Origin of the sequence: Streptomyces sp. NPDC046931, from assembly GCF_040644655.1 — a bacterium.
Taxonomy (GTDB): Bacteria; Actinomycetota; Actinomycetes; order Streptomycetales; family Streptomycetaceae; genus Streptomyces.
In genome coordinates this window covers 442,874-673,559 of sequence record NZ_JBEYWX010000002.1, presented here as the reverse complement: position 1 = coordinate 673,559, position 230,686 = coordinate 442,874, and the positions used below count along the sequence as shown (strand labels likewise).

Annotated in this window: 198 protein-coding genes, 2 tRNA genes and 4 pseudogenes (2 of these 204 cut by a window edge); 89 read left to right on the top strand and 115 right to left on the bottom strand. The window is 70.9% G+C overall.

The window, feature by feature from the left end; all coding sequences use genetic code 11:
* On the bottom strand, positions 1-395 hold the 5' end (the start) of the coding sequence (locus tag ABZ876_RS07100; RefSeq protein WP_361775459.1) for a hypothetical protein. Its footprint begins 406 nt before the window's first position; 395 of the gene's 801 nt are visible here — the first part of the coding sequence; its start codon is at positions 393-395; its stop codon lies off the left edge, out of view.
* Positions 396-766: 371 nt separating this feature from the next.
* Between ABZ876_RS07100 and ABZ876_RS07095 the strand changes: the two genes are divergently transcribed.
* The 5 genes from ABZ876_RS07095 to cseC all read left to right on the top strand — a co-directional run bounded on the left by ABZ876_RS07095 (position 767) and on the right by cseC (position 5,382).
* Positions 767-1,723, top strand: a complete 957-nt coding sequence (locus tag ABZ876_RS07095; RefSeq protein WP_361775456.1) for an A/G-specific adenine glycosylase — start codon at positions 767-769, stop codon at positions 1,721-1,723.
* 410 nt (positions 1,724-2,133) lie between these two features.
* Positions 2,134-2,673 (top strand): SigE family RNA polymerase sigma factor, encoded by a 540-nt coding sequence (locus tag ABZ876_RS07090; RefSeq protein WP_361775453.1) that lies wholly within the window; start codon positions 2,134-2,136, stop codon positions 2,671-2,673.
* On the top strand, positions 2,661-3,317 hold the full coding sequence (locus ABZ876_RS07085; protein ID WP_361775450.1) for a hypothetical protein: 657 nt from the start codon (positions 2,661-2,663) through the stop codon (positions 3,315-3,317). Before ABZ876_RS07090 ends, ABZ876_RS07085 begins: the two co-directional genes overlap by 13 nt.
* An 8-nt stretch (positions 3,318-3,325) precedes the next feature.
* The gene (gene cseB / locus ABZ876_RS07080; protein WP_361775447.1) at positions 3,326-4,030 is read left to right on the top strand and encodes a two-component system response regulator CseB; all 705 of its coding nucleotides are present in this window, start codon (positions 3,326-3,328) and stop codon (positions 4,028-4,030) included.
* An 8-nt stretch (positions 4,031-4,038) separates the two neighbouring features.
* Positions 4,039-5,382, top strand: coding sequence for a two-component system sensor histidine kinase CseC (gene cseC, locus ABZ876_RS07075; protein ID WP_361775444.1), 1,344 nt, complete (start codon positions 4,039-4,041; stop codon positions 5,380-5,382).
* Between the two features lie 112 nt (positions 5,383-5,494).
* Here cseC and ABZ876_RS07070 read toward each other — a convergent pair whose 3' ends face one another.
* The 3 genes from ABZ876_RS07070 to ABZ876_RS07060 all read right to left on the bottom strand — a co-directional run bounded on the left by ABZ876_RS07070 (position 5,495) and on the right by ABZ876_RS07060 (position 8,117).
* Positions 5,495-5,941, bottom strand: a complete 447-nt coding sequence (locus tag ABZ876_RS07070) for a VOC family protein (protein ID WP_361775441.1) — start codon at positions 5,939-5,941, stop codon at positions 5,495-5,497.
* Between the two features lie 55 nt (positions 5,942-5,996).
* Positions 5,997-6,419: a helix-turn-helix transcriptional regulator gene (locus ABZ876_RS07065; RefSeq protein ID WP_361775617.1), complete on the bottom strand. Its 423-nt coding sequence runs from the start codon at positions 6,417-6,419 to the stop codon at positions 5,997-5,999.
* Positions 6,420-6,533: 114 nt separating this feature from the next.
* Positions 6,534-8,117 carry an MDR family MFS transporter gene (locus tag ABZ876_RS07060; RefSeq protein ID WP_361775438.1) on the bottom strand — a complete coding sequence of 528 codons (1,584 nt, stop codon included), beginning with the start codon at positions 8,115-8,117 and terminating at the stop codon, positions 6,534-6,536.
* Positions 8,118-8,282: 165 nt separating this feature from the next.
* Here ABZ876_RS07060 and ABZ876_RS07055 point away from each other — a divergent pair, with 165 nt between their 5' ends.
* The gene (locus tag ABZ876_RS07055) at positions 8,283-8,882 is read left to right on the top strand and encodes a TetR/AcrR family transcriptional regulator (protein ID WP_361775435.1); all 600 of its coding nucleotides are present in this window, start codon (positions 8,283-8,285) and stop codon (positions 8,880-8,882) included.
* A 23-nt stretch (positions 8,883-8,905) separates the two neighbouring features.
* Here the strand turns inward: ABZ876_RS07055 and ABZ876_RS07050 are convergent, their stop codons facing one another.
* Together ABZ876_RS07050 and ABZ876_RS07045 are read right to left on the bottom strand one after the other, a co-directional pair.
* Positions 8,906-9,463: a M23 family metallopeptidase gene (locus tag ABZ876_RS07050; protein ID WP_361775432.1), complete on the bottom strand. Its 558-nt coding sequence runs from the start codon at positions 9,461-9,463 to the stop codon at positions 8,906-8,908.
* 380 nt (positions 9,464-9,843) lie between these two features.
* On the bottom strand, positions 9,844-12,366 hold the full coding sequence (locus ABZ876_RS07045) for an ATP-dependent Clp protease ATP-binding subunit (RefSeq protein ID WP_361775429.1): 2,523 nt from the start codon (positions 12,364-12,366) through the stop codon (positions 9,844-9,846).
* A 430-nt stretch (positions 12,367-12,796) separates the two neighbouring features.
* Between ABZ876_RS07045 and ABZ876_RS07040 the strand changes: the two genes are divergently transcribed.
* Complete coding sequence (locus ABZ876_RS07040) at positions 12,797-13,369, top strand: SCO3374 family protein (RefSeq protein WP_361775426.1); 573 nt, start codon at positions 12,797-12,799, stop codon at positions 13,367-13,369.
* On the opposite strand, the gene ABZ876_RS07035 is transcribed toward ABZ876_RS07040, so the two are convergent.
* The 10 genes from ABZ876_RS07035 to ABZ876_RS06990 all read right to left on the bottom strand — a co-directional run bounded on the left by ABZ876_RS07035 (position 13,348) and on the right by ABZ876_RS06990 (position 21,840).
* Complete coding sequence (locus tag ABZ876_RS07035; RefSeq protein ID WP_361663288.1) at positions 13,348-13,686, bottom strand: Lsr2 family protein; 339 nt, start codon at positions 13,684-13,686, stop codon at positions 13,348-13,350. The genes ABZ876_RS07040 and ABZ876_RS07035 overlap by 22 nt on opposite strands.
* A gap of 252 nt (positions 13,687-13,938) precedes the next feature.
* Positions 13,939-14,466: an amino-acid N-acetyltransferase gene (locus ABZ876_RS07030; protein ID WP_361775423.1), complete on the bottom strand. Its 528-nt coding sequence runs from the start codon at positions 14,464-14,466 to the stop codon at positions 13,939-13,941.
* Between the two features lie 9 nt (positions 14,467-14,475).
* Positions 14,476-15,093, bottom strand: coding sequence for a BlaI/MecI/CopY family transcriptional regulator (locus tag ABZ876_RS07025; RefSeq protein WP_361775420.1), 618 nt, complete (start codon positions 15,091-15,093; stop codon positions 14,476-14,478).
* Between the two features lie 146 nt (positions 15,094-15,239).
* On the bottom strand, positions 15,240-15,419 hold the full coding sequence (locus ABZ876_RS07020) for a hypothetical protein (protein ID WP_361775417.1): 180 nt from the start codon (positions 15,417-15,419) through the stop codon (positions 15,240-15,242).
* A gap of 230 nt (positions 15,420-15,649) precedes the next feature.
* Positions 15,650-16,303 (bottom strand): hypothetical protein, encoded by a 654-nt coding sequence (locus ABZ876_RS07015; RefSeq protein ID WP_361775414.1) that lies wholly within the window; start codon positions 16,301-16,303, stop codon positions 15,650-15,652.
* 99 nt (positions 16,304-16,402) lie between these two features.
* Positions 16,403-17,200: a type III pantothenate kinase gene (locus ABZ876_RS07010; RefSeq protein ID WP_361775411.1), complete on the bottom strand. Its 798-nt coding sequence runs from the start codon at positions 17,198-17,200 to the stop codon at positions 16,403-16,405.
* An 8-nt stretch (positions 17,201-17,208) separates the two neighbouring features.
* Positions 17,209-18,186 (bottom strand): carboxylating nicotinate-nucleotide diphosphorylase, encoded by a 978-nt coding sequence (nadC, locus tag ABZ876_RS07005; protein ID WP_361775408.1) that lies wholly within the window; start codon positions 18,184-18,186, stop codon positions 17,209-17,211.
* A 5-nt stretch (positions 18,187-18,191) separates the two neighbouring features.
* Entirely contained in the window at positions 18,192-19,907 is a 1,716-nt protein-coding gene (locus tag ABZ876_RS07000) for an L-aspartate oxidase (RefSeq protein WP_361775405.1), read from the bottom strand.
* Entirely contained in the window at positions 19,904-20,923 is a 1,020-nt protein-coding gene (gene panC, locus ABZ876_RS06995) for a pantoate--beta-alanine ligase (RefSeq protein WP_361775402.1), read from the bottom strand. Before panC ends, ABZ876_RS07000 begins: the two co-directional genes overlap by 4 nt.
* A complete protein-coding gene (locus tag ABZ876_RS06990) occupies positions 20,923-21,840 on the bottom strand; it encodes a DUF2520 domain-containing protein (RefSeq protein WP_361775399.1) in 918 nt (305 codons plus the stop codon). Before ABZ876_RS06990 ends, panC begins: the two co-directional genes overlap by 1 nt.
* Positions 21,841-22,014: 174 nt before the next feature.
* Between ABZ876_RS06990 and ABZ876_RS06985 the strand changes: the two genes are divergently transcribed.
* Complete coding sequence (locus ABZ876_RS06985; RefSeq protein ID WP_361775396.1) at positions 22,015-23,253, top strand: beta-eliminating lyase-related protein; 1,239 nt, start codon at positions 22,015-22,017, stop codon at positions 23,251-23,253.
* A 29-nt stretch (positions 23,254-23,282) separates the two neighbouring features.
* Here the strand turns inward: ABZ876_RS06985 and ABZ876_RS06980 are convergent, their stop codons facing one another.
* On the bottom strand, positions 23,283-23,501 hold the full coding sequence (locus ABZ876_RS06980) for a hypothetical protein (protein WP_361775393.1): 219 nt from the start codon (positions 23,499-23,501) through the stop codon (positions 23,283-23,285).
* Positions 23,502-23,660: 159 nt separating this feature from the next.
* Here ABZ876_RS06980 and ABZ876_RS06975 point away from each other — a divergent pair, with 159 nt between their 5' ends.
* Positions 23,661-24,767 carry a DUF5937 family protein gene (locus ABZ876_RS06975; RefSeq protein WP_361775390.1) on the top strand — a complete coding sequence of 369 codons (1,107 nt, stop codon included), beginning with the start codon at positions 23,661-23,663 and terminating at the stop codon, positions 24,765-24,767.
* Between the two features lie 46 nt (positions 24,768-24,813).
* Here ABZ876_RS06975 and ABZ876_RS06970 read toward each other — a convergent pair whose 3' ends face one another.
* From ABZ876_RS06970 to ABZ876_RS06960, 3 genes are all read right to left on the bottom strand, one after another.
* The gene (locus ABZ876_RS06970) at positions 24,814-25,446 is read right to left on the bottom strand and encodes an AAA family ATPase (RefSeq protein WP_361775388.1); all 633 of its coding nucleotides are present in this window, start codon (positions 25,444-25,446) and stop codon (positions 24,814-24,816) included.
* A 44-nt stretch (positions 25,447-25,490) separates the two neighbouring features.
* A complete protein-coding gene (locus tag ABZ876_RS06965; RefSeq protein WP_361775385.1) occupies positions 25,491-26,162 on the bottom strand; it encodes a response regulator transcription factor in 672 nt (223 codons plus the stop codon).
* A 74-nt stretch (positions 26,163-26,236) separates the two neighbouring features.
* Positions 26,237-27,442: a sensor histidine kinase gene (locus ABZ876_RS06960; RefSeq protein WP_361775382.1), complete on the bottom strand. Its 1,206-nt coding sequence runs from the start codon at positions 27,440-27,442 to the stop codon at positions 26,237-26,239.
* Positions 27,443-27,655: 213 nt separating this feature from the next.
* Between ABZ876_RS06960 and ABZ876_RS06955 the strand changes: the two genes are divergently transcribed.
* On the top strand, positions 27,656-28,684 hold the full coding sequence (locus tag ABZ876_RS06955) for an SAM-dependent methyltransferase (RefSeq protein ID WP_361775379.1): 1,029 nt from the start codon (positions 27,656-27,658) through the stop codon (positions 28,682-28,684).
* On the opposite strand, the gene ABZ876_RS06950 is transcribed toward ABZ876_RS06955, so the two are convergent.
* Complete coding sequence (locus tag ABZ876_RS06950) at positions 28,649-29,800, bottom strand: NADH-quinone oxidoreductase subunit D (protein WP_361775376.1); 1,152 nt, start codon at positions 29,798-29,800, stop codon at positions 28,649-28,651. The genes ABZ876_RS06955 and ABZ876_RS06950 overlap by 36 nt on opposite strands.
* A gap of 31 nt (positions 29,801-29,831) precedes the next feature.
* On the opposite strand from ABZ876_RS06950, the gene ABZ876_RS06945 reads away from it, so the two are divergent.
* Entirely contained in the window at positions 29,832-30,323 is a 492-nt protein-coding gene (locus ABZ876_RS06945) for a PH domain-containing protein (RefSeq protein ID WP_361775374.1), read from the top strand.
* Positions 30,320-31,651 (top strand): PH domain-containing protein, encoded by a 1,332-nt coding sequence (locus tag ABZ876_RS06940; protein ID WP_361775371.1) that lies wholly within the window; start codon positions 30,320-30,322, stop codon positions 31,649-31,651. The genes ABZ876_RS06945 and ABZ876_RS06940 overlap by 4 nt, the downstream gene beginning before the upstream one ends.
* A gap of 69 nt (positions 31,652-31,720) precedes the next feature.
* Here the strand turns inward: ABZ876_RS06940 and ABZ876_RS06935 are convergent, their stop codons facing one another.
* Both ABZ876_RS06935 and ABZ876_RS06930 read right to left on the bottom strand, forming a co-directional pair.
* Positions 31,721-33,265 (bottom strand): hypothetical protein, encoded by a 1,545-nt coding sequence (locus ABZ876_RS06935; RefSeq protein WP_361775368.1) that lies wholly within the window; start codon positions 33,263-33,265, stop codon positions 31,721-31,723.
* Positions 33,266-33,631: 366 nt separating this feature from the next.
* Positions 33,632-34,759: an alpha/beta hydrolase-fold protein gene (locus ABZ876_RS06930; protein WP_361775365.1), complete on the bottom strand. Its 1,128-nt coding sequence runs from the start codon at positions 34,757-34,759 to the stop codon at positions 33,632-33,634.
* A 206-nt stretch (positions 34,760-34,965) separates the two neighbouring features.
* Between ABZ876_RS06930 and ABZ876_RS06925 the strand changes: the two genes are divergently transcribed.
* From ABZ876_RS06925 to ABZ876_RS06900, 6 genes are all read left to right on the top strand, one after another.
* Positions 34,966-36,795, top strand: a complete 1,830-nt coding sequence (locus ABZ876_RS06925; protein WP_361775362.1) for a phosphatidylglycerol lysyltransferase domain-containing protein — start codon at positions 34,966-34,968, stop codon at positions 36,793-36,795.
* Positions 36,796-37,009: 214 nt separating this feature from the next.
* Positions 37,010-37,942, top strand: a complete 933-nt coding sequence (gene folP, locus ABZ876_RS06920; protein WP_361775359.1) for a dihydropteroate synthase — start codon at positions 37,010-37,012, stop codon at positions 37,940-37,942.
* Positions 37,939-38,442, top strand: a complete 504-nt coding sequence (locus ABZ876_RS06915; protein ID WP_361775356.1) for a nuclear transport factor 2 family protein — start codon at positions 37,939-37,941, stop codon at positions 38,440-38,442. Before folP ends, ABZ876_RS06915 begins: the two co-directional genes overlap by 4 nt.
* A gap of 259 nt (positions 38,443-38,701) precedes the next feature.
* Complete coding sequence (gene folB, locus ABZ876_RS06910; protein WP_361775353.1) at positions 38,702-39,061, top strand: dihydroneopterin aldolase; 360 nt, start codon at positions 38,702-38,704, stop codon at positions 39,059-39,061.
* Entirely contained in the window at positions 39,058-39,669 is a 612-nt protein-coding gene (gene folK, locus ABZ876_RS06905; RefSeq protein WP_361775350.1) for a 2-amino-4-hydroxy-6-hydroxymethyldihydropteridine diphosphokinase, read from the top strand. The genes folB and folK overlap by 4 nt, the downstream gene beginning before the upstream one ends.
* 77 nt (positions 39,670-39,746) lie before the next feature.
* On the top strand, positions 39,747-40,232 hold the full coding sequence (locus tag ABZ876_RS06900) for a DUF3180 domain-containing protein (RefSeq protein WP_361775347.1): 486 nt from the start codon (positions 39,747-39,749) through the stop codon (positions 40,230-40,232).
* 57 nt (positions 40,233-40,289) lie between these two features.
* Here the strand turns inward: ABZ876_RS06900 and folE are convergent, their stop codons facing one another.
* The 6 genes from folE to dacB all read right to left on the bottom strand — a co-directional run bounded on the left by folE (position 40,290) and on the right by dacB (position 48,149).
* Complete coding sequence (folE, locus tag ABZ876_RS06895) at positions 40,290-40,895, bottom strand: GTP cyclohydrolase I FolE (RefSeq protein ID WP_361775344.1); 606 nt, start codon at positions 40,893-40,895, stop codon at positions 40,290-40,292.
* 142 nt (positions 40,896-41,037) lie between these two features.
* Positions 41,038-43,062, bottom strand: a complete 2,025-nt coding sequence (gene ftsH, locus ABZ876_RS06890; RefSeq protein ID WP_361775615.1) for an ATP-dependent zinc metalloprotease FtsH — start codon at positions 43,060-43,062, stop codon at positions 41,038-41,040.
* 221 nt (positions 43,063-43,283) lie between these two features.
* Positions 43,284-43,844, bottom strand: a complete 561-nt coding sequence (gene hpt, locus ABZ876_RS06885; protein WP_055523757.1) for a hypoxanthine phosphoribosyltransferase — start codon at positions 43,842-43,844, stop codon at positions 43,284-43,286.
* 226 nt (positions 43,845-44,070) lie between these two features.
* Positions 44,071-45,108, bottom strand: coding sequence for a tRNA lysidine(34) synthetase TilS (gene tilS / locus ABZ876_RS06880; RefSeq protein WP_361775341.1), 1,038 nt, complete (start codon positions 45,106-45,108; stop codon positions 44,071-44,073).
* Between the two features lie 193 nt (positions 45,109-45,301).
* Positions 45,302-46,435 (bottom strand): zinc-dependent metalloprotease, encoded by a 1,134-nt coding sequence (locus ABZ876_RS06875; protein ID WP_361775338.1) that lies wholly within the window; start codon positions 46,433-46,435, stop codon positions 45,302-45,304.
* 55 nt (positions 46,436-46,490) lie between these two features.
* Positions 46,491-48,149, bottom strand: coding sequence for a D-alanyl-D-alanine carboxypeptidase/D-alanyl-D-alanine-endopeptidase (gene dacB / locus ABZ876_RS06870; protein WP_361775335.1), 1,659 nt, complete (start codon positions 48,147-48,149; stop codon positions 46,491-46,493).
* A 79-nt stretch (positions 48,150-48,228) separates the two neighbouring features.
* Here dacB and ABZ876_RS06865 point away from each other — a divergent pair, with 79 nt between their 5' ends.
* Both ABZ876_RS06865 and ABZ876_RS06860 read left to right on the top strand, forming a co-directional pair.
* The gene (locus ABZ876_RS06865) at positions 48,229-48,720 is read left to right on the top strand and encodes an inorganic diphosphatase (protein ID WP_361775612.1); all 492 of its coding nucleotides are present in this window, start codon (positions 48,229-48,231) and stop codon (positions 48,718-48,720) included.
* 241 nt (positions 48,721-48,961) lie between these two features.
* The gene (locus tag ABZ876_RS06860) at positions 48,962-50,614 is read left to right on the top strand and encodes a threonine/serine exporter family protein (protein ID WP_361775609.1); all 1,653 of its coding nucleotides are present in this window, start codon (positions 48,962-48,964) and stop codon (positions 50,612-50,614) included.
* Positions 50,615-50,630: 16 nt separating this feature from the next.
* Here the strand turns inward: ABZ876_RS06860 and ABZ876_RS06855 are convergent, their stop codons facing one another.
* Together ABZ876_RS06855 and ABZ876_RS06850 are read right to left on the bottom strand one after the other, a co-directional pair.
* Positions 50,631-51,734: a VTT domain-containing protein gene (locus tag ABZ876_RS06855; protein WP_361775333.1), complete on the bottom strand. Its 1,104-nt coding sequence runs from the start codon at positions 51,732-51,734 to the stop codon at positions 50,631-50,633.
* A gap of 238 nt (positions 51,735-51,972) precedes the next feature.
* A complete protein-coding gene (locus ABZ876_RS06850) occupies positions 51,973-52,734 on the bottom strand; it encodes a MerR family transcriptional regulator (RefSeq protein WP_361775330.1) in 762 nt (253 codons plus the stop codon).
* A 458-nt stretch (positions 52,735-53,192) separates the two neighbouring features.
* Here ABZ876_RS06850 and ABZ876_RS06845 point away from each other — a divergent pair.
* Together ABZ876_RS06845 and ABZ876_RS06840 are read left to right on the top strand one after the other, a co-directional pair.
* A pseudogene (locus tag ABZ876_RS06845) lies at positions 53,193-53,348 on the top strand (ion channel protein); the annotation flags it as partial.
* Positions 53,349-53,595: 247 nt separating this feature from the next.
* Complete coding sequence (locus tag ABZ876_RS06840; RefSeq protein ID WP_361775327.1) at positions 53,596-55,008, top strand: glutamate decarboxylase; 1,413 nt, start codon at positions 53,596-53,598, stop codon at positions 55,006-55,008.
* A 30-nt stretch (positions 55,009-55,038) separates the two neighbouring features.
* Here the strand turns inward: ABZ876_RS06840 and ABZ876_RS06835 are convergent, their stop codons facing one another.
* From ABZ876_RS06835 to ABZ876_RS06825, 3 genes are all read right to left on the bottom strand, one after another.
* Positions 55,039-55,587, bottom strand: coding sequence for a DinB family protein (locus ABZ876_RS06835; RefSeq protein WP_361775324.1), 549 nt, complete (start codon positions 55,585-55,587; stop codon positions 55,039-55,041).
* Between the two features lie 116 nt (positions 55,588-55,703).
* Positions 55,704-57,164: an aldehyde dehydrogenase family protein gene (locus ABZ876_RS06830; protein WP_361775321.1), complete on the bottom strand. Its 1,461-nt coding sequence runs from the start codon at positions 57,162-57,164 to the stop codon at positions 55,704-55,706.
* 134 nt (positions 57,165-57,298) lie between these two features.
* Positions 57,299-58,135, bottom strand: coding sequence for a helix-turn-helix transcriptional regulator (locus ABZ876_RS06825; RefSeq protein ID WP_361775606.1), 837 nt, complete (start codon positions 58,133-58,135; stop codon positions 57,299-57,301).
* Between the two features lie 320 nt (positions 58,136-58,455).
* On the opposite strand from ABZ876_RS06825, the gene ABZ876_RS06820 reads away from it, so the two are divergent.
* Positions 58,456-58,965 carry an ATP-binding protein gene (locus tag ABZ876_RS06820; RefSeq protein ID WP_361775319.1) on the top strand — a complete coding sequence of 170 codons (510 nt, stop codon included), beginning with the start codon at positions 58,456-58,458 and terminating at the stop codon, positions 58,963-58,965.
* A gap of 185 nt (positions 58,966-59,150) precedes the next feature.
* Here the strand turns inward: ABZ876_RS06820 and ABZ876_RS06815 are convergent, their stop codons facing one another.
* From ABZ876_RS06815 to ABZ876_RS06800, 4 genes are all read right to left on the bottom strand, one after another.
* The gene (locus ABZ876_RS06815; RefSeq protein ID WP_361775316.1) at positions 59,151-59,408 is read right to left on the bottom strand and encodes a DUF397 domain-containing protein; all 258 of its coding nucleotides are present in this window, start codon (positions 59,406-59,408) and stop codon (positions 59,151-59,153) included.
* Positions 59,409-59,580: 172 nt separating this feature from the next.
* A complete protein-coding gene (locus ABZ876_RS06810; protein WP_361775313.1) occupies positions 59,581-60,045 on the bottom strand; it encodes an SRPBCC domain-containing protein in 465 nt (154 codons plus the stop codon).
* The gene (locus ABZ876_RS06805) at positions 60,042-60,416 is read right to left on the bottom strand and encodes a metalloregulator ArsR/SmtB family transcription factor (RefSeq protein ID WP_361775310.1); all 375 of its coding nucleotides are present in this window, start codon (positions 60,414-60,416) and stop codon (positions 60,042-60,044) included. The genes ABZ876_RS06810 and ABZ876_RS06805 overlap by 4 nt, the downstream gene beginning before the upstream one ends.
* Positions 60,417-60,423: 7 nt before the next feature.
* Positions 60,424-60,798: a VOC family protein gene (locus ABZ876_RS06800; RefSeq protein ID WP_361775307.1), complete on the bottom strand. Its 375-nt coding sequence runs from the start codon at positions 60,796-60,798 to the stop codon at positions 60,424-60,426.
* 111 nt (positions 60,799-60,909) lie between these two features.
* On the opposite strand from ABZ876_RS06800, the pseudogene ABZ876_RS06795 reads away from it, so the two are divergent.
* From ABZ876_RS06795 to ABZ876_RS06785, 3 genes and pseudogenes are all read left to right on the top strand, one after another.
* Positions 60,910-61,014 (top strand): annotated as a pseudogene (locus ABZ876_RS06795) (30S ribosomal protein S14); the annotation flags it as partial.
* Between the two features lie 49 nt (positions 61,015-61,063).
* A complete protein-coding gene (locus tag ABZ876_RS06790) occupies positions 61,064-61,579 on the top strand; it encodes a hypothetical protein (protein ID WP_361775304.1) in 516 nt (171 codons plus the stop codon).
* Between the two features lie 193 nt (positions 61,580-61,772).
* Complete coding sequence (locus tag ABZ876_RS06785) at positions 61,773-62,285, top strand: DUF4232 domain-containing protein (RefSeq protein ID WP_361775302.1); 513 nt, start codon at positions 61,773-61,775, stop codon at positions 62,283-62,285.
* A 154-nt stretch (positions 62,286-62,439) separates the two neighbouring features.
* Here ABZ876_RS06785 and ABZ876_RS06780 read toward each other — a convergent pair whose 3' ends face one another.
* Positions 62,440-63,576 carry a DUF2786 domain-containing protein gene (locus ABZ876_RS06780; RefSeq protein ID WP_361775299.1) on the bottom strand — a complete coding sequence of 379 codons (1,137 nt, stop codon included), beginning with the start codon at positions 63,574-63,576 and terminating at the stop codon, positions 62,440-62,442.
* A 104-nt stretch (positions 63,577-63,680) separates the two neighbouring features.
* Between ABZ876_RS06780 and ABZ876_RS06775 the strand changes: the two genes are divergently transcribed.
* Together ABZ876_RS06775 and ABZ876_RS06770 are read left to right on the top strand one after the other, a co-directional pair.
* A complete protein-coding gene (locus ABZ876_RS06775) occupies positions 63,681-64,424 on the top strand; it encodes a Clp protease N-terminal domain-containing protein (RefSeq protein WP_361775296.1) in 744 nt (247 codons plus the stop codon).
* A 66-nt stretch (positions 64,425-64,490) separates the two neighbouring features.
* A complete protein-coding gene (locus tag ABZ876_RS06770; RefSeq protein WP_361775293.1) occupies positions 64,491-66,188 on the top strand; it encodes a bifunctional 3'-5' exonuclease/DNA polymerase in 1,698 nt (565 codons plus the stop codon).
* Between the two features lie 33 nt (positions 66,189-66,221).
* On the opposite strand, the gene ABZ876_RS06765 is transcribed toward ABZ876_RS06770, so the two are convergent.
* Both ABZ876_RS06765 and ABZ876_RS06760 read right to left on the bottom strand, forming a co-directional pair.
* Positions 66,222-69,575 carry a BTAD domain-containing putative transcriptional regulator gene (locus tag ABZ876_RS06765; RefSeq protein ID WP_361775290.1) on the bottom strand — a complete coding sequence of 1,118 codons (3,354 nt, stop codon included), beginning with the start codon at positions 69,573-69,575 and terminating at the stop codon, positions 66,222-66,224.
* 467 nt (positions 69,576-70,042) lie between these two features.
* Positions 70,043-70,954, bottom strand: coding sequence for a glycosyltransferase (locus ABZ876_RS06760; RefSeq protein ID WP_361775287.1), 912 nt, complete (start codon positions 70,952-70,954; stop codon positions 70,043-70,045).
* A gap of 727 nt (positions 70,955-71,681) precedes the next feature.
* On the opposite strand from ABZ876_RS06760, the gene ABZ876_RS06755 reads away from it, so the two are divergent.
* The 6 genes from ABZ876_RS06755 (at position 71,682) to ABZ876_RS06730 (ending at position 80,315) form a co-directional block, all read left to right on the top strand.
* A complete protein-coding gene (locus tag ABZ876_RS06755; protein ID WP_361775284.1) occupies positions 71,682-72,407 on the top strand; it encodes an RNA methyltransferase in 726 nt (241 codons plus the stop codon).
* Between the two features lie 259 nt (positions 72,408-72,666).
* Positions 72,667-74,121, top strand: coding sequence for a glycosyltransferase family 39 protein (locus tag ABZ876_RS06750; protein WP_361775281.1), 1,455 nt, complete (start codon positions 72,667-72,669; stop codon positions 74,119-74,121).
* A 439-nt stretch (positions 74,122-74,560) separates the two neighbouring features.
* A complete protein-coding gene (locus tag ABZ876_RS06745) occupies positions 74,561-76,948 on the top strand; it encodes a peptidoglycan recognition protein (RefSeq protein ID WP_361775278.1) in 2,388 nt (795 codons plus the stop codon).
* 888 nt (positions 76,949-77,836) lie between these two features.
* Positions 77,837-78,703 carry a hypothetical protein gene (locus tag ABZ876_RS06740; RefSeq protein ID WP_361775276.1) on the top strand — a complete coding sequence of 289 codons (867 nt, stop codon included), beginning with the start codon at positions 77,837-77,839 and terminating at the stop codon, positions 78,701-78,703.
* Positions 78,700-79,833, top strand: a complete 1,134-nt coding sequence (locus tag ABZ876_RS06735; RefSeq protein ID WP_361775273.1) for a DNA cytosine methyltransferase — start codon at positions 78,700-78,702, stop codon at positions 79,831-79,833. Before ABZ876_RS06740 ends, ABZ876_RS06735 begins: the two co-directional genes overlap by 4 nt.
* A 23-nt stretch (positions 79,834-79,856) precedes the next feature.
* Positions 79,857-80,315, top strand: coding sequence for a very short patch repair endonuclease (locus ABZ876_RS06730; RefSeq protein WP_361775270.1), 459 nt, complete (start codon positions 79,857-79,859; stop codon positions 80,313-80,315).
* 14 nt (positions 80,316-80,329) lie between these two features.
* Here ABZ876_RS06730 and ABZ876_RS06725 read toward each other — a convergent pair whose 3' ends face one another.
* The gene (locus ABZ876_RS06725; RefSeq protein ID WP_361775267.1) at positions 80,330-81,577 is read right to left on the bottom strand and encodes an XRE family transcriptional regulator; all 1,248 of its coding nucleotides are present in this window, start codon (positions 81,575-81,577) and stop codon (positions 80,330-80,332) included.
* A gap of 158 nt (positions 81,578-81,735) precedes the next feature.
* Positions 81,736-82,071 (bottom strand): winged helix-turn-helix domain-containing protein, encoded by a 336-nt coding sequence (locus ABZ876_RS06720; protein ID WP_260845392.1) that lies wholly within the window; start codon positions 82,069-82,071, stop codon positions 81,736-81,738.
* Between the two features lie 515 nt (positions 82,072-82,586).
* Between ABZ876_RS06720 and ABZ876_RS06715 the strand changes: the two genes are divergently transcribed.
* From ABZ876_RS06715 to ABZ876_RS06645, 15 genes are all read left to right on the top strand, one after another.
* Positions 82,587-82,817: a hypothetical protein gene (locus tag ABZ876_RS06715; protein WP_361775264.1), complete on the top strand. Its 231-nt coding sequence runs from the start codon at positions 82,587-82,589 to the stop codon at positions 82,815-82,817.
* 5 nt (positions 82,818-82,822) lie between these two features.
* The gene (locus ABZ876_RS06710) at positions 82,823-83,272 is read left to right on the top strand and encodes a transcriptional regulator (RefSeq protein WP_361775603.1); all 450 of its coding nucleotides are present in this window, start codon (positions 82,823-82,825) and stop codon (positions 83,270-83,272) included.
* 157 nt (positions 83,273-83,429) lie between these two features.
* Entirely contained in the window at positions 83,430-83,717 is a 288-nt protein-coding gene (locus tag ABZ876_RS06705) for a hypothetical protein (RefSeq protein ID WP_361775262.1), read from the top strand.
* Complete coding sequence (locus ABZ876_RS06700; RefSeq protein ID WP_361775260.1) at positions 83,714-84,703, top strand: DUF2637 domain-containing protein; 990 nt, start codon at positions 83,714-83,716, stop codon at positions 84,701-84,703. Before ABZ876_RS06705 ends, ABZ876_RS06700 begins: the two co-directional genes overlap by 4 nt.
* Positions 84,703-85,074 (top strand): RRQRL motif-containing zinc-binding protein, encoded by a 372-nt coding sequence (locus ABZ876_RS06695; RefSeq protein ID WP_361775257.1) that lies wholly within the window; start codon positions 84,703-84,705, stop codon positions 85,072-85,074. The genes ABZ876_RS06700 and ABZ876_RS06695 overlap by 1 nt, the downstream gene beginning before the upstream one ends.
* A 92-nt stretch (positions 85,075-85,166) precedes the next feature.
* Positions 85,167-87,392 carry a cell division protein FtsK gene (locus ABZ876_RS06690; protein ID WP_361775254.1) on the top strand — a complete coding sequence of 742 codons (2,226 nt, stop codon included), beginning with the start codon at positions 85,167-85,169 and terminating at the stop codon, positions 87,390-87,392.
* A 141-nt stretch (positions 87,393-87,533) separates the two neighbouring features.
* A complete protein-coding gene (locus ABZ876_RS06685) occupies positions 87,534-87,785 on the top strand; it encodes a hypothetical protein (protein WP_361775251.1) in 252 nt (83 codons plus the stop codon).
* 157 nt (positions 87,786-87,942) lie between these two features.
* On the top strand, positions 87,943-88,134 hold the full coding sequence (locus ABZ876_RS06680) for a hypothetical protein (RefSeq protein WP_361775248.1): 192 nt from the start codon (positions 87,943-87,945) through the stop codon (positions 88,132-88,134).
* Positions 88,135-88,149: 15 nt separating this feature from the next.
* The gene (locus ABZ876_RS06675; protein ID WP_361775245.1) at positions 88,150-88,614 is read left to right on the top strand and encodes a hypothetical protein; all 465 of its coding nucleotides are present in this window, start codon (positions 88,150-88,152) and stop codon (positions 88,612-88,614) included.
* Positions 88,615-88,700: 86 nt separating this feature from the next.
* On the top strand, positions 88,701-89,459 hold the full coding sequence (locus ABZ876_RS06670; RefSeq protein WP_361775242.1) for a DNA methylase: 759 nt from the start codon (positions 88,701-88,703) through the stop codon (positions 89,457-89,459).
* A complete protein-coding gene (locus ABZ876_RS06665) occupies positions 89,456-90,346 on the top strand; it encodes a bifunctional DNA primase/polymerase (protein WP_361775239.1) in 891 nt (296 codons plus the stop codon). Before ABZ876_RS06670 ends, ABZ876_RS06665 begins: the two co-directional genes overlap by 4 nt.
* Positions 90,343-90,699: a hypothetical protein gene (locus ABZ876_RS06660; protein WP_361775237.1), complete on the top strand. Its 357-nt coding sequence runs from the start codon at positions 90,343-90,345 to the stop codon at positions 90,697-90,699. Before ABZ876_RS06665 ends, ABZ876_RS06660 begins: the two co-directional genes overlap by 4 nt.
* The gene (locus ABZ876_RS06655) at positions 90,696-91,871 is read left to right on the top strand and encodes a DUF3631 domain-containing protein (RefSeq protein WP_361775234.1); all 1,176 of its coding nucleotides are present in this window, start codon (positions 90,696-90,698) and stop codon (positions 91,869-91,871) included. Before ABZ876_RS06660 ends, ABZ876_RS06655 begins: the two co-directional genes overlap by 4 nt.
* A 217-nt stretch (positions 91,872-92,088) precedes the next feature.
* Positions 92,089-92,289 carry a helix-turn-helix domain-containing protein gene (locus ABZ876_RS06650; RefSeq protein ID WP_361775231.1) on the top strand — a complete coding sequence of 67 codons (201 nt, stop codon included), beginning with the start codon at positions 92,089-92,091 and terminating at the stop codon, positions 92,287-92,289.
* A gap of 63 nt (positions 92,290-92,352) precedes the next feature.
* Positions 92,353-93,744 (top strand): tyrosine-type recombinase/integrase, encoded by a 1,392-nt coding sequence (locus tag ABZ876_RS06645; protein WP_361775228.1) that lies wholly within the window; start codon positions 92,353-92,355, stop codon positions 93,742-93,744.
* Positions 93,745-93,788: 44 nt separating this feature from the next.
* On the opposite strand, the gene ABZ876_RS06640 is transcribed toward ABZ876_RS06645, so the two are convergent.
* From ABZ876_RS06640 to bldG, 11 genes are all read right to left on the bottom strand, one after another.
* Positions 93,789-93,865: transfer RNA gene (locus tag ABZ876_RS06640), tRNA-Thr, on the bottom strand.
* Between the two features lie 111 nt (positions 93,866-93,976).
* Positions 93,977-95,524 (bottom strand): alpha/beta hydrolase, encoded by a 1,548-nt coding sequence (locus ABZ876_RS06635; RefSeq protein ID WP_361775225.1) that lies wholly within the window; start codon positions 95,522-95,524, stop codon positions 93,977-93,979.
* A 213-nt stretch (positions 95,525-95,737) separates the two neighbouring features.
* Entirely contained in the window at positions 95,738-96,943 is a 1,206-nt protein-coding gene (locus ABZ876_RS06630; protein WP_361775222.1) for a DNA polymerase III subunit delta', read from the bottom strand.
* Positions 96,944-97,215: 272 nt separating this feature from the next.
* Complete coding sequence (gene tmk / locus ABZ876_RS06625; RefSeq protein WP_361775219.1) at positions 97,216-100,440, bottom strand: dTMP kinase; 3,225 nt, start codon at positions 100,438-100,440, stop codon at positions 97,216-97,218.
* Between the two features lie 143 nt (positions 100,441-100,583).
* Positions 100,584-103,397: a type I DNA topoisomerase gene (gene topA / locus ABZ876_RS06620; RefSeq protein WP_361775216.1), complete on the bottom strand. Its 2,814-nt coding sequence runs from the start codon at positions 103,395-103,397 to the stop codon at positions 100,584-100,586.
* 255 nt (positions 103,398-103,652) lie between these two features.
* Positions 103,653-103,850 carry a hypothetical protein gene (locus ABZ876_RS06615; protein WP_361775213.1) on the bottom strand — a complete coding sequence of 66 codons (198 nt, stop codon included), beginning with the start codon at positions 103,848-103,850 and terminating at the stop codon, positions 103,653-103,655.
* A 300-nt stretch (positions 103,851-104,150) separates the two neighbouring features.
* Entirely contained in the window at positions 104,151-105,680 is a 1,530-nt protein-coding gene (locus ABZ876_RS06610) for a class I SAM-dependent methyltransferase (RefSeq protein WP_361775211.1), read from the bottom strand.
* A 55-nt stretch (positions 105,681-105,735) separates the two neighbouring features.
* Positions 105,736-106,344 carry a small secreted protein gene (locus ABZ876_RS06605; RefSeq protein ID WP_361775208.1) on the bottom strand — a complete coding sequence of 203 codons (609 nt, stop codon included), beginning with the start codon at positions 106,342-106,344 and terminating at the stop codon, positions 105,736-105,738.
* Positions 106,345-106,566: 222 nt separating this feature from the next.
* The gene (locus ABZ876_RS06600; RefSeq protein ID WP_361775205.1) at positions 106,567-108,969 is read right to left on the bottom strand and encodes a sodium-translocating pyrophosphatase; all 2,403 of its coding nucleotides are present in this window, start codon (positions 108,967-108,969) and stop codon (positions 106,567-106,569) included.
* A 317-nt stretch (positions 108,970-109,286) separates the two neighbouring features.
* Entirely contained in the window at positions 109,287-109,721 is a 435-nt protein-coding gene (locus ABZ876_RS06595; protein WP_361775202.1) for an ATP-binding protein, read from the bottom strand.
* A gap of 103 nt (positions 109,722-109,824) precedes the next feature.
* A complete protein-coding gene (gene bldG, locus ABZ876_RS06590; RefSeq protein ID WP_010986038.1) occupies positions 109,825-110,166 on the bottom strand; it encodes an anti-sigma factor antagonist BldG in 342 nt (113 codons plus the stop codon).
* A 79-nt stretch (positions 110,167-110,245) separates the two neighbouring features.
* On the opposite strand from bldG, the gene ABZ876_RS06585 reads away from it, so the two are divergent.
* Positions 110,246-112,732, top strand: coding sequence for a DEAD/DEAH box helicase (locus ABZ876_RS06585; protein WP_361775199.1), 2,487 nt, complete (start codon positions 110,246-110,248; stop codon positions 112,730-112,732).
* Here ABZ876_RS06585 and ABZ876_RS06580 read toward each other — a convergent pair.
* From ABZ876_RS06580 to ssd, 7 genes are all read right to left on the bottom strand, one after another.
* Positions 112,665-113,066 (bottom strand): Rv3654c family TadE-like protein, encoded by a 402-nt coding sequence (locus ABZ876_RS06580; protein WP_361775600.1) that lies wholly within the window; start codon positions 113,064-113,066, stop codon positions 112,665-112,667. The genes ABZ876_RS06585 and ABZ876_RS06580 overlap by 68 nt on opposite strands.
* A gap of 407 nt (positions 113,067-113,473) precedes the next feature.
* The gene (locus ABZ876_RS06575) at positions 113,474-113,803 is read right to left on the bottom strand and encodes a TadE family type IV pilus minor pilin (RefSeq protein ID WP_361775196.1); all 330 of its coding nucleotides are present in this window, start codon (positions 113,801-113,803) and stop codon (positions 113,474-113,476) included.
* A gap of 49 nt (positions 113,804-113,852) precedes the next feature.
* Entirely contained in the window at positions 113,853-114,071 is a 219-nt protein-coding gene (locus ABZ876_RS06570; RefSeq protein WP_361775193.1) for a DUF4244 domain-containing protein, read from the bottom strand.
* Between the two features lie 84 nt (positions 114,072-114,155).
* The gene (locus ABZ876_RS06565) at positions 114,156-115,094 is read right to left on the bottom strand and encodes a type II secretion system F family protein (RefSeq protein ID WP_361775190.1); all 939 of its coding nucleotides are present in this window, start codon (positions 115,092-115,094) and stop codon (positions 114,156-114,158) included.
* Positions 115,091-115,957 carry a type II secretion system F family protein gene (locus ABZ876_RS06560; protein WP_361775187.1) on the bottom strand — a complete coding sequence of 289 codons (867 nt, stop codon included), beginning with the start codon at positions 115,955-115,957 and terminating at the stop codon, positions 115,091-115,093. Before ABZ876_RS06560 ends, ABZ876_RS06565 begins: the two co-directional genes overlap by 4 nt.
* A gap of 119 nt (positions 115,958-116,076) precedes the next feature.
* Entirely contained in the window at positions 116,077-117,261 is a 1,185-nt protein-coding gene (locus ABZ876_RS06555; RefSeq protein ID WP_361775597.1) for a TadA family conjugal transfer-associated ATPase, read from the bottom strand.
* Between the two features lie 110 nt (positions 117,262-117,371).
* Complete coding sequence (ssd, locus tag ABZ876_RS06550) at positions 117,372-118,463, bottom strand: septum site-determining protein Ssd (RefSeq protein ID WP_361775184.1); 1,092 nt, start codon at positions 118,461-118,463, stop codon at positions 117,372-117,374.
* Positions 118,464-119,044: 581 nt separating this feature from the next.
* Between ssd and ABZ876_RS06545 the strand changes: the two genes are divergently transcribed.
* Positions 119,045-119,869 (top strand): HAD-IB family hydrolase, encoded by an 825-nt coding sequence (locus ABZ876_RS06545; protein ID WP_361775181.1) that lies wholly within the window; start codon positions 119,045-119,047, stop codon positions 119,867-119,869.
* Between the two features lie 426 nt (positions 119,870-120,295).
* Here the strand turns inward: ABZ876_RS06545 and ABZ876_RS06540 are convergent, their stop codons facing one another.
* Positions 120,296-121,120 carry an oxidoreductase gene (locus ABZ876_RS06540; RefSeq protein WP_361775179.1) on the bottom strand — a complete coding sequence of 275 codons (825 nt, stop codon included), beginning with the start codon at positions 121,118-121,120 and terminating at the stop codon, positions 120,296-120,298.
* A gap of 100 nt (positions 121,121-121,220) precedes the next feature.
* Between ABZ876_RS06540 and ABZ876_RS06535 the strand changes: the two genes are divergently transcribed.
* Positions 121,221-122,201, top strand: coding sequence for an ATP-binding protein (locus tag ABZ876_RS06535; RefSeq protein ID WP_361775177.1), 981 nt, complete (start codon positions 121,221-121,223; stop codon positions 122,199-122,201).
* An 18-nt stretch (positions 122,202-122,219) separates the two neighbouring features.
* On the opposite strand, the gene ABZ876_RS06530 is transcribed toward ABZ876_RS06535, so the two are convergent.
* Entirely contained in the window at positions 122,220-123,482 is a 1,263-nt protein-coding gene (locus ABZ876_RS06530; RefSeq protein WP_361775175.1) for a hypothetical protein, read from the bottom strand.
* Between the two features lie 358 nt (positions 123,483-123,840).
* Between ABZ876_RS06530 and ABZ876_RS06525 the strand changes: the two genes are divergently transcribed.
* From ABZ876_RS06525 to ABZ876_RS06500, 6 genes and pseudogenes are all read left to right on the top strand, one after another.
* Complete coding sequence (locus ABZ876_RS06525; protein ID WP_361775173.1) at positions 123,841-126,219, top strand: bifunctional SulP family inorganic anion transporter/carbonic anhydrase; 2,379 nt, start codon at positions 123,841-123,843, stop codon at positions 126,217-126,219.
* Positions 126,220-126,733: 514 nt separating this feature from the next.
* Positions 126,734-128,689 carry an acetate--CoA ligase gene (gene acs / locus ABZ876_RS06520; protein WP_361775171.1) on the top strand — a complete coding sequence of 652 codons (1,956 nt, stop codon included), beginning with the start codon at positions 126,734-126,736 and terminating at the stop codon, positions 128,687-128,689.
* 202 nt (positions 128,690-128,891) lie between these two features.
* Positions 128,892-130,247: pseudogene (gene nhaA, locus ABZ876_RS06515) on the top strand (Na+/H+ antiporter NhaA); the annotation flags it as partial.
* Between the two features lie 283 nt (positions 130,248-130,530).
* Positions 130,531-131,010 carry a phage holin family protein gene (locus ABZ876_RS06510; protein ID WP_361775169.1) on the top strand — a complete coding sequence of 160 codons (480 nt, stop codon included), beginning with the start codon at positions 130,531-130,533 and terminating at the stop codon, positions 131,008-131,010.
* On the top strand, positions 131,007-131,957 hold the full coding sequence (locus ABZ876_RS06505; RefSeq protein WP_361775167.1) for an alpha/beta hydrolase: 951 nt from the start codon (positions 131,007-131,009) through the stop codon (positions 131,955-131,957). The genes ABZ876_RS06510 and ABZ876_RS06505 overlap by 4 nt, the downstream gene beginning before the upstream one ends.
* Before the next feature lie 177 nt (positions 131,958-132,134).
* The gene (locus ABZ876_RS06500; protein ID WP_361775164.1) at positions 132,135-132,314 is read left to right on the top strand and encodes a hypothetical protein; all 180 of its coding nucleotides are present in this window, start codon (positions 132,135-132,137) and stop codon (positions 132,312-132,314) included.
* A gap of 39 nt (positions 132,315-132,353) precedes the next feature.
* On the opposite strand, the gene ABZ876_RS06495 is transcribed toward ABZ876_RS06500, so the two are convergent.
* The 3 genes from ABZ876_RS06495 to nth all read right to left on the bottom strand — a co-directional run bounded on the left by ABZ876_RS06495 (position 132,354) and on the right by nth (position 135,794).
* The gene (locus ABZ876_RS06495) at positions 132,354-133,553 is read right to left on the bottom strand and encodes a MarP family serine protease (protein ID WP_361775161.1); all 1,200 of its coding nucleotides are present in this window, start codon (positions 133,551-133,553) and stop codon (positions 132,354-132,356) included.
* Positions 133,554-133,673: 120 nt separating this feature from the next.
* Positions 133,674-134,387, bottom strand: coding sequence for a CoA pyrophosphatase (locus tag ABZ876_RS06490; protein ID WP_361775158.1), 714 nt, complete (start codon positions 134,385-134,387; stop codon positions 133,674-133,676).
* A 183-nt stretch (positions 134,388-134,570) separates the two neighbouring features.
* Positions 134,571-135,794 carry an endonuclease III gene (nth, locus tag ABZ876_RS06485; protein WP_361775155.1) on the bottom strand — a complete coding sequence of 408 codons (1,224 nt, stop codon included), beginning with the start codon at positions 135,792-135,794 and terminating at the stop codon, positions 134,571-134,573.
* 275 nt (positions 135,795-136,069) lie between these two features.
* Here nth and ABZ876_RS06480 point away from each other — a divergent pair, with 275 nt between their 5' ends.
* Complete coding sequence (locus ABZ876_RS06480; protein WP_103837943.1) at positions 136,070-136,744, top strand: Crp/Fnr family transcriptional regulator; 675 nt, start codon at positions 136,070-136,072, stop codon at positions 136,742-136,744.
* A 197-nt stretch (positions 136,745-136,941) separates the two neighbouring features.
* Positions 136,942-137,514 (top strand): annotated as a pseudogene (locus ABZ876_RS06475) (nucleotidyltransferase); the annotation flags it as partial.
* Positions 137,515-137,541: 27 nt separating this feature from the next.
* Here ABZ876_RS06475 and ABZ876_RS06470 read toward each other — a convergent pair.
* From ABZ876_RS06470 to ABZ876_RS06455, 4 genes are all read right to left on the bottom strand, one after another.
* Positions 137,542-138,372 carry an MBL fold metallo-hydrolase gene (locus tag ABZ876_RS06470; protein ID WP_361775152.1) on the bottom strand — a complete coding sequence of 277 codons (831 nt, stop codon included), beginning with the start codon at positions 138,370-138,372 and terminating at the stop codon, positions 137,542-137,544.
* Between the two features lie 25 nt (positions 138,373-138,397).
* Positions 138,398-139,267 (bottom strand): NUDIX hydrolase, encoded by an 870-nt coding sequence (locus tag ABZ876_RS06465; protein WP_361775149.1) that lies wholly within the window; start codon positions 139,265-139,267, stop codon positions 138,398-138,400.
* A gap of 177 nt (positions 139,268-139,444) precedes the next feature.
* Positions 139,445-139,912, bottom strand: a complete 468-nt coding sequence (locus ABZ876_RS06460) for a RidA family protein (protein ID WP_361775146.1) — start codon at positions 139,910-139,912, stop codon at positions 139,445-139,447.
* Positions 139,909-140,070, bottom strand: coding sequence for a DUF4177 domain-containing protein (locus ABZ876_RS06455; RefSeq protein ID WP_003975360.1), 162 nt, complete (start codon positions 140,068-140,070; stop codon positions 139,909-139,911). The genes ABZ876_RS06460 and ABZ876_RS06455 overlap by 4 nt, the downstream gene beginning before the upstream one ends.
* A gap of 140 nt (positions 140,071-140,210) precedes the next feature.
* On the opposite strand from ABZ876_RS06455, the gene ABZ876_RS06450 reads away from it, so the two are divergent.
* Both ABZ876_RS06450 and ABZ876_RS06445 read left to right on the top strand, forming a co-directional pair.
* The gene (locus ABZ876_RS06450; protein WP_361775143.1) at positions 140,211-141,188 is read left to right on the top strand and encodes an ArsA-related P-loop ATPase; all 978 of its coding nucleotides are present in this window, start codon (positions 140,211-140,213) and stop codon (positions 141,186-141,188) included.
* Positions 141,185-142,561, top strand: coding sequence for an ArsA family ATPase (locus ABZ876_RS06445; protein WP_361775140.1), 1,377 nt, complete (start codon positions 141,185-141,187; stop codon positions 142,559-142,561). The genes ABZ876_RS06450 and ABZ876_RS06445 overlap by 4 nt, the downstream gene beginning before the upstream one ends.
* A 426-nt stretch (positions 142,562-142,987) precedes the next feature.
* On the opposite strand, the gene ABZ876_RS06440 is transcribed toward ABZ876_RS06445, so the two are convergent.
* Positions 142,988-143,326 (bottom strand): WhiB family transcriptional regulator, encoded by a 339-nt coding sequence (locus tag ABZ876_RS06440; RefSeq protein ID WP_234512202.1) that lies wholly within the window; start codon positions 143,324-143,326, stop codon positions 142,988-142,990.
* Positions 143,327-143,735: 409 nt separating this feature from the next.
* On the opposite strand from ABZ876_RS06440, the gene ABZ876_RS06435 reads away from it, so the two are divergent.
* The gene (locus ABZ876_RS06435; RefSeq protein WP_361775136.1) at positions 143,736-146,051 is read left to right on the top strand and encodes a transglycosylase domain-containing protein; all 2,316 of its coding nucleotides are present in this window, start codon (positions 143,736-143,738) and stop codon (positions 146,049-146,051) included.
* A 117-nt stretch (positions 146,052-146,168) separates the two neighbouring features.
* Here ABZ876_RS06435 and ABZ876_RS06430 read toward each other — a convergent pair whose 3' ends face one another.
* Positions 146,169-146,636 carry a GatB/YqeY domain-containing protein gene (locus ABZ876_RS06430; protein WP_361775133.1) on the bottom strand — a complete coding sequence of 156 codons (468 nt, stop codon included), beginning with the start codon at positions 146,634-146,636 and terminating at the stop codon, positions 146,169-146,171.
* Positions 146,637-146,789: 153 nt separating this feature from the next.
* Here ABZ876_RS06430 and ABZ876_RS06425 point away from each other — a divergent pair, with 153 nt between their 5' ends.
* The 5 genes from ABZ876_RS06425 (at position 146,790) to ABZ876_RS06405 (ending at position 149,499) form a co-directional block, all read left to right on the top strand.
* Entirely contained in the window at positions 146,790-147,716 is a 927-nt protein-coding gene (locus tag ABZ876_RS06425; RefSeq protein WP_361775130.1) for a metallophosphoesterase, read from the top strand.
* Between the two features lie 100 nt (positions 147,717-147,816).
* Positions 147,817-148,599, top strand: coding sequence for a Pr6Pr family membrane protein (locus ABZ876_RS06420; RefSeq protein ID WP_361775127.1), 783 nt, complete (start codon positions 147,817-147,819; stop codon positions 148,597-148,599).
* A 33-nt stretch (positions 148,600-148,632) separates the two neighbouring features.
* Positions 148,633-148,706 (top strand) — tRNA-Pro (locus tag ABZ876_RS06415).
* Between the two features lie 341 nt (positions 148,707-149,047).
* Positions 149,048-149,338, top strand: coding sequence for a helix-turn-helix transcriptional regulator (locus tag ABZ876_RS06410; RefSeq protein WP_361775124.1), 291 nt, complete (start codon positions 149,048-149,050; stop codon positions 149,336-149,338).
* Positions 149,335-149,499 carry a DUF488 family protein gene (locus ABZ876_RS06405; RefSeq protein ID WP_361775121.1) on the top strand — a complete coding sequence of 55 codons (165 nt, stop codon included), beginning with the start codon at positions 149,335-149,337 and terminating at the stop codon, positions 149,497-149,499. The genes ABZ876_RS06410 and ABZ876_RS06405 overlap by 4 nt, the downstream gene beginning before the upstream one ends.
* A 36-nt stretch (positions 149,500-149,535) precedes the next feature.
* On the opposite strand, the gene ABZ876_RS06400 is transcribed toward ABZ876_RS06405, so the two are convergent.
* Positions 149,536-150,030: a hypothetical protein gene (locus ABZ876_RS06400; RefSeq protein WP_361775119.1), complete on the bottom strand. Its 495-nt coding sequence runs from the start codon at positions 150,028-150,030 to the stop codon at positions 149,536-149,538.
* Between the two features lie 38 nt (positions 150,031-150,068).
* On the opposite strand from ABZ876_RS06400, the gene ABZ876_RS06395 reads away from it, so the two are divergent.
* On the top strand, positions 150,069-150,428 hold the full coding sequence (locus ABZ876_RS06395; RefSeq protein WP_361775116.1) for a GntR family transcriptional regulator: 360 nt from the start codon (positions 150,069-150,071) through the stop codon (positions 150,426-150,428).
* A gap of 1,427 nt (positions 150,429-151,855) precedes the next feature.
* On the opposite strand, the gene ABZ876_RS06390 is transcribed toward ABZ876_RS06395, so the two are convergent.
* On the bottom strand, positions 151,856-152,209 hold the full coding sequence (locus ABZ876_RS06390) for a hypothetical protein (protein ID WP_361775113.1): 354 nt from the start codon (positions 152,207-152,209) through the stop codon (positions 151,856-151,858).
* Between the two features lie 215 nt (positions 152,210-152,424).
* Positions 152,425-153,945, bottom strand: coding sequence for a helix-turn-helix transcriptional regulator (locus ABZ876_RS06385; protein ID WP_361775110.1), 1,521 nt, complete (start codon positions 153,943-153,945; stop codon positions 152,425-152,427).
* Positions 153,946-154,954: 1,009 nt separating this feature from the next.
* Here ABZ876_RS06385 and ABZ876_RS06380 point away from each other — a divergent pair.
* From ABZ876_RS06380 to ABZ876_RS06345, 8 genes are all read left to right on the top strand, one after another.
* The gene (locus ABZ876_RS06380) at positions 154,955-155,479 is read left to right on the top strand and encodes a hypothetical protein (RefSeq protein ID WP_361775107.1); all 525 of its coding nucleotides are present in this window, start codon (positions 154,955-154,957) and stop codon (positions 155,477-155,479) included.
* Between the two features lie 27 nt (positions 155,480-155,506).
* Positions 155,507-155,680, top strand: a complete 174-nt coding sequence (locus ABZ876_RS06375; protein WP_361775104.1) for a hypothetical protein — start codon at positions 155,507-155,509, stop codon at positions 155,678-155,680.
* Between the two features lie 395 nt (positions 155,681-156,075).
* Complete coding sequence (locus ABZ876_RS06370; RefSeq protein ID WP_361775101.1) at positions 156,076-157,917, top strand: trypsin-like serine protease; 1,842 nt, start codon at positions 156,076-156,078, stop codon at positions 157,915-157,917.
* Between the two features lie 792 nt (positions 157,918-158,709).
* On the top strand, positions 158,710-159,222 hold the full coding sequence (locus ABZ876_RS06365) for a hypothetical protein (RefSeq protein WP_361775098.1): 513 nt from the start codon (positions 158,710-158,712) through the stop codon (positions 159,220-159,222).
* 1,340 nt (positions 159,223-160,562) lie between these two features.
* Entirely contained in the window at positions 160,563-161,231 is a 669-nt protein-coding gene (locus ABZ876_RS06360; RefSeq protein ID WP_361775096.1) for a DedA family protein, read from the top strand.
* On the top strand, positions 161,228-161,869 hold the full coding sequence (locus ABZ876_RS06355) for a phosphatase PAP2 family protein (protein ID WP_361775093.1): 642 nt from the start codon (positions 161,228-161,230) through the stop codon (positions 161,867-161,869). Before ABZ876_RS06360 ends, ABZ876_RS06355 begins: the two co-directional genes overlap by 4 nt.
* Positions 161,870-161,890: 21 nt before the next feature.
* Positions 161,891-162,553 (top strand): response regulator transcription factor, encoded by a 663-nt coding sequence (locus ABZ876_RS06350; RefSeq protein ID WP_361775090.1) that lies wholly within the window; start codon positions 161,891-161,893, stop codon positions 162,551-162,553.
* The gene (locus ABZ876_RS06345) at positions 162,550-163,929 is read left to right on the top strand and encodes a HAMP domain-containing sensor histidine kinase (protein ID WP_361775087.1); all 1,380 of its coding nucleotides are present in this window, start codon (positions 162,550-162,552) and stop codon (positions 163,927-163,929) included. Before ABZ876_RS06350 ends, ABZ876_RS06345 begins: the two co-directional genes overlap by 4 nt.
* Before the next feature lie 134 nt (positions 163,930-164,063).
* Here the strand turns inward: ABZ876_RS06345 and ABZ876_RS06340 are convergent, their stop codons facing one another.
* Entirely contained in the window at positions 164,064-164,900 is an 837-nt protein-coding gene (locus tag ABZ876_RS06340; RefSeq protein WP_361775084.1) for a hypothetical protein, read from the bottom strand.
* Between the two features lie 291 nt (positions 164,901-165,191).
* Here ABZ876_RS06340 and ABZ876_RS06335 point away from each other — a divergent pair, with 291 nt between their 5' ends.
* On the top strand, positions 165,192-165,983 hold the full coding sequence (locus tag ABZ876_RS06335) for a hypothetical protein (RefSeq protein WP_361775081.1): 792 nt from the start codon (positions 165,192-165,194) through the stop codon (positions 165,981-165,983).
* An 877-nt stretch (positions 165,984-166,860) separates the two neighbouring features.
* Positions 166,861-167,259, top strand: a complete 399-nt coding sequence (locus tag ABZ876_RS06330) for a hypothetical protein (RefSeq protein ID WP_361775078.1) — start codon at positions 166,861-166,863, stop codon at positions 167,257-167,259.
* Positions 167,260-167,483: 224 nt separating this feature from the next.
* Here the strand turns inward: ABZ876_RS06330 and ABZ876_RS06325 are convergent, their stop codons facing one another.
* On the bottom strand, positions 167,484-167,945 hold the full coding sequence (locus tag ABZ876_RS06325; protein WP_361775075.1) for a hypothetical protein: 462 nt from the start codon (positions 167,943-167,945) through the stop codon (positions 167,484-167,486).
* 526 nt (positions 167,946-168,471) lie between these two features.
* On the opposite strand from ABZ876_RS06325, the gene ABZ876_RS06320 reads away from it, so the two are divergent.
* A complete protein-coding gene (locus ABZ876_RS06320) occupies positions 168,472-172,632 on the top strand; it encodes an AAA family ATPase (RefSeq protein ID WP_361775072.1) in 4,161 nt (1,386 codons plus the stop codon).
* A 327-nt stretch (positions 172,633-172,959) separates the two neighbouring features.
* On the opposite strand, the gene ABZ876_RS06315 is transcribed toward ABZ876_RS06320, so the two are convergent.
* A complete protein-coding gene (locus tag ABZ876_RS06315) occupies positions 172,960-174,171 on the bottom strand; it encodes an amidohydrolase family protein (RefSeq protein ID WP_361775069.1) in 1,212 nt (403 codons plus the stop codon).
* Positions 174,172-174,630: 459 nt separating this feature from the next.
* On the opposite strand from ABZ876_RS06315, the gene ABZ876_RS06310 reads away from it, so the two are divergent.
* Positions 174,631-176,772 carry a SpoIIE family protein phosphatase gene (locus ABZ876_RS06310; protein WP_361775066.1) on the top strand — a complete coding sequence of 714 codons (2,142 nt, stop codon included), beginning with the start codon at positions 174,631-174,633 and terminating at the stop codon, positions 176,770-176,772.
* Positions 176,773-176,823: 51 nt separating this feature from the next.
* On the opposite strand, the gene ABZ876_RS06305 is transcribed toward ABZ876_RS06310, so the two are convergent.
* Positions 176,824-177,771, bottom strand: coding sequence for an MIP/aquaporin family protein (locus ABZ876_RS06305; RefSeq protein ID WP_361775063.1), 948 nt, complete (start codon positions 177,769-177,771; stop codon positions 176,824-176,826).
* A gap of 551 nt (positions 177,772-178,322) precedes the next feature.
* On the opposite strand from ABZ876_RS06305, the gene ABZ876_RS06300 reads away from it, so the two are divergent.
* The gene (locus ABZ876_RS06300; protein WP_361775061.1) at positions 178,323-180,257 is read left to right on the top strand and encodes an NAD-binding protein; all 1,935 of its coding nucleotides are present in this window, start codon (positions 178,323-178,325) and stop codon (positions 180,255-180,257) included.
* Between the two features lie 122 nt (positions 180,258-180,379).
* On the top strand, positions 180,380-182,239 hold the full coding sequence (locus ABZ876_RS06295) for a prolyl oligopeptidase family serine peptidase (RefSeq protein ID WP_361775058.1): 1,860 nt from the start codon (positions 180,380-180,382) through the stop codon (positions 182,237-182,239).
* A gap of 236 nt (positions 182,240-182,475) precedes the next feature.
* On the opposite strand, the gene ABZ876_RS06290 is transcribed toward ABZ876_RS06295, so the two are convergent.
* From ABZ876_RS06290 to ABZ876_RS06255, 8 genes are all read right to left on the bottom strand, one after another.
* The gene (locus ABZ876_RS06290; RefSeq protein WP_361775055.1) at positions 182,476-183,303 is read right to left on the bottom strand and encodes an SURF1 family protein; all 828 of its coding nucleotides are present in this window, start codon (positions 183,301-183,303) and stop codon (positions 182,476-182,478) included.
* A gap of 89 nt (positions 183,304-183,392) precedes the next feature.
* On the bottom strand, positions 183,393-184,712 hold the full coding sequence (locus tag ABZ876_RS06285) for a hypothetical protein (RefSeq protein WP_361775052.1): 1,320 nt from the start codon (positions 184,710-184,712) through the stop codon (positions 183,393-183,395).
* Entirely contained in the window at positions 184,709-185,374 is a 666-nt protein-coding gene (locus ABZ876_RS06280; RefSeq protein ID WP_361775049.1) for a SigE family RNA polymerase sigma factor, read from the bottom strand. The genes ABZ876_RS06285 and ABZ876_RS06280 overlap by 4 nt, the downstream gene beginning before the upstream one ends.
* A 468-nt stretch (positions 185,375-185,842) precedes the next feature.
* Positions 185,843-186,910, bottom strand: coding sequence for an aspartate-semialdehyde dehydrogenase (locus tag ABZ876_RS06275; protein ID WP_361775046.1), 1,068 nt, complete (start codon positions 186,908-186,910; stop codon positions 185,843-185,845).
* Between the two features lie 109 nt (positions 186,911-187,019).
* Positions 187,020-188,297, bottom strand: coding sequence for an aspartate kinase (locus ABZ876_RS06270; RefSeq protein ID WP_361775043.1), 1,278 nt, complete (start codon positions 188,295-188,297; stop codon positions 187,020-187,022).
* 325 nt (positions 188,298-188,622) lie between these two features.
* Positions 188,623-189,282 (bottom strand): DUF5063 domain-containing protein, encoded by a 660-nt coding sequence (locus ABZ876_RS06265; protein ID WP_361775040.1) that lies wholly within the window; start codon positions 189,280-189,282, stop codon positions 188,623-188,625.
* On the bottom strand, positions 189,275-189,874 hold the full coding sequence (gene recR, locus ABZ876_RS06260) for a recombination mediator RecR (protein ID WP_103837909.1): 600 nt from the start codon (positions 189,872-189,874) through the stop codon (positions 189,275-189,277). Before recR ends, ABZ876_RS06265 begins: the two co-directional genes overlap by 8 nt.
* A gap of 108 nt (positions 189,875-189,982) precedes the next feature.
* Positions 189,983-190,321, bottom strand: coding sequence for a YbaB/EbfC family nucleoid-associated protein (locus ABZ876_RS06255; protein WP_361775037.1), 339 nt, complete (start codon positions 190,319-190,321; stop codon positions 189,983-189,985).
* 368 nt (positions 190,322-190,689) lie between these two features.
* Between ABZ876_RS06255 and ABZ876_RS06250 the strand changes: the two genes are divergently transcribed.
* Complete coding sequence (locus ABZ876_RS06250; protein ID WP_361775034.1) at positions 190,690-191,430, top strand: SLATT domain-containing protein; 741 nt, start codon at positions 190,690-190,692, stop codon at positions 191,428-191,430.
* A gap of 66 nt (positions 191,431-191,496) precedes the next feature.
* Here ABZ876_RS06250 and ABZ876_RS06245 read toward each other — a convergent pair whose 3' ends face one another.
* Positions 191,497-193,050: a substrate-binding domain-containing protein gene (locus ABZ876_RS06245; RefSeq protein ID WP_361775031.1), complete on the bottom strand. Its 1,554-nt coding sequence runs from the start codon at positions 193,048-193,050 to the stop codon at positions 191,497-191,499.
* A 124-nt stretch (positions 193,051-193,174) separates the two neighbouring features.
* A complete protein-coding gene (locus ABZ876_RS06240) occupies positions 193,175-195,430 on the bottom strand; it encodes a protein kinase (RefSeq protein ID WP_361775028.1) in 2,256 nt (751 codons plus the stop codon).
* A 162-nt stretch (positions 195,431-195,592) separates the two neighbouring features.
* Here ABZ876_RS06240 and ABZ876_RS06235 point away from each other — a divergent pair, with 162 nt between their 5' ends.
* The 4 genes from ABZ876_RS06235 (at position 195,593) to ABZ876_RS06220 (ending at position 200,917) form a co-directional block, all read left to right on the top strand.
* Positions 195,593-196,948 (top strand): aspartate aminotransferase family protein, encoded by a 1,356-nt coding sequence (locus tag ABZ876_RS06235; protein ID WP_361775025.1) that lies wholly within the window; start codon positions 195,593-195,595, stop codon positions 196,946-196,948.
* 106 nt (positions 196,949-197,054) lie between these two features.
* A complete protein-coding gene (locus ABZ876_RS06230) occupies positions 197,055-197,753 on the top strand; it encodes a GntR family transcriptional regulator (protein WP_361775022.1) in 699 nt (232 codons plus the stop codon).
* Positions 197,750-200,251: a dolichyl-phosphate beta-glucosyltransferase gene (locus ABZ876_RS06225; protein ID WP_361775019.1), complete on the top strand. Its 2,502-nt coding sequence runs from the start codon at positions 197,750-197,752 to the stop codon at positions 200,249-200,251. The genes ABZ876_RS06230 and ABZ876_RS06225 overlap by 4 nt, the downstream gene beginning before the upstream one ends.
* Before the next feature lie 15 nt (positions 200,252-200,266).
* A complete protein-coding gene (locus ABZ876_RS06220; protein WP_361775016.1) occupies positions 200,267-200,917 on the top strand; it encodes a hypothetical protein in 651 nt (216 codons plus the stop codon).
* A 103-nt stretch (positions 200,918-201,020) separates the two neighbouring features.
* Here ABZ876_RS06220 and ABZ876_RS06215 read toward each other — a convergent pair whose 3' ends face one another.
* From ABZ876_RS06215 to ABZ876_RS06205, 3 genes are all read right to left on the bottom strand, one after another.
* On the bottom strand, positions 201,021-202,394 hold the full coding sequence (locus tag ABZ876_RS06215) for a S53 family peptidase (protein WP_361775013.1): 1,374 nt from the start codon (positions 202,392-202,394) through the stop codon (positions 201,021-201,023).
* Positions 202,395-202,563: 169 nt separating this feature from the next.
* A complete protein-coding gene (locus ABZ876_RS06210; protein ID WP_361775011.1) occupies positions 202,564-204,381 on the bottom strand; it encodes a 5'-nucleotidase C-terminal domain-containing protein in 1,818 nt (605 codons plus the stop codon).
* 147 nt (positions 204,382-204,528) lie between these two features.
* The gene (locus ABZ876_RS06205; RefSeq protein ID WP_361775008.1) at positions 204,529-205,812 is read right to left on the bottom strand and encodes an adenylosuccinate synthase; all 1,284 of its coding nucleotides are present in this window, start codon (positions 205,810-205,812) and stop codon (positions 204,529-204,531) included.
* Positions 205,813-206,007: 195 nt separating this feature from the next.
* Here ABZ876_RS06205 and ABZ876_RS06200 point away from each other — a divergent pair, with 195 nt between their 5' ends.
* Positions 206,008-206,862 (top strand): diacylglycerol kinase family protein, encoded by an 855-nt coding sequence (locus ABZ876_RS06200; protein ID WP_361775005.1) that lies wholly within the window; start codon positions 206,008-206,010, stop codon positions 206,860-206,862.
* 175 nt (positions 206,863-207,037) lie between these two features.
* Here ABZ876_RS06200 and ABZ876_RS06195 read toward each other — a convergent pair whose 3' ends face one another.
* The 23 genes from ABZ876_RS06195 to ABZ876_RS06085 form a co-directional block, all read right to left on the bottom strand.
* The gene (locus ABZ876_RS06195) at positions 207,038-207,634 is read right to left on the bottom strand and encodes a Uma2 family endonuclease (protein WP_361775002.1); all 597 of its coding nucleotides are present in this window, start codon (positions 207,632-207,634) and stop codon (positions 207,038-207,040) included.
* A gap of 87 nt (positions 207,635-207,721) precedes the next feature.
* On the bottom strand, positions 207,722-208,942 hold the full coding sequence (locus ABZ876_RS06190; RefSeq protein WP_361774999.1) for a cytochrome P450: 1,221 nt from the start codon (positions 208,940-208,942) through the stop codon (positions 207,722-207,724).
* A 68-nt stretch (positions 208,943-209,010) separates the two neighbouring features.
* Entirely contained in the window at positions 209,011-209,685 is a 675-nt protein-coding gene (locus tag ABZ876_RS06185) for a response regulator transcription factor (protein ID WP_361774996.1), read from the bottom strand.
* Positions 209,682-211,028, bottom strand: a complete 1,347-nt coding sequence (locus tag ABZ876_RS06180; RefSeq protein ID WP_361774993.1) for a histidine kinase — start codon at positions 211,026-211,028, stop codon at positions 209,682-209,684. The genes ABZ876_RS06185 and ABZ876_RS06180 overlap by 4 nt, the downstream gene beginning before the upstream one ends.
* 123 nt (positions 211,029-211,151) lie before the next feature.
* Positions 211,152-211,826, bottom strand: a complete 675-nt coding sequence (locus ABZ876_RS06175; RefSeq protein WP_361774990.1) for a response regulator transcription factor — start codon at positions 211,824-211,826, stop codon at positions 211,152-211,154.
* Complete coding sequence (locus ABZ876_RS06170; RefSeq protein ID WP_361774987.1) at positions 211,823-213,157, bottom strand: sensor histidine kinase; 1,335 nt, start codon at positions 213,155-213,157, stop codon at positions 211,823-211,825. Before ABZ876_RS06170 ends, ABZ876_RS06175 begins: the two co-directional genes overlap by 4 nt.
* Positions 213,157-214,368 (bottom strand): acyltransferase, encoded by a 1,212-nt coding sequence (locus ABZ876_RS06165; protein WP_361774984.1) that lies wholly within the window; start codon positions 214,366-214,368, stop codon positions 213,157-213,159. Before ABZ876_RS06165 ends, ABZ876_RS06170 begins: the two co-directional genes overlap by 1 nt.
* Complete coding sequence (locus tag ABZ876_RS06160; protein WP_361774981.1) at positions 214,361-215,329, bottom strand: alpha/beta hydrolase; 969 nt, start codon at positions 215,327-215,329, stop codon at positions 214,361-214,363. The genes ABZ876_RS06165 and ABZ876_RS06160 overlap by 8 nt, the downstream gene beginning before the upstream one ends.
* Positions 215,330-215,477: 148 nt before the next feature.
* A complete protein-coding gene (locus tag ABZ876_RS06155) occupies positions 215,478-216,422 on the bottom strand; it encodes an alpha/beta hydrolase (RefSeq protein WP_361774978.1) in 945 nt (314 codons plus the stop codon).
* 189 nt (positions 216,423-216,611) lie between these two features.
* Positions 216,612-217,805, bottom strand: coding sequence for a kynureninase (gene kynU / locus ABZ876_RS06150; RefSeq protein ID WP_361774975.1), 1,194 nt, complete (start codon positions 217,803-217,805; stop codon positions 216,612-216,614).
* Entirely contained in the window at positions 217,798-218,646 is an 849-nt protein-coding gene (locus tag ABZ876_RS06145; protein WP_361774972.1) for a tryptophan 2,3-dioxygenase family protein, read from the bottom strand. Before ABZ876_RS06145 ends, kynU begins: the two co-directional genes overlap by 8 nt.
* A gap of 174 nt (positions 218,647-218,820) precedes the next feature.
* Positions 218,821-219,234, bottom strand: a complete 414-nt coding sequence (locus tag ABZ876_RS06140) for a DUF3151 domain-containing protein (RefSeq protein WP_361774969.1) — start codon at positions 219,232-219,234, stop codon at positions 218,821-218,823.
* A 55-nt stretch (positions 219,235-219,289) separates the two neighbouring features.
* Entirely contained in the window at positions 219,290-220,798 is a 1,509-nt protein-coding gene (locus tag ABZ876_RS06135) for an MFS transporter (protein WP_361774966.1), read from the bottom strand.
* 98 nt (positions 220,799-220,896) lie between these two features.
* Entirely contained in the window at positions 220,897-221,928 is a 1,032-nt protein-coding gene (gene fbaA, locus ABZ876_RS06130) for a class II fructose-bisphosphate aldolase (RefSeq protein ID WP_361774963.1), read from the bottom strand.
* Positions 221,929-222,068: 140 nt separating this feature from the next.
* Positions 222,069-222,617, bottom strand: a complete 549-nt coding sequence (gene pyrE, locus ABZ876_RS06125) for an orotate phosphoribosyltransferase (protein ID WP_361774960.1) — start codon at positions 222,615-222,617, stop codon at positions 222,069-222,071.
* 10 nt (positions 222,618-222,627) lie between these two features.
* Positions 222,628-223,416 carry an aldose 1-epimerase gene (locus ABZ876_RS06120; RefSeq protein ID WP_361774957.1) on the bottom strand — a complete coding sequence of 263 codons (789 nt, stop codon included), beginning with the start codon at positions 223,414-223,416 and terminating at the stop codon, positions 222,628-222,630.
* 60 nt (positions 223,417-223,476) lie between these two features.
* Positions 223,477-224,334 (bottom strand): SRPBCC family protein, encoded by an 858-nt coding sequence (locus tag ABZ876_RS06115; RefSeq protein WP_361774954.1) that lies wholly within the window; start codon positions 224,332-224,334, stop codon positions 223,477-223,479.
* Positions 224,335-224,411: 77 nt separating this feature from the next.
* A complete protein-coding gene (locus ABZ876_RS06110) occupies positions 224,412-226,073 on the bottom strand; it encodes a polyamine aminopropyltransferase (protein WP_361774951.1) in 1,662 nt (553 codons plus the stop codon).
* A gap of 64 nt (positions 226,074-226,137) precedes the next feature.
* The gene (locus ABZ876_RS06105; RefSeq protein WP_361774949.1) at positions 226,138-226,695 is read right to left on the bottom strand and encodes a DUF2617 family protein; all 558 of its coding nucleotides are present in this window, start codon (positions 226,693-226,695) and stop codon (positions 226,138-226,140) included.
* A 1,029-nt stretch (positions 226,696-227,724) separates the two neighbouring features.
* On the bottom strand, positions 227,725-228,987 hold the full coding sequence (locus ABZ876_RS06100; protein WP_361774946.1) for a site-specific integrase: 1,263 nt from the start codon (positions 228,985-228,987) through the stop codon (positions 227,725-227,727).
* Positions 228,987-229,184 (bottom strand): helix-turn-helix domain-containing protein, encoded by a 198-nt coding sequence (locus tag ABZ876_RS06095; RefSeq protein WP_361774943.1) that lies wholly within the window; start codon positions 229,182-229,184, stop codon positions 228,987-228,989. Before ABZ876_RS06095 ends, ABZ876_RS06100 begins: the two co-directional genes overlap by 1 nt.
* Positions 229,181-230,563: a replication initiator protein RepSA gene (repSA, locus tag ABZ876_RS06090; protein WP_361775594.1), complete on the bottom strand. Its 1,383-nt coding sequence runs from the start codon at positions 230,561-230,563 to the stop codon at positions 229,181-229,183. The genes ABZ876_RS06095 and repSA overlap by 4 nt, the downstream gene beginning before the upstream one ends.
* Before the next feature lie 11 nt (positions 230,564-230,574).
* Positions 230,575-230,686 carry the 3' portion of a hypothetical protein gene (locus ABZ876_RS06085; protein ID WP_361774940.1) on the bottom strand. 59 nt of this gene lie beyond the right edge of the window, so the window shows 112 of its 171 coding nt (coding positions 60-171); the start codon falls outside the window, past its right edge; its stop codon occupies positions 230,575-230,577.

Here is a 230,686-nt window from a genome sequence, read left to right as displayed (position 1 = left end):
GACGAACCGGAACCGGCTGGCAGCTGACCGCCCGCGGACCCGCTGCCACCGCTGCCGTCCGCACCACCGTCCGAGCCGCCGGTTCCCGTTCCGGATCCGTCGGACCCGTCGGACCCCGACGACCCCGCCGACCCGGAACCGTCTCCGCCGCCCGACTCGTCCCGCCCGCCCGGGTGTTGGCTGATCGCCGGCCCGGTTCCGGACGGGCCCGGAGTGATGGACGACGTGGGGTGCTTGCCGTTCGAGTCGTCCCCTTTGTTCTTTCCACCGCCGCCGGCCGTGACCACCCAGGCGATCAGCAGCGCCAACAGGGCTAGCACGGACAGCAGTACGGCCCTCCGTCGCCAGTAGATGGAGGAGGGAAGCGGCCCGACCGGATTGCGCAGAGATCCCACGGCGAAAACTGTACGAGAGATCGGAGCCGCGCCTTACGCCACCCGCCGCCCTGGCATCAACTTTTCCGGATCATCATCCCGCGCGGCCTCCCCGGCCGGGGCCGAAACACGCGCACGGCACCGGACGACCCGCTCCCCTGTCGCCCCCGGCCCTCCTCGCCCCCCTCGGCGCACCCGGCCCTCCTCGCCCCCCTCTCGGCACACCCGGCCCTCCTCGCCCACCCCCTCGGCGCACCCCACCGACCGCCGACCCCGTCCGGCAACCGGGGGGCCGGGAGCCTGCGGCCGAAGTCCGGGTGTACCGACACAACACCCCCACCCGAGCCGGTCCCCCACCCGACCGCCCCTCACGTGGGAGGATCGAAAGCGTCATGACTGCACCCACCACCCCCACCCCTGTTCCCGCCCCCACCCCCGAACCCGCCCAGACCGACGACCTCACGGGCGTGGCGCCCGGCAGGGCTCTGCACGCCCCGGTCATCGCCTGGTTCCACGAGCACGCCCGCGATCTCCCCTGGCGGCGCCCGGAGGCCGGGCCGTGGGGCGTGATGGTCAGTGAGTTCATGCTTCAGCAGACGCCGGTCAGCCGCGTCCTGCCCGTCTACGAGCAGTGGCTCGCCCGCTGGCCCCGCCCTGCCGACCTCGCCAAGGAACCCCCCGGCGAGGCCGTCCGCGCCTGGGGCCGCCTCGGCTACCCGCGCCGCGCACTGCGTCTGCACGGCGCCGCCATGGCGATAACGGAACGGCACGGCGGCGACGTACCCACCGAACACGCCCAGCTTCTCGCCCTGCCCGGCATCGGGGAGTACACGGCGGCGGCCGTGGCCTCCTTCGCCTACGGGCAGCGGCACCCGGTCCTCGACACCAATGTGCGGCGCGTCCTCGCGCGCGCGGTCACAGGGGTGCAGTACCCGCCCAACGCCACCACCGCCGCAGAGCGCAAGCTCGCCCGCGCGCTGCTGCCCGAGGACGAGCGAACGGCGTCCCGCTGGGCCGCCGCCTCCATGGAGCTGGGCGCGCTGATCTGCACGGCGAAGAACGAGACGTGCCACCGCTGCCCGATCGCCAGGCAGTGCGCCTGGCAGCTGGCCGGGAAGCCGGAGCACGACGGCCCGCCGCGCCGCGGCCAGACGTACGCGGGGACGGACCGCCAGGTGCGCGGGCGGCTGCTGGCCGTACTGCGTGAGGCGACGGGCCCGGTCCCCCAGTCGGTCCTCGACCGGGTGTGGGACGAGCCGGTGCAGCGCGCACGCGCCCTGGACGGACTGGTCTCCGACGGCCTGGTGGAGCCTCTCGCCGGCGGCCTCTACCGCCTTCCGCTCACCTGACCCCGCCTGCCCGGGCGCGCGCTTCCCACCCCCGCGCCCGGGCGGGTCCGTACCCGTCCCGCGCCGGCCGGCACACAGCTTTCGGACAGTCCACGGCTCGCCCCGTCACAGCGACTGCCTTGTCACATCACAGAGCACCCGCCTCGCCGGTGGAATAAATCACCCCGAACCACCCCCAACTTCCGCCCTCTTCTACCCAGTTCCGCCGTCTGTTACACAACCGACGGACAGCCGAGCGCTCTCCGCAGGCTGGCTCGGACAACGCCGTGACAACCCGTCGGTAACTTCATATGCGTGCCGCGGAAGACGCGACACGGGAGCTGATGGCAGCTCAGAGACTTTGCGGGACCGGCACCCGGCTGTGCGACACAGCCGCACGGGCCGGAACACGGGGAACGGAGGCGGTTGGAATGGCGCACGGCGAGGTGCTCGAGTTCGAAGAGTACGTACGCACCCGGCAGGAAGCGCTGCTGCGCAGCGCCCGTCGGCTGGTGCCCGACCCGACCGACGCCCAGGACCTGCTCCAGACCGCTCTGGTGCGCACGTACGGCCGCTGGGACGGCATCGCCGACAAGCGTCTGGCGGACGCCTACCTGCGTCGCGTGATGATCAACACGCGCACCGAGTGGTGGCGGGCCCGCAAGCTGGAGGAGGTCCCCACCGAGCAGCTTCCGGACGCCTGCGTGGAGGACTCCACCGAGCAGCACGCCGACCGGGCCCTGCTGATGGACATCCTGAAGGTGCTCGCTCCCAAGCAGCGGAGTGTCGTGGTGCTGCGACACTGGGAGCAGATGTCCACGGAGGAGACGGCCGCAGCCCTCGGTATGTCGGCCGGAACGGTCAAGAGCACGCTGCACCGGGCGCTCGCCCGGCTCCGGGAGGAGCTGGAGGCCCGCGACCTGGACGCACGCGCGCTGGAGCGTGAGGAGCGGGAGCGTTGCGCGGCCTAGGCACGGGGGCCATACGGCTCGACGGGTCCCTCAAGGCGGCGATGGCGGCGATGGCCGCGATCGCCGCCCTCGGGCTTTTCGTCTCCGCCTGCGCGACCGGCGGCACGGGCGCGCGGGACGAGGGTCCGGCGGGAAGCGACCCGGTGGTGGCGGGAACCTCCCCGCCCTCCGCCTCGCCGACCAAGAAGGAGCCCACACGGCTCGACGTGGTCAAGATGGTCAAGGACGATCCGATGGTCGCAAAGGCGGTCAAGGACGATCTGAAACCGTGTGTGGCCGATGAGTACCCGGTCGACGTCTCGTACGGCAATGTCACCCGCAGCACCGCGAACGACATCGTCGTGAACGTGATGACGTGCAGCGACGCAGTCGGCCTCGGCTCGTACGTGTACCGCATGGAGAACCACAAGTACGAGAATGTGTTCAAGGCCGAGGAGCCCCCGGTCTATGCGGAGATAGACCGAGGTGACCTTGTGGTGACCCAGCAGATGTACGAGAAGGGCGACCCGGTGTCGTATCCCTCCAGCGAGGACGTGATCACCTACCACTGGTCGGCGCGCCATTTCGCCGTCGTGTCCAGCACGCGCAACGTGTACAGCAACGCGGTGGGCGACAGCGGCACGCCCGCCCCGACGGGGAACTGAGAGAGCGGATGGCAGAGCAGACCCACGTGCTGTTCGTCGAGGACGACGATGTCATCCGGGAGGCCACCCAGCTCGCCCTGGAGCGGGTCGGCTTCGAGGTCACCGCCATGCCCGACGGCCTGTCGGGCCTGGAGGCTTTCCGCGCCCGTCGCCCCGACATCGCCCTGCTGGACGTGATGCTCCCCGGACTGGACGGCGTCAGTCTCTGCCGCCGTATCCGCGACGAGTCGACCGTCCCGGTGATCATGGTGTCGGCGCGTGCCGACTCGATCGACGTGGTGCTCGGCCTGGAGGCGGGCGCCGACGACTATGTGACCAAGCCGTTCGACGGCGCCGTGCTGGTCGCGCGCATCCGTGCGGTGCTGCGCCGCTTCGGGCACGCCAGCGGCGCCGACCGGGGGGCCGAGGAGTCGTCCTCCGTGGACGGCGGCGTGCTCACCTTCGGTGAACTCGAGGTCGACACGGAGGGCATGGAGGTACGGCGGTCGGGACAGCCGGTGGCGCTCACGCCGACCGAGATGCGGCTGCTGCTGGAGTTCTCCTCGGCGCCGGGCACGGTGCTGTCCCGCGACAAGCTGCTGGAGCGGGTCTGGGACTACGGCTGGGGTGGTGACACCCGGGTCGTCGACGTCCATGTGCAGCGGCTGCGGACGAAGATCGGCCAGGACCGGATCGAGACGGTCCGCGGCTTCGGCTACAAGTTGAAGGCCTGAACAGGGGTATGCGGGGGATTCTCGGACGCCTGATCCCACAAGACGCGGCCATACGGACGGGCCTCAGGTGGAAACTCAGCGCGGCGATCGCCCTGGTCGGCGCGCTGGTCGCGATCGCGCTGAGCCTGGTCGTGCACAACGCGGCGCGCGTGTCGATGCTCGACAACTCGCGCGACCTCGCCGTCGAGCGGATCCAGGTGGCCCAGCGGATGTACGAGTCCGGGCGCACCCAGACCTTCGGCGTCAAGGTCGACGACCCTGCCATCCCCCGGGATCTCCTCCAGAAGGTCGCGGAGGGCCGGCGGGCCACCTATGTCGCCGAAGGTGCGCACGGGGTGCCGGACATCTGGGCCGCCGTGCCCCTCAAGGACGGCCGGGTGCTGTCCCTGCACACCCGTTTCACGGACCGCAGCGCCAGCGTGATGCAGGACCTCGACCAGGCCCTGTTCATCGGTTCGATCGCGGTGGTCCTCGGCGGCTCGGCGCTCGGTGTGCTGATCGGCGGGCAGCTGTCGGGGCGTCTGCGCAAGGCTGCGGCCGCGGCGAACCGGGTCGCCAAGGGTGAGCCCGCCGTCCGTGTACGGGAGGCGATCGGCGGTGTGGTGCGGGACGAGACCGACGACCTGGCGCGCGCCGTGGACGCGATGGCGGATGCTCTCCAGCAGCGCCTGGAGGCGGAGCGCCGGGTGACCGCGGACATCGCCCACGAGCTGCGCACCCCGGTGACGGGCCTGCTGACGGCGGCGGAGCTGCTCCCGCCCGGGCGGCCCACGGAACTGGTCCTGGACCGCGCGAAGGCCATGCGCACGCTGGTGGAGGACGTGCTGGAGGTCGCCCGTCTGGACAGTGCCTCCGAGCGGGCGGAACTCCACGACATCACGCTCGGCGAGTTCGTCGCCCGGCGGGTGGCCGCCAAGGACGCCGATGTCGAGGTCCGGGTGATCCACGAGTCGGAGGTCACCACGGATCCGCGCCGGCTGGAGCGCGTGCTGTTCAACCTGCTGGCGAACGCGGCCCGGCACGGCAAGCCGCCGATCGAGGTCTCGGTCGAGGGCCGGGTGATCCGCGTACGGGACCACGGGCCCGGCTTCCCGGAGGAGCTGCTGGCCGACGGGCCGAGCCGCTTCCGTACCGGCAGCTCGGACCGCTCGGGGCACGGCCACGGCCTGGGCCTGACGATCGCGGCGGGCCAGGCGCGGGTGCTGGGCGCCCGCCTGACGTTCCGCAATGTGCGGCCGGCCGGGACGCCCGAGCATCTCCCGGCCGAGGGCGCGGTGGCGGTGCTGTGGCTGCCGGAGCACGCGCCGACGAACACGGGCAGCTTCCCGATGCTGCCCCTGTCCGGAGGCTGACCGCCGGGCCCCTGACCAGAGGCTGACCACCGCCTGACCCGCGGCCGACCGCCGGACTCGTCCGGCGGCCTGCCCACCCGGCCCGCTCCCCGGCAGCCACGGCCTGCGGTAGCTACTGGGCCCACTCCTGGTCGAGGTCCAGGTCGCCCTCACGCCGCTGAGTGAAGGAGAACCAGTTGCCGGAGTCGTCACGGAAGAGCGCCTCGGTGCCGTACGGACGTTCCTTCGGCTCCTGGAGGAACTCCACGCCGCGCTCCTTGAGCTTCTTGTAGTCCCCGTGGATGTCGTCGGTGACCAGCACTCCGGCGCCGAGGGCACCCTTGGTGACGAGCTTCTTCACCATCTCGGCGGACTCGGGGTCCATCGCGGGCGGGCCGGGCACCATGAGCGTCAGCTCCACGTCGGGCTGGTCCGGGGCGCCGACGGTCAGCCAGCGCATACCGCCGTCGCCCATGGTCATGTCCGTACGGACCTCGAGGCCGAGCTTGTGCGTGTAGAACTCCTTGGCCCGGTCCTGGTCGAGGACCCAGACGGTCGTGATGGCGAGCCCCTTGATCATGGCGTTCTCCTGGGTGCGAGGTGCTGTTGCCTTGCCACCGTAGGCAGCACGGCCGTCAGCCCGCTTCTTCGGAGTTGCGCTTCTGATCGTCCGCGCGCGGACGGAATCCGCCGGCCCAGAGCATCGCGTAGCACCCGGGTATGAGCGCGGCGCCGCGGCCCACGTGCTTGGTCCGGTACTCACTGGGGGTGAGGCCGGTCCAGATCTTGAACCGGGTGGAGAATGTGCCCACGCTGCTGAATCCCACCAAGTGGCAGATCTCGGTCACGCTCAGGTTGGCGGTGCGCAGCATCTCCTCGGCCCGCTCGATCCGCCGGTGCGTCAGGTACTGCCCGGGCGTCTCCCCGTAGGCCGCCTTGAAGGCCCGGATGAAGTGATACCGCGAGTACCCGGCATGCGCGGCCACGGCGTCGAGGTCGAGCCCTGGGTCGGCCCAGTCCCGGTCCATCGCGTCCTTGGCGAGCCTGAGCTGCCGCATCTTGTCCACGGTTCGATGCTGCCACGGGGCACTGACAGCGCACCGCGGCACGAATCGGCGAAGGCCCCCGGAGCGCGGGCGCTCCGGGGGCCTTCGGGGCCGGGGGCAGGTGCGTCAGACGGCCTCTGCCACCGTCGGCTGCACGTTAGCGGCGTCCCCAGCCGCGTCCCCGGCCTGCTTGTCCGGTCCGGCGCCGCGCAGCGGGACCTCCTTCACGAAGACGGCGGCCAGCAGCGCCACCACGCCGACCACCGCACCCAGGACGAAGGCCGAGTGCGTGCCCGCCGAAACCGCGTACTGGTACGCCTCCCTGGCCGCCACCGGCAGCTTGTGCAGGCTCTTCGCGTCCAGCTGGGCGGACTGCTCGGTGATCTTCGAGCCGAGGGTGCCCGCCCGCTGGGCCATCACGTCCTGCACCCGGTTGTTGAACAGCGCGCCCATGATCGCGACACCGAAGGAGGAGCCGAGCGTGCGGAAGAGGGTGGTGGACGAGGACGCGACACCCATGTCCCTCATCTCCACGCTGTTCTGCGCCACCAGCATGGTGATCTGCATCAGGCAGCCCATTCCGGCGCCCAGCACGGCCATGTAGACGCCCGAGGTGAACCGGGTCGTCCCGGTGTCCATCTGCGCGAGCAGGAACAGGCCGGCGATCATCAGCGCGCTGCCGACCAGCGGGAAGACCTTGTACCTGCCGCTCTTGGTGGTGACCCGGCCCGCGATCATCGACACGACGAGCATCGCCCCGAGCATCGGCAGGAGCAGCAGTCCGGAGTTGGTCGCGGAGGCGCCCTGCACCGCCTGCTGGTACAGCGGCAGGAACAGCGTCGCGCCGAACATCACGAACCCGGTGATGAACCCGATCACCGACATCAGGGAGAAGTTGCGGCTGCGGAAGATGTGCAGCGGCACGACCGGCTCGGCGGCCTTGGTCTGCCAGAACACGAACCCGACGAGCGCGGCGACGCCGATGCCGATCAGCTCCATGATGCGCGCCGAGGACCAGGCGTACTCGGTCCCGCCCCAAGTGGTGACCAGCACGATCGCGGTGATGCCGACGGTGAGCAGACCGGCCCCGAGGTAGTCGATACGGGCCTTGGCGCGCTTCCTGGGCAGGTGCAGCACCGCGCTGATGGCGAGCAGGGAGACCACGCCGAGCGGCAGGTTGATGTAGAAGGCCCAGCGCCATCCCCAGTGGTCGGTGATCGTGCCGCCGACCAGCGGGCCGCCGATCATCGCGAGCGCCATGACGCCGGCCATCATGCCCTGGTACTTGCCGCGCTCCCGCGGCGGTATCAGATCTCCGATGATGGCCATGACACCGACCATGAGGCCGCCGGCACCGAGGCCCTGCACGGCGCGGAAGCCGATGAGCTGGCCCATGTTCTGCGCCATGCCGCTGAGCGCCGAACCGATCAGGAAGATCACGATCGAGCTCATGAAGGCGCCCTTGCGCCCGTGCATATCGCCGAGCTTGCCCCACAGCGGCGTGGAGGCGGCAGTGGCGAGCGTGTACGCGGTCACCACCCAGGACAGGTGCTCGAGCCCGCCGAGATCGCCCACGATCGTCGGCATCGCGGTGCCCACGATCATGTTGTCCAGCATCGCGAGCATCATGGTGATCATCAGCGCGAGCAGGACGACCCGCACGCTCCGTGGCTGTTCCTCGGTCTCGGGCGGTGCCGTGTTGTCCGCCATGCTCCCCACTCCCCTGGATACTGCGGGCCGCCCGCTACTTACTTGCCGCCCGGCTAGTTGACTACACTGAGGGAAGGTAGCCCCGAAACTAGCCGGGCGTCAAGTAAGTTTGGTGGGCCTGCCGGTCGGGCGGTAAGCAGGTATCGGAAGTCCGAGGAGTACGAGATGGGCGGCACCACCATGGACGGCACCAAGCGGCAGCGGCGGGGGGACACCCGCCAGCGCATCCAGGACGTGGCGCTCGAACTCTTCGTCGAGCAGGGCTACGAGAAGACCTCACTGCGCGAGATCGCCGAGCGCCTGGACGTCACCAAGGCGGCCCTCTACTACCACTTCAAGACCAAGGAAGAAATCCTGGTCAGCATCTTCGAGGACCTCTCCCGCCCGATGGACGAGCTGATCGAGTGGGGCAAGGCCCAGCCCCACACCCTCGAGACCAAACGGGAGGTGCTGCGCCGCTACAGCGAGGCGCTGGCCGGCGCGGCCCCGCTGTTCCGCTTCATGCAGGAGAACCAGGCCACCGTCCGCGAGCTGAGCATCGGCAACGAGTTCAAGGACCGGATGCTCCAGATGCGTGACATCCTCCGGGACCCGGACGCCTCACTGACCGATCAGGTCCGCTGCACCAGCGCGCTGTTCACGATGCACGCGGGGATGTTCGTGCTCCAGGACGTCGACGGCGACCCGGAGGAGAAGCGCAGGGCGGTCCTGGAGGTCGCCATCGACCTGGTGACGCAGGCGCACGCGGAACCTCGGGGCTCGTAGGGCCGCAGGGGCTCCCATCCGTCTCAGACGGTCACGCCCCTGGCGCGCAGGAAGACGAGGGGGTTCGTCGCGGACCCGTAGTGCGGGGTGCCGCGGATCTCGAAGTGCAGGTGCGGCCCGTTGGAGTTGCCGGTGCTGCCGGAGAGCCCGATGCGCTGCCCGGTCGTCACGGCCTGACCGACCCGCACGTCGATCCGGGAGAGATGGGCGTACTGGGAGTAGGTGCCGCCAGGGTGCTTGATGACGACGGCATTGCCGTACGCGGACCCGTCGCCCGCGCCGTTGCCGCCGGCCTTGACGACGGTGCCGGCGTGCACGGCGGTGACCCGGGTGCCGCTCGGCACGGCGAAGTCCTGGCCGGTGTGACCGGCCCGCCACATCCCGCCGGCCTGACGGAAGCCCGCGGTGAGCCCGTACTGCTTGACCGGGCCGACCCAGGTGACGGCGTTCGCCGCGGCGCCGTCGGCCGCGGTCGCGACCCCGGCGCCCAGCACGGCCGGGATCCCCGCGCCGGCGGCCAGCACGGCGGCCCGGGCGCGGAGCCGAGACGTACGGGACGGGGAGGCGGCGCGCTGGGACATGGGGACCTCATGAAGTCGGGGGCTTGACCATCCCTTGGTACAAGCACGCCCCGTCATCCCCAAAACCCGCGCACTACGACGAGCACTCGTACATACCGGGTTGGAATTCCGTTCTCTTGACAGAAGGGGCATCCATTAGGAAGCCGGATAAAAGCGCCGTGGATGACGCCATTCGAGCGGGGAGCCCGGCCGGGGCGTAAACCCGAATGTCCCTTTTGTCGATAACGCTCTTCTGCTAGGGGGTTTAGTACCGTCCGCCTCGCCTGTGTGGCATGTCACCGCTCTTTCCGGTTCCGAATGGGCTGAGCCGTGCCGGAAAAAAAGGGGCTGCCCCGGGACCCTGGGTCCCGGGGCAGCCCCTGTGCGCGCCCGCTGAGGGGTTACGCGTCCTTGCTCAAGTTCGGACCGCCACCGGCCGCCTGCTCGATCGGCGGAACGTCCGGCAGTGCCGACTTCTCCTCACCGCGGAAGGTGAAGGTCTGGCTGTCGCCCTCGCCCTCCGTGTCGACGACCACGATGTGGCCCGGACGCAGCTCCCCGAAGAGGATCTTCTCGGACAGCGTGTCCTCGATCTCGCGCTGGATCGTGCGGCGCAGCGGCCGGGCGCCCAGCACGGGGTCGTAGCCCTTCTTGGCCAGCAGCTCCTTGGCGGACTGGGCCAGCTCGATGCCCATGTCCCGGTCCTTGAGCCGCTCGTCGACCTTGCTGATCATCAGGTCGACGATCGCCAGGATGTCGGCCTGGGTCAGCTGCGGGAAGACGACCACGTCGTCGACGCGGTTGAGGAACTCGGGGCGGAAGTGCTGCTTGAGCTCGTCCGACACCTTGTTCTTCATGCGCTCGTAGTTGGTCTTCGTGTCGCCCGCGGCGGCGAAGCCCAGGTTGAAGCCCTTGGAGATGTCCCGGGTGCCGAGGTTGGTCGTCATGATGATGACCGTGTTCTTGAAGTCCACGACCCGGCCCTGGGAGTCGGTCAGACGACCGTCCTCCAGGATCTGCAGCAGCGAGTTGAAGATGTCCGGGTGGGCCTTCTCGACCTCGTCGAAGAGGACGACCGAGAACGGCTTGCGGCGGACCTTCTCCGTCAGCTGGCCGCCCTCCTCGTAGCCCACGTATCCGGGGGGCGAACCGAAGAGACGCGACACCGTGTGCTTCTCGCTGAACTCCGACATGTCGAGGGAGATCAGCGCGTCCTCGTCGCCGAACAGGAACTCGGCGAGCGCCTTGGACAGCTCGGTCTTACCGACACCGGACGGGCCCGCGAAGATGAACGAACCACCCGGACGCTTCGGGTCCTTCAGGCCCGCACGCGTACGACGGATCGCCTTCGAGAGCGCCTTGACGGCGTCCACCTGGCCGATGACCCGCTTGTGGAGCTCGTCCTCCATGCGGAGCAGCCGGCTGGACTCCTCCTCGGTGAGCTTGAACACCGGGATGCCCGTGGCGGTGGCCAGGACCTCGGCGATCAGCTCGCCGTCGACCTCGGCGACGACGTCCATGTCGCCGGCCTTCCACTCCTTCTCCCGCTTGGCCTTCGCGGCGAGCAGCTGCTTCTCCTTGTCGCGGAGAGAAGCCGCCTTCTCGAAGTCCTGGGAGTCGATCGCGGACTCCTTGTCCCGGCGGACAGCCGCGATCTTCTCGTCGAACTCGCGCAGGTCCGGCGGCGCGGTCATCCGGCGGATGCGCATCCGGGAACCCGCCTCGTCGATCAGGTCGATCGCCTTGTCCGGCAGGAAGCGGTCCGAGATGTAGCGGTCGGCCAGGGTGGCGGCCTGGACCAGGGCCTCGTCCGTGATGGAGACGCGGTGGTGCGCCTCGTAACGGTCACGCAGACCCTTCAGGATCTCGATGGTGTGCGGCAGGGACGGCTCCGCGACCTGGATGGGCTGGAAGCGGCGCTCCAGGGCCGCGTCCTTCTCCAGGTGCTTGCGGTACTCGTCGAGCGTGGTCGCGCCGATGGTCTGCAGCTCACCGCGGGCCAGCATCGGCTTCAGGATGGAAGCCGCGTCGATGGCGCCCTCGGCGGCACCCGCACCGACCAGCGTGTGCAGCTCGTCGATGAACAGGATGATGTCGCCGCGGGTGCGGATCTCCTTGAGCACCTTCTTCAGGCGCTCCTCGAAGTCACCGCGGTAGCGGGAGCCGGCGACCAGCGCGCCCAGGTCGAGGGTGTAGAGGTGCTTGTCCTTGAGGGTCTCGGGCACCTCGCCCTTGACGATGGCCTGCGCCAGGCCCTCGACGACCGCCGTCTTGCCGACGCCGGGCTCGCCGATGAGGACCGGGTTGTTCTTGGTCCGGCGGGACAGCACCTGCATGACCCGCTCGATCTCCTTCTCGCGCCCGATGACCGGGTCGAGCTTGGACTCACGAGCGGCCTGGGTGAGGTTCCGGCCGAACTGGTCCAGGACGAGGGAGGTCGAGGGCGTGCCCTCGGCCGGGCCGCCCGCGGTGGCGGTCTCCTTGCCCTGGTAGCCCGACAGCAGCTGGATGACCTGCTGGCGGACGCGGTTGAGGTCTGCGCCCAGCTTGACCAGGACCTGGGCGGCGACGCCCTCGCCCTCACGGATCAGGCCGAGCAGGATGTGCTCCGTGCCGATGTAGTTGTGGCCCAGCTGAAGGGCCTCGCGGAGCGAGAGCTCCAGGACCTTCTTGGCACGGGGGGTGAAGGGGATGTGGCCCGAGGGCGCCTGCTGGCCCTGGCCGATGATCTCCTCCACCTGCTGGCGGACCGCCTCGAGCGAAATCCCGAGGCTCTCCAGGGCCTTAGCGGCGACACCCTCACCCTCGTGGATCAGGCCCAGGAGGATGTGCTCGGTGCCGATGTAGTTGTGGTTGAGCATCCGGGCTTCTTCCTGAGCCAGGACGACAACCCGCCGCGCGCGGTCGGTGAACCTCTCGAACATCGTTAATCGCTCCTCAGAGCGGTCAGGCAGTAAGGGGACGCTCCCCTCCCTGTCCTTCCGCAGCTTAGTCCCGCAAGCGGGGACCGCTCATTCCAACTGCCGACACCGTCCTTGGCCTCCTGACCCCGAACGCCGACATCTGCTCCAACCCGATGGTGCGAGACGATGTTCCCGCAGGCCAGGCAGTTACCCCACTCGCCAGTACGCCGATGGCGAACGTGAGACGGCCCGTCCTGCGTGTCGCCCCCTCCCACTAGGGATGTCTTACCCGTACGCACGGACACTCCATGCCGCGCGTACCGGTTCCCTCCGCTATGGGCGAACATCCTTGCGCCGCCGGACACCCCCGAACGCCCTCTGCTCCGACACGGTGCGCAGTCAGTTCACCACCCAGCGTAACTCCCGGCCTGCCCGGCCTGTTGCTCCGGGCATGGTCCCCACTGTGCCCCTGGTTTCCACGGTGCCCCTCCCCCGCCGACCGCGCGACCCGGACGACAGGGCGCGCCGCTGGTACGAGGACGAGCTGGGCTGGGCCACCGCCTTCGGGGAGCCGTTGCGGCTGGTCACGGGCCTGCGCTTCGACGTCCTGGAGGTTCCCGCGGAGGCCGGGTACGCGGCGCTGCGGCATCTGGGGCCGGCGTCCCCCGTCGCGGTGCACGGGGAAAGGATGCGGCTGCTGGTGGCCGCGGGCGGCGCGGACGAGTTGCCGGGGCTGCTCGACTGGCTGGAGTGGGGTGCCCTGCCCCTGGACCTCACGGCCGTCGGAGCGGGCGGGCACATCGAGGCGCCGCCGCCACCGGACCGGAACGGTTCACAGGGGGCCGCCGTCTGGCTGCGGCCCCCCGAGACGGGATGCGAGATCGAACTGCTGCTGCCGACGCTGTCGGCCGTGGGGGGCGTCGCAGGCACCCCCGATCTGGTGCGGCTGGTCGACACGATGGCAACGCAGTGCCACCGGGTCCGGCTGCGGCGCGCGTGCGCTCAGCCGTTGGCCTTCTCGTAGGCCTCGCGGATGGACGCCGGAACACGGCCACGGTCGTTGACCTCGTAACCGTTCTCCTTCGCCCAGGCGCGGATCTGCGCGGTGTCCTGGCTGCCGCCGGAAGCGGCCGCGCGGGTCTTGCCACGTCCGCCCGCGGCGCGGCCTCCGGTACGACGGCCACCCTTCACGTAGGGCTCGAGAAGGCCACGGAGCTTGTCCGCGTTGGTGGTCGTGAGATCGATCTCGTACGTCTTGCCGTCCAGTGCGAACGTGACGGTCTCGTCGGCCTCGCCACCGTCGAGGTCGTCGACAAGAAGGACCTGAACCTTCTGTGCCACCGCATTTCCTTTCATCGATAACTTCAGGGCCCGAGGGTTGCGGCCTGTGCCGCTTGTTTCGCGTCCCCTGTTATATGCAGTACTGCAGTACGTCGGAAAGCAAACCGCTTTTGCTGGAAAAACACAAACCCCCGGGAGAGGGCAACGTGCGGCGGGCGGACCGGAAACATGCGCGTTTCGGACATAGGGAACCTGGGCAACGCTGTCCGGCCGAAGCGCGGGGGCCGAATACTCCAGGCGATCCCTTGATGATCACAGATGCAGAAGCATCCGGCTGTTGCCCAAGGTGTTCGGTTTCACTCGTTCGAGACCGAGGAACTCCGCCACGCCCTCGTCATAGGAACGCAACAGCTCCGCGTAGACATCCGTGTCGACAGGCGTCTCCCCGATCTCGACGAAGCCGTGCTTCTCGAAGAAGTCCACTTCGAAGGTCAGGCAGAAAACGCGGCGAACGCCGAGCCAGCGGGCGGTCTGAAGCAACTTCCCCAGCAACCGGTGCCCGACGCCGAGGCCCTTGGCCCCGGGCTGCACCGCGAGAGTACGCACTTCCGCCAGGTCTTCCCACATGACGTGCAGGGCACCACAGCCGACGACCTCGCCGTTGTCATCGCGTTCCGCCACCCAGAACTCCTGGATGTCCTCGTAAAGCGTGACCGTCGCTTTGTCGAGCAGGATGCCGCGCCGGACGTAGGCGTCGAGGAGCCGGCGCACCGCCGGGACATCGGTCGTCCGGGCCCGCCGGACGGTGACGGCTTTTGCGGTGGGACTCTCTGCTGGCATGTGCGGACGCTATCGCCCGGTGGCGCCTCCGTCCGAGGCGGGGTTCTTCTCGTCCCGCATCCCCGCGGGGTTCTCCCCCGGGGTTCCGCCGGGCTTGTCGCCGGCGCTCCCGGCCGGGCGTTCGGAGGGCGGCAGGGATTCGGGGGATTCGGCTTCCGCGGTGGAGGCCGTTTCGTCACCTTCGGCTTCCGGGGGAGGCGTCGATTCGGCACCCCCGGCTTCCGCGCCGGACGCCGTTTCGGTCTCTCCGGGCTGCGGGGCACTGGCCGGTCCCTGCACGATGCGCATCGCGTCCTGGAGTGCCTGTCGCTGTTCATCGCTCATCATGCCGAAGAAGGCGACGAGTGCGGCGGCCGGGTTGTCGCTCTGCGACCAGGCATCGTTCATCAGTGCGGCCGCGTAGGCGGCGCGGGTGGAGACGGCCTCATATCGATAGGCCCGGCCTTCCGCCTCGCGGCGGACCCAGCCCTTCTGATGGAGATTGTCCAAAACGGTCATCACCGTGGTGTACGCGATGGACCGTTCCTGCTGAAGGTCTTCCAGGACTTCTCGAACGGTCACCGGGCGGTTCCACTTCCACACCCGCGTCATGACCGCGTCTTCGAGTTCTCCCAATGGCCGGGGCACGCTCAGCACAATAGTGGGAGATGCCACCCATGGCCTGTCGAACGTTCACATATCGGGCGAGAGGTGACAAAAAGGGCGTACGACTCGGTAATCAAACGAGTCGTACGCCGGGTGACGCGGGAGTCGCCCAGGGAAACCGGGGTCCGTCAGCCCTCGACGTCCCGGGGCGCCGGGCGGGCGCTCTCGGCGTGCGCGAGCGCCGCGTCGACGGCCGCGTCCTCCTTGGCCTTGTTGGCGCCGCCCTGGGTCTTCACGATCACCTTGATGAGCCCGATGAAGAAGACGGCCATCACGACCGGCGGCACGAGCGCGGAGACGTAGTCCATGCGTCCAGGGTAGCCAGGTCCCGTCCGGTGGATCCCGGACACCCCCGGCCCGTGCACGGCCCGCGGCCCTAGGGTCTTTCGTTTGGATCAGGCCGGATCAGGGAGCGGGGTCTGGTGCCGTGCATCGCAAGGCGGAGGAGGGCGTCATGGCGGAGCCATGGCAACCGACGACAACGCGGCGAGGCGCGGTGCCAGACCCCGCGAGCCCGGCGTGATCCAAACGAGAGGTCCTAGCCCACGGCGAGCCGCCGCTGCGCGTGCGGGGGCCCGGGCTTGCGCTTGGGCGGGAAGACCTCGCCGGGAGTCGGGATGGGGCGCTGCGGGCGCGGGGACTGCGGCTCGGGGCGCGGCCCCGGTTTCTCGGGCCGCTCGCCCGGCTTGTCCCCGGGTTTGCGGGCGGGCTTCTCCGCGGGCTCCTCCGCGCTGCCGCGACCGCCCGGGAGCGCCGTGAGCCGGGCCCGGGAGGCGGGCACGGTGACGGCCCGGGGGGTGAAGCGGGTGTGCGCGCCGCGTTCGGCGAGGGCACGGCAGCGGTCGAGGAGGGCGGCGGCAGCGGGGGTGCCGCACAGGGCACGCAGGGCGTCGAGGTCGTCCGGGACCGGACGGTAGCCGGCCCGCAGGGCGTCCTCCAGGAGGGCGAGGTAGCCGCATGCGGCGCCGGGGAGGGCGGCGCGATAGCGGGCGAGGTCGGCCAGCAGGAAGGCCCGCAGGCGGGCGCCCTCCCGCACCGCCTCCTCGACGGACTCGGCGAGGCGGAGGCAGTCCTTGACGTCCTCGGAAGAAGCGGTGCGGTGATGGAGGGCGAGGGCGAGGGCCCGGCGGAGCACGCGCAGCTCCTCCGCGCCGAAGGCCAGGCCGCCGCGGGATCCGTATGGCGTGGGCATGCGGTGACGCTAGCGCTAATCGGACAAAACGGGCCGCTCAGGGGATCGTGTCGCCTCCGGGTTCCCTCAGGTGGGGGCGGCCTGCGCGCCCCCCGGGCCTCACATGCGGGACACGTTCCGTTCGTACACCAGCCGCAGGCCGATCAGGGTGAGCCACGGCTCGTGCTCGTCGAGCACCGTGGACTCGCCGAGGACCATCGGGGCGAGGCCGCCCGTCGCGATCACCGTGACGTCGTCCGGGTCGGCCGCCAGCTCCCGGGCCATCCGGCTGACGACCCCGTCGACCTGGCCCGCGAAGCCGTAGACGATGCCTGCCTGCATCGCCTCGACCGTGTTCTTGCCGATCACGCTCCGCGGCCGCGCAACCTCGATCTTCCGCAGCTGCGCGCCCTTGACGCCCAGCGCCTCCACCGAGATCTCGATGCCCGGCGCGATGACACCGCCCACGTACTCCCCGCGGGCACTCACCGCGTCGAAGGTCGTCGCCGTGCCGAAGTCCACGACGATCGCCGGCCCGCCGTAGAGCTCGACCGCGGCGACCGCATTGACGATCCGGTCCGCGCCGACCTCCTTGGGGTTGTCGGTGAGGATCGGCACGCCCGTCTTCACCCCCGGCTCCACGAGCACCGCCGGCACGTCGCCGTAGTAGCGCCGCGTCACCTCGCGCAGCTCGTGCAGCACCGACGGCACGGTCGCGCAGATCGAGATGCCGTCGATGCCGTCGCCCAGCTCCTCGCCGAGGAGGGGGTGCATGCCCATCAGGCCCTGGAGCAGCACCGCCAGCTCGTCCGCCGTGCGGCGCGCGTCCGTGGAGATCCGCCAGTGCTCGACGATGTCCTCGCCGTCGAACAGGCCGAGGACGGTTTGGGTGTTGCCTACGTCGATGGTCAGCAGCATGGCCCTACCTACTCCGCCGCTCGCAGGTCCAGGCCGATGTCCAGGATCGGGGAGGAGTGCGTCAGCGCTCCGACCGCCAGGAAGTCGACGCCCGTCTCCGCGTATGCCTTCGCGTTCTCCAGCGTCAGCCGGCCCGACGCCTCCAGCAGGGCGCGGCCGCCGACGATCGCGACCGCCTCCTCGCACTCGCCCGGCGTGAAGTTGTCCAGGAGGATCAGGTCCGCGCCGGCGTCCACCACCTCACGCAGCTGGTGCAGGGTGTCGACCTCGACCTCGATCGGCACGTCCGGGAACATCTCGCGGACCGCCTCGAACGCCTGGGCGACACCGCCGGCCGCCACGACGTGGTTGTCCTTCACCAGCGCCGCGTCCGACAAGGACATCCGGTGGTTCACGCCGCCGCCGCAGCGGACCGCGAACTTCTCCAGCGCGCGCAGGCCCGGCGTCGTCTTGCGGGTGTCGCGCACGCGCGTCTGGGTGCCGTCCAGGGCATCCGCCCACGCGCGCGTGGCGGTCGCGACGCCCGACAGGCGGCACAGGATGTTCAGCGCGCTGCGCTCGGCGGTGAGCAGGTCACGGGTGCGGGTGGTGACGGTGAGCAGCTTCTGGCCGGCCTCCACCCGGTCGCCGTCGTCGACGTGGCGCTCGACCTCGAACTCGTCCGTGCAGACCACCGAGATGACCGCCTCGGCGACCCGGAGGCCCGCCACCACGCCGGCCTCGCGCGCGGTGAAGTCGCCGGTGGCGACCGCCTCCTCGGGGATCGTCGCGACCGTCGTCACATCCACGCCGTGGTCCAGGTCCTCCTGGATGGCGACATTGGCGATGTCCTCGACCTCCACCGGGTCGAGCCCGGCGTCGGCCAGGAGCTGGGCGAGGGCGGGGTCGAGCCCGCACTCCAGATATTCCTCGTCGGCGTCCGCGCCGCAGGCACAGCCGTCGCCGCAGCCACCGGTCGAGGCGAGGGGAAGGTCGGGGGTGCTCACTTCTGTCACTGCTCCTGGGGATGCGGGGCGGTCGGGGGGAAGTCTGCGGTGTCGGTGGTGCGTACGGCCAGCGTCCGGTCCGGATTCAGCCGTACGACGATGTGGCGGCGCCAGCCGGTGTCGTCGCGGCCGGCGTGGTCCTCGCGCCAGTGGCAGCCGCGGGTCTCCTCGCGCAGGAGGGCTGCGGCGACCAGGACCCGGGCGACGTACAGCAGGTTGGTGCTCTCCCAGGTGTCCACACCGGGCTCGGAGGTCTTGCCGTTCTCCGCGAGGGCGTCGCGCGCGTCGCTGTGCAGCCGCTGGAGCCGGTCCGCGGCCTCCTGGAGGGAGGAGGCGGACCTGAGCACTCCGGCGCCGTCCGTCATGATCCGCTGGATCGTGAACCGGTCCTCCGGGGCGAGCAGCGGATGCGCGGGCTTCTCGGGGTACGGGACGGGTTCGGGCACACGCGCGTGCAGTCCGTTCTCCGCGCGTCCCCGGGCGATGTCGACGGCGATGCGCTCGGCGTAGACCAGGCCCTCCAGGAGGGAGTTCGAGGCGAGCCGGTTGGCGCCGTGCACGCCCGTGCAGGCGACCTCCCCGCACGCGTACAGGCCCGGCACGGTCGTCCGGCCGTGGGAGTCGGTGCGCACACCGCCGGAGGCGTAGTGGGCCGCCGGGGCGACCGGGATGGGCTCGGTCACCGGGTCGATGCCGTTCGCGCGGCAGGCGGCCAGGATCGTCGGGAAGCGGTGCTCCCACATGTCCGCGCCGAAGTGCCGGGCGTCGAGGAACATGTGCTCGGCGTCCTGCTCCTGCATGCGGCGCGTGATGCCCTTGGCGACGATGTCCCGGGGCGCCAGTTCGGCCAGCTCGTGCTGACCGGCCATGAAACGCACCCCGTCCGCGTCCACCAGGTGGGCGCCCTCACCGCGCACCGCCTCGGAGACGAGCGGCTGCTGGCCCTCCGCGTCCGGGCCGAGGAACAGCACGGTCGGGTGGAACTGCACGAATTCCAGGTCGCTGACCTCGGCGCCGGCGCGCAGGGCGAGGGCCACTCCGTCGCCCGTGGACACCGAAGGGTTCGTGGTCGCGGAGAAGACCTGGCCCATGCCGCCGGTGGCGAGAACCACGGCGGGCGCGTGCACGGCGCCCACGCCGTCGTGCTGGCCCTCGCCCATGACGTGCAGGCTGACGCCCGCGGTACGGCCCTCGGCGTCCGTCAGCAGATCCAGGACCAGCGCGTTCTCGATCGTGCGCAGTCCACGAGCGCGTACGGCCTCGACGAGCGCCCGGGAGATCTCGGCGCCGGTCGCGTCGCCGCCGGCGTGCGCGATCCGGCGGCGGTGGTGGCCGCCCTCCCGGGTCAGCTCGATACCGCCCTCGTCGTCGGTGTCGAAGTGCGCTCCGGTGGAGATGAGCCGGCGCACCGCGTCGGGACCCTCGGTGACCAGGATGCGCACCGCCTCCTCGTCGCACAGGCCCGCCCCGGCCACGAGCGTGTCCTCAAGGTGCTGCGCCGGGGTGTCGCCCTCGCCGAGGGCCGCCGCGATGCCGCCCTGCGCCCACCGGGTGGAGCCGTCGTCGAGGCGCGCCTTGGTGACGACGACCGTCCGCAGCCCCGCGGCCTCGCAGCGCAGGGCCGCGGTGAGGCCGGCGACGCCGGAGCCGACGACGGCCACGTCCGCGGAGATGGACCAGCCCGGTGCGGGCGCGTGCAGTCGTATGCCTGTGCTGGTCACGAGGCGGCTCCGTGGGGGTCGACGGGCTCGGGGGCTCCGAAGGAGAGGGGGATGTTGTCGATCAGCCGGGTGGTCCCGGCCCGGGCGGCGACGACGAGGACCGCCTCGCCGGTGAAGTCGTCGGGGATCTCGGTGAAGTCCGACGGATCGACCAGGGCCAGATAGTCCAGTACCAGCGGCGGGTCCAGTTGGGCGGCTTCGTCCAGCACCAGACGGGCGGTGCCGCGGACGGCGGCGGGACCGCCCGGCGCGGCCTTCGCCACGGCGTGCGCGTCGGCGGCGGCGCGCGACTCGCCTATCGCGCTGAGGGCCTCCGCCCGGGCGTTCGTGGAGGGCACCTCACGGGCCCGCGCGCGCAGCGCCTCCTGGGCGGCGTGCCGGTCGCGTCCCGCGAACAGGGCCCGGGACAAGGCGAGCGCGGTGTGCCGCTCGGCGGGCGAGAGGTAGCGGTTGCGGCTGGAGAGGGCAAGCCCGTCGGACTCGCGCACGGTGGGCACGCCGACGATCTCCACGCCGAAGTTCAGGTCGCGCACCATCCGGCGGATCAGGGCGAGTTGCTGGGCGTCCTTCTGCCCGAACAGGGCCACGTCGGGGCGGGTGAGGTGCAGCAGTTTGGCGACGACCGTGAGCATGCCGTCGAAGTGGCCGGGGCGGAAGGCCCCTTCGAGGCGCTCGCCCATGGGGCCCGCGGACAGCCGCACCTGGGGCTCTCCGCCCGGGTAGACCTCGTCCACGGAAGGGGCGAACACGGCGTCCGCACCGGCCTGTTCCGCCACCTTGAGGTCCGTGTCCAGGGTGCGCGGATAGCGCTCGAGGTCCTCGCCCTCGCCGAACTGGAGCGGGTTGACGAAGACGGTGACGACGACCTCGCCGTCCGGTCCGGCGATCTGGCGGGCGGCGCGGATCAGGGCCGCATGGCCCTCGTGCAGGGCGCCCATGGTCATCACGACGGCTCGGCGGCCGGGCTTCACGCGCGCGTGCAGCTCGTCGGCGGTGCGCAGCAGGGCGGTGGTCATCAGGCGTCCCCTTCGATGCCGTTGCCGAGTACCCCGAGGAGGTCCTCGGCCAGCTCCGGCTTGAGCAGTCCATGGGCCAGGGCGCGGTCAGCGGTCGCGCGGGCCATCGCCAGATAGCCGGCGACGGTCTCCGGAGCGTGCTTGCGCAGCTCGGCGACGTGCGCGGCGACCGTGCCGGCGTCGCCGCGCGCGACGGGGCCGGTCAGGGCCGCGTCGCCGGAGCGCAGGGCGTTGTCCAGGGCGGCCCCGAGCAGCGGGCCGAGCATGCGGTCGGGGGCCTCGACGCCCGCCGCGCGCAGCAGCTCCATGGACTCGGCGACCAGAGTCACCAGGTGGTTCGCGCCGAGGGCGAGTGCCGCGTGATACAGCGGGCGCATCTCCTCGGCGATCCACTCGGGCTCGCCGCCCATCTCGATCACCAGCGCCTCGGCGGCCAGCCTCAGCTCCTCGGGCGCGGTGACCCCGAAGGAGCAGCCGGCCAGGCGCTGGACGTCCACCGGGGTGCCGGTGAAGGTCATCGCGGGGTGCAGGGCGAGCGGCAGCGCTCCCGCTCGCAGGGCGGGCTCGAGCACCCGTGCGCCGTACCGCCCGGAGGTGTGCACGAGCAGCTGTCCCGGCCGTACCGCGCCGGTCTCGGCGAGGCCCTCCACCAAGCCCGGCAGGGCGTCGTCGGGGACGGTCAGCAGGACCAGGTCGGCACGGTCCAGGACCTCGGCGGGCGGGACGACCGGCACGTCCGGAAGCATCAGCGCCGCCCGGCGCCGGGAGGCGTCGGACACCCCGGAGACCGCGACCGGGCGGTGCCCGGCGAGTTGCAGGGACGCGGCGAGCGCCGGCCCGACCCGGCCCGCTCCGACGACGCCCACGGTGAGCCGCGCGGGGCGGTCCTTGGGGTCTGGCTGCTGGAATGTACTCACTCGACGGAGGCCTTCCCGTTCCAGTCCGCTCTGGGTACCGGACGATTTCTCGTCATGTTAACGCGATTGGTTCGCCGGGCGGCCGGCCATCCACAGGCTGTGGGCTTCCGCACGCCGTGAAGGGCGGGCACATGCGGGTGCCGGGCGGCACGGACGCACGGCATCATCCAGGGCGTGAGCACGGCGGCGAATGCGGAGGGGAACATGGCGCGGACGACGGAAAGGGCCGACGCGTACGACGAAGGAGCCGAGGAGCGGCCGACGCCGTCATCCGGCGAGCTGCCGTTTCGGCGGGAGCGCCGGATCGCCGCGCTGCGGCGCGCGGAACGCGTCCTGGCCCGCCCGGGCTTCCTCGGCACGCTCCGGGAGCGGTTGGCGCTGCTGGACGGCGTGCAGGACCTGTACGACCTCGACGAGGCCGCGGACATGTACGGGACGGGCGTGGTCGAGGCGCTGGAGGAGAAGGTCGCCGCACTGCTCGGCACCGAGGACGCCGCCTTCTTCCCCACCGGCACGATGGCCCAGCAGGTGGCTCTGCGCTGCTGGGCGGGCCGCACCGGCAGCCCCACGGTCGCCCTGCATCCGCTCGCCCACCCCGAGGTCCACGAGCGGAAGGCGTTCAGCGAGGTCGGAGGGTTGCGCCCGGTGCACGTCACGACCGAGCCCCGGCAGCCGACCGCCGACGAGGTACGCGGCTTCGAGGAGCCCTTCGGGGCGCTGATGCTCGAACTGCCCCTCAGGGACGCGGGTTTCCTGCTGCCCTCCTTCGAGGAGCTGGCCGAGGTCGTTCAGGCCGCGCACGAACGCGACGCGGTGGTGCACTTCGACGGCGCGCGCCTGTGGGAGACCACGGTCCACTTCGGCCGCCCGCTGAAGGAGATCGCGGATCTCGCGGACAGCGTCTACGTGTCGTTCTACAAGTCGCTCGACGGGTACGGCGGCGCGGCGCTCGCCGGCCCCGCGACACTCGTCGAGGAGGCCAAGGCCTGGCGCCACCGCTACGGCGGCATGGTCTTCCAGCAGTTCCCGACGGCCCTCGCGGCCCTCGCCGGCCTGGAGCGGCACCTGCCCCGGCTGCCGGAATACGTGCACCACGCGCGCGTGGTCGCCGCCGCGCTGCGCGAGGGGTTCGCGGCGGCCGGAGTGCCGTGGGCCCGTGTGTACCCCGACCCGCCGCACACCTGTGACTTCCAGGTCTGGCTGCCGTTCGCCCCGGACGTCCTCGCGCAGGCCGCGGTCCGGCAGGGGGAGGAGTCCGGGACGCTGCTGTTCGCCAACGGCTGGCAGCGCTCGGGCCCGGGTCTTGCCTTCACCGAGGTCTACGTACGGGCCGCCGGACTGGACTGGACGGCCGACGACGTGCGCAGGGCCGCGATGGAGTTCGTGCGGCGGCTGCCGGACGCCGCGGGGTAGCGGGGCCCCGGGGCCGCGGTCCGGCGGAATCAGCAGCCGGGGCGCGGGCGGCGCGCGAAGAGGCGGCGGGACAGGGCGGTCCGCAGCCGTCCGCGTGCCGGGCGGCCCGCCAGGGCGGCACGGAACTCGCGGTGACCGCCCATCTCCCGCACGAGCTGCCAGTCGTGGGCACCGGGGGCGGGCGGGGCGGGCTCGCCCAGCCGGCGGGCGCGGTAGGTGTCGAGCAGGTACTGCTGGGTGATGCTCATGGGATGTCGCCTCTCGGGACGTGGAGACAGGGATCCGTAGGCTCCGCGGCTGCCCCGGCTCGTCCCAGGCTGCGCCCGGAATGCTCCCGCTGTCGCGTCGATTGACGACCGCCGTCAACCGACGGCCGCGTTGTCGGTGGAGCGGTGCACCATGAGGTCATGAGTGTGCGCATCGACATCAGCGGGCTGCGGCGGGAGAAGATCGTCGCCGTTGTCTCTCCCCTGGCCGAGCTGGGGATGGCTCTGCACGCGCTGTCCGAGCCCGGCCATCACCCCGGGCTCCAGGGCTGGGTGACCACCGTGACCTGCGGCCTGGACCCGCACCTCGCCGACCGGATGTGCGAGGCCGACTTCCTGTGGCGTACGACGTTCTCGGACCTCTTCCAGCCGTACGCGGGCCTGCCGGGAGGGAACACGCTCCCCGGCGCCACCCTGGCCGAGGAGCTGGCCCTGCTGGACAAGCTCAGCGACGAGCAGTTCGTCGACGCGGCGCTGGAGTTCACCTGCCCGGCGTCGTACGGCACACCGGGTCCCGTCGCGCTCACCGACCCGGAAGTCCGTCGCCGCGCCCTGGAGCTGGCCGCCGCGCGAGGTCCGCGGCAGCTGCGGTTCAGCGAGCGGCTGCTGGCCGACCCGCCGAGCACCCGGGCCTGGCTGCGGCAGTTCCTGGAGGACTGCGACGAGGCGTTCTTCGCGGACGCCTGGTCCCGGCTGCGCCACCAGCTCGCGGCGGACGCCCGCCACAAGACGGAGCTGCTGCGGCGCAAGGGCCTGGGCGAGGCGCTGGCGTCGGTGTCGCCCGCGGTGACGCTCGACGAGGCCGCGGCCCTGATCACCGTGGACAAGCTCGGCGCGGGCCGCACGGCCACGGTGGACGGCGGTCTGCTGCTCGTCCCGACCAGCCTGGGCCGGCCGCATCTGATGGTCCTGCACCAGTACGGCTGGCAGCCCGTGCTGCACTACCCCATCAGCTCCCCGGAGATGGCGGCGCCCCCGTCGCTGGAACAGCTGACCCTGCGGATGGCCGCCCTCTCCCATCCGGTGCGCATGCGCCTGTGCCGCAGTCTCGCCCGCAGCGCGTTCACCACGAGCGAGCTGGCCCGGACCCACGGGATGACGGCGCCCGAGATATCCAGGCACCTGAGCACCCTGAAGAAGGCGGGCCTGCTCACCACCCGCCGCCGCGGCCGGTACGTCCTGCACCAGCTGGAGGTGACCGCGGTGGCCCGGCTGGGCAGCGACTTCCTGGAAGGGATACTCCGGTAGCGGACGCCGTCCCGGAGGTACCCCTCGGTCGAACCGGAGCTGCCCGTCAGTCGAACCGGATGTGCTTCAGCCCGACCTTCGCCTGCCGCAGCCGGTTCCGCACCGCGCTCTCGTTGTTCGGCCTGAGCGTCAGTCCGGCGAGCACGGCGATCCGGTCGGCCGTCTTCCGCACCGTCGAGTGGTCCGTCCACAGGTGCTCGGCGAACTCCGGCTCGCGCAGCCGTTCCAGACAGTGGTCGAGCTGCTCGACGGCCCAGCTCTCCCTGCGCGGCGGAGCGTCCTTTCCGGCGACGTGCCGAAGGAGGTGTCCGAAGCCGCGCTCCCGCAGCCGCTCCAGAACGGTCTCGCGTGCGGCGAGGAGTGCGAAGTGCCGTACGTCATGGCCGCGTTCACGCAGACGGCCGACCGTCTCCGCGAAGTACCCGGAGTCGGTGACGGTCATCGGCGCGATCACCACCCCGTCGTGCTTGCTCAGCGCCAGGTCGAGGACCTCGACCACACCCTGCCGCCAGGACACCAGGTCCTGGAAGTCGCCGCGCAGCCCGGGAGGCAGCATGCGGCGCAGTCCGAAGCCGGCGTGTTCCGGATCGCAGATGACGCTGCCCGGCAGCCGCCGCTGGATCTCGTGCGCGGTCTGTGTCTTGCCGCCCCCGAAGGGGCCGTTGATCCACAGAAGCATGCACCGACCCTAGCGGGACCGGTCCCCCGGCGGCGGGGGTTGGCTCAGCCGTGGCCGCCCGCCCGTACAAGACCGGTCTCGTAGGCGAGGACGACCACCTGTACCCGGTCCCGCAGGCCCAGCTTGGTCAGGATGCGGCCTACGTGGGTCTTCACGGTCGCCTCGGACAGCACGAGCCGGGCCGCGATCTCTCCGTTGGACAGACCCTGTGCGACCAGCACCATCACCTCGCGCTCGCGGTCGGTGAGCCGCTCCAGCTCCTTGTGCCGGGGCTCGGCGGCGCCGCCCGGCAGCATCGGCGCGAACCGGTCGAGAAGGCGGCGGGTGGTGGAGGGCGCGACCACGGCGTCGCCGCTGTGCACGGAGCGGATGGCGGCGAGCAGCTCGCCGGGCGGCACGTCCTTCAGCATGAAGCCGGAGGCACCCGCCTTCAGCCCGGAGAACGCGTACTCGTCGAGGTCGAAGGTGGTCAGGATCAGCACCTTCGGGGCGCCCGGCTCCGAGCAGATGCGGCGGGTGGTCTCCACGCCGTCCAGCTTCGGCATGCGGACGTCCATGAGGACCACGTCGACCTCGGTGGAGCGCAGCACCTGGAGGGCCTCGACGCCGTCGCCCGCCTCCGCGACGACCTCCATGTCCGGCTGGGCGGCGAGCACCATCCGGAACCCGGTGCGCAGCAGCACCTGGTCGTCGACGAGCATCACGCGGATCGGCATGGCGGGGGTCCTCCGGTCGGCCTGGGGTCGGTGGGCTTGGGCGGTGTCGCGGGCGTGCGGTCGGGGCGCATGGGTCACTGGGAAGGTTTCAGCGGCAGCAGCGCACTGATGCGGAAGCCTCCTCCGGGGCGGGGGCCCGCGTCCAGGGTGCCGCCCACCATGCCGACGCGCTCGCGCATGCCGATCAGTCCGTGGCCCTGGCCGTCGAGCCCGCCCTCTTCGTACAGCTCGTGCGGAGCGCCCTTGCCGTCGTCCTCCACCAGCAGTCCGAGACCGTCGTCGAAGTACACCAGGCGCACGCTCGCGCCCGCGTTGGGGCCCCCGTGCTTTCGGGTGTTGGTGAGCGCCTCCTGGACGATGCGGTACGCGGTCAGCTCGACGCCGCTGGGCAGCGGGCGCGGAGTGCCCTCCACCCTGAAGTCGACGGGCAGGCCCGCGCTGCGGCAGTGCTCGACCAGCTCGTCGATCTGTTCGACGTCGGGCTGCGGCACGTACTCGCCGGCCTCCTTGTGCTCGCCGGTGCGCAGTACGCCGAGCAGACGGCGCATCTCGGCGAGGGCCTGGCGACCGGTTCCGGAGATCGTCTCCAGGGCCTTCTTGGCCTGGTCGGGCGCGGCGTCGAGCACATAGGCCGCCCCGTCGGCCTGCACGACCATCACCGAGACGTTGTGGGCCACCACGTCGTGCAGCTCACGGGCGATACGGGCGCGCTCGGCCGCGACCGCGACCTTCGCCTGCGCCTCGCGCTCCTTCTCCAGCCGGGCGGCGCGCTCCTCCAGCTGGGCGAGGTAGGCGCGGCGGGTGCGCAGGGAGTCCCCGAGAACCCAGGCGAGGGCGAAGGGGACCGTCTGGAAGACCGCGACCGCGACGTTCCCGAGCGGGCTGGCGTGGGGGTCCGGCCAGCGGATCAGGGCCAGGGGGCCCGCACACAGGCCGCCGATGAGGCCGGTCCGGGAGGCCCAGCGGGCGCCGTCCGCGGCGACCGTGTAGATGATCACCAGCATGGCGAAATCGGCGATCATCGACTGCTGGTCCAGGACCAGCTGCGCCAGCCCCATCACCAGGGCCAGCAGCAGCATCTTCTCGGGCATACGACGGCGCAGCGCGACGACCACGGACAGGACGGCGGAGATCGCGAGGCCCGCGGGGATCGTTCCGTGGTAGTTCCGCGCCCCGACGAGGTTGGTCACGCTCACGCAGGAGAGCCCGAACAGGACGACGGCCCAGAAGCTGTCGACCCCGGTGGGGTGCCTGCGGAGAAAGTCATAGAGGCGCTGCACGTAACCCAGCGTAGGGAAGTGCTGCGTGTGCGGGGGTCAACCGGAGGTTCGATCCGGAGCGGACACGTGTACTCCGCAAGGTGGATACTCCATGATCCCGTACGGCTAGGGCGGGCCGAGGCCCGGGACGCCGAAGCCCGCGGGACGCCGGAGACCGGCGGACTCCGCAGGCCGGGGGACGCCGTGGGGCCCGCCCCCGCCTAGCCTGGCCCCGTGGCACAGCAGACGGGCGACGAGTGGCGGGGATGGCGGGCGGCGGCCCAGGAGGCGCTGTACGGGGCGCGCGGGTTCTACCGGCGGCGCGAGGGACCCGCGGGACATTTCCGTACGTCCGTGCACGTCTCCCCGCTTTTCGCCCTCGCCGTGGCCCGGCTGCTGTGCGCCGTCGACGAGGCCCTGGGCAGCCCCGCCCAGCTGGCGTTCGTGGACATGGCGGCCGGCCGGGGCGAGCTGGCCGGCGGTGTCCTCGACGCGCTGCCCCCGGGCGTGGCCGCCCGTACGCGCGCGTACGCCGTGGAGATCGCCGGCCGTCCCGAGGGGCTCGATCCCCGGGTCGAGTGGCTCGGCGAGCCCCCGCAGGGCATCACCGGACTGCTGTTCGCGAACGAGTGGCTGGACAACGTGCCGGTCGAGGTCGCCGAGGCCGGCTCCGACGGCGTACCACGCCTGGTCCTCGTGCGCCCGGACGGCGGTGAGCGCCTCGGGGAGCCGGTCGCCGGCGCGGAGGCGGAGTGGCTGGAGCGCTGGTGGCCGCTGCCGGCCGAGGGCTGCCGCGCCGAGATCGGCCTGACCAGGGACAGCGCGTGGGCCGCGGCCGTCGCCACCGTGGACCGTGGACTCGCCGTCGCCGTCGACTACGCCCACCGCGCGGAGGCCCGGCCGCCCTTCGGGACGCTCACCGGGTTCCGTGCGGGCCGGGAGGTCGCCCCGGTACCGGACGGCACCTGCGACATCACCGCGCATGTGGCGCTGGACGCCTGTGCCCTGCCAGGGGCGCGCCTGCTTACCCAGCGCGCCGCCTTGCGCACGCTCGGGATCACCGGCGCACGCCCCCCGCTGGCGCTGGCGTCCACGGACCCCACGGCCTACGTACGCGCCCTCGCACAGGCCGGAGCCGCCGCCGAGCTGACCGCGCCCGGCGGTCTCGGCGACTTCGGCTGGCTGCTCCAGCCCGTGGGGATCGCCGGGGCCTCGCTCGGGGGGCTCCTACTTGTCGATGTCCCCGACCACGAAGAACAGTGACCCCAGGATCGCCACCATGTCCGCGACCAGCGTCCCCGGCAGCAGCTCGGTCAGCGCCTGGATGTTGTTGTACGAGGCCGAGCGCAGCTTGAGCCGGTACGGGGTCTTGTCGCCCTTGCTCACCAGGTAGTAGCCGTTGATGCCGAGCGGGTTCTCGGTCCAGGCGTACGTATGGCCCTCGGGCGCCTTGAGCACCTTCGGCAGGCGCTGGTTGACCGGCCCGGGCGGCAGCTCGGCCAGCCGGTCCAGGCAGGCGTCGGCCAGGTCGAGCGCGTTGTACGTCTGCTCCAGAAGGCACTCGAAGCGGGCGAGGCAGTCGCCCTCCTGCCGGGTGACCACCTTCAGGGTGTCCTGGAGTTCCCCGTAGCCCAGGTACGGCTCGTCGCGGCGCAGGTCGAAGTCGACACCGGAGGCACGCGCGATCGGGCCGCTCACGCCGTACGCGTGCACCGTCGCGGGTGCGAGGACGCCCACGCCCCGGGTCCGTCCCCGGAAGATCTCGTTGCCGAGCACCAGGTCGTCGAACCGGTCCATACGGGAGCGCACGTCCCGCACGGCGGTACGCGCGCGTGCCGTCCAGCCGGCCGGGAGGTCCTCCTTGAGTCCCCCGACCCGGTTGAACATGTAGTGCATGCGCCCGCCGGAGATCTCCTCCATGACGTTCTGGAGTTCCTCGCGCTCCTGGAAGGCGTAGAACACCGGCGTGATGCCGCCCAGCTCCAGAGGGTAGGAGCCGAGGAACATCAGATGGTTGAGGACCCGGTTCAGCTCCGCGAGAAGCGTGCGCATCCACACCGCGCGCTCGGGAACCTCCATGCCGAGCATCCGCTCCACGGCCAGGACGACGCCCAGCTCGTTCGAGAAGGCGGAGAGCCAGTCGTGGCGGTTGGCCAGCATGATGATCTGCCGGTAGTCGCGCGCCTCGAACAGCTTCTCCGCGCCGCGGTGCATATAGCCGATGACCGGCTCCGCGTGTGTGATCCGCTCGCCGTCCAGCACGAGCCTGAGCCGCAGCACACCGTGCGTGGACGGGTGTTGTGGTCCGATATTGAGCACCATGTCGGTGCTCTCCGCGGCACCGCCGATCCCGACCATGGTCTCCGTCGTAGGAGTCATGGACACAGTCTCTCGTACGTAGGCTTGCGGCATGGAAACGGGGATTGCGGGGAGGGGCGGCGAACCGGTCTGGAGAGGCCTGCCGCCGGGGCTGCTGCGTATGCGGCGATTGTTGCTTGTGGTGTGGCTGGGGCTGTCGGCCCTCGTCGGGGGGCTGCTCCTCGGTGTGCTCGCCGGGCCCGTGTGGGCTCTGTTCGCGTTGCTGCCGCTGGCCGCTCTGAGCTGGGGCTGGGTGCTGCTCGGCCGGAACTGGCGCTCCTGGAGGTACGCGGAGCGCGCCGACGATCTGCTGATCAGCCGGGGCGTGCTGTGGCGGGAGCAGACCGTGGTGCCATACGGGCGGATGCAGCTCGTCGAGGTCACCTCGGGGCCCGTGGCACGCCGCTTCGGGCTGGCGAGCGTCCAGCTGCACACCGCGGCCGCGGCGACGGACGCCACCATTCCGGGCGTGGACCCGGCCGAGGCCGAACGGCTGCGGGACCGGCTGACCGAGCTGGGCGAGGCCCGATCGGCGGGGCTGTGAGCGCCCCCGAAGCCCCGCCCGCCATACCGGAGGGACACCAGGCCGCCGAGCGGCGGCTGCACCCGGTCACGCCCCTGCGGCGGGCCTGGGCACCGTTCACCGTGATCGCCGGCTGGGCCGTGCACGACCCTGGCCAGGCCCAGCAGCAGCTGACCAGACTGACCCCGGCCACGCTCCTCGCCGTGCTCGGGGCCCTTGTCGCGGCCGCTTCCCTGTACGGCTTCCTCAGCTGGCGGTTCACCTCCTTCGCGGTGACCGAGACCGAACTGCGCATCCGCACGGGCCTGTTGTTCCGCCGCACCGCGCACATCCGTCTGGACCGCATCCAGGCCGTCGACATCACCCAGCCGCTGCCGGCCCGGATCGCGGGCGTCGCCAAGCTGAAACTCGACGCCATAGGTACCGACGAAAAGGACGAACTCGCCTATCTGGGCGAGAGCGAGGCCCGCGCCCTGCGCGCCGAGCTCCTGGCCCGCGCGGCCGGTCTCGCGCCCGAGACGGCACACGAGGTCGATGAGGCACCGATGCGGCGGCTGCTGCATGTGCCGCCGGGCATGCTCGCCGTCTCCCTCCTGCTGATCGGCACCACCTGGGTTTCGCTGCTCGGCGCCCTCGTCGTACCGACGCTGGTGTGGTTCGGCACGCACAGCGTCTGGTCGGTGCTCGTGGCCGGGGTGCCGCTGGTGGGCGGGGCGGCCACGAGGAGCGCGGGGCGGTTCGTCAGCGCGTACGACTGGACGGTCGGCGAGTCGCCGGACGGGCTCCGGATCGACCACGGGCTGCTCGACCGGGCGCACGAGACGGTGCCGCCGGGGCGGGTGCAGACCGTACGGATCGTGGAGCCGCTGCTGTGGCGGCGGCGCGGCTGGGTGCGGGTGGAGCTGGATGTGGCGGGCTCCTCCAACTCGGTGCTGGTTCCGGTCGCTCCCCGCGCGCTCGCCGAGTCCCTGATCGCACAGGTGCTGCCCGGGGTGACGGTCCCCACGGCCCTCTCGCGGCCGCCGCGCCGCGCGGGCTGGTGCCTGCCGCTGTGGTGGCGCGGCCACGGACTGGCCGTCACCGGCGCGGTCTTCGCCACCCGGCACGGCCTGCTGCGCCGGACCGTGTCCCTCGTCCCGCATGCGAAGGTGCAGAGCGTACGGCTGACGCAGGGGCCGTGGGAGCGGTTCAGGAGGGTCGCCGACGTCCTGGTGGACAACGGCGCCGGCACGACGGTGCGGGCCCGGCTGCGGGACGCCGAGGAGGCGGCGGCACTGCTGTACGCACAGGCGGACCGGTCGCGCACGGGGCGACGGGACGCCCGGCCGGATCGATGGATGGCCTCGTAGGGGGCGGGTGCGCAACGACGTGAGGGGCGGCGGCACCCGGTGTGCCGCCGCCCCTCACCCATGCCGTGCTCAGGATGCCGCGGTGCGCAGCCCCTGGACGTCGATCTGTTCCGTCTCGTCGTGGGCCGTCAGGTCGATGACCTGGCCGACGCCGCTCGCCTGCGGGTCCGCGGGCTTGAAGCCGGACTCGGCCTCCGCCTTGTGCATCGCGAGGGCCTCCTGGCCGACGACATCCGCGAGGTCCTCGTTCTGCACGGACGCGAGGGCCTCCCCCGACTTCTTGGTGCCGAAGAAGTCGAAACCACCCTCCGCGGCCGGGCGGCGCGGCGGGGCCGCCGGTACGACGGCCACGGCGGTCGGCACGGTGAAGTGCCCGGTGGCGTGGGCCGGCTTGGTGGCGGCCGACTGGGGCTGCTGAGCGGTCGGGGCGGCCGTGTGCTCCTGCCCGGCGACCGCCGCGGGCTTCCCCTCCGCCTCGTCCTCCTCGCCGGAGCCTCCGCGTCCGGCGCCGGCCTCCGCGGAACGCCCCTTCCTGCCACGACCCTTGCCGGGGCCGTCGCCCTCCGGGGGCGTGGGCTTCGGGGAGGTCTTCGCCTGGGTCGCGACAAGCTCGGAAAGCGCGGACGGCGCGGGAGTCACGGGCGGCGCGGAGGGCGCGGGCTGCTCGCCGGCGTCCGTGGCCCGGTCCGCGTCGACGGGCTCGTCGGTGCCGCGCTCCACGGCGGGGGCGATCGCCTCCGTCGACTCGGCGGCCGTCTCGCTGCCGTCCTCCGTGGCAGCCTGCGCCACATCGCCGCCCGGCACCACATCGCCATCCGGCGCCACATCGCCGCCCGGCACCACATCGCCATCCGGCGCCGATACGGCAGTCGCTTCCTCGGTGTCGCTCTTCGCTCCCGCGTCCTGCGATGCCGAGTCGGGTTCGTCCTTCACCAGTCGCGTCAGCGCCGAGCCGGCCTTCAGGAAGAGCGCGGACCCGGCCGGAGAGAACACACCGGGAGCCGTCGCCTCGGGCGTGGTGTCCGGCGTCCCACGGTCCTCCGTCCCCTGGTCCCCCGGCACCCCCTGGTCCTGGTGGTCCTGCGGCGTCTGCGGGCCGTCCGGCGTCCCCTGGTCGTCCGGCGCGCCCGGCCCCGCGGGCAGCGCCCGCGCCGGGACCGACGTCTCTATGGCGAGCAGACGGCGGCCCTCCAGGGCGGACGCGCGCTCCGTCTCCGCCGTGGCGTACCGCCGCAGCAGGGCCGCGTGCTCGTTGCGCAGCTTCGCCAGTTCCGTGCGCTTGGCGCGCAGTTTCTGTTCCAGCTTCGTGCGCAGCTCGCGCGACTCCTCCAGGTCGGTCTCCAGCTCGGCGACCCGCTCCTCGTGGCGCCATTCGTCGCTCGCCCGCGCGCGCGTGAGGTCCGCGACGTGTTTGCCCGCGGCCACGTCCCAGCGGCGCATGACCACCGCGCCCAGGATCGTCGTCGCCGCGGCACCCGCGGCCAGCCCACGGAGCACCAGCGGCTCCGTGAACAGCCAGGGCCCCACGGCGCAGACGACCGAGACGCCGGCGATCACCGAAGAGGGCAGCAGCCTGTGCAAGGGCGGAGAATGGCGGTGACGTCCACGTGGCATGGCCAGAAACTTACCGCGCGTAGGCGAATGATGGAGCCCCGCACGGTAAAAACCCGGCCACTCCGGCACCTTCACACGGCCCGGGGCACATCGGAAACGGAAGAGCCGCCTCCCAAAAAACCCGAGCATTCCCTTCCGTAGCGCTTACGGCACAGGAGCCCGAGGCCGACGGCACCCGTCCCGCCGGCCCCCGCCGCAGGCCGCACGGCGCCTGCGGCGGGGGCCGCCTCCCCTATTCAAGATCATTTCTCGGTGGGCGCGACCACGGACTCCCAGCCCGACTCCCCCGCCCGAAAGCACCATGAGGACATACGTCCCGGCGAATTCCGGACCGCTCGGCGACAACACCGGTACGCATTCCTCCGCTCAGCGGTCGGTGAGCCGCCCGCTCATCCACTGGAGCGCCGCCGGGATCTCCCGTCGCCATGTGTTGAAGTTGTGGCCCCCGCTGTCAAGGATGATCGACGAGATCCGGGTCGGCTTCCTGGCCTGCACCTGCTGTATGAACTTGAGCGTGGACCGGTAGTTGCCCTCGCCCTGCCTGCTGCTGCTGACCAGCAGTGAAGTGTCCGGCGCGGCGAGGTGCTTGAGGCACCACCACAGGTCGGCACGGTTGCGCAGGTTCTTGTTGCCGTGGAAGAGGTCGCCCGTGGTCGGGTCGGTCGGCGCCTTGTAGTACGGCGACAGGCCCGCCCCGGCGGCGTACACCTCCGGATGGTGCATCGCCAGCTTCAACGCGCAGTAGCCGCCCGTCGAATCCCCTATGACACCCCAGCTGCCGGGTCCCTTGCCCACCCGGTAGTGCGCCCCGACCGCGTCGGGAAGGTCCTTCGCGAAGAATGTCTCGGTCTGCGGGCCACCGGGGATGTCCACGCACTCCGTGTCCCGCGGCGGCGCCACGGTCGGCCGCATCATCACCAGGATCATCGGCTGCATCCTGCCGCTCCTGACCAGTCCGTGCGCCGTCTGCGGGTAGTGCAGCCCCTTGATGAGCGCCTCGGCGGTACCCGGGTATCCGGTGAGGACGACGGCCGCGGGGAACGTCCTTGTGCGGTACTGCGGCTGGAAGTACTCCGGCGGCAGATACACGTACGCGGGCGAGGTGACACGGGTGGTGGGCCCCGCGATGTCGACCTTCTGGATCTGACCCCCGATCTGGGGCTGCGCACCGTCCTGCACATTCACCTGGCGGGTGCCGACCACCTGGAGAGGGCCTCCGCTCGAACCCCCCATACCGTGGTTGACGACCACACCCTGCTTGCTCTCCTGGCCGAACAAGTCCGCCCAACTGGCATAGAACCCGAAGGCCTGGTTGGTGGCGAGCCCGATCGACGCGAAGACCGCGAGCTGGGTGGCGAACAACAGTCCGACCCGTCCGCCGACAGCCGGCCAGCTGCGCCGCGCCAGCCGTGGCCAGTGCCAGACCGTGCCGACGAACAGCAGCACGGCGAGCATGACCGCCAGCACCAGCACTTTGTTGCTCGTGAGACCCATGGGCTCTTTTCCTGCCTGCGCTTTCCGACCCACGGGGAGCCCCCGCGCTTTCGCGAGGGCTTGCCCCGGACTTTCCTTCGCCTTTGAACCGGCTTTGTGATGGGGAGTGAACCTCTCTCCCCTCGACACCGTCCTAGAGGGCGCAATGTCGCCGGATGCACCAATAGGCACCGGGCACAAGGTCTCTCGCAGAACTACGGGATGCGATGTCTGTCAGGATAGATGGGGAAAAGTCGGGCGAGGTTCCGGGGCAATCCCGCGGAGTTCGCCGCATACTGCGCGGCCCGCGCCCGCAGGCCGTTCCCGCGCTGGTGGCCGGCGCCTGCACGCTCGTGGGAGTCCTGGACATCGCCGCGGGAGTCTTCCCGCGCTTCCGGCACAGCCGGATGCACCGCATCGTCGAGGTCCTGCCCGGCGCGTTCGGCCCGTTCGCGGCCGCCCTGTCGCTGAGCGCCGGTGTCCTCCTGCTGCTCCTCGCGCACGGGCTGCGGCGGCGCAAGCGCAGGGCATGGCGAGCGGCCGTGATCCTCCTGCCGGCGGGCGCCGTTGCGCAGTTCGTCTACCGCCACTCCGTCATCGGCGTCCTTCTGTCGGCGGCGCTGCTGCTGCCGCTGCTGCGCCACCGCGACGAGTTCGCGGCCCTGCCCGACCCGCGCAGCCGCTGGCGGGCGCTCGCCAACTTCGTGCTCATGAGCGCCGGTTCACTGGGCCTCGGCCTGGTCATCGTCAGCGTTCACACGAACCGCATGGTCGGCGACCCGAGCGTGTCCGACCGCATCGAGCACGTCCTGTACGGCCTGTTCGGCTTCGAGGGCCCGGTCGACTACACCGGCGACACCTCCTGGACGGTGGGCTTCTCCCTCGGCGCGCTCGGCCTGCTGACCGCGGTCACCACGATCTACCTCGCCTTCCGGCCCGAACATCCCGCCGCCCGGCTCACCGAGGAGGACGAGGCCCGGCTGCGCGCCCTGCTGGAGAAGCACGGCACCCGCGACTCGCTCGGCCACTTCGCGCTCCGCCGCGACAAGGCGGTCGTCTTCTCGCCGAGCGGCAAGGCCGCGGTCACGTATCGCGTCGTCTCGGGCGTGATGCTGGCCAGCGGCGACCCGATCGGCGACGTGGAGGCATGGCCCGGCGCCATCGAGCGGTTCATGGACGAGGCCAAGGCCCACTCCTGGACCCCCGCGGTCATGGGCTGCTCGGAGACGGGCGGCGAGGTCTGGACCCGCGAAACCGGCCTGGACGCCCTCGAGTTGGGCGACGAGGCGGTGGTGGACGTCAAGGATTTCTCGCTCACCGGGCGTGCGATGCGCAACGTGCGCCAGATGGTGAAGCGCATCGAGCGGGCGGGCTACGAAACCCGGGTACGGCGCATCCGTGACCTGAGCGAGGGCGAGCTGGAGCGGATACGGCGCGCGGCCGAGGACTGGCGCGGCACGGACACCGAGCGCGGCTTCTCCATGGCGCTGGGCCGCATCGGCGACCCCTCCGACGCCGACTGCCTGATCGCCACGGCCCACAAGCCGGATGCCGCGCAGGGCCCGTACGGCGACCTGAAGGCGATCCTGCACTTCGTGCCGTGGGGCTCGGACGGCGCCTCGCTGGATCTGATGCGCCGCGACCGCTCGGCGGACCCGGGCATGAACGAGCTGCTGATCGTGGCCGCCCTCCAGGCCGCCCCGAAGCTCGGGATCGAGCGCGTCTCCCTGAACTTCGCGATGTTCCGCTCGGCGCTGGCCCGCGGCGAGAAGATCGGCGCGGGACCGGTGCTGCGGGCGTGGCGGGGACTGCTGGTCTTCCTCTCCCGCTGGTTCCAGATCGAGTCCCTGTACAAGTTCAACGCGAAGTTCCAGCCGCGCTGGGAGCCGCGTTTCGTGGTCTACGCGTCCTCCCGCGACCTGCCGCGCATCGGTCTGGCCGCGATGCAGGCGGAGGGCTTCGTGAATCTGGCGCTGCCCCGCCTGCTGCGCCGCTCGGCTCCGGTTCGGCGGCCGTGCGCCCACACGGTGCCGGAGCGCGGGGTCCGGGCCGCCTGACCCGGGCCCGAGCCCCTCGGACCGGGACCGGCCCGCCGACCCGGACGGCACATCCGAGCGAGGGTTCCCGGCCCGCCCAGCCCGGGAACCCTCGCTCAGACCACCCACCCCACCGGGCCGTCCCCCAGGTACCCCGCTTGCCTCACCGCACACATGCGGCCGTCGCGCCCCCCGCGGGCCGGAGGCGGAGCGGTGGGGGGCCTACGCTGAACGTATGAGCACGAAGACCGGGCGGGGCCACGTGGCAGGCCTTCCGACATGGGACCGCTGCGCGGTCATGGGCGTCGTCAACGTCACCCCCGACTCCTTCTCCGACGGCGGCCGCTGGTTCGACACCACCGTCGCCGTCAAGCACGGCCTCGGCCTGGTCGCGCAGGGCGCCGACCTCGTCGACGTCGGCGGCGAGTCCACCCGCCCCGGAGCCACCCGTGTCGACGAGACCGAGGAGCTGAGGCGGGTCATCCCCGTCGTGCGCGGGCTCGCCTCCGAGGGCGTCACGGTCTCCGTCGACACCATGCGCGCCTCGGTCGCCGAACAGGCCCTCGCCGCCGGCGCCGCCCTCGTGAACGATGTCAGCGGCGGCCTCGCCGATCCCGCGATGATCCCCGTCGTCGCGGCCTCCGGTGCCCCCTTCGTGGTCATGCACTGGCGCGGCTTCCTGGAAGGCGGAAACATCAGGGGCGTCTACGAGGACGTCGTCACCGAAGTCCTCGACGAGCTCCACGCGCGCGTTCAGGCCGTTCTGGAAGGCGGCGTCGCCCCCGACCGGATCGTCGTCGACCCCGGCCTCGGCTTCTCCAAGCAGGCCGAGCACGACCTGGCACTGCTCGCCCACCTGGACCGCCTGCACGCCCTGGGCCATCCCCTGCTGGTCGCCGCCTCCCGCAAACGGTTCCTGGGCCGTGTCCTGGCCGGGCCCGAGGGCGCGCCCCCGCCCGCCCGCGAGCGCGACGCCGCCACGGCGGCCGTCTCCGCACTGGCCGCCCAGGCCGGCGCCTGGGCGGTACGCGTGCACGAGGTCCACGCGACAGCGGACGCGGTACGCGTCGCACGCGCCGTCGAGGCGGCTCGCGCGGCCGGCCCCACGCCTGGCACTCCGACCCGCGGCGCGCGCCCCGGCCCCGGAACCGACGAAGGAGCCCGGTGAGCACCGCCCACACCGATGTCGAACAGGTCGAGCAGGCCAACGCCGCCTTCTACGAGGCGATGGAACGGGGTGACTTCGAGGAGCTGTCCTCGCTCTGGCTGACGCCCGCCGACCTGGGCATCGGCGAGGAGTACCACGACCCGGCGGACGCCGGCGTGATCTCCTGCGTCCACCCCGGGTGGCCCGTCCTGACCGGCCGCGGCGAGGTCCTGCGGTCGTACGCCCTGATCATGGCGAACACCGACTACATCCAGTTCTTCCTCACGGACGTCCACGTCTCGGTGACCGGCGACACCGCCCTGGTGTCCTGCACCGAGAACATCCTCAGCGGCGGACCGGCCCCGAAGGAGGGCGAGGAGCTGGGCCCGCTCGTCGGCCAGCTGGTGGTCGCCACGAACCTGTTCCGCCGCACCTCCGACGGCTGGAAGCTCTGGTCCCACCACGCCTCCCCCGTCCTGACCGAGTCCGCCGACGAAGAAGACGACGACTCACCGGCGTGAGGGGGTGGCAGACCCCGCAGGAATGGGTAGGCGGCCGTGAGTGGCGGGAATCACCTACCCTCGGGTAGGACGTGGCTACCGCCCCGTAAGCCACCTTGTTCCCCAGGGAAAACGCCCCACGCCGTCCCCGGCGACGGCTCGGGAGTGCGCTCTGGGGAGGAAACGCTGTCAGTGCCCGCAGGTAGATTCGTTCGCGGGGGGTGTACCGACCGCACTCGGTGCACACCCGTCGCCACCCACGATTGCAGGAGTGATTCGCGTGGATCGTGTCGCGCTGCGCGGCCTCAAGGCTCGCGGGCACCACGGCGTGTTCCCCAGGGAGCGCGAGGAGGGGCAGACCTTCGTCGTGGACCTCGTCCTGGGTCTGGACACCCGGCCGGCCGCGGCCGACGACGACCTGTCGAAGACCGTGCACTATGGCATCGTCGCCGAAGAGGTCGTGGCCCTGATCCAGGGAGAACCCGTCGACCTCATCGAGACGCTCGCCGAGCGCATCGCCTTCTGCTGCCTCAAGCACGCCCCGGTCCGCGAGGTCGAGGTCTGCGTGCACAAACCGGACGCGCCGATCACCGTCCCCTTCGACGACGTGACCGTCACCATCACCCGGAGCCGAGTATGAGCGCCTTCTTCGCCGGGGGTCAGAGCGACCCGACCGTACAGCCGGTGCCCGCCTCCGTGGTGGAGCGGGTGGACGCCGCCGACACGACCCTGCAGAACCCGAAACGGGCCGTGATCTCCCTCGGCTCCAACCTGGGCAACCGCCTGGAGACGCTCCAGGGCGCCATCGACGCCCTGGAGGACACCCCGGGCGTCCGCGTCAAGGGTGTCTCGCCGGTGTACGAGACGGAGCCGTGGGGCGTGACCCCGGGCAGTCAGCCGGCGTACTTCAACGCGGTGGTCGTGGTGAAGACCACGCTGCCTCCCTCCTCGCTCCTGGAGCGGGCCCACGCCGTTGAGGAGGCCTTCCACCGGGTGCGGGACGAGCGGTGGGGCGCGCGCACCCTGGACGTGGACATCATCACGTACGCGGAAGTCGTCTCCGACGACCCGGTGCTGACCCTCCCCCACCCGCGCGCCCATGAGCGGGCCTTCGTCCTCGCGCCCTGGTACGACCTGGACCCGGCTGCCCAGCTGCCCGCCCGCGGGCCGGTGGCGGATCTGCTCGCCGTCGTCACCCGCGAAGGCGTCACACCCCGCCCGGACCTGGAACTCCGGCTGCCTGAGTAGTCGTTAAGGTCTACCGGACCGGGACGCTCCCGGCTTACGACCGTGTACGGGCGACCGACGGCTGACAAAGGGGCATCGTGAGAGAGCTGCGCATCAGGACGCTGGCAGCGGTGTTCGTGGTGGCCGGAGTGCTGTCCTGGGCGGCCGCCCGCCTGTGGAACGCGGTGGGCACCCTCCCCCGGGTCCCCTTGGCCGCGCCCATCGTCCTCGCCCTGATCGCCGTGGTCCTGCTGGCCACGGCGCTCTCCCTCCGCGCCCGGCTCAAGGCCCAGCGGGAGCGCCGACCGGGCGCGAAGGGCGTCGACCCGCTGATGGCGGCCCGCGCGGTCGTCTTCGGCCAGGCGAGCGCCCTGGTCGCTGCCCTGGTCGCCGGCATGTACGGCGGCGCGGGCGTCTTCCTTCTGGAGTCCCTGGACATCCCCGCGATCCGCGACCAGGCCATCTACGCCGGCTTCTCGGTCCTCGCGGGCATCGCCGTCATAGCGTCCGCCTTCTTCCTGGAACGTGTCTGCCGCCTCCCGGAGGACGACGAACACGACGGCAACGCGACACCGGTGGCCTGACAACCGGTGTCCTCATGACGGCCGGTGTCGTAGAACCACTCCGGCGGACGTGCTGCCTCAGCGCGCCATGATGAGGCTCATGGCCTCGTTGCGCGTGGCCGCGTCCCGCAGCTGGCCGCGCACCGCCGAAGTGATCGTCTTCGCGCCGGGCTTGCGGATGCCGCGCATCGACATGCACATGTGCTCGCACTCGATCACGACGATCACCCCGCGCGGCTCCAGGATCTCCATCAGGGAGTCGGCGACCTGCGTCGTCAGCCGCTCCTGCACCTGCGGCCGGCGCGCGAAGACGTCCACGAGCCGGGCCAGCTTCGACAGGCCGGTGATCTTGCCGCTCGTCGACGGGATGTAGCCGACGTGCGCGACCCCCCGGAACGGCACGAGATGGTGCTCACAGGTCGAGAACACCTCGATGTCCTTCACCAGCACCATCTCGTCATGGCCCAGGTCGAAGGTCGTCGTCAGAACGTCCTCGGGCTTCTGCCACAGACCCCCGAATATCTCCCGGTACGCCCGGGCCACCCTCCCCGGAGTCTCGCGCAGGCCTTCCCGGTCCGGATCCTCTCCCACCGCGATGAGCAGCTCCCGTACGGCGTTCTCCGCGCGCTTCTCGTCGAACTCGCCGATCGTGCCCTCGCTGTCCAGCGTCACCGGGTCGGTCATCTGGTGCCTCGTTCCTGCGCCTGCGACGCGCACGGATCGCGCGTCTGCTGTGCGGCCTGAAAACGCCGCGCCCCCCAGGCTAAAACCCTGGGAGGCGCGGCAGAAATCCCGGGCCCTGCGGGGCCCTGGGGAGAGCGGTGACTCAGCTCTCCCGGCGGTCCTCCGGAGCCGTCTCGGCGGGGAGGGCCTCGGTCGCGTTCGCGATCGCCGGGGTCGCGCCGTTCGCACCGTTCGTCAGGGCCAGCTCCTTCGGGGAGAGCACCGGCGGACGGGTGGACGGCGTGCGGCGCGAGGAGCCGGTCCAGGCGGGCCGCGGCGGGCGCTTGACGATCGGGGCGAAGATCTCGGCGATCTCCTCCTTGCCCAGCGTCTCCTTCTCGAGCAGCGCAAGCACCAGGTTGTCCAGGACGTCCCGGTTCTCGACCAGGATCTCCCAGGCCTCGTTATGAGCGTTCTCGATGAGCTTCTTGACTTCCTCGTCCACCAGAGCGGCGACCTCTTCCGAGTAGTCGCGCTGGTGAGCCATCTCACGTCCGAGGAACGGCTCGGTGTTGTCGCCGCCGAACTTGATCGCGCCGAGGCGCTCGGTCATGCCGTACTGCGTGACCATCGCGCGAGCCGTGGCCGTGGCCTTCTCGATGTCGTTCGCGGCACCCGTGGTCGGGTCGTGGAAGACGAGCTCCTCGGCCGCACGGCCGCCCAGCATGTAGGCCAGCTGGTCCAGCATCTCGTTGCGGGTCGTGGAGTACTTGTCCTCGTCCGGGAGCACCATCGTGTAGCCGAGCGCGCGGCCGCGGGACAGAATCGTGATCTTGTGGACCGGGTCGGAATTCGGCGAGGCCGCCGCGACCAGGGCGTGGCCGCCCTCGTGGTACGCGGTGATCTTCTTCTCCTTGTCCGACATGATCCGGGTCCGCTTCTGCGGGCCCGCGACCACGCGGTCGATCGCCTCGTCCAGCATCTGGTTGTCGATCAGCTTGCGGTCGCTGCGGGCCGTGAGGAGGGCCGCCTCGTTCAGCACGTTCGACAGGTCGGCGCCGGTGAAGCCGGGGGTGCGGCGGGCGACGGCCGACAGGTCGACGTCCGGAGCGACCGGCTTGCCCTTCTGGTGGACCTTGAGGATCTCCAGACGGCCCTGCATGTCCGGGCGGTCGACGGCGATCTGGCGGTCGAAGCGGCCGGGACGCAGGAGGGCAGGGTCGAGGATGTCGGGGCGGTTCGTGGCGGCGATGAGGATCACGCCGCCCTTCACGTCGAAGCCGTCCATCTCGACGAGCAGCTGGTTCAGGGTCTGCTCGCGCTCGTCGTGACCGCCGCCGAGGCCGGCACCGCGGTGGCGGCCGACCGCGTCGATCTCGTCGACGAAGACGATCGCCGGGGCGTTCGCCTTGGCCTGCTCGAACAGGTCACGGACTCGGGAGGCACCGACACCGACGAACATCTCGACGAAGTCCGAACCCGAGATCGAGTAGAAGGGGACGCCCGCCTCGCCGGCGACGGCACGCGCCAGCAGCGTCTTGCCCGTACCGGGAGGCCCGTAGAGGAGCACGCCCTTGGGGATCTTGGCGCCCACGGCCTGGAACTTGGCCGGCTCCTGGAGGAACTCCTTGATCTCCTGGAGTTCCTCGACGGCCTCGTCCGCGCCCGCGACGTCCGAGAAGGTCGTCTTCGGGGTGTCCTTGGTGATGAGCTTCGCCTTGGACTTCCCGAAGTTCATGACCCGGGAGCCGCCGCCCTGCATCTGGTTCATCAGGAACAGGAAGACGACCACGATGAGGACGAAGGGCAGCAGCGAGAGCAGGATCCCGACGAACGGGTTCTGCTTGGACGGCGAGACCGTGTAGCCGTCCGGGATCTGCTTGGTCTGGAACTTGTCCTGCAGGATGTTGGCCAGGGACACGCCCTGGCTGCCGATGTAGCTCGCCTGGATCTTGGAGCTGCCCTCGACCTTGACGCCGTCCTTGAGCGAGACCTTGACGATCTGCTCGTCGCCGGTGGTCAGCTTGGCCTGCTGGACCTTGTTTTCATTGATCGCCGCAACGACCTGGCCGGTGTCCACCGTCTTGTAGCCGCCGGAAGAGCCGACGACCTGCATCAACACGACCACGGCAAGGACGGCCAGCACGATCCACATGACCGGCCCACGGAAGTATCGCTTCACGTCCATCCATACGGAGCGGTGCCGCCCCGTCCCTCCTGCCATAGTGAGTTTGATAAAGACAGTTCTTCTGACGGTACCCCAGGATTGTCACCCGCAGCCGCGGGGACCGCTGGCAATACCGTCCACGCCTGCTCCAACGGCGCGAGACCCGCTGGGGTTCCCGAACGTCCTGAAACTCCCCGGACCTCGGGTTCGGCCGCCGGCGCCGACGGCAGGACCGCTGAGGCTCAGCCGCCGTAGACGTGAGGGGCGAGCGTACCGACGAACGGAAGGTTGCGGTACTTCTCCGCGTAGTCGAGGCCGTAGCCCACGACGAACTCGTTCGGGATGTCGAAGCCGACCCACTCGACGTCGATCGCGACCTTGGCCGCCTCAGGCTTGCGCAGCAGCGTGCACACCTTCAGGGAGGCGGGCTCGCGGGAGCCGAGGTTGGAGATCAGCCAGGACAGCGTCAGGCCGGAGTCGATGATGTCCTCGACGATCAGGACGTGCTTGCCCTTGATGTCGGTGTCGAGGTCCTTGAGGATCCGCACGACGCCGGAGGACTGGGTGCCCGCGCCGTAGGAGGACACGGCCATCCAGTCCATGGTGACGGGGGTGGACAGCGCCCGGGCGAGGTCGGCCATGACCATCACCGCACCCTTGAGCACACCGACGATCAGCAGGTCCTTGCCCGCGTACTCCGCGTCGATCTTCGCGGCCAGCTCGGCCAGCTTCGCGTCGATCTCTTCTTTGGTGATGAGCACCTGCTTGAGGTCGGCACCCATGTCTTTCGCGTCCACCCGCATCACTTTCGGTCGTCCCGCCGCTCTGACTGCCGCTCGCCTTCGGGGCGTCTGTGCCGCTGTGGACGGTCATCCGTCCGCGGACACCCACGCGGGGTAGCCGTGACGACTACAGCCCTCGCGGCCGGTGCCCCTGTCTACATGACAGCGGCACGCCCTTCGGCTCGCTCGCGCAGCTGACCGGTCCCTCCCCGAAGGGGTGACCGGGCGCCCCCGCAGGGGACGTGTTTCAGCCTTGCCGAATCACCAGTCTGCCACCCTGACGCTGGGCGACGACTTTGCCCGGAAGATTGATGGCCCCCTGGCCGCGCCAGCCGGTGATCAGCCGGTCCACTTCCTCGATGTGGCGGGCGAAGAGAGAACCGGCCGGAGCGCCCGCCTCGATGGCGGCGCGCCGCAGGATCCTGCGGCGCACGGCGGGGGGCAGGGCGTAGAGCTTCGCGCACTCCAAAAGGCCGCGGGCGTCGCGGACGGAGGTTTCGGCCTGGCCGGCCCAGGCGTCGAGGGCGTCGGCGTCGTCGCGGGAGAGCTGGGCCGTACGGGCCAGGGCTTCGACGACGCCCTTGCCGAGCGCCTTCTCCAGGGCGGGCAGACCCTCGTGGCGGAGCCGGGAGCGGGTGTACGCGGGGTCCGCGTTGTGGGGGTCGTCCCAGACGGGCAGGGACTGGACCATGCAGGCCTTGCGGGCGGTCTGCCGGTCGATGTGGAGGAAGGGGCGGCGATAGCGGCCGCCCGCCCCCGAGACCGCGGCCATGCCCGACAGGGAGCGGATGCCGGAGCCGCGGGCGAGGCCGAGCAGGACGGTTTCGGCCTGGTCGTCACGGGTGTGTCCGAGGAGGACCGCGGTAGCGCCGTAGCGCTCGGCGGCGGCGTCCAGGGCGGCGTAGCGCGCGTCACGGGCGGCGGCTTCGGGACCTCCGGCGCGGCCGACGCTCACGGCGACGGAGGCGACCGGATCGAGACCCAAATCACTCAGGCGTTCGACGACCTCGTCGGCACGCTGATCGGAGCCGTGCTGGAGCCCGTGGTCGATCGTGATGCCGCCGGCCCGGATGCCGAGCTTGGGGGCCTCGAAGGCGAGGGCGGAGGCGAGAGCCATGGAGTCGGCGCCACCCGAACATGCGACGAGCACGAGCGGCGCGGAGAGGCGCTCGTGGGAGGGGGAGTCGCTGTTCGGTTCGGTCGTCTGCTCGTGCTCGGTGAGGACGTCGTGAAGGACGCGGCGGACCGCCAGGCGTATCGCCGCGACCGCAGGATGGGGACCCATGTCCGGTTCCCTTCATGAAGTTGTCGGGGGGTGAGCCCGAATGCTTGTCACTCAGAGTGTGTAGATGGTGACAGAAACGGGCCGTTCCCCGAGCATTGCACGCCTACCCATGGCTCACGGTCCCTCGGACGAGTGATTGGCGGGGCGTTTACCTGCCGACGGCCGGATTCGTGTCACACCGCTCACTCGGGGCTCACGACTCCGCCCTCCGGTGCACCCGCGCGACCCAGTCCGCCGGTTTGGCGATCTCCGCCTTGGTGGGGAGTGTGTTGGGGGAGGTCCACACCCGGTTGAAGCCCTCGATGCCGACCTGCTCGACGACCGCCCGCACGAACCGCTCGCCGTCACGGTACTGCCTGAGCTTGGCGTCCAGGCCGAGCAGCTTGCGCAGGGCGAGGTCGAGACGGGAGGCGCCCCGGGCGCGGCGCTGCTGGAACTTCTCGCGGATCTCGGAGACGGACGGGACGACATCCGGGCCGACGCCGTCCATCACGAAGTCCGCGTGCCCTTCCAGGAGGGACATCACCGCGGTCAGCCGGCCGAGGATCTCCCGCTGGGCGGGCGTCTGGACGAGTTCCACGAACGAGTGTCCCTCGTCGCCCTCCTCGCCTTCCGCGCGGCCTCCGGCGAGTGACTGGACCGCTTCCCTGACGCGCTCCAGGACCGTCATGGGGTCGAGTTCGGTCTCCCCCAGGAAAGACTGGATTTCGCCCTCGAGGTGATCGCGCAGCCAGGGCACCGCGGTGAACTGGGTGCGGTGGGTCTCCTCGTGCAGACACACCCACAGGCGGAAGTCGTGGGGCTGGACGTCCAGTTCCCGCTCCACGTGCACGATGTTCGGCGCGACCAGCAGAAGACGGCCGCCGCCGTTCTCGCCCGCGGGCAGTTCGCGGGTGGCCGGGGCGAAGGTCTCGTACTGGCCGAGCACCCGGGAGGACAGGAACGACAGCAGCATGCCCAGCTCCACGCCGGTGACCTTGCCGCCGACGGTGCCGAGGACGACGCCCCCGGGAGTGTTCCCGCGCCGCTGCTCCATCTTGCCGAGGAGGGGTTTGAGGATCTCCCGGAATCCGGCGACGTTCGCCCGGACCCAGCCGGGCCGGTCGACGACGAGGACGGGGGTGTCATGCACACCCTCCTCGCCCATACGAGTAAAGCCCCGGACATGCTCCTCCGAGGCCTTCGCGTGCCTGCGCAGCTCCGCAACGACGGCGCGGGCCTCGTCGCGGCTGACCTCGGGGCCCGGCCGCACGAGCCGGGTCGCGGTCGCGACCGCGAGATTCCAGTCGACCATCCCAGGAGATCCGGCACCACCGATGCTCGTCATGCGTCAACGGTACGTGAGCTCCGCCACTCGGGGCAGGGCAGCGCAGCGCCGTGCCCTACCGGCAGCCGCAGCCCGCCAGTACCGCCGCCGTACGGTCCAGGGCGGCCCGGGCGGTCGTCTGGTCCATCGAGCCGTCCGTCAGGAAGGCGAACGCCAGTAGCCGGCCGTCGGCGTCGACCACCGTCCCGGCGAGGGTGTTGACGCCGGTCAGCGTTCCCGTCTTGGCGCGGACGAGGCCGATGCCCGAGCGTTCGGCCGCGTCCTCGTAGCGGTCGCTGAGGGTGCCCGTGAAGCCGGCCACGGGCAGCCCCGTGAGGACCGGGCGGAGTTCGGGATGGGAGGGGGAGCCGGCGGCGGCCAGCAGGGCCGTCAGCAGGTTCGCGGTGAGCCTGTCGTCCCGGTTCAGCCCGCTGCCGTCGTGGAACCGTGCGCCGTCGAGCGGGAGCCCGAGCTTCTTCAGCTGGGCGGCGATCGCGGCCGCGCCCCCGTCGAAGCTCGGCCGGCCGCCGGTGGCCAGGGCGGTCTGGCGGGCGAGGACCTCGGCGATGTCGTTGTCGCTGTTGGTGAGCATCCGCTCGACCACGGCGGACAGCGGCGGTGACTGGACGGAGGCGAGGGTCTCGGCGCGGGACGTGGCCTTGGCAGCGGGGGTGTCGGGGGCGGAGGTCTTGATGCCACGGTCGCGCAGCAGCCCGCCGAACGTGCGGGCCGCGTCCGCCGCCGGGTCCGTACTGCGGTCCGCGGGCCCGCTGGTGGAGTCGTCCCTGCGGCCCTCGTCGGCCATCAGCGCGGTGACCGGGGCGAGGTTGGGGTTGGCCCCGATGGGGTGCAGCGCGTCACCCGTGAACAGGGAGGCGTCGTACGCGAGCGTCACCGAGGTCACACGGCGCGTCTTCAGGGCGTCGGCGGTGGTGTCCGCGAGCGTGCGCAGGCTCGCCCAGCCGTCGGCCCGGGCGCGGGCCGTCAGCGTGGGATCGCCCCCTCCGACCAGGACCAGCCTGTCGGTGCCGGGCTCCAGCACCGCGCGGGTGGTGAAGCGGTGGTCGGTGCCGGCCGCGGAGAGCACGGCCGCCGCAGTGGCGATCTTGGTGGTGGAGGCGGGGGTCAGCGCGTCGCCCGCGCTCTTGCCGTACAGGCGCCTGCCGGTCGTGACGTCGACGACGGAGGCGGTGCGCCGGGACCCGAGGGAGGCGTCCTCGAGGAGCTTGTCGAGGGTGGCGGCCAGGGTCCGTACGACCGGCGCCGCCTTGGTGGTGGTGACGCCGTCGACGCCCGCCAGCACGGGCGCGGCGCTCGGCGCGGGCGCCGGTGCTTCCGCCGCAGCGCCGGCGCCACGTCCGTGATCTGTACCACCCTCGTGGCCCCACGCTGCGGCCCGGTCACGCTCGGCCGTACGCTGACCGGAGGAGTCCCAGGGACCGGCGGCGGTCGCGGCCCCCACCGCGAGCGCCAGCCCCAAGACGGCGGCCACGGTCGCCAGCTGCGGGGTGGTGAGCCCTCCGGCGCGCGGACGCGCGAGCTGCGCGACCGGTTTGACGTGCGGCTTCACCGCTCCGGTGAGCCGTGCCACACGAGGTCCCACGGCCTTGGCGACCCGCCGCGCGCGGGGTCGTACGGCCGGGGCCATACGTGCAAGGCGCGGTTTCACGGTCTGCGCAGCCCGCGCCAGACGCGGTCTCGCGGCCCGCCAGGCCCTCAGCTCCGGCACGACCACCAGCCCCTTTCGCGATCACACACCTGCGTGAGGGACACTTAACCACCAGAACTATGTGCTGATCATGGAGGAGCCACCGGTGGAGTTCGACGTCACGATCGAGATCCCGAAGGGTTCGCGGAACAAGTACGAGGTGGACCACGAGACCGGTCGTATTCGCCTGGACCGTCGACTTTTCACCTCGACCAGCTACCCGGCCGACTACGGCTTCGTCGAGAACACCCTCGGCGAGGACGGCGACCCGCTGGACGCGCTGGTCATCCTCGAGGAGCCGACCTTCCCGGGCTGCCTCATCAAGTGCCGCGCCATCGGCATGTTCCGGATGACGGACGAGGCCGGCGGCGACGACAAGCTGCTGTGCGTGCCGGCGTCCGACCCGCGCGTTGAGCACCTGCGGGACATCCACCACGTCTCCGAGTTCGACCGCCTGGAGATCCAGCACTTCTTCGAGGTCTACAAGGACCTGGAGCCCGGCAAGTCCGTCGAGGGTGCCAACTGGGTGGGCCGCACGGACGCGGAGGCCGAGATCGAGCGCTCCTACAAGCGCTTCAAGGAGCACGGCGGTCACTGACCCTGCTGTCGACCGGCGGGCCGCGTGATCCCCAGGGGGTGACGCGGCCCGTTCGCATACCGGTGCGCATACTGAGGCGTACCGGAGGTACGTACCGGACACAGGCATACGACAGACAAGAGGGAAGCAGGTGACGGAGCCGGACGTGGAGGACCGCAAGCCGCGGTCGGACGAGGCGAGGAGCGGGTTCGCGCTCCCCGGGCGGGGCGACGGCGATTCCGCGATCACTTCCGAGTTCACCATGCCCCTGGGGCTCGAGGTGCCCGCGGCCGGCACCGCCGATTCCTCGACGACGTCGGAGTTCGCCGTTCCCGAGGGCCTGGAGGTGCCGGCCGCCGGTACGGAGTCCGAGACGACGTCCGAGTTCTCCGTCCCCAACGGGCTCGAGGTCCCGCAGCCGCCCGCGGCGGAGCCGGAGGGCTCGGCGTTCAGCCCGCCGAGCACCTACAGCTTCCGGCACGCCCCGCCCGCCTTCACCCCGCCGTCCGGCATCCCCGCGGTCCGGCTGACCAAGGAGGCTCCCTGGCAGGACCGTATGCGCACGATGCTGCGCATGCCGGTCGCCGAGCGGCCCGCGCCCGAACCCGTGCACAGAGCCGGAGAGACGGGCCCCGCCGTGCCGCGCGTGCTCGACCTGACCCTCCGCATCGGCGAACTGCTGCTGGCGGGCGGTGAGGGCGCCGAGGACGTGGAGGCCGCGATGTTCGCGGTCTGCCGGTCGTACGGGCTGGACCGCTGTGAGCCGACCGTCACCTTCACGCTGCTGTCGGTCTCGTACCAGCCGTCCCTGGTGGACGACCCCGTGTCGGCCTCGCGGACGGTACGCCGCCGCGGCACGGACTACACCCGCCTGGCCGCCGTCTTCCGGCTCGTGGACGACCTCAGCGACCCGGAGACGGCGATCTCCCTGGAGGAGGCCTACCGCAGGCTCGCCGAGATACGCCGCAACCGGCACCCCTACCCCGGCTGGGCACTGACCGGGGCCGGCGGGCTGCTCGCCGGTGCGGCCTCCATCCTCGTCGGCGGTGACCTCCTGGTCTTCGTCGCCGCCGCGCTGGGCGCGATGCTCGGTGACCGGCTGGCGTGGCTGTGCGCCGGGCGCGGGCTGCCGGAGTTCTACCAGTTCACGGTGGCCGCGATGCCCCCGGCCGCGATCGGTGTCGCGCTCACGGTGACCCATGTGGAGGTGAACGCGTCCGCGGTGGTCACCGGTGGGCTGTTCGCCCTGCTGCCCGGGCGTGCCCTGGTGGCGGGCGTGCAGGACGGGCTCACCGGCTTCTACATCACCGCGTCGGCGCGCCTGCTGGAGGTCATGTACTTCTTCGTCGGCATCGTCATCGGCGTCCTGATGGTCCTGTACTTCGGTGTGAAGCTGGGCGCCCAGCTGGACCCGGACGCGGCCCTGAACCCCTCCCAGCGGCCAGTGGTGCAGATCATCGCGTCGATGCTGCTGTCCCTGACCTTCGCCGTGCTGCTCCAGCAGGAACGGTCCACCGTGCTCTGGGTGACCCTCAGCGGGGGCGTCGCCTGGGTCGTGTACGGCGCCATGCACTATCCGGGGGGTATCTCGCCGGTCGCCTCCACGGCCGTCGCGGCCGGTCTGGTGGGTCTGTTCGGGCAGCTGCTCTCGCGCTACCGGTTCGCGTCCGCGCTGCCGTACACCACCGCCGCCATCGGGCCCCTGCTGCCCGGTTCGGCGACCTACTTCGGGCTGCTGTCGATCGCCCAGAACAACGTCGACAAGGGCCTGGTGTCACTGGCGAAGGCCGCCTCCCTCGCCATGGCCATCGCCATCGGCGTGAACCTCGGGTCGGAGATCTCCCGGCTGTTCCTGAGGATTCCGGGCGGTTCCGCCGAGGGGCGCCGGGCGGCCAAGCGGACGCGCGGGTTCTGATGCGCCCGCGCCCGGGTCAGTCCTGCGGGTAGCCCTGGCCGTACGGGTGGGGCTGCTGCGGGTGCTGCGGCTGTGCCTGCGGATGGGGCTGCGCGTATCCCTGCCCGGAGCCGTACGGCTGCTGCTGGGGGTGTGGCTGCTGGTGGTCCTGGGGGTACTGCTGGGCGTAGGGCTGCTGGGTCCGGCCGTAGTACTCGTCGTAGCCGCCCTGGTTCGTGCCGTACGGCTGCTGCCCCTGCCCGCCGTGGTTCGGGTCGCCGTAAACCTGGTTCGGGTCGCCGTAAACCTGGTTCGGGTCGCCGTAAACCTGGCTCTGGTCGCCGTAAACCTGGCTCTGGTCGCCGTACGTCTGGCTCTGGTCGCCGTACGTCTGGTTCGGCCCGGCGTGCGCCTGGGCCCGGTCCTGGTGGGCCGGCGGCACGGCGCGCAGCCTGGTCGTCGCGTCGTCCATGACCGGGGGCTGCCTGACGAAGGGCGGCTGCTGCGGGGCCGGGGCGTTCTTGGCCTTGGAGCGTGCCCGCAGGAACTCGATGGCGATCGGGACCACCGAGACGAGAACGATCAGGATGAGGATCGCCTCGACGTTGTTCTTGACGAAGGCGACGTTGCCGAGCCAGGAGCCGAGCAGGGTGACACCCGCGCCCCACAGGACGCCGCCGATGACGTTGAAGACCAGGAACGAGCGGTACCTCATGCCGCTGACGCCGGCGATGATCGGCGTGAACGTACGCACGACGGGCACGAAGCGGGCCAGGACCAGGGACTTCGGCCCGTACTTCTCGAAGAACTCGTGGGCCTTGGTGACGTTCTCCTGCTTGAAGAGGCGGGAGTCCGGGCGGTTGAAGAGGGAGGGGCCGACCTTCTTGCCGAACATGTAACCCGCCTGGTCGCCCAGGATCGCGGCGACGCAGATCAGCGCGATCGCTCCCGCCAGGGGGAAGTCCATCTGCTTCGAGGTGATCAGCAGACCGCAGGTGAACAGCAGCGAGTCACCCGGCAGGAAGAAGCCGATGAGCAGCCCCGACTCGGCGAAGACGATGAGGAGCAGGCCCCAGATGCCGAAGGTGTCCAGGAGGTGGTTCGGATCCAGCCAGCTCGGGCCGAGGGCAAGCGTCGTCACGGTTCCGGGCTCCTGAGGGGGTGAGGGCAGGTGCGGCGTCCTGGCGGGCGGCCGGCACGACGGCGATGGCCGGACAAAGCTATCAACGCGCGGTGTCCCCCCTGCGTTCCACCGGTGTCTCCAGAATGCACGCTGCGTGGCCCGGGCCGGAGCGGCGGGCCGGGGACGCCGGGCCACGGGTAAGAGGCACCTCCCATGGAGAGCGCCTCTTGCCCGCCTGGCCGTGCCGCCCCGGGGCTCACCTGTCGTGGCGGTCCGCGTTCGCCGCGATCGCGTCCCTGAGGTGCTCGGCGAGACCCGGTCGCATGGCGTCGTAGTGCGCCTTGAAACGCTCGTCGGAGACGTACATCTCGCCGAGACAGCGGTGGAGCTCGTACGAGCACTCGTAGAACCATGTGCAGATGTGCTGCCGGTGTTCCTCGGCCAGGTCCATGGCCCGCTCCCCGGCCGGGGGCTCGCCTTCGGCCATCAGGGCGCCGTAGCGCTCGCCCCAGGAGGCCGTCTCGGCCTGGATGCGCTTCCAGTCGTCCTTGGTGTAGCGGGCGGTGCGCCGCTGCGACTCGGCGTACTCGTCCGTGCCGCCCCAGCGGCGCTCGGCCTCCTCCGCGTGCTGCTCCGGGTCCTTGTCCCCGAAGACCTCGAACCTCTCCTCGGGCGTGAGGTTGATGCCCATCGTGCGTGCCTCCATGGCGTGTTCCACGGCCGCCGCCATCTTCTGAAGCCTCTCGATCCGGGCGGTCAGCAACTCGTGCTGGCGGCGCAGATGCTCGCGCGGGTCCGCGTCCGGGTCGTCGAGCAGGGCGGCGACCTCGTCGAGCGGGAAGCCGAGTTCCCGGTAGAACAGGATCTGCTGCAACCGGTCGAGGTCCGCGTCACCGTAACGCCGGTGACCGGCGTGGGTGCGCTCACCGGGTACGAGCAGGCCGATCTCGTCGTAGTGGTGCAGCGTGCGCACGGTCACACCGGCGAAACCGGCAACCTGGCCGATCGAGTAACTCACTTCCGCTCCCTTCTGGGTACGCACGTCAGACTCGCGCCTCACGCCGCGTGAGGTGCAAGGCGCATTTCTCCGATGCAAGGCACACCCCCTCCGGGCGCCGCGGTCCGCTGGAGCGCCCCGCGCGCCCGGAACACCCGTAACGCTCGGAAAACACGGAACACCCGGAAAGTTCGGAACGATCGGAAAGCCTGGAACGATCGGAAAGCCCGGAACGCTCTGAACGCTCTGAACTCCCGCGCGCCAGGGCCGTTATGCCTTCCTTGCCCACTTATGGTGACCGCGTGGCCCAGGACACCGCGCAGCAGGCACCCGCCGCCCCGGCGACTCCCGTGCGGGGACTGCTGCCGCTGGTCCTCCCGGCGCTCGTCGTCGGGATCGGGGCCAGTCTCCTCTACCTCGCCCTGAGCGGGCTCGCCTCGCGGCTCCAGCACGTCCTGTGGGAGAACCTGCCACGCCGCACCCGGCACGGCTGGCTGAGCCTGTTCGCGGCCACGGTGCCGGCGCCCTCCCCGGCGGTCCCCGCCCTGCTCTGCATAGCGTCCCTTCCGGCCTGGCTGCTGGTCACGGGGCGCCCGCAGATACAGCTACGGGAGGACGGGACCGCGATCCGCTGAACGGACGGGCCGGAAAGCCGATGAACGGACGGGACCGGAAGCCGGTGAACAGACGGGAGCGGGAGCCGATCAATGAACGAGGCGGCGCATCGCCGAGCGGGCGGCCGGGGAGCAAGTGAACCGACGGCGCGGGATTCATACGCACGGGTGAAGCACCGGGAACCGGTGAACCGGCGGGCACTGCCGGTCCGATGAACGAGTGACGGCGCACACCGCCGGCACACGACACGATGGGAGACAGGACACCATGGCGCTGCACACGGGCCACGGGAAACCCGACGAGCACCCCAGGTCGATGAACCCCTTCTACGGAGAGGCGAACCCGGTCGCCGAGATGACCGAGGCACCGCCCAAGGAACGGCTGCCCGCGGGACCGATGCTGCCCGCGACCGCCTACCAGCTCGTGCACGACGAACTCATGCTGGACGGCAACTCGCGGCTGAATCTGGCCACCTTCGTCACCACCTGGATGGAACCCCAGGCCGGTGCGCTGATGACCGAGTGCCTCGACAAGAACATGATCGACAAGGACGAGTATCCCCGCACGGCCGAGCTGGAGCGCCGCTGCGTGGCCATGCTCGCCCACCTGTGGAACGCGCCGGACCCGCATTCCTCCGTGGGCTGTTCGACGACCGGTTCCAGCGAGGCGTGCATGCTCGCCGGGATGGCCCTCAAGCGCCGCTGGGCCCGGCGCAACGCGGACCGCTACCCCTCCAGGGACGCCCGCCCCAACCTTGTGATGGGGGTGAACGTCCAGGTCTGCTGGGAGAAGTTCTGCGCCTACTGGGAGGTCGAGGCGCGCCAGGTGCCCATGGCGGGTGACCGGTTCCATCTGGACCCGCAGGCCGCCGCCGATCTGTGCGACGAGAACACGATCGGGGTGGTGGGCGTCCTCGGCTCCACGTTCGACGGGTCGTACGAACCGATCGCCGACCTGTGCGCGGCCCTGGACGGCCTTCAGGACCGTACGGGCCTGGACATTCCCGTGCATGTGGACGGCGCCTCCGGGGCGATGATCGCGCCCTTCCTCGACCAGGACCTGGTGTGGGACTTCCGTCTGCCGCGGGTCGCGTCGATCAACACCTCCGGCCACAAGTACGGGCTGGTCTACCCGGGCGTGGGCTGGGTCCTGTGGCGCGAGAAGGAGGCGCTTCCGGAGGAGCTGGTCTTCCGCGTCAACTACCTGGGCGGCGAAATGCCGACCTTCGCGCTCAACTTCTCCCGCCCCGGGGCCCAGGTGGTGGCGCAGTACTACACCTTCCTGCGGCTGGGCCGGGAGGGCTACCGAGCGGTCCAGCAGACCACGCGAAACGTGGCGCGGGGACTCGCCGACCGAGTGGAGGCGCTGGGCGACTTCCGACTCCTCACCCGGGGCGAGGAGTTGCCGGTCTTCGCGTTCACGACCGCGCCGGAGGTGACGGCGTACGACGTCTTCGACGTCTCGCGGCGGCTGCGTGAGTCCGGCTGGCTGGTGCCCGCGTACACCTTCCCGCCCAACCGCGAGGACCTGTGCGTGCTGCGGATCGTGTGCCGTAACGGCTTCTCCACGGACCTGTCCGACCTGTTCATCGAGGATCTGGGCCGGCTGCTGCCCAAGCTGCGGCGGCAGCCGTACCCGTTGACCGACGACAAGGCGGCCGCCACGAGCTTCCATCACTGACACCGCCGGGGGTGCCGGCCGCCCGGCAGGTCAGTCGGAGGGAGTGCCCCGTTCCATGGCCACCAGTTCGAAGGCGGTCTTCCCGTCCAGCGACTCCCGGATGATGTCGGCGTGGCCCGCGTGCCGGGCCGTCTCACGGATCAGGTGGAGCATGAGCCACCGCATCGAGACCCGCTCGTCCGGCGGGAACCAGGGATCGTCGGGGAGCGGAAAGGTGTCATCGAGGCTCGGCACGGAGCGGATGAACGCCTCCGTCTCGGCGGCGACCTTCTCCCAGTAGGCGAGCTGCGACTCGACCGTCTCGTCGCCCAGGAGCTCGAAGCACTCGTGCCAGTTCGCCTCGGTCCGCCGCACCGCCGGAGGCTCCTGCTTGGCCCGGGCGATCCAGCCCTGCTCGGTCTCGGCGACGTGCTTGAGCAGCCCGCCCAGGGACAGTCGGCTCGCGCTGGGGCGGGACCGCGCCCGCTCCTCCGTCAGCCCGAGCAGTGCCCGGCGGATACCGCCCCGTTGTTCCTCCAGGAAGGAGAGCAGTGCTCCGCGCTCGTCGCCCCGCTCTTCCGCGCGTACATGCGTGACCATGACCGGCCGCCTTTCCTCGGTTCTGGCGAGATCGCCCTCAGCCCGACACCGATGACGCTACGGACCCTTGGGGTCAGGTTCTGTCCGCAAGGACCCATGGCCACCATCGGGAAGACTCAGAAAGGGAAAATGCTCCGCCCGTGCTGCACCGAGATCCACTTCTGTGTGGTGAAGGCCTCGACCGTGGTCTCGCCGTTCAGCCGGCCGATGCCCGAGTGCTTCTCGCCGCCGAAGGGGACGAGCGGCTCGTCGTGGACCGTGCCGTCGTTCACGTGGAACATGCCGGTGTCGATCTGCTTGGCGAAGGCAACGCCGCGCTCGATGTCGGCGGTGTGGACGGCGCCGCTGAGGCCGTACGGGGTGTCGTTGACGATGCGGACGGCCTCCTCCTCGCCGTCGAAGGGGATGAGGAGGGCGACCGGGCCGAAGATCTCCTGCCGGAGCAGCGAGGAGCCGGCAGGAAGGTCGGTCAGCACGGTCGGCTGCACCAGGTTGTCGGTGGTGGTGCCGTGCACAAGCGCCGTCGCACCCTCCGCGATGGCCTGCTCCACCGCGCCCGAGATCGCGTCCGCCTGCGAGGCGTTGATGACCGGGCCGACGACGGTCTCCGGGTCGCGCGGGTCACCCACCTTCAGGGACTTGACCTTGGCGACGAACTTGTCGGTGAACTCGGCCTGGATCGAGCGGTCCACCAGGACACGGTTGGCGGCCATGCAGACCTGGCCCTGGTGCACATAGCGGCTGAAGACGGCCGCGTCGACCGCGTAGTCGACGTCCGCGTCGTCCAGCACCACCAGTGCACTGTTGCCGCCGAGTTCGAGGATGGAGCGTTTGAAGAGCGACGCGCAGACGGTGGCGACGTGCCGGCCGACCTTGTCGGAGCCGGTGAAGGAGATGACCTTGGGGATCGGGTGCTCGAGGAAGGCGTCACCGATCTCCGCTATGTCCGTGATCACGACGTTCAGCAGACCGCCCGGCAGCCCCGCCTCCTCGAAGATCTTCGCGACCAGGGAGCCACCGGTGATCGGCGTGTTCTGGTGCGGTTTGAGGACCACACCGTTGCCGAGGGCGAGCGCCGGGGCGACGGACTTGATCGACAGCAGAAAAGGGAAGTTGAACGGGCTGATGACGCCCACCACACCGACGGGCACACGGTAGAGGCGGTTCTCCTTGCCGTCGATGGGGGACGGGAGGATCCTGCCCTCTGGGCGCAGCGCCAGCTGGATCGACTCGCGCAGGAACTCCTTGGCGAGGTGCAGTTCGAAGGCCGCCTTCAGCCGGGTACCGCCCAGTTCGGCGGTGATCACCTCGGTGATCTCCGTCTCGCGGTCCTCGATGAGTCTGAGGGCCTTCTCGAACACCGCGCGGCGGGCGTAGGGGTTGGTGGCCGCCCACTGCTTCTGGGCGGCCGCGGCGGCCTTGTAGGCCGCATCGACCTCCTCGACCGTGGCTATCGTGATCGACGCCAGCTTCTCGCCGTCGTACGGATTGAAGTCGATGATGTCCCAGGAGCCTGTGCCCGGGCGCCACTCACCACCGATGTACTGCTGAGCCAGATCGGTGAAGTAGGACGACATGTGATCCCTCAATCCCTTGCAACCGAAGCAGACACCGTTCACCCATACGCGCTCGCGTCACGGTCTGATCAAGCGTCATCGTACTTGCGTGCAAGGTCAGTTGGAGGAGGGCCGAGGATACTCCGGGTGGACTCTCAGGAAAGCTGGAGCAACCCTCGCAGCAGATCGCGGCTTTCGTCCGGTCCGGGGCTGTCCTGCTGCAACTCCTTCATCGCGGACTCGTACTGGAGGACGTCCTCGCGCTTGTCCAGGTACAGGGCGCTGGTGAGCTGCTCCAGGTAGACCACGTCGGACAGATCGGACTCGGGGAAGCTGAGGATGGTGAAGGCCCCGCTCTCACCGGAGTGCCCGCCGAAGCCGAACGGCATGATCTGCAACCGGACGTTCGGCCGCTCCGAGACGTCGATCAGATGCTGCAACTGGCCGCGCATCACCTCGCGGTCGCCGTAGGGGCGGCGCAGGGCGGCCTCGTCGAGAACGACGTGAAACTGCGGGGCCTTCGTCGAGAAGAGGTACTTCTGCCGCTCGAGCCGCAGGGCCACCCGCCGGTCGATGTCCGCCGCGCTCGCGCCCTTCATGCCCCGGGCGACGACAGCGTGCGCGTACGCCTCTGTCTGCAGCAGTCCGTGCACGAACTGGACCTCGTACGAACGGATCAGATGTGCCGCGCCCTCCAGGCCGACATAGGTGGGGAACCAGCTCGGCAGCACGTCCGAGTAGCTGTGCCACCACCCGGCGACATTGGCCTCCTTCGCGAGGGAGAGCAGAGACGTCCGTTCGGTCTCGTCGGTGATCCCGTACAGCGTCAACAGGTCTTCGACGTCACGCGTCTTGAAGCTCACCCGTCCCAACTCCATGCGGCTGATCTTCGACTCCGAGGCCCGGATCGAGTAGCCGGCCGCCTCCCTGGTGATGCCGCGCGCCTCCCGGAGGCGCCTGAGGTGGGATCCCAGCAGAATGCGCCGCACCACCGACCCGCTCGAGTCCCCAGCGCTCACTTGTCAGCCTCCCCAACGGTCCTTCGATCGCGAAGTCTGCCACTAAAACACTTCGAGCAGTACTCGTGCGGTTACAGAAATGGAAAGCAGTCAAATCTGAGACGAGTGAAAGATCAGAAGCTGCAAGCAAGAGGGAAGAAAGTGGCAGAAGAAATAAGCAGAAAGCGGTACGTGGGCGCTTAATTCGGGCGCGTGCACGTGCATCTGCCCTTGCATCTGCCTGGCTCATCCGAAACCATGGTCCCGCGCCACCGCTGCATCGCACCGACCGCGAACACCCGGGAGTGCCTCGCATGGGGACGAATGGATCGACCATGCTCGAGCCCTTACGGCAGGGACTTCCGCCGCTCGACCTCACGGCCGTGTCCAGCGCAGCCTCATGTGCTCTGCCGGCCCGTCTCGAAGCGGTCCGGGAAGCACGGCAGTTCACCCGCAGAACCCTGGGCCAGTGGGACGTGGGCGAGCGCTTCGACGACGTCTGTCTCGTGGTCTCCGAACTCGTGACCAACGCGTTGCGGCACGCTCTGCCCTCGCCCTGCCTCCGCGCGGGCGATCAGGACCCCCCGGTACGGCTGCATCTGATGCGCTGGACCACGCGCCTGGTGTGCGCCGTGCGGGACCCCAGTCACGACAGTCCGGTCGCGGGCGACTCCGAGGACTTCTCGGCCGAGTCGGGCCGCGGGCTGTTCCTGGTCGACTCGTTCGCCGACGGCTGGGGCTGGCACCCGCTCGCGGGCACATTGAACGGCAAGGTGGTCTGGGCCCTTTTCCGGCTGCCGTGCGCGCCGGGGTGTGCGGACTGAGACCGGCAGCGCTCACCGAGGCCCCGGTTCTACGCGTGTTACGTCCTGCGGCGCGACAACGCACCGCAGGACGAGCACGGTTGCGCCCCGGACGCAGGACCGCCCGGGGCCGGCGGGGCGGCCGCACATCCTCTGATCTACGCGTGTTACACGTATCTGCACTTGTGAACGCAGGCCCGCGCGCGTCACACGATCAGATGGTCGAACTCGCCGTCCTTGATGCCGAGGAGCATCGCCTCGATCTCCGCACGGGTGTAGACGAGCGCGGGCCCGTCAGGGAAGCGCGAATTCCGCACCGCCACCTCTCCCCCCGGCAGCCGGGCGAACTCCACGCAGGAGCCCTGGGAGTTGCTGTGCCGGCTCTTCTGCCAGGCCACTCCGTGCAGCTCCGTCGCAGCCATGCCGTTGTACACGTCATCCACGTCGCACACGTCGTGGTCCACAGGTCGCTCCCGGGTGGTGCATTGGCTGGTAATGGCCATCGATGCAGCGGTCAACTGCCTCGGATCATAACTCTGTTCACATGCAGATGCATGGGCAGATGCACGTGCACGAGGGGTGTTCCTGCGATTACGCTCTTTGCAGTCCTTTGACTACGGAATGACCGCCGACCGACTACAGCACGTCAAGCGTGTGCCCCAGAGCTCGCAGCACATACGATCTCCAGCCCCCGTCCATGATCTTCCGCGCCATCAGCTGTGCCGGATCGTCCGGGTCGAAACCTTCATGCACTAGGAACAGACGCGTGCCACGGCCTTCCTGTTCCAATGTCCAGGTAATGGTCCAGTCCGCGGGACGGGAGGGATCGGCGTCGGCCCACCGGACGCGCAGCATCCGCTCGTGCTGGAAAGCGAGAACCTGCACGTCAACCGTGCCGGAGAAGTTGGCATTCGGCCGCGGGACCGAGGTCATCGTGTAACGGTGACCGACTTCGAGACGGAAGTTCTCGGACCCGGGCATCTGCCACTGGGTCAGCAGCGCGGGTTCGGTGAGGGCACGCCAGACCTTGGCCGGCGGATGCGGCAGAAACTGGTCGACGCGGATGGTGGTGAGGTCGCCGTCGTCGGGTGCGGTGCTCATGGCCGGTCATCGTCGGGCATACGGTCGAGCAGTTCACCGAGACCCTTCAGCCGCTCGCGCCAGAACCGCTCGTACGGGTGGAGCCAGTCCTGCACCTCGGCCAGCGGGGCCGCCTCGAGGCGGTAGATACGCCGACGGCCGGATCGCTGCTCGGTGACGAGCCCGGCCTCCCGAAGCACTTTCAGATGCTCCGAGAGGCTGGGCCGGCGCATGGCGAAGTGGTCGGCCAGGGCCTGGACGGGCTGCGGCCCCTCGTCGCGCAGCAGACGCAGCACCTCGCGGCGCGTGGCGTTGGCGAGGGCGGCGAACACCCGGTCCTCGTCGGCCGCGCGGACGTCGGCGCCCGTAACCCCCGTACCCGTCCCGGTCATGGCGCGATCAGAGGCCTTCCTTCTCCGTGAGCAGCATCAGACCGTTGCCGTCGGGGTCCCTGAAGGAGGCCATCCGGCCCCAGGGGAGGTCGTCCGGGCCCTGCACGGAGACACCCGCCGCGGCCAGCCGCGCGCAGTCGGCGTCGACATCGGTCGTCACCAACATGATCCCTCGGGTCTCACCGGGCGTGAAACCGCCCATGTCCGGGCCGGAGAGCGTGAAGACGGTCTGCGCGCCCTTGGGCGCGACCTGGAGCCACCGGCCCTGCGGCATGTCCAGGTCGGCGGTGACCTCGAAGCCGAGGAGCTCCGTGTAGAAGCGCAGGGCGCGGTCCTGGTCGGAGACGGGGAGGGTGACGAAGGAGGCATGGGTGATGGTCATGAGCAGGAGAATAGGTAGGAGATTTCCTACGCGTCAAACGTAGGGATTCTCCTACCTGTCTGTCTTGGGCGGGAGAACTGCCACCCGGCCCCTGCGGCCATGCCGGGCGCCCGCGGCCACGTCCGGGACTTCGGCCCGTCCCCGGGTTCATCTGACCACCTGCGTGAGCAAGCGCACGCCGGTCGTCTCCGGGGGGTGCGCAAGTCCTCCTGGTAGCTTGCTCGGGCCGTCACCCGACCCCATCCGGCAACCCTGGGAGACTTCCGTGACCTCGGCCGTCCATGTCATCCGTGTCACCCGCCGGCAGGCCCGCGTCTCGGCCGCGTCCGCGGGTCTTGCGACCGCACTCCTGCTGACCGGCTGCAGCGGCGGTTCCGGAAACGGCGGTTCGGGGGGCGGCGCCTCCTCGACGCCGAGCGCGGCCGGGTCCGCGACGCACACCGGCGGCTCTCCCGGCACCAAGGCCGGGAAGCTGGAGGGCAGCTGGCTGGCCACGACCGGCGGTAAGGCCGTGGCCCTGGTGATCACGGGCAAGCAGGCCGGGCTCTTCGCGACGGGCGGCACCGTGTGCAGTGGGACCGCGGGCGAGGAGGCGGGCATGCAGATGATCCACCTCAAGTGCACGGACGGCAGCAAGAACCGGAGGACCGGCATGGTCGACTCCGTGAACTCCACCGGAATGAAGGTGACGTGGCAGGGCGGCATCGGCACGGAGACCTACACGAAGGCCGAGGGCGGCAAGCTGCCGAGCGGGCTGCCGACGGAGAGCCTGGGCTCGTGACGCCCCGGCCGTCTCCGGCGGCCTGACCCGCGCCGACGGGCCGTGGACTCCTTCCGGGTCCGTCGCCCGTCGCCCGGTCGAACCATCCCCGTCACGGACGGGAGGCGCATACGTGATCCGGGGGGCGCGCAACGCACCGCGGCCCGCCTGCGTGATGATCCTTGGACACCGTCACGATCCCCAGAGGACCCTCATGCGTACGATCCGCGTCCCCCTCGTCGTCACCGCGCTCGCCGCGGCCCTCACCCTGACCGCCTGCGACAGCAAGAGCGGCGGCGACGACGCGAAGTCCCCCGCCTCCGACTGCGTCGTCGCGGTCGTGGTCGGTCCCGGCAACGCGGCCACCACGGCGGGCGACACCGGGAACGTCCCGGTCACCGTCACGAACCGCGGCAGCAACCAGTGCACCTTCCAGGGCTTCCCGGGCGTCGAGCTGACCGCCGGCGGTTCCTCCTGGAACGCCGCGCAGGAGAAGGACGCCCAGCCGGCGAAGGTGACGCTGCACAAGGGCGAGGCGGCGACCTTCACCATCACGTACGTCCGCGGGAACGGCGGCTCGCTCAGCGCGCCGGCGAAGGCCGTGAAGATCACCATCCCGGGCGCCGGTGACGCGAAGAGCTACCCGTGGTCATACGGCGATGTGGCGCTGAAGACCAAGGACACCCCCGACGCCTCGGTCGGCCCGATCCAGGTCGCAGGCGACTGACCCGCCGGGGGCCGGGGCCCGCTTACGGGGCCGGGGCCCGCATACGGAGGAATTCCGGCCCGGCCCCGCGTTCGGCGGAAGCCGGGGTGCCCTCGCGGGGAAGAGCCGTGAGGGCGCTTGTGGCAGCCGGGCCGCCCCTCGGTTCCGGCGGCGTTCACGGCAGCCGGGGCCGCTCCTCCGTCCGTGGGCGTTCCCCGACCAGGGCCCGGTCGGCGGCCGCGGCCCCCTGCTCCCATCCGGCCGCGTCGCTGACCCCACGCACACGGGTGGTGACCGTGTCCGGGAACATCCGCTCCATACGGTCGGCGACGGCCACGTCCCTGGCCGCCAGCACCGGCAGCAGCTCCCCCTCGGTCCCGGCCACCTGACCCTCGGCGGCGGCCCGGAGCCGGTCGCCGATACGGTGCGCGTACGCGGCCACGAACGACTGCCGGAACGTCTTCGTACGCTTTCGGCCGCCCTCGCGCTGGGCCGCCTCCGCCTTCGTCATGGCGGCGGTGGCCTGCACGAGCAACGACGTGTAGAGGAGCTCGACGGCCTCCAGGTCGGGCTCGAAACCGATGACCGTGGAGAAGCCGAAGGGCTCGTGCCACACGGCCCGGCAGCGGTTCACGGCCGCCACCGCGTCCAGGAGCACCGCCTTGGCCGTCTCGTACGGCGGGTCGACGCCTATGCGGCAGGCACCCGGCGCGTCCTCGGTGTGCGCCCGGGCGGCGAGCAGCGCCTCGTCGATGCTGTGCCGTGCCATCAGCTCCTGCGCCTTGGCGCTGAGCGCCTCCGCCTCCTCCGGAAATCCGGTCGCCTCCGCCTTCGCGAGCAACGCGCGGACACGGGTGAGCATCCGGGACTCGGGCTGCCGGGCGGCGGCGGTCCGCCCGGGCGCGTCGAGCGGTTCCAGCGCGGGGAGGCGGAGCAGCAGACGGTACAGCTCCAGCACGGCAGTGGCGTACGAGAAACGGTCGGGGACGCGCGGAGGCTCCGCGTCCAGGTCCTCGAGCTGGGCGGTCCAGCGCGGCCCGGGGGACGGCCGCGGCCCGGCCTCCTTGAGGATCAGCTCCGACACCAGGCGTACGTGCAGGTCATCCAGTTCCCGCCGCACGATGCGCACGACGTCGGCGGGCTGCCAGCCGCGCCGCCAGGCCGCGCCGACGAACCGCTCGCCGCGCCGGGCCAGTTCGCCGTCGGCCGAGGGATCGGCGGCAAGCAGCGAGGCGCCGGTGTCCAGGGCGGCGTCGGTGTCGTCGTAGAGGGCGGCGCGGAAGGCACGGTCCACCGTGGTCGTCGTACTCACGCGTTCGATCGTGACATGTGTGCCGCTGTGTGCCGCACACACAGGCGCCGCGGGGTGTCAACTTCGGGTTGACGAGCCGGCAACTGTCAACCTACCGTTGACACATGACGGCCAAGCCTCACATCACAGCGAATCTTCGCCTCGACGACCTCATCGAAGCCATCAAGAAGGTGCACACCGACGCCCTGGACCAGCTCCAGGACGCGGTTCTCGCCGCGGAGCACCTCGACGACGTGGCCGACCACCTGATCGGCCACTTCGTCGACCAGGCCCGGCGCTCGGGAGCGTCCTGGACCGACATCGGCAAGAGCATGGGCGTGACCCGGCAGGCGGCCCAGAAGCGCTTCGTCCCCAAGGAGTCCGCGGACCTCGACCCCGGCCAGGGCTTCAGCCGCTACACGCCCCGCGCGCGCAACGTGGTCATGGCCGCGCACAACGCGGCGAAGGAGGCGGGCAACGGCGAGACCGTGCCCGGGCACCTCGTCCTGGGCCTGCTCGCCGAGCCGGACGGCCTCGGCGCCAAGGCGATCGTCGCGAGCGGCGTCTCCCTGGACGCGGTGCGCGAGGCGGCGGCCTCGGCGCTGCCGCCCCGCGCCGAGGAGGTCCCTGAACTCGTTCCGTACGCCCCCGCCGCCAAGAAGGCCCTCGAACTCACCTTCCGCGAAGCCCTCCGCCTGGGCCACAACTACATCGGCACCGAGCACATCCTGCTCGCCCTCCTGGAACTGGAGAACGGCGAGGGTCCGCTGTCCGGTCTCGGGCTCGACAAGACGGCGACCGAGGAACACCTCACGGCGGAACTGTCCAGGATCAGCGCGGCACTCGGGCAGCAAGGGCAGCAGGACTGAGCACGCCCGGACGACGTCACCGCACGTCCCGGCCCGTTGTCAGACCCCCCTGCCAGACTCGGAGACATGACCGGGCGCTGGGCTCTCGCTCCGGCCGAGGACGGCGGCGTGGAGGTCGCCGCCCTCGGCCCGGACGGCCTGCCCGCCGGGCCCGTGGTCAAGGAGGAGGATCTCGCCGCGGCCGTGCGGGCACGGCCCGAGGTCACCCGGTGGGTGTGGCGGTCCACCGCCGACGTCCAGCCGCGTCTGCTCGCCACGGGGGTGCGAGTCGACCGGTGCTACGACGTCGAGGCCGCCGAGACCCTCCTCCTCGGCCACGAGGGACGCCTCGGTGAGCCCCGCTCGGCCGCCGCCGCGCTGGCCCGGCTGCGCGGCGGCCCCGTACCGCCGGATCCTCCGCCGCGCTCCGCCGAGCCCGGCTCGCAGTCCTCCCTTTTCGAGCCGCGCCCCGTCCGCGTCCCCCTCAAGGACCTCGTCGAGGTCTACGCGGACCAGCAGCGCCGGCACGACGCCACCACGCACCCGGACCGCATGCGGCTGCTCACCGCAGTCGAATCGGCCGGGATGCTCGTGGCCTGCGAGATGAACCGGTCCGGACTGCCCTGGAGTGCCGACGTCCACCGGGAAGTGCTCCACGAACTGCTCGGCGAGCGGTACGCAGGCGGCGGCGAACCCCGGCGGCTGGCCGAACTGGCCGACGAGGTGTCGGCCGCCTTCGGCCGCAGGGTGAGACCCGATCTGCCCGCCGACGTCGTCAAGGCGTTCGCACAGGCCGGTATCCGGGTGCGGTCCACCCGCCGCTGGGAGATCGAGTCCGTCGACCACCCCGCCGTGAAGCCCCTCCTGGAGTACAAGCGGCTGTACCGCATCTGGGTCGCCCATGGCTGGTCCTGGCTCCAGGCCTGGGTGCGCGACGGCCGCTTCCGTCCCGAGTACCTGCCGGGCGGCACGGTCACCGGCCGCTGGGTCACCAACGGCGGCGGCGCCCTCCAGATCCCCAAGGTCATCCGGCGGGCCGTCGTCGCCGACCCGGGCTGGCGGCTGGTCGTGGCCGACGCCGCGCAGATGGAGCCGCGGATCCTCGCCGCGATCTCGCGCGATCCGGCCTTCATGGAGGTGGCGGGACGCGAGGCCGACCTCTACCAGTCGGTGTCGGACCGCGCGTTCTCCGGCGACCGTGCCCAGGCCAAGCTCGCCGTGCTCGGCGCGATCTACGGCCAGACCTCCGGCGACGGCCTGAAGAACCTCGCAGCCCTGCGCCGCCGCTTTCCCAGAGCCGTCGCGTACGTCGACGACGCGGCCCGCGCGGGCGAGGAAGGCCGGCTCGTCCGCACCTGGCTCGGACGGACGTCCCCGCCGGCGGCCGGCGCATCCGAGGACGCCACGGAGGAGGCGGGCATTCCGCAGGAGGACGGCACGGAGGGCGCGGCCGTTGAACCGCAGCAGTGGATGCCGGGATACGCCTCCACGAACTCCCGTGCCCGCGGCCGCTTCGCGCGCAACTTCGTGGTGCAGGGCAGCGCCGCCGACTGGGCCCTGGTGCTCCTGGCCGCCCTGCGCCGCTTCTGCGCGGACCTCTCCGCCGAGCTGGTCTTCTTCCAGCACGACGAGGTGATCGTGCACTGCCCGGCCGAGGAGGCGGACACGGTGGTCGCGGCGATCCAGGAGGCTTCGGACCTGGCGATGCGGCTGACGTTCGGCGAGACACCGGTACGCATTCCGTTCACCACGGCGGTCGTGGAGTGCTATGCCGACGCGAAGTGAAGTCGCCCTGCGGGCGGTGCCGCCCGGCTCGGCTCACGCTTCCGCCAGCAGTTCCCTGAGTTCCCCGGCCACCGGACTGTCCGTGGCGTCCAGCGCGGCGAGGGCGGACCTCCACTGCCGGCGGGCCTCCTCTGCCTCGCCGTCCGCCATGTGGAGCAGACCCCGCTGGTGGCGGGCGAGTCCCTCGACATAGCAGTCGCCGCGCCGGCGGGCCAGTTTCATCAGCACATCGCACTCCTGCGCGGCCCGCTCCGAATCCCCCCGCTCCCGCAGCGCCTGCACCAGCCCGAGCCGGGTCTGCGACTCGCCCTGCCAGTGTCCGTGGCCGCCGAGGATGCGCAGGCTCTCCTCGAAGTGCGGTACGGCGGCGTCCGGCTCGCCGAGCGTGAGATGGGCGAAGCCGATGTTGCAGTGCGCGGTGTGGCGGACGACGACATGGCCCATCCGCTCCCCGATCTCCAGGCTCCGGCGGTGGTGGACGACGGCCGCCCGCGGGTCGGTGTGCGCATAGAGGTTGCCGAGGTTGCTGTAGGTGAGGGCCTCCTGCATGGGGTCGTCCAGGATCCGCGTGTACTCCAGGCACTGCCGCAGCGTCTCGCCGGTCTCCTCGTACCGGCCGAGCCGCTCCAGCAGCACCGCGCGATTGTTGAGGCCCCGGAGCAGGCAGGAGAGGTGCTCGAGGCGCCGCCATGTCTCCAGCGCCACGTCGAGCCGGGCGAGCGCGTCGTTGCCGTGGCCCTTCAGACAATGCAGACCGGCCAGGTCCAGCAGCGCGAACGCCTGCGCGGGCGCGTCTCCGAGCCGGCGCGCACCGCGCAGGGCGGCACACACGAGCACCTCCAACTCGGCGAGGCGGCCGCGGCGCTGGAGATGGGGAGCGATCAGGCGGACGAGCAGCGGGACATGGCTGGAGGTGTCGGCATGGCGCTCCACCAGGGCGACCACGTTGTCCAGTTCGAGGACGATCCAGTCGGCGGCGGCCCGCGCGGACCCGAAGACGGGCACAGCCGCCACGTCCGCGGCGTACGACTCGGGCTGTGAGGGGGTCGCCCGCAGCCTGTCCTCACGCTCGGTGCCCGACTCGACGGTGGCCTCGTAGGCGCGGGTGGCCATGGCGGTGTACCAGCGCAGAGCGGCGTCCGCGGGAGAGGGCTCCGCGGGTTTCGCCGTACCGCGGCCCGTGGCCTCTTCGCTCGCCGCGGTCTCGCGGGCGAAGTCCCGGACGAGGTCGTGGGGTGCGTACCGCCCGTACGCCGTCTCCTCCAGGAGGGCGACATCGACGAGCCGGTCGAGGGCGGCCTCGGCACGGCGCTCGTCCGTGCCGAGGAGGCGGGCGAGCAGGGCCGCCCCGTAGCCGGGCAGGTCCAGCGCGCCGATACGGCCGAGTGCCCGCGCCGCGTCCCGGTCCGCCTCGCGGTCCGAGGCCCGCAGGGCGTCGTGCGCGACGGCGAGTGATCTGCGCACACTCAGGTCGTCGTACTCCAGGTGGTGCAGCCGGCCCTCGGTGGCGGCCAGCTGGCCGGCCAGGACGTCCGGGGCGAGCGCGCGGCGGGCGGCGAGCCGTGCGGCGACGACACGCAGGGCGAGCGGCAGCCGGCCGGCGAGTTCGACCAGCGGATGCGTGGCGTCGAGCCCGTCCCTGCCGGAGACCGCGCGGAGCAGAGCCGCACTGTCCTCGTCGGACAGGGGGGCGAGCGGGACCCGGTGGGCGCCGTCGAGCGCGGTGAGCGGAGAACGGCTCGTCACGATCACCGCACAACCGGGTCCGCCGGGCAGCAGCGGTCTCACCTGGGCCGCGTTCGCGGCGTCGTCCAGCACCATCAGGGTGCGGGTGGGGGCCAGCAGTGAGCGCAGCAGCGCGGCCGCCGCGTCCGGGTGTGCGGGGATACGACGGGGCTCGGCGCCGAGGTCGCACAGCAGTGCGGTGAGCGCCTGCTCGGGGGTGAGCGGGGTCATACCGGGCGTGGCGCCGTGCAGATTGATGTAGAGCTGGCCGTCGGTGAAACGTTTCCGCAGCCCGTGCGCGACAAACAGCGCGAGCGCGCTCTTGCCGACCCCGGCCATACCACTGAGCACGGCGACGCGAGGGGTGTCGCGTTCGGCTCCGAGGAAGCGCAGCAGTGCGTCGCGAACGGCGTTGCGGCCGGTGAAGTGGGCGGGCGCCGGGGGAAGTTGGGCGGGCCGGGGTACGCCGTGAGCGGTCCAGGGCAGGTCGGGGGCGGCGGGGGCACCTGCGCCGGGGGCGCCGTGAGCTGCGGGTTCGCCTGCGGCGTGCGTTCCGTCGGGGGTCGTGCGGCGGACGTTTCCGCCGTTGGAGTCCCTGCCGTTGGAGTCCCTGCCGCTGGAATTCCTGCCGCTGGAATCCCTGCCGTCGGCGTTTCTGTCGCCGGCGTCCGCACCGTCGACGTCCCAGCCGTCGACGTCCCAGCCGTCGGCATTTCCGCCACCGGCGTCCCTGCCGCCGGTCTCCCCATCGCCGCCGCGTCTGCCACCGATGTGCCCACCGTCCGCCGCCATGCCGTTGGTGCCGGTACGGCGGGCGCGGATGCCGTCGGTGCCGTTGTCTTCCCCTCGGGTGCCGCCGGCATGCGCAGGTCCGACGCTCCCCTGTCGCCGTCCGGGCGCACCCTGGTCGTCCCGGAGGATCTCCAGATGGGCCTCGCGCACCGCGCCGCCGGGCTCGACCCCGAGTTCCTCGATGAGACGTTCCCGCAGATCGCGGTGGACGGCCAGGGCCTCGGCCGGGCGGCCGGTACGGTGCAGTACGAGCATGAGCAGCCGATGGAAGCCCTCCCGCAGCGGGTGTTCGGCCACCAGCGCGGCCAGCTCCGGTACGAGACCGCCGAGCCGGACACCGCCGAGGTGCAGCTCGGCGTCGTGCCGCCACTCCAGGACCAGCAGCCGCGCCTCCTCCAGACGCTGCGCCAGCGCATGTCCCCCGGCCTCCGGGGACAGTCCGTCGAGTGGGGCTCCGCGCCATAGCGCGAGCGCGGCGGACGCCTCGTCGACGGTGCGCTCCCAGTCACGGCCGGTGTGCGCGGCGCGGGCCGCGGAAACGTGCCCCTCGAAGACGCGGATGTCCAGCTCACCCTCGTGAACCCGCAGGAGATAGCCGGGCGGCACGGCCCGCAGCCGTTCGGGGCCGTCCTCGCCCAGCAGGCGGCGCAGGCGCGTGACGTGGTTCTGGAGGGACGCCTGCGCGGAGGCCGGCGGGGCGCCACCCCACAGGGCGTCCTTGAGCGCGTCGACCGAGACGACCCGGCCGGGCTCCAGCAACAGCGCGACCAGCAGGGCACGCATCTTGCCGCTGCCGATCGGCCGGCTCTCGCCGTCGATGTCGTACATGACGGGCGGACCCAGCAGTCCGAAACGCAGCCCGTGCCGCATAGCCGCCCCGCTGCCCTTCCGCACGGCCCGACCGCCGTGCCTCACCTCATCGTGCGGCACGGCTGCCCCGCACCGCCCTGCCGTGCGGCACAACCGCCGCGTTCCGCCGTGGACTTCGCGTCCGCGTGCGGCGAGTTTCGACCGTCCGGCCCACGAGTCCTCCGGGGAACCGACCAGCTCACGGCTCCTTGGAGAACCGTTGGCCACATGTTAGCGATCTGTTGGCGTGGCCTGATGTGATCCCTTCATCGGATCTGGCCCGACGGTGCGCGCGTAGATGCGCAGCTCGGGGGAGTGTCGCCGCCGCGGCCGGATTCCGGAAGCAAGGGCCCGGTCGGCAGAGGTGAACGACCGGGTCCTTCGTCATTCGACGACGCCTGGCCCGCGGACGTACTGGGGAGGTACTACCCGCGGACGTACTGGGGACCTACCACCCGCGGACGTGTCGGGGACGTATTGCGGACGTGCTAGAGAACAGGCGGTCGGCCGAGTCTCGTCAACCGCCACACGGTGCGCCAGCGCATGGGCCGGCGCTCCCCGCCCGAGGTCCGCAGACCCTCCACGAATCCGCCGAACCAGGCTCTCAACCCGCCGACCGACCGTGTGCGCAGGAGGGTGACGGCGATCCAGACGCCGAGGTGCACGGGGATGAGCGGCAGGGGCAGCCGCCGCCGCACGAGCCATACCCGGTTGCGCGCAGTGACCCGGTAGTAGATGGCGTGCCGGGCGGGCGAGGTCTTCGGGTGCCGGAGAAGCAGTTCGGGCACGTAGAGGATGGTCCAGCCGGCGTCGGCCGCCCGCCAGGCGAGGTCCGTCTCCTCGTGCGCGAAGAAGAACTCGGCGGGCCAGTCCCCGGTCTCGGCGAGCATCGCCATGGACAGCGCATGGCCCCCGCCCAGGAACCCGGTCACCGGTCCGCCACGCAGCGGATCGGCGGCCCCGACTCGCGGCACATGCCGCCGCTGGGTCTCGCCGTGCTCATCGGCGATACGGAAACCGACGATGCCCAGCCTGGGGTCGGCCGCGTAGAGATCCCGTACTCGCCGGAGGACGTCGGCGTCCACGAGCAGTCCGTCGTCGTCCAGTTCGACCACGACGTCGACGTCCCCGAACTCCCGGAGCCGGGCAAGGGCAACGTTTCGCCCGCCGGGGCAGCCGAGGTTCTCGTCGACCTCGATGCAGGTGACCTCACCGGGAAGGCCGAGGCGCTCGGCGAACTCGGGCAGGGGGCAGCCATTGCCGACGATGACGATGCGGGACGGGGCTAGGTCCTGCTTGGCGACGGAGGTGAGGAGGGCGTCGACCTCCGCGGGACGATTGCCCATGGTGACGACGGCGACGGCGATACGGGGCCCCGGCTCCTGCTGCGGCTGCGACACGACACCCACCCCATCCCGGCCGACGACTGTGCACGCGATGCTAACCGTTAACCAAGAGGACGCCAGGAGTCACCCGGTTCTCCTCGCGCCGGATGATTTTCTGACCGGTCGGGCACGTTTCGGGCCTCGCGAGCGGGCCCGCCTCCTCCCCGGAGGGCGGCGCAGCGCCGCCACCACCCCTGCCCCGGCCCCCCGCCCCCCGCCCCCCGCCCCCCGGCTCCCGGCTCCCGGCTCCCGGCTCCCGGCACACTCACCCCGACCGGAAATTCGCCGCCGATTACCGAATTCGGTAATGCGACATCCCCCCAGAATCGATTGATTCCCACCCGGCAACCCACACACGAACCCACTCTCCGACGCACGACGCTCTTCAACCGAATTCGGAGAGCTGACGCGAACTCTCCACCTTCGCTCCCCTTCGAAGGCGTCGCCGCCGGCCGTCCCTCCGTCGCCCTCACAGCCGTAGCCGCGGCCGGCCCACAGCCTCCGCTGAGCGCTCGGCGACCGCGAAGCGACGGCCCACCGGGTCCGGTACCCTGACCACGACCGCGCGCAGTGCACAAGAGAAAGGGGACGGAGGATCGGAGCCCGAAAGGCGCCGTGATTCCCACCGCCGATGCCGTCCAACCCGCGGGCTGGTTCGCCCAAGGAAATCTCCAGCCCCAGCAATCCTCATGTGAAGGAACTCGCCGCCCTCCGCCGCCGACGGAACAGGCAGAATTCCGGAGTGACCCTCGTGGAGGGTTATGAGGAGCTGGATCTCGCCCTGCGGGCCGGAGTCCGTCCCCGCGAGCTGTATTTCTGCCCGGCGCTGACCGGGGATTCGGACCCGAGGAACGTCCTGGACCGCGCGGCCGAACGCGGGGCCGCCCTGTTCAGCCTGAGCCGGCAGGCCTTCGACAAGGCCGCCTACCGCGAGGGACCGGACGGCTGGCTCGCCGTCGTACCGGACATCGAGACCGACCTGTCCCGTATCAAGGTCGACGACAGGTCCCTCTTCCTCGTGTGCGAGAGCGTCGAGAAGCCCGGCAACCTGGGCTCGATGCTGCGCACCGCGGACGCGGCCGGAGTGACCGCCGTCATCTCCGCCAACCCGGTGACCGACTGGGGGAACCCGAACGTGATCCGGGCCAGCAAGGGCACCGTGTTCGCCGTCCCGATCGCCTCGGCCGACTCCGAGGAGGTCATGCACTGGCTGGCCGAGCACTCGGTGAAGGTCGTCGCCACGACCCCCGACACGGATGTGCTGATGGCGGACGTCGACATGTCCGGCGCCACGGCGATCCTGGTCGGCAGCGAGAAGTACGGCCTGTCCGACCAGTGGCTGGCAGGCAGTCACACCAAGGCGAAGATCCCCATGTTCGGCCAGGTGGACTCGCTCAACGTCGCGGTGTCGGCCGCCCTCTTCACCTACGAGGCCGTCCGGCAGCGTATGGCAGACGGACACCGCTGAGAACCGCCGTGCCGACCCGGCCGCCGTGTGCCGGGCACCGGCGTCGAGCGTGACCGGGAAACACTCCGGCAAGGCGGCCGGGCGCCCGTTGTCGGCGCCTTGCCGAGCGCCGACTTGTCCCCCTTCCTCCCCCGGACCATAACGACTTCGTCCCTTCTCCGGCGCCCCGAGCAACCCAACGGCCCCTCCGGTGCCTCTTCTTCGTGTCCACGAACCGCTGACATCGGTTCGCACCACTCCCTCGAGGCGCCACATCTACATGACTTCGACGTCCCTCACGGTCGCTCGCCGGCGTCGCCTGCCCGTCTGGCCCATCCCCGTGCTGTGGACCATCGGCCTCGGCCTGTGGGGGCTGTCCCGGCAGCACAGCGTGTGGCGGGACGAGGCCGCGACCTGGCAGGTGGCCGGACGTTCCACCGCCGAGATCCGGCACATGCTGGGGCAGGTCGATGCCGTGCACGGGCTCTACTACCTGCTGATGCACGGACTGTTCGAACTTTTCGGACCCAGCACCACGACCCTGCGGCTGCCCTCCGTGCTGGCCATGGCGGTGGCGGCGGGCTGTCTGGCGGTCATCGGCCGACGGCTGGCCGGGGCCTGGGCGGGGCTGGCAGGAGGGCTGGCGTTCGGGCTGCTCCCGGCCGTGCAGTTCTATCTCCAGGAGGGCCGCCCCTACGCACTGGTCGCGGCCGGCGCCGCGGTCTCCACCCTGTTGCTGGTGACCGTGCTCCAGGGGCGAGGCGGGGCGGTGCGCTGGGCGGCGTACGGCGGCACCGTCCTGACGTGCGGGTTGCTGAACTGGCTGTCGCTGCTGGTTCTGCCCGCGCACGCGGCGACCCTGATCTGGACGCGTGCCGCGCGCGGGACGTGGACACGCTGGGCGGCGACCTCGGCGGCCGCGACCGCGTGTGTGCTGCCGTTGGTCCTGTTCAGCCGGGGCCAGTCCGACCAGATTTCCTGGATTCCGCCGCTGACCTGGCACATGCTGATCGGCCCGGCGATCCTGCTGGCGATCGGCGGCCTCGGAGCCCTGCCGGACCGGCCGCGGAGAGGCCGGCTGTCGGCGGCGGCCGTGGGGCTGCCGTTGCTGGCGGTGCCGCAGATCGCCCTGATCGGCCTCTCCCTGGTCAGGCCGCTGTTTCTGGACCGGTACGTTCTGTTCAGCCTGCTCGGTCTGGCGCTGCTGATCGGGGCGGCGCTGGCTGCGGCGATACGAGCGGCCACGCCACGGCTCCCGAGGGCGTCGATGGGGATCCTTCCCGTGGTGGTCGCCGTGGCGATGGTGGCGCTGCTGCCGCAGTGCCTGGCCAAGCGGTCCCCGGCGAGCCGGGTGGACGACGTTCTGGCGGCGGCGGCAGACGTGCGGGGGCTCAAGAAGGCCGGGGACGCGGTGCTCTTCATACCGGCGGCACGGCGGGACACCAGGCTGGTCTCCCCCGACGCCTTCACGGGTGTGCGGGACATCGCTCTCGCGGAGAGCCCGGAAGAGTCCGGAACACTGAAGGGCGTGGAGGCCGACCCGGCCCGGATCCGGGCCGCGATCCTGAGCCGGCGGCGCATACTGCTGGTCACGGACGCGGCGAAGGTCGCGAAGCCGGTGGCGGCGGAGCGGGACAGGGTGAAGACCTCCGTGCTCAAGACGTACTTCACCGTGTTGTCGGACGACCAGGTCCGCGGCCGGCGGGTGACGGTGTACGAGCGGACCGGCCCCTGAGGCGTCCCGGACGCGGACGCGCCTCGGTACCAAGGTCAAGCCCAACACGCTTTCCGAGCGCGGAACCCGCCCGCCTCGCTGTGTCGCAGCCCGCCGTACCGGCCCCACCGTCGACGTCCGCAAACAGCGCGCCCCATCGATAGCTCGGCACTACTGCAGCCCTACTTCCCTCGTCCGGTGTGCAAGGGCGCAACAGCCACCGTGGCGTGCATCTGTTCCCTGCCCGGGTTCGAGGTGTGTGACGCTTCAACATTCGCGTGCGCTGTTACTACAGGGCACTCCTGTGACATCTGTGCCCCGCAATGGCTGGATGACAACGACAACGGGGCTTCAAGGGTGGGGCATGAGAACTGAACAAAGGGTTCGGCGCGGTCGTCGTCGAGCCGGCCTGAAACCACGCACGTGGCTGGCGCTGGGGGCGGTCGTCGCCGGGGGCGGCGTGGCTGTGGCGACCGTCGCGATGGCCGGGTCGGGAGGCCGTGCCGGACCGTCGGCTGCGCGGGGACCGGTCAAGACGCATGTCCACTCGCTGTCCCTGACCGGGACCAGTGCGTCGCTCAAGACGCTGGGGGCCCAGTCCACGGCTCCGTTCAGCATGGTGGGTGTCACCTGGAACGGTGCGCACGCCAACCTGCGCGGCACGGTGGAGGTGCGGACCCGTTCCGCTGTCAGCGGCCACTGGACATCGTGGCTGAAGATGCAGCAGCCGGACGACATCCCGGACGCCGCCGAGCTGAACCGTCCCGGTGTGCGTGGCGGGATGTCGCCCATGTGGTCGGGCCCGTCGAACGGAATCCAGGTCCGCGTGACCGGCGCGGGCAAGGCGACCGCGCTGCCCGCCGGGCTGCGGGTGGACCTGGTCGACCCGGGCAAGTCCGCCACCGGCGCGACGCAGCAGTCCGGCATGGACCCGGCGGGATACGCCATGGACGCGACGGCCACCGACACCGCGACGCCGACGGACAGCGTCGCCCCTACCGACACCGCGACGGCCACAGCAGGCAACGACGCTTCGGGAACCCCGACGGCGACGGACTCCGCCTCGCCCACGGACACCCCCACGGACACCCCCACGGACACGGACTCGGCCTCCGTCGCGCCGTCCACCGGGACCTCCGCCTCCGCTTCCGTCTCGCCCAGCGCGTCCCCGACGTCCTGGCCGAGCCAGCTTCCGTCGTTGTCCGAGGCGTACCCGTCCTGCACGACCTCCTCCAGCAGCCCCTCCGCGTCGGCGGCGCCGACCGCGCCGGACCCGATGCCGGCCGGGACCACCTCGACGGTGGCACCGCCGACCGTGGTCACCCGGGCCGGCTGGGGCGCGGACGAGTGCGCCCGCGACACCGGCTACCCGTCGTACGGCTCGGCGGTGAAGGTGATGTTCGTCCACCACACCGACACCCCCAACGACTACTCCTGCGCGGACTCGCCGGCGATCGTGCGCAGCCTCTACGCCGCGCACCTCAGCCAGGGCTGGCGCGACGTCGGCTACAACTTCCTGGTCGACAAGTGCGGCACCATCTTCGAGGGCCGCTTCGGCGGGATGGCGCTGCCGGTCGTGGGCGCCCAGACGTACGGGTTCAACACCAACAGCATGGGTGTGGCCGCCATCGGCACCTACACCGACCTCAGCGGCGGCGACTCCCAGGAGACCTCTTTCACCGGAGCCACGCCGAGCACGGCCCTGCTGAGCTCCATCGCCCGGATCGCGGCCTGGAAGTTCGGCATGACGGGCGTGGACCCCGCCACCGCCACCGCCTCTCTGCCCGAGGGCTCCTCCGACAGCTCCGGCTTCACCCTCGGCAAGAACTACACGTTCAACGTCATCTCCGGCCACCGCAACGGCTTCGCCACCGACTGCCCCGGCAACCAGCTCTACAACGCCCTGGGCACCATCCGCTCCTACGCGTCCGGCCCGGTCAGCGCTGTCTCCGTCTCCGGGCTCGCGGGCGGGGCGGTCAAGTCCGGGACGAGCTACTACACCAAGGGCTCGGCCACGGTGAGCTGGACGACCTCCACTCCGTCCGCGGTGATCTCCGGCTTCGACGTCCTGGTCGACGGAAAGGCCGTGGCACACACCTCCGGCTCCGCTCGCTCCACCTCGATCTCGGTGACGGCCGGCAGCCACACCGTCCAGGTGCGCGCCACCCACGTCCGCGGCTCCACCACGCTGTCCGGCGGCGTCACCCTGGTCGGCGACACCACCGCGCCCACGTTCCCGACCGCTCCCGGCGCGAACCTGCGCACCGGCACGGTCAACTCCACCTCCGTCCCGGTCACGGTGACCTGGAAGGCCGCCGACAACAGGGTGCTGGCCAAGGTGGTGGCGACCTCGCCCTCCTCGGCCACCTTCGGCCCCACTGTCACGTCCTGGGCCACCAGTGCCAAGCCCGGCACCTCCGACCTGTTCGCCCTGAAGGCCTACGACGTCGTCGGCAACAGCGCCGGCGCCTCCGTCTACCGCCAGCCGAGCATCATCCAGGAGACCTCCGCCACCCGCACCGGCACCTGGACCCGTAAGAGCAGCAGTAGCTACCTGGGCGGCTACTCCTACAGCTCGTCGTCCGCCAAGGCCTCGATCAGCTGGACCTTCACCGGACGCTCGGTGGCCTGGATCGTCTCGCGGGCCTCCACTTCGGGCCAGGCGTACATCTACGTCGACGGCACCAAGGTCGCCACCGTGGACCTGAAGTCCTCCACGACCCTCTACCGCCAGGCGATCTGGACGAAGAACTGGTCCAGCTCCGCCAAGCACACCCTGAAGATCGTCGTGGTCGGCACCTCGGGCCGCCCGACCGTCACCACCGACGGCATCGCAACCATCGGCTGACCGGTCTGCCGCACCTCATGCAGGAGCCCTCCGCCCGCGAGAAGTCCGCGGACAGAGGGCTCCTGCGGGCACATCTCCGCTGCACTGACTGCGTCACGGCGCAACGACGTCGGTCCATGCGGGCGGGGCCGACCTGAGGCCGCTGCCCGCCGCACGCTTCGATCAGGGAGCACGGGGCCGGCCAGGGCTGGTAGGAGGACCCCTTCGACGGCTTGGCCTCGGCGCCCCGTTTGCCTTGACTCTCGTGGCGGTCCGGCTGCGACGACCCGCACGCCTGTGGGACGCGCCTGCACGCTTCGATTCGTGCGCTCAGGGACGGCACACCACGCACAAGGGCGACAAGCCCCACCGAGACCAAAACTGAGACCGCCGACAGCCACGTAGCCCGCTCGCGTCGTCGTCGCGCACGCTGAACGTGAAAACCCCAGGTCGGAAGCATTTCCGCCTGGGGTTCAGTGGAGCCGCCTTCGGGATTCGAACCCGAGACCTACGCATTACGAGTTGTCCGATCTTGGTCCAGAGGCGTCCACGGGCGTCCGCCGTGAGGTTCGCGCGCCTGGTCAGAGGCAGTGCCAGACTTCCGTGGACGCCTGCGGACCGCCCTGGAACAGACAGGCGTTGAGACCACAGTTGAGACCACGACCTCTTCGCTCCGAACGCGATCGGACGTCTGGGTGACCTAGGTACGAGACCACCGACCTGTGCATGTTGGCTTCAGAGCTGTCCATGGCCGTCCGGGCGCGTCTCAGTGGGGCTGCCCCGTTTGGCCCCCGGGGACTACTCCCGACAGGTGGGGTGGGAGGAGTCCGTCATGGGTTTGCAACCGCTTGACGTAGAGGTGCCGGACACGTGCCCCTTGAGCCGTGGCTGTCTTGCTGAAGACCCGTCATGAGCCAGCCTTTTGCTGACTATGATCTCGACATGCCGAGCGATAACCGTTCTCTTCAGACTCACGGCCTTTCAAGTCGCGTATATGTCCCCATCCTGGTGAACATCTTCAACGCGAAATACACCAAAGGGGACGAAGTCGTAGAATTCACCCTGGATGATATCCGAGCGGCCGCTCAAGAGCTTGGTATCTCTGTACGGAATCCCGCCGACCTTGCTTACAGGATGCGCTCCCGGACCGTTCTTCCGGAACTGATTCGCAACGAGGGCTTTTTCATCCTCAGTGCGGTAGGTCGGGGAAAGTATCGTCTTGGAAAGGCCGATTCGGCAATCATCGATCTCCCCGAGAACAAGCTGCTCGGCACCCTCGACCTAACCCCACTCCCCGTACGGCGACTTCTACCCGAAAAACTTGCCGAGTTTGACGAGCAAGCTCTACTTACTGTCGTTGGTTACTGTAAGATCCTTGACCACTTCACGGGCCTGACGAACTTCAGGCTTCGTAGTCATGTTCGTAAGAGCGTTCCACGCATCGGCCAAGCCGAATTGGATGAGGTTAGCGTAGCGATTGCTCAGCGAGAAGACGAACAGCCCGTGATAGTTCCGGTTGAAGCGAAAGCCGTAGCCGACGCAATCAACCGCGTTCAGATCAGCGCTATGGTTTCATTCTGTGAAACCTACTTCCCAGGGCATGAGGTGCGGCCGCTTGCGATCAAAGTGGATTACGAATCCATTGTCCACGTGTTGGAATTCAACGCCACCGAAGAAGCAGCAGACTTGACTATTCTGCGCTCCGCAGCTTACGATATCCACCTGTCTGAAGCACAGATTGAACTTATCCGGCAAACCGATCAGAGGCTCTTGTGACACCAACGGCGATCGATCTATTCAGTGGTTGCGGAGGACTTTCCACAGGGCTACTGGATGCCGGAGTTCAGGTGGTGGCCGGCTTCGATAAGGATGCCCCAAGCATTCGAGCTTTCGATTACAACCATGCATATCGGGGCTGCTCAGGGCATGTCTTGGATCTTGCAGCGGCCAGTGGTGAAGGGCTACTAAAGCTCGCCGGTGTGAGTGAGGTCGACATCCTAGCTGGTGGCCCTCCTTGTCAGCCATACAGTATCGCTGGCAAGCGCATGGGTCTTGAGGACGAGCGAGGCGGTCTAGTTCATCGCTTTGCTGACCTCGTCAGTGAAATTCGACCGCGCGTTGCCCTCTTTGAGAACGTGCCCAACTTCGCAAGATTCGACGAGGGCCGTGTCCTTGAGAGCCTAATCGAAATGATCGAGCAGTCCGGGTACACTGTGCGGCATGCCATTCTAAATGCTGCAGACTACGGGGTTCCGCAAGGGCGGAAGCGTGTGTTCGTTGTCGGTATTGCAGGGAAGCACAAGTCTTTTGATCTTCCCCCTCTTCCCACTCATTCCGAGGTGCCGAGTCTGTTCGGTGAGACTCAGGCATATCGCACGGCTAAAGACGCGATCGGTGACTTGCCGGATGTTTGGGAAGAAGCGGCCAAGGACATTCCGAACCACGAACCAACCATGCACAGCGAAAAGATGCTGGAGGCTTTTTCTCGCCTAGAACCGGGGATGCGGGACAAAAAGTCTTTCCATGACCGGTTGCACCCAGACCGCCCGAGCTTCACCTTGCGGGCAGGGTCCGGAAACTTCTCGCCTCTGCGGCCTGTTCACTACAAGTATGACAGGGTTGTGACGGTGCGCGAGAGTGCCCGGATTCAAGGATTCGAGGACTCCTTCATTTGGCCCGATCCATTGCCGAGGCTGCAGCAGTATCGCCAGGTGGGTAATGCTGTTCCGCCACCGCTCGCGCGAGCCGTTGTCGAGCACATTGCCCAGTACCTGGGTTGGGAATTGAAACCCGAGAAGACAAAGGGCGACCCTTCAACCAGGCCGCCCGCCTTCACGACTACTCATGAAGATCGCCATGCAGAGCGAATGACTCGTCTACGAGGTGCATCCTTGGGGCGGGGTTGAGAACGTGAACGTATAATAGAGTAGTGGCACGTGAGCGAAGGTCGTGGGCATCGAGTGATCGCGTGCGCGCAAGCATGCGATCGAATCGCAGTCGCGATACTGCCCCGGAACTTAAACTGCGGCGGGCTGTGCATTCCCGGGGGATGCGGTACTTCGTATGCCGGCGGCCTTTGCCTTCGGTTCGTCGTACAGCGGATCTCGTCTTTCCCCGTGCCAAGGTAGCTGTTTTCCTGGATGGTTGCTATTGGCATGGATGTCCACAGCATTGCGTACTCGCGGGCCGCAACCCTGATTACTGGGTGCCCAAGATTCAGCGCAACAAAGAGAGAGATCGCCAAACAGACTCTTTGCTGCGCGATGCTGGGTGGGTGTCCATTCGAATTTGGGAGCACGAGGATCCAAACCTCGCAGCAGAAAAGGTGCTGGGCGTGGTGACCTTGCGTCGTGCTGAGTCGGGACGGAAAGCGCGCTTACTGGCCTAACTGTGCCAAATGGGTCACTGAGGCAGGAATCCCGGCTTTTCCTGTCCGAGTGCCTGCAGGCGGGCAAGGTACTCTCGCGCCGCGGGCTCCGTCGCATACCGGCGCTTCATCTCGGCAGCAAGCTCCCGGCTTGTCATGATGAGTGACGGCACCGACTGCCGCTCCCCTTCAAGGGCCTGTTCCCCCATGATGAGTGCCTGCTCCAAGTCGCCCTCACGTGCCGCTGTCACGCCCAGCGTGACGCGGGCTTCCGCGTTGCGCATAGGTGAGCGTTCGGTGCCGTCGAAGTCTGTTCCCGCCCTCAGCACCTCTTCGGCGAGCGTGCGCGCAAGCTTGTCTTCGCCGACCAGGCGGTAGCAGTCCATCGCGTAGAAGTCGAACTTGGCTGGGTCCACCACGAAGTGGTTGTCCAGGTTCTCGGGGTACGGCATCCCTTCGAGCAACCGCCGCCCCTTGTCCAAGGCCACCTCGACTTGCCGGCGGTCCCCGATCCGCGCCCACGCCTTGGCTTCCTGGGCCGCGAGCTGCACGGCCACGCCGTGATGCTGCGCCGTCTCGGCTCCGGCCTGTGCCGCTGCGATGACGCCGCGGTAGTCGCCGGTAGTTAGGGCGAACCATGCACGCATCTCGTGCGCCCACCCGGCGACCTCCGCATTGTCAGCCTCGGTCGCGAGTGAGAGCGCGGCTTGTCGCGTCGACTCGGCCGCGTGGCGGTCGCCCGTGTCGTACTCGACACAGCCGACCAGCAGCGCGAGCCAACCGGACAGTGCGAGAACCTCGCGGTGCTGCGCGAGCGTGAGGCTCTTCGTGTGAAGCTCGACGACACGACGAAGCCACTGACGCCCCTCGATGAGGAGCTGTTCGCTCGGCATGAACGGGTACTCGGAGGCGAGCCGGTCCGCCGTGATCCGCAGGGCATCGAGCGTGGCATTGTCGACGTCGGACCGGTTGAGACGGCTCACGATCTCCAGCGTCTCCATTCCGGACGCTGCCAGGATCTCCTTGTCCCCGTCCCGCCGAGTGGGCGCCGGGAAGAGTGCGTGAGTCACTGTGCCGAAGAGGGCCGCGATGATCGGCTGGTAGAAGTCGTTCGGCATCTGACCTGACTCCCAGCGCTTCCACTGGCGAATCATGCTGTCTTCAGCGGGCAGCTCCGTCGGAGCGTGCGCTCGCAGTGCCCTCACTGCCTGGCGCTGCGACCAGTCGCGCGCCATTCGTTCGGCAGCGATACGCCGCGCCCATGCAGGCCTGTCGTCGGTCATGCGCCCTCCTCTGAGTGCCTACTCCGAGTCTCGCGCGCGAGCAGGGGGGACAGGGAAGGGGACAGGGGGGTGTCACTGGACATGTCCCCACCTCCGCTCCGCCGTCCCCTGGCTGTCACTTACTCCACAACTCCCGTTCCCCGCATGCTGGTTGCAGATCACGCACCACCCGGGGCGGAGCGTTCTTCGAGCGCTGCGACCCGTTCAGCCAACGCCTGAATCTGGGAGCGGATTTCTTTGATGTCGTCGCGTACGTCGCCGGTGGGGGCCGACCCGTCGCCGACGAAGTTACCGAGGTTCCCGGCCGAGACGATGAGCCCTTCGGCTCGGAGTGCGGCCAACCCGTTCTGGATGGTCTGGCTCGCGAACCCGAATCGGTCCATCAGCTCTCGCTGCGACGGGAGCTTGTCCCCCGGCTTCATCTTCTTGATGTCGTCGCGTAGTGCGTCCGCGACCTGCACTGCTTTCGGCTTGGGGCCTCCTGTGACAGTCATGCTCTGAGCGTACCCACCACAGCGAACTAGCGCGCATCACCCCACAGGGGTTGTGCACCACAGCAGACTAGTGCAAGCTAGTCAGCAAGAGGTCGCCCGGAACTTCGGGGATAACGGCCGCTTGACCTGCATGAATGGTTCGGGACTGCCCGTATGACTGCCGCTTGCGGCGGTCGGAAGGCGGCTTAGGCCGCGCGCCGCGGGCCCCGCGCTGATCGCACCTTGAGAACTCAACAGTGGACCGAGGATCTACCGCCTGTCCTCAGCACCAAGAAGGCGGCCCGCGCGGCGCAAGACCCGCGCAATTGATCCTGCCAGCGGGCCCGACCTGGCGTTTCGTGCCGTCGGCCCCGCTCGCTTCCAGAACTGCCCCGATGGTCGTAGGCCGGGTTCGACTCCCAGCCGGGGCACTCACCCCTGCCGCATCCCGCGGCCCGGGGCTTCCGGAGTGGTCGTCGTCTCACCACACGCCTGCGGCCACTCCGGCCTCGTGTCCCTCCGACTGAGGAGCAGCAGTGAACCAGAACGACCTCAACGACATCGGTCACCGCATCGCGTCCGCTGCGCTGGAGTTCGCCCCCGGCTACCGGCCGACCGCCAGTCAGAAGGCTGACGCCGCCACGATCCTGCGCGACATGATCCAGGCGGCTGAGATCCACGGCGTGACGTTCGCGGATTTCGACGCCGTTGCGCACTTCGCCCGGCTGGCCATTCAGCTCGTTCAGTCTCGCGACGAGAGCCGGTGACCGCTGTGGATGCCGCCACCTTCGCCGCCGTGTTCGTCTCCCTGTACGTCGCCCACAGCGTGGGCGACCACTGGGTGCAGACCTCGCACCAGTCCGCACACAAGGGCCGTCCCGGCTGGGTCGCCCGTCTCGCGGACACCCGGCACGCCGCAACCCTGACCGCCACCAAGGTCGCCGTTCTATTGCCGGTCGCGTGGCTGCTGGACCTGCGCCTGTCGGTGCTCGGCACGGTCGCCGGGCTCGGCATCGACGCCGTCACGCACTGGTGGGCGGACCGTCGCAGCACGCTCGCGTGGCTGGCCAAGGTGACTGGCAAGGGCGAGTTCTACCGGCTCGGAGCCCCGCGCGCCGGCCATGACGACAACCCGCACATCGGCACCGGTGCGTACGCCCTTGACCAGTCCTTCCATCACCTGTGGCTGCTGGTCGCCGCACTGGTCATCGTCACCGTCTGACCCTCGCACTACCGCTCCGATGGTCGTAGGCCGGGTTCGACTCCCGACCGGGGCACTCACCCCTGCCGCGCTCGCGGCCGGGGCTCGGAGTAGCCGCCGTCTCACCAACACGCCTGCGGCTCTCCGGCTCCCTGTCCCTCCAATCAGGAGCCCTGACATGCGTACCTTCATCGGGCATCAGCAGGCAGTCACTACCGACGAGTTCGTGGAACTCGCGCTCGGCACCCCGGTCGAACTGTGGCTCGGAGTCGATGGTGAGACTGAGGAGGAACGCGCGGCCCGTTTGGACGCGGCCCGCGACATCCTCGCCGACAACCCCGGCCTTGCCGACGACGTGGCCCGCATCGCTGCCGAGTTCATCGACACGCACCCGGAGCTGTTCGACGTCGTTCCGCTGCCGCGTCCCGTCCGGCGCCGTGCGACGCGCAAGGCGGTGGCGGCATGACGACTCAGCCCATCGAGCGTCCGTCCGTGCCGCCGTTGACTCGCCCGGAAATGGGGCTCGCCGGCCTCGGAGCGCTCGCCGCTGCCGGAGTCGGCGCCCTCGGTCTGATCTCCTCCTTCGACGCGGTCTGCGCTGCCGCGACCCGGTGGGGCTTCGGCGAGCCGTGGATGCTGCCGGTCGGTATCGACGTGGCCATCCCCGTATTCACCGTGGCCAACCTGCTGCTGATCCGCATGGATATGGCGCTCGCGTGGGTGCGGTTCGTGCCCTGGGCGCTCACGCTGATCACGTGCGGGCTGAACATCGCGGCCGGACACTCGCTGACGGCCAAGGTCGCGCACGGCACGATGCCGCTGCTGTGGGTGGTGTTCTCCGAGATCGGCGCGCACATCTACGCCGTGCGGATCGGCGCCGTGACCGGTCGACGCATGGAGAAGATCCGGTTCTCCCGTTGGCTGCTCGCCTTCCCCTCCACCTTCGCGCTGTGGCGCCGCATGACCCTGTGGGAGGTCACCTCCTACTCCGAGGCGCTGGCACGGGAGAAGGAACGGCAGTTGGCGCGCGCAGACCTGCGCGAGCGGTACGGCCGCAAGTGGCGCTCGAAGACGCCGCGGCGCGAGCGTGTGATGCTGCGCATGGGCGAACTGGCCCCCGCTGGCGAGCAGGAGACGCCCGAACCGCCCCCGTTGGAGAATCCGCCGGCACCGCTGGTCGACCCCAAGCCGCGCCCGCGCCGACAGCCCAAACCCAAGGGCAAGGCCAAGACACAGCGCACCTTCGAGGAGCTGCTGACCGAGTCGCGCGCGGCCACCGCGGAGTGGACCGAGGCGGAACTGACCGCGGACCGCATCCGCACCGCCGTGCACGTCTCGCAGGCCAACGCCCGCAAGTTGCGGGATGAGTTGAAGGCGGAGCGCGCCAACAGCCGTCCACTGCACTCCGTAAACGACTCGGAGGACGACGGCACGGCGGCTGAGGCTGCCTGATGTTCGCCAAGTGCTTCGACCCGACCGGCGCGAGGCACGGACTGCCCACCTACCCGTGGCGCTGCGCCCCCGACGGACTCGCCACCAAACGGCAGTTACGGGCTCGCGGCTTACGGCCCGGTGGGCAGTCCATCGCAGCGCAGATCATGCGCCCGCGCTACCGGCGCGGCCCGCTGGTCGCCTACCTCTACCGCGTCGACCGCGCCAAGCCCGTCCGGCCGATGACGCCGGGCAAGTGGGCCGCGCTCGCCAAGGCGAACCGCGCCCGCCGCACCTGCCCACTGTGCCGACAGGACGCCGGATACGTCATCCCCACCTCGCTCGGCATGTGCGTGCCCTGCGCCTACCCCGAGGAACAGCGCGCCGCCTGAACACCCCGCCCCACGATCCGGCGGGGCACGTCCGCTCACCTCCTACAGCGACGGGCCGGCCCCGCCTTTCCCTCGATTGGAAGGGACCTTCAGTGAAGCACCCCGACGACGACAACGAACTCTTCAACCGACTGGAAGCCGAGATGGCTGCCGACTCCGGGGGCGAGGTAGTCGACCTCGATAAGGCGCGGTCGGCCCGTACCGAGTCGGTCGACCCGACCGCCCGACCCGACACCGACCCGTCGGCCGACTCCGACACCGCGCGGTCGGGTGCCGAGTCGGCCGACCCGACGGCACCTGTGATGGTCGACCAGTCGACCCCGCGGGCGACCGGTCCGGGCTACCTCGGTCGGCTCGCGGGAGCACACCGCCGTGCGGTCGTTCCCGAGTGGCTGCGGTCGGTGGCGGAACTTCGAACCGCCGCGGCGTGGGTGGCTCGCCACTACGCCCACGCCGCCGGGTATCACGCGCTGCGTGCCCCGGTCTACGCCGCCCGCCTCACCCTCCAGGCCCCCGCGGGCGCCGCGAAGTTCGTGGGCGGCACCATGCGGTGGGTGGCCGACCGCGAGGGCGAGCCGGTCCGACTCGCCGCGGTCCGCCGTGAGGACGCCGCGGAGTACCTGAAGCTGTCGCGGCAGCGCGACGGACGCGTCCGACTGCGCACCCTCGTGGCGGTGCTCGCGATGTTCGTCGGACTGGGCGCCGCGCTCGCGATGTACGTGCTCGCCCCCGACTGGCTTCAGGCGGTGTCGGTGAGCGCGGTCGTGATGGCGCTCGGGTTCGCCGGACGCAAGGCCGATGCCCCGGTCATCCACAGGGCTGTGGAACTGCCCAAGGCGACCAAGCTCACCAGTGACATCGTGCTGCGTGCGCTCGGGGCGCTCGGCATCCCCGCCATCAACCAGGCGCAGGCCAAGGGCCGCGACGGGTTCGAGTTCACCGCGCCCATCACTCGTGATGGCCCCGGCTGGCGCGCGGAGGGCAACCTCCCGTACGGCGTCACGGTGACCGACGTCATCGAGCGCCGCGACCGGCTGGCGTCCGGCCTGCGCCGCCCGCTCGGCTGCGTGTGGCCCGAGGCGGTGCCGGATGAGCACACCGGTCACCTCGTGCTCTGGGTCGGCGACCAGGACATGTCTCGCGCCAAGCAACCCAAGTGGCCGCTGCTCAAGTCGGGTTCGGTGGACCTGTTCAAGCCGGTCGCCTACGGCACCGACCAGCGCGGACGCTGGGTCGACGCGACGCTGATGTACATCGCGGGCGTCATCGGCGCCATCCCGCGCATGGGCAAGACCTTCCTACTCAGGCTGCTGCTGCTCATCGCCGCGCTGGACCCGCGGGCGGAGCTGCACACCTACGACATGAAGGGCACGGGCGACCTTGACCCGGTCGGCGACGCCGTCTCGCACCGGCACGCCGCGGGCGACGACGACGAGTCCATCGAGTACTGCCTGAACGACTTCCGGGCGCTGCGCGAGGAACTGCGGCGCCGCACCAAGGTGATCCGCTCGCTTCCGCGAGATGTCTGCCCGGAGTCGAAGGTGACCAGCGCCCTTGCCGACAAGCGCTCCCTGGGGCTGCACCCGATCGTGATCGGGGTGGATGAGTGCCAGGTGCTGTTCGAGCACCCCGAGCACGCCAAGGAGTTCGAGGAGATCGCAACCGACCTGGTCAAGCGCGGTCCGGCCACCGGCATCGTGTTGCTGCTCGCCACCCAGCGCCCGGACGCCAAGGCGCTGCCCACCGGCATCAGCGCGAACGCGTCGGCCCGGTGGTGCCTGAAGGTCATGGGCCAGCTCGAAAACGACATGGTGCTCGGCACGTCCGCCTACAAGCGCGGCGTGCGGGCAACCATGTTCGCCTGGGGTGACAAGGGCATTCACTACTTCGTCGGTGAAGGCTCGGACGCCCGGATCGTGCGCGCCATCTACGTCGACGGTCGCGACGCCGAAGCCATCGGCGCCCGCGCTCGCCGCCTGCGCGAGGAGGCGGGCACCCTGTCCGGGCACGCGCTCGGGGAGGCACCCGAGCCGGTCACCAGCGCGTATGACCTGCTGCGCGACATCCTCGCGGTTGTGCCGGCCGATGAGCCCAAGGTGTGGTCCGAGACCGTCGTCGCCCGGCTCGCAGAGCTGCGCGAGGAGGTCTACGACGGCTGGGACCCCGAGGGACTGGCCGCGGCCCTGAAGCCGCACGGCGTCTCCACCATCCAGGTGGGCCGCCGCGTCAAGGGCAAGGTCGTCAACCGGCGCGGCATCGACCGCTCCCACATCGTCACCGCAATTGCGGAGCGTGACGGAAAGCGGGACGCGGGCTGAGGCTCCGGGGTCGCTAGCGCTAGCGGCACACACCGCTAACGTTAGCGGCCCCGCTAGCGCCCCAAACTCCCTCTGATCAGGCCGCTAGCGGATAGCGGCCCATCAGCGGAAACCCCCGAAACCCGCCTGGAAGGGCCCGTCATGACCCCTGTCCTACTCGCTATCACCCTGCTTCTCGGCGTAACGCTGTGCTACGTCGCCGTGTGTGCCGCCTCACCGTTCGGCAACTGCCGCAAGTGCAACGGCTGGGGCTTCGCCATGAAGACCGACCGCAAGGGCCGCATGAAGCGCGGGAAGGACTGCCGCCGCTGCAAGGCCACCGGCAAGCGCATACGCGTCGGCCGCTGGCTCTACAACCGCTGGGCCCGCATCTACCGCGCAGGCACCGGCTGACAGGAGAAGACAGACGACCGCCCGCCATAAGACGGACCCCGCAACACGCAGTGGCCAGGTGGGCGCGGTCGCCGGTCAATGCCCCGAGCTTGCCAGCACCCGGGGCTCGAAGAGCGTATCCACCCGTCCACCTCGCCCGAAAGCGAGTTTCTCTGCCGTGATCTTCGACATCTCTGCCGTGCTGCTGTTCGGCGCCGCGTCCGCGCTCGCCGTCAAGACCAAGTCCGCCGGAGGCGGCTCGGCCATCGTCCTGTTCCTCTTCGGCTTCTTCGCCGCCGGGACCGGCGCGTACGAGCCCATCCACAACCTCGTGCAGGCGGGCGCCGACGCCCTCAGCAACCTCGGCTGACAGGAGACCGCAACCATGAACGAACCCGCCAAGCCCCTCGTGACCGGCCGTCGTGAGGCGACCGTGGAAGTCCACCGGCCCACTCCGCTCGCCCCGGTGCAGTCGGCGCCGGTCGTACCGGTGCAGTGGGGCACGCTCCCGGCGGTGACGAGCATCGTCCTGCCGGACGGACGCGTCGTCACCGGCTACACCCTCGAACCCGCCAAGCCCGAACCCGTCACGACCAAGCCGCCCGTCTCGCGCGCGGCGGTGAACATCGCCCTCGGGGGCATCGGGTTCGGTGCCGTCTGTGGCGGACTGTTCCTGCTCACCGCGTTCATCACCGCGCTGACCGCGCTCATCACTCAGCTCATCACCCTCGCCGCCGTCATCTTCGGCGGGTGGGTCGCTGTGCAGGTACTCAGCGCGAGCGGCCACCGCAGCGGGACCACGGTCAACATCCGCAAGGCCGTCTTCAAGCGCAATCACTTCCACGGCTAGCTTCGCCCGAGGCGGGCGCCGTCTCACCACAAGCCTGCGCCCGCCCCGGTTCTCCAGTCCCTCCAAGAGAGCAGGAGACCTCCAGCATGACCCAACGAGCATCATTCGGCGAGGGCCGTCCGGCCCATGCCACCCGGAAGAGGCGCCACGGCCTGCGGCCTCGTCTCTTGGACCTCTTCTCATGCGCTGGCGGCGCCGCCGTGGGGTACGCCGGCGCTGGGTTCGTCGTGGACGGTGTCGACATCGCCGACCGGCCGAACTACCCCTTCCCGTACCACCGGGGTGACGCGCTCGAACGACTCGCCGCGCTGATCCTGTCCGGGGAGATCGAGCGGTACACGTTCGTGCACGCCTCCCCGCCCTGCCAGCACGGATGTGCCCTGACCGTAGGAACCAACGCCTCGCAGGGTTGGGGCGGCACTCACGAAGACCTCGTGGCACCCACCCGAGACCTGCTCGACAAGACCGGCCTGCCGTACGTCATCGAGCAGCCCAACGGCCGCGCCGAGATCCGCAAGGACCTGACCCTGTGCGGCGAGATGTTCGGGCTCGGAGTCATCCGGCACCGCAACTTCGAGTTGGGCGGCTGGACCACCGAGCAGCCGGCGCACGTCCCGCACCGCGGGCGGGTGCGCGGCTACCGGCACGGCCGCTTCTACGACGGCCCGTACGTCGCCGCGTATGGGAGCGGCGGGGGCAAGCCATCCGTCCCTGAGCTTCAGGCCGCGATGGGCATCACGTGGACCGACGTGCGCGAGGAGCTGACCGAGGCCATTCCGCCCGCCTATGCGGAGTGGATCGGCCGTGCCTTCCTCGCCTTGAACGCGCTGGGGGTGGCGGCATGAACCGTCACCTCCTGTTCGCCGCCCTGGACGCCGCGGAGCGGGGATGGGCGGTGCTGCCGCTCCGTCCCGGCGACAAGCGTCCGGCCCTGCACGGTGAGGACGTCTGCCCCGGTATCGGGGACTGCGCGGGCGGCCACCGCAAGTGGGAAGAGCGCGCCACCATCGACCCGGATCGCATCCGCCGCGCGTGGGGCGACCTGGCGTTCAACGTTGGCATCGCCACCGGCCCGTCCGGGCTGGTCGTCGTCGACCTCGACATGCCCAAGCGGAAGAGCAGTACGGACACGCCTAACGGCGTGACGACCTTCACGGCGCTCTGCGAGCGCGCCGGACAGGCCGTCCCCACCACCCGCACAGTGCGGACCGCGAGCGGCGGGGTCCACCTGTACTTCACCGCCCCACCCGGCGTCCGGCTCGGCAACACCGCCGGACGGCTCGGCAAGCGCATCGACACCCGCGCATGGGGCGGCTACGTCGTCGCGCCCGGCAGCATCACCCCCACGGGCGCCTACGCGGTCGTCAATGACATGCCGCCCGCACCTCTGCCGGATTGGCTGAGCGCCCGTCTGACGGTCCGCCAGAACTCGCAGGGACTAATGGCCGCACCGTCGGCCGTTCGAGCCTCCCGCTACGCCGCAGCGGGCTTGAACGCAGAAACCGCGTCCGTACGGCAGGCCCCGGAGGGCGAGCGCAACGCCACGTTGCTCCGGGCAGCGCGAGCCCTGGGGCGGTTCATCGCGTGGGGCGACCTTCCCAGGGAGCAGGTTGAGGAGGCTCTTCAGTGGGCGGGGGAGCAAGCCGGTTTGTCGCCGCGGTCGTGTGAAGCGACCATTCGCAGCGGTCTGAACTGGTCGATTGCCCGCAACGGCCAGCGGAGGGCGGCATGAGCACCCCGCCGCGCCCCCCACTGAAGAGCCTCCCCGCCACCCCGACCGGTCCGCGCGCCGCCGCACAAGCCGCGCCCGGTCCGGCCGTGGGCGAGCCGAAAGGCGCCGCCCGCAAGGGCGTCCCTTCTGCTCTTCGTCCTGACCCGCACCGGGGAGACGGACGGCACCCGGTCGCGTGGCTGCACATCTCCGCACCGCGCGGCGCCGTGCCTACCGCCACCTCGAAGTGCCTGTGCGGCAGGGACCGCAGCGCCGTCGGCCACACGAAGGTCCTCGCCCTGATCGCCGACCACACCGCCCACCGCGACGCATGCCCGCTCCGCACTAACCAGGAAGGGAGGCAGGCGGCATGAGCACCAATCCGCCGGCACCCACCACCGACGGCGCCGCACTGCTCGATGAGGTGGAAGCCTTCCACCGGCGCTTCAACATCTTCCCCCTCGATGCCGCCTACGTCGCCGTGACGCTGTGGGACGCGCACGCGCACCTGCTCGACTGCTTCGACTCCACCCCGCGGCTCGCGTTCCTCTCGCCAGAGCCGGGCTCGGGCAAGTCCCGCGCGCTGGAGATCGTAGAAACCCTCGTGCCGCAACCGATGGTCGCGGTCAACGCCTCCGCCTCCGCGCTCTTCCGCGCTGTGTCCGGGATGGAGGGACGGCCCACGATCCTGTTCGACGAGATCGATACCGTCTTCGGCCCCAAGGCCGGAGAGAACGAACAGCTCCGCGGCTTCCTGAACGCAGGCCACCGCCGCTCCGGCGTCATGTGGCGGTGCGTGGGCGACGGCTCCAACCAGCAGGTACAGGAGTTCCCCTCGTTCTGCGGAGTCGCGGTCGCCGGTCTCGGCTCGCTGCCGGACACGATCCTGACCCGCTCCGTCATCGTCCGCATGCGCCGCCGCGCGCCGAATGAGCGGGTGGAGCCGTTCCGGCAGCGCATCCACGAGAAGGAAGGCCACGCGCTGCGCGACCGGCTCGCCGCATGGGCACAGTCCGTGCGTCACCTTGTCGACGGGGTGTTCCCGGAGCTTCCGGAGGGCATCAGCGACCGGCCCGCGGACGTATGGGAGCCCCTGCTCGCCGTGGCCGACGCCGCGGGCGGCGCGTGGCCGGAGCGGGCCCGCGCCGCCTGCATCGAGCTGGTCAACGCGGCGAAGACCAGCGACAAGGGAAGCATCGGCATCCGCCTACTCACGGACCTGCGCGACTACGTGTTCAACGGCATCGACCGCCTGCCCACCGTCGCCATCCTCGACAGGCTGCACAGCCTCGAAGAGGCGCCCTGGGCGGACATGAGCGGCAAGCCGCTCGACGCCCGCGGACTGTCACGGATGCTGCGGGAGTACATGACCGCGGACAACACCCCCATCGCGGCCCGCAACATCAAGGCGGGCGGCAGCGTCATGAAGGGCTACTACGCGAGCGATCTGCACGACGCGTGGCAGCGCTACTGCCCACCCCCCGCGGAAAGTGCGCTACTTCCGCTACCTCCGCTACCGGGCAGCTCAGAGGCGGTTTCCGGGTAGCGGCAAGCCGCTCCGCATCCGCTACCTCACCACCCCATCCGCTACCCGCCCCGCGGCCACGAACCCGGGGCCGGTAGCGGCTCCATCCGCTACCCGCACACCTATCCGCTACCTCGATCAGGCCCCTGACCAGGGCGGTAGCGGAGGTAGCGGAAGTAGCGGACCTGACAGGAAGGGGGCCACCACCCCCGGAACCCTGCCGAGGAGGCACCGCCGTATGAGCACCGCGCTCCCGCCCACCGATCAGTTGCTGTACACCCCGAAAGAAGCCGCGAAAGTCCTCCGCTTCGGCCGCTCCACCGTCTACGAGCTGATGGCCGATGGAGCCCTGAAGTACGTCAAGCGAGGCCGCTCCCGCCGCATACGTCGCAGTGACCTGGAGGCGTACGTGAACAACCTCGAACCGATGCCCAACTGACCCGAGCCCAACCGAGGCGGCCCCGGACCACGATCCGGGGCCGCCTCTCGCATGGAGGAGTACATGAGTCCCCGCCCCAAGAAGCTGAACATGGAGTCGTCCATCTACCTGGGCAAGGACGGTTGGTGGCACGGCCGCGTCACGATGGGCGTCAAGGATGACGGCAGCTACGACCGGCGCCACCGCCGGGCCAAGACAGAGTCCGAAGTTCGCCGCAGGGTCCGAGAATTGGAAGCACTCCGCGACAAGGGGCGCGCCCCCAAGGCCGGACGCAAGCCGACCGTGGCCGCGTGGATGGAGACATACCTCACCGACATCGCGAGCCTGAAGCTCAAGCCGCGTTCCCTGGACGACTACTGGTCCAAGACCCGCAACGACATCATCCCCGGCATCGGCAAGCACCGGCTCGACAAGCTCCAGCCGGAACACCTTGAGCGGATGTATCGCGCGATGCTCGACGAGGGACACGCGCCGTCGCACGTGCTCAAGGTGCACCGCATCCTGTCGCGAGCCCTGAAAATTGCCCACCGTCGCCGGATCATCGCCGAGAACGTGGCCACACTCGTGGACCCACCGACGGTCGACGAGACCGAGGCGAACCCGTTCACCACCGAGGAGGCCAAGGCATTCCTCGAAGCGGCGGTCAGGCGGCCCACCTTCATGCGGTGGTGCGTCGGCGTCGGGATGGGCTTCCGGCAGGGAGAGACCCTGGGGCTTCGTTGGAAGTACGTGGATCTCGAAAACGAGCTGTTCCACCCCCAATGGCAGCTTCAGCGGCTCACGTGGCGGCACGGCTGCAAGGACCCGCACGCTTGTGGCTCCCGACTCCACCGGTTCGAGCCGTGCCCGTCGGAGTGCAAGACGCACAAGAACTACAAGCGCGGATGCCCCAAGCCGTGCACAAAGAACTGCACGAAGCACGCGAGCGCGTGCCCGGAGCGCAAGGGAGGCGGACTGGTCTTCACGCGCCCCAAGACCAAGAAGAGCACCAACCCCGTGCCGATCCCGCCGCCGTTCATCCCCTACCTGCACGAGCACAAGGCACGGCAGGAGGAGATGCGAGCCGCCGCAGGCGACGCGTGGGAGGAGCACGGCGCGGTGTTCACGCGTCCGGACGGTCGGCCGTTAGATCCACGAGCCGATTGGGCGGAGTTCAAGGAGCTGCTTGAGGAAGCCGGAATCGACGACCGCCGCCTGTACGACGGAAGCCGCCACACGGCCGGCACGATCCTGAACGAGTTGGGCGTGGACATGCCTACGATCATGGAGATCCTTCGGCACACCCAGATCAGTCAGACCCGGCGGTACGTGAAGGGGAGATCTCACCTCTCGAAGGACGCCATGCGCCGCATGGGAGACGCCTTCATGCCTCAGTCTGAGCCCGCAATTGAGACCACAATTGAGACCACGAGCACCAGGGAGGCCCGCGCCCGCCGCCGTCGCCGCATCCGCTGAACGCAAAAACCCCAGCTCAGACGCCGTCTGGGCTGGGGTTCGGATGGAGCCGCCTTCGGGATTCGAACCCGAGACCTACGCATTACGAGTGCGTTGCTCTGGCCATCTGAGCTAAGGCGGCGCGCTGGCCGCACTATGGTGCGATCAGCAACGTCGGTAAGTCTACACAGTTCCCGAGAGTGCTCCGACCACCCCCCGGAAGCGATGCCTCCGGGGAGGTGGCCGGGGGCGGCTACGAGCAGCGTTTTCCCTTCGCCGGTGGGGTGCCCCGCAGCAGATACGCGTCGATCGCCGAGTCGATGCACTTGCTGCCACGGCCGTACGCCGTGTGCCCGTCTCCGTCGTAGGTCAGAAGCCTGGCGGAGGAGAGCTGGGATGCCAGGGCCCGCGCCCACGTGTACGGGGTCGCCGGGTCGCGGGTCGTACCGACCACCACGATCGGCGCCGCACCCTTGGCCTCGATGCGGTGCGGCTCACCCGTCGCCCGCACCGGCCAGTAGGCGCAGCCCAGCGACGCCCAGGCCAGGGCCCTTCCGAACACCGGAGACATCTTCTCGAACGCCGGGAGGGCCTTCTCCACCTCCGCCGGACCCGCGAACGCCGGAGGCAGGTCCACACAGTTCACGGCCGCGTTGGCGAACATCAGGTTGGAGTACCTGCCGCGCGCGTCCCGCTCGTAGTAGCTGTCGGACAGGACGAGCAGCGGGGTCCCGTCGTGGTGCTTCATCGCCGAGGTCAGCGCCTCGCGCAGCTGGGGCCAGGCCTCCTGGTCGTACATCGCGGCGATCACCCCGGTCGTCGCCAGGGCCTCGCCGAGCCTGCGGCCGCTCGCGTCGGCCGCCCTGAGAGGGGACGCGTCGAGTTTCGCGAAGAACGCCTTCAGATGGTCGCCGACCTTCGCCGGTGAGGTGCCCGGGCCGCCCAGCGGGCAGCCCGGCCGGCGGACGCAGTCCTTGGCGAAGGACTGGAACGCCCTCTCGAAGCCCGCCGTCTGCCCCTCGTTGATCCTGCGGGCGGTCAGGGTGGGGTCCATCGCGCCGTCCAGCACCATCCGGCCCACCCGGTCCGGGAACAGCCCCGCATACGTCACCCCGAGGAACGTCCCGTACGACTCCCCGACATAGTTCAGCTTCCGGTCGCCCAGCACCGCGCGCAGGATGTCCATGTCACGGGCCACCTCGACCGTCGAGACATGGCGCAGCAGGCCGGCCGAGTTCCGCCCGCACCCCTCCGCGAACGCCTTGTCCGCGGCGACCACCTGCTTCACCTCCACCGGGTTGTCGGGCGTGAGGTCGGTCTGTGTGTATGCGTCCATCCGCGGCCCGTCGAGGCAGCGGACCGGCTCGCTGCGGCCCACCCCGCGCGGATCGACGGCCACCATGTCGTAGCGGGCGCGGATCTCTGACGGGTAGGCGGCGCCCGCGTACTCCTGCAGATAGCCGACGGCCGAGCCGCCCGGCCCGCCCGGGTTGACCAGCAGCGAGCCGAGGGGCTTGCCGTGGCCCGTGGCCCGCTTGCGGGCCACGGCCAGTCTCACATCGCCGGCGGCAGGCCGGGCGTAGTCACGGGGCGCCGTCATCGTGGCGCACTCGAAGCCGGCGACCGTGCAGGGGCGCCAGGTCGGCTTCTGGGCGTAGTACGGGGACAGCGCCGACGGCGTGGTCCGGGGCAGCGCGGCCAGCGCCGCATCCGCCGCCGTGGCCGTCGTCGCGTCCCTGGCGGAGCACGCCGAGGCGAGCAGCGCCGTGGCGGCGAGCAGCGTGCCGCCCGTCCGGATCATCCGGGGCCGACGGAGGAGACGGAGAAGGCGGGACGGTCGGGAACGACGCGAAGGCCGGGGAGGGCGGGAAGGGGTAGAGGGTCCGGGAATGCACCTGGTCTGCATCTCGTGAGCGTAACCCTGAGCGACGGAAGGATAGCTCTGCGTCGCGTCGGCCCTTCGTACGAGTGATGCGGTCAATCCGCCGCGGGCGGTATCCCTCTCAGGGGCGTCTCACCCGGTCCGCAAGGCCATCGTCATGGCCTCCACCGCCAGCAGGGGTGCGACATTGCGGTCCAGGGCCTCCCGGCAGGCGGCGATCGCCTCGATACGGCGGAGTGTCGACTCGGGCGTGCTGCCCCTGGCCAGGCGCTCGAGGGCATCCTCCGCGTCGGCGTTGGCGAGGGCGACACGGGAGCCGAGCTGGAGGGCGAGCACATCACGGTAGAAGCCCGTGAGATCGGTGAGGGCCTGGTCCAGGCTGTCGCGCTGGGTACGCGTTCTCCGGCGCTTCTGCTTGTCCTCCAGCTCTTTCATCACGCCCGCCGTACCCCGGGGCATCCGACCGCCCTGCGCGGCGCCCAGTGCCGTCTTCAACTCCTCCGTCTCCTTGGCGTCGACCTCCTCGGCGAGCTGCTTGGAGTCCTCCGTGGCCGCGTCGACCAGCTCCTGCGCCGCCCTGAGGCAGCCGCCGATGTCGTCGATCCGCAGCGGGAGCTTCAGCACGGCGGCCCGGCGGGCCCGGGCACGTTCGTCCGTGGCCAGGCGGCGGGCACGGTCGACATGCCCCTGGGTGGCGCGGGCGGCCGCGAACGCGACCTGCGGCTCGAGGCCGTCCCGCCGTACGAGCATGTCCGCGACCGCCTCCACGGACGGCGTGCGCAGGTTGAGGTGGCGGCAGCGGGAGCGGATCGTCGGCAGCACGTCCTCCAGGGACGGGGCGCACAGCAGCCAGACCGTACGCGGGGCGGGCTCCTCGACCGCCTTCAGGACCGCGTTGGCCGACTTCTCGTTCAGCCGCTCGGCGTCCTCGACGAGGATCACCTGCCAGCGGCCGTTCGCCGGTGACGTGAACGACTTGCGGACCGTGTCGCGCATGTCGTCGGCGAGGATCTGCGTGCCCACGGCGGCGACCGTCGTCACGTCCGCGTGCGTGCCGACCAGGGCGGTGTGGCAACCGTCGCAGAAGCCGCAGCCGGGGGCGCCCCCGAGCGCGCGGTCGGGGCTGACGCACTGCAATGCCGCGGCGAACGCCCGCGCCGCCTGCGTACGCCCCGCGCCGGGCGGGCCCGTGAACAGCCAGGCGTGCGTCATCCTGGAGGCCCCGGGGAGCGGGGCGTCGGCGGCGGCCGCGGTGACGAGGGCGTCGGCATCGCGGGCAGCCGCGTCGAGCTGCTCGCTCACCCTCTCCTGTCCCACCAGGTCGTCCCACACGGTCACGGGACACCGCCTTTCCGTCGTACCGGCCCTACCGCGATCCATTGTGCGGGTCACCACCGACAACGAGGCCGGCACCGGGACAACCGACGGCCGCACCAGGACAGCCGACGGTCGCACCGGGACGGCACCGGGACGGCCGACGGTCGGGCCGCATGCGGGACGGACCAGCCGAGCCCGCCCGCCCCGGGGTACTCACCCGGCACCCGGGCCCTCACCCGACGCCGGGGGTCGGCTACGGGCTCGCAGACAGACCCCCGGCGGCACCGCCCCTGTCAGCGGCGCCGGCCGCCTCCGTCGTCGTCCCGGCCCTCGTCCTCACGCGGGCCGAGCAGCTCGTCCGCGAGAGTCGGGAGGTCGTCCAGAGGGGTCTCCTCCGCCCATTCCGGACGGGGCCGACGCCGCGGACGGCCCTCGGCGTCCATCTGCGGCAGCTCACGCGTGCGGTCCTCGGCCCCGTCGGGCCGGGGCGTCGCGCGCTCGTCGCGGAAGAAGTCCGACGGCACCCGGTCCGCCGGATCACCGGCGCCGCCGTCCCGTACGGGCGGCAGCACGGCCGTCTCGTCCACGGAACCCGGCACCACGGGAGGCAGCACCGCGGTCTCGTCGGCGGCACCCTGCGGCTCCGGCGGCCTGGGCAGCTGCGCCGTGGTCTCGGCGTCGCCCTGCCCGGCCCGTACCGGCGGCAGGATGGCGGTCTCGTCCGCCGGTCCGCCGGACGCGTTCGACGGCGCCACGAGCGGCGTGGACACGGTGGTCTCGTTGTCCCCCCGGGAGACCGAGGGACCCCGCGAAGCCCCACGCCCGGAACCGGACGCTCCGGCACCGCCACCGGCCAAACCCGAAGCCGCCGCCCCGGGAGCCGCCGCCGTACCCGAAGCCGCCGCGGCAGCCGAAGCCGCCGCCTCGGCCGCGGCCCGGCGTGCCTCCTCGGCCCGCAGCAGCGCCTCCTCGGCCTTGCGCTGTTTCTCCAGGCGGCGCTCCTCCGCCTCGGCCCGCAGCCGGGCCTCCTCCTCGGCCTGCCTGCGCCGCTCTTCCTCCTGGGCCTTGCGACGGGCCTCCTCGGCCGCCCTCGCCTGCTCCTCCGCGAGAAGACGTGCCCGCTCCTCCTCGGCGCGCCGACGGGCTTCCTCGGCCCGCTGCCGGGCCTCCTCGGCCTGCCGCTCCGCCTCTCGGCGCTGGGCCTCCTCCAGCTCGCGCCGCTTGCGTTCCTCCTCCTCGGCCCGGAGCCTGGCCAGCTGCTCCCGGCGCTCGCGCTCCTGCCGCTCCTCCTCGGCCTTGCGCGCGGCCTCTTCCTCGGCCTTGCGCCGGGCCTCCTCCTCGGCCTTGCGGCGCGCCTCCTCCTGGGCCTTCACCTCGGCCTCGGACAGTGGCAGCAGCTGGTCGAGCCGGTGCCGGATGACGGTCGTGACCGCCTCGGGCTCCTGCCCGGCGTCGACGACCAGATAGCGCCCGGGGTCGGCGGCGGCCAGCGTGAGGAAACCGGACCGTACGCGCGCGTGGAACTCCGCCGGCTCCGACTCCAGCCGGTCCGGAGCCTCGGTGAACCGCTCCCGCGCCGTCTCGGGGGCCACGTCCAGCAGCACGGTGAGATGGGGGACGAGACCGTTGGTCGCCCACCGGTTGATACGGGCTATCTCGGTCGGGGACAGGTCGCGGCCCGCTCCCTGGTAGGCCACGGACGAGTCGATGTACCGGTCGGAGATGACGACCGCGCCCCGCTCCAGGGCCGGCCGTACCACCGTGTCGACATGCTCGGCGCGGTCCGCCGCGTACAGCAGAGCCTCCGCGCGATGGGACAGTCCGGCGCTGGAGACGTCCAGCAGGATCGACCGCAGCCGCTTGCCCACCGGCGTCGCCCCCGGCTCACGGGTGAGCACGACCTCGTGTCCCTTGGCGCGGATCCACTCGGCGAGCGCCTCGGCCTGGGTGGACTTCCCGGCTCCGTCCCCGCCCTCCAGGGCGATGAAGAAGCCGCTCTCCGCGGGTGCCTCCACCGGGTCGTCGCCGCCGCGCAGCGCGTCACGCAGGTCGTGCCGCAGCGGCACCCCGGAGCGGTCGTCGGCCTTGGCGAGGACCAGCGCCGCCACCGGCAGCAGCAGTGCGCCGACCAGCATCAGGGTGAAGGCGGCGCCCCCGTGTGCGAACACGAACTTGCCGTTCTGCAGCCGGTGCGGGCCGATCGCCGCGGCCACCACCGGCGCCACCAGCACCCCGAAGGCGACGAAGACCCGTACGACCGCCTGCAGGTGCTCGGTGGTCCGGGCCCGCCGGTGGTCCTCGGTCTCCTGGTCGAGCAGCGTGTGCCCGGTGTTCGCGGCGACGCCCGCGCCGACACCCGCGAGCGCCAGGATCAGCAGCACGGTGGTGACGTCGGGGACGAGCCCGCCGGCGAGCAGCGCCAGCCCGGTGAAGGCGATGGCCAGCGCGAGCAGCCGGCGCCGTGACAGCGACGGCAGCACGCGGGGCGCCGTACGGATACCGACGACCGTGCCGCCGGTCAGCGCGAGGACCAGCAGGCCGTACGTCACCGGGCCGCCGTCCAGGTCCTTGGCCTGCAGCACGGAGACGGCGACGGCGGCCGAGACGGCCCCGGCGACGGCCGCGCAGGCCGGTACCAGCAGCGGGATCGCGCCAGTACGGCCCTTCTCGACACCCCCGCCCGTCCTGGGGCGGCGCAGGCCCTCCAGCGGCGACCGCGCGCGGGGGGTGCGGGTGTCGGGCAGCTGGAGGGAGGTGACGACGGACAGGGAGGCGGCGAACAGACCGGCCGCGACGTAGGAGGCGAGAGCCGCCTGGTGCTGGGAGAACCAGGTGACGGCCGTGCCCAGCAGGTTGTTCAGCAGCGACACGAGGACGAGCCCGGCGGCCGCCAGCGGCACCGCCACGAATCCCGTACGCAGCGACAGGCGCCGCAGCGCGTCCATGCGGTCCGGCAGCGGGCGCACCGTCGCGCCCTCGAGCGGCGGCGCGGGCAGCAGGGCGGGCGCCGCGCTCTCGCGGCACACCGTCCAGAAGCGCTCGGCGACACCGGTGACGAAGGCGGTGACCAGCAGCATCGCCGGCGCGTTGTCCGGCGTCCAGGCGATCCACAGCGGGGCGACGATCAGCAGAGCGGCCCGGAGCCCGTCCGCGCCGACCATGGTCCAGCGGCGGTCGAGCGGCCCGTCCTGGGACGTCAGCGCGGTGAGCGGGCCGAGGAGAACGGCGCCGAAGAGCAAGGTGGCGAGAATGCGCGCGCCGAAGACGGTCGCGATCGCGAACGCCACGCCCCGGTAACCGCCACCGAAGGAACCTTCGGCGATGGCCGCTTGAAGGGTGAGCATGACAAGTACGAAGAGGGCGAGGGCGTCACCGACTCCGCCCACGAGCTGGGCGCTCCACAGCCGCCTCAGCTGCGGTCGGCGCAACAGTGCGCGGACGGCCCGCTCGCGGGAATCTGCGACCAGGGCGTCGTCGGGGGCCGGATTGTGGGCCGTTGGCTGCTCGGCTCGCGTCATGCTTTCAGCCTATCGGCAGCCGCCGACAGCCCGTGGCAGGCGCCCGAACGTGCGCACGCCCCGTCATCGAAATGATGCCGGAGCGTGCGTTCCGCGCAGCCGAGACGAGCCCGTGCGAGGCCTTCGCCTCACAGGCCGTCCGCTCAGCCCTCGACGGTGTCCTTGGCGGCCGCCGTCTTCGCGGCTGCGGTCTTCTTCGCCGCCGTGCTCTTCGCCGTCGTCTTCTTGGCGGCCGTCTTCTTCGCCGCCGTCTTCTTGGCGGGCGCCTTCTTCGCGGCGGCCTTCTTCGCCGTCTTCTTGGCGGGCGCCTTGGCACGCTTCTCCGCGAGCAGCTCGAAGCCGCGCTCCGGGGTGATGGTCTCGACGCTGTCGCCCGAGCGCAGGGTCGCGTTGGTCTCGCCGTCGGTGACGTACGGCCCGAAGCGGCCGTCCTTCACGACGACGGGCTTCCCGCTGACCGGGTCCTCGCCCAGTTCCTTCAGCGGCGGCTTGGCTGCCGCGCGGCCACGCTGCTTGGGCTGGGCGTAGATCGCCAGCGCCTCCTCCAGCGTGATCGTGAAGAGCTGGTCCTCGGACTGCAACGACCGCGAGTCCGTGCCCTTCTTCAGGTACGGGCCGTAGCGCCCGTTCTGCGCGGTGATCTCCTGCCCCTCGGCATCGGTGCCGACGACCCGCGGCAGGGACATCAGCCGCAGCGCGTCCTCGAGCGTCACCGTGTCCAGTGACATCGACTTGAACAGCGAGGCCGTGCGCGGCTTGATCGCCTTCTTGCCCGTCTTCGGGGTGCCCTCGGGGAGGATCTCCGTGACGTACGGGCCGTAGCGGCCGTCCTTGGCGACGATCGGCCGGCCCGTCTCCGGGTCGGTGCCCAGCGGGCGCTCACCGCTCGGCTTGGCGAGCAGTTCCTCGGCCAGCTCGACGGTCAGCTCGTCCGGCGCGAGGTCGGCCGGGATGTCGGCCCGCTGGTGCTCCTCGGCGTCCTTCTCGCCCCGCTCGATGTACGGGCCGTAGCGGCCGACCCGCAGCACGATGTCGTTGCCGACCGGGAACGACGACACCTCGCGGGCGTCGATCGCGCCCAGGTCGGTCACCAGTTCCTTGAGGCCGCCGAGGTGGTCGCCGTCGCCGTTCCCGGCGTCCGCGGCGACCCCTTCGACGGTGCCCTCGCCGAAGTAGAACCGCTTCAGCCACGGCACGGCCTTGGCCTCGCCGCGCGCGATGCGGTCGAGGTCGTCCTCCATCCTGGCGGTGAAGTCGTAGTCGACGAGGCGCCCGAAGTGCTTCTCCAGGAGGTTGACCACGGCGAAGGACAGGAAGGAGGGCACGAGGGCCGTGCCCTTCTTGAACACATAGCCGCGGTCCAGGATCGTGCCGATGATCGACGCGTACGTCGACGGGCGGCCGATCTCGCGCTCTTCCAGCTCCTTGACCAGCGACGCCTCGGTGTAGCGGGCCGGCGGCTTGGTCGAGTGGCCGTCGGCGGTGATCTCCTCGGCGGTCAGCGGGTCGCCCTGGGCGACCTGCGGCAGCCGGCGCTCGCGGTCGTCGAGCTCGGCGTTCGGGTCGTCGGCGCCCTCGACGTACGCCTTCAGGAAGCCGTGGAAGGTGATCGTCTTGCCGGAGGCGCTGAACTCGGCGTCCCGGCCGTCGGCGGCAAGGCCACCGATGCGGACGGTGACCGAGTTACCGGTGGCGTCCTTCATCTGGGAGGCGACGGTCCGCTTCCAGATCAGCTCGTACAGCTTGAACTGGTCACCGGTCAGGCCCGTCTCCGCCGGAGTGCGGAAACGATCACCCGAAGGCCGGATCGCCTCGTGCGCCTCCTGCGCGTTCTTGACCTTGGCCGCGTAGGTGCGCGGCTGCTCGGGCAGGTACTCGGCGCCGTACAGCTGGGTGACCTGGGCGCGGGCGGCGGCGATCGCCGTGTCGCTCAGGGTCGTGGAGTCCGTACGCATGTACGTGATGAAGCCGTTCTCGTACAGCTTCTGCGCGATCTGCATGGTGGCCTTCGCGCCGAAGCCGAGCTTGCGGCTGGCCTCCTGCTGCAGCGTCGTCGTACGGAACGGCGCGTACGGGGAGCGGCGGTACGGCTTGGACTCGACCGACCGGACGGCGAACCGGGTGTTCTCCAGGGCGGCGGCGAGCGCCCGGGCGTTCGCCTCGTCGAGGTGGAGCGTGTTCGCGGTCTTCAGCCGGCCCAGCGAGTCGAAGTCGCGGCCCTGCGCGACGCGCTTGCCGTCGACCGTCGCGAGCCGTGCCACCAGCCTCGACGGGTCGGACGCGTCGCCCGCGCGGCCGGTGCCGAAGATGCCGGTCAGGTCCCAGTACTCGGCGGAACGGAACGCCATCCGCTCCCGCTCCCGCTCCACGACCAGTCGGGTAGCCACGGACTGGACGCGGCCCGCGGACAGACGCGGCATGACCTTCTTCCACAGGACCGGCGAGACCTCGTAGCCGTAGAGACGGTCGAGGATGCGGCGGGTCTCCTGGGCGTCCACGAGCTTCTGGTTCAGCTCGCGCGGATTGCGCACGGCCTGCTGGATCGCGTCCTTGGTGATCTCGTGGAAGACCATCCGCTTGACGGGGACCTTGGGCTTGAGCACCTCCTGGAGGTGCCAGGCGATGGCCTCGCCCTCACGGTCCTCATCGGTGGCGAGGAAGAGCTCGTCGGAGTCGCGCAGCAGATCCTTGAGCTTCTTCACCTGCGCCTTCTTGTCGGCGTTGACGACGTAGATCGGCTGGAAGTCGTGTTCGACATCCACGCCGAGGCGACGCACCTCACCCGTGTACTTCTCCGGCACCTCCGCGGCGCCGTTCGGAAGGTCGCGGATGTGCCCGACGCTCGCCTCGACGGTGTAGCCGGGGCCGAGGTAGCCCTTGATCGTCTTCGCCTTGGCAGGCGACTCGACGATGACGAGTCGGCGACCGCCTTGTGCGGTCTCGCTGGTCGGGGACAACTTCGCTCTTCTCTCCGGTCGACTGGGGCCTCCCCAGGCCTTCGTCCCGGGGTCGGGTCATGGTGACGCTGCGGAGTGTGACGGTACATCCCGCCCCCGTGTCAAACGGGAAAAGCCCGCAACGGCCACTCGAACGGTAACCCGACTACCGGCATTCCTGCCGCCCGGAGTCGCCGACAGCCCATCCGGCCCTATCCGGACTGTGATCCCCCAGTTACCGGTGCCCCCGTCGGCCTGCAGCCGGGAACCGTGATGTCAGAGGCGGGTGAGGCACCAGGCACCGGCGGCGAGCGCGGCCAGCGCGGCGAGGCTCGCCAGGACGGCGGATGCGATGTGGCTCACACCCTCGGCAACGGGTTCGCGGCGGTGCAACCGCGTCGCGGTCCAGGTCAGCAGTCCGGCCCCGAACAGGGCGAACACCGTACCCGCGAAGATCGCCGGTCCGCTCTCCATGCCCGTTGCCTCCGCTCCTGGGACTGTCCTGGGGCGGCAGGCTGACACATCCGGGAAGCGTGCGCGCGAACCTGGAGTGAACGCGCCGCGGACGACCCGCCTTACCTCCCCTACGCGCCCCCTGCTCCGGCGCCCGAGAGGACTCGGGGCACGCAAAGGATGTTGGCCGGTTTCACGCCCCCGTACCGCCTCGGCCCGCGGCCCACCGCCCGCACGGCGAGAAAGCCGAGCCCGGCCGGGGCCCGCGCGGGCGCGAACCGGTCCGAGCGGGTCCGGCGCGGGGGCGCCGCGTGCGCCCCCTTATCGCGCCGGTTCCAGGAAACCCTGCTCGACCAGCAGCCGGATCTGTGCGGGTGTCCGGTCGCGCAGCAGAACGGGGTCCTCGCCGACCAGTTGGGCGATGGCGTCGAGGATCCGTCCCGCGCTCAGTGTGCCGTCGCAGACGCCGGCGAAGCCCGCGCCGACCGTGTCCACCTTGGTGGCACGCCGCATTCCGCGGTTCTGACGCAGCACCACATGCTCGGGGTCTTCCGCGCCGGGCAGCCCGACCTGCTCCTGGACGACCTCGGCGGCGAGCCTGAAGTGCCCGGCGAGCAGGGCCGCGTCATCGTGCTTCCGCAGGTAGTCGACGCGGTCGAAGTGCGCGCGCACCGTGCCGCCGAGCGGCTGTTCGACGGGGTGCGGCCACTCCTCGACCGTGATCGACGGCTCGGCGACGTCCGTCCGGTGGAGCGCGATCCAGCCGAAGCCCACCGCCCGCACCTTGCGCGCTTCGAACTCGTCCAGCCAGGCGTCGTACCGCGCCTGGTACTCCGCCGTGTCGCCGCGGTGGTCGCCCGCGTCCCGCATCCACAACTCGGCGTACTGCGTGATGTCCTGGACCTCGCGCTGCACGATCCAGGCATCGCAGCCGCGCGGCACCCACGAGCGCAGCCGGTCCTGCCAGTCCTCCCCCTCGACGTGCTGCCAGTTGGCGAGGAACTGCGCGAACCCGCCCCTGTTCAGCCGCTCCCCCGACTGCTGAACGAGCGTGCGGCACAGATCGTCCCCGCCCATTCCGCCGTCGCGGTAGGTGAGCCGCGCGCCCGGCGAGATCACGAAGGGCGGGTTGGAGACGATCAGGTCGTACGTCTCGTCGTCCCGGATCGGCTCGAACAGCGAGCCCTGGCGCAGGTCCGCCGCCGGGGCACCGGACAGCGCCAGGGTCAGCGCGGCGATGTGCAGGGCACGTGGGTTGACGTCGGTCGCGGTCACGCGCGTGACGTGCTGGGCGGCGTGCAGCGCCTGGATCCCCGAACCCGTGCCGAGATCGAGGGCGGAACCGACGGGGGTGCGTACGGTGACCCCGGCGAGGGTGGTGGAGGCGCCGCCGACCCCGAGGACGACCTGCTCGTCCCGGCTGCCGATGCCGCCCGCCCCGCCGACCGCGCACCCCAGGTCGGAGACGATGAACCAGTCCTCGCCGCCGGATCCGCCGTACGGCCGGACGTCCACCGTCGCGGCGATCTCGCCGCCTCCGGTGGGCAGCAGCCAGCCGGCGTCCACGCACGCCTCGACGGGCAGGACGCGCTCCACGCGCGCGTGCGGCACCGGCTGTTGCAGCAGGAACAGCCGCACGAGGGTCTCCAGGGGAGTGTCCCCGCGCGTGGCCCGGAGCGCGGGCACGGTCTCGCTCCGGGCGAGCGCCGCATACGCGGGCGCACCGAGCAGTTCAAGCAGCCCGTCGGCGGTGAAGGAGGCCGCCAGCAGGGCGTCCCGCAGCCGTGCGGTGACGTCGGCGCGATCGGTGGAGGGCAGCGTGGACAGACTGGAGTTACTCACGCCCCCCATTGTGGCTCGGGAAGGCCGGCCCCCACCGCAGCTGCGGGTACGCGAAACGCGCCGTTCAGCCGGCCGTCGCCGGGGCCGAGGCGGACGTGGAGGCGCTCTTGCAGCTCGCCTGCTTCGCCATCGCCGCGCCGACCTCGCCCGCCTCCAGCTGCCTGAGCGCGTCGTTCCCGCTCTTGCTCAGCTTGTCGAGCCGGGTCGCGATCTCCTTGAGCCCGTCGGCGAACTTCGCCTGGTCCTTCGTGACGAGCCCGTCCACCTGCTTCTTGAGCTCGGCGTAGGCCGTGGAGATGCCGTCCAGCTCCTTGACCGCGTTCTTCTGCTTGGTCGCACCGTTGTCGACCTCGGGCGCGCCGGCCCGTTGGACGGCCGCGCCGATCGCCTTGTAGGCGTCGGACATGTCCTGGAAGGCCTGGGAGTCCGTCTTCCGGACCTGCTCGGGGGTGCTGTTGTCCGAGGTCTGCTTCTGGATCGAGGTGCTGGCGTCCGCGATCTTCTTCGCCTGCGGCTGCACCGCGTCGCAGACCTGCTTGGCCCAGGAGCCGAGCTTGTCGTCGCTTGCGCTGCTCTTCTCGTCACTGGAGCACCCCGACAGCGCCAGTGCCAGTACCGCACCGCCGGACAGTGCGGCCGCGAGCTTCTTGTTCACCGGATTGGTCCCTTCCATGGCTCTCTCGGCCCCGGAAGATACACGCCAACCGGGCGACACCCGCGTGGCGATTGTCGCCGATGACCGCTCTTGCCGTCATTTACACCAAGAGAGAGAAGGGTCACGCAGAGGTGCATGAACACGGACAGGGCGGGCGTACGGGCTCTCGATGAGCGCCGTACGCCCGCCCCTTTGTCCCGTACCTGACCAGGCGCGGAAGAGCGGGTGCCGTGCGTCCGGCTACGAAACCACCGCCGCGTCGGGCGACTTGGAGACCCGCTCGGCGTTGTCTTCGTCACCCACGGCGATTCCGCGCCGCTTGGACATGTACACCGCACCCACGATCACGACCAGAGCGAGGATCGCGATCAGGACCCGCACGCCGAGACTCTTGTCGCTGCCGAACGAGAACTTGACGACCGCCGGCGCGATGAGCAGCGACACCAGGTTCATCACCTTCAGCAGCGGGTTGATCGCCGGGCCCGCGGTGTCCTTGAAGGGGTCACCGACCGTGTCGCCGATGACCGTCGCGGCATGCGCATCGCTGCCCTTGCCGCCGTGGTGCCCGTCCTCGACGAGCTTCTTGGCGTTGTCCCAGGCGCCGCCGGAGTTGGCGAGGAAGACCGCCATCAGCGTGCCGGTGCCGATCGCACCCGCGAGGTACGCGCCGAGCGCGCCGACACCGAGCGTGAACCCGACGGCGATGGGCGCCATCACCGCGAGCAGACCGGGTGTGGCCAGCTCTCTGAGGGCGTCCTTGGTGCAGATGTCCACGACCCTGCCGTACTCCGGCTTCTCCGTGTAGTCCATGATCCCGGGCTTCTCACGGAACTGCCGACGCACCTCGAAGACCACCGCCCCCGCCGACCGCGACACGGCGTTGATGGCCAGCCCCGAGAAGAGGAAGACGACCGCCGCGCCTACGACGAGGCCGACCAGGTTGTTGGGCTGCGAGATGTCCATGACCAGGTTCATCGGTCCGCCGTTGCCGACCTTCTCGCCCACGTCCTGTGCGGCCGTGGTGATCGCGTCGCGGTACGAGCCGAAGAGCGCCGAGGCCGCGAGAACGGCGGTGGCGATGGCGATGCCCTTGGTGATCGCCTTGGTGGTGTTGCCCACGGCGTCCAGGTCGGTGAGCACCTGCGCGCCCGCGCCCTGAACGTCGCCCGACATCTCGGCGATGCCCTGCGCGTTGTCGGAGACCGGCCCGAAGGTGTCCATGGCGACGATCACACCGACCGTGGTGAGCAGGCCCGTGCCGGCCAGTGCGACCGCGAACAGCGCGAGCATGATCGACGTGCCGCCCAGCAGGAACGCCCCGTACACCCCGAGCCCGATCAGCAGCGCCGTGTAAACGGCCGATTCCAGGCCGATGGAGATACCGGCGAGGACTACGGTCGCGGGGCCGGTCAGCGAGGTCTTGCCGATGTCCCGCACGGGGCGCCGGGTGGTCTCGGTGAAGTAGCCGGTCAGCTGCTGGATCAGCGCGGCGAGCACAATACCGATGGCCACCGCGACGAGCGCGAGAATCCGCGGGTCGCCGTCCTTGGCCCGGATCGCCACGTCGGAGACGCCCTTGAGGCCGGCGTACGTGTTGGGCAGATAGGTGTAGACGGCCACGGCGACCAGCGCCAGCGAGATCACCGCAGAGATGAAGAAGCCACGGTTGATCGCGGACATGCCACTGCGGTCGGCCCGTCGTGGCGCCACCGCGAAGATGCCGATCATCGCGGTGACGACCCCGATCGCGGGGACGATCAGTGGGAACGCCAGGCCCGAGTTGCCGAACGCGGCCTTGCCGAGGATGAGTGCGGCGACCAGCGTCACCGCATACGACTCGAAGAGGTCGGCCGCCATGCCCGCACAGTCGCCGACGTTGTCGCCCACATTGTCGGCGATGGTCGCGGCATTGCGCGGGTCGTCCTCCGGAATGCCCTGCTCGACCTTGCCGACCAGGTCGGCGCCGACGTCGGCGGCCTTGGTGAAGATGCCGCCTCCGACACGCATGAACATGGCGATCAGTGCCGCGCCGAGACCGAAGCCCTCGAGGACCTTCGGGGCGTTCGCCGCGTACACCAGCACCACGCAGGAGGCGCCCAGCAGACCGAGCCCCACCGTGAACATGCCGACGACGCCGCCCGTGCGGAAAGCGATCTTCATGGCCCGGTGCGAGACGGTGGTGAGGTCCTTTTCGGGCTCACCCTTGGCCGGGGTCGCCTCGCGTGCCGCGGCCGCGACCCGCACATTGCTGCGTACGGCCAGCCACATGCCGATATAACCGGTCGCCGCCGAGAACGCCGCACCGATCAGGAAGAACACCGACCGTCCGGCACGCTGATTCCAGTCGTCCGCAGGCAGCAGCATGAGCAGGAAGAACACGGCGACGGCGAATACGCCGAGCGTGCGCAGCTGACGGGCCAGATAGGCGTTGGCGCCTTCCTGTACCGCCGCGGCGATCTTTTTCATGCTGTCGGTGCCCTCACCCGCCGCAAGCACCTGGCGCACCAGAATCCCGGCGACCACGAGGGCCGCGAGGGCCACCGCACCGATGACGATCACGATCAGGCGGTTGCTGCCGGTCAGTACTGCCGCTGCGAGGGTTGTGGGGTGATCAAACTGTTGAGGGGAAGAAAGCCCCGCCATTCGTCCTCCTTGACGCTTGGGCTGAGCTCAAGATGTGGACGGATTGTAGGTACCCGGCCCTGATCAAAACAGTGCGCGGTAAGCGGAATTGGCCTCCACGTGCTCTTCAGTAAAAGATCGCACGTGAGACACTGAACCCGAAAGCGGTAATGCCCCAAAAGCATTGACGAGATGAGTGCTTGATCAAATTATCGGGTGATTGATCGTGAAGCAATTCACTAATGACGGTGTGACTGTACAAAAAGAAGGGCCCTGCACACAGCAGGGCCCTTCGAAACCTCACGAGCCGTTCAGGAAGAGGGAGCCTGGGAGGCCCCTCAGGCCGGGAGCGCGGCGGGCGGCGTGGTCGGCCAGCTCATCCTGATCAGCCCGCCGTCCTCCCCGGCGGAGACCTCGACGTCGTCGACCAGGCCACTGATGACCGCGAGGCCCATCTCGTCCTCTTCGGCCTCGGCCTCGTCGGCACCGGTGGTCCCCGATGCCTTGTCACCGGGCGCCACGTGCGGCGCCTCGTCGCCGACCTCGATGGAGAACTGTTTCTCCTCTTCGGTCAGCAGCACCCGCACCGGCGCCGAGATGCCATTGCTCTGATGCAGTCCGACGGCCCGGGTGCAGGCCTCGCCCACGGCGAGCCTGACCTCGTCGAGTACGGCCTCCTCCACTCCGGCCCTGCGCGCCACCGCTGCCGCCACCAGTCGGGCGGTCCTGACGTGCTCGGGCAGCGGGCTGAAGCGGAGTTCAACGGTGGCCATGCATCCCCCTCGGAACTCGGGCGTGCGATCAGGGGGCCGGGCCGCCGGGCCCGGTCCCCCGCTCTTACTTCAGCCGTCCGGGCGCCAGGGCCCGGAAGCGGGGTCAGTCGGTGGCCGCCACCGCTTCCTCGACCGAGGTGTGGATCGGGAACACCTTGGTGAGGCCGGTGATGCGGAAGATCTTGAGAATGCGCTCCTGGTTGCACACCAGGCGCAGGGAGCCCTCATGGGCCCGCACACGCTTCAAGCCGCCCACCAGCACGCCGAGCCCGGTGGAGTCGAGGAAGTCGACGCCCTCCATGTCGACGACGAGGTGGAAATTCCCGTCGTTCACCAGCTCGACCAGCTGCTCGCGCAGCTTGGGCGCGGTATATACGTCGATTTCGCCACCGACCTCGACGACCGTACGATCGCCGACGGTACGGGTCGACAGGGACAGGTCCACGGATCCTCCAGCACCTTGCTATCGAGCGGTCGCCCCTTGGGACACCTCGGCAGAGTCCCGGGACGGTTCGCCAGCCGCGATGGCATTCAATCACTTACCGGCAGGCGTGCACGACGCCTTGGCCCCATTGTCCGTCACGCCAGTGACACACTCGGTGCCAATGGCCAAGAATCACCGATCCGATCGATCCCCGGCAGACGCCGTGTCCCGCCTCGCGCCGGGCACGCTGCTGGACCGGCTCGCCTCCGGACCGAGCCGGGTTTCGCGCATCACTCATACGGAGCACTTGCCCCCGCGAGAGGGCCGCCATGCCGTCTGGCCGGACCGGATCCGCGCGGAGGTCGTCGCCGCCGTGCGGGACGCCGGCATCGAGCACCCCTGGGCCCACCAGGCGCTCGCCGCCGAGCACGCTCTGGACGGCGATTCGGTGGTCGTCGCCACGGGCACCGCGTCGGGCAAGTCGCTCGCCTACCTCGTCCCGGTGCTGTCCTGTCTGCTGGACGGCGCCGAGGCCCCGAACGGACGTGGCGCGACCGCCCTGTACCTGGCCCCCACGAAGGCCCTTGCGGCGGATCAGTGCCGGTCGGTGAAGGAACTTTCACAGCCCCTGGGCACGGCCGTCCGCCCCGCTGTGTACGACGGCGACACACCGCCCGAGGAACGCGAATGGGTACGCCAGTACGCCAACTACGTCCTGACCAACCCCGACATGCTGCACCTCGGCATATTGCCCTCACATCCGCGCTGGTCCTCCTTCCTGCGCGCCCTGAAGTACGTGGTCATCGACGAGTGCCACACCTACCGCGGCGTCTTCGGCTCCCACGTCGCCCAGGTCCTGCGCCGCCTGCGCCGCCTGTGCGCCCGCTACGGCTCCTCTCCCGTCTTCCTCCTGGCCTCCGCGACCGCCGCCGAGCCTTCGGTCGCCGCCCGCCGCCTCACCGGCCTCCCGGTGGTCGAGGTGGCGGACGACGCCTCCCCGCGCGGCGAACTGGTCTTCGCCCTGTGGGAACCGCCGCTGACCGAGCTCCACGGCGAGAAAGGTGCGCCCGTTCGGCGTACGGCGACCGCCGAGACCGCCGACCTGCTGACCGATCTGACCGTGCAGGGCGTGCGCTCGGTCGCGTTCGTCCGCTCCCGCCGCGGCGCCGAGCTGATCTCGGTGATCACCCAGGAGCGGCTGGCCGAGGTCGACCGCTCTCTTGCCCGGCGCGTGGCCGCGTACCGCGGCGGCTACCTTCCCGAGGAACGCCGCGCCCTCGAACGCGCCCTGCACTCCGGAGAGCTCCTCGGCCTCGCCGCCACCACCGCCCTCGAACTCGGTGTCGACATCTCCGGCCTGGACGCCGTCCTCATCGCCGGCTACCCGGGGACGCGGGCGTCGCTGTGGCAGCAGGCGGGCCGCGCCGGTCGCGCGGGGCAGGGCGCCCTCGCGGTCCTGGTCGCCCGCGACGACCCGCTGGACACGTTCCTCGTCCACCATCCCGAGGCCCTCTTCGACCAGCCGGTGGAGTCCACGGTGCTCGACCCGGACAACCCGTACGTCCTCGCACCGCATCTGTGCGCGGCGGCCGCCGAGTCCCCGCTGACGGAGGAGGACCTGGAGCTGTTCGGACCCGCGTGCGCCGAGCTGCTGCCGCAGCTGGAGGCCGCGAGACTGCTGCGCCGCCGGACCAAGGCCTGGCACTGGACACGCCGGGAGCGGGCCGCCGACCTCGCGGACCTCCGCGGGCAGGGCGGCCGCCCGGTCCAGGTCGTCGAGGCCGGCACCGGACGGCTGCTCGGCACGGTCGACGCGGGCGCAGCGCACACGACGGTGCACGAGGGCGCGGTCCATCTGCACCAGGGCCGTACGTACCTGGTGCGGTCACTCGACTTGGAGGACTCCGTCGCCCTGGTGGAGGAGGCCGATCCGCCGTATTCGACGGTCGCCCGCGACACGACCTCCGTCTCCGTCCTGGAGACGGATCTCGAGGTGCCCTGGGGCGAGGGCCGGCTCTGCTACGGCTCCGTCGAGGTCACCAACCAGGTCGTCTCCTTTCTGCGCCGACGTCTCATCACCGGCGAAGTGCTGGGCGAGACGAAACTCGACCTCCCCCCTCGTACGCTGCGCACGCGCGCCGTGTGGTGGACGGTCACCGAGGACCAGCTGGACGAGGCCCGGATCAGCCCGGAGATCCTCGGCGGTTCCCTGCACGCCGCCGAACACGCCTCGATCGGCATGCTCCCGCTCTTCGCCACCTGCGACCGCTGGGACATCGGGGGCGTCTCCGTACCGCTCCACCCGGACACCCTTCTGCCCACGGTCTTCGTGTACGACGGCCATCCGGGTGGCGCGGGCTTCGCGGAGCGGGCCTTCCGCACGGCCCACACCTGGCTGGCCGCCACCCGCCAGGCCATCGCGTCCTGCGAGTGCGAGGCCGGCTGCCCGTCCTGCATCCAGTCCCCCAAGTGCGGCAACGGCAACGACCCACTCCACAAGAGGGGCGCCCTACGACTCCTCACGGTGCTGCTGCGGGGGGCGCCGGCGGTTCCGCCGGGCCCGCCCTCGCCCTCACCTCGGCAGTGAAAGGGCCGGAGACCGACGCCACCGTGACATCGGAGATCTCACCCGCGACGACGCACCGCACGAGCCGATCACCCTGGGCCACCGCCACTTGGCCCGCTCTCGCACACGCCGCTTCACCTCCCTCCATCCAGTGGTCGGCGGCCGCGAGAGCGGCCAGGTCGGCCGCAGCGGCCGCACGGTGACGGGCCAGCACGGCCTGCCCCTGCGCCAGTAGTACGGCGAAGACGGCGCAGAAGGCTCCGATCAGGCAGACGACCCAGACGGTCGCCGAACCGCGGTCCGGGCGGAGGCCCGCCGCGCGGGCCCCCCGGACGCCCTCCGCACGGGCGTTCAGTGCCGCGAGCAGCCCGAGCGGGGAGCGGACACCGCCGCCGGACCGGCGCACCCCTGCCGACCCGGGGTCCCCCGCCGACCCGGGCTCCCCCGCCGACCCGGGGTCCCCCGCCGACCCGGGGTCCCCCGCCGACCCGGGGTCCGCCGGAGACCCCCGCCGGGACACCACCCCTCGCCCGCCCGTCATCACCCGCTGGTCCACCGGCCCACGCCGGTCCCTCACACCCCGCCGTAGGTCCGCCGGCCCACGCCAGCCTCTCGTCCCCCGCTCGCCCACCGACCCGCGCATGTCCGTCACCCCCTCATCCACCGGTCCGCCCATGTCCGCCCCGTCCCCCTCCGCCACTCATCCACGACCCCGCTCACACCCCTTCATCGGTTCGCACCCGCCCATCGGTTCACATCGCCTCACGGATTCACCCCCACCGTGTCCTCCGCCATTGCCACAGCCTCGTGACGCAGTTCGAGAGGCAGCGCGGCCGGGCCCGGTGGGTGGGCGACCACCACCACATGCACCAGGTCGCCCTGTCGGCTCACCGTGACCCTCGCCCCGTCCGGCGCCGCCTGCCGCGCCACTCTCCGGACCACGCCGGCCGGCTCCTGCCGGGCCGCGGCCCGGGCCCCCGCCCGGGCCGCGTCCACGCACTGGATCTGCGCGGACGCGGCCAGCAGGGCCCACACGAGGGCCATCGCGAAGAGCACCAGGGCGGGCAGGGCGACCGCGGCCTCCGCCGTCACGAACCCTCGGTCCCGGCCGCGATCCCCTCCCCGGCGCGTCGACGAGCCGTCACATCCGGACACCGAGAGCCCGCTTCACGATGTCCTGAAGTTCCGCGCTGACCTGCCCGCTCGTCAGCACCTTGTAGAGAACCGCCGCGAAGGCCACCGCGGCGATGATCCCGACCGCGTACTCGGACGTGACCATGCCCGAATCCCGGTGCACCGCCGACCGCACTCGGCGCACCAGCGCCCGCATCCGAGCCCGTACCCCTGCCGCCTTGTTCATACCAACCCCCGTCAGTTGACGTTCCTTGCCGTGCCTTGACCTGTTCGAATCGTTCGATCGCCGTTTGTCACATCTCCTCCGCCGTCAGTCGCCACCTCCTCCCAGAAGCCCGCCCGCGAGCCCGATCACCACGGGCAGCACCCCGACCGCTATGAAGGCCGGCAGGAAGCACAGCCCGACCGGGGCGGTGACCATGACCCCCGCGCGACGCGCACGAGCCGTCGCCGTACGGCCCGACTCGGCGCGGGCCTCCGCCGCAAGGCGACCGACCGACGCGGCCGCCGGTACACCGGAATCACCCGCACGTTCGAGGAGACGTGCCAGTGCCCCGGCACCCGGGAGGGAGGCGAGCCGCCGCCAGGCCTCGGCCGGTTCGCCACCGAGCCGCACCTCGGCCGCACCCCGCGCCAGTCGCTCCCCGACCGGCCCTCGCAGCGCCTCGCCCACCGCCTGGGCGGCCGACACGGGGCTCGCCCCGGCCGCGATGCACGCGGCCAGCAGGTCGGCGGCCAGGGGCAGTTGGCGGGCCGCCACGGCGGCGTCGTACTCCTGCGTGAGGCGGTCGCGCTCCTGCCGGGCACGCCATCGCGCCACGCCGACCCCGGTGGCCAGCCCGACCACCGCCCCGCCCCACCCCCCGATCAGCACCCAGCCGGCCCACGACGCCGCCAGGCCCGGCAGCCACCGCTGTGGGACGTGCCGAGGCAGTCGCAGCCCGGCGCGCCGTCCGGCAGCCGGCGTCTCGCCAAGCCACCGCCCTCGGCCCAGCCCCTCACTCCGCCACCGCCCCCCGCGCCGCCACCGCAGCCCATCCGGCGCCGCGCCCCGCCGCTCGGGCAGTGCACCGCCCGCCCCAACCCTCGACCCCAGCGGGCCCTGGGGCGCGCCGCCGCTCAACAGAAGCGCCCCCAGCCGCCACCGCACCCTCCGCTCGCGCCGCGTGACGGCGAGGATCCAGGCCGACCACCACAGCGCCGGAACCCCGAACAACACCCACAGCCTGTGGACAACCCCGGCGCTCATGCCGCCTCCGCCCCCCGCACGATCCGCAGGGCCCACCACAGCCCCGCGCCCTCCAGCACGCCACCGGTCACAAGGCAGGCCAGCCCGGCGCCCGTATGCAGCAGCACATGGAGCGGGTGGGCGCCGAGGGCGGTGCCCAGCAGCAGACCGAGGACGGGCAGCCCCGCGAGCAGGACCGCCGTGGAGCGGGCGCCCGCCAACTGGGCGCGCAGATCCGCTCGTTGGTCGCGCTCGGCGCGCAGGGCCGCCTCCAGCCGGTCGAGTCCGGCGGCCAGGCCGGCACCCCGGTCCACGGCCACCCGCCAGCAGGCCGCGAGCCCCGACAAGCCATCGGCCCCCGGCTGCCGTGCCGCGACCGCGAGCGCACCCGGCACGTCCCCGCCGAACCGTGCCGCCGCCAGCACCGCCGCCTGGGCTTCGCCGAGTCCTCCCGAGTCGCGGGCGGCCCGCAGCAGCGCCTCACCCGCCTGCCGTCCCGCGCGCACCTCCCCGGCGAGCGACGCGCACAACGCGATCACGGCCTCACCGCGCCTCTCCCGTACCTGGCGTGCCTCCCGCGCCCGCCGCACCCTGCGCAGCACGGGTACGCCCACGGACCCCATCAGCAGGGGCAGCACGGACGCGCCGAGCACGGCGACGAGCGCGCTCACCGCGAGCGGCCACCATTCGGCCGACAGCCGCCGCATCCGCCCGAGGATCCGTCCCCAGGGCGGCGGTCCGCCCCCCGCCGCCGCGCCGCGGCCCGCGAACAGCCCCCGGGCACGCTGCGGCCCCGTATGCGCGCCGCTCATCATCCAGGCCGCCACGCCCGCGCACACCAGCCCCGCAGCGACCGGCATCCGACCGAATCCCGTCACAGCCATCCCCTCCCGTCACCCTTCCGCCGCTTCCATCGCCTGCATCGCTTCCATCGCATTCCGGACTCGCTCCCGTCACCTTCCGCACTCGCTCCCCCTCGCCTTCCGCACTCGCTCCCGGCGCCTCAGTGGTCACCCGGATCGTCATGTGGGCGGTCACTCGGATCGCCTCCAGCGCTTCCGTGCCTCAGCAGCTCGCGGAACCGCTCCCAGCCCCGCTCGCGCCTGAACGCCTCGGGCCCCCAGCGCAACGCCGGAACCGTCACCACCAACCCCGACGCGTCCCGTTCCAGCACATGCACCTCGGCGATCCGACGGCGTCCCGTCCGGTCGCGCACGAGGTGGAGAATCACCGACAGGGCGGCTGCCAGCTGGCTGTGCAGGGCGGCCCGGTCCAGGCCCGCGGCCGTGCCGAGCGCCTCGAGCCGGGCGGGCACCTGCGCGGCCGCGTTCGCATGGAGAGTTCCGCAGCCGCCCTCGTGTCCGGTGTTCAGCGCGGCCAGCAGGGACACCACCTCAGGGCCGCGCACCTCTCCGACGACGAGCCGGTCGGGTCTCATCCGCAGCGCCTGGCGCACCAGGTCCTGGAGCTCGACGAGGCCCACACCCTCCTGGTTCGGGGGCCGCCCCTCCAGGCGCACCACATGCGGGTGATCGGGGCGCAGCTCCGCCGAGTCCTCGGCCAGCACGATGCGCTCCGTCGGCCCCACCACGCCCAGCAGGGCGCTCAGGAGCGTTGTCTTGCCCGTTCCGGTGCCTCCGCTGATCACGTAGGAGAGCCGGGCCGCGACCAGCGCCCTCAGCACACGATCCCCGCCCGGGGGCACCGCCCCGGCCGCCACCAGTTCGTCCAGGGTGAACGCCCGCGGCCGTACGACCCGCAGGGACAGGCAGGTGGAGCCGACCGCGACCGGCGGCAGCACCGCGTGCAGCCGGGTGCCGTCCGGAAGCCGGGCGTCGACCCATGGTCTGGCGTCGTCGAGCCGCCGCCCCGCCACGGCGGCCAGCCGCTGCGCGAGGCGTCGTACGGCCGCCGCGTCGGGAAAGGACACCGCCGTCAGCTCGAGTCCGCCGCCCCGGTCCACCCACACCCGGTCGGGTGCCGACACCAGGACGTCGGTCACGGACGGATCGGCGAGCAGCGGTTCCAGGGGGCCGCTGCCGACCAGTTCGGAGCGCAGCTGCCGGGCCGCGCCCAGCACTTCCGCGTCTCCGAGCACCCGTCCCTGCTCACGCAAGGCCTGCGCCACGCGCGCGGGAGTCGGCTCCGCGCCGCTCTCCACCAGCCACTGCCGCACTCCGTCCAGCAGCCGTGCGCGTTCACCGTTTCCGTCCGCTCGCTCGGGCTCCGCGCCCGTCCGCTGACCGACCTCCGCGCCGCGGTCCGTCCGCACCACGGTCTCCCAGTCCGTGCTCATCGTCACTCACCCGCCTCGGCCAGCGCGCGCTCCCAGAACGCCGCACAGAACCGGGCGAGCGGCCCCCGCGCCGCTCCCCCTGGCGGTACGGCACCGTCCCTCGGCGGTGGCTCGTGCGGCACTTCGCCGAGCAGCGGCAGTCCCAGCAGCCGCGCCACCTCGCGGTCGTCGAGTCCCGGCGCGTACGGCCCCCGCACCGCGATCCTCAGGTCGCCCAGGACCATGCCGACGGCCGACGCCACCCGCCGCGCGGCCGCGATCGCTCGTAATTCGGCGGGGATCACCAGCACCCCGACATCCACCTGGGCGAGGATTTCGGCGGCCCCCTCGTCGACGCGGCGCGGAAGGTCGACGACGACCGTGCCGCCTCGCCGCCGGCAGGCGGCGAGGACCGCCCTGACCGCCTGGGGCGGGACGGACACGGTGTCGCCGCGGTCCCAGCTGAGCACCCGCAGGGCGTGCAGTTCGGGCAGCGACTCCTCCAGGGCGCCACCACCGACGCGTCCGCGGGAGGCGGCGAACGCCGGCCAGCGCAGCCCCGCCGTGGTCTCCCCGCCGAGGAGTACGTCGAGTCCGCCGCCCAGCGGATCCGCGTCCACGAGCAGCGTGCGCCTGCCCTCACGTGCGGAGGTGACGGCCAGTGCGCAGGCGAGCGTGGACGCACCGGCCCCGCCGCGACCGCCGATCACGCCGACCGTGAGCGCCGGGCGTCCGACCCCTTCGGCCACGTCGGCGATACGGTCGACGAGCCATCGTTCACCGTCGGGCAGCATCAGGACGTGGTCGGCGCCGATCTCCACGGCGCGCCGCCAGACCCCGGAATCGTCCTGATCCCGCCCAACCAGCACCACCCCGCGCCTGCGCGCGGCCCCGCGCACACGGCGCACCGCGTCGTCGCCGACGATGACGAGCGGTGCCGCCTCCCAGCCGCCCCGGCGCGCCGGAAGCCCTGGATGAACCTCCGGTCTGGCGCCTGCGGCCGCGCACAGCCGCAGCAGGTCGTCGAGGAGTTCGGCGTCCTCGGTGACGATCAGCGGTCCGCTCCGCCGCTCCTCGGCGACGTCCGGCCCGACGTGTGTGATGGCTCCCGCCACGATCTCCAGCCCCCTTCGCTGCTGCTTCCGCCCGGTCCGCGAGGTCACTGGGGCCCCGCGCTTCCCGCTCGTATGAAGAACCGGCAACCGGCTTGCATATGAACGGCCGATACGAACCGGCCATACACGCCCGACAAACCCGGACGGGCCATGAACTCGCCGCCGGTGGGACGCGTTGGAATCACGGTGCGGCCATCCCGGAAATCATGTGGATCTTGGTCGATAACTGTGGACAACTCAGTGATTGTGAATATCGCCTTCACTCCCGCCGGTGGGGGCGGGGAGCTTCCACAGAGCAGCACGACGGCTACGCAGGGTGACAGGCTGGGGGTACACTGAGGCCAGGGCGACCAGACGGCCCGACGGCCCGCGGGCCGCACCACACAGAGGGAAAAACCCACCCGGACATGCGACGACCCCCGCCGGGGGGGAGAGCGGGGGTCGTCCCCACGGCCGACTCGGGGGGGGAGGAGTCGGACCGGGTTAGCACGGTCGCGAACGATCCGTGACTTCCATGGTGTACCCGAGAGCCCTCTCAGGCAAACCCACGCGCCCCACCTTACGCCGAATGGTGGGCGCATATGCTCAGGCCCGTGGAAAACCACTCCTTGCCCCGCACGGCGGCCTTCTTTGATCTGGACAAGACGGTCATTGCGAAGTCGAGCACGCTCACCTTCGGCAAGTCCTTCTACCAAGGCGGACTGATCAACCGCCGGGCCGCGTTGCGCACCGCATACACCCAGTTCGTGTTCCTGGCGGGCGGCGCCGACCACGACCAGATGGAGCGGATGCGCGAGTATCTGTCCGCGCTGTGCCGTGGCTGGAACGTCCGGCAGGTCAAGGAGATCGTCGCCGAGACGCTCCACGAACTCATCGACCCGATCATCTACGACGAGGCCGCCTCCCTGATCGAGGAGCACCACACCGCCGGCCGCGACGTGGTGATCGTGTCCACATCGGGCGCCGAGGTGGTGGAACCGATCGGCGAGTTGCTCGGCGCGGACCGCGTGGTGGCCACCCGCATGGTCGTGGGCGACGACGGCTGCTTCACGGGCGAGGTGGAGTACTACGCCTACGGACCGACGAAGGCGGAGGCGATCAAGGAGCTCGCCCAGTCCGAGGGATACGACCTCGCGCGCTGCTACGCCTACAGCGACTCCGCGACCGATCTGCCGATGCTGCAGTCCGTCGGCCACCCGCACGCCGTCAACCCGGACCGGGCCCTGCGGCGCGAGGCACTCGCGCGCGGATGGCCGATTCTGGACTTCCACCACCCGGTCCGGCTGAAGCAGCGGCTGGCCGTACCGCCACGGCCGGCCCTGCTCGCGATGGCGGCCATAGGCGCGGCCGCGGCCACCGCGGGGCTCGTGTGGTACACGAGCAGACGCCGCCCACCGGCCGTATGAACGCCCGGCGCGCGGGACGCGCAATCGGCGCCCGATTCAGACCTCTTTGCGCGTAAAAGTAAAGAACTGCATGAGGGGGTTCCGCTCGTCCCGGCCCAGGAGTACAAAGGGTTTAGCGGCCCGCGAGACCAAAGGAACACCCGAAGGGATTGCCTTTAAACACGCAACTGGCCCACGGACCGAGCATGAACGCCGAGCACCCACGCGACGTCGACCCGTCGATTACGGGCCAGCCGCACCAGGCGCGGGCAACAGTTCCCCGCCTGATGGGCACATATCGAGGACGCTTGGTAACCCGGTGAACATGCCAGCGGCGGTACGAGTCCTCGTACCGCCGCAACCACGTGGCAAAAGGCCCTCGGGGGAGGGCCTTTTCTCTTGCCTGGTGCCTGGGGACGACTGCCTGGTGTCTGGGGACGACGCCGGCTACGCCGCCCCGCGCTGCAGCGCCTCACAGACCGCGGTCGACTCGCGAACCCCCAGCTCGACCGCCTTTCCGCAGTGCGCGATCCATGCCGCCATGCCCTCGGGGGTGCCGGACGCATAGCCGTCGAGCGCGGCGACATAGGCCGCGCGGCCCAGCTCCGCGTGGCCGACCTCGGCGGAGCAGACCGCCTTCGGGTCGAGACCGCTGCCCACGAGGACGATGCGCTGGGCCGCACGCGCGACCAGGCCGTTGTGGGAACCGAAGGGACGCAGGGCGAGCAGCTCCCCGTGGACGACGGCCGCGGTCACCAGGGCGGGGGCCGCACCGCCCGCGATGATCAGCTGGGAGAGTCCCTCCAGACGGCCGGAGACCTCCGCCGCATCCGGCAGCGGCAGCTCCACCAGCGGCTCGTCGACCGGCTCCCCCTCCTGCCGAGGGCGCCCCACACGGGGATCGGAGTCCGCGGCGGCCACCAGATGCAGCCGCGCCAGCACCCGCAGCGGCGACTGCCGCCAGATGGACAGCAGCTGCCCCGCCTCGGCGGTCAGCCTGAGGGCGGCACCGACCGTCCGGGCCCCGTCGTCACCGCTGAAGTCGGTACGTCGGCGCACCTCCTCAAGAGCCCAATCGGCCCCGGACAGCGCCGCCGAACCGCGTGCGCCGCGCAGCGCCGCCTCTGAGGTGATCTCGTTGCTGCGGCGCCGCATGATCCGGTGCCCGTAGACCCTGTCCACGGCCTTGCGCACGGAATCCACGGACTCGGCCACGCCGGGCAGCTCGGCCAGCACGGCCAGCGGGTCGGCGGTCGCACCTGTCGTACTCATGAGTACGACACTACGCACCCGCGCGCCCCCTCCCTCGAAGGAGTGGCCTTCTTCACGTCGGTTGCAACGCAGAGCCACCATGCCACTACGCTTGGTGAACATGAAAATTGCTTTCGTCGGGAAGGGCGGCAGCGGCAAGACGACCCTGTCGTCCCTTTTCATTCGCCATCTCGCGGCCACCGGAGCGCCCGTCGTCGCGATCGACGCGGATATCAACCAGCACCTCGCGGCCGCCCTGGGACTCGACGAGGACGAGGCCGCGGCGCTGCCGGCCATGGGGGAACGGCTGAGGCTGATCAAGGACTACCTCCGGGGCTCCAACCCGCGGATCGCCTCCGCCGAGACGATGATCAAAACGACTCCGCCCGGCGAGGGCTCACGGCTGCTGCGGGTACGGGAGAACAACCCGGTGTACGACGCCTGCGCACGCCCGGTGGAACTCGACGGCGGCGTCGTCCGTTTGATGGTCACCGGCTCCTTCACGGACGCCGACCTGGGCGTCGCCTGCTACCACTCCAAGACGGGAGCGGTGGAGCTGTGTCTGAACCACCTGGTGGACGGCCGCGACGAGTATGTGGTGGTCGACATGACGGCCGGCTCGGACTCCTTCGCCTCGGGCATGTTCACCCGCTTCGACATCACGTTCCTCGTCGCCGAGCCGACCCGGAAGGGGGTCTCCGTCTATCGCCAGTACAAGGAGTACGCCCGGGACTTCGGGATCGTCCTGAAGGTCGTCGGCAACAAGGTTCAGGGTCAGGACGACATCGACTTCCTCCGCGCCGAGGTCGGCGACGACCTGCTCGTGACGGTCGGGCACTCGGACTGGGTGCGCTCCATGGAGAAGGGCCGTCCGCCCCGGTTCCAGTTTCTGGAGGACGCGAACCGGCGCTCCCTGCGCGTCCTCCAGGTCGCCGCCGACGCCACGTACGACCTACGGGACTGGGAGCGGTACATGCGCCAGATGGTGCACTTCCACCTGAGGAACGCGACCAGTTGGGGCAACGAACGCACCGGGGCCGACCTGGCGGCTCAGATCGACCCGGGGTTCGTCCTCAGGGAGGGTCTGGTGGCCGCCGTGTAGAGGCGACGGCCGCCCCGCCTACGGCCTCATCGGCGGCGCCCCCGGGGCCCCTTTCGGTTCCGGGGCGGGGCTGGCCGCCAGGAAGGACTCCCAGCCTTCCTCGGGGGCCTGGCCCACCTTCAGCGTGCGCAGCTTCCGCAGGACCCGCGGGTCCTGTGCGTCCAGCCAGTCCACCAGCTGATGGAAGGAGACACACCGCACCTCGGGCTGGGTGCAGACCCGCTCGACGACCTCCTGGACGGCGCGCATGTACGTGCCGCCGTTCCAGGACTCGAAATGGTTGCCGATGACCAGGGGTGCCCGGTTCCCGTCGTACGCGCGCTGGAAGCCCTGGAGCAGTCCGTCGCGCAACTGGTCACCCCACTCCGCGAACTTGTCGGGATCGCCCTGGGTCCGGGCGCCCGACTGGCCGGCCATGAAGTTGTAGTCCATCGTCAGCTGCTCATGGGAGTGCCCGGGAAAGGGTACGAGCTGCATCGACAGTTCCCACAGGCCCTCCTTCCTCCCGGGCCAGACCTGGTTGTCGACCCCGGAGGCGTCATAGCGGAAACCCAGGTCGCGGGCCGCCTTCACAAAGTTCTTCCGTCCCTCCCGACAGGGCGTACGGGCGCCGATGAGCTCCTTGTCGTAGTCGAAGGGCAGCGGGGGCTCTTTCTGCAGATCCGCGTTGGTCTTCCAGGACTTCACGAACTCCTTGGCCTGGGTGATCTCGTCCTTCCACTCCTCGACCGACCACTGGCCGACCCCTCCGTCGGGGCCGCAGAAGTGGCCGTTGAAGTGCGTGGCGATCTCATTGCCCTCCAGCCATGCGAGGCGCAGCTGCCGGGCGGTGTCCCTGATTCCCTGCGCGTCGTTGAATCCGATGTCCGAGCGGCCCGGGGAGTGCTGGGGCGGCCGGTACAGGTCGCGCTTTTCCTCGGGCAGCATGTACACGCCACTCAGGAAGTACGTCATCGTCGCGTCGTTGGCCTTGGCGACCTTGCGGAAGTGCGAGAACAGCTTCCGGCTGTCCTCACCGGCCCCATCCCAGGAGAAGACCACGAACTGCGGTGGCTTCCGGCCGGGCCTCAGCCGCTCGGGACCGGGGAGATGCGGCTGCATGCCGGTGTAGGCGGTGGAGCCGTCACCGATCAGGCGAACCGCACTCCCCGGCGCCGGGGCACCGGGAGCCTTCATCTCATCCTGACGGTAGGCGGTCCTGCCGGCCGAACAACCGCCGAAGACGGTGGCGCAGGCCGCGGCCAGTGCGGCGCCCGCTGCGATCCTCTGGTTGGCGGCCATCTTCCGCCCACCTTCTTCCTTTCGGCCGGGGCCACGCAGCTCGCGTGTCCTGCGCTGCGGCGGCGGCCCTCTCGCTGCGGCGGCAGCCCGCCTCGACGCGCAGCCCGGCCAAAGTCGCATGGGAGGTCGGCAGAATTTGTATGACAAGCCGATGAAATTGCCAATCCACTCTGAAGAGTGATTTGTTGCGCCATTTGATCCCATATGGGATAACTTTCCTTTACTTTGCATTACGCTCCATTTACCGAGTGTTGAAACATCCCGCCGCTGTACGCCGTGACCCACGGCCGCGCCCCGCCCCCGGCCCGTCGGCCGGGCCCCCATTCCGCGACCGCGCCGCCCCGGAGGAGACGGGAACATGCCTGCCTGCGTCCCCACCCGCGCCACCGACTCGCCTCGGACCAAGCGCGTACACCAGCCCCACAGCCCACCGCCGTCCCGGCCGCCCCGCCGCTTCCGCGTCGCGAGCGCCGATCTGTCCGCCTCCATCGCGGTCTTCCTGATCGCCCTCCCCCTGTCCCTCGGCATCGCCCTCGCCACCGGTGCCCCGCTCCAGTCCGGCCTCGTCGCCGCGGCCGTCGGCGGACTCGTCGCCGGCCGGCTCGGCGGCTCCCCGCTCCAGGTCAGCGGCCCGGCCGCCGGACTCACCGTGGTCACCGCCGACCTCATCCACCGCTACGGATGGCGTACGACCTGCGCCATCACCGTCCTCGCCGGCCTCGCCCAAGTAGGCCTCGGCTGCCTGCACGTGGCCCGTACGGCCCTTGCGGTCAGTCCCGCGATCGTGCACGGGATGCTCGCCGGCATCGGCGTCACCATCGCCGTCGCCCAGCTGCACATCGTGCTCGGGGGCACCCCGCACAGCGCCGTCCTGGACAACCTGCGGGCACTGCCCGCCCAGTTGGCACACCTTCATCCGGCCGCCGTGTCGGTCAGCGCACTGACCCTGGTCCTGCTGTTCGTCTGGCCGCGGCTGCCCGGACGGGCGGGACGTCTCCTGCGCAGGGTCCCGGCCGCGCTTGTCGCCGTCACCGGGGCCACCACGGCCGCCTCGCTCGCCGGGCTCACGCTGCCGAAGGTCGATCTGCCGTCCTGGCGCAGCCACGCGATGGCCGGGCTTCCCGAGGGCCCCCTGCCCGGTCTCGCCGCCGCCGTCCTGACCACCACCCTGGTGTGCAGTGTTCAGTCGCTGCTCGGCGCCGTCGCCGTGGACAGACTGGCAGCGGGGCGCCACCCGCACCCCGGCCGCTCGGACCTGGACCGCGAGCTGCTCGGGCAGGGTGCCGCGAACGTCGTCTCCGGAGCGCTCGGCGGACTGCCGCTCGCGGGCGTCGCCGTGAGAAGTTCGGCGAATGTCCGATCCGGCGCCGTCAGCCGGAACTCCACGATGCTGCACGGCGTTTGGGTAGTAGTGGCCGCGCTGCTGATGGTCCCGGCGCTCGAGCTGATCCCCCTCGCCTCACTCGCCGCGCTGGTGATGGCCGTCGGCATCCAGATGGTCTCCCTGCACCACATCCGCACGGTCACCCGCCACCGAGAAGTGCTGGTCTACGTCGTCACCACGCTCGGCGTCACCCTCCTGGGCGTCCTTCAGGGCGTGACCCTGGGCGTCGCCGTAGCCGTCGCCGTAGCCCTGCACCGCCTCACCCGCACCCGTATCACCCAAGAGGACAGGAAAGGAGTCCATCACGTACGAGTCCGAGGACAGCTGACCTTCCTCGCGGTGCCGCGGCTCAGCCGGGCGCTGCACCTGGTGCCCGCCGGGGCGGCCGCCGTCGTGGAGCTGGACGGATCGTTCATGGACCACGCGGCGTACGAGTCCCTCCAGGACTGGCAGCGGACACACCTTGCGCAGGGCGGCACGGTGGCTCTCACCGGCCGCGCGGGAAACCGGGCCGCGGTTCCCACCCCGGGCGCCCCCGCGGTCGACGAGAAGGAGCCCGTGGAGGCATCCGCGTGCCGGTGCCGGCCCTGGACGCCGTGGCGCAACCACCAGTGCGAGCGGCCGGCCGTGCCGCCCGGCAGCCATCCGGGCGGGCCGGCCACCGGGTCCGGGCCGAGCGGGCTGCAACTCGCGCGCGGAATCAGCGCCTTCCAGCGGCACACCGCGCCTCTGGTGCGCGGCGAGCTGGCGCGTCTGGCACGTGAGGGACAGCGACCGTCACAGCTCTTTCTGGCCTGTGCCGACTCACGGCTTGTGACATCGATGATCACCTCCAGCGGTCCCGGCGACCTGTTCGTCGTCCGCAACGTCGGCAACCTCGTGCCGCTGCCCGGCGCGGAGCGGGGGGACGACTCGGTGGCGGCCGCCATCGAGTACGCCGTGGACGTCCTGAAGGTGCACTCCATCACGGTGTGCGGGCACTCCGGCTGCGGCGCGATGCAGGCGCTGCTCGCCTCGGAGCCAGGCGATGCGCGGACCCCGCTCGGGCGGTGGCTGCGCCACGGGGTGCCCAGTCTGGAGCGGATGGCCGACGAGGAGCGGCCCTGGGCCCGTATCGCCGGGCGGGAGCCGGCCGACACGGCGGAACAGTTGTGCCTGACCAATGTGGTGCAACAGCTGGAGCACCTGAGGGCGCACGAGTCGGTGGCCCGGGCACTCGACGAGGGCGCGCTCGAGCTGCACGGCATGTACTTCCACGTGGGCGAGGCACAGGCGTATCTGCTCGCCGAGTCCCAGGACGGCGATGTCTTCTCCCGGGTGGGGGCTGCGGAGTACGCACGCCGCCCGGCATGACGCCGGGGTGATGCGGCCCCGGTCCCGGACCGGGCGCCGGATCGCCGGGCCAGGGGCCGGAGGCGGCAGGCCGGGCCAGGCGCCGGATCCCCGGGCCAAGGGCCGGAGACAGCAGACCGGGCCGGGCGCCGGATCGCCGGACCAGGGGCCGAAGGCAGAGAGCCGGACCAGGCGCCGGATCGCCGGACCAGGGGCCGGATCCCCGAGCCAAGGGCCGGAGACAGCAGGCCGGGCCAGGCGCCGGATCCCCGGGCCAAGGGCCGGAAGCCCGGGCCAAGGGCCGGGAGCAAGGCTCGGACCACCGGGCCCGGGGCCGCCACCGAGTGAACCGGGACGGCGAGGGCCACGTGACCTTGGGCAGACCTGTCGTGCACCCCCATGCGGACACGACAGGTCTAAACCAATTTTCCGTCGGCCCTTGTCACCGAGCCCCCCGGTCTGGTGAGCTGTGGCCCGGGACACAACGGACACCCCGGGAAAACACCCGACGGACACCCCGGGAAAGGGAGATGTCGTGAGCAACGAAAGCCTGGCCAACCTGCTCAAGGAAGAGCGCAGGTTCGCGCCCCCCGCCGACCTGGCCGCGGGCGCCAACGTCACGGCAGAGGCGTACGAACAGGCCAAGGCTGACAGGCTCGGCTTCTGGGCCGACCAGGCCCGCCGGCTGACCTGGGCGGTGGAGCCCACCGAGACCCTCGACTGGTCGAACCCGCCGTTCGCCAAGTGGTTCAAGGACGGCAAGCTCAATGTCGCGTACAACTGCGTCGACCGGCACGTCGAGGCGGGCCACGGCGACCGCGTCGCCATCCACTTCGAGGGCGAGCCAGGCGACAGCCGCGCCATCACCTACGCGGAGCTCAAGGACGAGGTCTCCAAGGCCGCGAACGCGCTGCTGGAGCTGGGGGTCCGCAAGGGCGACCGGGTCGCCGTCTACATGCCGATGATCCCGGAGACGGCGATCGCGATGCTGGCCTGCGCCCGTATCGGCGCCGCGCACTCCGTCGTCTTCGGCGGCTTCTCGGCGGACGCGCTCGCCACCCGCATCCAGGATGCCGACGCACGCGTGGTCATCACCTCCGACGGCGGCTGGCGGCGCGGCAAGCCCTCCGCCCTTAAGCCTGCCGTCGACGAGGCGATCGAGCGCGTGGACAACGTCGAGCATGTGCTCGTCGTCCGCCGCACCGGCCAGGAGGTCGCCTGGACCGAGGGCCGGGACGTGTGGTGGCACGAGATCGTCGAGCGGCAGTCCGCCGAGCACACGCCCGAGGCGTTCGAGGCCGAGCACCCGCTGTTCATCCTGTACACGTCCGGTACGACGGGTAAGCCCAAGGGCATCCTGCACACCTCCGGTGGCTACCTCACCCAGGCGTCGTACACCCACTGGGCGGTCTTCGATCTCAAGCCGGAGAGCGACGTCTACTGGTGCACCGCGGACGTCGGCTGGGTCACCGGTCACTCGTACATCGTCTACGGGCCGCTGGCCAACGGCGCGACCCAGGTCATGTACGAGGGCACGCCCGACACGCCGCACCAAGGACGGTTCTGGGAGATCGTGCAGAAGTACGGGGTCACGATCCTGTACACGGCGCCCACGGCGATCCGCACGTTCATGAAGTGGGGCGACGACATCCCCGCCAAGTTCGATCTCAGCAGCCTCCGCGTCCTCGGGTCTGTCGGCGAGCCGATCAACCCCGAGGCATGGATCTGGTACCGCAAGCACATCGGCGCGGACCGCACGCCGGTGGTGGACACCTGGTGGCAGACCGAGACCGGCGCGATGATGATCTCGCCGCTGCCGGGCGTGACCGACGCCAAGCCGGGTTCGGCGCAGCGGCCCCTGCCGGGCATCTCCGCGACCGTGGTCGACGACGAGGCGAACGAGGTGCCCAACGGGGGCGGCGGCTATCTGGTGCTCACCGAGCCGTGGCCGTCGATGCTGCGCACCATCTGGGGCGACGACCAGCGGTTCATCGACACGTACTGGTCGCGGTTCGAGGGCAAGTACTTCGCCGGGGACGGTGCGAAGAAGGACGACGACGGGGACATCTGGCTCCTCGGGCGTGTGGATGACGTGATGCTCGTGTCAGGGCACAACATCTCCACCACCGAGGTGGAGTCGGCGCTCGTGTCGCATCCCGCCGTCGCCGAGGCGGCCGTGGTCGGCGCGGCGGACGAGACGACCGGTCAGGCGATCGTCGCCTTCGTGATCCTGCGCGGCACGGCGTCCGAGGACGAGAGCCTCGTGGGCGAGCTGCGCAACCACGTGGGCGCGGCGCTGGGCCCGATCGCCAAGCCGAAGCGGATCCTGCCGGTGGCGGAGCTGCCGAAGACCCGCTCCGGGAAGATCATGCGGCGACTGCTGCGCGATGTCGCGGAGAACCGTGAACTCGGGGACGTCACGACGCTGACCGACTCGACGGTGATGCACCTGATCCAGGCGAAGCTGCCGGCGGCTCCGAGCGAGGACTGAGCACCCTCACGACCGACAGGACGCCCGGCACTCCGCCGGGCGTTTTGTCGGCCTGATCCCATTGATCCGAAAGGTGGGCCCCAGATCGTAAGGGTCCGGTAAAGTAACCAGCTCAAGGTGTGCCGGGAAGTCTGGTCGGCAAGCCGTCCGTGAGCTCGCGTGACGGTGATCGGCTTGTCCTGCCCGACCGGAGGTTTCCACCGTGGCCGCGCCCCGCACCCGTAACCACACGTTCCTCGGACGGCTCTCCCTGCCCGAGCGGACCTTTGTCGCGGATGCGCTGCGCACGGAGACCCTCGGCGGTGTGCTGCTCCTGCTGGCCGCGGTCGCCGCGCTGATCTGGGCGAACGTACCCGCGCTCCACAGCAGCCACGAGAGCGTCGGCCAGTACCGCTTCGGGCCCGCCGCCCTCGGCCTCGACCTGTCCGTCCGGCACTGGGCCTCCGACGGGCTCCTCGCCATCTTCTTCTTCGTCGCCGGGATCGAACTCAAGCGCGAACTGGTCGCCGGTGATCTGCGGGATCCGCGTGCCGCCGCGCTCCCCGTCGTCGCCGCGCTGTGCGGCATGGCCGCGCCCGCGGCCGTCTACGGCCTCACCAATGCCGCAGGCGGAGGATCGTTCGCCGGCTGGGCGGTCCCCACGGCCACCGACATCGCCTTCGCGCTCGCGGTCCTCGCGGTCATCGGCACCTCGCTGCCGTCGGCCCTGCGGGCCTTCCTGCTCACACTCGCCGTCGTCGACGACCTGTCCGCCATCCTGATCATCGCCGTCTTCTTCACGGACCGTCTGAATCTCCCGGCCCTCGGCGGCGCTTTCGCCGGCCTCGCGGTCTTCTGGGTGCTGCTGCGCAAGGGGGTCCGCGGCTGGTACGTGTACGTTCCGCTCTCGCTGGTCGTCTGGGGGCTGATGTACAACAGCGGCGTCCACGCCACCATCGCCGGCGTCGCCATGGGGCTCATGCTGCGCTGCCACCGCCACGAGGGCGAGGAGCACTCCCCCGGTGAGCGCATGGAACATCTCGTACGGCCCCTCTCGGCCGGTCTCGCGGTTCCGCTGTTCGCCCTGCTGAGCGCGGGCGTCACGGTCTCTGGAGAGGCGCTCGGGGACGTGTTCTCCAAGCCGGAGACACTCGGCGTCGTGCTGGGTCTGGTCCTCGGCAAGGCGATCGGCGTCTTCGGCGGCACGTGGCTCGCGGTCCGCTACACCCGGGCCTCGCTCAGCGAAGGCCTCGCCTGGGCCGATGTGTTCGCCGTCGCTTGCCTGGCCGGTATCGGCTTCACCGTCTCGTTGCTCATCGGCGAACTCGCTTTCGAAGGCGATCCGGCGCTCGCGGACGAGGTCAAGGCCGCCGTCCTCACCGGGTCGCTGATCGCGGCCCTGTGCGCGACCACGCTGCTCAAGATCCGCAACGCCAAGTACCGCGCCCTGTGCGCGGAGGAGGAACGCGACTAGGACCTGGACGGTGTTCCCGACGTCTGCGTGCAGGACGACCCGCCCTACCACCTGCGGACGGCCGAGATCCACGAGCGCAAGGCCGCCGGGCACCGCAGGCTCGCCGCATTCGGGACCGCCACACTCGGGGCCTTCGCACTCGGGACCGCCGCGCCCAGGACCACCTCGGCCGGACACCGCCCGGTCCTGGAAGCGGGACACCGCCCGGGCCGGATACGGCTCGCCAGGCCGACGCCCGCAACGACTGGCCGAGTTGAGGCCGGAACGGCACGCTTGCCGAAGTGGCGGGCGGGGCAAGCGGGGAGAACGGCCGTCCGGCATGATCTGACACATCCACACAACTCCGCGATGTCTGCGGAGTAGACACGCAGAGAGCAGGGAGACCGCGATGAGCGCACCCGACGGAAACCCGGTCGGCGCCGAACGCAGCATCGGCCAGCTGTTCGCCTCGGCGACGACCGAATTGTCCGCACTGGTGCACGACGAGATCGCGCTGGCCAAGGCCCAGCTCAAGCGGGACGTCAAGCGTGGCGCGACAAGCGGAGGCGCGTTCTCGGCCGCGGGCGCCGTGCTGCTGTTCTCCCTGCCCATGCTGAACTTCGCACTGGCCTACGGGATCCGGACCTGGAGTGGCTGGAACCTGGCCGTCTGCTTTCTGCTCTCCTTCGCGGCGAACGTGGTGGTCGCGGGACTCCTCGGGCTGATCGGCCTGGTGTTCGCAAAGAAGGCCAAGAAGGGCAAGGGTCCGCAGAAGGTCGCCGCGTCGATGAAGGAGACGGCGGGCGTCCTCCAGCACGCCAAGCCGCACCCCCGCCAGCCGCACCCGACCGACAAGGCGGCCGAAGCTGTGGCACGCTCGTCCTCATGACGGACCCCGCCCCCCATTCGGCGCAATCCACCTCGGTCGTACGGCTCGACGTTCCCGGCGGGAGAGAGGTGACGCACCGGGACGTCGCGGCCAACGGCGCGCGCTTTCACATCGCCGAGCTGGGCGACGGGCCCTTGGTGCTGCTTCTGCACGGCTTCCCGCAGTTCTGGTGGGCCTGGCGGCACCAGTTGGTGGCGCTCGCCGAGGCGGGCTTCCGCGCCGTGGCGATGGACCTGCGCGGGGTCGGCGGCAGTGACCGCACCCCACGCGGCTACGACCCCGCCAACCTGGCGCTCGACATCACCGGGGTCGTCCGCTCCCTGGGCGAGCCCGACGCGGCGCTCGTCGGCCACGATCTGGGCGGGTACCTGGCCTGGACGGCGGCCGCCATGCGCCCCAAGCTCGTAAGGCGGCTCGTCGTCTCCTCGATGCCGCACCCACGGCGCTGGCGTTCGGCGATGCTCGGCGACGTCAGGCAGACGGCCGCAAGCTCCTACATCTGGGGCTTCCAGCGGCCGTGGATCCCCGAGCGCCGGCTGACCGCCGACGACGCCGCCCTGGTCGGCCGGCTGATCCGGGACTGGTCGGGGCCGCGGCTGCCGGACGACGAGGTCGTGGAGGCCTACCGCCGCGCCATGTGCATCCCCTCGACGGCGCACTGCTCCGTCGAGCCGTACCGCTGGATGGTGCGCTCGCTGGCCCGGCCCGACGGAATCCAGTTCAACCGGCGCATGAAGCGGCCCGTGCGGGTGCCGACTTTGCATCTGCACGGCTCACTGGATCCCGTCATGCGGACGAGGAGCGCGGCGGGTTCGGGCCAGTACGTCGAGGCGCCGTACCGCTGGCGGCTGTTCGACGGGCTGGGGCACTTCCCGCACGAAGAGGACCCGGTGACGTTCTCCACCGAACTGATCAACTGGCTCAAGGACCCCGAGCCCGACCGCTGACCCGCCGCCGTCGGCGCGCGCCCGACCACGCCTCGAACCCGTTCGGTGACCGTGCGCATGCGCCCCGTACTCCGGACGGGAACGGCTGTTCCACAACCGGCCACATGCCCGCCGCATAGGCCAATTGAGGGCCCGGAAGGCGGTTATCGACCATGGGGCAGGGGCAGACGTCGGGGTATGGGCTGGACGCACGACTACAGTGACGCAGCACGCGACCGCCGCTCGGCCACCGCGCCGGGCACCCACCAGCGGGGCGCCTCGCAACTACAGGGCACGGACCCCCGGGTGGGGATCCCGCACATTCTGCGCCGCCGGGCCCGTTGGGTCTCGGTACGACTGCGTCACACGCGCGGTTGACCGCGCGGGCCCGCAAGCGGCCCGCCCGGTGCTCCGGCGTCACAGTGCGCAGCTGTCGCTGTCCACCTGCTGATTCGCCGTACGACCCCTGGCGATGTCCTGCCGGACCTCGTCGGCGGTGAGCGCGTACCCCGTGTCGGCGTCGTCGAGGGACTTGGCGAAGACCACCCCGTAGACCCTGCCCTCGGGGGTCAGCAGCGGGCCGCCGGAGTTCCCCTGGCGGACGGTCGCGTACAGCGAGTACACATCGCGGCGGACCGTGCCCCGGTGGTAGATGTCCGGGCCGTTGGCCGTGATACGGCCGCGGACGCGCGCGGGCTGGACGTTGTACGACCCGTTCTCCGGGAAGCCCGCGACGATCGCGCCGCTGCCGCCGGACGCGTCCGTGGACGTGAACCGCAGCGCCGGCGCCTTCAGGTCGGGGACGTCGAGTACGGCGATGTCGCGCCGCCAGTCGTAGAGCACGACCTTCGCGTCGTACTTCCTGCCCTCGCCGCCTATCTGGACGGTGGGCTCGTCGACGCCGCCGACCACGTGCGCGTTGGTCATGACACGGCGGTCACCGAAGACGAAGCCGGTCCCCTCGAGGACCTTGCCGCAGCTCTGCGCGGTGCCCATGACCTTGACGATGGAGCGCTGCGCGCGGATGGCGACGGGACTGGCCGCGAGGGCCGGGTCGGGCGGCTGGACCTCGGTGATGGGTTCGTTCACGAACGGGCTGAAGACCTGCGGGAAGCCGTTCTGCGCGAGCACCGAGGAGAAGTCCGCGAACCAGGTGTCCGCCTGCGCGGGCAGGGCGCGGGAGACTCCGAGGAGCACCTTGGAGCCGCGCACCTCCTTGCCGAGCGTGGGCAGCGTCGTACCGGCGAGGGCGGAGCCGATAAGCCAGGCGACCAGGAGCATCGCCACCACGTTGACGAGCGCACCGCCCGTGGCGTCCAGGGCGCGGGCCGGGGACCAGATGATGTACCGGCGCAGCTTGTTGCCGAGGTGGGTGGTCAGGGCCTGGCCGACGGAGGCGCAGACGATGACCACGACCACGGCGACCACCGCGGCGGTCGTGCTCACCTTGGCGCCGTCGGTGGCGCTGTCCCAGATGACCGGGAGCAGATAGACCGCGACGAGACCCCCGCCCAGGAAGCCGGTCACCGAGAGGATGCCGACGACGAAGCCCTGGCGATAGCCCACGATCGCGAACCACACGGCGGCGACCAGCAACAGGATGTCCAGCACGTTCACTGCTTGTAGCCTCGCCTCGTCACTTTCCGGTCGCCGTCATCCGGCCGGAGGGCCGGCCCGTAGCGCGGTGGCAGCGGGACACAGCATCCCCCGGAAGACCACAGCACGGAGGCAACCTTGTCATGAGCGCCAGTCGAGCGGGACCTGCTTGTCGCGGTCCCAGGGGCGCTCCCAGCCCGCGTAGTGCAGCAGGCGGTCGATGACTCCGGCGGTGAAGCCCCAGACAAGGGCGGATTCGACCAGGAATGCCGGACCTCGGTGGCCGCTGGGGTGCAGCGCGGTCGCTCTGTTGGCCGGGTCCGTGAGATCCGCCACGGGAACGGTGAAGACGCGCGCCGTCTCGTTCGGATCGACGACCCCCACCGGGCTTCTCTCGCGCCACCAGCCGAGGACGGGCGTCACCACGAAGCCGCTCACCGGGATGTACAGCTTGGGGAGCACACCGAAGAGCTGGACGCCGCCCGGGTCGAGCCCCGTCTCCTCCTCGGCCTCGCGGAGGGCGGCCCGCAGCGGCCCCTCGGCCTTCGGGTCGCCGTCCTCGGGGTCGAGCGCGCCACCGGGGAACGAGGGCTGCCCCGCGTGCGAGCGCAGGGAGCTGGCGCGCTCCATCAGCAGCAGCTCGGGGCCGTGGTCGCCCTCACCGAAGAGGATCAGTACGGCCGACTGGCGCCCCGCGCCGTTCTCCGGCGGCAGGAAGCGGCTGAGCTGGAGCGGCTCGACGGTCCGGGTGACCCCGACGACCGGGTCGAGCCAGCCGGGCAGGCCCTCCGTGCTCAGCCGCAGTCGCTTGCTGTCCGTCTCGCTCATGTGGCCCATATCACTCGCGCGCGTCATCGCCACCCCCGTTCTGCCGATCCCAACGCCCACGGCACGACGGATCGTTCCGCAGGTCCCTCATGTGGGTGTCCGACCACCCGGCCCTGTGGGCCGGGTGCACCCGATCCACAGGACGACGTCCCTTTCCGGGGGCGCGGACCGGCGCGCGGACCGGGCCGCCCACCGGGCCCCGCTCTGGCCTCACCCGGCCCCCAGCGGGGGCGCCGGGATGCCGCCCGCGTCCAGATACGCCTGCGGTGGCTTCAGCCGCTGGCCCGGGAAGCCGCCCTTCTCGTACTTCAGGAGCTTCTTCGCCTTCTCCGGGTCGGTCTCGCCCTCTCCGTACGCCGGGCACAGCGGCGCGATCGGGCAGGCGCCACAGGCCGGCTTGCGGGCGTGGCAGATACGGCGGCCATGGAAGATCACGTGGTGCGAGAGCATCGTCCAGTCGCTCTTCGGGAAGAGCGCGCCGACGGCCGCCTCGATCTTGTCCGGGTCCGTCTCGTCGGTCCACTGCCAGCGCCGGACGAGCCTCTGGAAGTGCGTGTCGACGGTGATTCCCGGGCGGCCGAAGGCATTGCCCAGCACCACGAAGGCGGTCTTGCGGCCGACGCCGGGCAGCTTGACGAGATCCTCCAGCCGGCCGGGAACCTCACCGCCGAACTCCTCCACCAGGGCCTTGGAGAGCCCTATCACCGATTTGGTCTTGGCCCGGAAGAAGCCCGTCGGACGCAGGATCTCCTCGACCTCCTCGGGGTTGGCCGCAGCGAGGTCGTCGGGGGTCGGGTACCTGGCGAAGAGCGCCGGGGTGGTCTGGTTCACCCGCAGGTCCGTGGTCTGGGCGGACAGCACCGTCGCCACGATCAGCTGGAAGGGGTTCTCGAAGTCCAGTTCCGGGTGGGCGTACGGGTACACCTCGGCGAGCTCCCGGTTGATCCGGCGGGCCCTGCGGACGAGGGCGGTCCGGGACTCGTTCCCGGGAGGCACGGGGGTGACGGTCCTGGCAGGGGCGACGTGCTCGACGGCGACGGTGGCCCTCTTGGGGACGGCCTCGACGTGCGCCGCCTTCCTGGCCGACTTCTTCGCGGGGGCCGCCTTTGCGCCGCGGGACGCCTTCGCGGGGGAGGCCTTCTTCGCGGGGGAGGTCCTGGCCGCCGAAGAGGTCCCTTTCGCTGGGGAGGTCTTCTTCGCCGAGGAGGTCTTCTTGGCGGTGGCTTTGGCGGGCGCCTCGGCGGTGGCTTTCGCGGCCGCCGCCTTCTTTGCGGCTGTCTTCTCGGCCGCCGCCTTCTTGGCGGTGGTCTCCTTGCCCATGGTCTCCTCGGCGGTGGTCGTCTTGACGGGCGCCTTCGCCGGCGCCTGCCGCGGCGGCGGCGATTTCTTCTGCTTTGCCGTTTTTCCTCCGCCCGCGGCGTCCTGTTCGCCCACAGCGGAATCGCGACGTACAACCACCCGCCCAGCCCCCTTGGCCTGTGCTCTCACCGGCGATTTGGACACCCGGCCAGCCTAAGGCCCGGCGCCGATATCCGCCCCGGAGCCCGCGGATCGGGCCCCGATTGGACCCCTGCCGCGTACCCCGGCACATCCGTGCGGCATCCTTGTGACAGATCACACTGTTTGGACGGTCCGGCAAAATGGGGAACACGGTCCCCTGGTATCCCGGGGAGCAAGATCCCCTGAGCAGGTCGACAAGGAGAGAACTCGTGGACGACGTTCTGCGGCGCGCCCCGCTCTTCGCGGCGCTCGATGACGAGCAGGCCGCGGAGCTCCGCGCCTCCATGAGTGAGGTGACCCTCGCCCGCGGCGACTCGCTGTTCCACGAGGGCGACCCCGGCGACCGCCTGTACGTGGTCATGGAAGGCAAGGTCAAGCTTCACCGCACGTCCCCCGACGGCCGCGAGAACATGCTTGCGGTGCTGGGCCCCGGGGAGCTGATCGGCGAGCTGTCGCTGTTCGACCCGGGTCCGCGCACGGCGACGGCCACCGCGCTGACCGAGGTCAAGCTGCTGGGCCTGGGTCACGGCGACCTTCAGCCGTGGCTGAACGCGCGGCCCGAGGTGGCCGCGGCTCTGCTGCGCGCGGTGGCCCGGCGACTGCGCAAGACCAACGACCAGATGTCCGATCTGGTCTTCTCCGATGTGCCCGGCCGTGTGGCTCGCGCGCTGCTGGACCTGTCGCGCCGGTTCGGCGTGCAGTCCGAAGAGGGCATCCACGTGGTGCACGACCTCACCCAGGAGGAACTGGCCCAGCTGGTCGGCGCCTCGCGTGAGACCGTGAACAAGGCCCTGGCGGACTTCGCCCAGCGCGGCTGGCTCCGGCTGGAGGCGCGCGCGGTGATCCTGCTGGACGTGGAGCGGCTGGCCAAGCGGTCCCGCTGACGCCCGGTACCGGCCGTACGTTCGACTGCGGGTCCCGCTTCTCCGAGGAAACGGGGCCCGTTTTCGTCACGGGGGTCTTGTTCGTCACCGGGGTCTTGAGTCATCGCCCTCGGCCTCAGGACGCCGGCTCAGTTGCCGAATGATCGTCCCGCCGTACCGTCACGCTCAGGACAAGGGACCCCGACTCCCAGGGGTACATCCGGCGTGAGGCAGCCCTCGGACTCGTCCCTGACGCCTTCCGGCCCGTCGTCACCGCCGCCCGTGAGCGGCTTCCCGTCGTCTTGGGGGCGAGGATGACGAGCGCGTACCTCTACGGGTCGATTCCGTCCTCTACGGGTCGATTCCGCGCGGGACCGCGCGCGTGGGACACAGCGACCTCGATCGGCTGGTCGCGCCGAGCGAGGAGCCAGGCCGAACGGCGACCTCGCGCTGCATCCGCCGCGGTGGCGCTCACGGGTCTCGGAGGCCACCGCCGAGGACGGCCGTCGGGGCCTCGTGCGGGGCATCTCCCGCCATCTGGTGCCATCTGGTGCGCACCGGCTTCGGCGCTCCCATGCCCAGCTGGAACGGCTGGACCAGCCACCTCGGGGAGATGGCCGACGCATTCGCCGCGTACACCCGGAGCGGGCCGCCCAGATGTGCGCCACGGCCATACGCGCATACGAGCCGAACGACGATCCGGCCGTCCTGCGGTCCTCACGTCGACGACCTCGGGCCCTGGCTCGCCGAGGAGTACGCGCGTGTTACACGGCGTCGAAGCACCCCGGCCCCAGCCGGTCCCCCGCCGCCCGGGGCCCTCAGATCAGGCCGTGTTCCCTGAGGTAGTCCATTTGCGCCCGTACCGACAGCTCGGCCGCCGGCCACAGCGAGCGATCCACGTCCGCGTACACATGGGCCACCACCTCGGACGCCGTGCGGTAGCCGTCCTCGACCGCCGTCTCGACCTGGGCGAGGCGGTGGGCCCGGTGGGCGAGGTAGTACTCGACGGCGCCCTGGGCGTCCTCCAGGACGGGCCCATGGCCGGGGAGCACGGTGTGGACGCCGTCGTCGACCGTGAGCGACCTCAGCCGGCGCAGGGAGTCCAGATAGTCCCCCAGGCGGCCGTCGGGGTGCGCCACGACCGTCGTGCCGCGGCCCAGGATGGTGTCACCGGTCAGGACCGCCCGGTCGGCGGGGAGGTGGAAGCAGAGGGAGTCGGCGGTGTGACCCGGCGTCGGCACCACCCGCAACTCGAGGCCGCCCACGCTGACGACGTCCCCGGGTCCGAGCCCCTCGTCGCCGAGCCGGAGCGCCGGGTCCAGGGCGCGCACCTTGGTGCGCGTCAGCTCGGCGAACCGCGCGGCCCCCTCCGCATGGTCCGGATGGCCGTGCGTGAGCAGGGTGAGCGCGACCCGTCTGCCCGACTTCTCCGCCGTCTCGATCACATGGCGCAGATGCCCGTCGTCGAGCGGGCCGGGGTCGACGACCACCGCCAGCTCGGAGTCGGGCTCGGAGACTATCCAGGTGTTGGTGCCGTCCAGCGTCATCGCCGACGCGTTCGGGGCGAGGACGTTCACCGCGCGCGCGGTGGCGGGACCGCTGAGGACCCCGCCGCGCGGCTGGCCGGGGAGTGCTGCGGCGTCCGTCATGCGGGGGAGCCTTCCGTCGCGTGGGTCATGCGGGCGCTTCACCCGTCGGGATGTGTTTGGTGAACTCGTCGTGCCCGGGCCAGACCAGGACGACCTGGCCGTCCTCCAGATGGGCCTCGGCCAGCACCGGCGCCAGATCGCGGCCGGGCGCGGCCTTCAGCGCGTCGGCGGCGGTGGCGTACGGCACCAGCTGGCGCAGGGTCGCGATGGTGGGCGGCATCATCAGCAGCTCGCCCTTGTCGTACGAGGCGGCCGCGTCACCGGGGCGGATCCACACGGTGCGGTCGGCCTCCGTGGAGGCGTTGCGGGTGCGCTGCCCTTCGGGCAGGGCCGCCACGAAGAACCAGGTGTCATAGCGGCGGGGCTCGAACTCGGGGGTGATCCAGCGGGTCCACGCGCCGAGCAGGTCGGAGCGCAGAACCAGTCCCCGGCGGTCGAGGAACTCGGCGAACGAGAGGTCACGGGCGACCAGGGAGGCACGGTCCGCCTCCCAGCCGGCGCCCGTGGTGTCTCCGACGACCGTCTCCGGGGTGGGGCCGGCGAGCAGAACGCCGGCCTCCTCGTACGTCTCCCGTACGGCGGCGCACACGATGGCCTGGGCGGATGTCTCGTCGACGCCGAGGCGGTCCGCCCACCACGCGCGCGTGGGGCCCGCCCAGCCGATCCGGCGGTCGTGGTCGCGCGGGTCGACACCGCCGCCCGGGTAGGCGTACGCGCCTCCGGCGAAGGCCATGGAGGCGCGTCTGCGCAGCATGTGCACGACGGGGGCGCCGTCGGTGTCCCTCAGGAGCATGACGGTGGCCGCACGTTTCGGGGTGACCGGGGTGAGCGTGCCCTCCGCGAGCGCGCGGATCCGTGTCGGCCACTCCGGTGGAAACCACTGCCCATTCGCCATGGGCGGAGGCTATCCCTTAGTGCGCGGATGTTCGAGAGGCAATGATCGCCACACCCGGCGGGTCACCTGCCATACCCGGCGGGTCACCTGCCGAGCCGGGGGGCGCCGAACGGCGACCCAGGAGGAGGTGTCCAAGGCCTGCGCGGTCTTGCGAGGCCCGATGCCGGACAGACGCGGTCACGCCTCCGCCAGCTCCACCTGGATCTCCACCTCGACCGGTGCGTCCAGCGGCAGCACCGCCACGCCGACCGCGCTGCGGGCGTGCACGCCCCGGTCCCCGAGGACCTCGCCGAGCAGTTCGCTGGCGCCGTTGACGACACCCGGCTGACCCGTGAAGTCCGCGGCCGACGCCACGAAGCCGACGACCTTCACCACACGCGCGATGCGGTCCAGGTCACCCGTGACGGACTTGACGGCGGCGAGCGCGTTCAGCGCGCATGTGCGGGCCAGGTCCTTGGCCTCCTCGGCGGTGACCTCGGCGCCGACCTTGCCGGTCACCGGGAGCTTGCCGTTCACCATCGGAAGCTGGCCGGATGTGTACACGTACACCCCGGATCGCACGGCCGGCTGGTAGGCGGCCAGCGGCGGCACGACCTCCGGGAGCGTCAGCCCGAGTTCGGCGATCCGGGACTCGACCGCGCTCATGCCTGCTTCTCCCGCTTCAGGTAGGCCACCAGCTGCTCGGGGTTGTTCGGCCCGGGCACCACCTGGACGAGCTCCCAGCCGTCCTCGCCCCAGGTGTCCAGAATCTGCTTCGTCGCGTGGACGAGCAGCGGCACGGTTGCGTATTCCCACTTGGTCATGGGCCGACTGTAGCCGCTGCGGCGACCGGGGCACGCGGCCGACCACGGGCCCGTGCGCGGCCGGGCGTGTGGCCGACTGTGACGGGCGTTGTCCACAGCCTCCCGCGTAGCCCGCGCGCGGACTGGTTAGGCTCGAAGACGTGAGCAGGCTCCAGGTCGTCAGCGGCAAGGGCGGCACCGGTAAGACCACGGTCGCCGCGGCACTCGCGCTCGCCCTCGCGACCGAGGGCAAACGCACCCTCCTCGTCGAGGTCGAGGGCAGACAAGGCATCGCGCAACTCTTCGAGACGGAAGCGCTTCCGTACGAGGAGCGCAAGATCGCCGTGGCCCCGGGCGGCGGCGAGGTCTACGCGCTGGCCATCGACCCCGAGTTGGCGCTTCTGGACTACCTCCAGATGTTCTACAAACTGGGCGGCGCGGGACGGGCCCTGAAGAAACTCGGAGCCATCGACTTCGCCACCACCATCGCGCCGGGTCTGAGGGACGTGCTCCTCACGGGGAAGGCCTGCGAAGCCGTCCGCAGGAAGGACAGAACCGGCCGGTTCGCGTACGACTACGTGGTGATGGACGCACCCCCCACCGGGCGCATCACCCGCTTCCTGAACGTGAACGACGAGGTGGCGGGCCTCGCCAAGATCGGCCCGATACACAATCAGGCCCAGGCGGTGATGCGGGTGCTGAAGTCCCCGGAGACGGCCGTGCACATGGTGACGCTCCTGGAGGAGATGCCCGTCCAGGAGACCGCGGACGGAATCACCGAACTGCGCTCCGCGAGCCTTCCGGTGGGCCGGATCATCGTGAACATGGTGCGGCCCACGGTCCTGCACGAGTCGGAGCTCGACCTCGCGCACGCCGTGCCGCGCGCGGCCCTCGCCAAGGCCCTGTCGCATGCCGGGCTAGGCGGTGCCCGCCGCGGCGGGCTCGCGGAGCGGCTGGTGGACCCGCTGCTCCAGCAGGCCGACGAGTACGCGGAACGGTTCGCCCTGGAGCGCGAGCAGCGCGTCGTGCTCACGGACCTCGGTCTGCCGCTGCACGAACTGCCGCTGCTCGCCGAGGGCATGGACCTGGCGGGCCTGTACGAACTGGCCACGGAACTGCGTCAGCAAGGGATCTCATGAGTCCGGACCCGGCCCCCACGCACGACGACAAGGCATCCACGAACCACAAGGACACGGGCTCTTCGCGCGCGCTGAAGCACGTACCCGTCCTGGAGGTCGACCCGCTCCTCGACGATCCGAACACCCGCATCGTGGTGTGCTGCGGCTCCGGTGGCGTCGGCAAGACGACCACGGCGGCGGCCCTGGGTCTGCGGGCCGCCGAGCGCGGCCGCAAGGTGGTCGTGCTCACCATCGACCCGGCCCGCCGGCTGGCCCAGTCGATGGGCATCGACGCGCTGGACAACAGTCCTCGGCGGGTAAAGGGCATCGAGGACGCCGCGGGCGGCGAACTGCACGCCATGATGCTCGACATGAAGCACACCTTCGACGAGATCGTCGAGGCGCACGCGGATCCCGGCCGGGCGGCCGCCATTCTGGGCAACCCCTTCTACCAGTCGCTCTCGGCGGGCTTCGCGGGCACGCAGGAGTACATGGCCATGGAGAAGCTGGGGCAGCTGCGCGCGCGGGACGAGTGGGACCTCATCGTCGTCGACACACCGCCCTCGCGTTCGGCGCTGGACTTCCTGGACGCCCCCAAACGGCTCGGGTCGTTCCTGGACGGCAAGCTGATCCGGGTGCTGATGGCCCCGGCGAAGGTGGGCGGCCGTGCGGGGATGAAGTTCCTGAACGTCGGGATGTCGATGATGACCGGCGTCCTGGGGAAGCTGCTCGGGGGGCAGCTCCTCAAAGACGTGCAGACGTTCGTGGCCGCCATGGACACCATGTTCGGCGGGTTCCGTACGCGTGCGGACGCCACGTACAAGCTGCTCCAGGCGCCGGGCACGGCGTTCCTGGTGGTGGCGGCCCCGGAGCGGGACGCGTTGCGCGAGGCCGCGTACTTCGTGCAGCGGCTGGCCGCCGAGGACATGCCGCTGGCCGGTCTGGTCCTCAACCGGGTGCACGGCAGCAACGCCGCCCAGCTGTCGGCCGAGCGAGCGCTCGCCGCCGCCGAAAATCTTGAAGACCCCCGCATTGTGGATCAGCAGGAAGGGAAGGCTGGACTTCGTAACTCTCCCGACACGTACGGAAGTTCAGAACCCCCCTCATCCGAAGCATCTGTTCCCGACGCAGGCTCCCCCGCCTCCACGGACCAGGACCGGAGCATCGAGCAACTCACCGCGGGTCTGCTCCGGCTGCATGCCGAACGTATGCAGCTGCTCTCCCGCGAACAGCGCACGCGTGACCGATTCACCGCCCGCCACCCCGAGGTGGCCGTGGCGGAGGTGGCCGCGCTGCCCGGCGACGTCCACGACCTCGCGGGACTACGGGACATCGGGGACCGCCTCGCGGCCAACGGGCCGGAGTACATCGAGGAGCGTGAGGCACGCGCCTAGGTGCTCCCAGCCAGGTGCCTGCCCTGCTCCCGGAGCGCCTGCCACGGCGTCCAAGCCCTCCTGGGCGTGACGTGCCGCACGCGTGAGGGCCTGAGCCGACGGCCCTTCCGGTCGTTGCCGCATGCATGCCCGGGCGGTGGGGGGTGGCGCATGCCCGTGATGGCACGGCACAGCCGTACCTCGGGCACGCCTCTGAGACGCCGGCCGACGAGGAACTCCACTCCCCGGGCCATGCCACGACCGCTCAAGGACACACCGGAAGCACCACTGGCCACCCGCGTCCGACGGCCACCAGTCAACCCGCCGACAGTCCGACCCGCGAACAGCCCAACCCGCCGACAGCCCAGCCACGGACGGTTGAACGGCCGCCCGCCAACCGGCCCGGAGCCGCGCCCGGCGGTGACCGCAGCCCGGCGGTGACCGTGCTCAGCTCACCGCTGCGTAGCTCTCGTAGGCCTCTTCCTCGTCGAGGGGCAGCAGGCCCGCTCCACGCTCGTACTCCGTACGCGCGGTCTCCAGCAGGCGACGCCACGAGGTGACGGTCGGCCGCCTGCGCAGCAGTGCGCGGCGCTCCCGCTCCGTCATGCCACCCCACACGCCGAACTCGACGCGGTTGTCGAGCGCGTCGGCCAGGCATTCCGTGCGTACCGGACATCCGGTACACACCGCCTTCGCCCTGTTCTGCGCTGCTCCCTGAACGAACAGTTCATCCGGATCGGTAGTGCGGCAGGCCGCCTGCGCACTCCAGTCGGTTACCCAGCCCATACCGGCGCCGTCCTCTCCCGAATCGAGGCTCCCCCACGGCGGCAGCGGCATATTCACCGCCGCCAGTTGAGGACGTTACGGAAGGTGGGCACAGCGCAACACCCCCTGCGGGCCCAATCTTGAATGGTCCGAACGGACTATGGGTAAGCGGCAGATCACCCGGGGGAGTGAGCTGACGACATACGTGACTTCGAAGCCAAACCAGCACACTTCAGTTGCGTCACAACGGACACTCGGGGACACACGAGGCGGATTCGGACACGCACCCAACAAAAAAGTTGGAGGAACGCCGGAACGATTCGGGGTCGCCGGACGTACTTGATACGTGGCCCTGCTGCTGTGACAGTTGTGAGCAGCTTAGGCCAAGGCCTAGACGCGTGTCCGGCGAATGAGAACGTAGGCTGCCCTCATGCCAAAGAAGCGCTCGGGCGGGGGGCTGTCCCCCGTGCAGCAGGCCGCAAAGTTCCTCGGAGTGAGTGTGCTCGCGGGGGCGGTGACGGCCGGCATCGCGCTGCCCGCGGCGGGTGCGCTCGGACTCGCGGCCAAGGGTTCGGTCCAGGGATTCGACGAGATCCCGTCCAACCTGAAGAGCCCGCAGCTGAGCCAGCGCACCACCATTCTGGACAGTCAGGGCGGTCAGATCGCCACGGTCTACTCCCGCGACCGCACGGTGGTGGACCTCAAGGACATCTCGCCGTACATGCAGAAGGCGATCGTCGCGATCGAGGACTCGCGGTTCTACCAGCACGGCGCGATCGACCTGAAGGGCGTTCTGCGCGCGCTCAACCAGAACGCGCAGAGCGGAGGGGTGTCCCAGGGCGCCTCCACGCTCACACAGCAGCTGGTGAAGAACTACTTCGTGGAGGAGGCCGGCGACGACCCGACGAAGGTCGCCCAGGCCACCCAGCAGACCCTCGGCCGCAAGGTCCGCGAGCTGAAGTACGCGATCCAGATCGAGGAGAAACTCGGCAAGAAGAAGATCCTCGAGAACTATCTGAACATCACGTTCTTCGGCCATCAGGCCTACGGCGTGGAGGCGGCCTCCGAACGCTTTTTCTCCAAGCACGCCAAGGACCTCGACCTCCAGCAGGCCGCGCTCCTCGCGGGCCTCGTCCAGTCCCCCACCCGGTACGACCCGGTGAACGACGAGGCTGAGGCCAAGAAGCGGCGCAACGTGGTGCTCCAGCGCATGGCCGATGTCCACAACATCTCCCAGGCCGAGGCCGACAAGGCCAAGAAGACGCCCCTGGGGCTGAAGGTGAGCGAGCCGAAGAACGGCTGCATCACTGCGGTCAAGGGCGCGGGCTTCTTCTGCGACTACGTCCGCGAGGTGTTCCTGAACGACCCGATGTTCGGCAAGACCAAGGCCGACCGGGCGAAGATCTGGAACCGCGGCGGTCTGACGATCCATACGACGCTGGACCCGCAGGCCCAGAAGTCGGTGCAGAAGTCGGTCAAGGAACACGTCAACAAGAGTGACGACGTGGCCACCGCCGCGACCATCGTCGAACCCGGCACCGGCAAGATCCTCGCGATGGGCCAGTCCCGTCCGTACGGCTTCGGCAGTAACGAGACCCAGATCAACCTCTCGGTCGACAAGGCCATGGGCGGCGGCGCGGGCTACCAGCCCGGTTCCACGTTCAAGCCGATCGTGGCCGCGGCCGCCATAGAGGGCGGCACGCCGGCGACCCAGGAGTACCCCTCGCCGTACGAGATGGAGTACCCGAGCCCGGTCGAGGCCTGTGACGGCAAGAGGTGGATGAACTCGGAGAACGCCAAGCTCACCAACGAGAACGAGGAGGAGCACGGCCCGTACGGCATGAAGGAGGCGACCGCCAAGTCGGTCAACACCTACTACGTGCAGCTGATCAGCGACATCGGCATCTGCCCGGTGGTCAACATGGCCGGGAAGATGGGCGTACGCCGTGCGGACGGGCTGAGCATCGACCAGGCCCCGTCGATCGCCCTCGGCACCCAGGAGATGTCGCCGCTGACGATGGCGAGCGCGTACGCGACCTTCGCCGACCGCGGCACGTACTGCACGCCCGTCGCCATCGAGTCGATCACGCAGACCATCGGCAACCAGAAGAAGTCGCTGGCCGTTCCCAAGTCGACGTGTTCGCGCGCCATGTCGGAGACCACCGCGGACACGATCAACACGATCCTCAAGGGCGTGGTCGAGGACGGCACGGGTACGCAGGCCGGTCTCGGCAGCCGTCCCAGCGCGGGCAAGACCGGTACGACGGACTTCCGCTACGCGGCCTGGTTCGTCGGCTACACGCCGAACATGGCGGGCGCGGTCTGGGTCGGCGACCCGGCGCACAAGCGGCGCATGGTCGACATCACCATCGGCGGTACCCCCTACGCCAAGGTCTACGGTGGCCAGGTCCCGGGTCCGATCTGGCGCGACATGATGACGGGCGCGCTGGAGGGCAAGCCGGTCCAGGACTTCAACCTCGTCGACATCCCCGACAGCACCCACGACGAAGAGCCGCACGACGAGGGGGACGGCCACGGGAACGGCAACGGCGGGCAGGACGACGGCGGACTGATCGGCGGGCTGATCGGCGGCCTGGGCAACGGAGGGGCCAACGGCGGCGCCCACGGCGGCGCCAACGGGACGACCGGCGGCGGCCCGGCCCCGTCACCTTCCTTCTCCATCCCGGAGGGCTGGTTCCAGGGCAACGGAAACGGCGGGAACGGCAACGGCGGACCGCGGGGCTAGCCCTGGGCCGGCCCCGCTCAGGACGCCCCAGGAGGGCGTCGCGTACGACGACGGGGGCGGCCCCTCACCCGGAGGGGCGCCCCCACTGCCGTAAGCGCCGGGCGACGGGCGGGCCGGTCAGCTACCCGCGAGGAGCTGCTTGACCACGGCGGCGACGCGTCCGCCCTCCGCCTGGCCCGCGACCTTCGGGTTGACGATCTTCATGATCTGGCCCATGGCGCGCGGGCCCTCGGCGCCCGCCGCCTTCGCCTCCTCCACGGCCTGGGCGACGATCTGCCGCAGCTCGTCGTCGGACAGCTGCTTGGGCAGGTACTCGGCGAGCACCTCGCCCTCCGCCTTCTCCCGCTCGGCCTGCTCCGCGCGTCCGCCCTGGGTGAAGGCATCGGCGGCCTCCCGGCGCTTCTTCGCCTCGCGGGCGATCACCTTGGTGACCTCGTCGTCGGAGAGCTCTCGCTTCTCCTTGCCCGCGACCTCCTCCTTGGTGATCGCGGCGAGCGTCAGCCGGAGCGTCGAGGAGCGGAGCTCGTCGCGCTCCTTGATCGCGGCGTTGAGGTCTTCCTGCAGCTTCGACTTGAGCGTGGTCATGGCTCCGATTGTCGCAGGTGTGCCGGGGCGACCGCCCCATGATTTCCGGTGGCGCGGAGGTGTTGCGACTCCCCAACTCGCGCGCGCTGCCGCCCGGCCGCGGTTGTCCACAGGCCGGCGCGTGGTGCGCCGTGATTCTGACACGATGGTCGTATGCGAGCGCGATACGGAGTGCCCCTGGGAATCACGGCGGTGGCCACCGCCGGACTGCTGTACTCGGCCGGGTTCGAGGCCCGGTCCTTCCGGCTGCGCCGGGTGACGGTCCCGGTGCTGCCGCCAGGCTCGCGCCCACTGCGTGTGCTCCAGGTCTCCGACATCCACATGGTGAGCGGACAGCGCAAGAAGCAGCGCTGGCTGCGCTCCCTGGCGGGACTGTGCCCCGACATCGTGATCAACACCGGGGACAACCTCTCCGACCCCGAGGGCGTGCCGGAGGTGCTGGACGCGCTGGGCCCGCTGATGGAGTTCCCGGGGGCGTACGTCTTCGGGTCGAACGACTACTACGGTCCCAGACTCCGCAACCCCGCCCGCTACCTGGTGGAGAAGGCAAGGGGCAGCCACGGTCTGAACGGCAATCCGCCCGTGGTCGGGGCCGTCCACAACCCCTGGGAGGACCTGCGGGACGGCTTCGACGCGGCTGGCTGGCTGAATCTGACGAACACCCGGGGGACGCTCAAGGTCCAGGGCCTGGAGATCGAGCTGACAGGCCTGGACGACCCGCACATCAAGCGCGACCGGTACGCGCGGGTGGCGGGCGGCCCGTCCACGTCGGCCGACTTCTCGATGGGTGTGGTCCACGCGCCGTATCTGCGCACCCTGGACGCGTTCACCGCGGACGGCTACCCGCTGATCCTGGCGGGCCACACCCACGGCGGGCAGCTGTGCATCCCCTTCTACGGCGCCCTGGTCACCAACTGCGACCTGGACACCGACCGGGTGAAGGGCCTGTCCCGGCACACGGCGGAAGGCCTCACCTCCCATCTGCACGTGTCGGCCGGCTGCGGGACGAACCGCTACACGCCGGTACGGTTCGCATGCCCGCCGGAGGCGACACTGCTGACGCTGGTGGGCCGGGAGTAGCGGAGCCACCGGCCCGGTGGTCTCCCGCGCAGGGGGCGGTGCCTAACCCACCTGGACCACCCATATCGCCCGTTTTGCCCGATTTGCTTAGCGTGAGGGCATGATCGGCCCGCTTCCCAAGGACATCCCGGACCTCCCTCCGGTGCCGGGCATGCCGACGCTGCTGCCGTCCACCGTGCCCTCCACCGCCGTGGTGGCCGTCGTACACCACCCGAAGGTGGCCGCCTACCGCCTGATCGTGGCCCTGACGGCCGCCGCCGCGGTGGCCGTCGACCTGCGCCTCGGCAGCCCGGCACAGGTGCTGAGCTACTTCACGATCCAGGTCAACGTACTGCTCGCGCTCGTCTTCGCCCTGTCGGCGTGGCGGGCGTGGACGGCCCACCGCCCGCTCCCGGCCCTGGTGGCCGGAGGCACGATCTTCTACGCCCTGATCGTCGGCCTCGTCTACCACGTGCTCCTGGTGAACGAACCGGGCCCCTTCTCCATGACCGGCCAGACCGGCGCGCCCACCGGCTGGGCAGCGCTCACCAACCAGATCCTGCACACCCTGATCCCGGTCGCGGCGCTGCTCGACTGGCTGCTGATGACGAGCCCGGTCCCCCTGGGCCTGCGCCAGGCGAGGACCTGGCTGCTGTACCCCATGACCTACCTGATCTTCTCCCTGATCCGCGGCGAGCGACTCCCGCCGGGCGCACCGGAGCGCTACCTCTACCCGTTCCTGGACGCGGGCCGGCTCGGCTACAAGAGCGTCCTCGCCAACGCACTCCTGCTCGGCCTGGCGTTCTTCGCCCTGGCCCTCTTCATGGTCGCCCTCGACCACGTCCGCCCGGACCCCACCCGCCGCCAGAAAACCGGATTTCGTCTCCAGCCGCCAGTGGGCTAAAGTAAACGTCGTCGCCGCGACAGGCAGCGACATCGGGGTGTAGCGCAGCTTGGCAGCGCGCTTCGTTCGGGACGAAGAGGTCGTGGGTTCAAATCCCGCCACCCCGACAGAGAAACACCAGGTCAAGGGCCTGATCCTCACTGAGGATCAGGCCCTTCCTGCTTCTCCGGTGATCGTTTGGGAGAAAGCTGGGAGAAGATCTTGGTCGGCGTCTCCCGAGCGGCGGCCCGGCGCCTCGTCCTGAGACGTTCCATAGGCAAGCTCGGGTCCTACGCGTCCGCGAATCGGAGGCCCGCGTTGAGCCGGAGCCTCGACCTCAGCAAGACCGTAGACCGGTGAGCCTGTAACTGGCGGCCTCCGCCTACGGACAGCCGACTCCGCGCCCTGCAGGGCTCCTTCGCCGCAGCGCAATCGGAATCGGAATCGAGAGGGTCCCCTCACACGGGTCATGCGCCTGGAGGTCCCGATTCGCCGGGGACCAGGATCCCGACACATGGCCACTCGTCCCGCGAACCCTCAGGAGCACGCTCGCGTACGTGCCCTCGCGCAGCGTGTGCGTGGGCTCCGCGAGGAGCGCGGCTGGACGCGTGAGCGCCTCGCCAAGGAAGCCGGCGTCCAGCCCGGCACCCTCGCCCGCCTCGAAAGCGGCGAGCGATCCAGCCAGGTTTTTTCACGGTCGGCTGGCTTGCAAAGGCCCTCGAGGTATCTCTGGATGAGCTGTTCCGGCAGTCGAAGGTGAGCCCTGGCCTGTGGCCCGCCAGGTACGAGGGTCGAGACATCGACTCGTTCGTCGCCTCGCTTCTCGATGCGCAGATCGACGTAGTGGCCGACGTGCGCCTGACACCGATCAGCCGCAAGCCGGGCTTCAGCAAGACCCGCCGGGGCAGCTCAGGGCGCTGATGGTGACGGCCGTGACCATCCATGCGTGCATGCGCATCAGATCAGTTCCTCCTTGTTTTCCTTCAGAGACAGGGCGTCGGTTGTCGGGCTGTGGTCGTCGGGACGGTCGGCCGGCACGTGTGCAGCGGCGGACCGATCGGCGTGCTGGTCGAGGTCCTCAGCCTCGGTGCCTTGTACGGATGCAGACGGCGCTGCGTGGCTGCCTCGAGCCGTGCGGAACTGAATGGTTGAACCGAGCGGCAGGCAGAGCACGAGGATTCCGCCGGACATGGCCAGGGCGAAACTCCACAGGCCCATCATGAGAGCGATGGAGAGGTGGAAGAGGAGACCGGCTCCCATGGCCCACCACCGCAGTCGCTGCGGAAGCAGCAGGGAGATCACCAGGCTGCCTTCGATCACCAGGGGGAGCCAGGTCATCAACGCAACTCCCAGTGCGCTGCTGATGACCGGTGCGACTAGGGTGTCGAGCCACGAGGCCGGACCGAAGTCGAGGTTGCTGCCCCAGTACCACATGGCAGTGCCGCAGCTCACCAACCAACTCCTCGCGCACGGACGCAAAGGTCGCTGACATGCTGGTCACCATCGACCGCTCCTCGCCCCAGAGCCTCGCGGAGCAGATCGCGGCCTCCGTACGCCGCAACATGGCAGACGGCAAGTTCGGCAAGGGCGACCGCCTGCCGCCCGCCCGCGCCCTTGCCCGCAGCCTGGACATCAATATGCATACCGTCCTGCGTGGCTACCAGATCCTCAAGGACGAGCGACTCATCGAGCTCCGTCCTGGACGCGGGGCAGTCGTCACCGCCGATGCCCCCAGCCAGGCCCTGGTCATCGAGGCATGCCAGCACTTCATCGACCTCGCTCAACACACAGGGATGGCAAGTCCCGACATCCTCCAACTCGTCACGGACCGCCTCAAGCCGACCGCCTGACGAGACATGCGGGCCGTTCGAGACCACCGCACCCCCACGCCGACTTGCAGCACTACTCTGAGCAGCTAGGCGGGCACGTGTCCCTCAACACGGCGGCGGAGGTAACGCTGATGGTTGGGGCTGATAGATCACTGCGTCGACTACGTCTGCTGGTACTCGCCGCCGTTGGGCTGATGGCCGTGGGCGCTTGCAGCAGCGGCTCTATCGTCCGATCCGCTGCTGACGCAGCGGCAGCGAAGCGCGGGATAGATGCCTACTTTGAAGATCAGGAACGTACGCGGCGGGGACTGAATGACCCCATGGGAATCCGCGTCCGCACGATGATCGATGAGTCGTCTCTTGAGCAGATCGACGACTATGCATGGCGTTACTCGTACGTGCGCGAGCGGACAGTCATGGTTGGTGACGCAGGCTGGGAGCCATGGGCAACAGGTCGTGAGTGCATGTGGGTGGACGACCCGGGCGATGGTTCAGGCGGGTTTGAGGGGCTGTGCGTGCAGACGCTGACGGCTGGTCAGATCGAGCGACTAGCGAGGGAGGGTAAGTGGCCTTCCGATCTCCCAGCACGGCGACCACGAGGCGAAGCCTTCAACGCGGTGAGTGTCGGGCGCACCACAGGGGCATCAGATCGAGCGGGGAACAGCGGGGAATCACGGTGAATGCGGCCGAGCCCGTAGAGGCCACGAACCAGACATTCGCCCACCCATGAGGGCCGGGCTTGTCAAGCGTAGGCGTGGTCCCGACACGCGGCTTTTGTTCTGTGCCGGAGGTGCTTTCGTTTGTGGGCCTTCCTGGCTTGTCCGGCAGGGCTCTGCCGTGCGGAGGGCCGCTGCTGTCGGGAGCGAGGAAGCGTCACGAGTCCTCAGGTATGTGGTCGTTGATGTCCCCGATGTTCTGATGCCTGGCGGAGTTCGCAATCATCCGCCACCGGCCTTCAATGGCTGCCTGACCAGTTCACTGCACCTCTGCAACTACCCAGCCGATAGTTCGGGGTGAAGAGGTCGCGTGCCACAGTCGTGCCAGATACAGGGGTCAGCTGCGGTCAACAGCGGGGACGGGCGGGTGCATCCGTGCCCGTTACCCCAACCGATGAAGCCGCAGGTCACCGGCAAGACACCCCATCCTCTCTCCTAAAGCGGGTGTCGGTTGCCTCGTTGCCCTGGTCTTTGTCCAGTGCGCCCACGGCCAGCACCGTTCACCGCCATGCGCGCAACCCCCTGACCTGCCCTAACCCCTGCGAACGCCCCCGGACGGCCGCGCGGACAGTTGGAAAGCGTGCACCTGTCCAGCATGCAGTGAAGATACGGCGCGGGCGACGGTCACGCACCGTGTCCACTGGCCACGACCCCGGCGGTATCTGCGTCTCGTCTGCCGATCCATCATCTGTCGTCTGCCTGTGGGAGGTTGGTGGCTACTTTGAACTTTAGCTAGGCGCGGGTGACGCTGACGCCGCCAACCAGGCCCCAGGCGTCGATCCGGACCGTCGGGCCACCCGGCTCGCTCGGGCCATCGTCCTTCACTCCGCCCAGGCGCAGCCCGTGGACCTCTACCCGGACGTCGCGGCGGACTTTGAGGCTGACGCCGCCGATCAGGCTCAACTTGGTGATGCGCAACTCGGTGCCGTCCGGGATGTCGATGTCCGTCAGATCGACGTCGGCACCACCGATGAGGGAAGCGGTGACGGTTCTCTCGTGGAGGGTGGCTCCTGCCAGGCGATGACCGCCGATCAGGCTCACCTTGATGTCGGTCTTCTGTGGCTTCACCCTGTTGCTCTTCGTCATGGGAAGTACCGTACGGACGTCGGCCCGCGAGCCACAGTGCTCTGCATCCGGTATTGCGTATGACAGGTGTCATGCCTGAGCCGACACCGAACCTGAGTGGAACCAGGCGGGCGTTCCTGGCCGAAGCGGCAGCAACCGGCCCCTCCAGCAGCATGGGCCTGGGTGACGGGGAACGGTCACATCGCGAAAATGGCCCGAGCAGTTCCCACGTTCCCTCAAGAGTCGGTGGGTACCCACTGACGCACACCGTGGTCGTTCGTGCCGTACCAGTAGTGGGGCAGGCCCTTGATGCTGCTGGTGCGGAACGGGTGGCCGTGGTCGTCGATGCGGACCGTGCCGGTGCGCCCCTGGGATGACCAGTCGAGTTCCAGGTACCAGGTGCAGTCGTAGGCCTCGGTCGTCGCGGTGACCTGCAGCACCTCCGGGTCCTCGGCGGAGACGCGGTAGGGGAACTGCACTGCGGGGACGGGCTTTCCGCTGTCGTTGCCGGGGCGCGCGTGGGCGATCGGGCGGTCGACGTCCAGGTTCACGGAGAAGTTGCGGGGCGGCAGATCACTGCCGCAGCCCTGGCCCATGGCGTACGCGTTGCCGGTGACCGGGGTGCCGCGGCTGACGATACGGACCCGGAGGGCCGCGAGGACCACGGCCGTGGACGACTTCCCCTGCACCGAGATCTGCACCATCGTCTGCCGCCCAGGTACCGCCTGCTGCGTCGCTGCCCATACTCCGGCGTCCTGCTCTACCGGCGGCGGGGGCACCTGGGCCGGCTCCTTCCCCATGACGTAGTCGTGCCCGCAACCGCGGTCCCAGATCCGCGAGTCGGCGGTCCACGCGAGCGGCACACCGGTTGGCACGGGGGCGTCGCTCTTCGTCTCAGCCGACGATCCGCCCTTCGACTCGGGGCTCCCTGAAGCCCGTACTCCTGTGGAGGGCGAGGCCGAAGAACGGCTGGGGGAGGGGCTGGCCGCAGTGGCCGAGGGGTGATGTGAGGTACCGGTTCCTGTCGTCCGGGACTGACCGGGGGCCTTGGCGGAGTTGCCGTGAGACCGGTCGGCCGACAGCGCCGACATACTGCCCAGCGTCACCAGCAGTACGGTCGCCGTGGCTTTGCCGACGACGGTACGGCGACGGCGGTACCAGGGCCGTCCAGTTGAGCGGACCGCATCGCAGTGGGCCGTCGACTCGTAACTGCCCGGTCCGGGAGCGTCGGGAGCAGCCAGTGCGGCGTCGGGGGCGCCCGCATCGAGTCGCGGTGATGAACCGCTCGTGCCGTCCCCGTCACCACCGATGCCGTCGGCGCCGCCACCCACACTGCGCGTGCTGCCACCCGCACGCCCCGCTGTCCGGCTGTCCGGACCCGAAGCCCGCTCGTCCCCTGTCGGCTTCAGTGCCCCTTCGGTCTGTGTCGGCTCCGCTGCCTCCTCACCCGCCCTCGGCCGCTGTCGTGCCGTCACCGCGAGCAGCCACAGGCGGTGCAGATCGAGGCGTTCCTCCGGCGTTGCTCCGCAGAAGGCGGCCAACCGCTCCACCGGGGCGTAGTCCTGCGGGACCGTCTCGCCCGCGCAGTAGCGGTGCAGCGTGGAGGTGTTCATGCCGAGACGGCGGGCCAGGGAGCCGTAGCTCCGGTCCGTGCGGTCCTTCAGCCGGCGCAGCAGCGCCGCGAACTGCTCGACGTCGTCCTCGGTCGACACCGCTCCCCCAACCTCCCACGTGTCCCCGTATCTCAGGCTGTCCATATACCTGCACGTCAGGTGGGCTGGGATGGTTCCACCCTCGCCGGGCGGGCGTCCGGCGTTGCGCGGAGCCGTCGTGACGGCTGATGCTCTTGGTGTCGCACCGACCAGGGCCGGACCGGCCAGTCGGCAGCGGGCGACAAATGACACTCATCCACTCACCCACGGGGGACACCCATGCCCCAGCGCACCCGAGCAGGCCCGCCCCTCGCACTCGCCGTCACGGGCTCGCCCTCGGCACGACGCTCGCCACACCGGCAAACGTCGCGGCCAAGGCGTCGGCTTCCTCACGGCGGCCCATCTCCCGTCGTATCCAAACTCGTCCTGAAAGGTCGGCAAGGTCACCGCCCGCGTACCGGAGGCGGTGGAACGGGACCGCTGTCCACGCATGGCGCTGGGCGGCGACGGCCCGGACCTGGTACCGGGAGCTCCGCATCGAACTGGACAGGAGCGACCGTCCGTCAGGTCAGAGTGCAGTTGTCCAGGACGGCTGTGGCGAAGGGGCGCTTCTCGCGGCCGAGCAACGACATCAAGTCCGGTGCGCACGCATCGAGAAGGCCGGCCCGGACACCAAGGCCACGCTGAAGGACTACGGCACGCTGCCTGTCGAGGAGAGCGGGCACGGCTACGGCCTGCACACGGTGACCTCCCGGGGCGTCCTTGACACCCGTCTGGCGACTTCCGGCATGCGCCGGTGAAGGCCTTCAAGAAGACGGCCGTCACGGGCCGTGGACAAGCTCCGCTGACCGCATGACCGAGGCCGCCCTCCGCCACGGGGGTGGGGAGGGCGGCCAACCGACCGCTGACAGGGTCACGGCGCGACTCAGCAGGACTTGGTGTCGTCGATCGCACCCAGAGCCGCGGCAGGAGGGAACGAGTCCGCGCAGCAGCAGATGTTCATGACTCCGGGGCAGCGCTCGCTGACCCGAAAAGGCGATAGCCACACGACGGCCCCGGCACGAAGACACCGGGCCGTGAGCAACCACATATGGACCAGAAAAGGAAGACGCACATGAACAGGAAGTCCCCCGCACACCGCCGTCCGGGTCGCCGCGCGGCCGTCGCCGCCGGCCTCGTCCTGGCTGTCGGACTCGGTGTGTCGACACAGGTGTCGGCACAGGCATCCGTCCATGCCCCCGCAAAGTCGTCCGCCGCCGCATCGCAGTCGGTCAGCGGCACGAGCGGCCAAGTGGTGACCCGGGTCGCCGACTTCTACGGCGCGTACATCGACGCGATCTGCGACTACACGGACCCGGACGCCACGCTGGAAACGGTGCTCCGCAAGCACTACCTGACGCCCGACTTCGCCAAGCGACTGGCGGACTGGGAGAAGAAGCACGGGGCGGACGGTGTCCTGCGTGCCCAAAACGTCCCGCGGAAGTGGACGGTGACCGACAACGGCGCCGTGGGTAACGGCCATGAGGTCATCGTCACCCTGACCTTCGGCAGCGGGGAGACTACGCAGAAGATCAAGCTTTTCGTGCTGGTGGAGCGGTACAACCACATCGTCGACATCGGCACCACGAGCAACCGCTGACAGCGGAGCCGCTCCGCCCGGTCTGTCATGGTCAACCTCACGACGGACGAGAACACACCCATCTGGCGAGTAACCTACTGGTATGTAAAGGGCGATATCCTCACTTCAAACGCCTTCACCATCCTCGCCAGCGTGGGCGGCATCCTGGCGATCACGTCAGGCATAGCGGCTGCATTGCAACCACTGTTCGGTGGTTGGTGACGGAGCTAGCTGACATCCACGTCCGACTGTGAGGATGTCGGTGGTGTCGCCCGAGGCGGTCTGACGCCGACCAACAACGACAGAAGCCCACGGTGTCCGACCAGTTCAGAGCCGTGGGCTTCTTCAGTCGCGCTGGTCAGCGAGACCCGTGATCAGTAGACCGGCTACTGGTCACACTCCACGGCGCGTGACTCGCCCGCTGTGCCGCCGCGGCCGTTCAGGCGAGAGACGATGTGGCCGGTGGTGTTGCCAATGTTTTGGAAAATGCAGGGCAACGGCGAGAAAATTAAAGACTTCTGTGGCGCATGAAACTGGTGAAGATCGATGAGCCGGAAGTACGATCAGCCGCTTTGTTCGATGCCACCCCCCCAGCATCTTCATCACAGGAGACATAAGTGTCCTCTGCCCACAGAGGCGGGAAACACCGTCGCCGGGGCCGGATAGCCGTACCTGCCGCTGTCGCCACGCTGCTCATCGGCGGCGCCGGTGCGCTCATCATGGCGCCCGCCAACGCGGCACCACTACCGACGGACATCGGCGTCAAGGGCCACAGCAGCGTCGGCAAGTCGCAGCTCACCGCCCGCGTGCACGGCGCGCTCACCGCGCCGGCCGCCAATACCCCCGCAACCCTGCGGCCTGCCGCGAGCACTGGCGCGCCGTCCGGCACCACCACCAGTCCGAAGCCGCAGCCGTCAGCTTCCGGCACTGCCGACGCGCAGATCATCGGGGGCACGACCACCAGCATCTCCACAGCCCCATGGATGGTGCAGCTGTGGTACTACGACGACAAGGGAACCACCGACACCAGTGACGACGTCGGCTTCTTCTGCGGTGGCACCGTCGTGTCGCCCACGAAGATCCTCACGGCCGCGCACTGCGTCTCGGGCTACGACTGGCACAACAACGGCTCCATCGTCTACGGGACCGACCAGTTGCCGACGACCGACTCGTCGACCAACACCACCGACCTCCACGGCGGCACGGTGACGGGCGTGTGGCGGCAGTGGAACGATCCATCGTTCCAGATCACCTCGAACGGCACCGCCGTCAACGACGTCGCCGTGCTGACGCTGCCCAACCCGATCAGCGCCAAGCCGCTGCCCATCACCACCTCCGACGACACCACGTCGTACAAGGCGGGCACCCAGGCGCAGATCTACGGCTGGGGGCGCACCAGCTCCACCAGTCAGGACATCTCGCAGACCCTTCGCAAGGCCACCGTGCCGGTGAACGGCGACTCGACGTGCTCGGGTTTCTACGGCAGCGACTTCGTGTCGGGTGCCATGACCTGTGTCGGCGCGTCGGCCAGCGGCTCCGACAGCGGCACGGTCGCCACCTGCAACGGCGATTCCGGCGGCCCGCTGGTCGTCGGCGGGCGCGTCGTCGGTGTCGTGTCGTGGGGCGTGCAGGACTGCGTGAGCCAGGGCTCGTACAGCGTCTTCACCAAGCTGAGTACGTACGTCGGGGCGGCCGAACCGCGTATCGATGACGCCGACCTGAGCGGCGACGGCCGCGCTGACATGTTCGCGATCGCCTCCAACGGCCAGGGCTACGAGTACGACTCGCGTGGCAAGTCCTTCGGGTCCCGGGTGTCCCTCGGCGACTGGAGCGGGGTCAACCTGGTGCGCCAGGCCGACCTGGACCGCGATGGCTACACCGACCTGCTGGTACGCACCACCGACGGCACCCTGTACTGGCAGCACTACAACCTGTCCACCGGCAACACCGACGTCACCAAGCTCGGGTCCGGCTGGAACGGCATGAAGGTCATGCTCGTGCCCGGCGACGTGACCGGTGACGGCTACCAGGACCTGCTGGCCGTGGACTCCAGCGGCAACTTCTGGCTCTACCCGGGCACCGGCCACGGCAACTTCGGCTCGCGCGTCAAGCTCGGCTACGGCTGGAACATGTACGGCGCCAACGTCTTCGGCAAGGGTGACTTCACCGGAGACGGCAAGCTCGACCTGCTCGCCCAGGACTCTTCCGGCAACCTGTGGCTGTACAAGGGCACCGGCAACCCGACGGCCCCGCTGGCGTCCCGCGTGAAGATCGGCTACGGCTTCCACTACACCGCGTACGTGATGAACGGGGACATGACCGGCAACGGCCACTCCGACCTGATCGCCCGCGACAGCAGCGGCAGCCTGTGGCTGTACGAAGGCACGGGCAACGTCTCGCACCCGCTGGCCTCCCGCGTCAAGATCGGATACGGCTACAACGGCTACCGGCTGAGCTGACCGACCTTCAGGCGGAAGGTCAACCCGCACCCGGACGACGGGCCCACGTGCATCCTCACCAGAGCGTATGCGGGCCCGTTCGCCCAGCTCCCCAGCCAGGCGGCCACTGCCCGCAGAGCCTCGATGGCATCCACCGGTGCCACGTACCAGGAGCCCCCGGCGGCCTGCCGTGCTGGCGCGGAAGCCGCCGTCACCCACGCGCGCCGAGCCGCCCAAGCTATACAGCGGAGAAGTACAGCAACCCCAACGACCGCAGGTGATACTCAACAGCCGTCTACGGCCGGTCAACCAGCCCAGCACACCTCAATGACCACCCAGCCGATAGTTCGGGACGAAGAGGTCATCACGCAAGGTGCCACTTATCCGCTTCCGTCGTAGCGGCTTGTGCTGGTCGACGGCCGACAGCGTGGCTCAGGCCGGCGGGGGCACAGCGAGGCACACGTGTGCCTGCCTGGCGGCTGAGCCATCGTCGTGGCTGACTGTCGCCGGCTGAGGTGCAGGTTCAGACAGGGCGCATCGAGGGTGCTGGCCGTCAGCCGAGCGCGCCGAAGTTGGGCCGTCCCTGGGCCGTCCGAGGTCGCTCGACAGTGGCCAATGATGACCAACGTCGACTACCAGGCGCACGTTATACACCCTGAGCGTCAGCCTGGAGTCGGAGTGCCCGAGCTGTGACTGACAGTTGATCGCTTGCAGAGTCCTTGAAGAGGATGTGAAGATCACCCATCGCGAAGACGCGGAATCATCGCATCCGGATCCAATGACTCCGGGCGCTGCTGATCAAGAGGAGGGTCTGTGGGCAAGCGTCAGGTGGCGGCGTACGTCATCACCGGGGTTGCGAGTCTCGCCGTGGGCGCAGCGATAGGGACGGCAAGCACCACAGAGGCAGCACCGACGCCCAGCCCGACTGTCACCAAGACGGTAGCCGCATCGGCGTCGAGCGCCGGCGAAGTCAGTGCTCCTGTGCCGAGCGCGAGCGAAAGCAGTGCGCCGACGCCGAAGGGTGACTGGTCACCGCAGGAGTGGGCTCGACAGTTCAAGGCGGTCACGGTGAAGCACGGGACAGCTCAGCAAAAGGCCGCGGTGAATCACGTGACCAAGCTGAAGGGCTTCGACGGGAACGCGGACGACTGGGAGGCATGGGAAGTAAAGATCTACACGGACTACCAGGGGGAGGAGTACGACCACGACTCGGACGCTGAGTTGATCATCGATGCCCTCACCGACTGGCAGTCGAGCGAAAAGGGCGACGTGGGCATCTCCGTCTACAACGCGGACGGTCACGAGGAGAACAGCGGCGAACTGTGAGTGTCGGAAACCCTTCCTGAGCAGTCGGCGTCCATAGAGGGCCAGCGACTCAGTGGGCGTAGCCCCGCCTCAGACCACGTAGGAGTCGCCGCAGCGAAGCGCCGCCAGAGCGGCCACAGACGCCTCATCGCTACCGACCAGCGTGCGTTCGAGTAGTTCCCGCTCCATACCCGACACCCCCACCGGATCCTGCTGTACCGCAGCCGGATTCAGCGACCGGCGTCCCCCTGAGGCCGGAGCGCAACCCCTATGACCGTCTCCGATCCGTCTGGTTAGAGCTACGGATCCCAAGGTCACGCGACCCACCATGCGGCTTGGCAACTGGCCTGGCCGTCTCAGTTTCCGTCTCATTCAGCGCCGTTCACAGCCGTTCGGACGGAGCCGCAGCAGGTGGCCGCCTTACGACCGACCGCTCATGAACGCGGGTGAACAGCCCAGTCCGAGGGTCCCAGGAGCACCACCACAGTTGGAAAGCGTGTTGGTCAGGTGATGAGGGGGGTGGGGTCTGCGGCCTGCAACATAGTCCCGAGGTGGCTCCCGGGGACCTTTGTGCCCACCCCCCTTGACCGCGGACCTCGAAGGTTCTCTGACCGGTCTCATCCCGCCAGGCAAGCTAACAGGGGGGACTGACAATGGGATGAGGGCCGGGAGTTGCCGTACAGCAGCCAGGTACAGCAACCCAAGCAACCGGCAGCACCCCGCACCGGCCGTCATGGGCCGCCAAGCAACCCGTATGACCGTCTCCGACCCATCTCTCTAGAACTACGGATCAGATGCTGCTCTGCTCCAAGCGCCACCAGGACGCAGCATCGGTGAGTGTCCAACTGCGTGACAACGCCAGCGGACGACGGCGGACGAGTGCGGACGCCTGCGGACAATCAGCGCAGGTGAGAGGCGCAGCAGCCAAAGGCAGAGCGTTCGTTCAAGTTGCTTCGGGACGAAGAGGTCGTGGGTTCAAATCCCGCCACCCCGACAGTGAAACAACAGGTCAGGGGCCTGATCCGCGAGAGCGGGTCCGGCCCCTGACTCGTTTTCCGGCCCTCTTGGGAGCCATTTGGTAGCCAACCTCGTTATCCGGCTCCCACGGGCTCCCATTCCGTGCTGAGGGAGGCGGCAGCCGGCGTGAACGCCGTGGCGCGGCCGAGCATCTCGTGAGCCGACTGCGCGTGAGAGCGGCCAGGCCCGTCTCGTGCCACCCGGAAGAAAACTCCCCCTGCCTGCCCGGCGCAGGTATGCCGGGCAGCGGTCACAGGCCACGGGAACGCTCCTCGCTCCTCATTCGTCTACAGTTCACAAGTCGTCTACAAGACTGTAGTCACTCCCAGAAAGGCCCGGGGCCTATGAACACAGCGCTGCACCTCGCCTCGCAACCGGCCGTCAATATCTTGGACGCCCGGTCGCTGCTGGCCGCGTTCGGTGTCCTGGGTGTGGGGGTGGTGATGTTCGCGGAGACGGGGCTGCTGGTCGGTTTCTTCCTTCCCGGCGACTCGCTGCTGTTCACGGCGGGTCTGCTGTGCACGGGCTCGGCCGGCCAGGCCGTCCACCTCTCGCTGGGGCCGTTGCTGATCGCCGCGGCCTTCGGAGCGGTGGCCGGAGCGCAGTGCGGATATCTGCTCGGCCGGAAGGCCGGCGGGGCGCTGCTCGCGCGCAGCCGCTCGACGCGGCTGCGGGCGGGGGCGCAACGGGCGGAGGAGCTGCTGGAGCGCTACGGATACGCGAAGGCCGTCGTCCTGGCCCGCTTCGTGCCGGTGGTCCGCACGGTGCTCAATCCTATGGCGGGCGCGCTCGGTGTGCCGGCACGGACGTTCACCGTGTGGCAGGGGGTCGGCGGTCTGGTGTGGAGCCTCGGCCTGACTCTCGCCGGTTATGCACTCGGCTCCTCGATCCCGAATGTCGACCGCTACCTGCTGCCGCTGGTCGCGTCGATCGTCGTCGTGTCGCTGGTCCCTTTGCTGGCCGAGGTCCTCCGCTCCCGCCGTGCTGCCAGTGCGCCTCAGGAGCGCGGATGACCTCGCCCTTCGACGGGTCCTCGATCGACGGATCCGGCTACCTGGACGTGGTGCGCCTTGCCCAGCACTCGCCGAGCTGGCTGGACGACCTGGTGTTGTTCTGGTCGACGTACGGACTCGCGTTCTTCGCCGTCCTCGCGGCGGTCGGCTGGTGGCGGGCCCGGCGGGTGGGGCCCGCGGCCGCGACGGAGGCACTGACGATACCGGCGGTCGTCATCGCCGCGTACGGTGCCGACTCCGCGCTGAAGCTGGTGGTGCGTGAGGACCGCCCGTGCCAGAGCCTGCACGTGAAGGTACTGGAGGCGTGTCCGGCACCCGGCGACTGGTCCTTCCCCAGCAACCACGCCGCGATCGCGGCCGCCGCCGCGGCGGCGCTGCTGTTCGTCTCGCGGCGACTGAGTGCGATCGGGGCTGTGGCGGCACTGGCGATGGCCGCTGCACGTGTCTGGGTCGGCGCGCATTACCCGCACGACATCGTCGCCGGAATCGCCGTCGGCGCACTCACCGGGCTGTTGCTGATGAACGTGGTGCGCAGACGGTCGGAAGCCCTGGCCCGGTGGATCACATCCGGGCGACTGCGTCCACTGCTCATTGCCCCCCAAACCAATCGACCGTCGCCGGCACAGCCCGCCGCGTGACCGAGGAGTCGCCGGAAGATCATGCGTCAGAAGATCCTGGTCGTCGAGGACGACAACGCTCTGCGCGACGTGCTGCGTCGTGGCCTGACCGAGGACGGCTTCGACCCCGTCCTCGCCGCCGACGGCGCAACGGCCCTGCGGCTGGCCACCGCCGACTGCGCGGGGGCCGTTCTGGACATCGGACTGCCCGACGCCGACGGACGGGACGTGTGCCAGGCGATGCGCGCCAACGGCTTCGTCGCTCCCGTGATCTTCCTGACCGCCCGGCACGGGCTCACCGACCGGCTGTCCGGCTTCTCCGCCGGCGGCGACGACTACCTGCCCAAGCCCTTCCACCTCGCCGAGCTCACCGCTCGCCTGAGAGCCGCCCTCAGACGAGCCACGTCGACTCCGACGGCCACGGCCGGGGACCTCGTCCTGGATCCGGTCGGGCACACCGTCACCGTGCGCGATGACCGCGTCGCGCTGACTCCGACCGAGTTCCGGCTGCTCGCGCCGCTCGTCGCCGCAGCAGGCTCTACTGTGCCCCGCCGCGAGCTGATCAGAGCGGCCTGGCCCGAAGGCGCGCGCGTGAGTGACAACACTCTGGACCAGTATCTGACGCGGCTGCGTCGCAAGCTGCGCGACGCCGGGAGCACGGTGACGATCGGCACGGCACGAGGGATCGGTCACCACCTGTCATGACGCTCGACCGTGTCCTTCGCCGCTCGGCGCCCCGCACCCTGCGCGGCCGGCTCTCTCTCGTGGCGGTGACCACCGCCGCTCTGTTGATGACCGTCCTGACCGTGGCGTTCAACGTGGTGATGGACCGGCATCTGCAGCATCAGGCCGATGACGAACTGCGCAATCGGGCCGCCGCCGTGGCCACGACCGTCGACACGAGCGGCCCCCGGGTGCGCGTCCTGGAAACCTCCAACGACGGTCTCCTCGACGCGAACGTGTGGATCTACTCCGGCACACGACTGCTCGAAAACCCTCCATCGACCACGGTCGGCAGCCGGCTGACGCAGACCGCCGACCGGTTGGCCGCACAACGCAAGCCGGCATGCACGACCGGCCACGCCCACGACCGGCCCGTCCTGCTCTGCTCCCGACCCTTGACCGGCCGCCACGCCACCGCAACGGTCGTCACCGCCCTGGACCTCGGCCCCTACCGCAGTTCGGCCAAGACCCTGCTGCTGGCATCCCTGATCCTGGACGCGGTCATGCTCGCGTGCACCTACGTGCTCACGCGTCTCGCGGTCGGCCGGGCATTGCGCCCGGTGCGGACGATGACCGACCAGGCCACCCAGTGGAGTGCGGTGGGCTCCGACGAGCGCTTCGGCGCCGAGGAACACCCGGCCGAACTGGCCCGCCTGGGCGCCTCCCTGGACGCGCTCCTGGACCGCATCCGCACCGTGCTTCGCCACGAACGGCAACTCACCGGCGAACTGTCCCACGAACTGCGCACCCCCCTCACCCGCATCGTCATCGAACTCGACTGGTGGCGGGGCCGCTCCCGCTCGGAAGCCGAGACCCGCGCCACCCACGAAGTGATCGCCGAGGCCACCCGGTCCATGCGGACGATCTGCGACACGCTCCTGACCGACGCCCGTGACAACGCGCTGAACCCGCCCACGGCCCCCGGAACGACCGACGTCGTCCCCGTTCTGGACCGCATGATCCAGGGTCTCGACACCCCAGGCCGGGTGAAGGCCACGGTCGAGAGCGAAGCCAAGGCACTGGAGGCAGGGGTGTCGCCCGCTCTCCTCGAACGCATCGTCAGTCCCCTCCTGGCCAACGCCGTCCGCTACGCCCGCTCCACCGTGACCGTGTCCGCGCGCCGGATCCAGGGCACCGTGCGGATCGACGTCGTCGACGACGGTCCCGGCGTGCCGAAGGGGTTCACCGGCGAACTGTTCCAGCCCGGCCGACGCGCCGCCAACGGCGACGGCCACGACGGCGCGGGCCTCGGGCTACCGCTCGCGCGACGCCTCGCCCGCGCCGTCGGCGGCGAGGTCTCCCACGACCCTGCCCACAACCCGGGTGCACGGTTCATGGTCAGCCTGCCTGCCGGATGACCCGGTCGTACGGCAGGGCAGCCGCCCGAAGGGGCGGATGCCCTGTGAGATGAACCAGCCGTCGATGCGGACGGGACCTGTGGCCCCGCCGGAGCGAGCCTGAACGGTTCCTGAAGCGCCCCTGTTCCCGCAGCTCAGGCAGCGGGTACCCCGGCGCGCTCCGGTTCGGAGACGTCCCTGCGGGTGGCGGACAGGTAGACGACCAGACCGAGGATGACCGCCAGGAACAGGGCGCTGGTGACTACGGTGCCCAGGCCCAGGCCGCTGTCGCCGGTGGGCTGGGAGAGGTAGTCGCCGACGGAGGCGCCGAGGGGGCGGGTGAGGATGTAGGCGATCCAGAAGCTCCACACCGCGTCCAGGCCCAGCGCGAAGTGCGCGATGGCCACTGCGGCGATGGCTGCCGCGAACAGTACGGCGGACAGCCAGTACCCGAGGTCCAGGCGCTCGGACACCAGGTCACCGGCGGCGGTACCCAGGGCGAACGTGAACAGCACCGCCAGCCAGTAGAAGGACTCGCGGCTGGTGGTGTCGATGTGATGGATGGACAGGGTCCGCTCGCGCCGGTACCAGACCACGAACACGACAGCGAGGACGATCGCGAAGACCGTCGTACTGGTCTCCAGCGGCACACCCATGTTGTCGGTGAGGTTGTCGCTGATCAGCGTGCCGACGACGCTGATCAGCGCCACGGCGAGCCAGTACACGCCCGCCCGGTAGGCACTCGTGCGGAACTGGACCACCAGGACGACGGCCAGCAGAGCACTCATCAGCACCGAGACACCGGTCAGCCCCAGGCCGGCCTTCTCGTTCAGCAGGTCGGCCGCGGTCTCGCCGACCGTCGTGCACAGGACCTTGATGATCCAGAAGTAGACGGTGAGTTCGGGCACCTTGTTCCAGCGCGGGCGATGGCCCGAAGGGGCTCTCTGGCCGGCCTCCGGAACCACCTGACTCTCAGACGTTTCATGGGTCATGCTGCCCGACCATGCCAGCCCGTACCTGAATACATCCTGACTGCCGTCGCGCATCGTCCGCCATGCACACACGCACACCGTCTTCCCGACCGCATGGATGCGGCGCCCCCTGGGCCGAGCCGTCGTCCGGTCGGGCGAAACCTCGGGCGCCGACTCGGTCGAAACGCCCCGATCCGGTGGCACCGGGGACTGATCCGCGTCCGTCGGGTCGTACCGCGGTACTACGCGCCACTGCGCCCTCGGTCCCGCCGTTCAGGTCGCGTTCAGGCTCGGCGTGCCATCGTGCGGATCATGACCGCACGGCATGCCCTCGACGACCGGCCCCTCGCCCCCGTACGCCAGTTGGCGAACAAGGTGCCGGAGGTGACCGTCTACTTCTGGATCATCAAGGTCCTGACCACCGGCATGGGCGAGACGGCATCGGACCTCCTGGCCCGAACGCTCGGCCCGGTACCGGCAGTGGCGCTCGGCGGCCTCGCCCTGGCGGCCTCCCTGGCCGTCCAGTTCGCCCTGCTCCGATACGTCGCCTGGGCCTACTGGACCGCCGTCGTCATGGTCAGCGTGTTCGGCACCATGGCCGCCGATGTCCTGCACGTCGGCCTCGGCGTGCCGTACACGGTGTCGGCGCCGGCCTTCCTCGTCGTCCTGGCCGCGGTCTTCCTGCTCTGGTACGCCAGTGAGCGGACCCTCTCCGTCCACACCATCCGGACTCGTCGCCGCGAAGCGTTCTACTGGGCAGCCGTCCTCGCCACCTTCGCCCTCGGCACCGCCGCGGGCGACCTCACCGCCACCGCCGGCCTCGGCTACCTGGGCTCGGTCGCCCTCTTCGCGGCGGCCATCTGCGTGCCCGCCCTGGCCCACCGCTTCGGCGCCCTGAACGCGGTCACCGCCTTCTGGACCGCGTACGTCATCACCCGCCCCCTCGGTGCCTCCCTCGCCGACTGGATGGCCCTCGGCCATACCCGCGGCGGCCTCGGCCTCGGCCTGACGCCGGTCACCCTGGCGTGGACGGTCGCGATCGTCGGATTCGTCGGCTACCTGGCCGTCTCCCAGCGCGACCGGGGCGCCCACGCCGCGATCTGAGGGCCGGCACAGTTCCGAGATCGAATCAGCACCGCGACTGACAAGCTCATCGCAGAGTCCGCCCAGTTCGTTGACGGCGGCGCAGGGCGGCCGGGGGCTCCTCGTCGACGGTCACCGTGCCGTCGGTGGGCTCCTCCCAGGCCGGCTCCTGAACGACTTTGACAGCCCCGCCAGCCGGCACCGCGCCCCCACGGCGGCTCCGGTCGCGGTGAGGGCGCGGTGCCGGCATTCCAGGACGACGGCCGCGCCACCTTCACGGCACTCAGCCGCCTGGCCTCGGGAGTTCGAATGCGGGCCCGTCGCCGAATACAACTCCGGTCCACGGCGGCCGTAGCTCCGTTTCGGCACCGTGGGCGTCCCGCTCCCCGCCCGGTGACGCACCGGACGGGTGCCGTCACTCCTGCGAGCCCTTGCGGTGCGTCGGGTGCGGTGTGGGCCGGGCCCATGTCGCGGAGGCAGGCCCCGGCTCGCCGCCGATCCGCATGGCGCTGGAGAAGGCCCGAGACCTGCCGGAAGGAACTCATCGCGACGATATCCCGCCGGCGCTGCTCCACGGCGCTCTCGGCGACTCGGCTCCGGAGTGGATGCTCAAGGCCGCGGTCGACAGCGGCCTGAATGGACCCCCACGGTCGTCGCCTGGCCGCTGTGGCCGACCGGCAGCCCGATCGTTCCAGCGGGATCATGCTGGAGGTCTCTGGCCCGCCGACTCCGCTCTGGATGCCCGTTCATGCCCGGCGTACAGCCCCTCAGCGGGAGGCGGCAGTGGCTCGGAGGCTCCCCAACGCCCGTAAGAAAGCGCGTTGTTGCTCCCATATAGTGATCAATGATCCGGTAGCTGCCGATGCTGCCGGATGGAGAAATCCACGAAGGGAACAGAGTGAAGGCCATACTCAAGCGGCGTGCCGCAACCGTCATACCGGCCGTTGCCGCCGCCCTCCTCGCGGGCGGCCTCGCAACCGCCCCCGCGGCGCAGGCCAGCGGTTCGGACGGATGTGCCGGCGGATACGCGAAGTACACCTCGAAGGGCGACTACCTCTACGTCAAGGACCGCAAGGCCGACGGTCGCTCCGTCTTCGTCAACCTGGAGGCAGCCAGCGGCAAGCCCTACTTCTGGGACACCTTCCAAGTGACCCGGGGTGCGGGCAAGTCCTACACCTGGGACCTGGACCTTCCGGAGAAGCGGACGGTCAGGATCATCATCTCCCTCGTCAAGGGTGACCCATACAGCGCCGACAGCAAGTGGACCCACTGCGCAACGTTCACCAGCCGTACCTGACTTGTCGTATCAGGGGGACCGCACGGTCGCGCCGGCGACGAAGCGGGGTGGCATCGCGGTGAGCCGCACACCGGCCGGCGCCGCGCGGAACGTGGGCGCGGGCGCGGGCGCGGGCGTGCAGATCAGTACCGGACCTGCATAAACGACGTTGGGTGGCTCCTTCGAGTCCAGCACCCCGCAGCGAGAAGGTGTCCCAACAGACGGATCCACCGGCCGGTCTAGGCCTAGGCACGGGCGTTGCGGGCGAGCCACGGGGTGAGTGTGGTGTGCGGGATCAGTTCCCTGTACGTCTCGTCCCCGGGCAGGGGGACGATCAGCCAGTGGCCGGGCGGGAACGCCCTTCCCTTCACACGGGCCAGGCCGCCGTAGACGGATCGCAGGAACGCCGGGACCGAGTCCCGGGGGACGTCATCGAAGTCCACGTCGTCGACGGTGACTTTCGCGTCGTCCTCCGGGAAGAGCCGGACGGTCACGGCTGGGGAGCCCCCCAACTCGACGAACGCCTCGTGCGGAAGCGAGCCGTCCTGGTCGAGGACGGTGAATGCCCCGGCCGCGGTGCGGCGGGACGTCCGGTCCGCGCCGATGTCGTGCGTCACGGTGAATTCCAGCCGGAACTCCCGCGCGATCTCATGTATCGCCGTGACTGCGGCCTCGGTGCTCGGCAGATGCGGATGCGGATGCTTCATGCTCCGATCCTGCCCGTCGGGGTGGGAACGCGGACGTCCGGTCCTCGCGGACCTCGCAGCCATGGTCGCGGTCCTCGCCGACGTGGCCGCGGCGCACCACGCGTGGGCTTGGCGTACCGCCGGCTACCGGATGTGCCTGGCGTACCGCGGTGCTCGGCACCGGTCCCTCCCCTCGTGGGGACCGGTGCCGAACAGCGCGGATCGGCAGACGACCTGAGCCGTGGTCGGCACGACGGCGGCCCGGAGAGATCCGGCTCCACGGATCGCTCCGGCTCCGGCGGCGAGAGCGTCGCCCCGCCCCGCCCCGGTGGCCGAGGCGACCGGAACCGTACGCCGCCCGTTTCCGGTTCAACGCCGGGCCGGTGGTCCGTCCGGTCGATGCGCACTGCTGCGCTTTCGGCCATGATCCTGCCAGCCAGGGGGCCCTCCCGAGGAGGTTCCGGTGTCGAACCGGAAGCTTCGCCGCAGGTCAGCCATATAGAGTGAGTTTTCCGGTCCGGATGTCCAACTGCGGGGGAAGTAAGGGGTGGAGGCCTTGAGTTCCGACTCAGGGGCACGCACAGCCTTCGCGGAACGTCTCGCGCTGCTCTACAAGGAGGCCGGCAACCCTCCCCTCAAGCGCGTGGCCGAGGCGGTCGACCGGCTCCAGCGGGTCGACGAACGAGGGCGGCCGGTGCGGGTGTCGGCTCAGCGGATCAGCGACTGGCGACGGGCCAGGAACGTGCCCGCCCAGTTCGCCGCCCTCGCGGCGGTGCTGCACATACTGATCCCGCAGGCGCGGCGCGCGCGGGCCGCTCCGGTGTCCAAGGGCCTGTACGACGTGGCTCATTGGCAGCGGCTGTGGGAGCGGGCGTTGGCCGATCCGGTCGGCGACCGCCCAGAGTCAGCCGCCGAGGAGGAGGAACGGCCTCCGGTCGAGGACCCGGACGTCACCGGTGTGTGTCCATACCGGGGACTGGCTCCGTACCGGCGACAGGACGCCTGGTGGTTCTTCGGCCGGGAGCGGAGCACGGACGCGCTCGTCGACCAGCTCAGCGCGGCGGAGGAGACGGGCGGGCTGGTCATGCTCGTGGGTGCCTCGGGGGCCGGGAAATCGTCCCTGCTGAACGCGGGCCTGGTGCCCGCGTTGCAGAAGGGCGCGCTGAGCGACGAGAGCGGCCGGACGCGAGAGGTGCTGCACCTCGTACCGGGTGGGGACCCTCTGGCGGAGCTGATCCGTCGCATCCCCCAACTCGCGCCCGTCGTCTCCGCCGAGAGAGAAGCCGTCGAGCGGGAAGCCGTCTCACCCAAGGAGACAAAGGACAGCAAGGACAGCAGGGACAGCAAGGACAGCAGGGACAGCAGGGACAGCAGGGACAGCAGGGACAGCAGGGACAGCAAGGGGTCCAAGGACACCGCCGTCAAAGGTCCCGCGCCCAAGGGGGCCGGCACCCCGGGTTTCGCGCACGCCGTGCGGGAGGCCGTTGCGGGCTGGGCGCGGCGGGAGACGTCCTCGGCCGCCCGCCCGGTCGTCATCGTGGACCAGTTCGAGGAGGCGTTCACCCTCTGCTCCGACGAGGCGGACAGGCGCACCTTCATCCAGCTCCTCCATGCCGCCTGCACACCGGCCGGCCCCGGCGAGCGGGCCCCGGTGCTGGTGCTCCTCGGCATACGGGCCGACTTCTACGAGCAGTGCCTCGGTTATCCCGAGCTGGCCGACGCGTTGCAGCACCGGCACATGGTGCTCGGCCCGCTGACCACCGCGGAGCTGCGCGAAGCGGTCACGGGTCCGGCCAAGGCGGTGGGGCTCGAACTCGAGCCGGGCCTGGCGGAGCTGATCGTCCGGGAGGTGTCCGCCGACGGACCGCGCGGGGCCCACAACGCGGGGGTGCTGCCGCTGCTGTCCCATGCCCTGCTCGCCACCTGGCAACGCCGGAAGGCGGGCCGGCTGACGCTGGCCGGTTACCGCGCGGCGGGCGGGATCCAGGGAGCGGTGGCGGCGACCGCCGAGCGGGCCTGGTCCAGCCTCGACCCGGCGGCGCGCACGGCCGCCCGGCTGCTGCTGCTCAGGCTGGTCAGGCTGGGAGAGGACACCCAGACCACCCGCCGCCGCGGGACGCGGCGCCAGCTGGCGGAGGAGTCCACGGATCCCGGCAAGACGGAGGAGTCCCTCGAAGCCCTGGTGCGCGCCCGGCTGGTGACACTCGACGCGGAGACCGTCGAGATCACCCATGAGGCGCTGCTCCACGCCTGGCCTCGTCTGCGCGACTGGATCGACGAGGACCGGAACGGCAACCTGCTGCGCCAGCGCCTGGAAGAGGACAGCCGGGCCTGGGAGGGCTCGGGACGCGACACGTCGCTGCTCTACCGGGGCTCCCGCCTCGAACAGGCCCACACTTGGGCGAAGTCCGCCGGTGGCACCTACCTGACCCGTAGCGCCGTGCAGTTCCTGGCCGCCTCGGGCAGGCTGCGCAGGCGTTCGGTCCTGATCAGCCGCGCCGCCGTGGCGGCGCTGGTCGTGCTCGCCGTGCTCGCGGCCGGAGCGGCGGTGGTCGCGTGGCAGCAGCGGGACGACGCCGTGTTCGAACAGGTGCTCGCCGAAGCGGACCGGGTCCAGCACACGGATCCCTCGCTGGCCGCCCAGCTGGACCTGGTGGCCCATGACTTGCGGCCGGGCGACGAGGGGACGTACAGCAGGCTGATCTCGATCGTGAACGCTCCCCTGGCCACCCCCCTGCTCGGCCACCGCGGCGCCGTCTACCTCACCTCGTTCAGCCCCGACGGCAAGACCCTGGCGACGGCCTCCTACGACCGGACCGTCCGCCTGTGGAACGTGGCCGACCGCAGCCGCCCCAAGCCGCTGGGCAAGCCCCTCACCGGTCATACGAGCTGGGTGAGCAGTGCCGTCTTCAGCCCGGACGGACGCACCCTCGTCAGCGCCGGGGACGACGGCACGATCCGGCTGTGGGACGTGACCGACCCGGCCCGGCCCACCTCCCTCGGCAGCCCCCTGGCAGGCCACCAGGGCACGATCTACCTGGTCGCGTTCAGCCCGGACGGACACACGCTGGCCTCGGCAGGCGAGGACCGCACCGTACGGCTGTGGAACGTGGCCGACCCACGTCGGCCGAAGCCGCTGGGCACGCTGGGCGGCCACACGGCCGCCGTGCGCTGTGTGGCGTTCAGCCCCGACGGGCGCACGCTCGCGGCAGGAGGCGACGACAACACCATCCGGCTGTGGAGAACGGCCGATCCACGCCACCCCGAGCCACTGCCGAAGGTGCTGACCGGCCACACGGACCTGGTGCACTCGGTGGCCTTCAGCCCCGACGGGCGCACGCTCGCCAGCGGCAGCGCCGACGACACCATCCGGCTGTGGGACGTCTCGGACCCGGCGCACGGGGCACCGATCGGCTCGCCGCTCGCCGGCCACACGGGTGCCATCTGGTCCGTGGCCTTCAGCCCCGACGGCGGGCGGCTCGCCGCCGCGAGCGCGGACAGCACGGCGAGCCTGTGGAACGTCAGTGATCCCAAGTGGCCCTCACAGGTCGGCGAGCCGCTCGCGGGCGGCAGCGGCGAGATGTACGCCCTGGGGTTCAGCCCGGACGGCCGTACTCTCGCCACCGGCAGTGGTGACAGCAAGGTCCGTCTGTGGTCGATCCCGACGTCGGACATGACCGGCCGCAACGGGGTCTTCCGCCCGGACGGCAAGCTGCTCGCCACGGTCGCGAACGACGGCAGGGTCCGGCTGTGGAACGTGGCGGCTCCCGGCCGGCCCATGCTCGTGGGCAGGCCCTTCATGCCCGCCGATGGCGGCCAGCGTTCGCTGGTGTTCTCCCCCGACGGCCACACGCTCGTGGTGCTGACCGACAAGGAGTCGGTGTACCTGTGGAACGTCACCGATCCGGCCCACCCGGTCCTCACCGGGCCGCGCCTCGCCCTGCGGACGCGGTTCATGGGGCCGTATGCACTGGCATACAGTCCCGGCGGACGGATCCTGGCCACCGCCTACGACCAACGCACCATCCAGCTGTGGAACGTCGCCGACCTCTCCCATGCCGCCGCGCTCGGCAAGCCGCTCACCGGTCACCGGGGCTTCATCAACGCCCTGGCCTTCAGCCCGGACGGGCGCACTCTCGCCAGCGGCAGCGCGGACGGCGGCATCCGGCTGTGGGACATGACCGACCCCGCCCATGCCGTCCGGCTCGGCCACCCGTTGACCGAGCATTCCGGGCCCGTCAACGCGCTGGCCTTCAGCCCCGACGGCCATACGCTGGCCAGCGGCAGCGACGACGACACCGTACGGCTGTGGAACGTCACCGACCCCCGTGCGGCGACCGCGCTCGGCTCCCCGCTCACCGGTCACACCGAGGCGGTGACGTCGCTGACGTTCGGCGAGTCCGGCCGCACCCTGGCCAGCGGGGGCAACGACAACACGGTCCGGCTCTGGGACGTCGCCCGGCCGTCGTCGGCCACCCCCATCGGCCAGTCGATGAGTCCCTATGCCAAGACGGGCAACTTCCTGTCCTTCAGCCCCCACAGTCATGTGCTCGGGGTGTCGAGCGGCGCGGACACGGTCCGCCTGTGGCGCCTGGACGCCGACGAGGCCATCCGGCACATCTGCTCGGTCACCCGGGGCGTGCTCACCCCGCGGAAGTGGCACGAGTACCTGCCCCGCCTCCCGTACGAGCCGCCCTGTGGGCGGTGAGGGAGCCGGGGCCCGCCCGGGGAATGTTTCATGTGATCCCACGTGATCCCGCTCACAACACCCCGCTGGGGCCGAACAGTCGGCTGCCGCCGCCCGAGCGGCGTTGTTACTCTTGGACACAGCCCGATCGCTGGTGCATCCCCCGTCGCCAGCGGTCGGGCGTTGCCATGTCCGGGTGCGGGCGCCGTTGAAGACGCGGTTCCCGGGACGGGGCGTGCCGGGAGTGCCGTTTCCCGCTCTGCGGCCCGCCGGGGGATGCGCATCCGTCGTCACGGCCGTCCACGCCCCTGCGGCACCCTCCCGCGTGAGGCTCGAGAAGCCGTGGGGTCACCGGTCGAAGGGCAGCTCCAGCATCCGGATGGCGTTGCCGCGCAGCAGCTTGTACGTCACGTCGTCGGGAAGGCCGGCCACGTGCTCCGCGGCCACCTTCTTGGTGTGCGGCCACGTCGAGTCGACGTGCGGGTAGTCGGTCTCGAAGGTCGCGTTGTCCACGCCGACGGTCTCGATCGCCTCGATGCCGTGCTTGTCGCGGAAGAAGCAGCAGAAGATCTGCCGGTAGTAGTACGTCGACGGCGGCTCCGGTATCAGGTCCCTGACCCCGCCCCAGGCCCGGTGCTCCTCCCAGACGTCGTCGGCGCGCTCCAGGGCGTAGGGGATCCAGCCCATCTGTCCCTCGCTGTAGGCGAGCTTGAGCCGGGGGAACTTCACGAGGACCCCGGAGAAGAGGAAGTCCATCATCGACGCCATCGCGTTGTTGAAGCTGAGCGACGCCTGGACGGCGGGCGGGGCGTCGGGGGACGCCGCCGGCATCTGTGACGAGGACCCGATGTGCATGTTGACCACGGTCCCGGTGTCCTCGCACGCCGCGAAGAACGGGTCCCAGTAGCCGCAGTGGATCGACGGGAGCCCCAGGTAGGTGGGGATCTCGCTGAAGGTCACGGCCCGTACGCCCCGTGCGGCGTTCCGCCGGATCTCCGCGACCGCCAGGCCGACGTCCCACAACGGGATGAGGCACAGCGGGACGAGCCGCCCTGCGCTGTCGCCGCACCACTCCTCGACCATCCAGTCGTTGTAGGCACGGACACAGGCGAGTGCGAGCTCCTTGTCGCCGGCCTCCGCGAAGGTCTGCCCGCAAAAGCGCGGGAAGGTGGGGAAGCAGAGCGATGCCTCGACGTGGTTGAGGTCCATGTCCTCGAGCCGGGCCTTCGGATCCCAGCAGCCGCGGCGCATCTGCTCACGGGTGATGCCGTCGAGGGTCATCTCGTCCCGGGAGAAACCGACGGCCGCGATGATGCGCTTGTACGGGAACAGCTCGCCCTCGTACTCCCACCAGTCGGTGATCTGGCCCTGCGGGTCGGTGGTGAACCGGTACTTGCCGCCGACGTACCGGAGATCGCCGATGCCGGCGGTGAGGGGCTTCGGTCCCCTGTCCCGGAACTTGGCCGGGAGCCACGTCTCGAAGAGGTGCGCGGGCTCGATCACATGGTCGTCCACGCTGATGACCTTGGGCAGATCCTTGGTGCTTCCTTCCGTTCCCACTGCTTTCCCCTCACTATCTGACGAGGCGTCAGATTCAAGGTAGAGGGCACCCACGTTGACGGCAAGGGGCCACCGTCCCGCCTCCGCCGCCGCACCGTGGCGACGGGGAACGGGAGCCCGGGCGAGGGGTGCGAGCGGCACCGGGGCGCGACCTCCCGGGCCGACCCCCCGGCCGGCATCGACGCAGAACCGACGGCGTTCGGCCCGACAACCTTCGGCCCGACGGCGTTCGCCCCGACGGCCGTCGGGGCGGCGGTGCCCGGCACGACGGCGTACCGACCGTCGAAAACCGGGCGTATTGTCCGGTTATATACATTGTCTCGTTATGAACCATGCAGGTCGGGAACCCGCCAAGCGCCGCGTCCGCACGGGGCGTGCCGCGGGCACTGCTCCCCGGGCGGCGGGCGCGGCCGGCGGCCACCCGTGGGGATCTGTCGCGACACCGGACCGGAGGATGTGATGCCCGGGATCGACGAGGCACCGGGTGGCCCCTGGTCACCGGACGACGCCCTCGCGGAGGGCCTGGCGGAGACCGTGCGGCGGACCGGGGCTTCCATCGGCGGTGTCTATCTGGTCGAGGAGGGTGAGCCGACGCTGCGCCTGGTGGCCATGTGCGGTCTGCCGCTCGAGTTCTCGGCACCGTGGCGCCGTCTGCCGCTCACCGCCCCGGTGCCGGTCGCCGACGCGATCCGCGAGGACCGGCTGGTCTGGGTCGGGGGCCAGGAGGACATGGCCCGCCGCTATCCGCGCGTCACCGCCGTGCTGCCCTACCGGTTCTCCCTAGCCGCGATCGCCCTGACAGGGGCCCGCCGCCGCTGGGGAGGGCTGGTGCTGATGTGGCCCGCGGACCACCCACGGGAGGCCACGCCCCGCGAACGCAGCCACATCGCCTCCAGCGCCAGGCGCCTGGCCAGGCTCCTGGACGACGCTCCCCGCCCGCCCACGCTGCCCGACCAGCCCCGCGCCGTCTCCGTCGACACCACACCCGCGCGCCGGTCCGCCCAAACCTCCCTGGCCGCCCTGGCCGCCGCCGACTACGCCGAACGTCTTCCGGAGGGCGCCGCGGCCCTCGACCTGGAGGGCAGGATCACCTTCGTCACCGGCACCGCCGCCCGCCTGCTCGGCAGCGGGGCAGACCGGCTGCTGGGCACCCGGCCGTGGCAGTCGCTGCCCTGGCTCGACAACCCGGTGTACGAGGACCACTACCGCACCGCGGTCATCAGCCGCGCGCCTCTGTCCTACAACGCCCTGCGCCCGCCCGATCACTGGCTGACCTTCCAGCTCTACCCGGACGCCAGCGGCATCAGCGTCCGTATCACCCCCTGCGGGGAGCAGCCCGCGCCCGATACCGTGCCCCACCCCACCGCGGCGACCGCGACCGGCCGCCTGTACCAGCTGGTCCATCTGGCCGCCGCGCTCACCGAGACGGTGAGCGTGCGCGACCTCGTCGACCTGCTCGCCGACCAGATCCTGCCCGCGTTCCGCGCCCAGGGCCTGGTGCTGTCCGTCGCGGACGCGGGCCGACTGAAGATCACCGGCCACTACGGCTACCCGGCCAAGGTCCTGGAACGTCTCGACGGACTCCCGCTGGACACCGGCCTCACTCCGGTCGGGAAGACCCTTGTCACCGGCACCGCCGCGTTCTTCTCCGGCCCCGAGGAGCTGGCGCGCAGCTATCCGCGGGCGCCTCGGATGAGCGGCAAGGAGGCCTGGGCCTTCCTTCCCCTGGTCATCACGGGACGGCCGGTGGGCTGCTGCGTCCTGTCCTACGACCGCCCGCACGTCTTCACCGCCGACGAGCGGGCCGTCCTCATCTCACTTGCCGGTCTGATCGCCCAGGCGCTGGACCGCGCCCGGCTGTACGACGCCCAGCACCAGCTCGTGCACGGTCTGCAACGGGCGCTGCTGCCCCGGGCCCTGCCCGCCGTCGCCGGCCTCGACGTGGCCTCCCGCTATCTGCCCGCCAGCCACGGCATCGACGTCGGCGGCGACTTCTACGACCTGCTGCGCCTCGACGACACCACCGCGGCCGCGGTCATCGGCGACGTCGAGGGGCACAGCATCGCCGCGGCCGCCCTGATGGGCCAGGTCCGCACCGCCATCCATGCGCACGCGACGGCGGGCGGGTCCCCGGACCAGGTGCTGGCCCGCACCAACCGGCTGTTGTCCGACCTGGATTCGGACCTGCTCGTCACCTGCCTCTACGTCCATCTCGACCTGGCCCGCCGGGAAGTCGCGCTGGCCAGCGCCGGCCACGTTCCGCCGCTGCTGTGCCGGGGTCCCCGGCACACGGAGGTCCTGGAGGTCGATCCCGGGCCGCTGCTGGGGATCGATGTGCGGGCCCGCTACCCCGTCACCCGTCTGCCGCTTCACCCGGGCGCCGTCCTGGCCCTCTACACCGACGGCCTCGTGGAAGTCCCCGGCAACAGCATCGACCGCAGCACCGGGGCTCTCGTCGAGTACCTGGCCTCCGCCCACGACCACGATCTGGAGGACCTGATCGACGGTCTCGTCCGCTGCACCTGGCCCGCCGGCCGGCACACCGACGACATCGCCGTTCTGCTGCTGCGCGTCCTGCGGGAGGCTCCGGCCGCGGGCTGAGCGTCCGGTTCGCCCGGCTGCCGGCGCGCCGCTGCCGGGCAGGTACCGGGCTCACTCCTCGTCCGGGTCCGCCTCCGCACGGGTCCGGTCGGCCTCCGGGAGTTCGGCGAGCCGCGCGCGGGCGTGCAGGACGTCACCGATGAACAGGTCGTAGACGAGCACCCCGACCACTCCGCCGATGAAGGGGCCGACGATGGGGATCCAGAAGTAGTTGCTGAACGTCCCCGCGAGGGTGCCGGGCAGCGCGAGCTCCTGCCAGCCGGCGAGCCAGGTGAACAGGCGGGGGCCGAAGTCCCGGGCGGGGTTGATGGCGTAGCCCGCGTTGGCACCGTACGACATGCCGATGGCGGCGACGGCGAAGCCGACCACCAGAGGGCCGAGATTGGCCTTCACCGCCGTGTTGCGCAGGTCGACGAGCGCCACGATGAACATGACGAGGAAGGCCGTACCGACGATCTGGTCCACGAGCGGGCCCCAGGTGCCGCCGTGGAAGTACGGCGCGGGGAACGTTCCGAAGATGGAGAAGGTGGCGAGGGTGTGGCCGTTCGTCTTCGGGCCCGTCATGGCCCGGTCGAAGGTGTTGATCGCGTCGTGGTAGACGGCGTACACCAGAGCCGCCCCGGCGAAGGCGCCGGCCAGCTGCGACACCATGAACGGAACGACCTTGAGCCAGGGGAATCCGCGGCGCACCGCGAAGGCGAGCGTCACCGCCGGATTGAGGTGTGCGCCGCTGACGCCGCCGGCCACGTAGACGCCGAAGGTCACGGCCAACGCCCAGCCCCAGGCGACGAGGAGCCAGTCACCGGCGCCCAGGAAGAAGGTGGTGGGCCCGGCCGTACGGCCCGATCCCGGCAGCGCGGCGACCGCCACGGCGACCACACCGCATCCGAAGGAGATGAGGACGCACGTGCCCAGGAATTCCGCGAGGCATTCACCGAAGAGGCCCCCTCGGCGCCTGAGCCGGGAGGGTTTTACCAAGGGCGGAATTTCCACGGCCATGATGGGCTCCCTCAGGGAATGGTCCGGCCCGTGGAGCCCGATGTCACCCGTCCGGGCCTGCGTATTCGAATGTGACGGCCTCTGCGTTCACGGAACGCGTGGATACAGCTGGAACACACCGAGTATGACTCAAGGATTCATGAATTGCCGCCCCGTCCAGCACCATGACCCGTTCGGATGACACCGCATTGCAAACGTCGGCGGCTTCTTTCCACGGCGGCCTCTTTCCGGACGGCTGCTTTTCCGGGCGACTCCCCTCCGGGGCGGCTGCTTTTCGGGGTGGCTGCTTTTCGGGGCGGCTTCTTCCCTGGGCGACCGCTTTCCGGGGCGACTGCTTTCCGGGGCGACTGCTTTCCGGGGCGGCTCCCTTCCCGGGCGGCTTCCCTCCGCAAGGGGCCGTGGGATCCCGCGTCGGGAAGATCCGCGTGGGCCGGCCGGCGCCGCCGCCCCTTCACCACCCCGCCCTGTGGAACCGGCTCGCGTGTGAGGCAGTCTTTCTCCCCGTGGCTAGCGTTCCGCAACACAACGGGCCGGGTGACACGGTCGCGCACATGGTGGTGTGCGGGGACGACGGGCTCGCGCACCGGCTGGCCGCCGAGTTGCGCGGGGTGTACGACGAGCAGGTGACCCTCGTCGTGCCGCCCGCCACTCGGGTCGCCCGGCAGCCGGTGGTGGGCCGCGCACGTGCCTCCGCGCTGCTCGACCGGGTCTCCGCCGCCGTCACGCGCGCGGCAGGCAACGGCAACGGCGCGGAGGGGCGCGGCACCGGCGCCCCCGGCACCCGTGTCGCCCAGGCGCCCGGCCACGTACGGCTGTTGGAGGCCTCGGAAGCCTCCGAGGGCGTGCTCGCCGAGGCCGGGGTGGAGCGGGCCGCGGCCCTGGCGCTCGTCTATGACGACGACGAGACCAACATCCGCGCCGCGCTCACCGCCCGCCGCCTCAACCCGCGCCTCCGGCTGGTGCTGCGGCTGTACAACCGGCGGCTGGGGCAGCACATCGAGGCACTTCTCGACCAGGCGGCCGCCCTGGCCTCCGGTGGAAGCGACCCGGAGGACGAGGCGTTCGACGCGTCCACGACCGTGCTGTCCGATGCCGACACCGCCGCGCCGGCGCTGGCGGCGACCGCCGTGGCCGGCACCACAAAGGTCGTCCAGACCGACGGGCTGATGCTGCGGGCCGTGGAACGCCCGCCGCCGCTTCCCGGCGAGGTCGCCGACCCCGGACTCTGCACCCTGGCCCTGCTGTCGGCGACGGCGAGCGACCCCGCCGGCGCCGACGGCTCCGAGGGCAGCGGAGAGCAGGGGCCGCAACTCCTGCCCGACGAAAGGGCGGTCGCCGCGGCCACCGGACGTGGCACGGTCGTGCTGGAGACCGTCTCGTACACGGGTCCCCGCCTGCCCGCCGGGCGCAGCGTCGTCCCGCTGGCCTCGCTGCTGTCGCGACGGCTGCGCTGGTCGTTCGCTGGACTCGTGGGCTGTGTCGTCGCACTGGCGGTCGCGTCGATGGCGGTCACCGGGGAACCCCCGCTGCGCGCCACGTACTTGACGCTGCTCGACCTGTTCGCGATCAACAACCCGGCCATCGGGGAGCCCGCCGGGCGGCAGATCCTGCAACTGCTGTCCGGTCTCGTGGGTTTGCTGCTGCTGCCCGTGCTGCTGGCGGCCGTCCTCGAGGCACTCGGCACCTTCCGCAGCGGGACCGCGCTGCGCAAGCCGCCACGCGGGCTGTCCGGCCATGTGGTGCTGCTCGGCGTCGGCAAGATCGGTACACGGGTGCTCACGCGGCTGCGGGAGCTGAGGATCCCCGTGGTGTGCGTCGAGGGCGATCCTGAGGCGCGTGGCCTCGCGACGGCCCGGCGGCTGCGGGTGCCGGTCGTGCTCGGCGACGTCACGCAGGAAGGCGTCCTGGAGGCCGCCAAGATCCACCGGGCGCATGCGCTGCTCGCGCTCACCAGCGCCGACACCACGAACCTCGAAGCCGTTCTGTACGCGCGCTCCGTACGGCCCGATCTGCGGGTCGTACTGCGCCTGTACGACGACGACTTCGCGACCGCCGTCTACCGCACCCTGCGCGCCGCGCACCCACACGCGCTGACCCGCAGCCGCAGCGTGTCACACCTGGCCGCGCCCGCGTTCGCCGGGGCCATGCTGGGGCGGCAGATCCTGGGGGCGATCCCCGTCGAGCGGCGGGTGCTGCTGTTCGCCGCCGTGGACGTGGCCGGGCATCCGCAACTGGAGGGGCGGACGGTCGCGCAGGCCTTCCGCGCGGGGGCCTGGCGCGTGCTCGCCCTGGACACCACGGCTCCCGGCGAGCGGACTCAGGTGCCGGACCCCGGGACGGGCGGTCCGGGCCGTGCCTCGGGGCTGGTCTGGGACCTGCCGCCCACCTATGTCCTGCGTCCCGAGGACCGGGTGGTCCTGGCCGCGACGCGCCTCGGACTGGCGGAGCTCCTGGGGCGCAGGCGCGGCGAAAGGGCGGGGGCGTAGCCGCGCACGGGCGGAGGCTTCGGCCGATGCGGTCGTGCCTGGTCAGAAGGTTGCCCCGAATAGTTATCCACAGGCTGGGGGCCTCGCCCACGCGAGGGGCACGGGCCAGGCACTATGGGGCCATGACTGAGAGCAACGGGTCCACCTCGCCCGAGCGCGGCGGGGACATGCCGGACTGGGAAAAGCGCTTCCGGGCGCCGCGGGTGTCACTGCCGGACTGGGCGGAGGACGCGCCGCACCGCGCGTTGTTCGTCTCCAACGCCACGGGGACGTACGAGCTGTATGCGTGGGACCGCACCACGGGTGAGCAGCGCCAGGTCACGGACCGGCCGAACGGCACGACGGACGGGGTGCTCTCACCGGACGGCGAGTGGATCTGGTGGTTCGACGACACCGACGGGGACGAGTTCGGCATCTGGAGACGCCAGCGGTTCACGCCCGGTACCTCCGTCGCGGGCTCCGGGAGTTCCGGCGCCGGCTCCAGGACCGACGAGCCGGCGGCTCCCGGCCTCGAGCCCTCGTACCCGGCCGGGCTCGCGATCGGGCGGGACGGGCGGACGTCGGTCGTGGGCCGCTCCACCGACGAGGACGGTTCGACGCTCCATCTCGTACGGGCCGGTCAGGACCCGGTGGAGATCTACCGGCACCGCGAGTCGGCCGGGGTGGGCGGCCTCTCGCACGACGGTTCGCTGATCGCCGTCGAGCACACCGAGCACGGCGACGCGATGCACTCGGCCCTGCGCGTGCTGCGGCCGGACGGCTCGACGGTGGCGGAGCTGGACGACACCAAGGGCGGCAGGGTCGAGCTGGGCCTGGAGGCGCTGGGCTTCGCACCGGTCGACGGGGACACCCGTCTGCTGGTCGGGCACCAGCGGCGCGGCCGGTGGGAGCCGCTGGTGTGGGACGTCACCTCGGGCGAGGAGACGGACCTGGCGCTGGAGCTGCCGGGCGACGTGGCCGCGGAGTGGTATCCGGACGGCTCCGCGCTGCTGATCGTGCACAGTTTCGAAGCGCGCAGCGAGCTGCTGCGGTACGACCTGGCGACGCGTGAGCTGGTGCGGGTGCCGACGCCGCCGGGCTCGGTGTCCGGAGCGACGGCGCGCCCCGACGGGACCGTGGAGTACCTGTGGTCGTCGGCGGCCGAGCCGCCGGTGGTGCGGTCGACGTCGGGCAAGGTCGTGCTGGATCCGCCCGGGATGAAGTCGCCCGGGTCGGTGCCGGTCGAGGACGTGTGGGTGGAGGGCCCGGGCGGCCGCATCCACGCACTGGTGCAGAAGCCGGCGGGGGCGACCGGGCCGCTGCCGACGGTGTTCGACATCCACGGCGGCCCCACCTGGCACGACAGCGACTCGTTCGCGGCGGGCCCGGCGGCCTGGGTGGACCACGGATATGCCGTGGTGCGGGTCAACTACCGGGGTTCGACGGGGTACGGACGCGAGTGGACGGACGCCCTCAAGCACCGGGTCGGACTGATCGAGCTGGAGGACATCGCGGCGGTACGGGAGTGGGCGGTGTCCTCCGGGCTCGCGGACCCGGAGCGGCTGATCCTGACCGGCGGCTCCTGGGGTGGGTATCTGACCCTGCTCGGGCTCGGCACCCAGCCGGACGCGTGGACCATCGGGATCGCGGCGGTGCCGGTGGCGGACTACGTGACGGCGTACCACGACGAGATGGAGACGCTGAAGGCCATGGACCGGACCCTGCTCGGGGGCACGCCCGAGGAGGTGCCGGAGCGGTTCGAGGCGTCGTCGCCGCTGACGTACGTCGACGCGGTGAAGGCGCCGGTGTACATCTCGGCGGGGGTGAACGACCCGCGCTGCCCGATCCGCCAGGTCGAGAACTATGTGGACCGGCTCGCCGCGCGGGAGGCGGTGCACGAGGTGTACCGGTACGACGCGGGGCACGGCTCCCTGGTGGTGGACGAGCGGATCAAACAGGTGCGGCTGGAGCTGGACTTCGCGGAGCGTCATCTGGGGAGGTGAGAGAAGCGGCACCCCGTGCGGCGGACGGGGCCGGCCCGCCGGGTGCGGCCCGTGCCGCAGAGGGGGCCCAGTCCGCCGAATGCGGCCCATGCGGCCGACGGGGCCCGTCCGCCGAATGCGACCATGCGGCCGACGAGGCCCGTCCGCCGAATGCGACCATGCGGCCGACGAGGCCCGTCCGCCGAATGCGGCCCGCTGCCGGCTGGCTCGCCCGCCGGGGCCTCGGGGCGGGACGGTCAGCTCGCGGTGGCCCGGGACTCGCTCTCCGGGGTGGCCTTCTCGTTCGGGGCCGTCTCCGCCGGGGCCGTGATGGCCAGTCCCAGTTCCGCGTCCCGGGCGTACTCCACCTCGCGCCGCAGCAGACGGAACCACATGAAGACGGTGAAGCCCGCGAAGACGAACCACTCGCCCGTGTAGCCCAGGTTCTGGAACGCCTTCAGATCCAGTCCGCTTCCCTGAGGGGCCGTCGCCGGTACCGCCTTCATGCCGCTGTCGGCCTTGTCGAGCGTGACCCAGGCGTCGTACACCCGGTACGGCACCAGGTTCACCAGCGATGCGGAGCTGATCGCGGCGGTCTGATCGGAGGGGAGCCCCCCGCCGCCTCCCGCCGCTCCCGCGCCCGGGCTCTCCGACGCCTGCAACGCGCCGGTGACGGTGACGTCACCGGCCGGCGCGGCCGGCGCCTTCGCGGGATCCGCGTCGCCCGGCAGCCAGCCCCGCACGACCGGCAGAGCCTTGCCCCCGTCGGTGCGCAGCATGGTCAGCACATAGAACCCGCGTCTGCCGTCCAGTTCCCGGTCCGGCACCAGCAACTGCTTTCCGTACCGTCCGGTGGCCGTGGCCCGCTTCCCGGACGTGTTCTTGTCGACCGGCAGCAGCTCCCCGAGTGGCCGGGCCGCCTCCTTGCGGTCCGCCGTGGCCTGTTCACTCACCGCCTGCTGCTCGTGCATCCGGGACTCGAACCGGCTCAGCTGCCATGACCCCATGAAGACGCAGAAGGGGATGGCCAGCAGCACGAAGACGTTGATGCCCCACCAGCGGGGCGTCAGCAGAAACCGGTACACGCCCTCAACGGTACGGTGCCGTCCCCGCGGACCCGCCCGTGGGGCCCGGCGTAGCGGTGCGCGCTCCCGACGGGAGCCGGGCCCGCGGTTCAGGTCGCCGGGAGCATCCCCGTGCGGTAGACCGTGCCGGCGCAGGCGTTGGAGACCGTCGCGGTGGTGGTTCCGGAGCCGGTCACGGGAGTGTGGGAGACGACCACACTGCCGTCGGCCACCCCGTCCTCAGTCATCAGCTGCGGTGCGGCTCCGCTGCCCTCCGAGGTCGTGCCGCCACTTGTGGCGAGGCTCTCCGAGGGGCTCGGGTCCGGGGAGGGTCCGCCGGTGCCGCCGCCCGTGGTGGGGCATGTCTCCGAGGGGACCCAGGCGAACTTGACCTCGTACGCCGCGCCGGGCTTGAGCACCAGCGAGGTGATTTCCTGGGACGGGTCGGGCAGCCCGGTGGCCGCGTCGCCCGCGACATGGTTCACCACATTGATCTTGGACGGGTCGGCGGCGCCCTGGGGTGCCGTGGCCACGGTGCCGGCGCCCGGGACGGTGCAGCTCGTGGTGGAGACGTTGGCCACGCGGAACGTGCCGTAGACCGTGCCGGTGGAGTCCGGTGCGCCCTCGGTGGCGGTGGCACCACCGAGCTGGGCCGCCGTGCAGGCGGGTGCGCTCTGCGCGGAAGCCGTCGGGTTGGCCCCGCCGGTGGCTCCGCCGGTCGCGCCCTTGCCCTTGTCCTCCTTGCCCTTCTGGCCGCCCTGGTCCTTGCCCTTGGACGTGCCGCCGGAGCCGGCCGCGCCGCTGGAGCCGCCGTCCGGGCCCTTGCCCTGGTTCGTGCCGCCCTGGGCCTGCGAGGCCTGAGCGGCGATGGAGGGATCGGTGTCGGAGCCGGTGGCTTCGGAGACATGGACGAAGGCCGGGATCGCCATGCCCATGAACAGCGCGGCGGCCGCCATGCCGACGACGGCCTGCCGCTTTCGGGCCCGCCGGGCGGGCACCGCGCGCCGCAGATGCTCCAGGGTGCCTTCGAGCGGCTCGATGTCACCCACCGCCTGGTGCAGCATCCGCCGCAGCGCCAGTTCGTCGGGAGCGAGGCCCTCGGCGTTTCCCGCGGGCTCGTCCCCCTCGCCGGTCCGCCCGGAGCCCAGGCCCGCGCCCGCGCGGCCCTCGGCGCCGTCACTCCCCCGCGCGGAACGGTCGGCGGCGGAGGCGTCGGCAGCGGAGGCGTCGGCAGCGGCCTGGTCCGGCCGGGCTTCCTGTCGGCCCTGGTCGTCGGGGCGGTGGTTCACAGTTCCGTTCCCAGCGTGCTGCTCGTGGTCGTCCTCGTGGGGCGCGGACCGGTCCGTCGGCTCGTGCCACACATCTGGCTCATGTCGTTCGTGGGAGTCATGTCCCCGGACGTCGGGGCGCCGCTCCTCGTACTCGCTCATGCCGACGCCCCCATGGCAGTGCGCAGCGCCGCGATGCCGCGTGACCCGTACGCCTTCACCGAGCCCAGCGATATCCCCAGCGTCTCGGCGACCTGAGCCTCGGTCATGTCCGCGAAGTAGCGCAGCACCAGCACCTCACGCTGCCGGCGTTGCAGGCCCTTCATGGCCCGGATCAGCGAGTCGCGCTCCAGCTGGTCGTATGCGCCCTCTTCCGCGCTCGCCATGTCCGGCATCGGCTTGGACAGCAGCTTGAGGCCGAGGATGCGGCGGCGCAGCGCCGAACGCGACAGGTTGACGACCGTCTGGCGGAGGTAGGCGAGCGTCTTCTCCGGGTCGCGGACGCGCTTGCGCGCGGAGTGGACGCGGATGAACGCCTCCTGGACGACGTCCTCGCAGGACGCGGTGTCGTCGAGGAGGAGTGCCGCGAGTCCGAGGAGGGAGCGGTAGTGGGCACGGTAGGTCTCGGTCAGATGGTCCACCGTGGTGCCGGCGGCCGTCGTCTCCTCAGCGCCCTCGCGCTGGCTGGGTATGCGGGCGGACCGCGCTGTGGGCATGGGGGCGATCACCGGCATGCCGCCGGGCGCGCCGGGCATGCGGGGGCGGGGCGGGCGGAGGGCCGTGCCCCTCGGCCGTACCGCGGTGAATTCGAGTACCTCTGCCACGCCAGTTGGACACGTCTCCCCGCGTCAGGGTTGTACGCGACGGGCAACACCTTTGCCGCAGACAGCACGTCCGCCGGCGCGTCCCCTTGTGCGCCCCCCAGCGCAGCGGACCGTGCGTCTAGTGCCCTCATGCGAACCAGCTTTCCCCTATGCCCCGTGTGTGACGGTGCCCGCCCCCCGGAGGGCGACCGCAAAGACGCTCCCCGCTCCGCAAGCGGTTGCGGGACGGGGAGGGAAATCTTCGAACGCCCGATGGGTTCGATTCAAGTGGTCCGGACCATGACGGTCAATGGAGCCTACACAGATCCTACAAACCTTCCAGCGGCCAGCCGGAGGGCGTCCCCACCAGGTGAGACGGGAAGCCCCTCCTACCAGGCCGTCCCGCCTACCAGGCCGTCCCGCCTACCAGGCCGCCCCGCCTACCAGGCCGTCCTTCCTACGAGGCGTCCCGCTACCAGGCCGCCCCGCCTACGAGGCCGCCCACTCCGCAGCGACCAGCTCCGCGATCTGTGCCGTGTTCAGCGCCGAGCCCTTGCGCAGGTTGTCCCCGCACACGAACAGTTCGAGCGCGGTCGGGTCGTCGAGGCAGCGGCGCACCCGGCCCACCCAGGTCGGGTCCGTACCGACCACGTCGGCGGGCGTGGGGAACTCGCCGGCGGCGGGGTCGTCGAAGAGAACGACGCCGGGTGCGGTGGCGAGAATGTCCCGGGCGCGGTCGACCGTGACCTCGTCCTCGAAGCGGGCGTGGACGGTGAGGGCGTGCGCGGTGACCACGGGCACGCGCACACAGGTGACCGCCACCCGCAGCCGGGGCAGCCCCAGGACCTTGCGGGACTCGTCGCGGATCTTCATCTCCTCCGAGGACCAGCCGTCCTCGCGGAGCGATCCCGCCCAGGGGACGACGTTCAGCGCCACCGGCTCCGGGAACGGGCCCGTGTTGTCGCCGACCGCACGCCGTACGTCGCCGGGGCTGGTGCCCAGCTCCGTCCCCGCGACCAGTGACAGCTGCTGGCGCAGGGTGTCGATGCCGGCGCGTCCCGCGCCGCTCACGGCCTGGTAGGAGGAGACCACCAGCTCGCTCAGCCCGAACTCGGCGTGCAGCGCGCCGAGCGGCACGATCATCGAGAGGGTGGTGCAGTGGGGGTTGGCGATGATGCCGCGGGGACGCACCCGGGCGGCGTGCGGATTGACCTCCGGCACGACCAGCGGCACCTCGGGGTCCATCCGGAACGCACCCGAGTTGTCCACGACGACCGCGCCCGCGGCGGCGGCGACCGGCGCCCACCGGAGCGCGACCTCGTCAGGTACGTCGAACATCGCCACGTCGACGCCGGACAGTGCCTCCTCGTCAAGCGCGACGACCTCGACCTCCTCGCCGCGCACGGACAGCTTGCGGCCGGCCGAGCGGGGCGAGGCGATCAGGCGGATCTCGCCCCAGATGTCCGCGTGCTGGGACAGGATCTGGAGCATGACCGAGCCGACGGCCCCGGTCGCCCCCACGACCGCGAGCGTCGGCCGCCCGGTCCGCGCCGTCACCGGCGCTCCGTACCGTGTGCGCGCCGGGCCGTCGCGCGGACGGCCCGTGCCCGGCCCGCGAGGGCGCCCGTGGACGCCCCGCGGTCCTCGCCCCCGCGGGGCAGGCCGGTCATCGCCCGGTGCCTCCGTAGACGACGGCCTCGTCGCTCTCGGAGTCCAGGCCGAAGGCGCTGTGCACCGCGCGCACCGCCTCCGGGACGTCGTCCGCGCGCGTGACCACCGAGATACGGATCTCGGAGGTCGAGATCAGTTCGATGTTCACACCGGCGTCGCTGAGGGCCTCGAAGAAGGACGCCGTGACGCCCGGGTTCGTCTTCATGCCCGCGCCGACCAGGGAGATCTTGCCGATCTGGTCGTCGTAGCGCAGCGAGTCGTAGCCGATCGCCGTCTTGCCCCTCTCCAGGGCGTCGATCGCCTTGCGTCCCTCGGTCTTCGGGAGGGTGAAGGAGATGTCCGTGAGGCCGGTCGACGCGGCCGAGACGTTCTGGACGACCATGTCGATGTTGATCTGGGCGTCGGCGATGGCGCGGAAGATCGAGGCGGCCTCGCCCGGCTTGTCCGGCACGCCGACGACCGTGATCTTGGCCTCGGAGGTGTCGTGCGCGACACCGGAGATGATGGCCTGCTCCACCTTCTTGTCCCCTTGCTCGATCGGCTCGCTGCTGACCCACGTGCCCTGAAGCCCGCTGAATGACGAGCGGACGTGGATCGGGATGTTGTAGCGGCGCGCGTACTCCACACAGCGGTGGAGCAGCACCTTGGACCCGGACGAGGCCAGTTCCAGCATGTCCTCGAAGGAGATCCAGTCGATCTTCCGGGCCTTCTTCACGACGCGCGGGTCGGCGGTGAACACGCCGTCGACGTCGGTGTAGATCTCGCACACCTCGGCGTCGAGGGCGGCGGCCAGCGCCACGGCGGTCGTGTCGGAGCCGCCGCGACCCAGGGTCGTGATGTCCTTCTTGTCCTGGCTGACACCCTGGAAACCGGCGACGATGGCGATGTTGCCCTCGTCCAGCGCGGTACGGATGCGGCCCGGCGTCACGTCGATGATCCGGGCTTTGTTGTGGACCGAGTCGGTGATGACGCCTGCCTGGCTGCCGGTGAAGCTCTGGGCCTCGTGACCCAGGTTTTTGATCGCCATGGCCAGCAGGGCCATGGAGATCCGCTCTCCGGCGGTCAGCAGCATGTCGAACTCACGCCCGGCAGGCATCGGGGAAACCTGCTCGGCAAGATCGATCAGCTCGTCCGTCGTGTCGCCCATCGCGGAAACCACGACAACCACCTGGTTGCCGTTCTTCTTCGCTTCCACGATCCGCTTGGCGACGCGCTTGATGCCCTCGGCATCGGCTACGGAGGAGCCTCCGTACTTCTGCACGACAAGGCCCACGTGCGCTCCTCGCTCAATCCGTCTCTTTCCGCACCTGCGCAGCGCCTGTGCGGTCGGCTCAGTCTATCGAGCGACCGAATCTCCCTTCCGGGGTACCGCATGGTGAGATGTCCCGCTCACGTCGGGATCATCCCGGTTTTCTTCGGACCCGGGACGGACGTACGACGGTTTCGCCGCAGCCTTCCGCGGGCAAACCGGCCGCTCCGCACGGCACCTGCCCCCGCCGCGCACCCCGTACTCGAAAACGTGCCGCGTGTCACAGCGGCCGACCGTGGGCCGCACGGTCCGGGTGGACCGTGCTCCCGGCCGTTCCTGGTCCCGGCGGCTACTTGACCGGCCGCAGTCCCAGCGGCCTCGCGATCTCCCGGACCATGACCCGGCCCGCCTCCTCCGCGAGGGTCTCGTCGCCGAGGTCCTGGTCGGTGTCCAGACCGTCGAGCTCCGCCAGGGGCTGGTTCAGCCGCACATGCGCGACCACGGACTGGAGCGCGCGCAGGGTCGCGGAGGCCGTCGAGCCCCAGTTGGAGAAGTAGGAGAACTGCCACCACCACAGCGCCTCCGTGATGCGGCCCGCACGGTAGTGGGCCATGCCGTGGCGCAGGTCCGTGATGATGTCCGCCAGGTCGTCGGAGATACGGGCCGGGACCGGGGCCCTGCGCGGTTCGTACGGGTCGAAGACCTCCGAGTAGACGTCGACCGGGTCCAGCATGGCGGCGAAGCGCTCACGCAGCCCGTCCACGTCCGCGTCCGGGCCCGTGTCCGGCTCGTAGCGCTCCTCCGGCACGATGTCCTCGTGCGCGCCCAGGCGGCCGCCCGCGAGCAGCAGCTGGGAGACCTCCAGCAGGAGGAAGGGGACGGCCGAGGCCGGCTCGTCGCCCTTCGCGACCTCCGTGACGGCGACCAGGAAACTCTCGATCTGATCCGCGATCTGAACGGCGAAGTCGTCCGGGTCCTGCGTCGTGGAGTGCAGCGTGGCGTCAGACATCTAGGAGTCGTCTCCCCTCGAAGGCGCGGCCGAGGGTGACCTCGTCCGCGTATTCCAGGTCCCCACCCACCGGGAGGCCGCTGGCCAGGCGGGTGACCTTGAGGCCCATGGGTTTGATCATCCGGGCGAGATACGTGGCCGTGGCCTCGCCCTCCAGATTGGGATCCGTGGCCAGGATCAGCTCGGTGACCGTGCCGTCCGCCAGTCTGGCGAGCAGTTCCCTGATGCGCAGGTCGTCCGGGCCCACACCCTCGATCGGGCTGATCGCGCCGCCCAGGACGTGGTAGCGGCCGCGGAACTCCCGGGTGCGCTCGATCGCGACGACGTCCTTCGGCTCCTCCACCACGCAGATCACCGACGGGTCGCGGCGGGCGTCACGGCAGATGCCGCACAGTTCCTCCTGCGCCACGTTGCCGCAGGTCGCGCAGAAGCGGACCTTCGCCTTCACCTCGAGCAGCGCCTGGGCGAGCCGGCGGACGTCCGTCGGCTCGGCCTGCAGGATGTGGAAGGCGATCCGCTGCGCGCTCTTGGGACCGACGCCGGGCAGCCGCCCCAGCTCGTCGATGAGGTCCTGGACCACGCCTTCGTACAACGGACTGCCTTTCCCTGGAGAGTTCGGTACGTACCGAAGCCGGGCTCGGTTTCTTGGTACGTACGGTAGTTGGCCCTCGCCTTGCGCAGAAGGGACGGGCCGGTGGACTCAGAACGGCAGGCCGGGGAGGCCGCCGCCCAGACCCTGGGCCAGCGGGCCGAGCTTCTGCTGCTGGAGCGCCTGCGCGTTCTCGTTGGCCGCCTGGACGGCCGCGACGATCAGATCGGCCAGCGTCTCGGTGTCCTCGGGGTCGACGGCCTTCGGGTCGATCACCAGGCCGCGCAGTTCACCGGCGCCGGTGACCGTGGCCTTCACCAGGCCGCCGCCCGACTGGCCGTCGACCTCCGTCCGCGCCAGCTCCTCCTGGGCCCGCGCGAGGTCCTGCTGCATCTTCTGGGCCTGCTGGAGCAACTGCTGCATGTTGGGCTGGCCACCACCGGGAATCACGATCAGCTCCTGGTCTCGTACGGTACGGCTGGCAGGTGCGTACGGCTGTCAGGGCGGGGTTTTGCCGCCTGGCACGAGCCTACGTGGTCACCGGGACGAGCGCTCCGGTAGTCCGTCCGGAGTCAGTCCGGGCATGCGACCACACTCTTTCGAGTGGGTTTGCGGGGCGGCCTCCCCCCGGCCGAGGCCCACTTCCGGGCGGAAATGCGAGGAAACCCGGGTCTTCGCCGTCCGGAGGACGGTAGGAAGGGTCCGGCGCTTCAGCACCATGCGTCACGGTCACATCGCGGAGCGTGCGCAGCGTCGGCGGGCGCGCGCCCGCGAAGGGGCCATCGCGGAACGTCAGAGCCGTACGTAGGGAGTGCCGGGTGAGTCAGCCGGAGATGCAGCCCGAGGGTCCGCTCCAGGACGGGCGGGGCGACGGCGCGGCGGGGCTTCGGCCGGGCGACCTCGGGGGGCGGCCGTTCCCGCACGGCGACTGGGGCGAGCCCGCGGAGCGGCTCGAGGAGCTGTACCGGTGGGTGGAGCGCCGCGCGCTGGAGACCGCGGCCTGGTACCTCGCGAACCGGGTGTGGAAACGGCGGGGTGCGAGGGCGCTGCGCGTGTGCACGGCGGTGGGGTTGGTGTGCGGGGCCGCGCTTCCGCTGCTCGATCTGACCGGGGTGGCGGACGGCGCCGTGCCGTGGGCGTATCTGTCCCTGCTCCTCGGGATGGCGTGCATCGCCGCGGACCGGTTCTTCGGGGTGACCTCCGGGTGGATGAGGGACGTGGCGACCGCCCAGGCCCTGCAACGGCGGCTCCAGACACTCCAGTTCGACTGGGCGACCGAGAGCGTGCGGGAGGTGCTCGGGCCGACGGAGGGGACCGCGGGCGAGGCGGCGGAGCGGTGCCTTTCGGTGTTGCGGCGGTTCTGCGAGGACGTCACGGAGCTGATGCGGGCGGAGACCGCGGACTGGATGGTGGAGTTCCGCCGGGGGTGCGCGCCGCTGGTGCTCCAGTCGGTGGGGACGGTCGCGCCGCGGACCGAAGGGGTGGTGCCGGGGAGGTTCGCCCCGCAGGCGGGGGCCCGCCCGAACATGCCGAGGCAGCGGCCGCCGGACCCACGGTGAGCCGTCCAGGCCCCGTGCGGCGGGATCGGGTGCGGCGGGAGGGCGGCCGGCGGACGGGCGGCGGCCTCAGCCGTCGTCGTCCGCGCAGAGCGGCAGCACCGCCGCCGCGGAGCACGGCAGATGGCGATGGGTCCGGATCACGTTCTCCCCGGTGCTCTGACTGAGGTAGGCGAGGAATCCGGCGGTGAGGGAGCCGATGGGCGGGCGGCGGTAGGTGTAGGCGTACTCGACGCCGCGGTAGGGGTAGTTGCTCCTGCGGTGCTCGATGTCCTGGACGGAGGCTGCGGCGCCGTCCAGGGACACCCGGCGCAGGCCCTTGTGGCCGGTGGCGAGGTTGACTTCGCTGTAGCCGATGGCGCCGGGAATCCCGGCCACCGCGTCCAGCACCTTCTGGGTGGAGTCGAGTTCACAGCGCATGACGGGCGCGGACCCGTCGTCCTGGTGCACGCAGTCCAGCGACGTACTGGGGGCCCGCTCCCAGCTTCCGAGCACCCGCCGCTGGAAGATCTGCCGGGTGCCGGAGTCGGCGTTGCGGCTGACGAGCACCACGGGCAGGTCGGGCAGACGGGCGTCGAGCTGCCTCCAGCGGGTGATCTGCCCGCGGTAGATGCGGCGGACGTCGGTCAGGGAGAGCCCGCGTCCCAGGTCGATGCCCTCGTTGACGACCAGGGTGAAGGCGGACACGGCGACCGGGCTCCCGACGAGTTCACGGGCCCCGTCGGCCCTGGGGGTGGGCCCGTCGGAGAACGCGATCATGGCGGGGGAGCCCTTCGACCGGGAGCCCAGGGCGGTGAGTTCCCCGACGCCCGCCTCGCTGCCGTGCGCGTCCACCGTGATGTCGGATCCCGGGCACTTGTCCTGGTACTCCTTCGCCAGCTCCTGCACCACGGGCGCGAAGGCCGTCGAACCGGTGACCGTCAGGGTGCCCCGGGCGCACTCGATGGGGAGCGGGTGGTCGTCGCGGGCGATGACGATGCCGGCCAGTGTGAGAACGCTGAGCGTGAGCGTGATGCTGATCAGCCGGGCGGCCCGGCTGAACAGGGGCGGCTTGTCGTCCGGGGTGGCACTGCGGTTGGGGTGCACCTCGCCGTCGCGGATGCCGCCGATGAGCCGTATGTCGCGGCCCACGTCGCCGCCGGCGAGCAGCACGAGCAGCTTGAAGTGGTCGCCCCGGTTGAGCGGGACCCGGGGGATCTGCAGCCGGTTGCCCTCGTAGCCGAATCCGCGATCCGCGGTGAAGTGGTCCATGAGGTGGTCGGTGTCGGTGGGTTGCGTGACCGACACACCCCGGATTGTGCGATCGGTGAACACCGCGGTCAGACCGTGGCGTTCGGGCCCGGTGTAGTCGTCGCGGTCGATGCCCTGCGAGCCGTCGTTCTCGATGCGCAACAGCACGAGTGTCGCGTCCACCATGCCCGGCGTCTCGTCGAAGAGACCAAGGCGTCTGTTGGCGCGGCCGGAACGGACGTCGTCGCCTATCGGGTTGTCCATCTGGACGCGGTAGCCGATGCGTTTGCGGCGCGGCACCCGGCGTTCGTACCAGACCATGACACCGGACGCGACGATGCCGAGGACCGCGGTCCCCACGGCCACGATGTTCTCTGGGCTCAACCACTGCACCGTGGGTCCCCCGCCACTCGCCCGAGCCGATCGTGGGGTCACCGTACGGGCCGTCGGCGGTGCGGTGCAGGGGACGGCCGCCGAAGTCCGTGTGACGTTCAACCGGCCGCCGGGTGACGGGACTTCAGTTCTGCCTGGTGTACGTGAGGGACTCGCCGCTGTTCCGGTTCACACGGCGCAGACGGCCGTCCGGCAGGATCGTCAGCTCCGTGGCGGCGCCCGGGGTGCAGGCGGAGGCGGGGCCCGCCGTGAGCGTGGAGGGGCCGATGTCCAACGGGCCGCTCGGACCGGGCGATCCGGCCAGCCCGGCTCGGAAGACGCAGTGGTACGTGCCGCTGCCGGCCGGGCCGTCCGCGGTCAGCGAGAGCACCGGGTCGCCCACGCCGCCCTGCCGGATGACCAGACGGCGGGTGTGGTGTCCGTCCGCGGTGTCCAGGGCTGCGGTCCAGGTGCCGAGGAAGGCGTCGGGGACGGCACCGGCCGCGGTCGGCTGCGCGGTGGGGCCGGCGGTGGCCGGGGCGGAGGGCGCGGGGGTGTGCGGGGCGGAGGTGTGCGAGGTTGTGCGGCCGCCGCCGCTCGTCGCGGTCCCGCCGCGCATCAGCGCGTACACCGAGCCGCCCGCGCCGAGCGCCACGACCAGGGCGGCGGCCAGCAGCGCGGCGGTGGAGCGGCCGCTTCTGCGCCGCGGCTCCTGCCGGCCCGGGTCGCCGTGGACGTACGGGCCGTACGGCTGGGCCGGGCCGTAAGGCTGGCCCGGGCCGTAAGGCTGGCCCGGGCCGAAGCCGCCGTGGCCGGGAGGCTGAGGGTGCTGCTGCGGGTTGCCGTACGCGGCGGGCGGCGGCGTCCCGGCGGGGCCGGCGCGGCCGGGGGAGGCGGGCCGGCCGGGCGACGGCGGGGCGGCACCGTACGGCGCCTCGGACGCGGACGCGTGCTCGGGCGGAACCTCGGAAGCGGGAGTCGCCGGGAGCCGCTTGGTGAGGTCCACGGACGCGTGGGGGGCACCGGCGCCGGGCATCCGGGCAGCCCCGGCGGGACCATCGGCGCCACCGCTGCCACCGGTGGCATCCGCCACGCCGCCGGGCGCATCCGGCAGACGCCCGCTCGGAACCGTCGGCGCCCCGTGCGCACCCACCGGCCTCCCCGAGCCCCCGCCCGCCGAATCCACGGCGGCCGAGGGGGGCGGTGCGGCCGAAGGGGCAGATGCGGCCGGCGGTGCCGGTGCGGCCGAAGGGGCAGATGCGGCCGGCGGTGCCGGTGCGGCCGAAGGGGCAGATGCGGCCGAAGGGACAGATGCGGCCGGCGGTGCCGGTGCGGCCGAAGGGGCCACACGGTCCTGGGGATCCGCCGCATCGCCCGAGTCCGCCGTGGCTGCCGCACGACCGGCTCCTTCCGGCCGGGTCACCACCGCCGTGGCCTCCGCCGCGGCCTCCTCGGGGTCCTCCGTGTCCAGCAGCCGCACGGCGTGGCGGCCGAGCTGGGCGACCAGTGCGGCGGGCAGCCAGGGGTCCCGGGTGCGGCCGCCGGAGACGGTGTCCTCGGCGCCGGTCCGCTCCAGGATCTCCGCCGGGGTGGGCCGGGCCGCCGGGTCCTTGCGCAGGCAGTCGCGGACGAGATCGAGGAGGCTCTCGGGCACGCCCGTCAGGTCGGGGGCCTCCTGGGCGATGCGGAACATCAGCGCGTGCACCCCGCTGCCCCCGCTGCCGAAGGGAAGGGCGCCCGTCGCGGCGTAGGCGAGGACGGATCCCAGGCAGAAGACGTCGCACGCGGGCGTGACGCGGTCGCCGCGCACCTGCTCGGGCGCCATGAACCCGGGCGACCCGACCAGTGCGCCGGCGTGGGTGAGCCCCGCGCCGGTGCGGGTCTCCAGGGCGCGGGCGATGCCGAAGTCGATGACGCGGGGCCCGTCGATGGTCACCAGCACATTGGACGGCTTGAGGTCGCGGTGGATGAGCCCGGCGGTGTGGATGTCCTGGAGGGCGTGGGCGAGCCCGGCGGCCAGGACGCGGACGGACCGTTCCGGCAGTGCGCCGTGCTCGCGCGAGACCACGGTCTGGAGGGCGGGGCCCGCCACATAGCCGGTGGCGACCCAGGGGATGTCGGCCTCGGTGTCCGCGTCGAGGACGGGCGCGGTCCAGTACCCGCCGACCCGCCGCGCGGCCCGCACCTCCTGCCGGAAGCGTGCCCGGAACTCCTCCTGCGCGGCCAGCTCCTGCCGGACGAGTTTCACGGCGACGGTACGTCCGCGGTCGGAGCGGGCCAGATACACGTTGCCCATGCCGCCCGCCCCGAGCCGGGCCAGCAGCCGATAGGACCCGGCACTCCCCTGGAGCCTCGAGCCCGGGGGGATCCCCAGCGGATCCCCGCCCCCCAGCTTCTCCATCGCCTCACCTGCCCCCTGCCGCGACAGCCAGAGAATAGCCAGAGAACGACGCCGCCCACGCCGTCGCGGGGGCCCGCTGTCGACAGACTGTCGCGTTCCCGGCGCTACCGCAGACAGGACGCCGGTGTCACGGCCGGGTGCCCGGCTCCTACGCTCGGGCGCATGACGCCTCAGACCGACCCCCAGGCCGGCGCCGCCGTCAAGGCCGCGGACCGTGCGCATGTCTTCCACTCCTGGTCAGCGCAGGAGCTCATCGACCCGCTCGCCGTCGCCGGTGCCGAGGGGTCGTACTTCTGGGACTTCGAGGGCAACCGCTACCTCGACTTCACGAGCGGACTCGTCTTCACAAACATCGGCTACCAGCACCCGAAGGTCGTCGCCGCGATCCAGGAGCAGGCCGCCTCGATGACCACGTTCGCGCCCGCCTTCGCCGTGGAGGCGCGCTCGGAGGCCGCCCGGCTGATCGCCGAGCGCACCCCCGGCGACCTCGACAAGATCTTCTTCACCAACGGCGGCGCCGACGCGATCGAGCACGCCGTGCGCATGGCGCGCCTGCACACCGGCCGCCCCAAGGTGCTGTCCGCCTACCGCTCGTACCACGGCGGCACCCAGCAGGCCGTGAACATCACCGGTGACCCGCGCCGGTGGCCCTCCGACAGCGGTGCCGCGGGGGTGGTGCGCTTCTGGGCGCCGTTCCTGTACCGCTCCCGTTTCTACGCGGAGACGGAGCAGCAGGAGTGCGAGCGGGCCCTGGAGCACCTGGAGACGACCATCGCCTTCGAGGGGCCGGGGACGATCGCCGCGATCGTCCTGGAGACCATCCCCGGCACCGCCGGGATCATGGTCCCGCCGCCCGGCTATCTCGCGGGTGTCCGCGAGCTGTGCGACAAGTACGGGATCGTCTTCGTCCTCGACGAGGTGATGGCCGGGTTCGGGCGCACCGGCGAGTGGTTCGCGGCGGACCTGTTCGACGTCGTCCCGGATCTGATGACCTTCGCCAAGGGCGTGAACTCCGGGTACGTGCCGCTCGGCGGCGTCGCCATCTCCGGGCGGATCGCGGAGACCTTCGGGAAGCGGGCCTACCCGGGCGGACTGACGTACTCGGGGCATCCGCTGGCGTGCGCGGCGGCCGTCGCGACGATCGAGGTGATGGCCGAGGAGGGCGTCGTGGAGAACGCGGCGGAGCTCGGTGCGTCCGTCGTGGAGCCGGGTCTGCGCCGGCTGGCCGAGCGCCACCCCAGCGTCGGCGAGGTGCGCGGGATCGGCATGTTCTGGGCCCTGGACCTGGTCAGGAACCGGGAGACCCGGGAGCCGCTGGTGCCCTACAACGCGGCCGGGGAGGCGGCGGCGCCGATGGCCGCGTTCGCCGCCGCCGCGAAGGCGAACGGCGTGTGGCCGTTCGTGAACATGAACCGCACGCATGTCGTGCCGCCGTGCAATGTGACGGAGGCCGAGCTGAAGGAGGGACTCGCGGCCCTCGACGCGGCGCTCTCCGTGGCGGACGAGTACACCGAGTAGGACGAGATCCCCGGGAACCCGAACGCGTAAGGTGGCGTGCTCGTAGACGTACATGCGGACGTACACGAGCACGCCACCCGCACGTGACGAGGGAGAGGCCCCACCCATGCCCGGCAGCACCGGCAACGGCGCCGTGACCCGCAGCACCCTGCGGCAGCAGGTCGCCGACGCGCTCCGTGACGAGGTGCTGGCCTGCCGGTTGCAGCCCGGGCAGGAGTTCACGGTGAAGGAGATCGCCGAACAGTACGGCGTCTCCGCCACCCCGGTCCGCGAGGCCCTGGTGGATCTGTCGGCCCAGGGCCTGCTGGACGCCGTGCAGCACCGCGGTTTCGAGGTGCGCGCCTACTCCCTCGACGACTACCGCGGCATGATCGAGGCCCGGGGCCTCGTCACCGACGGGATCTTCCGCCTCCTCATCGCCAACGGCGGCGAGGCCACGCTCCAGGGCGCCCCGCTGACCGCCGCCCTGGCCGCGGTGCGCCGCCGCGGCGAGGAGGCCCAGCGCGCCGCCGCCGCGGGGGAGCTGAACGTCCTCATCGGCTACGACCTGCGCTACTGGCGCGAGCTGAGCGCCCTGTACAGCAACCCCTACCTCGCCGACTTCCTGCACCGGCTGCGGGTGCAGTCCTGGGTGTGCACGGTCCAGCATCTGCGCAAAGTCACCCAGCTCAAGGGCCGTCTTTGGTGCGGATACACCGATGTCGTCGACGCGCTCGCCCGCCGCGACCCCGCCGCCGCGCAGGTCGTGGTCGCCGAGTACAACGCGCACTCCGTGGCCCTCCTCGAGCGGGTGGCCGCGGAATGAGCGAGACCGGGACCGCGCACGTCACAGAGGACATGCCGGCCACCGTCGACCTGTCCGTCGTCGTCCCCGCCTACAACGAGGAGAAGCGGCTCGGCCCCACCCTCGACGCGATCGCCGGGTATCTGCGCGACAACGAGAGCCGCGTCGGCACCTGGGAGGTCGTCGTCGTCGACGACGGGTCCACCGACGGCACCCGGGACGTCGCCGGGGCCGCCTCGGCCCGCGACCGGCGTGTGCGGCTGGTCACCAGTCCCCGCAACCGCGGCAAGGGCCACGCCATGCGCCTCGGCGTCCTCGCCTCCTCGGGCCGCCGGGTCCTGGTCACGGACGCCGACCTGGCCACCCCGATCGAACAGCTGGAGGCGCTCGACAAGGCGCTGGCCGAGGGGTTCTCGGCGGCGGTCGGCTCCCGCTCGGCGCCGGGCGCGACCATCGAGCGGCACCAGAGCCCCGTCCGCGAGCTGCTCGGGCGTGCCGGAAACGTCCTGATACGCCAGGTCGCCGTGCCCGGGGTACGCGACACCCAGTGCGGCTTCAAGCTCTTCGACGGCGACCGGGCCCGTGAGGCGTTCGCCGCGTCCCGGCTCACCGGCTGGGGCATCGACGTGGAGATACTCCAGCACTTCCGGCGCTCGGGCTGGCCCGTCACCGAGGTGCCGGTGCGCTGGGCGCACCAGCCCGGCTCGAAGGTCCGTCCGCTGGACTACGTCCGCGTCCTCGGCGAGCTGACCGCCCTCAAGCTCCGCTCGGTCCGACCGGCCGATCTGCTCGCGGCCGCGGCGTTCCTGCTGATGGCGGTGGGCCTGTACGCGGGCCGCTGGGCGGACCCGAACCACCGCTATCTTCCGGACTCGATGCAGGACCAGAACCAGTGGGAGTGGTTCTTCGCGGTGACGGCCGACAACGTGGCCCATCTCCGCACTCCCCTGTTCACCACCCTCCAGGGGTTCCCCGACGGGGTGAACCTCATGGCCAACACGGTCATGCTCGGCCTGTCCGTCCCCTTCGCACCGGTCACCCTCGCCTTCGGCCCCGCGATCTCCCTCGCCCTGGTGATGACGCTCGGGCTGGCCGCCACCGCCACGGGCTGGTACGCGCTGATCGTCCGGCGCGTGGTACGGCACCGGGGCGCGGCCTTCGCCGGCGCGGCGCTCGCCGCCTTCGCGCCGCCGATGGTCAGCCACGCCAACGCGCACCCGAACTTCGTGGTGCTGTTCGTGATTCCGCTGATCATCGAGCGGGCGCTGCGGCTGTGCGCGGGCGCGCGGGTGGCGCGGGACGGCGTGGTCCTCGGGCTGATGGCGGCGTACCAGATCTTCCTGGGCGAGGAGCCGCTGCTGCTGGCGGCCCTCGGCATGGTGCTGTTCGCGGGCGCCTACGCGGCGGTGCGCCCGGAGGTGGCGAAGGCGGCCGTGCGCCCGACGCTCAAGGGCCTGGCGATCGCCGCCGCGGTGTGCCTGCCGATCGTCGCGCTGCCGCTGTACTGGCAGTTCTTCGGCCCGCAGAGCTACACGAAGGTGCTGCACGCCGAGAACATGGGGAACAGCCCCCGGGGCCTGCTGTCCTTCGCCGAGCGCTCACTGATCGCCGGCGACGCGACCTCGGCGGGCGCTCTCTCCCCGAACCCGACCGAGCAGAACGCCTTCTACGGCTGGCCGCTGGCGCTGCTGGCCTTCGCGATCGTCCTGCGGCTGTGGGATCGGGCACTGGTCAAGGCGCTGGCCTTCACGGCGGCGGCCGGGGCTCTCCTCTCCCTGGGGCCGCGGTTCGGGATACCCCTGACGAACATGACGGTCCCCGGCCCCTGGGCGCTGCTCGCGCACCAGCCCCTGTTCGAGTCGGTGATCGAGGGCCGGGTGGCGATGGTGTGCGCGCCCGCGCTCGGCATGCTGCTGGCGGTGGCGGTGGAGCGGCTGGCACGCACACCGCGCGTCGGCCGCCAGTTCCTGGGCCTGACGGCGGTCGCGGCGGCGCTCATCCCGATCCTTCCGGCCCCGCTGAAGGCGGTGGAGCGGCCGCGGGTTCCGGCCTTCATCGCGGACGGCATGTGGAAGACGTACGTCGGCAAGGACGAGACGCTGGTGCCGATCCCGCTGCCCGACTCGGGCAACGCGGAGGCGCTGCACTGGCAGACCGCTGCGGGCCTGAAGTTCAAACTGCCCGGCGGTTACTTCAACGGCCCCTACGGCAGCGAGCGCGTCGGCATCTACGGCGCCTCCCCCCGCTACACCTCCAGCATGCTGCGGGACATCAGCTTCACCGGGGTGGCGCCCGTGATCGGCAAGAACTGGCGGGCGCAGGCGCGGGCCGACTTCGCGTACTGGAAGGCGGGGGTGCTGGTGCTGCCCCCGCAGCAGTACCAGGACCGGTTGCGTGAGACCGTGGACAAGCTGGTGGGACGTCCCGGTAAGTGGGTCGGCGGGGTATGGGTATGGGACCTGCACGACAACAGCCACCCGGCTTCCGCGCGCACTACGCTGCCTGCACCACACCGATGACCGAGGAGCTTACTGTTGGCCTGTGACCTGTGGCTGGTCCCGCTCGTCGACGTGCTGTGCCACACGCCCGACAACCCGTTCGCCGAGGAACTCGCCCTCTACGACAAGGCGCTGGTCGAGGCGGGACTGCCGCCGGTGCCGGTGTACCAGTACATGCCGGGGCTGACCGGTGAGGTCGCTCCGGTCGCGGGTTTCGACTACGACGCGCTGCATTTCCTGCGCCGCGCCTATCTGCTCCAGGTGTGCGGGCTCGCCGTGACCCCGGTCGACGAACTGGGCGGCGACTACGAGCAGCTCCTGGAGATGTTCGAGTCGACCGCCCAGCAGTCGCATCTGGTGTGGCACTACGACCACGCGGGCGCCTATGTCCCGGTGGACTTCCCGCACCCCCTGTCCAACGACGAACTCCTCGCGGGGGGCGGCCCGTTGGGATCCTCCCAGGCACTGCTGCGAGAACTGGAGTTCGTGGCACCGTCGATCGGCATCGACCCGGCGAACCCACCGGTCGCCCCGGAAGCCCCGCTCGCCCCCACGGCGTTGGAGGAGCCGGCGCTGCCCGCCCCCTACGACCCGAGCCCCTTCGCCCGCGAACGGCACGTCTGGCTGGGGCTGCACGCGGCGGCGACCCGGAGCCTCGCCCAGGGCTCGATGATCGTCTTCAGCTGAGACCTACGGCAGGACCCTGCCGAGGCCCCGTACGGGGGCAGATGCGGACGGCCCGGGTGCGGAACCCGGGCCGTCGCAGGGCAGCTCGCGAGGGAGCGTGGTGTCAGCCGCGGTGGCTCGCCCGGGCGAGCGCGGGCACGAAGCGGAGGGCGTCCACAGTGCCGACGCCGGTGGCCATGTCGTAGCCGCGGACGGCCTTGTAGCCGGTGACGCCTTCGTAGCTGTTGCCGGTGCCGTCCTTGACGTCGACGATGCCGGTGCCCTTGCGCTGGGACAGGGCGTACAGCGCCGCGTTGATGTTGCCCACCCGGTGGCCCGCCGCCTGGTCGGCGAGGGCGATGATGCCCGCGAAGAGCGGGGATGCCTCGCTGGTGCCACCGGTGACGTCCCAGCCGGTGGCGGTCGGGTCGAAGCTGGAGTAGATCCAGGCGCCGCCGTTGACCGCGGCCGCCATCGACACGTCCGGGGTGCCGCGGCGGGTGCCGACGACGTTCCTCACGCCCTTCTGGAAGGCCGGTCGGCCGAAGACGTGGGACTGGCCGCCGCCGCTCGCGCCGTAGTCGTTGTAGACGCTGTCCGGCTTGACGCGCTCGCCCTTGTCGTTCAGGTGGAGCTGGGTGCCGCCGATGGAGGTGACCAGCGGGTCCGAGGAGGGCCAGGAGTTGACGCGCTTCTTGTAGTAGGTCTTGCCGTCCGCCTTGAGGTCCGTGGCGCCGCCGTCACCGGAGGAGGCGAGGACGGTCACATGCTTGCGGTTGGCGTCCTCGAAGGCGTACCGCAGCTTCTTGATGCTGGAGAAGTCGCCCTTGGAGAAGCCGGGGAAGGTGTTCTCGGTGGCGCCGAAGCTCTGGGTGATGACATCGCCGACCCCGTGGTCGATGAGGTACTTCTCTGCGCTCATCATCTCCGGCAGGCCGGTGGTGCCCTCGGTCTCCGCGACCGCCGTCTCCACCAGGACGATCTTGGCGTCGGGCGCCACGGCGTGGGCCATCTCGACGTCGAGGGTGGTCTCGCCGGCCCAGCCGGTCATGTCGGAGTTCTTGGGGTCGAAGACGGGCACCTTGCCCCACTTGACCACCTTGACCTTGGTGCTGTGCAGGCCGAACTGCTTGCTGTAGACGTCGAGGTCGTGCTGGATGGTCGGGGAGCCGAACGAGTCGACGATGACGATGGTGCGGCCCTTGCCCGTGATGCCCTTCCGGTACAGCGGGTTGAGGTTGTACGCGGTGCGGTACTGGAGCGGGTTGTAACAGGCGATGTGCCACTTGGCCTGGCACTGCTCGATGGGCAGCGGGCTGGCCACGCCGTGGACCAGGGTGTGCCCGGCGATGGCCGGAACCGCCTTGGTGTGCGGTACGGCGGCGGGCGCGGCGGTGGTGACGCCGGCCGGCGGAGCGCTCCCCAGCGCGGCGACGGCGAGAGCGGCGGCGACGGCCGTGGACGCCGCGACGCCCCGCGCCGAACGGGTTATGTGCATGTATCCCCCTGGGTGATCCCGAGTCAGGAAATGGTCTCCGCGCATCCCATCGAGTGAGTCATGCACAGATCAAGAGTGTTGGTCCGTCGATGCCGATCCCTTTACCCAAACAACACCTCACGGCAAGAACACCGCAGGCCGGGGCCGACCGGGTCAGAGACTCAAAGGCTCAGAAGACCGGCGTACCGTCCTGTGTCAGCCTCCAGTTGGCGACCGCGAAGTCCGCCGGGTCGAGGGTGCCCTTCGACGTCACGTAGTCGATCATGAGCTGGCGGATCTCGTTGGTGGAGCTGTAGGCGATACCGGCCGAGGCGATGTGCGGATAGCCGCTGCCGCCGTTGGCGCGGTAGTTGTTGACGGCGACGACGCAGACCTGGTCGTCGGTGACCGCGGCGCCCTTGTAGGTGAGGTTCTTGATCCGCGACCCCTCGGGCTGCGCGATGTCGATCTCGTAGTCGACGCCGGCGGCGGTGTCGTACATGTAGTCCCAGAAGCTGTTGGCGTTGGTGAGGGTCGCGGTGTCGACCTTGGTGCCGGCCGGGACCTGGTGGTAGTACTTCGCCGCGTACTCCAGGTAGTCCTTGAGCTGGGCGCCCGTGAGCTTCTTTCCGTACAGCGTGTTGTCGTAGATGTAGAGCCCGGCGATGTCCTTGATCGTCACGCTGCCCGCGGGGATGTCTGCGGTCCGGCTGAAGGGCGCGGCGACCGAGATGAGCGGCAGGGCGGCGTCGGCGGTGGACAGACCGGTGGCGACGGCCGTCATCTGGACCTGGTGGATGAAGTCCATGATCGGGACGTCCTTCCAGCAGGACTCGGCCGCCGAGAGGTCCGCCGTGCAGGTGCCGACGGGCGTGTTGACGTACTTCACGACGAGGTCGTGGTCGGCCTTGAGGAGCCGGGTGATCTCCGGGTCCTCCTCGACGTCCTTGGGGTCGAGGGTCTGGGCCTTCTTGCCGGTGACCCGCCACTGCCCGTGGTGCAGTTCGAGCTCGAAGTCGAAGACGGTCAGCCGCATGCCCCAGCAGTACGGCTCGGAGAGCAGGACGTCCTGACCGGTCTGCTCGTTCTTGACGGTGTAGGACGGCACCTCGACATGGGTGTGGCCGACGAGGATGGCGTCGATGCCGGGGACCTGCTCGGCGACGAGGTTGGAGGCGTTCTCGACGTAGGGCAGTTCGTCACCGTAGGAGGAGGAGCCGTCGAGACCGGAGTGGTCGGTCAGGAAGACGACATCGCAGCCGAGGGCACGCAGTCGCGGCACGTACTTCCTCGCCTGCTCGACGAGCCCGGGGAACACCATCCTCCCGCTGACGTTGTCCTTGTCCCACAGGGCGATACCGGGGTTGGTGAGCCCGAGGATGCCGACCTTGATGTCGGGAGCCCCCGGCACCCGGATCCGCTTCACCGTGTAGGGCCGGAAGGCGGGCCGCAGGGTCTTCGCGTCCAGCGCGTTGGCGCCGAGCAGCGGGAAGTGGCACTGGCCCTCGAACTTCCGCAGCACGTCGATGCCGTAGTTGAACTCGTGGTTGCCGAGCGCGGCGGCGTCGTAGCGCATGTGGTTCATGGCGACGGCCATGGGGTGCATGGGGCCGCGCCGCCCCCCGGTCCCGGTGATGGGGTCGACGCGCGCGTAGTAGTACGCCAGTGACGTGCCCTGGATGATGTCGCCGGCGTCGACGAGCAGGACACGGCCCTCGCCCTTCGCCGCGCGCTGCTGTCCGACCAGGGTGGCGACGCGTGCGACGCCGACGGAGTTGCCGGCCTTGTCGCTGTAGGCGGCGTCCTTGTAGTAGTCCCAGTCGAAGACGTGACTGTGCAGGTCCGTGGTGCCCAGGATGGAGAACGACCAGGTGCGGGGCGGGTGTTCGGGCTTGTGGCCGGCTGCCTGCGCCGTACCGGTGCCGACGGCACCCGCCGCGGCCACGGCCGCACCGGTGACGGCCGACTTCTGCATGAACTCGCGCCGGTTCATGGGGGTCACGGGCATTCGGGGCTCCTGGAACTCGGAAGCGATCAGGGACGGCACTACCCGCGTAGATAGTTCCGGCCCCTCCTTCCGGGCGGAACCAGGAGCAGCCCATGGGCCGGTCAAGGATGTCCATGACCGGCCCAACCGGACGGCGCCGAAAGGGACTTACAGGAACGAGTTGATCTCGATCGTCTCGTCGCGGCCCGGGCCGACACCGATCGCCGAGATCGGGGCGCCCGACATCTCCTCCAGGGCCTTGACGTAACCCTGGGCGTTCTTGGGGAGGTCGGCGAAGGTCTTGGCCTTCGTGATGTCCTCCTGCCAGCCCGGGAGGTACTCGTAGACCGGCTTGGCGTGGTGGAAGTCCGTCTGGGAGTAGGGGAGTTCCTCGACGCGCCTGCCGTCGATCTCGTACGCGACGCACACCGGGATCCGCTCCCAGCCGGTCAGCACGTCGAGCTTGGTGAGGAAGAAGTCCGTCAGACCGTTGACCCGGGTCGCGTAGCGGGCGATCACCGCGTCGAACCAGCCGCAGCGGCGGTCACGGCCGGTGGTGACACCGCGCTCGCCGCCGATGCGGCGCAGCGCCTCGCCGTCCTCGTCGAACAGCTCGGTCGGGAAGGGGCCGGAGCCGACGCGGGTCGTGTACGCCTTCAGGATGCCGATGACGCGGCCGATCTTGGTCGGGCCGACGCCGGAGCCCGTGCAGGCGCCGCCCGCGGTCGGGTTCGACGAGGTCACGAAGGGGTACGTGCCGTGGTCGATGTCCAGCAGGGTGCCCTGGCCGCCCTCGAACAGGACCACCTTCTCGTCGTCGAGCGCCTGGTTGAGGATCAGGACCGTGTCGGCGACATACGGCTTGATCTTGTCGGCGTAGCCCAGCAGCTCCTCGACCACCTGGTCCACGGCGATCGCGCGCCGGTTGTACAGCTTGGTGAGGATCTGGTTCTTGACGTCGAGGGCCGCCTCCACCTTCTGGGTGAGGATCGACTCGTCGTACAGGTCCTGGACACGGATGCCGACGCGGTTGATCTTGTCGGCGTAGGTCGGGCCGATGCCCCGGCCGGTCGTGCCGATCTTGCGCTTGCCGAGGAAGCGCTCAGTCACCTTGTCCACCGTGACGTTGTACGGCGTGATGATGTGCGCGTTACCGCTGAGCAGGAGCTTGGACGTGTCGACGCCACGCTCGTTCAGACCGCTCAGCTCGGAGAGCAGGACCGACGGGTCGACGACGACGCCGTTGCCGATGACGGGCGTACATCCGGGCGACAGAATGCCGGAAGGGAGAAGGTGCAGTGCGTACTTCTGGTCGCCGACGACCACCGTGTGGCCGGCGTTGTTGCCGCCCTGGTAGCGCACTACATAGTCCACCGAGCCACCGAGCAGGTCGGTGGCCTTTCCCTTGCCTTCGTCACCCCACTGAGCACCGAGCAGCACAAGTGCGGGCACGCGCGTACACCCCTTCCGGGCGGGGCATGTCCAAGGTCAGGGGCGTACGCGTAAGGTTCACCGCCGCGTGCACCGCGACCGTCATTGGCCGCAAACCGTCGGACCGGATGCCCCGGAATAGACGAAGCCCCTGGCGCAATAGCGCAAGGGGCTGTTGCACAAAGATGCTACCCGAGGAAGCGAGGCAGGACCGAGGTGGCGACTTCCGACCAGCTCCTCGTGGTCATCGACCCGGTCGCCCGTCACAGCGACGGTGAGTCGGTACGGATCGCGAAAGACGTGCTCAGCGCGGGTGCGGCGATGAAGGTGTGCCTCCCGGACGGCCCGGAGGAATTCGCCCGGGCACTGGACCGCCGGGGGTCTCGGCGGCCGGTGGTCGTGGGCGACGACCGGGCGCTGCTGCGCGCTGTGACCCTGTTGCACCGGCGGCGGGAACTGGGCGCCACGGCGCTGTCCCTGGTGCCGGTCGGGGCCGTGCAGTCGCTGGCGCGGACGCTCGGGGTGCCGACGGGGGCGGTGGCGGCTGCCCGGGCCGTCCTGGACGGGGTCGAGCGGCGGCTGGACCTGCTGGTGGACGACAGCGACGGGGTGGTGCTCGGGGATCTGCGCATACCCTCCGTGCCGTCCGTCCCGTCCCAGCGCGACGGGGCGCCCGTCGGCGAGGAGGTCCCGTCCGCGGGACCGTGGCTGCGCGTGCGCCAGTCGCTGGTACGGACGCTGGCGGCGCGCCCGCCCCGGCTCGCCTCCCTGCCCGTCCCCGGACCCTCCCGGCTGCTGGTCGAGGTCGACGGGGTGACGCTGGTGGATCTGAACCAGCCGGTGGAGGGGGTGTCGGTGACGCCGGGCTCCTCCGGGGCGGCGGTCGTGGAGGTGCGGCCGGTGTCGGTGGGCGCGGAGGCGGCGCCGCTCGGGGCGCGGGGGCGGACGGTGACGGTGTCCGGGGCGGACTTCCGCTACCGGGCGGACGCGGTGGTGGCGGGGCCGGTGCGGAATCGCACGTGGACGGTCCGGGAGGGGGCCTGGGGGCTCACGGTGCCGGCTTCGTCGTAGCTCGGCCCTCGGGCGGCTGGAAGCCGGTGGTGTCGAGCAGGCAGCGTCATCTGCCGAAGCTGCCGGGTGGGGAGATGGCGTGGGGGCCGGTACTCACGCTGACCGGGATCGCGGTGGTGTTGGTGGCCGGGGGGCTGGTGGGGTTGCGGAGGCGGTATGTGCCGGGCTGAGGGCTTCATTCGGCGTACTGCTTGAGCTCCTCGGTGTCGAGCTCGATGCCGAGGGGCTCGGGAAGCGAGAGCTTCGCGCCGAAGGCCTTCTTGACGGCGCTGCGGTAACCCTCGTCAGGTACCGGATCGCTGTAGAGCGTGACCGAGCAGTCGTCGCGGTCGATCAACAGGTAGTACGGGATCCCGGCGTCGGCGTATCCGGCGGGCTTCTCCTCCCGATCCCGCCGGTGGGTGTCCGTGTCGTACGAGGTGACCTCGACTGTCATCACCACGCCCTCGGTGTCGGCCCAGTCCCCCTTTCCGGCAAACGTTCCCCGGGGCGCGAGCACGGCGTCCGGGAGTGCCCGGCCCTTGCGGTACCTCTCGACCCGCAACCCCAGCTCTCCGCCTCCGTACAGCCACAGCCCGGACCCGGCCATCAGGAAGCACTCCTGCAGCCACCTGATGACCTCGCTGTGATTACCGTCCGTCATGCCCTTGATCCCGACCCGTCCGTTGATGAACTCCAACCTGACGGCGTCGAACCTCTTGGCCACGTGCGCGGCGAGCTCCTCGAACTCCTCTACGGACATCTGAGACATGTGCTGCGCCATAACCGTCATGGTGCCCTCCCTCACAGGCACGCACCAGCCTGCCGTGCCACCGACGGCCCTGTCGGGGACGTCCCACGCAGTCGGCCGAACGGGTGATCAGCCGATCTCCACGCCCAGCCCCTCCAGGCCGCGGATCACGAAGTTCGGCTTGCGCCGCGGCTCCGCGGCGAGCCGCAGCGTGGGTGCCTGCTCCAGCAGGGCCGTCATGGACGCCGCCAGCTCGATACGGGCGAGGGGCGCGCCGATGCAGTAGTGGATGCCCGCGCTGAAGGAGATGTGCGGGTTCTCCCGCCGGGTCAGGTCGAGCCTCTCGGGGGCGGTGAAGACCGCCGGGTCGTGGTTCGCCGAACCGAACAGCATCGCGATCTCCGCGCCCCGGGGGACGGTCGTGCCGTCGATCTCGATCTCGTCCAGCACCCAGCGCTCGAAGAGCTGGAGCGGGGTGTCGTAGCGCATCAGCTCCTCGACCGCCGACGGTACGAGCGAGTGATCGGCGCGCAGGGCCGCCAGCTGGTCCGGGTGGCGGAACAGCGCCCACCAGCCGTTCACCGTCGCGTTCACCGTCGCCTCGTGCCCCGCGTTCAGCAGCAGCACACAGGTCGAGATCATCTCCTGTTCGGTGAGCCTGTCCCCCTCGTCGTGCGCCGCGATCAGACCCGAGATCAGGTCCTCCCCCGGCTCCTTGCGGCGCCGCGCGATCAGCTCGCGCAGATACGCGGAGAACTCGACCGAGGCCCGCACCGCCTTGCGCGCGGTCTCCGGCGACGGGTTCAGCTCGTACATTCCGCAGATGTCCGCCGACCAGGGCCGCAGCGGCGCGCGGTCCCCCTCCGGGATGCCCAGCATCTCGGCGATCACCGCGACCGGCAGCGGCTCGGCGACATCCCTCAGCAGGTCGCCTCCGCCCGCCTCCACCAGCCGGGACACCAGCTCACCGGCCAGCTCGCGGACATACGGCACCAGCTGCTCCACCGTCCGCGGGGTGAACGCCTTCGACACCAGCCGCCGGATGCGGGTGTGGTCCGGCGGCTCCAGGTCGAGCATGCCGTGGTCGTTGAGCGTGTGGAACGGCTCGTGCTCGGGCGGCGGCGCCGTGCGGCCGAAGTCCTCGTGGGTGAACCTGTGCTGGTACGTCCGGCCCAGGCGCCGGTCGCGCAGCAGCGCCGACACGTCCGCGTGGTGCGGCACCAGCCATTGGTCGGTGGGCGCGTAGTGGAGCACACGGCCGAGAGCGCGCAGCTCGGCGTAGGCGGGGTACGGGTCGGCGACGAACGCCGGGTCCCAGGGGTCGAACGCGAGGTCGGATGGGGCGGCCATGCCCGGACGCTAGCCCGGTCCGCCCCCGCCTGACCAGAGGTGTCCCACCGGCGCGGCCCCGGGCGGGGTCACCCCGGGGTCACCAGTCTCGCCTCGTAGGCGAACACCGCCGCCTGGGTGCGGTCCCGCAGGCCCAGCTTCACGAGGATGCGGCTCACATGGGTCTTGACCGTCGACTCCGCGACCACCAGGCGCTCGGCGATCTCCGCGTTCGACAGTCCCTGCGCGATCAGCACCAGCACCTCCGTCTCCCGGTCGGTCAGGTCCCCGTACGCCGCCTGCGCGGTGGTCGCCGGACGCGGTCTCTCGGGCAGCTTCGAGAACTCCGCGATCAGCCGCTTGGTCACCGAGGGCGCCAGCAGGGCCTCACCGGAGGCCACCACCCGGACCCCGTCGGCGAGCTGGCGCGCCGACGCGTCCTTCAGCAGGAAGCCGGAGGCTCCCGCCCGCAGCGCCTGGTACACGTACTCGTCCAGGTCGAACGTCGTCAGCACCAGCACCTTCGCCGAGCCGTCCGCGGCGACGATCCGCCGGGTCGCCTCGATGCCGTTCAGCTCCGGCATCCGGATGTCCATCAGCACGACGTCCGGGGCCAGTTCACGGACCCGCTCGACCGCCTCCCGGCCGTTGACCGCCTCCCCGACGACCTCGATGTCCGGCATCGCCCCGAGCAGCACCGAGAAGCCCTCCCGGACCATCATCTGGTCGTCGGCGATCAGTACCCGGATGGTGCCTCTGGTCACGCGGCGCCCTCCGCCGTGGTCACCGGCAGGAACACCGTCACCTCGTACCCTCCCTCGTCCGTCTGGCCCGCCGTCATCTCGCCGTTCAGCATCGTGACCCGCTCACGCATGCCCGTGATGCCGTGCCCGGCGCCGTGCGCCGACTTCTTCAGCGCGATGTGCGCCGCCGGGCCGTTCACCACACGCAGGCCCAGCCCGCCGAGCACATAGCCGAGCTCCACGCGGGCGGCGGCGCCCGGCGCGTGCCGCAGGGTGTTGCTGAGGGCCTCCTGGACGATGCGGTACGCCGACAGCTCGACGCCCTGCGGGAGCTCCCGCACCGCCCCGGTGATCACCTTCTCCACGGTCAGGCCGGCCTCCCGCACGTTCGCCAGCAGGGGGTCCAGATCGGCCAGAGTGGGTTGCGGGGCGTCCGGGGCCTCGTAGTCCTCCGCCCGCACGACGCCCAGCACACGGCGCAGTTCGGTGAGGGCCGCCACCGCGTTCTCCCGGATGGTGGCGAAGGCCTTCTCCAGCTCCGGCGGCGGGTTCTCGACCCGGTAGGGCGCGGCCTCCGCCTGGATGGCGACAACCGACATATGGTGGGCGACCACGTCGTGCAGCTCGCGGGCGATCGTCGTGCGCTCCTCCAGCAGGGTGCGGCGGGAGCGCTCGTGCGCGGTCTCGGTCTGCTGTGCGGTCACCTCCTGCTCGGCGTCCCGGCGGGTGTGCCAGACGGTGACGGCCAGCAGGGCGAGGGCGGAGACGACCAGCATGGCCGGGGTGTCGCCGCCGTAGTGGTTCCAGCCGGACACGGCGTCGGCGACGAAGGCGTAGGCGGCGGTGCCCGCCCACATCCATGCCGCCGTGCGCGGCCGGGTGCGTATCGCCACCACCGTCAGCACCGTCAGATGGGAGAGGAAGCTGCCCGGCGACCACGGCCAGGCGCTCCAGGAGGCTCCCACGACGGCCGAGGCCGCGGTCGCCGCCAGGGACAGCCAGAACGCCCCGACCGGGCGGACCAGAGTCAGCAGCACGGGCACCAGAGCGAACAGACCGCACAGTGGCCAGGCCACGCCCACCTCGTCGGCCGAGAACCCGGCCAGCATCGCGGCCAGTCCGGCCCCGGCCACCACGATGTGCCGGCTCCAGGCCGCGTATCCCCGCAGGCGGCCGGACAGCCGCCTGCCCTGCGCGCCCTCGACGCTCCTCGGGGGCAGCGGGCGGTAGGCGAACGCGTCGTGGAACAGGTCCTGGCGCAGCCCGCGCAGGGCCTGCACGGCCGCCCGGTACTCGGGGCTGCGCGGCGTGTAGGGGCGGAACGCGTCGTCCGGCGTCGTCTGCGTCTGGGTCGTCTCGGTCACGTGAAGAAGGTAGGCCCGGAAGCGGGGGGCGGTCGTCACCGGTGAGAGGGGTCTTCGGGGATCCGTCTCGAGTACTACGGGCCGGGGCCGCGGACAGGACCGGTTCCCGTCCAACGGGCCCCATCAGTATCCCGACGGCCGGACCAGCCCCGACTCGTAGGCGAACACCGCCGCCTGGGTCCGGTCCCGCAGCCCCAGCTTCACCAGGATGCGGCCCACATGGGTCTTCACGGTCTGCTCGGCCACGACGAGGCGTCCGGCGATCTCCGCGTTCGACAGGCCCTGGGCGATGAGGGCGAGGACCTCCGTCTCCCGCTCGGTGAGATCGCCGACACGGTCCTTCAGCGGCGCCCGGGGTGCGCCGTCGAGGCGGGAGAACTGGGCGATAAGACGCCGGGTGATCCCGGGCGCGAGCAGCGCGTCGCCCGCGGCCACCACGCGTACCGCCTCGGCGAGCTGGTCGGCGGAGGCGTCCTTCAGCAGGAAGCCGGAGGCCCCGGCGCGCAGCGCGTCGTACACGTACTCGTCGAGGTCGAAGGTGGTGAGCACCAGGATCTTGGGATGAGGGGTGTCCTCGGTGATGCTGCGGGTCGCCTCGATGCCGCCCAGCTCCGGCATGCGGATGTCCATCAGCACGACGTCCGGGGCGAGTTCGGCGGCCTTCGCTATCGCGTCCCTGCCGTGGACGGCCTGCCCGACGACCTCGATGTCGGGCTGCGCGTTGAGCAGCACGGTGAAGCCCTGCCGCACCACCGTCTGGTCGTCGGCGATCAGTACGCGGATGGTGCTGCTCGTCATCGGTCCTCTTCTCCTGTCGGGCCGGGGGATTCGCCGTCCGGCCGGGGATCCTTGGGGCTGGGCAGAAAGCACGCCACGTCGAACCCGCCGGTCGAGGTCTCGGACGTGACGAGGGTGCCGCCGAGCATCACGGCTCGTTCCCGCATGCCGAGCAGTCCGTGGCCCGCACCGGGAGACGGCGGGGCCGGCCGGGTGGGCCGGGAGTTGACGACGCGGACCCGCAACCCCTGTGGTGCATAGGCCAGTTCGACGCGGACGGTGGCGCCGGGGGCGTGCCGCAGGGCGTTGCTGAGGGCCTCCTGGACGATCCGGTACGCGGACAGCTCCACGCCTGGCGACAACGGGCGCGCCTCCCCGGTGATCTCCGTCAGCACGTCGAGTCCCGCGGCGCGGGTGTTCTCCACCAGGGAGGCGAGCCGGTCGAGGGTGGGTTGCGGGGAGTCGGGGGCGGCGCCGGTGCCGCTGCCTATGCCGTAGGGGTCGGCGGGGTCCTCCGAACGCAGGACGCCGAGGACGCGGCGCAGTTCGGTCAGGGCCTCCAGGGCGTTCTTGCGGATGCCGTCCAGGTGCTCCTTCAGCTCGTCGGAGGGGTCCGTGACGAGATGCGGGGCGACCTGTGCCTGGATGGAGATGACCGACATGTGGTGGGCGACCACGTCGTGCAGTTCGCGGGCGATACGGCTGCGCTCCTCCAGCAGTGTGCGGCGGGCCCGCTCCTCCGCGGTGAGCGTCGTCTGCTGCACCAGCTCCGCGCGGGCCTCACGCCGGCCGCGCAGGGCGGTGCCCAGCACCACCACGACCGTGGACAGGGCCATCGTGACCACGCCGGTGGACTGGTGGTTCGCAGCGCCCCACTGGCCCTGGAGAACGTAGGTGACCAGCCCGGTCAGGACCAGCGCCTCCGCGGCGACGCGGGTGCGGACCCTCAGGGCGAGCAGCAGCAGCACGAACAGATGGGCGACGATCCCCGCCGAGGTCCACGGCCAGGTGAAGTCGTCCGCCTGTCCGGCGGCCAACGGGCCGTGCAGCGCGACCGCCCCGAGCACGGTCGCCGCCGTCGACAGCCACCACGCCGGGATCGGCCGCCACAGGGCCAGCACCACCGCTCCGCTCTGGCCGAGCCCGATGAGGAAGGCGTCTCCGGCGGCCACATGTCCGTGCTCCTGGAGCTGGGGCACAGCGCCGACCAGGACGCCGAACGCGGCCAGCCACACGATCCCGTGCGGCAGCCAGCGCAGCCAGACGGAGGGGGGCAGCGGATCCGCCCGCACGGTCCACAGGTCCTCACGCAGCACCCGCAGCCCTCGCTGGACACGGTTCCCCCCTCGCATCACGCCCCCACCCCAGGACCAGACATGCGGGCAGCCTCGGAGCGGTGGGACCGCACCAGCCGGGAAGGGCGCCGGTCGGGGCCCTGCTCGTGAGCGCGGAAGGCCGCCCCGCACACGGTCAGGGCGAGAGCGAAGACCGGGAGCCAGGCCAGGCGGGCGGCCACCCAGCCCAGGCCGTCGGGGAGGGTGTGCAGCCCCGGCAGCCGGCCCGCGAACAGGCCCGTAGCGGTGGTCGCCATCAGGGCCGTCTGGTGCCATAGGAAGATCGTCAGCGCGGAGAGGTTCACCAGGGCCACCGCCGCCCAGGCCGGCGGGCGGCGCAGCGCGCGGCGCAGCGGTGCCCGCAGCAGCAGCGCCAGTCCGCACTGGGCCAGGCCGAAGGTGACCGCGGCCAGGGTCGGCGGGTCGAGGTTGGAGACCGGGGCGCCGGGGACGCCGACCATCGACGCCGGGTATCCCGCCCACACCACCAGACCCGCCGTCGCGGCGGCACCGCCCGCCAGCAGCGCCCAGCCCGCACGGCGGCCGTCCAGCTCACCCCGCGTCCAGGCCGCGCCCAGCGTGTACGGCACGAGCCAGCCCGCCGCCAGGTTCAGCCAGCCGAGCCAGGCGGGGCCGCCGAGTCCGAAGCGTATGAGGTCCACATGGAGGACGACGGCCAGCGGCCACAGTGGGTTGAGGCGGCTCAGCAACGGGGTCGCCGCGGTCAGGGCCGCGAAGACCAGCAGAAACCACAGCGGTGACAGCGCCAGCTTCACCAGGGTGTGGACGGTGCCGGTGTCGGCGCCGGCCGCGAGCAGGGAGCAGGCCGCGACCGTCCACAGCGTCAGCAGGGCCGCGACAGGCCTGAACAGCCGGTCCAGCCGGGCGCGCAGCCACCGCCCGTACGGGACACCCCGCGCGCGTGCCGACGCCAGGCCCTTCGTCGCCACATGACCGCCCACCAGGAAGAACACGGCGAGCGTCTGGAAGACCCAGGAGACCGGGGCGAGCCAGGGCATGAGGTGCAGCGGGCTCGCGGTGCGCAGGGCACCGCCGTCCGCGACCAGGGCGGTCACGAGCCAGTGGCCCAGGACGACACCGAGGATCGCGAAGGCCCGCAGCGCGTCGACCGCGCGGTCCCGCTCCGCGGGCGTGGCGGCGGCGACCCGGTGTGCGGCGGTGCGCAGACGGCTCGGGGTCGGCGCCTTCCACGCCGTCCGGTCACGCATGGGTCACCTCCGACGCCCGGCCGAGCACGATCCGGGCGAGGTTGGCCAGGGAGACCGAGCCCGGCGCGAAGTAGTCGCTGTGGCCGCCGTCGCCCGCGGCGAAGACACGGGCGCCGTAGGCCGGGGACACCGGGTCGGTGCCGAAGCCGACGGCCGTGCCGAACAGGTCCGTGCGCAGATGGGGCACGTCCGCGATCCAGTCGTCACCGCCCCGGGCCGCCCAGACGCGGGCACGGGTGTGCAGGTCGGCGGCGGAGTCCACGCCCGTGCCTGGGCTGCCCACGAGGGCGATGTCCCGGACGTCCGCGGTGGCGGCCGCCTGGGCGCAGACCACGGTGCCGTAGGAGTGGCAGAGGAGGGAGATGTCCGGCGACCGGCCCACTGCCGCCCGGAGTTCGGCCACGAACCGCTCCAGCCCGCGCGCGCCCCGCTCGGCCCGGCTCGCGGTGAGCGCGGCGGTGCCGAGCATGCGGGGCGTGTCGTAGCCGAGCCAGGCGATGACCGCGGCGCGCGGACCGGTGCGGCGGTGCAGGGCGAGCGCCCCCGCGCGCAAGCGTGCGTAGGTGTCCAGTGTCGTGTCGGAACCCGGGACCAGGACCGCGATGTGCTCCGCCGTGGTCAGGTCGCCGAAGACCTCGGTCACGCGGCCCGGGCCCCGGCCGTCGAAGGCCAGCAGGTCACGGGACGGGGAGGCCAGGGCGCGATCGGCCGCGGCGCGCCCGCGGTCGCCGTGCGCCGCGGCCATGCGGGAGGCCTCGGCGGCGTCGGCGCGGTTCGCCTCGTACGTCCCGGCCAGCGTGACCGCCGACAGCGGGGCGAGCTTCGCCGGCGGCGGGGCCGGGATCCGGGGGCGCGCGGCGGCCGACAGGGGCACCACAAGGGCCCCCGTGATCAGCACGGCGAACACGACGCGCCGGAGACGGCCTCTGTACCCGCCCCTGCCGCTGCCCCGGAAACCCATGACGTCCCTCCCCTTCCGTCGGCCCGTTCATCAGGCCGCCACGCAAGGGAAGTTACGGAGCGTGACTCGTCGTCGGCGTCACGCCTGAGAACCCATCCCGGAACTGGCTCTCAGGTATGACGGGTATGACGGGGACGAAGTCCGGCGGCTACCACGCCAGCTGTGCGATCTCCTCCGCCACCACGGCGCACGCGTCCGCCGCGGGGTCGATCAGCGGGAAGTGGCCGACGTCCTCGAGCAGCGTGAGGCCCACGACCTCGCCCGCCTTCGCCGCCGCCTCCGCGTACGACTCGGCGACCGCCTGCGGGACCACGTCGTCCCTGCGGCCCTGGACGAGGGTCGTGGCGATGCCGGTGGGCAGCAGCAGAGCGGGGTCCGCGTACGGCCGGCGCTCGGCGAACCGGACCGGCCCGCCGAGGAGTTGGACCACGGCTCCGCCGCAGACCTCCAGCTTCCCGGCGATGTGGAAGTCCGCGATCGGGGCCAGCGCGACGACACCGCGCAGCGGAGCCGGGCGGTCCGTGCGCCAGGGGGCGTCCCGCGGCAGCACATGGCGGGCCGCCGCCCACAGCGCGAGGTGGCCGCCCGCGGAGTGCCCGGTGATCACCGTGCGGCGCTGGTCGGCCTGCGGCAGCACCTCGCGTACGAGCGCCGGAAGCGCGTCGAACGCGGCCGCGACGTCGTCGAAGGTGTCCGGCCAGCGGCCCGCCACCGGTTCCGTACCGCCGCCGTGGCCCTCGGTGCCGTTGGCCTGGGACGGGATGAGCGCACCCCTGCGGTACTCGACGTTGGCGACGGCGAAGCCACGGCGGGCCAGGAAGTCCGCGAACGGGGTGATGTGCCGGCGATCGTACGGCGCCCGCCACGCGCCGCCGTGCAGGACGACGACCAGGGGGGAGAGGTCCGCGGCGCCCGCCGCCTCCCCGGCCGGAACCGCCTGCCGGGGAGCATAGAAGTCGATCACCTGGTCGGGGTGGTCGCCGTAGACGGCGGTCGCGTCGGGGTCCACCGGCGGGTGCGAGAAGGCGGACGCCTCCTCCGCGGCGGACGCGTCGTCCGGCTCTGCGGGATCGCGGGGGGCGTCGTCCGGCATGCTCGAACCTCTCAGCGGCGAAACGGGATGCGTACGCGGTGGCCGGAAGGTGATCGGCCGTTCGCGGGGACGCTATCAGGAGGGTGACCTGCGTCGGCACCGGGTGATGACGCTCGGTGAGGAGGACGGAGGGATCCCCGTCCGGGGCCGCCGGACGGCCCCGGACGTGCCGCCGTGGTCACCCGGGGCTCAGGACACCACCTCCGCCAGCACCCGCGCCGCCCGCTCCGCGTCCGCGAAGCCCACGTACAGCGGTGTGAACCCGAAGCGCAGGACGTCCGGCGGACGGAAGTCGCCGACCACACCGCTCGCGATCAGCCGCTTCATGACCTCGCCGGCACCCTCGCAGCGCAGTGCGACCTGGCTGCCGCGCTCCGCGTGGGCCGCCGGAGTCAGCGACTCCAGCCGGCCTTCGGGGACATACGCCGCCACGCACTCCAGGAAGAAGTCGGTGAGCGCGAGGGACTTGGCGCGCACGGCGCCGATCGACACCCCGTCCCACACCTCCAGCGCCGCCTCCAGGGCCAGCATGGACAGGATGTCCGGGGTGCCGACGCGGCCGCGCGGCGCACCCTCCGCCGGTTCGTACTCACTGCGCATACCGAACGGCTCCGCATGCGAGTTCCAGCCCGGCAGCGGGGAGTCGAAGCGGTCCTGCGCCTCCCGCCGCACATACAGGTACGCGGGTGCTCCCGGGCCGCCGTTGAGGTACTTGTAGGTGCAGCCGACCGCCAGGTCGACGCCGTGCGCGTCCAGGCCGACGGGCAGCGCGCCCGCGCTGTGGCACAGGTCCCACACCGCCACCGCGCCCGCCGCGTGCACCGCCGCCGTCAGGCCGGGCAGGTCGTGCAGCCGGCCCGTGCGGTAGTCGACGTGGTTCAGCAGCACCGCCGCCGTACGGCCGGACAGGGCGCCCGGTACCTCGGCCGGGGCCACCGGGCGCAGAGTGCACCCCGTCATCCGCGCGGCCGACGCGGCGATATAGCCGTCCGTCGGGAACGTCGTCGCGTCGACCAGGATCTCCTCCCGGCCGTCCCCGTCCCGGGCGGCCATGCGCACGGCCGCCACCAGCGCCTTGAAGACGTTGACGCTGGTGGAGTCGCCCACCACGATCTGCCCGGGCGCCGCTCCGACCAGCGGGGCGATCCGGTCGCCGATCCGTTCCGGCGCCGTCCACCAGCCGCTCTCGTCCCAGGAGCGGATCCGCAGTGCTCCCCACTGTCTGCGGACGACGTCCTCCATCCGGCCCGGCACGGCCGCCGGCAGCGCGCCCAGCGAGTTCCCGTCCAGGTACACGGCCTCGTCGAGGACGAACTGCTCCCGCAGCGCGGCCAGGTCGTCCGCCGCGTCCAGCTCCCTCGCCTTCTCGGTCAGATCAGACATGGGACCGCGCCGTCCACAGCTCGGGGAACACGTTCTTCTGCGCCCGCTTCTCCAGCCAGGCCACACCGGCGGAGCCGCCCGTGCCGGCCTTGGCGCCCATCGCGCGCCGGGTGGCGACCAGATGGTCGTTGCGCCAGCGCCACACGAGCTCCGCCACATCGGTCAGCACCTCGCCCAGCCGGGCGAGTTCGTCCGCGGGGTCCCCCGAGTAGAGGGCGGCCCACACCGCCTCCACCTCGTCCGAGGGCTCGTAGCGCAGGGAGACGTCACGGCGCAGCACCGCGTCCGGGACCGCGTGCCCCCGCCGCCCGAGGAGCCGCAGCACCTCGTCGTACAGGCTCGGCTCGTACAGCGCCTTCTCCAGTTCGGCGTGCGCGCGCGGCGCTCCCCGGTGCGGGACCAGCATGGACACGGACTTCTCGCCGAGCAGGAACTCCATGCGGCGGTACATCGCCGACTGGAAGCCGGAGCCCTCGCCGAGGGCCGAGCGGTAGGAGTTGAACTGGGCGGGCGTCAGGTGCGCGAGGGGCCGCCAGGACTCGTTCAGCGCCTGCAGCTCTCGTACGGACCTCTTCAGTGCGTCGATCGCCACCGGCACCCGGTCGCTGCGCAGGGCGCGCGCCGCGGTCTCCCACTCGTGGACGATCACCGTGAACCACAGCTCCATCACCTGGGTGGTGACCAGGAAGACCATCTCTCCGGGGTCGTCGGAGAGGGTGTGCTGGAGGTGGGTGAGCACGTCCGCCTTGACGTAGTCCTCGTATGGCGTCGTGCCTTGGAAGTCGAGATGCGGGGTCTCGGGCTCCTGAGTCTGGTGGGACTGATGAGCCTGGTGGGACATCGCTGTCTCCTGTGATGTGCTCTGGGTAGCGGTCCGCCCCTGCCGATGCCGGCACGGGGGCCCCGGTCCCCACTCCGCATCCTGCGCGAGGCCCCCGAGCCCCGCAAGGCCCGCCTGGTCACAGGCGGGCCTCGGCCACTCGTTCGTCGCCGGCCGTGGCGTCGAAGACGGGACCTAGCCCAGCGTCTGGGCCGCGGTCGGCGAGGAGTCCTTCAGGAACTGCGTGCAGCGCTCGTACTCCTCCTGCTCGCCGATGGCGTGCGCGGCGCGGGCGAGGGCGTGCAGGGCGCGCAGGAAGCCGCGGTTCGGCTCGTGCTCCCAGGGGACGGGTCCATGACCCTTCCAGCCGTTGCGGCGCAGGGCGTCCAGGCCGCGGTGGTAGCCCGTACGGGCATAGGCGTACGACTCGACGACCGAGTCCCGCTCGAACGCGTCGTCGGCCAGCTGCGCCCAGGCCAGCGAGGAGACCGGGTGCCGGGCCGCGACCTCCGCGGGCGCCACGCCGTTCGCGAGGAGTTCGCGGGGCCCCGGGTCGTCGGGCAGATGGGTCGGGGGCGGGCCCCCGAGGAGGTTCTCGTGAAGGGTCATGGGTCCCAGTGTGAGGCATCTCCGCAGATCGACAACGGTCGTGCCCGGCCCACCGTCACGGCGTCCGTTCGGGGCCCGCAGCCCCGGTTCCGGTTCCGCGCCGCGGTTCCAGGGGCGGGGCCGTCAGGCTGCCGTGTGTGCGGCATTCGGGGTGCGGGCAGCCCGCCCTCGGCCGGCGCACGGTCGCGAAGGCGAGCACCGCCCCGGCCACCAGGACGCCCGCGCACAGCGGCATGGCACGACGGAATGCGGCGTCGAACGCGTCCGCCGAGCGGTACGCCTCCGGGCCCATCCCGGTCAGCAGCGGCAGCGCGGCCACGGCGACCAGTCCGGCCGCGCGGGCCGCCGCGTTGTTGATACCGCTGGCCAGGCCCGCCCGGGCGGTGTCCACCGAGGCGAGCACGGTCGCGGTCAGCGGGGCGACCAGGGCGACCATCCCCGCGCCCATCACCAGCACGGCGGGCAGCACGTCGGTGACGTACGAGGCGTTCTTGCCGACCCGCAGCATCAGCAGCATGCCCGCCGCGCACAGCAACGGGCCGACGGTGAGCGGGATGCGCGGTCCGATGCGCTCGGCCAGGGCCCCGGAGCGGGCCGACAACAGGAGCATGAGGACGGTGGTGGGCAGCAGCGCCGTGCCGGCCCGGAGCGGCGAGTAGCCCGCCACCACCTGGAGCTGGAGGGCGGTGAGGAAGAAGAATCCGCCGAAGGCCGCGTAGACGCAGAGGGTGACCAGGTTGACCGCCGTGAACTGGCGGGAGGCGAAGATGTCGGGCGGCATCATCGGGCAGGCGCGGTGCTTTTCGACGTAGACGAAGGCGACGCCGGCGGCCACGCCCGCGACCGCCGTGACGGGTACGGCCGGGGAGCCGGAGGTGGCCTCGATGAGGGCGTACGTCACCAGGGCGAGGGCCAGGGCGCCGAGGGCGGCACCGAGGACGTCGAAGCGGCCGTGACCTCCTCCGTCGGCGGACTCGGGGACGTGCCGCAGGGCGATGGGGGCGCAGAGCAGCGCCAGCGGGACATTGAGGAGGAAGACCCAGCGCCAGCCCGGGCCCTCCACCAGCCAGCCGCCGAGGAACGGGCCGACGGCGGCGCCGATACCGCCGAAGCCGGACCAGAGGCCGACCGCCCGGGCACGGTCGTCCCGGTGGAACGAGGCCTGGATGAGCGCGAGGGAGCCGGGTGTCAGCAGGGCGCCGCCGATGCCCTGCAGGGCGCGGGCCGTGATGAGGACACCCGGGCTGGGGGCGAGGCCGCACAGCAGCGAGGCGGCCGCGAACCACACCACCCCGATCACGAAGACCTTGCGGCGGCCGAAGTGGTCACCGAGGGCGCCGCCGAGGAGGATCAGACCGGCCAGCGTGACCAGGTACGCGTTGACGGTCCACTGGAGGGCGGAGAGGCTCGCGCCGAGGTCGCGGCCGATGCGGGGAAGGGCGACATTGACGACGGTGGAGTCCAGCAGAGCCATGCTGGAGCCGAGCACGGTCGTCAGAAGGACCCACTTGCCCTGCGGGGAGCCCACCCGGATGGCGGGGGCCTGCCGCGCGGTGACAGCCATGGGGGGATCATCCCGCGTCGGCCGTCCTGGGACCAGAGGAGCGACGGGCCCGGCACCGCGCCGGTGCCGGGCCCGTCGTAAAGCGGCGGAAACCGCGGTTACTTGATCTTGTTGCCGCTCGACCGGAGGTGGCCGCAGGCCTCGACGACGCGCTTGGCCATCGACGCCTCGGCCACCTTGCCCCAGGTGCGCGGGTCGTAGGCCTTCTTGGAGCCGACCTCGCCGTCGATCTTCAGGACACCGTCGTAGTTCTTGAACATGTGGTCGGCGACCGGACGCGTGAAGGCGTACTGCGTGTCGGTGTCGATGTTCATCTTGACCACGCCGTTCTCCAGCGCCGTCAGGATCTCCTGCTCGCTGGAGCCGGAACCGCCGTGGAAGACGAAGTCGAACGGCTTGCTGCCCGCCGGCAGGCCGAACTTGGCAGCCACGCCGTCGTTCAGCTCCTTCAGCAGCTCGGGGCGCAGGACGACGTTGCCCGGCTTGTACACGCCGTGCACATTGCCGAAGGACGCGGCCAGCAGGTAGCGGCCCTTCTCGCCGAGGCCGAGCGCCTCGGCCGTGCGGATCGCGTCGTCGACCGTCGTGTAGAGGGAGTCGTTGATCTCGTGCGAGACGCCGTCCTCCTCACCGCCCGTCGGAGTGATCTCCACCTCGAGGATGATCTTCGCGGCGCGGGCGCGCTCGAGCAGCTCCTGCGCGATCTTCAGGTTGTCGGCGAGGGTCTCCGCCGAGCCGTCCCACATATGCGACTGGAACAGCGGGTTGCGGCCGGCCTTGACCCGCTCCTCGGAGAGCGCCAGCAGCGGGCGCACATACCCGTCCAGCTTGTCCTTGGGGCAGTGGTCGGTGTGCAGCGCGACGTTGACGGGGTACTTCTCGGCGACGATGTGCGCGAACTCGGCCAGGGCCACGGCGCCGGTGACCATGTCCTTCTTGTACTGACCGCCCAGGAACTCGGCGCCTCCCGTAGAGATCTGGACGATGCCGTCGCTCTCCGCCTCCGCGAAACCGCGCAGGGCCGCGTGCAGGGTCTGGGAGGACGTCACGTTGATGGCCGGGTAGGCGAACTTGCCTGCCTTCGCCCGGTCGAGCATCTCGTTGTAGACCTCGGGGGTTGCGATGGGCATCTGTCCGCTCCTTGTATGTGCGGGTGCGTTCTGCGTGCTTACGGCCCTGACCTAGGGAGTGACGTCATCGTCGGCCCCATCTTCCCAGACGGGACGGGATGCTTCGCTCACCCCGTCCAGCCTGTGGATAACCCCGTGTCTCAGTCCAGACCCAGGTCGTCCTTCGAGTACGCGAACAGGTAGGGCACACCTGCCTGTTCGGCGACCTTCTCGGCGGCGCCCGTCGCCCGGTCCACGATCGTGGCGACCGCGACGACCTCGGCTCCGGCCTCCCGCAACGCCTCGACGGCGGTCAGCACCGAACCACCCGTGGTCGAGGTGTCCTCCACGGCCAGGACGCGGCGGCCCGCGACCTCGGCGCCCTCGATCCGCCGCTGGAGGCCGTGGGCCTTGCCGGCCTTGCGGACGACGAACGCGTCGAGCGTCCGTCCGCGCGAGGCGGAGGCGTGCAGCATGGCGGTGGCCACCGGGTCGGCGCCCAGGGTCAGGCCGCCGACCGCCTCGTAGTCCAGGTCGGCGGTCAGGTCGAGCATGACCTGGCCCACCAGCGGGGCGGCGACGCCGTCGAGGGTGATGCGACGAAGGTCGACGTAGTAGTCGGCCTCCTTGCCCGACGACAGGGTCACCTTGCCGTGCACCACGGCCTTGTCCTTGATCTGCTGCAACAGCTCACCGCGAACGTCACTCATGCCAGCCAGCTTAAGGGCGGCGCCAGGCCCAGGTCGTCGCGGCCTCCAGGGGGTCGATGGGCGTGACCAGGCGCGGAAGGGTGTTGAGGCCGTTCGGCGGGCCGGTCTGCGGCTCCACGCACACCGCCTCCGGCTGCTCGTCGTAGACCACGGCCCACTCCTCGCGGCTGGTGACCCGCAGTTCCAGCTGTCCCGGCCAGGTGAGGGTGACGTCGACGCCGCCGGGCATGCCGAAGCAGTCGTCCCAGGGGCCGGGCTTGGGGTCGATGCGGTGGCCGGTGGGCAGATGGTCCTCGCCGCGCTCCTCCTGCCAGGCGGGGGTGAAGCCGAGCCGTACGTCCGCGCCGCCGAGGCTGCGGTTGAACCACGGGTGCCAGCCGACCTGGGCCGGGAAGGAGGATTCGTACGTCTCCACCGACATGGTGAGCGTGAGGGAGTCACCGGTGAGCGAGGCGATCTGGGTGACCCGGCCGGGAGAGGGCCAGGGAGCGACCAGGTCGTAGGTGAGGACGGCCTCGGCCGGCTCGGCGCGGGCCACCCGCCAGGCGCCGTCCCGGGCGGTGCCGTGAATGGCGTGCGGCGGGGCGTTCAGGGGCATCCGGTGGACCGTGCCGCCGTCGCGGAACATGCCGTCCCGGATCCGTCCGCACCAGGGGACCATCGGGAAGCACCCGTACCGCTCGCCCTGCCGCAGCAGCTCCGCACCGCCGACGCGCAGGCTCCGCACCCGCCCGCCGTTCGCCGGCGCCAGCACGACTTCCGCGTCTCCCGCGGCCAACGTGATCTCGTCGTTACTCACGAGGGCGACCCTACTTCCCCGATCAAGAGGGCATTGCTCACGGACGCGGCCGGACCGGGGTCAGCGGCGGCGGCGCAGAAGACGGCCCGCCACGATGGCGGAGGCGATGAGCACGGCTGCCGCCGGGGCGGCCCAGCGGAGGGTGGCGGTGGTCGTCACGGTCTCCGGGGCCGGAACGGGCGCGTAGCGGCCGCGCGGGGGCGCGTGGTCGACCTCCTCGGCGCTGCGGCCGATCATCGTGCGCCGGGCGTGTGCCGCCTCGGCGGGAGGCTCGTCGTCGCCCGCGAAGCCCTCCTCGTCGTCCGCGAAAGGGTCGAGGGACGACGGGGGGATCTCGGCGTCGAAGAGCGGGGGAACCGTGGGCTCCGCCACCGCTTCCGGGGCGGCGCCGTCGGCCGTCTCCTCGGCCGTCTCCTCGAACACCTCCGTGCCGGGCCCCGCGGAGGCGGCCTCGGCCAGGGTCTCCGCGGTGCTCTCCGCCCCCTCGCCGCCGGTCGGCTCGGCCGCCCCCAGGTTCTCCGCGCACCTTACGAGCAGCCGCGCCCCGGCCGACGCCACCGCGTCCGCGGGCAGTTCGGTGATCCGCCCGTCCCCCGTGGCCGTTCCCGTGAACGCGACCGTGGTGCCCCCTTCGGCCGGGCGCAGGCGCACGGACAGGGACAGCTTCACCGCGCCGTTGCCGCGGGCCTCCGCGGCCTCGCCCTCCACCAGATACGAGCCGTCGTCCTGCCCCGCGATCCGCAGGGTGCCGCGATAGGTGATCGTGTGGCCGCCGATCCGCACCTTCAGACGGCCGGCCACCGGCTCCGTACCGGCGTCCTGTTGCAGGCCGGGGATCGCACGGGCCACCCGTGCGGGGTCGGCCAGCGCCCGGCCGAGCCGATCGGCGGGAACCGGAACGAACACCTCATGCTCCATGTCTGCCGAGCCTACCCAGCGCGGCCCGAACCGCACCCCTGCATGCCGGGATTCACACGGCCGGGAAGAACGGCGACTCAGCGTGTGTACCTCGGGTGCACAAGCGTCGACGGCGGCAGACCCGGCATCCGGGTGCGCGCCGCCGCGCGGGCGTCCGCCCGCAGGGACGCCCGGGTCAGGGCCGGCAGGTACGGCTCGTCCCCGTCCAGGGTCAGGACCGGCCGGGTACGGGCGGCGAGCACGAAGCCCCACTCGCCCGGGGCCCGGGACAGGCCCGTGGGGCCCTCGGGACGGGACGGGCCGCCCGCGGTGCCCCGGGAGCCGGCGGCGACCCGGTACGGGACGGTGCGCAGGCCCGCGGCCCGAATCGTCGCCTCGACCGTCCAGAAGACACGCGGACGGGAGGTCACCGGGCCCGCGTGCACCACCAGGCGGCCGCCGGGCGCCAGGACGCGGCGGGCCAGGCCGTAGAACTCCTGTGAGTACAGCTTCGTGCTCGCCGTGATGCCCGGGTCCGGGAGGTCCGCGATCAGCACGTCGTAGGTCCCCCGGAGGTGCCTGAGCCGGCAGAGCACGTCCCCCGTCCACACCCGGACCCGCGGGTCCGCGAGGGCGTGGCCGTTCAGCGCGGACAGGGCCCGGTCCCGTCGGGCCAGCAGAACCACCGCCGGGTCCGGTTCCACGACGTCGACCCGGCGCACCCCCGGCCGGCGCAGCACCTCGCGCGCCGCGAGTCCGTCGCCGCCGCCGAGGACGAGCACGCGCGCGTGCGGTCCGTCGCTCATCGCGGGGTGCACGAGTGCCTCGTGGAAGAGGCGCTCGTCGCTGCCGCCGACCCGCAGCCGGCCGTCGACGAAGAGATCCAGGGGGCGGCCGCGGGTGCCGCCGGTGAGCACCTCCTCCTGGACGCCGCTGCGCAGCGCGATCCGGACGTGGTCCCCGTAGACGGCCTGGCGTGCGGCCCGCTCGAAGTCGTCCACCAGAGCGGCGGCCGTGCCGAGCAGCACCAGCACCAGCACATTGGCGGTCAGCAGCAGCCGGCGGCCGCGGCGGGTCAGGTCCCGCCGGAACAGGCCGAGGACCAGGGCGCCGCCCGCGACCGCGTTGACCGCGCCGGTGAGCAGGGCGCCCGTGACCTGGCCGAGCTGTGGGAGCAGAAGGAAGGGGAAGGCGAGGCCGCCGACCAGCGCGCCCACGTAGTCGGCGGCGAAGAGGTCCGCGACCGCGCCGCCCGCGTCCTGGCGGCGGATGCGCTGGATCAGCTCCATCAGCAGGGGCACCTCGGCGCCGATGAGCAGGCCGATCGCGAGCGAGAACCCGACCAGCAGACAGCGCGGGCCGCCGGACCAGAGGCCGCCCCAGCCCCCCGTCCAGGCGAAGGCCGCGTACAGGGCCATCGCGCTCGAGCCGCCGACCAGCGCGAGCGCCGCCTCCACCGCGCCGAAACCGGCGGCGGCGCGGCAGCGGAGACGTTTCGCGGCGAGCGAGCCGACGCCCATCGCGAAGACCATCACCGCGAGAACGACGGAGGCCTGGGTGACCGAGTCGCCGATCAGATACGAGGCCAGGGCGACGAGTTCGAGCTCGTACACGAGTCCGCAGGCCGCGCAGACGAACACCCCGGCGAGGACGAGGAACCGTCCGGTGCCGGGGCGTACGGGCAGCCGCGCGCGACTCTGGCCGCCCTCGCCCCAGGAGCGCGGCGCGCCGGGTGGTGCGGGCGCGTGCGGTTCGATCACGGTGGGAACGCTACGTCAGGCGCGCTGCGGGCTTTGTCACCCACACGTGTGGAACTGCCGTGCTTCACACGCCGGTGGGGCTGAGCCGGGACTGGTCGCCGTCGGGCCGCGCCGCCGGCGTCTTCACCCCGACCCTGGTCCGGGTCGCCACCAACTGGCCGTCCTGGGGGTAGGCGTGCCAGGTACGCCAGTGGATCTGGCCCTCGTGGCGCCGGGCCAGCATCGCCGTGAACGCGTGCGGGCTGCCGGGGAAGACGCCGGCCAGGCCGTGGGGATGGTCGGAGACCAGGGCCAGCAACTCCTGGGCGCGGCCCGCGAAGGAGCCCGGGGACAGAACCTCGACCCGGGCCGCGAACTGGTACTCCCAGTCGCCCATCCGTTTGGCGACACCCAGCGGCAGCGGGGTGCTGGAGCCCGCGATGCACGCCACCGTCTCCGAACAGACGCCCCGCTCCTCCTCGACAAGTACCTGGTGGGACGCGCCGAGGAGTCTCAACTGAAGCCGCGTGCCGGACAGTTCGAGGTCGAGTGTGGCAAGTGCGGGCAGCGGCTCACGGCCCAGGGTCCAGGCGAGGTCGGCCGCACGCGTGTCGGTGTAGGAGGTGTTCAGGGTCGTGAGCATGGATCGGCTCCGCTAGCACGCAAAGTGAGGAGTGGGGATCGGCGTACCCCGGTCGTGGCGCCGGCGGACGGGGCCGGCCCGGCCAGTCGGGTGGTACGTCCGGTTGGCCCGGTGGGGAAGGACGCCTGCGGGACAGGTGTCCGAAGGGCGTCCGCGGGCTGCTTCGATGGTTGAAAGGGAATCATGAACTATGGCGTCGCCACAGCGTTTTTACCCAAGACCACCCGGTTTCCATCCCCCCGAGGGCTCCACAGCGCAACTGTTCAACTACGGCGTACGCCAGGGGCATTGGCCAGGCCGGGAAATGCGCCTCTGCGGCCCTCGGCCGGGCGCGCGGCCGCACACGGCGTGAACGGCACGCACCCGGGCGCTCCCTCGGTCGGCCGGACTCGCCGCCGCACTCGGCCGGCCGCCCCCTGTCAGCCGCCCCCGTCAGCCATCCCCCCAGCCCCCCCTCCCCGTCAGCCGTTCTCCCCAGCCACTTCCGCCCGTCAGCCGTCCCCCAGTCACTCGCCCCCGCAGCCGCCCCCCTGTCAGCTGCCCCCGCCGCAACCGCCCCCGCCGCACGACGATCCGCAGGACGACCCGCAGGACGAGTGGCCCCCACCGCAGGAGTGGTGCCCCCCGGAGTGGTGGCCGCCGCCCGACGAGGAGTCGCCCGCGGCTCCCCCGGCCCACCAGCCGGCGCCGCTGTCGCTGCTGCCGCTCCGGGAAAGCCCCCGCGTCCGTGCCCTCGCTCCTCGTGCCGCCGGCCGCGGCGCCGCCTTCCGGCCGCGCCTGCGGGCGGACACCACCAGGCACACCACGAGACCGACGCAGACGATCGCCAGACCGATACCGAGGTTCATGGCCTCATCCCCCTTTCGAAATCCCCCGGGCGGCCCCCGCGGGCCCCTCCGTGTTCCCGGGTGCAGGGGGGATGCCCTCGCGCTCCGCCGGCCAAAGCAGAGTTGAGGAACTTCTGAGGGTCACGCATGAAAAAAAGGCCCCTGACCTGCACAGAAAGGCAGATCAGGGGCCGTCCGAAGCTCACTGGGCCGTCTGTGGGCCGTGGTCTTCCTGCGAGGCACCCTGAAACACGGTGTCGATGGCACGCCGGGCACGCTCGCGACTGTCCGGCATCAGGTGGGCATACACCCGCAGCGTCAGCGCCGGGTCGGCATGCCCCATGTACTCGCTGACGGCCTTGATGTTCTCGCCCGCGTCCAACAGCGCGGAGGCGTAGAAGTGCCGGAGGGCATGCATGCCGTGCTCACGTGCCGAGTCGTACTTGCCGCGATCGTCCGCTTCCGGGATGAGGCCCGCGACCGCGAGAGCGGGCTTCCACTCCTTGCCGTTGAAGTTGCTCCGCCACACCATGCCTCCTTGCTCAGCCGTGAAGATCAGTCGGGCGGATACCTTCGGCCCCTCCGGCACGTCCCACGGCAACGTGATCTCTGCGGGCTTGCAGGCGTCCATGTGCGCCCGGAGGGCTTGCGCCACAGAGTCAGGCAACGGCACGGCCCGCTTCTTGCCGCCCTTTGGGAGAGCGAAGACCGGGCGCCCTTCCACGTGCTTGATCTGTCGGACGACATGGAGTGTGCGTCCGTCGACGTCGATGGCGTCCTCAGCCAGCCCGAACACCTCGCCCTGGCGCAGACCGCATCCGGCGCCGACATCGACCATCGCTTGGTACCGCTCCAGAAGGGCCGCTCGAACGGCGAACACCTGGGCGGGCACCCACGGGACCACGGGATGCGCGTCACGCTTGGGTCGCCGGACGCTCCGTGCGCTGCACGGGTTGCGCGACAACAACGAGTCATCGACAGCGGCAGACAGGACCGACTGAACGTCCGCGAAGATGTTCCGGGCGTAGGAAGGACCCACTCCGGGCTTCGCTTCCAGGGCAGCGAGGAACTGCCTGATGTGCTCAGGCCGGAAGGTCCCGACCGGTCGGGAGCCGAGCACCGGGTAGGCGTGCAGCCTCAGGCGCCGGCCGAGTTCCTTCCTGGCCGTCGCGCTGGGTGTCTTGCTGTCCAACCACTTCTCGGCGTACTGCCGGAACGTGATCTGCATGGACTTGGGGTCGGTGTACTGACCGCGCGTCATGTCCGTCTCGATGGCACTGAGCCACTTCTCCGCAAGACGCTTCTTGCCGTCGGGGAAGCTCTTGGACTTCTCGGCGCCGTCGGGACCGATGTATCGAGCGCGGTAGCGCATGCCGGTGCCGTAACGCTCGGTCTTGACCTTGACGGACTTGCCATCCGGTCCGGTCTCGGTCTTGTACCAGCGGTCTTGGATGTGTCCGGCCATCAGGCGGCCCCTTCCATCAGGGACTCAACCCAGGCCCGGACGTCCTCGGGGTCGAAGCGGAGGTATCGGCCGACCCGGAAGCCTCGCGGTCCGATGTCCTTACGGCGCCACTGATAGACGGTCTCGACACTGGGCAGGCGCAGCAGCGTCACGAGGTCTTCCGGGGTCAGGTACTGGTCCGGCAGCGGGAGACTCATGCGCACACCTCCCAGCCATCTGCGTCGGGCAGTTCGGCCAGGGCTTCGCGTGCGATCTCTCGGTTCAGTCGGATATCCCGTGCGATCGACGCGGCGAGCCAGGATTCGCCGGGGGTGTGGCCATGTCCGGCGTAGGTCCAGTGGGCGAGCGTGAGCGTGGTTGCCTCCGGGTTGTCGTCAGGGTCGGGCAGGCCGAGGGCGGCGCATTGCTGGGCTGCGCGGTAGTCGGCGCGGGCCTGGCGGAGTGCGCCGAGGGTGGTGGAGTAGCGGCGGGACTTGGTGGAGAAGTGGCCGCGGAAGCCGAGCATGTGAGCCCAGTCCCGTAACTTGCGGTCCGGGTAGAGCGCGTGCAGGTCGAGGCACGCCTCGATCAGTCGGCGGGGGTGGTCGGGCACGCCGAGCAGGACGAGGGCCTCTTTGTTGCCGATGCGGCGGTCCACGGTGCCGGTGGTCTCGGCCGCCTTGGTGGCGTACTTGGCCACGTAGGAGGCCACGGCCTGTTCGGTGATCTCCTCACCGTTGCCGAAGGCGCCGATCGGCTGGACGTCGAGCTGTGTGCCCCAGCGCAGGGTGCGCGCTGGCTGGTCACCGACGGGTGGCACGTCGACCGTGACGCGGGCCGCGGCGGCGCGGATGGCGTCGGCGAGCAGCTCGAGCGTGGCCCAGGCCGGGGGTGGGGTGTCTGGCCCCTCGGGTCCGTCGAAGCGGATTACGGCGTGGAAGTGGACGGCTCCGCGTTTTTGGTACTCAGCGACCTTGCCGAAGGAAACGCGGGACTGTTCGCGGGCGGCCTTTTGGGTCAGTCCGGCGCGGCGGGCGATCTCGCGGCGCAGGTAGATCGTGAAGTAGCGCCACAGCTCGGAGGCGTGGTTGTTCCACAGCACGGCACCCGCGTAGTCGTACGTCGCCGGGTCCAGTGGGGTGCCCAGCTCCGGCGCGTCCTCGCCGTGGCGGATGCCGCAGCGGCAGGGCCGGTCTCCAGGGCGGTTGTGGACGGGACCGAACGAGGGTGCGGTGAGGGTGGCGAAGACGCGGGGGTGATCGCGCACGGTGTGCGGGGTGCCCTTGTCGGTGTCTCCGGTCAGCCCGGCGCGGATCAGGTGGTAGGTGTCTCCGGCGTAGGTCCAGGCGCAGGCGGGGCAGCGGGAGGCGCGGCGGTTGCCGCAGGCGATCCGGAGCGTGCCGCCCGGTTCGTGGTCGGTGGTGTAGGAGTGCAGGACCGTGCCGGTGGCCGAGTCGATCGTCTTGGTTGCGCCCGTGAGCCGGATCGGGTCGGCGCAGCCGCCGGTACGGCGGATCTGTGCTTGCCAGCGGTCGAAGTCGCCGGACCCAGCGACCCTCAGCACGTCGGCGAGGGTGGCCGGGTCCAGGCCCGCCATGGCGGCGGTCGTCACTCGTCGTTCTCCTTCCGGGAGTGCTGGTCGATCCACTCCTCCGCGCACACCTTGTGGACGGGCTTGCCGCGGTCGGAGCGCAACGGAGTGGGCTTGGTGCAGATCACG

Bases quoted from the DNA above. Each gene is read 5' to 3' on its own strand.
- ABZ876_RS07095 (WP_361775456.1), top strand. From the start codon at position 767: ATGACTGCACCCACCACCCCCACCCCTGTTCCCGCCCCCACCCCCGAA.
- ABZ876_RS07090 (WP_361775453.1), top strand. From the start codon at position 2,134: ATGGCGCACGGCGAGGTGCTCGAGTTCGAAGAGTACGTACGCACCCGG.
- cseB (WP_361775447.1), top strand. From the start codon at position 3,326: ATGGCAGAGCAGACCCACGTGCTGTTCGTCGAGGACGACGATGTCATC.
- cseC (WP_361775444.1), top strand. From the start codon at position 4,039: ATGCGGGGGATTCTCGGACGCCTGATCCCACAAGACGCGGCCATACGG.
- ABZ876_RS07070 (WP_361775441.1), bottom strand. From the start codon at position 5,941: ATGATCAAGGGGCTCGCCATCACGACCGTCTGGGTCCTCGACCAGGAC.
- ABZ876_RS07065 (WP_361775617.1), bottom strand. From the start codon at position 6,419: ATGCGGCAGCTCAGGCTCGCCAAGGACGCGATGGACCGGGACTGGGCC.
- ABZ876_RS07060 (WP_361775438.1), bottom strand. From the start codon at position 8,117: ATGGCGGACAACACGGCACCGCCCGAGACCGAGGAACAGCCACGGAGC.
- ABZ876_RS07055 (WP_361775435.1), top strand. From the start codon at position 8,283: ATGGGCGGCACCACCATGGACGGCACCAAGCGGCAGCGGCGGGGGGAC.
- ABZ876_RS07050 (WP_361775432.1), bottom strand. From the start codon at position 9,463: ATGTCCCAGCGCGCCGCCTCCCCGTCCCGTACGTCTCGGCTCCGCGCC.
- ABZ876_RS07045 (WP_361775429.1), bottom strand. From the start codon at position 12,366: ATGTTCGAGAGGTTCACCGACCGCGCGCGGCGGGTTGTCGTCCTGGCT.
- ABZ876_RS07040 (WP_361775426.1), top strand. From the start codon at position 12,797: ATGGTCCCCACTGTGCCCCTGGTTTCCACGGTGCCCCTCCCCCGCCGA.
- ABZ876_RS07030 (WP_361775423.1), bottom strand. From the start codon at position 14,466: ATGCCAGCAGAGAGTCCCACCGCAAAAGCCGTCACCGTCCGGCGGGCC.
- ABZ876_RS07020 (WP_361775417.1), bottom strand. From the start codon at position 15,419: ATGGACTACGTCTCCGCGCTCGTGCCGCCGGTCGTGATGGCCGTCTTC.
- ABZ876_RS07015 (WP_361775414.1), bottom strand. From the start codon at position 16,303: ATGCCCACGCCATACGGATCCCGCGGCGGCCTGGCCTTCGGCGCGGAG.
- ABZ876_RS07010 (WP_361775411.1), bottom strand. From the start codon at position 17,200: ATGCTGCTGACCATCGACGTAGGCAACACCCAAACCGTCCTCGGCCTG.
- panC (WP_361775402.1), bottom strand. From the start codon at position 20,923: ATGACCACCGCCCTGCTGCGCACCGCCGACGAGCTGCACGCGCGCGTG.
- ABZ876_RS06980 (WP_361775393.1), bottom strand. From the start codon at position 23,501: ATGAGCATCACCCAGCAGTACCTGCTCGACACCTACCGCGCCCGCCGG.
- ABZ876_RS06975 (WP_361775390.1), top strand. From the start codon at position 23,661: ATGAGTGTGCGCATCGACATCAGCGGGCTGCGGCGGGAGAAGATCGTC.
- ABZ876_RS06970 (WP_361775388.1), bottom strand. From the start codon at position 25,446: ATGCTTCTGTGGATCAACGGCCCCTTCGGGGGCGGCAAGACACAGACC.
- ABZ876_RS06965 (WP_361775385.1), bottom strand. From the start codon at position 26,162: ATGCCGATCCGCGTGATGCTCGTCGACGACCAGGTGCTGCTGCGCACC.
- ABZ876_RS06950 (WP_361775376.1), bottom strand. From the start codon at position 29,800: ATGACTCCTACGACGGAGACCATGGTCGGGATCGGCGGTGCCGCGGAG.
- ABZ876_RS06945 (WP_361775374.1), top strand. From the start codon at position 29,832: ATGGAAACGGGGATTGCGGGGAGGGGCGGCGAACCGGTCTGGAGAGGC.
- ABZ876_RS06935 (WP_361775368.1), bottom strand. From the start codon at position 33,265: ATGCCACGTGGACGTCACCGCCATTCTCCGCCCTTGCACAGGCTGCTG.
- ABZ876_RS06930 (WP_361775365.1), bottom strand. From the start codon at position 34,759: ATGGGTCTCACGAGCAACAAAGTGCTGGTGCTGGCGGTCATGCTCGCC.
- ABZ876_RS06925 (WP_361775362.1), top strand. From the start codon at position 34,966: ATGTCTGTCAGGATAGATGGGGAAAAGTCGGGCGAGGTTCCGGGGCAA.
- folP (WP_361775359.1), top strand. From the start codon at position 37,010: ATGAGCACGAAGACCGGGCGGGGCCACGTGGCAGGCCTTCCGACATGG.
- folK (WP_361775350.1), top strand. From the start codon at position 39,058: ATGAGCGCCTTCTTCGCCGGGGGTCAGAGCGACCCGACCGTACAGCCG.
- folE (WP_361775344.1), bottom strand. From the start codon at position 40,895: ATGACCGACCCGGTGACGCTGGACAGCGAGGGCACGATCGGCGAGTTC.
- ftsH (WP_361775615.1), bottom strand. From the start codon at position 43,062: ATGGACGTGAAGCGATACTTCCGTGGGCCGGTCATGTGGATCGTGCTG.
- hpt (WP_055523757.1), bottom strand. From the start codon at position 43,844: ATGCGGGTGGACGCGAAAGACATGGGTGCCGACCTCAAGCAGGTGCTC.
- tilS (WP_361775341.1), bottom strand. From the start codon at position 45,108: ATGGGTCCCCATCCTGCGGTCGCGGCGATACGCCTGGCGGTCCGCCGC.
- ABZ876_RS06875 (WP_361775338.1), bottom strand. From the start codon at position 46,435: ATGACGAGCATCGGTGGTGCCGGATCTCCTGGGATGGTCGACTGGAAT.
- ABZ876_RS06860 (WP_361775609.1), top strand. From the start codon at position 48,962: ATGCCCCTGGGGCTCGAGGTGCCCGCGGCCGGCACCGCCGATTCCTCG.
- ABZ876_RS06840 (WP_361775327.1), top strand. From the start codon at position 53,596: ATGGCGCTGCACACGGGCCACGGGAAACCCGACGAGCACCCCAGGTCG.
- ABZ876_RS06835 (WP_361775324.1), bottom strand. From the start codon at position 55,587: ATGGTCACGCATGTACGCGCGGAAGAGCGGGGCGACGAGCGCGGAGCA.
- ABZ876_RS06830 (WP_361775321.1), bottom strand. From the start codon at position 57,164: ATGTCGTCCTACTTCACCGATCTGGCTCAGCAGTACATCGGTGGTGAG.
- ABZ876_RS06820 (WP_361775319.1), top strand. From the start codon at position 58,456: ATGGGGACGAATGGATCGACCATGCTCGAGCCCTTACGGCAGGGACTT.
- ABZ876_RS06810 (WP_361775313.1), bottom strand. From the start codon at position 60,045: ATGAGCACCGCACCCGACGACGGCGACCTCACCACCATCCGCGTCGAC.
- ABZ876_RS06805 (WP_361775310.1), bottom strand. From the start codon at position 60,416: ATGACCGGGACGGGTACGGGGGTTACGGGCGCCGACGTCCGCGCGGCC.
- ABZ876_RS06800 (WP_361775307.1), bottom strand. From the start codon at position 60,798: ATGACCATCACCCATGCCTCCTTCGTCACCCTCCCCGTCTCCGACCAG.
- ABZ876_RS06785 (WP_361775302.1), top strand. From the start codon at position 61,773: ATGCGTACGATCCGCGTCCCCCTCGTCGTCACCGCGCTCGCCGCGGCC.
- ABZ876_RS06775 (WP_361775296.1), top strand. From the start codon at position 63,681: ATGACGGCCAAGCCTCACATCACAGCGAATCTTCGCCTCGACGACCTC.
- ABZ876_RS06770 (WP_361775293.1), top strand. From the start codon at position 64,491: ATGACCGGGCGCTGGGCTCTCGCTCCGGCCGAGGACGGCGGCGTGGAG.
- ABZ876_RS06765 (WP_361775290.1), bottom strand. From the start codon at position 69,575: ATGCGGCACGGGCTGCGTTTCGGACTGCTGGGTCCGCCCGTCATGTAC.
- ABZ876_RS06750 (WP_361775281.1), top strand. From the start codon at position 72,667: ATGACTTCGACGTCCCTCACGGTCGCTCGCCGGCGTCGCCTGCCCGTC.
- ABZ876_RS06740 (WP_361775276.1), top strand. From the start codon at position 77,837: ATGAGCCAGCCTTTTGCTGACTATGATCTCGACATGCCGAGCGATAAC.
- ABZ876_RS06725 (WP_361775267.1), bottom strand. From the start codon at position 81,577: ATGACCGACGACAGGCCTGCATGGGCGCGGCGTATCGCTGCCGAACGA.
- ABZ876_RS06720 (WP_260845392.1), bottom strand. From the start codon at position 82,071: ATGACTGTCACAGGAGGCCCCAAGCCGAAAGCAGTGCAGGTCGCGGAC.
- ABZ876_RS06705 (WP_361775262.1), top strand. From the start codon at position 83,430: ATGCGTACCTTCATCGGGCATCAGCAGGCAGTCACTACCGACGAGTTC.
- ABZ876_RS06700 (WP_361775260.1), top strand. From the start codon at position 83,714: ATGACGACTCAGCCCATCGAGCGTCCGTCCGTGCCGCCGTTGACTCGC.
- ABZ876_RS06695 (WP_361775257.1), top strand. From the start codon at position 84,703: ATGTTCGCCAAGTGCTTCGACCCGACCGGCGCGAGGCACGGACTGCCC.
- ABZ876_RS06685 (WP_361775251.1), top strand. From the start codon at position 87,534: ATGACCCCTGTCCTACTCGCTATCACCCTGCTTCTCGGCGTAACGCTG.
- ABZ876_RS06675 (WP_361775245.1), top strand. From the start codon at position 88,150: ATGAACGAACCCGCCAAGCCCCTCGTGACCGGCCGTCGTGAGGCGACC.
- ABZ876_RS06670 (WP_361775242.1), top strand. From the start codon at position 88,701: ATGACCCAACGAGCATCATTCGGCGAGGGCCGTCCGGCCCATGCCACC.
- ABZ876_RS06665 (WP_361775239.1), top strand. From the start codon at position 89,456: ATGAACCGTCACCTCCTGTTCGCCGCCCTGGACGCCGCGGAGCGGGGA.
- ABZ876_RS06660 (WP_361775237.1), top strand. From the start codon at position 90,343: ATGAGCACCCCGCCGCGCCCCCCACTGAAGAGCCTCCCCGCCACCCCG.
- ABZ876_RS06655 (WP_361775234.1), top strand. From the start codon at position 90,696: ATGAGCACCAATCCGCCGGCACCCACCACCGACGGCGCCGCACTGCTC.
- ABZ876_RS06650 (WP_361775231.1), top strand. From the start codon at position 92,089: ATGAGCACCGCGCTCCCGCCCACCGATCAGTTGCTGTACACCCCGAAA.
- ABZ876_RS06645 (WP_361775228.1), top strand. From the start codon at position 92,353: ATGAGTCCCCGCCCCAAGAAGCTGAACATGGAGTCGTCCATCTACCTG.
- ABZ876_RS06635 (WP_361775225.1), bottom strand. From the start codon at position 95,524: ATGATCCGGACGGGCGGCACGCTGCTCGCCGCCACGGCGCTGCTCGCC.
- tmk (WP_361775219.1), bottom strand. From the start codon at position 100,440: ATGACGCGAGCCGAGCAGCCAACGGCCCACAATCCGGCCCCCGACGAC.
- ABZ876_RS06615 (WP_361775213.1), bottom strand. From the start codon at position 103,850: ATGGAGAGCGGACCGGCGATCTTCGCGGGTACGGTGTTCGCCCTGTTC.
- ABZ876_RS06610 (WP_361775211.1), bottom strand. From the start codon at position 105,680: ATGGGGGGCGTGAGTAACTCCAGTCTGTCCACGCTGCCCTCCACCGAT.
- ABZ876_RS06605 (WP_361775208.1), bottom strand. From the start codon at position 106,344: ATGGAAGGGACCAATCCGGTGAACAAGAAGCTCGCGGCCGCACTGTCC.
- ABZ876_RS06600 (WP_361775205.1), bottom strand. From the start codon at position 108,969: ATGGCGGGGCTTTCTTCCCCTCAACAGTTTGATCACCCCACAACCCTC.
- ABZ876_RS06595 (WP_361775202.1), bottom strand. From the start codon at position 109,721: ATGGCCACCGTTGAACTCCGCTTCAGCCCGCTGCCCGAGCACGTCAGG.
- ABZ876_RS06585 (WP_361775199.1), top strand. From the start codon at position 110,246: ATGGCATTCAATCACTTACCGGCAGGCGTGCACGACGCCTTGGCCCCA.
- ABZ876_RS06570 (WP_361775193.1), bottom strand. From the start codon at position 114,071: ATGAACAAGGCGGCAGGGGTACGGGCTCGGATGCGGGCGCTGGTGCGC.
- ABZ876_RS06565 (WP_361775190.1), bottom strand. From the start codon at position 115,094: ATGAGCGCCGGGGTTGTCCACAGGCTGTGGGTGTTGTTCGGGGTTCCG.
- ABZ876_RS06560 (WP_361775187.1), bottom strand. From the start codon at position 115,957: ATGGCTGTGACGGGATTCGGTCGGATGCCGGTCGCTGCGGGGCTGGTG.
- ABZ876_RS06545 (WP_361775181.1), top strand. From the start codon at position 119,045: ATGCTCAGGCCCGTGGAAAACCACTCCTTGCCCCGCACGGCGGCCTTC.
- ABZ876_RS06540 (WP_361775179.1), bottom strand. From the start codon at position 121,120: ATGAGTACGACAGGTGCGACCGCCGACCCGCTGGCCGTGCTGGCCGAG.
- ABZ876_RS06535 (WP_361775177.1), top strand. From the start codon at position 121,221: ATGAAAATTGCTTTCGTCGGGAAGGGCGGCAGCGGCAAGACGACCCTG.
- ABZ876_RS06530 (WP_361775175.1), bottom strand. From the start codon at position 123,482: ATGGCCGCCAACCAGAGGATCGCAGCGGGCGCCGCACTGGCCGCGGCC.
- ABZ876_RS06525 (WP_361775173.1), top strand. From the start codon at position 123,841: ATGCCTGCCTGCGTCCCCACCCGCGCCACCGACTCGCCTCGGACCAAG.
- ABZ876_RS06510 (WP_361775169.1), top strand. From the start codon at position 130,531: ATGAGCGCACCCGACGGAAACCCGGTCGGCGCCGAACGCAGCATCGGC.
- ABZ876_RS06505 (WP_361775167.1), top strand. From the start codon at position 131,007: ATGACGGACCCCGCCCCCCATTCGGCGCAATCCACCTCGGTCGTACGG.
- ABZ876_RS06500 (WP_361775164.1), top strand. From the start codon at position 132,135: ATGGGCTGGACGCACGACTACAGTGACGCAGCACGCGACCGCCGCTCG.
- ABZ876_RS06490 (WP_361775158.1), bottom strand. From the start codon at position 134,387: ATGACGCGCGCGAGTGATATGGGCCACATGAGCGAGACGGACAGCAAG.
- ABZ876_RS06470 (WP_361775152.1), bottom strand. From the start codon at position 138,372: ATGACGGACGCCGCAGCACTCCCCGGCCAGCCGCGCGGCGGGGTCCTC.
- ABZ876_RS06465 (WP_361775149.1), bottom strand. From the start codon at position 139,267: ATGGCGAATGGGCAGTGGTTTCCACCGGAGTGGCCGACACGGATCCGC.
- ABZ876_RS06460 (WP_361775146.1), bottom strand. From the start codon at position 139,912: ATGAGCGCGGTCGAGTCCCGGATCGCCGAACTCGGGCTGACGCTCCCG.
- ABZ876_RS06455 (WP_003975360.1), bottom strand. From the start codon at position 140,070: ATGACCAAGTGGGAATACGCAACCGTGCCGCTGCTCGTCCACGCGACG.
- ABZ876_RS06445 (WP_361775140.1), top strand. From the start codon at position 141,185: ATGAGTCCGGACCCGGCCCCCACGCACGACGACAAGGCATCCACGAAC.
- ABZ876_RS06440 (WP_234512202.1), bottom strand. From the start codon at position 143,326: ATGGGCTGGGTAACCGACTGGAGTGCGCAGGCGGCCTGCCGCACTACC.
- ABZ876_RS06435 (WP_361775136.1), top strand. From the start codon at position 143,736: ATGCCAAAGAAGCGCTCGGGCGGGGGGCTGTCCCCCGTGCAGCAGGCC.
- ABZ876_RS06430 (WP_361775133.1), bottom strand. From the start codon at position 146,636: ATGACCACGCTCAAGTCGAAGCTGCAGGAAGACCTCAACGCCGCGATC.
- ABZ876_RS06425 (WP_361775130.1), top strand. From the start codon at position 146,790: ATGCGAGCGCGATACGGAGTGCCCCTGGGAATCACGGCGGTGGCCACC.
- ABZ876_RS06420 (WP_361775127.1), top strand. From the start codon at position 147,817: ATGATCGGCCCGCTTCCCAAGGACATCCCGGACCTCCCTCCGGTGCCG.
- ABZ876_RS06410 (WP_361775124.1), top strand. From the start codon at position 149,048: ATGCGCCTGGAGGTCCCGATTCGCCGGGGACCAGGATCCCGACACATG.
- ABZ876_RS06395 (WP_361775116.1), top strand. From the start codon at position 150,069: ATGCTGGTCACCATCGACCGCTCCTCGCCCCAGAGCCTCGCGGAGCAG.
- ABZ876_RS06390 (WP_361775113.1), bottom strand. From the start codon at position 152,209: ATGACGAAGAGCAACAGGGTGAAGCCACAGAAGACCGACATCAAGGTG.
- ABZ876_RS06385 (WP_361775110.1), bottom strand. From the start codon at position 153,945: ATGGACAGCCTGAGATACGGGGACACGTGGGAGGTTGGGGGAGCGGTG.
- ABZ876_RS06380 (WP_361775107.1), top strand. From the start codon at position 154,955: ATGAACAGGAAGTCCCCCGCACACCGCCGTCCGGGTCGCCGCGCGGCC.
- ABZ876_RS06375 (WP_361775104.1), top strand. From the start codon at position 155,507: ATGGTCAACCTCACGACGGACGAGAACACACCCATCTGGCGAGTAACC.
- ABZ876_RS06360 (WP_361775096.1), top strand. From the start codon at position 160,563: ATGAACACAGCGCTGCACCTCGCCTCGCAACCGGCCGTCAATATCTTG.
- ABZ876_RS06355 (WP_361775093.1), top strand. From the start codon at position 161,228: ATGACCTCGCCCTTCGACGGGTCCTCGATCGACGGATCCGGCTACCTG.
- ABZ876_RS06350 (WP_361775090.1), top strand. From the start codon at position 161,891: ATGCGTCAGAAGATCCTGGTCGTCGAGGACGACAACGCTCTGCGCGAC.
- ABZ876_RS06345 (WP_361775087.1), top strand. From the start codon at position 162,550: ATGACGCTCGACCGTGTCCTTCGCCGCTCGGCGCCCCGCACCCTGCGC.
- ABZ876_RS06340 (WP_361775084.1), bottom strand. From the start codon at position 164,900: ATGACCCATGAAACGTCTGAGAGTCAGGTGGTTCCGGAGGCCGGCCAG.
- ABZ876_RS06335 (WP_361775081.1), top strand. From the start codon at position 165,192: ATGACCGCACGGCATGCCCTCGACGACCGGCCCCTCGCCCCCGTACGC.
- ABZ876_RS06325 (WP_361775075.1), bottom strand. From the start codon at position 167,945: ATGAAGCATCCGCATCCGCATCTGCCGAGCACCGAGGCCGCAGTCACG.
- ABZ876_RS06310 (WP_361775066.1), top strand. From the start codon at position 174,631: ATGCCCGGGATCGACGAGGCACCGGGTGGCCCCTGGTCACCGGACGAC.
- ABZ876_RS06305 (WP_361775063.1), bottom strand. From the start codon at position 177,771: ATGGCCGTGGAAATTCCGCCCTTGGTAAAACCCTCCCGGCTCAGGCGC.
- ABZ876_RS06300 (WP_361775061.1), top strand. From the start codon at position 178,323: ATGGTGGTGTGCGGGGACGACGGGCTCGCGCACCGGCTGGCCGCCGAG.
- ABZ876_RS06295 (WP_361775058.1), top strand. From the start codon at position 180,380: ATGACTGAGAGCAACGGGTCCACCTCGCCCGAGCGCGGCGGGGACATG.
- ABZ876_RS06285 (WP_361775052.1), bottom strand. From the start codon at position 184,712: ATGAGCGAGTACGAGGAGCGGCGCCCCGACGTCCGGGGACATGACTCC.
- ABZ876_RS06265 (WP_361775040.1), bottom strand. From the start codon at position 189,282: ATGTCTGACGCCACGCTGCACTCCACGACGCAGGACCCGGACGACTTC.
- ABZ876_RS06240 (WP_361775028.1), bottom strand. From the start codon at position 195,430: ATGGAGAAGCTGGGGGGCGGGGATCCGCTGGGGATCCCCCCGGGCTCG.
- ABZ876_RS06235 (WP_361775025.1), top strand. From the start codon at position 195,593: ATGACGCCTCAGACCGACCCCCAGGCCGGCGCCGCCGTCAAGGCCGCG.
- ABZ876_RS06230 (WP_361775022.1), top strand. From the start codon at position 197,055: ATGCCCGGCAGCACCGGCAACGGCGCCGTGACCCGCAGCACCCTGCGG.
- ABZ876_RS06225 (WP_361775019.1), top strand. From the start codon at position 197,750: ATGAGCGAGACCGGGACCGCGCACGTCACAGAGGACATGCCGGCCACC.
- ABZ876_RS06215 (WP_361775013.1), bottom strand. From the start codon at position 202,394: ATGCACATAACCCGTTCGGCGCGGGGCGTCGCGGCGTCCACGGCCGTC.
- ABZ876_RS06210 (WP_361775011.1), bottom strand. From the start codon at position 204,381: ATGCCCGTGACCCCCATGAACCGGCGCGAGTTCATGCAGAAGTCGGCC.
- ABZ876_RS06195 (WP_361775002.1), bottom strand. From the start codon at position 207,634: ATGACGGTTATGGCGCAGCACATGTCTCAGATGTCCGTAGAGGAGTTC.
- ABZ876_RS06190 (WP_361774999.1), bottom strand. From the start codon at position 208,942: ATGGCCGCCCCATCCGACCTCGCGTTCGACCCCTGGGACCCGGCGTTC.
- ABZ876_RS06175 (WP_361774990.1), bottom strand. From the start codon at position 211,826: ATGACGAGCAGCACCATCCGCGTACTGATCGCCGACGACCAGACGGTG.
- ABZ876_RS06170 (WP_361774987.1), bottom strand. From the start codon at position 213,157: ATGCGAGGGGGGAACCGTGTCCAGCGAGGGCTGCGGGTGCTGCGTGAG.
- ABZ876_RS06165 (WP_361774984.1), bottom strand. From the start codon at position 214,368: ATGCGTGACCGGACGGCGTGGAAGGCGCCGACCCCGAGCCGTCTGCGC.
- ABZ876_RS06160 (WP_361774981.1), bottom strand. From the start codon at position 215,329: ATGGGTTTCCGGGGCAGCGGCAGGGGCGGGTACAGAGGCCGTCTCCGG.
- ABZ876_RS06155 (WP_361774978.1), bottom strand. From the start codon at position 216,422: ATGCCGGACGACGCCCCCCGCGATCCCGCAGAGCCGGACGACGCGTCC.
- kynU (WP_361774975.1), bottom strand. From the start codon at position 217,805: ATGTCTGATCTGACCGAGAAGGCGAGGGAGCTGGACGCGGCGGACGAC.
- ABZ876_RS06145 (WP_361774972.1), bottom strand. From the start codon at position 218,646: ATGTCCCACCAGGCTCATCAGTCCCACCAGACTCAGGAGCCCGAGACC.
- ABZ876_RS06140 (WP_361774969.1), bottom strand. From the start codon at position 219,234: ATGACCCTTCACGAGAACCTCCTCGGGGGCCCGCCCCCGACCCATCTG.
- ABZ876_RS06135 (WP_361774966.1), bottom strand. From the start codon at position 220,798: ATGGCTGTCACCGCGCGGCAGGCCCCCGCCATCCGGGTGGGCTCCCCG.
- fbaA (WP_361774963.1), bottom strand. From the start codon at position 221,928: ATGCCCATCGCAACCCCCGAGGTCTACAACGAGATGCTCGACCGGGCG.
- pyrE (WP_361774960.1), bottom strand. From the start codon at position 222,617: ATGAGTGACGTTCGCGGTGAGCTGTTGCAGCAGATCAAGGACAAGGCC.
- ABZ876_RS06115 (WP_361774954.1), bottom strand. From the start codon at position 224,334: ATGGAGCATGAGGTGTTCGTTCCGGTTCCCGCCGATCGGCTCGGCCGG.
- ABZ876_RS06105 (WP_361774949.1), bottom strand. From the start codon at position 226,695: ATGCTCACGACCCTGAACACCTCCTACACCGACACGCGTGCGGCCGAC.
- ABZ876_RS06100 (WP_361774946.1), bottom strand. From the start codon at position 228,987: ATGGCCGGACACATCCAAGACCGCTGGTACAAGACCGAGACCGGACCG.
- ABZ876_RS06095 (WP_361774943.1), bottom strand. From the start codon at position 229,184: ATGAGTCTCCCGCTGCCGGACCAGTACCTGACCCCGGAAGACCTCGTG.
- repSA (WP_361775594.1), bottom strand. From the start codon at position 230,563: ATGGCGGGCCTGGACCCGGCCACCCTCGCCGACGTGCTGAGGGTCGCT.